The sequence below is a fragment of the Aeromonas lacus genome, assembly GCF_000764665.1.
Taxonomy (GTDB): Bacteria; Pseudomonadota; Gammaproteobacteria; order Enterobacterales; family Aeromonadaceae; genus Aeromonas; species Aeromonas lacus.
Genome location: NZ_JRGM01000130.1, coordinates 1 through 166,249, shown reverse-complemented (window position 1 = coordinate 166,249; position 166,249 = coordinate 1). Strand labels below are relative to the sequence as shown.

General features: G+C 58.7%; 158 protein-coding genes, 3 tRNA genes, 2 pseudogenes and 1 other annotated feature. Of the genes and pseudogenes, 82 read left to right on the top strand and 81 right to left on the bottom strand.

All coding sequences use genetic code 11. The features are described 5' to 3' along the window. Positions 1 to 453: 453 nt before the first annotated feature. Positions 454 to 777, top strand: a pseudogene (locus tag LG31_RS0109545) (DUF2310 family Zn-ribbon-containing protein); the annotation flags it as partial. Between the two features lie 128 nt (positions 778 to 905). On the opposite strand, the gene syd reads toward LG31_RS0109545, so the two are convergent. Continuing rightward, positions 906 to 1,454, bottom strand: a complete 549-nt coding sequence (gene syd / locus LG31_RS0109540) for a SecY-interacting protein (protein ID WP_033114237.1) — start codon at positions 1,452 to 1,454, stop codon at positions 906 to 908. Positions 1,455 to 1,637: 183 nt separating this feature from the next. Here syd and queF point away from each other — a divergent pair, with 183 nt between their 5' ends. The 7 genes from queF (at position 1,638) to LG31_RS0109505 (ending at position 10,776) form a co-directional block, all read left to right on the top strand. After that, on the top strand, positions 1,638 to 2,486 hold the full coding sequence (gene queF, locus LG31_RS0109535; RefSeq protein ID WP_033114241.1) for an NADPH-dependent 7-cyano-7-deazaguanine reductase QueF: 849 nt from the start codon (positions 1,638 to 1,640) through the stop codon (positions 2,484 to 2,486). Positions 2,487 to 2,621: 135 nt separating this feature from the next. Continuing rightward, on the top strand, positions 2,622 to 4,895 hold the full coding sequence (locus LG31_RS0109530; protein ID WP_033114236.1) for a tetratricopeptide repeat protein: 2,274 nt from the start codon (positions 2,622 to 2,624) through the stop codon (positions 4,893 to 4,895). A gap of 88 nt (positions 4,896 to 4,983) precedes the next feature. Continuing rightward, the gene (locus LG31_RS0109525) at positions 4,984 to 6,600 is read left to right on the top strand and encodes a GGDEF domain-containing protein (protein WP_033114235.1); all 1,617 of its coding nucleotides are present in this window, start codon (positions 4,984 to 4,986) and stop codon (positions 6,598 to 6,600) included. 150 nt (positions 6,601 to 6,750) lie between these two features. Next, complete coding sequence (gene ppnN, locus LG31_RS0109520) at positions 6,751 to 8,106, top strand: nucleotide 5'-monophosphate nucleosidase PpnN (protein ID WP_033114234.1); 1,356 nt, start codon at positions 6,751 to 6,753, stop codon at positions 8,104 to 8,106. Between the two features lie 131 nt (positions 8,107 to 8,237). Then, positions 8,238 to 9,038, top strand: coding sequence for a flap endonuclease Xni (xni, locus tag LG31_RS0109515; RefSeq protein ID WP_033114233.1), 801 nt, complete (start codon positions 8,238 to 8,240; stop codon positions 9,036 to 9,038). A gap of 158 nt (positions 9,039 to 9,196) precedes the next feature. Next, a complete protein-coding gene (locus LG31_RS0109510) occupies positions 9,197 to 10,204 on the top strand; it encodes an isocitrate dehydrogenase (RefSeq protein WP_033114232.1) in 1,008 nt (335 codons plus the stop codon). Positions 10,205 to 10,320: 116 nt separating this feature from the next. After that, on the top strand, positions 10,321 to 10,776 hold the full coding sequence (locus LG31_RS0109505; RefSeq protein ID WP_238567512.1) for a hypothetical protein: 456 nt from the start codon (positions 10,321 to 10,323) through the stop codon (positions 10,774 to 10,776). A gap of 73 nt (positions 10,777 to 10,849) precedes the next feature. Here the strand turns inward: LG31_RS0109505 and rlmM are convergent, their stop codons facing one another. From rlmM to dinB, 6 genes are all read right to left on the bottom strand, one after another. Then, positions 10,850 to 11,944: a 23S rRNA (cytidine(2498)-2'-O)-methyltransferase RlmM gene (gene rlmM, locus LG31_RS0109500; protein WP_033114230.1), complete on the bottom strand. Its 1,095-nt coding sequence runs from the start codon at positions 11,942 to 11,944 to the stop codon at positions 10,850 to 10,852. Beyond that, positions 11,937 to 12,323, bottom strand: coding sequence for a DUF423 domain-containing protein (locus LG31_RS0109495; RefSeq protein WP_033114229.1), 387 nt, complete (start codon positions 12,321 to 12,323; stop codon positions 11,937 to 11,939). Before LG31_RS0109495 ends, rlmM begins: the two co-directional genes overlap by 8 nt. A 31-nt stretch (positions 12,324 to 12,354) precedes the next feature. Next, positions 12,355 to 12,993: an alpha/beta fold hydrolase gene (locus tag LG31_RS0109490; RefSeq protein WP_033114228.1), complete on the bottom strand. Its 639-nt coding sequence runs from the start codon at positions 12,991 to 12,993 to the stop codon at positions 12,355 to 12,357. Beyond that, entirely contained in the window at positions 12,986 to 13,906 is a 921-nt protein-coding gene (locus tag LG31_RS0109485) for a transcriptional regulator GcvA (RefSeq protein ID WP_005338622.1), read from the bottom strand. The genes LG31_RS0109490 and LG31_RS0109485 overlap by 8 nt, the downstream gene beginning before the upstream one ends. A gap of 283 nt (positions 13,907 to 14,189) precedes the next feature. Continuing rightward, positions 14,190 to 16,331, bottom strand: coding sequence for a methyl-accepting chemotaxis protein (locus tag LG31_RS0109480; protein WP_033114227.1), 2,142 nt, complete (start codon positions 16,329 to 16,331; stop codon positions 14,190 to 14,192). 67 nt (positions 16,332 to 16,398) lie between these two features. Next, positions 16,399 to 17,454 carry a DNA polymerase IV gene (gene dinB, locus LG31_RS0109475; protein WP_084059585.1) on the bottom strand — a complete coding sequence of 352 codons (1,056 nt, stop codon included), beginning with the start codon at positions 17,452 to 17,454 and terminating at the stop codon, positions 16,399 to 16,401. 132 nt (positions 17,455 to 17,586) lie between these two features. Between dinB and LG31_RS0109470 the strand changes: the two genes are divergently transcribed. Beyond that, complete coding sequence (locus LG31_RS0109470; RefSeq protein ID WP_033114225.1) at positions 17,587 to 17,793, top strand: hypothetical protein; 207 nt, start codon at positions 17,587 to 17,589, stop codon at positions 17,791 to 17,793. Between the two features lie 111 nt (positions 17,794 to 17,904). Here LG31_RS0109470 and LG31_RS0109465 read toward each other — a convergent pair whose 3' ends face one another. Both LG31_RS0109465 and LG31_RS0109460 read right to left on the bottom strand, forming a co-directional pair. Then, a complete protein-coding gene (locus LG31_RS0109465) occupies positions 17,905 to 18,465 on the bottom strand; it encodes a DJ-1 family glyoxalase III (protein WP_033114224.1) in 561 nt (186 codons plus the stop codon). 31 nt (positions 18,466 to 18,496) lie between these two features. After that, positions 18,497 to 19,438 carry a ketopantoate reductase family protein gene (locus LG31_RS0109460; RefSeq protein ID WP_033114223.1) on the bottom strand — a complete coding sequence of 314 codons (942 nt, stop codon included), beginning with the start codon at positions 19,436 to 19,438 and terminating at the stop codon, positions 18,497 to 18,499. Positions 19,439 to 19,637: 199 nt separating this feature from the next. Between LG31_RS0109460 and LG31_RS0109455 the strand changes: the two genes are divergently transcribed. Next, on the top strand, positions 19,638 to 20,120 hold the full coding sequence (locus LG31_RS0109455) for a YajQ family cyclic di-GMP-binding protein (protein ID WP_033114222.1): 483 nt from the start codon (positions 19,638 to 19,640) through the stop codon (positions 20,118 to 20,120). 100 nt (positions 20,121 to 20,220) lie between these two features. Here the strand turns inward: LG31_RS0109455 and LG31_RS0109450 are convergent, their stop codons facing one another. The 5 genes from LG31_RS0109450 to LG31_RS0109430 form a co-directional block, all read right to left on the bottom strand. Continuing rightward, positions 20,221 to 21,063 (bottom strand): nucleoside-specific channel-forming Tsx family protein, encoded by an 843-nt coding sequence (locus tag LG31_RS0109450; protein ID WP_033114221.1) that lies wholly within the window; start codon positions 21,061 to 21,063, stop codon positions 20,221 to 20,223. 157 nt (positions 21,064 to 21,220) lie between these two features. After that, positions 21,221 to 22,594, bottom strand: a complete 1,374-nt coding sequence (locus LG31_RS0109445) for an AmpG family muropeptide MFS transporter (protein ID WP_033114220.1) — start codon at positions 22,592 to 22,594, stop codon at positions 21,221 to 21,223. A 164-nt stretch (positions 22,595 to 22,758) separates the two neighbouring features. Then, entirely contained in the window at positions 22,759 to 23,334 is a 576-nt protein-coding gene (locus LG31_RS0109440) for a peptidylprolyl isomerase (RefSeq protein WP_033114219.1), read from the bottom strand. A gap of 2 nt (positions 23,335 to 23,336) precedes the next feature. After that, positions 23,337 to 23,921 (bottom strand): YajG family lipoprotein, encoded by a 585-nt coding sequence (locus LG31_RS0109435; protein WP_033114218.1) that lies wholly within the window; start codon positions 23,919 to 23,921, stop codon positions 23,337 to 23,339. A gap of 12 nt (positions 23,922 to 23,933) precedes the next feature. Continuing rightward, entirely contained in the window at positions 23,934 to 25,067 is a 1,134-nt protein-coding gene (locus LG31_RS0109430) for a methyltransferase (protein ID WP_033114217.1), read from the bottom strand. A 206-nt stretch (positions 25,068 to 25,273) separates the two neighbouring features. Here LG31_RS0109430 and LG31_RS0109425 point away from each other — a divergent pair, with 206 nt between their 5' ends. The 9 genes from LG31_RS0109425 to nqrM all read left to right on the top strand — a co-directional run bounded on the left by LG31_RS0109425 (position 25,274) and on the right by nqrM (position 33,139). Next, a complete protein-coding gene (locus LG31_RS0109425; protein ID WP_033114216.1) occupies positions 25,274 to 25,588 on the top strand; it encodes a BolA family protein in 315 nt (104 codons plus the stop codon). A 437-nt stretch (positions 25,589 to 26,025) separates the two neighbouring features. Further along, positions 26,026 to 27,369, top strand: coding sequence for a Na(+)-translocating NADH-quinone reductase subunit A (locus tag LG31_RS20955; RefSeq protein WP_033114215.1), 1,344 nt, complete (start codon positions 26,026 to 26,028; stop codon positions 27,367 to 27,369). Positions 27,370 to 27,372: 3 nt separating this feature from the next. Then, positions 27,373 to 28,602, top strand: coding sequence for an NADH:ubiquinone reductase (Na(+)-transporting) subunit B (locus tag LG31_RS20950; RefSeq protein ID WP_033114214.1), 1,230 nt, complete (start codon positions 27,373 to 27,375; stop codon positions 28,600 to 28,602). Then, a complete protein-coding gene (locus LG31_RS0109410) occupies positions 28,592 to 29,380 on the top strand; it encodes a Na(+)-translocating NADH-quinone reductase subunit C (RefSeq protein WP_033114213.1) in 789 nt (262 codons plus the stop codon). The genes LG31_RS20950 and LG31_RS0109410 overlap by 11 nt, the downstream gene beginning before the upstream one ends. Then, the gene (locus LG31_RS0109405; protein WP_033114212.1) at positions 29,373 to 30,005 is read left to right on the top strand and encodes an NADH:ubiquinone reductase (Na(+)-transporting) subunit D; all 633 of its coding nucleotides are present in this window, start codon (positions 29,373 to 29,375) and stop codon (positions 30,003 to 30,005) included. Before LG31_RS0109410 ends, LG31_RS0109405 begins: the two co-directional genes overlap by 8 nt. A 3-nt stretch (positions 30,006 to 30,008) precedes the next feature. Continuing rightward, positions 30,009 to 30,605 carry an NADH:ubiquinone reductase (Na(+)-transporting) subunit E gene (nqrE, locus tag LG31_RS0109400; RefSeq protein ID WP_033114211.1) on the top strand — a complete coding sequence of 199 codons (597 nt, stop codon included), beginning with the start codon at positions 30,009 to 30,011 and terminating at the stop codon, positions 30,603 to 30,605. A 32-nt stretch (positions 30,606 to 30,637) separates the two neighbouring features. Next, the gene (gene nqrF / locus LG31_RS0109395; RefSeq protein ID WP_033114210.1) at positions 30,638 to 31,861 is read left to right on the top strand and encodes an NADH:ubiquinone reductase (Na(+)-transporting) subunit F; all 1,224 of its coding nucleotides are present in this window, start codon (positions 30,638 to 30,640) and stop codon (positions 31,859 to 31,861) included. 3 nt (positions 31,862 to 31,864) lie between these two features. Next, positions 31,865 to 32,905: an FAD:protein FMN transferase gene (locus LG31_RS0109390; RefSeq protein WP_033114209.1), complete on the top strand. Its 1,041-nt coding sequence runs from the start codon at positions 31,865 to 31,867 to the stop codon at positions 32,903 to 32,905. Between the two features lie 9 nt (positions 32,906 to 32,914). Then, positions 32,915 to 33,139, top strand: coding sequence for a (Na+)-NQR maturation NqrM (gene nqrM, locus LG31_RS0109385; protein ID WP_033114208.1), 225 nt, complete (start codon positions 32,915 to 32,917; stop codon positions 33,137 to 33,139). A gap of 74 nt (positions 33,140 to 33,213) precedes the next feature. On the opposite strand, the gene LG31_RS0109380 is transcribed toward nqrM, so the two are convergent. From LG31_RS0109380 to LG31_RS0109300, 17 genes are all read right to left on the bottom strand, one after another. Further along, positions 33,214 to 33,777, bottom strand: a complete 564-nt coding sequence (locus LG31_RS0109380; protein ID WP_050513442.1) for a DUF3833 domain-containing protein — start codon at positions 33,775 to 33,777, stop codon at positions 33,214 to 33,216. A 14-nt stretch (positions 33,778 to 33,791) separates the two neighbouring features. After that, on the bottom strand, positions 33,792 to 34,334 hold the full coding sequence (locus LG31_RS0109375; RefSeq protein WP_033114207.1) for a chalcone isomerase family protein: 543 nt from the start codon (positions 34,332 to 34,334) through the stop codon (positions 33,792 to 33,794). Continuing rightward, a complete protein-coding gene (locus tag LG31_RS0109370) occupies positions 34,291 to 34,509 on the bottom strand; it encodes a TIGR02450 family Trp-rich protein (RefSeq protein ID WP_033114239.1) in 219 nt (72 codons plus the stop codon). Before LG31_RS0109370 ends, LG31_RS0109375 begins: the two co-directional genes overlap by 44 nt. Further along, on the bottom strand, positions 34,509 to 34,985 hold the full coding sequence (locus tag LG31_RS0109365; RefSeq protein WP_033114206.1) for a DUF2878 domain-containing protein: 477 nt from the start codon (positions 34,983 to 34,985) through the stop codon (positions 34,509 to 34,511). The genes LG31_RS0109370 and LG31_RS0109365 overlap by 1 nt, the downstream gene beginning before the upstream one ends. 2 nt (positions 34,986 to 34,987) lie before the next feature. Next, entirely contained in the window at positions 34,988 to 36,244 is a 1,257-nt protein-coding gene (locus LG31_RS0109360) for an SAM-dependent methyltransferase (RefSeq protein WP_033114205.1), read from the bottom strand. Then, the gene (locus LG31_RS0109355) at positions 36,244 to 37,026 is read right to left on the bottom strand and encodes a DUF1365 domain-containing protein (RefSeq protein ID WP_033114204.1); all 783 of its coding nucleotides are present in this window, start codon (positions 37,024 to 37,026) and stop codon (positions 36,244 to 36,246) included. The genes LG31_RS0109360 and LG31_RS0109355 overlap by 1 nt, the downstream gene beginning before the upstream one ends. After that, entirely contained in the window at positions 37,023 to 38,282 is a 1,260-nt protein-coding gene (locus LG31_RS0109350) for an NAD(P)/FAD-dependent oxidoreductase (RefSeq protein ID WP_033114203.1), read from the bottom strand. The genes LG31_RS0109355 and LG31_RS0109350 overlap by 4 nt, the downstream gene beginning before the upstream one ends. Further along, complete coding sequence (locus LG31_RS0109345; protein ID WP_033114202.1) at positions 38,279 to 39,013, bottom strand: SDR family NAD(P)-dependent oxidoreductase; 735 nt, start codon at positions 39,011 to 39,013, stop codon at positions 38,279 to 38,281. The genes LG31_RS0109350 and LG31_RS0109345 overlap by 4 nt, the downstream gene beginning before the upstream one ends. Then, complete coding sequence (locus LG31_RS0109340; protein WP_033114201.1) at positions 39,010 to 39,438, bottom strand: nuclear transport factor 2 family protein; 429 nt, start codon at positions 39,436 to 39,438, stop codon at positions 39,010 to 39,012. The genes LG31_RS0109345 and LG31_RS0109340 overlap by 4 nt, the downstream gene beginning before the upstream one ends. Position 39,439: 1 nt before the next feature. Beyond that, on the bottom strand, positions 39,440 to 40,861 hold the full coding sequence (gene phrB, locus LG31_RS0109335; RefSeq protein ID WP_033114200.1) for a deoxyribodipyrimidine photo-lyase: 1,422 nt from the start codon (positions 40,859 to 40,861) through the stop codon (positions 39,440 to 39,442). After that, positions 40,858 to 41,745 (bottom strand): MerR family transcriptional regulator, encoded by an 888-nt coding sequence (locus LG31_RS0109330; protein ID WP_033114199.1) that lies wholly within the window; start codon positions 41,743 to 41,745, stop codon positions 40,858 to 40,860. The genes phrB and LG31_RS0109330 overlap by 4 nt, the downstream gene beginning before the upstream one ends. 69 nt (positions 41,746 to 41,814) lie before the next feature. After that, positions 41,815 to 42,762 (bottom strand): YbgA family protein, encoded by a 948-nt coding sequence (locus tag LG31_RS0109325; RefSeq protein WP_033114198.1) that lies wholly within the window; start codon positions 42,760 to 42,762, stop codon positions 41,815 to 41,817. A gap of 172 nt (positions 42,763 to 42,934) precedes the next feature. Next, complete coding sequence (locus LG31_RS0109320; RefSeq protein ID WP_033114197.1) at positions 42,935 to 43,591, bottom strand: hypothetical protein; 657 nt, start codon at positions 43,589 to 43,591, stop codon at positions 42,935 to 42,937. Between the two features lie 173 nt (positions 43,592 to 43,764). Then, positions 43,765 to 44,337, bottom strand: coding sequence for a DUF3157 family protein (locus LG31_RS0109315; protein WP_033114196.1), 573 nt, complete (start codon positions 44,335 to 44,337; stop codon positions 43,765 to 43,767). A 97-nt stretch (positions 44,338 to 44,434) separates the two neighbouring features. After that, positions 44,435 to 45,271, bottom strand: a complete 837-nt coding sequence (locus LG31_RS0109310) for an adenine nucleotide alpha hydrolase family protein (RefSeq protein ID WP_033114195.1) — start codon at positions 45,269 to 45,271, stop codon at positions 44,435 to 44,437. Positions 45,272 to 45,358: 87 nt separating this feature from the next. Beyond that, on the bottom strand, positions 45,359 to 45,637 hold the full coding sequence (locus LG31_RS0109305) for a DUF6482 family protein (RefSeq protein WP_033114194.1): 279 nt from the start codon (positions 45,635 to 45,637) through the stop codon (positions 45,359 to 45,361). Between the two features lie 18 nt (positions 45,638 to 45,655). Next, positions 45,656 to 46,267: an HAD family hydrolase gene (locus LG31_RS0109300; protein WP_033114238.1), complete on the bottom strand. Its 612-nt coding sequence runs from the start codon at positions 46,265 to 46,267 to the stop codon at positions 45,656 to 45,658. A 169-nt stretch (positions 46,268 to 46,436) separates the two neighbouring features. Continuing rightward, positions 46,437 to 46,558, top strand: a sequence feature (Phe leader region). Between the two features lie 38 nt (positions 46,559 to 46,596). On the opposite strand from LG31_RS0109300, the gene pheA reads away from it, so the two are divergent. Further along, a complete protein-coding gene (pheA, locus tag LG31_RS0109295) occupies positions 46,597 to 47,769 on the top strand; it encodes a prephenate dehydratase (protein ID WP_033114193.1) in 1,173 nt (390 codons plus the stop codon). A gap of 319 nt (positions 47,770 to 48,088) precedes the next feature. Here the strand turns inward: pheA and LG31_RS0109290 are convergent, their stop codons facing one another. Together LG31_RS0109290 and LG31_RS0109285 are read right to left on the bottom strand one after the other, a co-directional pair. Beyond that, on the bottom strand, positions 48,089 to 48,514 hold the full coding sequence (locus LG31_RS0109290) for an LPP20 family lipoprotein (RefSeq protein ID WP_033114192.1): 426 nt from the start codon (positions 48,512 to 48,514) through the stop codon (positions 48,089 to 48,091). Between the two features lie 10 nt (positions 48,515 to 48,524). Beyond that, positions 48,525 to 49,145 (bottom strand): FlgO family outer membrane protein, encoded by a 621-nt coding sequence (locus LG31_RS0109285; RefSeq protein ID WP_033114191.1) that lies wholly within the window; start codon positions 49,143 to 49,145, stop codon positions 48,525 to 48,527. Positions 49,146 to 49,363: 218 nt separating this feature from the next. Here LG31_RS0109285 and LG31_RS0109280 point away from each other — a divergent pair, with 218 nt between their 5' ends. From LG31_RS0109280 to LG31_RS0109255, 6 genes are all read left to right on the top strand, one after another. After that, entirely contained in the window at positions 49,364 to 50,518 is a 1,155-nt protein-coding gene (locus LG31_RS0109280; RefSeq protein WP_033114190.1) for a flagella assembly protein FlgT, read from the top strand. Positions 50,519 to 50,568: 50 nt separating this feature from the next. Then, positions 50,569 to 50,645 (top strand) — tRNA-Arg (locus LG31_RS0109275). Between the two features lie 194 nt (positions 50,646 to 50,839). Beyond that, positions 50,840 to 51,724: a DMT family transporter gene (locus LG31_RS0109270; protein WP_033114189.1), complete on the top strand. Its 885-nt coding sequence runs from the start codon at positions 50,840 to 50,842 to the stop codon at positions 51,722 to 51,724. 117 nt (positions 51,725 to 51,841) lie between these two features. Next, a complete protein-coding gene (locus tag LG31_RS0109265) occupies positions 51,842 to 53,779 on the top strand; it encodes a methyl-accepting chemotaxis protein (protein WP_033114188.1) in 1,938 nt (645 codons plus the stop codon). Positions 53,780 to 54,279: 500 nt separating this feature from the next. Then, positions 54,280 to 55,719, top strand: coding sequence for an OprD family outer membrane porin (locus LG31_RS0109260; RefSeq protein WP_033114187.1), 1,440 nt, complete (start codon positions 54,280 to 54,282; stop codon positions 55,717 to 55,719). 122 nt (positions 55,720 to 55,841) lie between these two features. Continuing rightward, positions 55,842 to 56,669: an SDR family oxidoreductase gene (locus LG31_RS0109255; protein ID WP_033114186.1), complete on the top strand. Its 828-nt coding sequence runs from the start codon at positions 55,842 to 55,844 to the stop codon at positions 56,667 to 56,669. Positions 56,670 to 56,703: 34 nt separating this feature from the next. On the opposite strand, the gene LG31_RS0109250 is transcribed toward LG31_RS0109255, so the two are convergent. Continuing rightward, entirely contained in the window at positions 56,704 to 57,036 is a 333-nt protein-coding gene (locus tag LG31_RS0109250; protein ID WP_033114185.1) for a DUF1904 family protein, read from the bottom strand. 86 nt (positions 57,037 to 57,122) lie between these two features. On the opposite strand from LG31_RS0109250, the gene LG31_RS0109245 reads away from it, so the two are divergent. The 4 genes from LG31_RS0109245 (at position 57,123) to LG31_RS0109235 (ending at position 60,544) form a co-directional block, all read left to right on the top strand. Then, a complete protein-coding gene (locus LG31_RS0109245; protein WP_033114184.1) occupies positions 57,123 to 58,025 on the top strand; it encodes a TraB/GumN family protein in 903 nt (300 codons plus the stop codon). A 122-nt stretch (positions 58,026 to 58,147) separates the two neighbouring features. After that, positions 58,148 to 58,297, top strand: a complete 150-nt coding sequence (locus tag LG31_RS20465; RefSeq protein WP_071912328.1) for a DUF3149 domain-containing protein — start codon at positions 58,148 to 58,150, stop codon at positions 58,295 to 58,297. Positions 58,298 to 58,444: 147 nt separating this feature from the next. Then, positions 58,445 to 59,026, top strand: a complete 582-nt coding sequence (gene smrA / locus LG31_RS0109240) for a DNA endonuclease SmrA (RefSeq protein WP_033114183.1) — start codon at positions 58,445 to 58,447, stop codon at positions 59,024 to 59,026. Between the two features lie 39 nt (positions 59,027 to 59,065). After that, positions 59,066 to 60,544, top strand: coding sequence for a carboxypeptidase M32 (locus tag LG31_RS0109235; RefSeq protein WP_033114182.1), 1,479 nt, complete (start codon positions 59,066 to 59,068; stop codon positions 60,542 to 60,544). A gap of 55 nt (positions 60,545 to 60,599) precedes the next feature. On the opposite strand, the gene LG31_RS0109230 is transcribed toward LG31_RS0109235, so the two are convergent. After that, entirely contained in the window at positions 60,600 to 61,001 is a 402-nt protein-coding gene (locus LG31_RS0109230) for a VOC family protein (RefSeq protein WP_033114181.1), read from the bottom strand. A gap of 207 nt (positions 61,002 to 61,208) precedes the next feature. On the opposite strand from LG31_RS0109230, the gene LG31_RS0109225 reads away from it, so the two are divergent. Then, complete coding sequence (locus tag LG31_RS0109225; RefSeq protein WP_033114180.1) at positions 61,209 to 62,753, top strand: AlkA N-terminal domain-containing protein; 1,545 nt, start codon at positions 61,209 to 61,211, stop codon at positions 62,751 to 62,753. Continuing rightward, the gene (locus LG31_RS0109220) at positions 62,750 to 63,247 is read left to right on the top strand and encodes a methylated-DNA--[protein]-cysteine S-methyltransferase (RefSeq protein WP_033114179.1); all 498 of its coding nucleotides are present in this window, start codon (positions 62,750 to 62,752) and stop codon (positions 63,245 to 63,247) included. The genes LG31_RS0109225 and LG31_RS0109220 overlap by 4 nt, the downstream gene beginning before the upstream one ends. Before the next feature lie 135 nt (positions 63,248 to 63,382). Here LG31_RS0109220 and LG31_RS0109215 read toward each other — a convergent pair whose 3' ends face one another. The 4 genes from LG31_RS0109215 to LG31_RS0109200 all read right to left on the bottom strand — a co-directional run bounded on the left by LG31_RS0109215 (position 63,383) and on the right by LG31_RS0109200 (position 69,927). Further along, positions 63,383 to 65,404 (bottom strand): bifunctional 2',3'-cyclic-nucleotide 2'-phosphodiesterase/3'-nucleotidase, encoded by a 2,022-nt coding sequence (locus LG31_RS0109215; protein ID WP_033114178.1) that lies wholly within the window; start codon positions 65,402 to 65,404, stop codon positions 63,383 to 63,385. An 887-nt stretch (positions 65,405 to 66,291) separates the two neighbouring features. Next, positions 66,292 to 68,151 carry a peptidase U32 family protein gene (locus tag LG31_RS0109210; protein WP_033114177.1) on the bottom strand — a complete coding sequence of 620 codons (1,860 nt, stop codon included), beginning with the start codon at positions 68,149 to 68,151 and terminating at the stop codon, positions 66,292 to 66,294. A gap of 97 nt (positions 68,152 to 68,248) precedes the next feature. Then, positions 68,249 to 68,857, bottom strand: a complete 609-nt coding sequence (locus LG31_RS0109205) for a LysE family translocator (protein WP_033114176.1) — start codon at positions 68,855 to 68,857, stop codon at positions 68,249 to 68,251. 128 nt (positions 68,858 to 68,985) lie between these two features. Next, entirely contained in the window at positions 68,986 to 69,927 is a 942-nt protein-coding gene (locus tag LG31_RS0109200; RefSeq protein WP_033114175.1) for a LysR family transcriptional regulator, read from the bottom strand. A 226-nt stretch (positions 69,928 to 70,153) separates the two neighbouring features. Between LG31_RS0109200 and LG31_RS0109195 the strand changes: the two genes are divergently transcribed. The 11 genes from LG31_RS0109195 to LG31_RS0109145 all read left to right on the top strand — a co-directional run bounded on the left by LG31_RS0109195 (position 70,154) and on the right by LG31_RS0109145 (position 82,398). After that, a complete protein-coding gene (locus tag LG31_RS0109195) occupies positions 70,154 to 71,242 on the top strand; it encodes a ketoacyl-ACP synthase III (protein WP_033114174.1) in 1,089 nt (362 codons plus the stop codon). Positions 71,243 to 71,493: 251 nt separating this feature from the next. Beyond that, on the top strand, positions 71,494 to 72,711 hold the full coding sequence (locus tag LG31_RS0109190; protein WP_033114173.1) for a methyl-accepting chemotaxis protein: 1,218 nt from the start codon (positions 71,494 to 71,496) through the stop codon (positions 72,709 to 72,711). A 9-nt stretch (positions 72,712 to 72,720) separates the two neighbouring features. Then, the gene (locus LG31_RS0109185; protein ID WP_033114172.1) at positions 72,721 to 73,089 is read left to right on the top strand and encodes a response regulator; all 369 of its coding nucleotides are present in this window, start codon (positions 72,721 to 72,723) and stop codon (positions 73,087 to 73,089) included. A gap of 13 nt (positions 73,090 to 73,102) precedes the next feature. Further along, positions 73,103 to 73,429 (top strand): STAS domain-containing protein, encoded by a 327-nt coding sequence (locus tag LG31_RS0109180; RefSeq protein WP_033114171.1) that lies wholly within the window; start codon positions 73,103 to 73,105, stop codon positions 73,427 to 73,429. Positions 73,430 to 73,451: 22 nt separating this feature from the next. Beyond that, entirely contained in the window at positions 73,452 to 75,662 is a 2,211-nt protein-coding gene (locus LG31_RS0109175; RefSeq protein ID WP_033114170.1) for a chemotaxis protein CheA, read from the top strand. Positions 75,663 to 75,672: 10 nt separating this feature from the next. Continuing rightward, positions 75,673 to 77,607: a methyl-accepting chemotaxis protein gene (locus tag LG31_RS0109170; RefSeq protein WP_033114169.1), complete on the top strand. Its 1,935-nt coding sequence runs from the start codon at positions 75,673 to 75,675 to the stop codon at positions 77,605 to 77,607. A 12-nt stretch (positions 77,608 to 77,619) separates the two neighbouring features. Further along, positions 77,620 to 78,189, top strand: coding sequence for a chemotaxis protein CheW (locus LG31_RS0109165; protein WP_033114168.1), 570 nt, complete (start codon positions 77,620 to 77,622; stop codon positions 78,187 to 78,189). 41 nt (positions 78,190 to 78,230) lie between these two features. Then, complete coding sequence (locus LG31_RS0109160; protein WP_033114167.1) at positions 78,231 to 79,985, top strand: methyl-accepting chemotaxis protein; 1,755 nt, start codon at positions 78,231 to 78,233, stop codon at positions 79,983 to 79,985. Between the two features lie 57 nt (positions 79,986 to 80,042). After that, positions 80,043 to 80,846, top strand: a complete 804-nt coding sequence (locus LG31_RS0109155) for a CheR family methyltransferase (protein WP_033114166.1) — start codon at positions 80,043 to 80,045, stop codon at positions 80,844 to 80,846. Positions 80,847 to 80,851: 5 nt separating this feature from the next. After that, a complete protein-coding gene (cheD, locus tag LG31_RS0109150; RefSeq protein WP_033114165.1) occupies positions 80,852 to 81,343 on the top strand; it encodes a chemoreceptor glutamine deamidase CheD in 492 nt (163 codons plus the stop codon). Then, positions 81,340 to 82,398 (top strand): protein-glutamate methylesterase/protein-glutamine glutaminase, encoded by a 1,059-nt coding sequence (locus LG31_RS0109145; protein ID WP_033114164.1) that lies wholly within the window; start codon positions 81,340 to 81,342, stop codon positions 82,396 to 82,398. Before cheD ends, LG31_RS0109145 begins: the two co-directional genes overlap by 4 nt. A 107-nt stretch (positions 82,399 to 82,505) precedes the next feature. Here LG31_RS0109145 and pnp read toward each other — a convergent pair whose 3' ends face one another. The 15 genes from pnp to rlmE form a co-directional block, all read right to left on the bottom strand. Next, positions 82,506 to 84,647 carry a polyribonucleotide nucleotidyltransferase gene (gene pnp, locus LG31_RS0109140; RefSeq protein WP_033114163.1) on the bottom strand — a complete coding sequence of 714 codons (2,142 nt, stop codon included), beginning with the start codon at positions 84,645 to 84,647 and terminating at the stop codon, positions 82,506 to 82,508. A gap of 169 nt (positions 84,648 to 84,816) precedes the next feature. Beyond that, positions 84,817 to 85,086 (bottom strand): 30S ribosomal protein S15, encoded by a 270-nt coding sequence (rpsO, locus tag LG31_RS0109135; protein ID WP_005338797.1) that lies wholly within the window; start codon positions 85,084 to 85,086, stop codon positions 84,817 to 84,819. 145 nt (positions 85,087 to 85,231) lie between these two features. Then, positions 85,232 to 86,182: a tRNA pseudouridine(55) synthase TruB gene (gene truB / locus LG31_RS0109130; protein ID WP_033114162.1), complete on the bottom strand. Its 951-nt coding sequence runs from the start codon at positions 86,180 to 86,182 to the stop codon at positions 85,232 to 85,234. Position 86,183: 1 nt separating this feature from the next. Then, positions 86,184 to 86,621, bottom strand: a complete 438-nt coding sequence (gene rbfA / locus LG31_RS0109125; protein ID WP_033114161.1) for a 30S ribosome-binding factor RbfA — start codon at positions 86,619 to 86,621, stop codon at positions 86,184 to 86,186. A gap of 55 nt (positions 86,622 to 86,676) precedes the next feature. Beyond that, positions 86,677 to 89,379, bottom strand: coding sequence for a translation initiation factor IF-2 (infB, locus tag LG31_RS0109120; protein ID WP_033114160.1), 2,703 nt, complete (start codon positions 89,377 to 89,379; stop codon positions 86,677 to 86,679). Between the two features lie 24 nt (positions 89,380 to 89,403). Next, entirely contained in the window at positions 89,404 to 90,903 is a 1,500-nt protein-coding gene (gene nusA / locus LG31_RS0109115; protein ID WP_033114159.1) for a transcription termination factor NusA, read from the bottom strand. Between the two features lie 14 nt (positions 90,904 to 90,917). Then, complete coding sequence (gene rimP / locus LG31_RS0109110; protein WP_005343544.1) at positions 90,918 to 91,376, bottom strand: ribosome maturation factor RimP; 459 nt, start codon at positions 91,374 to 91,376, stop codon at positions 90,918 to 90,920. Positions 91,377 to 91,542: 166 nt separating this feature from the next. Further along, positions 91,543 to 91,619 (bottom strand) — tRNA-Met (locus tag LG31_RS0109105). Positions 91,620 to 91,710: 91 nt separating this feature from the next. Further along, positions 91,711 to 91,795 (bottom strand) — tRNA-Leu (locus LG31_RS0109100). A 7-nt stretch (positions 91,796 to 91,802) separates the two neighbouring features. Next, the gene (secG, locus tag LG31_RS0109095) at positions 91,803 to 92,129 is read right to left on the bottom strand and encodes a preprotein translocase subunit SecG (RefSeq protein ID WP_005343541.1); all 327 of its coding nucleotides are present in this window, start codon (positions 92,127 to 92,129) and stop codon (positions 91,803 to 91,805) included. Then, positions 92,130 to 92,894 (bottom strand): triose-phosphate isomerase, encoded by a 765-nt coding sequence (gene tpiA, locus LG31_RS0109090; protein WP_033114158.1) that lies wholly within the window; start codon positions 92,892 to 92,894, stop codon positions 92,130 to 92,132. A 131-nt stretch (positions 92,895 to 93,025) separates the two neighbouring features. Further along, positions 93,026 to 94,360, bottom strand: coding sequence for a phosphoglucosamine mutase (gene glmM / locus LG31_RS0109085; RefSeq protein WP_033114157.1), 1,335 nt, complete (start codon positions 94,358 to 94,360; stop codon positions 93,026 to 93,028). 15 nt (positions 94,361 to 94,375) lie between these two features. Continuing rightward, positions 94,376 to 95,221, bottom strand: a complete 846-nt coding sequence (folP, locus tag LG31_RS0109080; protein WP_033114156.1) for a dihydropteroate synthase — start codon at positions 95,219 to 95,221, stop codon at positions 94,376 to 94,378. 59 nt (positions 95,222 to 95,280) lie between these two features. Beyond that, the gene (gene ftsH / locus LG31_RS0109075; protein ID WP_033114155.1) at positions 95,281 to 97,227 is read right to left on the bottom strand and encodes an ATP-dependent zinc metalloprotease FtsH; all 1,947 of its coding nucleotides are present in this window, start codon (positions 97,225 to 97,227) and stop codon (positions 95,281 to 95,283) included. A gap of 45 nt (positions 97,228 to 97,272) precedes the next feature. Continuing rightward, positions 97,273 to 97,902 (bottom strand): 23S rRNA (uridine(2552)-2'-O)-methyltransferase RlmE, encoded by a 630-nt coding sequence (rlmE, locus tag LG31_RS0109070; protein ID WP_033114154.1) that lies wholly within the window; start codon positions 97,900 to 97,902, stop codon positions 97,273 to 97,275. Between the two features lie 97 nt (positions 97,903 to 97,999). On the opposite strand from rlmE, the gene yhbY reads away from it, so the two are divergent. Both yhbY and LG31_RS0109060 read left to right on the top strand, forming a co-directional pair. Next, entirely contained in the window at positions 98,000 to 98,296 is a 297-nt protein-coding gene (yhbY, locus tag LG31_RS0109065) for a ribosome assembly RNA-binding protein YhbY (RefSeq protein WP_033114153.1), read from the top strand. A gap of 103 nt (positions 98,297 to 98,399) precedes the next feature. Next, positions 98,400 to 98,984, top strand: a complete 585-nt coding sequence (locus LG31_RS0109060; RefSeq protein ID WP_033114152.1) for a hypothetical protein — start codon at positions 98,400 to 98,402, stop codon at positions 98,982 to 98,984. A gap of 50 nt (positions 98,985 to 99,034) precedes the next feature. On the opposite strand, the gene greA is transcribed toward LG31_RS0109060, so the two are convergent. The 3 genes from greA to pomA form a co-directional block, all read right to left on the bottom strand. After that, positions 99,035 to 99,511, bottom strand: a complete 477-nt coding sequence (gene greA, locus LG31_RS0109055; protein WP_033114151.1) for a transcription elongation factor GreA — start codon at positions 99,509 to 99,511, stop codon at positions 99,035 to 99,037. 146 nt (positions 99,512 to 99,657) lie between these two features. Beyond that, complete coding sequence (locus tag LG31_RS0109050) at positions 99,658 to 100,551, bottom strand: flagellar motor protein MotB (RefSeq protein ID WP_033114150.1); 894 nt, start codon at positions 100,549 to 100,551, stop codon at positions 99,658 to 99,660. An 8-nt stretch (positions 100,552 to 100,559) separates the two neighbouring features. Further along, the gene (pomA, locus tag LG31_RS0109045) at positions 100,560 to 101,318 is read right to left on the bottom strand and encodes a flagellar motor protein PomA (RefSeq protein WP_033114149.1); all 759 of its coding nucleotides are present in this window, start codon (positions 101,316 to 101,318) and stop codon (positions 100,560 to 100,562) included. Positions 101,319 to 101,527: 209 nt separating this feature from the next. Between pomA and xseB the strand changes: the two genes are divergently transcribed. From xseB to dxs, 3 genes are read left to right on the top strand one after another with little or no spacing between them, the layout of a single operon-like run. Continuing rightward, on the top strand, positions 101,528 to 101,779 hold the full coding sequence (xseB, locus tag LG31_RS0109040) for an exodeoxyribonuclease VII small subunit (RefSeq protein ID WP_033114148.1): 252 nt from the start codon (positions 101,528 to 101,530) through the stop codon (positions 101,777 to 101,779). Continuing rightward, entirely contained in the window at positions 101,780 to 102,670 is an 891-nt protein-coding gene (ispA, locus tag LG31_RS0109035; RefSeq protein WP_033114147.1) for a (2E,6E)-farnesyl diphosphate synthase, read from the top strand. Between the two features lie 21 nt (positions 102,671 to 102,691). Continuing rightward, entirely contained in the window at positions 102,692 to 104,560 is a 1,869-nt protein-coding gene (dxs, locus tag LG31_RS0109030; protein ID WP_033114146.1) for a 1-deoxy-D-xylulose-5-phosphate synthase, read from the top strand. A 74-nt stretch (positions 104,561 to 104,634) separates the two neighbouring features. Here dxs and LG31_RS0109025 read toward each other — a convergent pair whose 3' ends face one another. The 14 genes from LG31_RS0109025 to glyA all read right to left on the bottom strand — a co-directional run bounded on the left by LG31_RS0109025 (position 104,635) and on the right by glyA (position 118,889). Beyond that, the gene (locus LG31_RS0109025) at positions 104,635 to 105,576 is read right to left on the bottom strand and encodes an ABC transporter permease (protein ID WP_033114145.1); all 942 of its coding nucleotides are present in this window, start codon (positions 105,574 to 105,576) and stop codon (positions 104,635 to 104,637) included. A gap of 2 nt (positions 105,577 to 105,578) precedes the next feature. Continuing rightward, on the bottom strand, positions 105,579 to 106,553 hold the full coding sequence (locus LG31_RS0109020; RefSeq protein WP_005343520.1) for an ABC transporter permease: 975 nt from the start codon (positions 106,551 to 106,553) through the stop codon (positions 105,579 to 105,581). Positions 106,554 to 106,651: 98 nt separating this feature from the next. Further along, positions 106,652 to 108,208, bottom strand: coding sequence for an ABC transporter substrate-binding protein (locus LG31_RS0109015; RefSeq protein WP_033114144.1), 1,557 nt, complete (start codon positions 108,206 to 108,208; stop codon positions 106,652 to 106,654). Between the two features lie 70 nt (positions 108,209 to 108,278). Beyond that, positions 108,279 to 110,003, bottom strand: coding sequence for a dipeptide ABC transporter ATP-binding protein (locus LG31_RS0109010; protein WP_033114143.1), 1,725 nt, complete (start codon positions 110,001 to 110,003; stop codon positions 108,279 to 108,281). Between the two features lie 486 nt (positions 110,004 to 110,489). Then, complete coding sequence (locus tag LG31_RS0109005) at positions 110,490 to 110,984, bottom strand: phosphatidylglycerophosphatase A family protein (protein ID WP_033114142.1); 495 nt, start codon at positions 110,982 to 110,984, stop codon at positions 110,490 to 110,492. Beyond that, positions 110,981 to 111,940: a thiamine-phosphate kinase gene (thiL, locus tag LG31_RS0109000; protein ID WP_033114141.1), complete on the bottom strand. Its 960-nt coding sequence runs from the start codon at positions 111,938 to 111,940 to the stop codon at positions 110,981 to 110,983. The genes LG31_RS0109005 and thiL overlap by 4 nt, the downstream gene beginning before the upstream one ends. A 57-nt stretch (positions 111,941 to 111,997) precedes the next feature. Further along, positions 111,998 to 112,411 carry a transcription antitermination factor NusB gene (gene nusB, locus LG31_RS0108995; protein ID WP_033114140.1) on the bottom strand — a complete coding sequence of 138 codons (414 nt, stop codon included), beginning with the start codon at positions 112,409 to 112,411 and terminating at the stop codon, positions 111,998 to 112,000. 14 nt (positions 112,412 to 112,425) lie between these two features. Continuing rightward, positions 112,426 to 112,896 carry a 6,7-dimethyl-8-ribityllumazine synthase gene (gene ribH / locus LG31_RS0108990; protein ID WP_033114139.1) on the bottom strand — a complete coding sequence of 157 codons (471 nt, stop codon included), beginning with the start codon at positions 112,894 to 112,896 and terminating at the stop codon, positions 112,426 to 112,428. 199 nt (positions 112,897 to 113,095) lie between these two features. Next, on the bottom strand, positions 113,096 to 114,205 hold the full coding sequence (gene ribBA, locus LG31_RS0108985) for a bifunctional 3,4-dihydroxy-2-butanone-4-phosphate synthase/GTP cyclohydrolase II (RefSeq protein ID WP_033114138.1): 1,110 nt from the start codon (positions 114,203 to 114,205) through the stop codon (positions 113,096 to 113,098). A gap of 147 nt (positions 114,206 to 114,352) precedes the next feature. Further along, positions 114,353 to 115,006, bottom strand: a complete 654-nt coding sequence (locus tag LG31_RS0108980; protein WP_033114137.1) for a riboflavin synthase — start codon at positions 115,004 to 115,006, stop codon at positions 114,353 to 114,355. A 54-nt stretch (positions 115,007 to 115,060) separates the two neighbouring features. Then, positions 115,061 to 116,170, bottom strand: coding sequence for a bifunctional diaminohydroxyphosphoribosylaminopyrimidine deaminase/5-amino-6-(5-phosphoribosylamino)uracil reductase RibD (gene ribD, locus LG31_RS0108975; protein WP_033114136.1), 1,110 nt, complete (start codon positions 116,168 to 116,170; stop codon positions 115,061 to 115,063). Positions 116,171 to 116,487: 317 nt separating this feature from the next. Further along, entirely contained in the window at positions 116,488 to 116,937 is a 450-nt protein-coding gene (gene nrdR / locus LG31_RS0108970; protein WP_033114135.1) for a transcriptional regulator NrdR, read from the bottom strand. 136 nt (positions 116,938 to 117,073) lie between these two features. Beyond that, complete coding sequence (locus LG31_RS0108965; RefSeq protein ID WP_033114134.1) at positions 117,074 to 117,556, bottom strand: hypothetical protein; 483 nt, start codon at positions 117,554 to 117,556, stop codon at positions 117,074 to 117,076. 79 nt (positions 117,557 to 117,635) lie between these two features. Then, the gene (glyA, locus tag LG31_RS0108960; RefSeq protein WP_033114133.1) at positions 117,636 to 118,889 is read right to left on the bottom strand and encodes a serine hydroxymethyltransferase; all 1,254 of its coding nucleotides are present in this window, start codon (positions 118,887 to 118,889) and stop codon (positions 117,636 to 117,638) included. A gap of 324 nt (positions 118,890 to 119,213) precedes the next feature. Here glyA and LG31_RS0108955 point away from each other — a divergent pair, with 324 nt between their 5' ends. The 5 genes from LG31_RS0108955 (at position 119,214) to LG31_RS0108935 (ending at position 123,690) form a co-directional block, all read left to right on the top strand. Next, on the top strand, positions 119,214 to 119,510 hold the full coding sequence (locus LG31_RS0108955) for a hypothetical protein (protein ID WP_033114132.1): 297 nt from the start codon (positions 119,214 to 119,216) through the stop codon (positions 119,508 to 119,510). A gap of 27 nt (positions 119,511 to 119,537) precedes the next feature. After that, the gene (locus tag LG31_RS0108950; protein ID WP_033114131.1) at positions 119,538 to 119,936 is read left to right on the top strand and encodes a GFA family protein; all 399 of its coding nucleotides are present in this window, start codon (positions 119,538 to 119,540) and stop codon (positions 119,934 to 119,936) included. A gap of 122 nt (positions 119,937 to 120,058) precedes the next feature. Continuing rightward, complete coding sequence (gene torD, locus LG31_RS0108945) at positions 120,059 to 120,724, top strand: molecular chaperone TorD (RefSeq protein WP_033114130.1); 666 nt, start codon at positions 120,059 to 120,061, stop codon at positions 120,722 to 120,724. Between the two features lie 4 nt (positions 120,725 to 120,728). Beyond that, positions 120,729 to 121,097 (top strand): hypothetical protein, encoded by a 369-nt coding sequence (locus tag LG31_RS0108940; RefSeq protein ID WP_033114129.1) that lies wholly within the window; start codon positions 120,729 to 120,731, stop codon positions 121,095 to 121,097. Positions 121,098 to 121,284: 187 nt separating this feature from the next. Continuing rightward, positions 121,285 to 123,690 carry a sensor domain-containing protein gene (locus LG31_RS0108935; RefSeq protein WP_420796190.1) on the top strand — a complete coding sequence of 802 codons (2,406 nt, stop codon included), beginning with the start codon at positions 121,285 to 121,287 and terminating at the stop codon, positions 123,688 to 123,690. A 57-nt stretch (positions 123,691 to 123,747) separates the two neighbouring features. Here the strand turns inward: LG31_RS0108935 and LG31_RS0108930 are convergent, their stop codons facing one another. Further along, positions 123,748 to 124,026: a hypothetical protein gene (locus LG31_RS0108930; protein WP_033114127.1), complete on the bottom strand. Its 279-nt coding sequence runs from the start codon at positions 124,024 to 124,026 to the stop codon at positions 123,748 to 123,750. A gap of 170 nt (positions 124,027 to 124,196) precedes the next feature. Here LG31_RS0108930 and acs point away from each other — a divergent pair, with 170 nt between their 5' ends. The 7 genes from acs (at position 124,197) to LG31_RS0108895 (ending at position 132,121) form a co-directional block, all read left to right on the top strand. After that, the gene (acs, locus tag LG31_RS0108925) at positions 124,197 to 126,143 is read left to right on the top strand and encodes an acetate--CoA ligase (RefSeq protein ID WP_033114126.1); all 1,947 of its coding nucleotides are present in this window, start codon (positions 124,197 to 124,199) and stop codon (positions 126,141 to 126,143) included. A gap of 286 nt (positions 126,144 to 126,429) precedes the next feature. Continuing rightward, positions 126,430 to 126,879 (top strand): type II 3-dehydroquinate dehydratase, encoded by a 450-nt coding sequence (gene aroQ, locus LG31_RS0108920; protein ID WP_033114125.1) that lies wholly within the window; start codon positions 126,430 to 126,432, stop codon positions 126,877 to 126,879. Between the two features lie 36 nt (positions 126,880 to 126,915). After that, the gene (accB, locus tag LG31_RS0108915; RefSeq protein ID WP_033114124.1) at positions 126,916 to 127,374 is read left to right on the top strand and encodes an acetyl-CoA carboxylase biotin carboxyl carrier protein; all 459 of its coding nucleotides are present in this window, start codon (positions 126,916 to 126,918) and stop codon (positions 127,372 to 127,374) included. 15 nt (positions 127,375 to 127,389) lie between these two features. Further along, on the top strand, positions 127,390 to 128,730 hold the full coding sequence (gene accC, locus LG31_RS0108910) for an acetyl-CoA carboxylase biotin carboxylase subunit (protein WP_033114123.1): 1,341 nt from the start codon (positions 127,390 to 127,392) through the stop codon (positions 128,728 to 128,730). 163 nt (positions 128,731 to 128,893) lie between these two features. Then, the gene (locus tag LG31_RS0108905) at positions 128,894 to 129,157 is read left to right on the top strand and encodes a YhdT family protein (protein ID WP_033114122.1); all 264 of its coding nucleotides are present in this window, start codon (positions 128,894 to 128,896) and stop codon (positions 129,155 to 129,157) included. Beyond that, positions 129,147 to 130,598 (top strand): sodium/pantothenate symporter, encoded by a 1,452-nt coding sequence (gene panF, locus LG31_RS0108900; protein WP_033114121.1) that lies wholly within the window; start codon positions 129,147 to 129,149, stop codon positions 130,596 to 130,598. The genes LG31_RS0108905 and panF overlap by 11 nt, the downstream gene beginning before the upstream one ends. Before the next feature lie 95 nt (positions 130,599 to 130,693). Further along, positions 130,694 to 132,121: a PTS transporter subunit EIIC gene (locus LG31_RS0108895; protein ID WP_033114120.1), complete on the top strand. Its 1,428-nt coding sequence runs from the start codon at positions 130,694 to 130,696 to the stop codon at positions 132,119 to 132,121. A 4-nt stretch (positions 132,122 to 132,125) separates the two neighbouring features. Here the strand turns inward: LG31_RS0108895 and LG31_RS0108890 are convergent, their stop codons facing one another. Continuing rightward, positions 132,126 to 132,998 (bottom strand): LysR family transcriptional regulator, encoded by an 873-nt coding sequence (locus LG31_RS0108890; RefSeq protein WP_033114119.1) that lies wholly within the window; start codon positions 132,996 to 132,998, stop codon positions 132,126 to 132,128. A gap of 100 nt (positions 132,999 to 133,098) precedes the next feature. Here LG31_RS0108890 and LG31_RS0108885 point away from each other — a divergent pair, with 100 nt between their 5' ends. From LG31_RS0108885 to LG31_RS0108870, 4 genes are all read left to right on the top strand, one after another. Further along, positions 133,099 to 134,115 (top strand): zinc-binding alcohol dehydrogenase family protein, encoded by a 1,017-nt coding sequence (locus LG31_RS0108885; RefSeq protein ID WP_033114118.1) that lies wholly within the window; start codon positions 133,099 to 133,101, stop codon positions 134,113 to 134,115. Positions 134,116 to 134,603: 488 nt separating this feature from the next. After that, the gene (prmA, locus tag LG31_RS0108880) at positions 134,604 to 135,482 is read left to right on the top strand and encodes a 50S ribosomal protein L11 methyltransferase (RefSeq protein ID WP_033114117.1); all 879 of its coding nucleotides are present in this window, start codon (positions 134,604 to 134,606) and stop codon (positions 135,480 to 135,482) included. 206 nt (positions 135,483 to 135,688) lie between these two features. Further along, positions 135,689 to 136,666 carry a D-2-hydroxyacid dehydrogenase family protein gene (locus LG31_RS0108875; RefSeq protein WP_033114116.1) on the top strand — a complete coding sequence of 326 codons (978 nt, stop codon included), beginning with the start codon at positions 135,689 to 135,691 and terminating at the stop codon, positions 136,664 to 136,666. A 66-nt stretch (positions 136,667 to 136,732) separates the two neighbouring features. Next, positions 136,733 to 137,296, top strand: a complete 564-nt coding sequence (locus LG31_RS0108870) for a sugar O-acetyltransferase (protein WP_033114115.1) — start codon at positions 136,733 to 136,735, stop codon at positions 137,294 to 137,296. A 368-nt stretch (positions 137,297 to 137,664) separates the two neighbouring features. Here the strand turns inward: LG31_RS0108870 and LG31_RS0108865 are convergent, their stop codons facing one another. Together LG31_RS0108865 and LG31_RS0108860 are read right to left on the bottom strand one after the other, a co-directional pair. Beyond that, entirely contained in the window at positions 137,665 to 138,213 is a 549-nt protein-coding gene (locus LG31_RS0108865) for an NAD(P)H nitroreductase (RefSeq protein WP_033114114.1), read from the bottom strand. Positions 138,214 to 138,318: 105 nt separating this feature from the next. Then, positions 138,319 to 140,346, bottom strand: a complete 2,028-nt coding sequence (locus LG31_RS0108860; protein ID WP_033114113.1) for an oxidoreductase — start codon at positions 140,344 to 140,346, stop codon at positions 138,319 to 138,321. Between the two features lie 209 nt (positions 140,347 to 140,555). Here LG31_RS0108860 and sppA point away from each other — a divergent pair, with 209 nt between their 5' ends. Continuing rightward, positions 140,556 to 142,400 carry a signal peptide peptidase SppA gene (gene sppA, locus LG31_RS0108855; RefSeq protein WP_033114112.1) on the top strand — a complete coding sequence of 615 codons (1,845 nt, stop codon included), beginning with the start codon at positions 140,556 to 140,558 and terminating at the stop codon, positions 142,398 to 142,400. Positions 142,401 to 142,494: 94 nt separating this feature from the next. On the opposite strand, the gene LG31_RS0108850 is transcribed toward sppA, so the two are convergent. After that, positions 142,495 to 143,415 (bottom strand): L,D-transpeptidase family protein, encoded by a 921-nt coding sequence (locus LG31_RS0108850; protein WP_033114111.1) that lies wholly within the window; start codon positions 143,413 to 143,415, stop codon positions 142,495 to 142,497. Between the two features lie 517 nt (positions 143,416 to 143,932). Here LG31_RS0108850 and LG31_RS0108845 point away from each other — a divergent pair. The 5 genes from LG31_RS0108845 to LG31_RS0108825 all read left to right on the top strand — a co-directional run bounded on the left by LG31_RS0108845 (position 143,933) and on the right by LG31_RS0108825 (position 148,855). Continuing rightward, complete coding sequence (locus LG31_RS0108845) at positions 143,933 to 144,958, top strand: ABC transporter permease subunit (protein WP_033114110.1); 1,026 nt, start codon at positions 143,933 to 143,935, stop codon at positions 144,956 to 144,958. Positions 144,959 to 144,960: 2 nt separating this feature from the next. Further along, positions 144,961 to 145,998, top strand: coding sequence for an ABC transporter permease (locus LG31_RS0108840; RefSeq protein ID WP_033114109.1), 1,038 nt, complete (start codon positions 144,961 to 144,963; stop codon positions 145,996 to 145,998). A gap of 10 nt (positions 145,999 to 146,008) precedes the next feature. Further along, a complete protein-coding gene (locus LG31_RS0108835) occupies positions 146,009 to 146,995 on the top strand; it encodes an ABC transporter ATP-binding protein (RefSeq protein ID WP_033114108.1) in 987 nt (328 codons plus the stop codon). Beyond that, positions 146,992 to 147,978, top strand: a complete 987-nt coding sequence (locus LG31_RS0108830) for an ABC transporter ATP-binding protein (RefSeq protein WP_033114107.1) — start codon at positions 146,992 to 146,994, stop codon at positions 147,976 to 147,978. Before LG31_RS0108835 ends, LG31_RS0108830 begins: the two co-directional genes overlap by 4 nt. Before the next feature lie 85 nt (positions 147,979 to 148,063). Beyond that, the gene (locus LG31_RS0108825) at positions 148,064 to 148,855 is read left to right on the top strand and encodes a substrate-binding periplasmic protein (protein WP_033114106.1); all 792 of its coding nucleotides are present in this window, start codon (positions 148,064 to 148,066) and stop codon (positions 148,853 to 148,855) included. Between the two features lie 14 nt (positions 148,856 to 148,869). Here the strand turns inward: LG31_RS0108825 and LG31_RS0108820 are convergent, their stop codons facing one another. Further along, on the bottom strand, positions 148,870 to 149,481 hold the full coding sequence (locus tag LG31_RS0108820) for a YitT family protein (protein WP_033114105.1): 612 nt from the start codon (positions 149,479 to 149,481) through the stop codon (positions 148,870 to 148,872). A gap of 241 nt (positions 149,482 to 149,722) precedes the next feature. Here LG31_RS0108820 and LG31_RS0108815 point away from each other — a divergent pair, with 241 nt between their 5' ends. The 6 genes from LG31_RS0108815 to LG31_RS0108790 all read left to right on the top strand — a co-directional run bounded on the left by LG31_RS0108815 (position 149,723) and on the right by LG31_RS0108790 (position 155,145). Beyond that, the gene (locus LG31_RS0108815; protein WP_033114104.1) at positions 149,723 to 151,072 is read left to right on the top strand and encodes a UDP-glucose dehydrogenase family protein; all 1,350 of its coding nucleotides are present in this window, start codon (positions 149,723 to 149,725) and stop codon (positions 151,070 to 151,072) included. Further along, complete coding sequence (locus tag LG31_RS0108810; protein ID WP_033114103.1) at positions 151,069 to 152,082, top strand: NAD-dependent epimerase; 1,014 nt, start codon at positions 151,069 to 151,071, stop codon at positions 152,080 to 152,082. Before LG31_RS0108815 ends, LG31_RS0108810 begins: the two co-directional genes overlap by 4 nt. A 112-nt stretch (positions 152,083 to 152,194) precedes the next feature. Next, positions 152,195 to 152,800 (top strand): DUF2076 domain-containing protein, encoded by a 606-nt coding sequence (locus tag LG31_RS0108805; RefSeq protein ID WP_033114102.1) that lies wholly within the window; start codon positions 152,195 to 152,197, stop codon positions 152,798 to 152,800. Positions 152,801 to 153,004: 204 nt separating this feature from the next. Continuing rightward, positions 153,005 to 153,193, top strand: a complete 189-nt coding sequence (locus tag LG31_RS0108800) for a hypothetical protein (protein WP_033114101.1) — start codon at positions 153,005 to 153,007, stop codon at positions 153,191 to 153,193. A 155-nt stretch (positions 153,194 to 153,348) separates the two neighbouring features. Then, positions 153,349 to 154,200, top strand: a complete 852-nt coding sequence (locus LG31_RS0108795; protein WP_033114100.1) for a lytic transglycosylase domain-containing protein — start codon at positions 153,349 to 153,351, stop codon at positions 154,198 to 154,200. Positions 154,201 to 154,308: 108 nt separating this feature from the next. Continuing rightward, complete coding sequence (locus LG31_RS0108790; RefSeq protein WP_033114099.1) at positions 154,309 to 155,145, top strand: phosphorylase family protein; 837 nt, start codon at positions 154,309 to 154,311, stop codon at positions 155,143 to 155,145. Between the two features lie 90 nt (positions 155,146 to 155,235). Here LG31_RS0108790 and LG31_RS0108785 read toward each other — a convergent pair whose 3' ends face one another. Together LG31_RS0108785 and LG31_RS0108780 are read right to left on the bottom strand one after the other, a co-directional pair. Beyond that, positions 155,236 to 155,745 (bottom strand): YgjV family protein, encoded by a 510-nt coding sequence (locus tag LG31_RS0108785; RefSeq protein WP_033114098.1) that lies wholly within the window; start codon positions 155,743 to 155,745, stop codon positions 155,236 to 155,238. A 58-nt stretch (positions 155,746 to 155,803) separates the two neighbouring features. Next, positions 155,804 to 156,379, bottom strand: a complete 576-nt coding sequence (locus tag LG31_RS0108780; RefSeq protein WP_033114097.1) for a Crp/Fnr family transcriptional regulator — start codon at positions 156,377 to 156,379, stop codon at positions 155,804 to 155,806. A gap of 243 nt (positions 156,380 to 156,622) precedes the next feature. On the opposite strand from LG31_RS0108780, the gene ettA reads away from it, so the two are divergent. From ettA to LG31_RS0108765, 3 genes are all read left to right on the top strand, one after another. Further along, on the top strand, positions 156,623 to 158,290 hold the full coding sequence (gene ettA, locus LG31_RS0108775) for an energy-dependent translational throttle protein EttA (RefSeq protein WP_033114096.1): 1,668 nt from the start codon (positions 156,623 to 156,625) through the stop codon (positions 158,288 to 158,290). A 126-nt stretch (positions 158,291 to 158,416) separates the two neighbouring features. Then, positions 158,417 to 158,734 carry a hypothetical protein gene (locus LG31_RS0108770; RefSeq protein WP_005349395.1) on the top strand — a complete coding sequence of 106 codons (318 nt, stop codon included), beginning with the start codon at positions 158,417 to 158,419 and terminating at the stop codon, positions 158,732 to 158,734. A gap of 266 nt (positions 158,735 to 159,000) precedes the next feature. Further along, a complete protein-coding gene (locus LG31_RS0108765; protein WP_033114095.1) occupies positions 159,001 to 160,344 on the top strand; it encodes an NCS2 family permease in 1,344 nt (447 codons plus the stop codon). A gap of 173 nt (positions 160,345 to 160,517) precedes the next feature. Here the strand turns inward: LG31_RS0108765 and LG31_RS21840 are convergent. Both LG31_RS21840 and gltX read right to left on the bottom strand, forming a co-directional pair. Continuing rightward, positions 160,518 to 160,647: pseudogene (locus LG31_RS21840) on the bottom strand (glutamyl-tRNA synthetase); the annotation flags it as partial. Between the two features lie 14 nt (positions 160,648 to 160,661). After that, positions 160,662 to 162,077 carry a glutamate--tRNA ligase gene (gene gltX / locus LG31_RS0108755; RefSeq protein WP_033114094.1) on the bottom strand — a complete coding sequence of 472 codons (1,416 nt, stop codon included), beginning with the start codon at positions 162,075 to 162,077 and terminating at the stop codon, positions 160,662 to 160,664. Between the two features lie 275 nt (positions 162,078 to 162,352). On the opposite strand from gltX, the gene LG31_RS0108750 reads away from it, so the two are divergent. From LG31_RS0108750 to LG31_RS0108740, 3 genes are all read left to right on the top strand, one after another. Next, the gene (locus tag LG31_RS0108750) at positions 162,353 to 164,455 is read left to right on the top strand and encodes a methyl-accepting chemotaxis protein (protein ID WP_033114093.1); all 2,103 of its coding nucleotides are present in this window, start codon (positions 162,353 to 162,355) and stop codon (positions 164,453 to 164,455) included. A gap of 100 nt (positions 164,456 to 164,555) precedes the next feature. Further along, positions 164,556 to 165,224 (top strand): LysM-like peptidoglycan-binding domain-containing protein, encoded by a 669-nt coding sequence (locus LG31_RS0108745; protein ID WP_033114092.1) that lies wholly within the window; start codon positions 164,556 to 164,558, stop codon positions 165,222 to 165,224. Positions 165,225 to 165,497: 273 nt separating this feature from the next. Further along, positions 165,498 to 165,707 (top strand): cold-shock protein, encoded by a 210-nt coding sequence (locus LG31_RS0108740; RefSeq protein ID WP_005297820.1) that lies wholly within the window; start codon positions 165,498 to 165,500, stop codon positions 165,705 to 165,707. Positions 165,708 to 166,249: the final 542 nt, after the last annotated feature.

The window sequence follows — 166,249 nt, the reverse complement described above, 5'->3', positions numbered from 1 at the left end:
CTCCCTCACCAAGCCAACTCGTGGCCTCTACTGGGAGCGCTGGAGCTGGCTGGCAATCAGGGAAGGGTGATGGAGAGGCAGGCCCCTACAGCACGTTGAATAGGCTCTGCTCTTGATACCAATGGCATTGCGCAGGAAAGTAATCTAAGCAACAAGACACCGGTTTGAGGTCGGTGTCAGGTGATAATTAGATCTGTACATCCTCGGCTGCACCTTCACCAGGCTAACTAATTGCTCTTTAGCATAAGCGCAGGTGCTGGCTTACCAGCAGGATAGAGTAATAGATGCATAGGCCTCTCGAAAAGTAAATCATAAGGCGCGATTTCCATATCTTTCAGATGATTTTCGAGAGGTCATAGATGCCACTAGTTTTCCACGTAAAAGTTAGCCAGAGGCCAATACCAGCGCAGGAATTGAGATATTTGAGAGTTTATATGAGTAAGGGTGATTCTGCAGGAGGATTGGGAGGCGTGCGATCAGCTGCAGATGAACGGCTCCATCGCCGAACATGCGGCGCTGCACGAGATTGGGGAAGTGGGTAGCCGTCTCTACCGGCGCGGCAGCGATCTCGCCAAACGGCTGGAGGTGCTGACCGGCATCCCCACCTACTACTACCTCTACCGGGTGGGGGGCGTGAGCGCGGCCGAGGAGAAGGCGCGCCCCTGCCCGAGCTGTGGTGGCGAGTGGGCGCTGGCAGCGCCGCTGCACGAGATCTTCGACTTCAAGTGCGACAGCTGCCGGCTGGTCTCCAACCTCTCCTGGGATTTCAAGGATTAAGCGCACACCCAGCCCGTGACGCCATAAAAAAGAGCCTTGCCGCGTGGCAAGGCTCTTTTTGTTTCGATATTCATTTCGGCATTTCGTTTCGAGATCTGTTCCGCCAAGCGGTGGTGGCTCGAACAGCACTATTGCGGCAGGGTCTCCAGCCGCTCCAGAAACGCCGGCAACGAGGGTGCCAGCGGCAGCCTACGGCCGGAGTCAAGCCACTCCAGCCACACCTGACCACTCTCGTTATCAAGGGAGATCAGGGTCATCTCGTTGCGGGTGGTCGCAAGGAAGATGGAGGGGGTGCGCTTGAGCTTGCGCAGCATCAGCAGATGGCCGATGAGGTTCTCCTTGAGCAGGTCGAGATCCGCCTCGTTCCACGGCAGGATCAGCTCAAGACGCAGCCCCTTGAAGAGGCAGGGGACAGGGCGGCTGAACCAGTGGCCAAACAGGGTGGTCGCCGCAGGATGAAGCTGCAGCTCCAGCGCCTCGTTCATGGCGGTGAAATCGCCGGGCTCGCTGCGCAGATGGGGACGCCAGCTGATCTGACCGTCGACCGGCTCGCCAAGCTGGCAGGGAGAGCGCCACTCCGACTCCCACTGGCACAGGGGCAAGCCTCGTCTGGCCTCGCCGTCACGCTGCCAGCGGGTAAAAAAGTGCTTCAGGGCAGACAAAACTTGATCCGACATCGAAAATCCCCACAATTGCTGGCAAAGTCCGCTATTGCACCATCAAACCGGGTGACAGACAAGGTTGCCAGCGCCCCGTTGCATCTCGGGATTATCCCCCGCGGGCAAGGCTGCGAGCACGCTCTGGCCACGCAATGGCCCGCTTCCTCCCAATCATGATGAACACATTAGGTGAGCAAACCTGTGAGCAAACAAGATAGATACGCCGGCGCCAGCGCCCTCAAGGGCTTGAGCCTGGGCCAGCAAGCCGACTACATCAGCCAGTACACCCCCTCCCTGCTGCAGCCGGTTCCCCGCAGCCTGAACCGGGATGACCTCAAACTCGGTAATGACCTCCCCTTTACCGGTTGCGATGTCTGGACGCTCTATGAGCTCTCCTGGCTCAACAGCAAGGGCAAGCCGATGGTGGCCGTTGGCGAAGTGACCATTCCGGCCACCAGCCCGAATCTTATCGAGTCCAAATCGTTCAAGCTCTACCTCAACTCCTTCAACCAGACCCGCTGCGACTCCATCGATGCGGTGGCGGCCATGCTGGAGCAAGATCTCGGCGCCTGCGCCGGTGAGCCGGTCAAGGTGACCCTGTTCCCGCTCGATCGCGCCCCGCACCAGATCGCCACCCTGCCCGGCGAGTGCATCGACGAGCTGGATATCGAGGTCGATAACTACGAGTTTGATGCCGACCTGCTGCAAGGCGCTGCCTGCAGCGAGCTGGTCGAGGAGACCCTGCACAGCCACCTGCTCAAATCCAACTGTCTGGTCACCAGCCAGCCGGACTGGGGCTCTGTGGTGATCCGCTACAAGGGGCCGAAACTGGATCGGGAGAAGCTGCTGCGCTACCTCATCTCGTTCCGTCAGCACAACGAGTTCCACGAGCAGTGCATCGAGCGCATCTTCATCGACCTCAAGCACTACTGCCAGCCGGAGCAGCTCACCGTCTATGCCCGCTATACCCGTCGCGGCGGCCTCGACATCAACCCGTTCCGCTCCGATTTCGAGGCGGTTCCCGCCAATCTGCGGCTGATCCGTCAGTAAAACGGGCAGACAATAGAAATGAGAGGGCGTCGGTTGGACGCCCTCTTCTTATCTGCAGGGGAAGCATGAGTAAACTCTGGACGCACAGGGGGGCGTTGGATAACATGCCCTCACCCCTGTGCCGTCCTTAATCCAATGAATCAACTGTTTTTTCTGGCCATGATGATGTCCTCCCTGTCCGCTCCGAATCTGGATCTGGACAAGGAGCAGCTCTCTGTCGACCTCCAGCAGGCTCAGTCGCTGGTTCAGACCGATCCCGCCAGATGCGTCCAGATCACCTCTGCCTTCCTGACGCGCGCAGCCAACAATCCCCAGCAGATCATCAGCAACCGGCAGGAGTTCGGCTATCGCGAGCCGATCCTGAACTACAGCACCATCGCCCAGTCCGTCGGCGCCTATCTGCTCAAGGGGGAGTGCCTGTTGCAGCTGGGCCAGTATCAGGCCACCCAGCAGGCGCTCGACAAGGCGATGGAGCTGGCTGACAAGGAGAATCTGCCAGAGCTCAAGGTGCACGGCCTCTATCTCAAGATCCGCAGCCAGCTGCTCAAGCCTGACAGCCAGAGCAGCAGTCGCCCTTTGCTCAGCGAGCTTGAGGAGCAGCTGACAGCCCCCAACCTCAAGCAGAGCCAGCTGCAGATCTACAGCCGGCTGCTGCACACCAGCTATGACATCGACAATCAGCAGCTCGAGGATGCCAAAGTCCATCTGGCCGAGGCGCGCAACTGGGCAGCGAAAGCGGGCTATCCGCTGGCCAGCGCCTGGGTCAGCGCCATCAGCGGCGATCTCTATCGAGCCCTGCAGCAACCCCAACTGGCCCTTGGCGAATATATCGATGCCCAGCAGCAGGCGAGAAATCTCAACGATCCGCTCTTCCTCGGCCTGCTCTCCAACCAGATCGTCAAGCTCTACCAGCAGGAGCAGGAGCCCCAGAAAGCGCTCCAGTATGCCAATGAAGCGGCCAACTACTTCCACTCCATCGGTAACCCCTCCCTGCTGTGCGACTCGCTCATCGTGCTGGCGCGCCTCAACCGGGATCAGGGTGATCTCAATCTGGCGCTGGTCTACTTCTTCAATGCCCTCGACCTCATCGATGAAGGGAGCAACCGGCCACAGTCCTCCCTGCTCAAGTACGAGATTGGCAAGACCTACCTGCAAAGCGGCAACCTCTCGCTGGCCAGCAACTACCTCAATGCGGCGCGCCAGTCCCATGAGCTGAACGATGCCAAAGAGCCGCTCATCGATACCCTGCTGCTGCTCGGCGAGCTCTATCTGAAAAAGCAGGAGGCCGCCATCGCCATCCTGCAGCTGGAGAATGCCCGGGCACTGGCCGACCAGATCGGCGATACCCGCCGCCAGTACGAAGTGTTCCGCCTGCTCTCGCTGGCCTACGAACAGAAAGGATTCCTGCGCCAGGCGCTGGACAGTTACAAGCGCTTCCACCGACTGGGTGAGGAGGTACGCCAGCAGGAGATCGCCCAGGAGCAGGCCGCCATCCGTGACAACTATGTCCACGTCGAACGGGTGCAGCACATCAAGGAGCTGGAGCAGCAGCTAAGCCAGAGTCAGCACCAGCAGGAGCGCTATCTCTGGTCGAGCATCACCACCAGCCTGCTGCTCGCCCTCTTTATCTATCTCTTCTTTACCCTCTGGCTCAAGCTGCGCACCGCCCGTCTGCAGGCCAAGCGAACCGGTGAAGCCCTGCTGATAGAGCCCCGCTCTGGACTTGCCAACTGGCAACGTCTGATGAACCGCTGGCCGCGGGAGATGGCCAAACGCCAACTCAAATCGGAGCGCTGGTATCTGAGCGAAGAGCCCACCAGCGAATTTGACGACAAGCTGCACTACCTGCTGTTCCGGGTCCCCTTCCTGCTAAATGTGCGGGAGCAGCACGGCTATCAGGCCAGCAGCGAGATTGAACAGGCCTTTGGCGCCTATATCGAGACTCTGACCCCGCAGGATGGCCGCATCTACGATTTGCGCGAAGGACACCTGCTCTATGTGGTACCGCAGCGGCATGTAGCCAATCTGCATCAGTTGGCCGGCGATCTGCTGATCGCCATCGCCGCCTTCCCCTGCGACTACCCCATCGATCGCCGGGTCAGCCTTGGCATCGTCAGCCACCCCTTCCTGCCGAAAGCGGCGACCGCACTCGATCACCATGGCCTGTTTGACCTCTGTTATCTCGCCCTGTCGGGAGCCATTCAGCTCAGTGAAAAACACCAGCAAAACGTCTGGCTGGAGCTGGCCGCCATCGATTGCCAACAGGCAGCATTTTTTAATGGGGATGTGTGGCAATGCGCCCTGATGGCAATTGACAAGGGACTGGTAAAAGTCAATTCTTCTCATGAAAAGCAATGGGTTAATTGGCACCAGCTTGCAAGGAAGCAAGACACCGGCCCACAACCGTAAAATAGATAACAGACGAGGCTCGATAACGGGTTCGGTCACTGTTGCTATCTGACACGAAAAACAATAATGACAACAGGGCGACCTGATAATGAATGACATCGCTGCCGTAGCAGGACAATTGGCAAGGCTAAGGGAATCCCTTCAGCAGAAACAGCTGGAACTCGACGGAGTACTCTCATTCTCCGATGCCGAGCGGGCCCGCGGCATTCAGTTTATCAACAAGCTGATGCTCTCCTGCCGTGGCTTCGACCGAGAGCTGGACAACCGCTTCGCCAAACTCAAGCAGAAACTGGATAATAATCCCGCTTTCACCGCCCTTGACGCCGATCTGCTGGCTATCGAAAAACTGCTGCAACAGCACAGCAATGCCATCGAAGAGTCGATGACCCTGACTCAGGCCGCCATCGATCTGGGCTCCAGGCAGCTCAAGACCATCAAAGGCTTCCCGGAAGAGACCCGCAAATCCCTCAAGGAGTTTTTGGCCAGCCCCGCCGGTTACGGCATTGCCGACCATCAGAAGAAGGTGATCCGGCTGCTGGAGTTCTACCAGCAGGCCATCAAGATCCAGCTGCTGCCAAGCCAACCCCTGCAGGTCAATCAGGAGCAATCGACAGCCGAGAGTGAATCGAACCCCGGCGAGCCGCAGGCAGAAAACGATGCCTTCGATCTCAAGGAGCATGTCCGTCTTGCCGACGAATTGCAGCGTCTCATCACCGAGCTCGATTTTGCCGGTTCCATCGGCGAGAGCCTGAGTGACATTCGCCGCCAGCTGCTGATCGGGATCAACCCGGCCCTGCTGGCCGAAACCAGTCTGCAGGTGATCGAACTCATCATCGAGGGCACCCGTGAAGAGCGTAAAGCCTCCCGCGCCTTCCTGAGCACCCTCAACGAAAGCCTTTCCGCCGTTCACGTCGGTTTTACCGAGTCGCTGGATGAAGGGCGCGCCCTGCACAACGAAACCAAAGAGACCCGCGAGGCGCTGGTGAACGAGTTGCAGGCCATCGATCAGACGTTGGCCAGCCACAACACCCTCGATGCACTCAAAGAGGCAATTTCCGGCCATATGGGGGCCATCAACCAGCTGTTGCAGGAGCGCGAAAACACAGCGGCAAGGGAGCGCCATCTGCTCACCCGCCTCTCCACCATGGAGTCCAAGCTCAGGTTGATGAAGGAGGAGACCGCCGAGTACAAGAAGCGGCTCACCATCCAGAAGCACAAGCTGTTCCTCGACAGCCTGACCCAGGTGCACAACCGGGCAGCCCTCGACGAACGGCTGGAGCAGGAGTACAAACGCTGGCTTCGCTATCGCACGCCGCTCTGCATGGCCATTATCGACATCGATCACTTCAAGAACATCAATGACAACTACGGTCACATGGCGGGTGACAAGGCGCTGAAAGTGGTTGCCAAGGCGCTGCAAAGTGCTCTGCGTGACACCGACTTCATCGCCCGTTTCGGCGGCGAGGAGTTTGTGGTGCTGCTGCCCAACATCAATCCGGACAAGTTCCAGAAGCCCCTTGAAACATTGCGCCAGACCATCAAGAGCATTCCATTCCGCTTTCGGGATGCCAAGGTGGAGATCACCATCTCCATCGGCGCCACCCTGTTCAAAGAGGGGGACAACCCGTCCGATGTGTTCGAGCGGGCGGACAAGGCGCTCTACCACTCCAAGCATACCGGTCGGGATCAAGTGACTCTGGCCTGACGAGCGGTCAAAAAAACAGCGAACAGTCGTCCCCCTATTTCCCTCCCCCCTCAGTTACCACTACTATCGAAGTCAGGGGATGCAAGAAGGCATCCCCTTTTCTCCCCAGGGAAAAGCACAACGATAACAAGATGAGTAAAGGGGAACCCTATGATTACGCATATAAATCCGGTCGGCAGCATGGATTTGCTGTCACAGCTTGAGGTCGATCGCCTCAAGCAGACAGCCTCCAGCGATATCTATCAGCTGTTTCGCAACTGTTCGCTGGCGGTGCTCAACTCTGGTAGCCACACCGATAGCTCCAAAGAGATACTTGAGCGTTTCAAATCGTTTGATATTCACGTGATCCGGCGCGAGCGCGGGGTCAAACTCGAGCTGTTCAACGCGCCGGAACACGCCTTCGTCGATGGCGAGATCATTCGCGGCATTCAGGAGCACCTCTTCTCGGTGCTGCGCGACATCCTTTATGTCTCCAACCAGCTCGAATCGAACCGTCAGGTCAATCTGACCAATTCAACCCACATCTCCAACGTGGTCTTTGCCATCCTGCGCAATGCCAAGGTGATCCAGCCCGGCGCCGATCCCAACCTGATCGTCTGCTGGGGCGGCCACTCCATCAACGAGATCGAATACCAGTACACCCGGGCAGTCGGCAACGAGCTGGGTCTACGCGAGCTCAACATCTGTACCGGCTGTGGCCCGGGCGCCATGGAAGGCCCGATGAAGGGCGCTGCAGTCGGTCACGCCAAGCAGCGGGTACGCAACGGCCGTTACATCGGCCTGACCGAACCCTCCATCATCGCGGCCGAGCCGCCCAACCCCATCGTCAACGAGCTGGTGATACTGCCGGATATCGAGAAGCGACTGGAAGCCTTCGTGCGCCTCGGCCACGGCATCATCATCTTCCCGGGCGGAGTAGGTACGGCAGAAGAGCTGCTCTATCTGCTCGGCATCATGATGAACCCGGCCAACGAACGCCAGCCGATGCCCATCATCCTGACCGGCCCGAAAGAGAGTGCGGACTACTTCCGTGCCATCGACGACTTCGTCAAGGCGACCCTCGGCGAACCGGCCACCCGTCTCTACCGGATCATCGTCGGCGATGCACCGGAAGTGGCGCGGGTGATGAAAGAGGCGATGCCGAAAATTCGCGAATACCGCAAATCGGTCGGCGATGCCTACTCCTTCAACTGGTCGCTCAAGATTGAGCCGGAATTCCAGCTCCCCTTCGAGCCGGATCACGCCAACATGGCCAGTCTGGACCTGCACCGCAACCAGCCACCCCAACTGCTGGCGGCCAACCTGCGTCGAGCCTTCTCCGGCATCGTCGCGGGCAACGTGAAAGAGGGCGGCATTCGCGCCATCGAGAAGAAAGGCCCCTTCAAGCTGCACGGCGACAAGGAGCTGATGCACCTGATGGACAAGCTGCTGGAGAGCTTCGTCAAGCAGCAACGGATGAAGCTGCCGGGCAGTCAGTATGTGCCTTGCTACGAAATCGTCCGCTGACGGGGACAACAGGTAAATCGAGGGGCGCAATGCGCCCCTCTCTTTTGCCACTCAACTGCCAGCGACCATCAATCCCCCATCAGGCCCGCTGGTTTGTTACAATGGGGCGTTCCGACTGCCAAGAGTGCCCCATGTCAAATCCAAGGCCACACCTGCTTATCATCGATGCCCTCAACCTCATCCGCCGTCTGCATGCGGTGCAATCGCAGCAGGCGCTGACTCCTGCCCAGGCACTGGTTGCCACCCGTGCCAACCTCGTCAATACCTGCCGCAAGTTGCTGGCCAATAGCGAACCAACCCATGTCATCGCTGTTTTCGACGGGGAAGTGCATAGCTGGCGCAAGGAGATCTACCCGGCCTACAAGGAGGGGCGAACGCCCATGCCCCTCGAGCTGCGTGAAGGGCTGGGCACACTGCAGGATGCCTTCTGGGAGTGCGGTATCGATGCCCTGCTTTCGGAAACCGACGAGGCCGACGATCTCATCGCCACCCTTGCCTGCGGCATTGCCCAACACGGGGCAAGGGCCACCATCATCTCCACCGACAAGGGGTTCTGTCAGCTCATCTGCCCGCAGATCCAGATCCGCGACTACTTCAACAAGCGCTGGCTGGACGCAGCCTTTGTCGAGCAGCAGTACGAGGTAGCGCCGACACAACTGGTCGATTTCTGGGCGCTGACCGGTATCGGGGGCTCCAACATCAAGGGCGTTCCGGGGATTGGCCCCAAGACAGCTACCCAACTGCTGCAGCAATATGGCGATCTGGCCACCATGCTAGCGGTCAGCGAGCAGGAAGAGTCAGCAAAAGCACTGCTCAAGCTGCGTCAGCATAGGGAAGAGGCGCTGCTGGCCCAGCGATTGGTGCGGTTGCAACAGGATATTCCGCTGGGATTCAACCTGCGGGACATCCGTTACCCGCCCCAGCCCGAATAACGCCCGAACAAAAATGCAGGCAAGGGCGCGAACCATGACGAGACTCACCCTCGCAGTTGATGAAAATGAGTAGAATGTAAAGGAATGTGGTTGGATTGCTAAGTAAATGATATAAAGCAGCCCCATCCTCCCCTATACCCTGGAAGTGGAACCCTCTCATGTCCAAAAGAACAATTACCGTTATCCCGGGCGACGGCATTGGCCCCAGCATCATCGAATCAGCCATCCAGATCCTGACCCACGCAGGCTGTGATTTCGAATATGAGTATGCAGATGCGGGTCTGGTTGCCCTTGAAAAACATGGCGAACTGCTGCCACAGGCGACGCTGGATCTGATCGAGAAGAACAAGGTCACCCTGAAAGGTCCGCTCACCACTCCGGTTGGCGGCGGTTTTACCTCCATCAACGTCTCCCTGCGCAAGAAATTCAACCTCTACGCCAACGTGCGCCCGGTCATCTCCTTCAAGGGTACCAAGAGCCGTTACGAAAATATCGACATCATCACGGTGCGCGAGAATACCGAAGGGATGTACTCGGGCGCTGGCCAGAAACGCAGCGATGACAACAAGAGCGCCGAGGCGATGAGCATCATCACCCGCGAAGGAGCCGAGCGCATCGTCAAATTCGCCTTCGAGCTGGCCCGACAGGAAGGACGCAAGAAGGTCACCATCATCCACAAGGCCAACATCCTCAAGTCGACCTCCGGCCTGTTCCTCGAAGTGGCTCGTGAAATCGCCAGCCACTACCCGGACATCCAGAGCGAAGAGATGATCGTCGATGCCGCCTGCATGAATCTGGTGATGTATCCGGAGCGCTTCGATGTGATGGTCACCACCAACCTGTTTGGCGACATTCTCTCGGATTTGTGCGCAGGTCTGGTTGGCGGTCTGGGCATGGCGCCGGGTGCCAATATCGGCGATGGTGCCGCCATCTTCGAAGCTGTGCACGGCTCGGCGCCGGATATCGCAGGCAAGAATATCGCCAACCCGACCTCGGTGATCCTCGCCTCCATCCAGATGCTGGAGTACCTCGGCATGCAGGATAAAGCAGAGCGGATCCGCGAGGCGGTACGCGCAACTATCGAATCAGGTGATCGGGTTACCCGGGATCTGGGTGGCAGTGCCTCTACCAGCGAATTTACTCAGGCCATCATCGATCGGTTATGAGTTAATCCATTGATATTGAAAGGGAGCTTCGGCTCCCTTTTTTATATGCACAACCCCCTTACCCAGCCGGACATTGCCGTCTATGTTCAATGAAGAGGCGACAGGGAGGGTCTCCGATGCGTACTACCGGAATGGTATTTTTGACAGGGTTGTTGCTTTTGACTGACCGGGCTGTCGCATTGGAAAACAGCACCAATCCGGGGGCCATGCTCCCGCGCCAGCAGGCACTGACCAGTCGCGAAGTGTGGCGCTCTACGTTGGATACCAACGATCTGCTCAAAGCTCCCAAACCGCTCTCGTTCGGCATCGAAGTCACCACCGACAACTACGGCAACCAGCAGATCACCTCCTACCCGCAGCTCAATCTCACTCTGGAAAAGGGTGTCAGCCTCTCTTTCGAACGCTACAAACCCAAGGTCAAGTTCAGAACCGGCACCATGAATACGGCGATCAAACTGAGAGGCAACGGGGTAAAGCTGCAACTCAATCCGGTCGACAAGAGCATTCCCCTCGAGATCGAACTGAAAGTAACCAATGACGAATCCTCCCTGCGCGTCGATTATCGCTTCTAGCCAGTGAAAGATAGCAAAAGACCGGTGAGTTTCCTCGCCGGTCTTTTACTATCTCGGATGTGCGCTCTGTCTATCAGACCTTGGGCTGCAGCTTGGAAACCCAGTACTTGTTGTAGACATGCACGGTGATCTCTTCACGATCGTGGTAGAGCTGCTTGGCCTGGATCACGAACGCGTTGTCGATCTCCTTGAGCATCTCACGCAATACCTCGATATTGTGCACCGATTCGGCATAACGCTTCTTCATCGGCAGCTTGAGGTTGAACATCGCCTCCTGGCAATCATTCTCCCGGAACCAGTCCGCAATCATGTGAACGACACGCGCCGGTTTATCGACCATGTCGCATACCAGCCAGTAGGTGTTCTTCTTGCTCGGACGCCAGACAAAGCCGTCATCGCGCACATGTTTGACCTGACCGGTATCCATCAGAGATTGCGCCATCATGCCGTTGTCGACCGCCGTCACCATCATGCCACGGCGCACCAGCTGATAGGTCCAGCCACCCGGGCAGGCGCCCAGATCCACCGCCTTCAGGCCGGAGCAGAGACGCGTATCCCACTCTTCTCGCGGCACGAACACGTAAAACGCCTCTTCCAGCTTGAGGCTGGAGCGGCTCGGCGCATCGGCCGGGAAGCGCAGACGCGGGATCCCCATGTGGAATCCGGAGTTGTTGAAGGAGTAGGAGTAACCCAGCAGCACGTGATCATTGGCCATGAAGAAGGCGTGGAACACCGGGCGGTTCGGAGTCTCCTTCTTGGTGAGGATCTCGTTGTTGCGCAGCGCCTGACGCAGCGGCACGGTGAACTTGCGGCAGAAGGCCGACAGCTCTTTCGCTTCGTTGGTGTCAGCGGTCTCTACCCGCAAATCGCCACAAATGGTGTATTCGCGAACAGCGTCGATGATGGGGGTGATCCGATCCGCAACATCCAGATCCTTCAGGTCGTGGGTGACCACCAGCATCTGACGGATAAAAATAAGCTCGCGGAATGGCAGCTTGCGAGCCAGCAGATCCGCCTGCTCCTCGTCATACAGTTCGAATATCACATAACCACTGTCGTCCTTGACCCGTGCGAAACCGTAGCACTGCATGTTACCGGCACGCTCGGTGATCTCTGCAGCCGCCTCTTTCTCAAAACCGGGGCGGCAATAAAGCAGCAGATTATTCATTTTTTCCTCCAAGACGACAGCCAGCCCAAATAAGAGCCGCCCATCCCAACATAAAACAGAGGCCACCGGCCGGGGTAATGAGCCCCAGCCCTTTGCTGCCAAGCAGCACCATGGCGTAAATACTGCCGGAGAATCCCAGGATCCCCAGCACAAATGCGGTGCCGGCAACGGTAATCACCTTGCTGCGCACCCCGCACCAACCCAGTACCAACAGGGCCAATGCGTGAAAAAACTGATACTGCACGGCGGTATTAAAGGCCGCCAGACGCTCGGGAGCAATGCCGGTGGCGGCCAGTCCGTGGGCGCCGTAAGCCCCCAGCATGGTTGCCGTCAGCCCGAAAAAACTGGCCAGTACCAGCCAGTGTCGATGGATACTCATCCTGACTCTCCTTCTGTAATTCCCCGACGCGTCAAACCGGCGCCGGCAAGGCACCAATGAATTGCCGTATCCGGCTGGCGGCCTGTTGCAGATTATCCTGCTCGCAAAGACCACTACTCTTTCTCGGCTTGAAACCATGATCACCATCGGTCAGCCAGTGGACCGATACGGCGGATGAGAAAGGAAAATCGGCCAGTTCGACGCGAGAACCGAAAGTGTCGCGCTCCCCTTGCAGCAGCAGGGTCGGCGTCTTGATCTGCTTGAGTACCTCACCCCGCCAACGGTCGGGCCTGGCCGGGGGGTGGAAAGGATACCCGAGAATGAGCAAACCTGCAGCATTCATCTCGCAATAGATCTCGTCACTGATCTCGGCCGCCATCCGCCCTCCCATCGACTTGCCAGCCAGAAACAGCCGGGGATGGGCAAATTCCCGCACCACCTCGCGCCAGTGGGCAAGCAAGACGGGTTGTCGGTCTGGCGGGCGACGCTTGCCATCCAGAGCTCGCTTGCTCATATAGGGAAAGTTGAAGCGCACCACCTCGATATCCGGCCCGGCCAGCAGGCGCGACAGCTCGGCGAGAAAGGTATGTTCCATTCCGGCGCCGGCACCATGTGCCAATAAAATGCGAACGGGGGCATCAACTGCCCCCTCACGGATCACCTCATGCATCGGCGAGTCGCGCTCTGCGGCGGGCCTCTTCCTGCTCCACCAGCTCCAGCATCCAGTCGCGAAAGGCTACGATCTTGCCCTGATCAGACTGCTGCTCCTGACAAACCAGATAGAAGGCATTTTTGCTCACCAGCACCTGCTCGAACGGACAGATGAGGCGGCCAGCCTCAATCTCGGGCTGAGCCAGCACGCTGTGGCCAAGTGCCACTCCCTGACCGTGGATCGCCGCCTGGATCACCATGGTGGAGTGGCTGAAGATGGGGCCCTGATTGACGTTGGGCGCATCGATATCGAGCTGGCGGAACCACGCCTTCCAGTCGCGGCGGGAAGTGTCGTGCAACAGAGTGTGCAAGGTCAGATCCTGCGGAGTGCGCAGTGGCTTCGGGCCAGTCAGCAGCAAGGGGGAGCAGACGGGGATCAGGTATTCGGTGTGAAGCTTGTCCGAGCGCAGACCCGGCCAGTTGCCGCGGCCGTAGTAGATCGCCACATCAACATCATCGGTCAGGGAGCCTTCATCCAGATCGACCGCCTTGATCCGCACATCGATGTCGGGATGGCGCTCGCTGAACTTCACCAGCCGCGGCACCAGCCACTGGATGGCAAAACTCGGCTGCAGGCTCACCGTCAGCGCCCCTTTGGCGCTGCGCGCCAGCAGCTTGTCGGTCGCTTCCGAAATGGAGGCGAAGATATCCTTGATATCGAGGAAGTAGCCCTGCCCCTCTTCCGTCAACAGCAGAGAGCGGTTCTTGCGGCGGAACAGCTTGATGCCAAGATACTCCTCCAGCGCCTTGATCTGATGACTGATGGCAGCCTGGGTAACGAACAGCTCTTCCGCAGCCCGGGTAAAGCTTAAGTGACGAGCCGCAGCTTCGAACGCCTTGAGGGCATTGAGCGGGGGTAAACGACGAGACATGACACCAGCCGACGATGAGTTTTTCTAATGGGGCGCATTATAATTTGTCGGTTGCGGGTCGACCAGTGAATAAACATAATTCGCCCAGCAATCAGTCGCCATATGGCTCACATTTTCTACTACATGTTGGTTTGCATGGGTTTTTCGTGAGTCGTTCGACTGTGATTGTGGTGTTGTGTTTCTTCCTCTGCGGGAAGAGGGGTTTAAATCTTATCGATTTGACCCAGTCTGTCATCTGAATGTGTTTGGCGCCTCCTGTCGGATGGCGCCTTTTTTCATTCCCCTACACCTTGAACTGACCCACCAGTTGCTGCTGCTTGTCGGCCAGTGCCGACAACTCACGACCGTTTTCGGCGGAAGTCGCCGCCTCGGCGCGAATGGTGTGGCTCACATCGCGAATGTTGCTGACGTTGCGATTGATCTCGTCAGCTACCCGGCTCTGCTCCTGCGCCGCCCGGGCAATCTGCTCGTTCATCTGGTGGATGGTGGAGACAGACTGGATGATCTGCTCCAACACCCGCACCGAAAGATCGACCTTGCCAAGGGTCTGGTCAGCCTGACCATGACCATCGTGGATCGCCTTGACCACGGCCCCGGTGCCGGACTGCAGCTCGCTGATCAATTTCTGGATCTCGACAATCGCATTCTGGGTTCGTCCCGCCAGATTGCGCACCTCGTCCGCCACCACGGCAAAACCACGGCCCTGTTCACCGGCCCGAGCAGCCTCGATGGCCGCATTGAGCGCCAACAGGTTGGTCTGCTCCGCAATGCCCTGGATCACGGTGAGAATATCGTTGATATTGTCACTGTTGGCGGAGAGCCGCTCAACCACCGGCAGCGCGTTGTTGATGATGGCCATCAGCTTGCGCATCGCCTCCTGGGTATCGGCCACAACATACTTGCCCTCTTGGGCAGCTGCGTCGGTTTCATTGGCCGCAGCAACCGCCGAGGAGGCGTTACCAGAGACCTGCAGAGCTGTTGCGCTGAGCTCTTCAAAGGCCGTAGCGACCAGATCGACCTCCTGATACTGGGTCTGCATGCCGGTGCTGGTACGCTCGGCGACATGCGCCGCCTGCTCGGCGCTGGTACGGGTTCCTTCTACCGTGGCGATGACCTGACTGATGGTCGATTGCAGTTTGTTGAGAAAGCTGTTGAACCACTTGGCCAGCTCGCCGATCTCGTCCTGACGATGGATTTCGATGCGTTGGGTCAAGTCCCCTTCACCAGTGGCAATATCCTTGAGTCGGGCAACCACGGCACGGATGGGGGCAACGATTTGACGGGCCATCAGCCAGATAAAGCTCAAGGCCAGCAAGGAGATAAGCGCACCAATCCCAAGCTGGGTGGCGACGCTGCGGCTCGATTCACTGGCGAGATCCTCTTGCAGCTGCTGTGCCGATGCCAGCACCACGGCTCGGGGCAATTCGATATAGATGCCCCACTTGCGATCGGTACCACGCATGGTCACGGGGACAAAGGTTTGCAGTATGGAGCCGTCGCTGCTCCAGCGGCTCAGCTCCTGCCCTTGGTTGAGCCACCCTTTCAGGTCAGCAGCCAACCCCTGATACTTCTGATCCAGCGCTCGCCCCAGAGTGACATCGAATTGATCAGCCCCTGCCACACGCCCTTCATGGCTGACCAGCAAAATCCTGCCTTTGCCGTCATAGAGCTCCTTGTCCATCGCAGAAACCAGATTTTGCAACGCAGTCAAAGAGATATCGACGCCAACCATCCCCAGCAAGTTGCCGTTATCCAGCAGAGGGGTGCTCACCGACGTGATCAGAACCTTTTTATCGCCGACATCATCCAGATATGGTTCAAGCAGGCAGAGCGCCTTGGTACGGATGCTGCAACGATACCACTCGTTTTCAACGCCGCCAGATGCGGTCGGTGTTTCGTCAGCCAGCACATCCTCGTTTTGCACTTCAGGCACCAGCTTGCCGTTGTCATAGGCCCAATAGGTGGAGAAACGCCCTTTATCATTGGAGCCAATATCGCTGGAGCCCTGATAGTTGCTGTCCTCCCCGTCCAGCTGATCGGGTTCAAACACTGCATAGACACCGAGCAAATTGGTGGATGAGGCCGCGGCATCGTGCAGCTGCTGGTTGATGGCGCCACGTAGCGCCTCGGAATGGACAAAGTTGTCTGCCGCATTCTTGCGCTGGAACAGCACATTTTCAGCGAGCAGAGTCGCCCGGAAATAGGCCTCGTCCAGATAACTGGTCACCTTGGCAGCCTGCTCCGCACCCATCGCTTTCATCCAGTTTTCTGCCGATTGCTGTGCCTCGTGCATTGTTGCTTGTCGCACTTGCTCCTGCATCTTGTTGGCATTGTAAAGAGATGAAGCAACCAGAGCGGCAGCGGTAACCAACAAACAACAACCGGCAATCAGGGTGATCCGACCCTGGACAGAAAGAGCACTCATGCCAATATTCCTAACGTCATAGCGATATGGATAGTTTATCGACTTTATAAACAAAAACTTAACTATCTCAGAGCAAATCCAGCGATAGTTGGTTAACTTCTCCCTCTTTCGGCAAACCTACCACCAACCCCAGTAGACGCACCGATCGCCCTTGCGAACGCAGCAACCCCTCTTTTAATAAGGGTATAAACAACTCGGCCTGATATCCTCCCTGACTGCGATAAACTGTTGTCTGGTGAAAATCGGCAAATTTGAGCTTGATCCCCTGCCCCATGAGCTGTTCTGCCGGGCAGACCTGCTGGAAGCGGCGCTCCAGCTCGGGCAACAGTCGATTTAGCACCTCCATGCAGGCCAATTCATCACAGAGATCGCTTGCCAGTGTGGTTTCCACGCCCACCGTCTTGCGGATCCGCTGTGCCTGCACCGGCTCTTCATCCAGACCCCAGATGCGGCTCGTCAGCATCTCGCCCAGCTTGCCAAACCGGCTTTGCAACTCCTCAGGCGCCAGGGCGCGGGCATCCTCACAAGTGAACAGACCTTGCGCCTCCAGCCGTTCTGCCGTCTTGCGCCCAACGCCGGGCAACTTGCCAAGAGGAAGCAGGCAGGTAAACGCCTCCACCTCGTCAGGGCGGATAATGAACAGACCATCCGGTTTGCGCTGTTCCGAGGCGAGCTTGGCCAGAAACTTGTTTGGCGCTACGCCAGCCGAAGCGGTCAGTCCCAGTTCGGTGACGATGGCATGACGGATCTCCCGGGCCATCAGGGTTGCACTGCCACCACAACAGCCACAGTGAGTGACATCGAGATAAGCTTCATCCAGCGACAAGGGCTCCACCTGATCGGTATAGCGATGAAAAATGGCTCTTAGCTGGCGGGAAATATCCTTGTAGAGCGCCATCCTTCCCGGCAACAGCACCAGCGGCGGACAGAGCTTTTTCGCCAGCGCAGTGGGCATGGCCGAGCGCACACCAAAGCGGCGGGCAACATAATTGCAGGTCGAAATGACGCCACGCCGCTCGGATGCCCCCCCTATCGCCAGCGGTACTTCCCGCAATGCGGGGTTATCCCGCATCTCCACCGCAGCAAAAAAACAGTCCATGTCGATATGGATGATTTTGCGCATACCACTGTATAAATAAACAGACATCGCATCATATTACTGCAAGCCTAGGAGGAGCTCTATCTCAATCAATGGCTGCGTTCCTGTTAGACTCCAAAGAGACCTCATCAATCACTGCAACAAGGAGTGTTGGCAATGAAATACCTCTGGTTGGGACTCTGTCTGCTGCCGCTCGCCGGGATCGGCAAAAACAATCCGACCGCCGAGTGCCGTTGGCTCTACGATCGCATCGCAGCACTGGAACAAGCCATCAAGAAGGGGGACAAGCTGGGTACGCAGGAAGAGCTCTCCCGCTGGCGCACCGAGTTCAACGAGAAACAGTGCAAAGAGTACGACTACTGACCCGGGTTATCGTCCGGGCATAGAAAAACGGGCCCCTGCCGATATGGCAGGGGCCCGTTTTTAGGCAAGATGAAAGCCCAGATAAAGGCTCATGAAGCAGATAACCCTTCGCTAAGGCAACACCATAGGCGCTGCAACCGCCGCAGCCAGCTCATCACTACGCAGCACCCGCACCAGTTCGAGGGCAAACTCGATGGCGCTGCCCGGCCCCTGGCTGGTGATCAGGCGATGCATCTCATCCCTTACGACCCGAGCGGTGGAGAGCTGCGTTGCCGGCAACTGAGCCTGAAAAGCGGGGTGACAAGTCACGCAAGCCTTATCCAGCAAGCCGTGGTGGTGCAGCACAACGGCAGGAGCTGCGCAGATGGCAGCTCGCCAGCGACCAGCGCTTGCCTGCGCACTGAGCAGCTCGATGGCAAGCGGGTTATCGCGGATCACTTCGCTGCCAGGCAGACCACCTGGCACCACGATAGCCTCGAAATCACGAGGTGCCAGCTCATCGATATGGCAGTCGGCCACCAGCTTAACCCCGCGCGATGCCTTGATCTGGCGCTTGCCAAGCGGGCAACAGGAGGCCAACACCACCTCCAGCTGGGCACGCACCAAGGTATCGACAATCGCCACCGTCTCGATCTCTTCAGACCCGGGCGCTACCAAGACCAGTACGCTCATCTTTGCCTCCTTGCTGTTGACCTCGTCAGACTCAGGCTGTCTGACTCTTCTCTTTGACCGCCTGATAGAGCCCCTGATTGACCGGTACCGCGATGCCATGCTCGGCCGCTTTGGCCAGGAGGAATCCGGTGATCGCTTCAATCTCGGTCTCTCGACCCAGCTCCATGTCCTGACACATGGAGGAGTAGTTGTCGGCGGTCAGCTCGACCACTGTCATCACCCGGCGCAGCAGCTCTTCAGCGGTCGTGACAATGCCTTGTGCGCTCATCACATCGGCCACCTCGACGCAGACCTGCTGCAGTGCATCGGCAAAACGGGGGCCTGCCAGCTCGCCATTTTTCAGCTTGTGCAACGCAGTCAGCGGGTTGATGGCGCAGTTGATAGCCAGCTTTTGCCACTGACGCTGCAAAATCTGCTCATCCCAACCGGCCTGACCGAGCGCCAGTGCCAGTTCGTCAGCCAGAGCGGCATGTGCCCTGGCGGCTTCATTGACCGGCCCGAGCCAGGTTTCGCCCTTGCCGGTGTGGCGAAACACGAAATGGCCCAGCTGCATGGCACCATGGCTGGTCACCCCGGCAATAACCGGATTGTGGGGGAACATGGCAACAACCTGCTCGGCAATCCCCATGCCGTTGTGCAGCAGTATGATGGGCACTCCGGCATCCAGCTTGCCAACCAGCGGCACCAGTGCGGCCACCACCTGACTGGCTTTGGTCATCACCAGCAGGCGCTTGATCTTGCCCGGTTTGCTGGCGAAACCACGCTCGATATTGAGCAGCTGAACGTGCCCTTCCAGCGAGGTGAAATCAAACCCCGGATGCAGGGTGGATTGATGATGCTCGCGCAACAACACTCGGGTTGACTGACCGCTTTGGGTCAACAGGGAGGCAAAAACGCCGCCGAGAGCACCGCAACCCAATATGGACCATTGAGTGGTGGCAGGCTGTCGGGAATTCTTTAATCCGCTTGGCATGGTGTGACTCTGTCAGGGTAAGGGTTGCAATCCTCTCAACCTGTTACCGGGGATAAGTGAAGCTGTCGCTGGCGGACACTATCGGGTCCACCCATCCTGTGCGCACAGGATTCTAGCAGAGCAGCCCCATCAAAATCAGCAAATTTGCCTTATTTCTGGTAGATTTGGCCCCCGATAACGCAACATGAGGAGCCCGGCTATGCCGTCATTCGATATTGTCTCTGAAGTCAAAATGAACGAGGTGTTGAACGCCGTCGACAACGCCAATCGTGAACTGGCCACCCGTTTCGATTTTCGTGGGGTAGAAGCCAGCTTCGAGTTGAACAAGGAAGAGGTCAAGCTGGAGGCGGATGCCGATTTCCAGCTCAAGCAGATGGTTGAAATCCTGCGTGGCGCCCTGCTCAAGCGCAATATCGAAAACAGCTCGATGGACGTGGGCGATTCCGTTCACTCCGGCAAGCGCTTCCATCTGACCGTCAAGTTCAAGCAGGGGATCGACAAAGAAGTGGCCAAGAAGCTGGTCAAACTGATCAAAGATTCCAAGATCAAGGTGCAGGCAGCCATCCAGGGTGATGAAGTGCGCGTCACCGGCAAAAAGCGTGACGACCTGCAAGAGGTGATGGCGATGGTGCGTGGCGCCGAGCTGGGCCAGCCGATGCAGTTCCAGAATTTCCGCGACTAAATCATTCTGTTGCGTGGCGCCTCAATCGAGCGTGTCACGCATAAGCGCGAAAATAAAAAACCGGAGCCAAGGCTCCGGTTTTTTTGCACCTGAAGTTTGATTAGAACTTGTAGGTAACAGAGAAGTAGTGACCGAAACCGGTAGTGCTCAGACCACCAAACGCACCATTGTTGATACCATAAATTTCGTTGAAGTACTTCAGGCCGTAACCGACAGCGTAACGATCGGAGTGCCAGTAGATACCATGGAAAGTCCCAAGACCATTGGAGCTCTGGTTGTCATTACCATGAGTATCTTTATCAAACAGATAATCCAGATAGCCCTGATAGGATACGAAGCTACCGTTGGAGAAGGTGTAGAAAGGCTTGAACCAGTTCATTGAGAACTGATAACCGTTCCAGTCGCCCTCTTCCTCTGCGAAGCCACTTTCAGTTGCATGACGAGCATACAGGTTCATACCTACTTTGCCGAACCAAGGCACTTGCACATCAGCACCCAGACCGATCATGTTTTCCATCATATTGCCATCGGTACCGTGTCCGGTTTCAACGTTGTTCAAAGTGGCAATATAGAGTTCCTGCACGGGGCCAAAGGAGAGATCTTTACCGGTCAGAGCATCCAGAGAGAGACGCGGTGCAAACTTCATGAAGATGTTGCTGCCATTGTGTTTGTCACTGTGGCTGCTTTGGAAAATATCAAATACGTCTACATAACCATACAGGTCAAACAGACCAGAGCGACCGCCAAATTCCATTTCCAGATAGGTGTCGTTATAACCATCTTTCGCGCTCATAGGACGCTGGTCGATGGTGTGCATTACGTTGAACTGCATCCACTTGAAGTCGTTCTTGTGGATGTCACCGCTGTAGTCAGCAGCGAAGGCCGGAGTGGCAGCAGCAGCCATCAGGCCGGCAGCGATCAGAGTCTTGGTAAATTTGGCCATTTTTATTGGTCTCTTGTGCGTTAGTTGAGGTTTTCCGTAGCCTGCCCACAAGGAGCGAGAGGAATTCTAATCAAATAAAATAGGGGGAGAAACAACTTCTCGGGAACTTTATCCGGAAGTGTGAATCTAATCACCCCCGATTCTACGCAAACGCTTGCTATTTGTCAGCCGCTGAGAGCAACTCACTCCCCTTTCTGGCTACTAGCACAATCAACAACAACACAGGCAAGCCCAATAAACTGGTTCCAACAAAGAAGGCACTGTAGCCAATCTGCTCCACGATTTGTCCGGAAAAACCGGCCAGCAGTTTGGGCAACAGCAACATCACGGAGCTGAACAGGGCGTACTGGGTCGCCGAAAAGGCGACATTGGTAAGGCTCGAGAGATAGGTGACAAACGCAGCGGTCGCGATACCGGCGCTGAGGTTGTCGAGGGAAATGATCAGCGTCAGCAGCTCCAGATTGTGGCCCACCTGATGGAGCAGAGCGAACAGCAGGTTGGTACTGGCAGTGAGCAGCGCGCCAAGAAACAAAATGCGCAATGTGCCAAACCGCATCACCAGCACGCCCCCCACGGCGGCCCCCACCAGCGTCATGATCACCCCGAATACCTTGGTGATGGTGGCCACCTCGGTCTTGCTGAACTGCATATCCACATAGAAGCTGTTGGACATCACCCCCATCACCACATCGGCAACCCGATAACAGGCGATAAGCGCCAGGATCAGCATTGCCGAGTGACCGTAACGACGGAAGAAGTCGGCAAAGGGGCTCCAGACCGCCTCATAACCCCAGGCTCCGGCACTGGCCAGCGGGGCAGGCCAGCCACGAGCCAGCAACAGAGCCTTGCGTTCCCCCTGCTGCTGGCTCTGTCCCGCCAGATCGATTTCCGGTTCATGACACAAGAGGGTTGTAATCACCCCAAGGGACATCAGCGCGGCCATCAGCAGATAGGTCACCTGCCAGCCGTGATAGTCATACCCGCTGTTGCTGCCAAACCAGGCCGCCAGCGCCAGTGCGCCGGCACCGGCGATGATCATCGCCAACCGGTAGCCAGTCATGTAGGAGGCCGCCATCGCAGCCTGCAGCCGCTCCGGTGCCGACTCGATGCGATAGGCGTCGATCACGATATCCTGCGTCGCCGAGGCAAACGCCACCAGCAGGGCGAACAATGCCAGCTGGGTTAAACCGCTCTTGGGATCGCAAAACGCCATACCGACCAGCGCACCGGAGATCAGCAGTTGGGAGAAGAGCATCCAGCTGCGGCGACGCCCCAGCAGGGTAGAGAGCAGTGGCAACGGCATGCGATCCACCAGTGGCGACCACAGCCATTTGAAGCCGTAGGCCAGCGCCACCCAGCTCATGTAACCGATATCGGTCAGGCTGACATCCGCTTCCCGCAGCCAGTAAGAGAGGGTGCCAAAGACCAGCAACAGGGGCAGACCCGATGAGAAGCCCATGGCAAAAAGGATCAGCACTCTGGGTTCGAGATAAACGGCGAGGGATTCTCGCCAGCTCGGCTTGCGGATCATGTTGAACTACCTGACGAATCTGGGAAAAGTGCGCCATTTTGGCAGGTTGAGGCGCGATAGCCAAGGCAGGGAGAGAGATGAACAAAAGGCTAACCCCGAACGGGGTGAGCCTTTAAAACAATTACCAAACCAGCCAAAGACGGCGCGGCAGGGAAAACTGGCACCTATTTCTTGGCTTTCTTCTCTACCGGGGGTTCAGCCAGCAACACCACCTTCTTCAGGATGATGGGGCTGGTCGGCACGTCGTTGGCACGCAGAATGGGGCTGTAGCCAGTCTGTACCTGCGCCAGCTTGTCGAGCACTTCCATCCCCTGCACCACCTGACCAAATACCGTGTAACCGGCACCACCATCGGCGTTGAGGTTGTTGTTGTCGACCAGATTGAAATAGAACTGGCGAGTGGCGCTATCGACCGCCTGAGTACGGGCCATGGCGATGGTGCCGCGCTTGTTGGGCAGGCCACCACGGGATTCATTGACTACTGGTTCATAGGTCGGCAACTGCTGGAACTGCTGGTTGTAACCGCCGCCCTGCACCACGAAGTCCTGGATCACCCGGTGGAAGATGCTGCCATCGTAGCTGCCATCAGCCACGTAGCGCAGGAAGTTCTTCACCGTCTGCGGTGCCTGTTTGGATGCCAGCTCCACCACGATATTGCCGTGGTTGGTCTCCAACTTCACTTTCGGGCCAGCGAATGCCAGCGGGGCGATCAACATGGCCAGCAACCAGAGTTTTTTCATCTTTACACCCCTGTGGTCGCAGGCTGACCTTTCAGATAACCGCGCAGCGCCTCGTCGGCCATGATCTGCTGCAGTGCGCTACCCAGTTGCAGGTTGAGAGTGGACTCCAGATCCGCCATGCCCGGCTCGCTCGGGCTCTCCTTGCTGGAGGACATGTTGAACTGCTTGGTCAGACGGTTGCCCTGAAAATCGGCGATCACCTGCAGGCTGACACGGGACTTGGTGACATAGGTAAAGGTCTTCTCTTCCACATTGACCGCGGCGTTGGAGATGACCAGCGTCAGGTTGGTAGTACCGCTGTTACCCACTTCCAGCCCCTGACTGCGCAGCCCTTCCGCCAGCCGTTCGGCCATCAGCAGGTTGAGCGGACGTTCGCTGTTGACCAGCACCGGCGCTTTCTCCTTGTACTTGATGGAGAAGACATAGGCGGCTTCACGCTTGTCCACCCCTTCCATGGTGATGCGGTTACCAGAGTAGACTTGCTGGTTGGCGGGGATCACCTGCGGGTTGAGCATCGCCGTCTCCGGCCAGTGAGTGGCACACCCGCCCAGCATCAGGGCGGCCAGCAGCAAGAGTGACTTTTTCATCATGGGTTTCCTTTAGCGTTTGATGGCTTTCAAAATAACGAATTTGCTGTTCGACGCAACGACTTGTGCGTTGGCAAACAGACGCTTGAGCTTGTTGTGATAGTCCAGATGACGGTTGCCTACTATCCAGAGTTCGCCCCCCCGAGGCAACACCCGGTGCGCATCGCAGAACATCTGCCAGGCGATATGGTCGGTGATCGCCTGCAATTGATGGAAGGGGGGATTGCAGAGGATCCGATCCGCCGAACCGGCCACGATGCCGTCGAGACAGTTGTTGACCATAAAGTGGGCGCGCGGCAACGCATCGGCCAGATTGTGCTCCACATTGAGCCGGGCCGAGTCAACCGCCATGTAGGACTCATCGATAAAGGTCACCTCTACCTCGGGATCCCTCGCCAGCAGCGAGAGTCCCAACACGCCGTTGCCGCAGCCGAGATCGATCACCTGACGGGCACTGTGGATGGGCAGATTGTCCAGCATAAAACGGGCACCAATATCGAGACTGGTGCGCGAGAAGACGTTGGCGTGGTTGTGGATGAGCATGTCGGAGCCCTCCAGCGGCCAAACGGTCGGAAAGGGGTTGGCCAGCGCCGGCATGTCAGCCTGCGGCTCGCAGTGGATGAGGCGCGCTTTTTTCCAGGCCAGCGAGGTACGAGTCGGCCCCAGATACTTTTCGAACAGCTTGAGGGTCGAGGTATGAATATCCTTCGCCTTGCCGGCTGCGATGACGCGGGTCGTCGGTGTCACCACCTCCCGCAGCGCCAGCAGTTGCTGCTCCAGCAGCGCCTGATATTTGGAAACCTTGATTACCACCAGCGCGGGGGCAACCGGCAGCGGCGCCAGCGCATCCTGCAGAATGATCCCGCCGGCATCCAGTCCGTTCTCGGCCATATTGGCCAGGATCCCGCGCTCGCTGATGTAGGAGTCGGTCACGCAACAGGGAGCATGAGCGTGCAAAAAGGCGGTCAGCGCTCCGAAGCTGTCATTCATGATGATGACGGGGCCAGCCTGCTCAAGCGGCGACTCCGCCAGCGTGTTGATCAAATACTCGTCTGCCGCATCCCATGCTTGCAGGGTCTCCTGGCTCAGGCGCGGATAACGATAGAGCGTGAGCTGGCAATGGGGCGTCTCGAGAAGGGTTTGCATAGGATGAGTCCAACCTCGGCTTGATTCGGATAACAGGCGCCAGGGACGACGCAAAGTGGCGCTATTCTAGCGAGGAGCAGGAATTTCACCAGTTGCAAGCGCGTCAGAGCGCGCTGCTCATGGATGATTTCCCTCGCAAGGGGGGTTATTCAGCCCCGCAACTGCCGATAGAATGGCTCGACATTCACGTTTCGGAAACAACACAGATGACCATGCAACAACTGATCGAAGCCAAGCTGACCGCAGCTCTCTCCCCCAGCCTGCTGGAAGTGATCAACGAAAGCCACATGCATCGGGTTGAACCGGGCTCGGAGAGCCACTTCAAGGTCATCATCGTCAGTGAGCAGTTTGCCGGACAGCGCCTGCTTGCCCGCCATCGCCAGGTCAACGCCATTCTGGCAGACGAGCTGGCTGGCCCGGTTCATGCGTTGGCGCTGCACACCTACACCGGAAGCGAGTGGCAAGAGAAAGGCAATGCCCCGCGTACCCCGAGCTGCGTGGGCAAACCGTCGCTCTCCTGACGGAATTGACCTCCCGATAACCTGAACATCGGCAAATTGCCATAAATTAAACAAATCCTGCGCATTTCCAGCCTTTTTGACGGGCTGGAAGTGCAATTTTACCGGGCGATGTTTGAGACTGCCCCATCCAGGTCTTCCCCTACTTTTTCCTCGACAATACGCAAATAAAAAACCTTTAAAACCACGACTTACAAGGGGTTTGGCGATTATTCATTGCAGGTTAATTTTGTGATACCACGGGGATTTTGCCCATTTGGCATGGAAAAAAATGCACCTTGAGTGGTAAACTCAGGCGCTTTTGAATGACCTCGCATGTTTAATAATCGTTGTGTCAGCCCGCCTGACACGGCTGCAATGCCGATTCATTCAACCACCCGTCGTGATGTATTTCTCGGCGCTAACCAACCTCTCTTCCCGTAACGGTAGTGCAATTAAGTATGATTACAATCAAAAGAGGACTGGACATCCCCGTGCTGGGTGCGCCAGAGCAAGTAATCTACGATGGCCCCGCCATCACCCGTGTTGCTACACTGGGCGAGGAGTTCGTGGGGATGCGACCTACTATGTTCGTCAAAGTAGGTGATCGCGTCATCAAAGGTCAGGAGCTCTTCGAAGACAAGAAGAATCCGGGCGTTAAATTCACAGCTCCCGCCACCGGTGTGGTCTCAGAGATCAACCGTGGTGCCAAACGTGTTCTCCAGTCCGTGGTCATCGACCTGGACGGCTCCGATGAACAGGTTACCTTCGAGCACTTTGCCTCTGCCGAGCTGGCCAAGCTCGAGCGCAGCAAAGTGCAGGAGATCCTGCTTGCATCCGGCCAGTGGACCGCGCTGCGCACTCGTCCCTTCAGCAAAGTTCCCGCGGTAGGCACAGCCCCGCGAGCCATCTTTGTGACCGCCATGGACACCAACCCGCTGGCCGCCAACGCAGAGCTGATCATCAAGGAGCAGTCTCAGGCGTTCCTCGACGGTCTGGCCGTGCTGACTCGTCTGACCGACGGCACCGTCTATGTCTGCAAGGGCGAAGGCAGCCTGCCTCACTCTCCTCTGGCCAAGGTCAAGGAAGAGATCTTTGTTGGCCCGCATCCTGCCGGTCTGCCAGGTACCCACATCCACTTCCTGGATCCGGTCAGCAGCACCAAGGTGCAGTGGCACATCAACTATCAGGACGTGATCGCATTCGGCAAGCTGTTCACCACCGGCCAAATCTTCACTGACAAGGTGATCGCTCTGGCAGGCCCGAACGTGCTCAAGCCGCGTCTGCTGCGTACCCGCATGGGTGCCTGCATCAGCCAGCTCACCAACAACGAGCTGCGCGCTGACGAAAACCGCATCATCTCCGGTTCTCTGCTGAGCGGTGCCAAGGCTGACGGTGTTCACGACTATCTGGGTCGCTACCACAATCAGGTTTGCGTACTGGGCGAAGGTCGCGAGAAAGAGTTCCTGGGCTGGATCAACCCCAGCGCCAACAAGTTCTCCATCACCCGCACCACCCTTTCTCATCTGATGAAGGGCAAGCTGATCAACTTCACCACCACTACCAACGGTAGTGACCGTGCCATGGTGCCTATCGGCAACTATGAGCGGGTGATGCCACTCGACATCCTGCCGACCCTGCTGCTGCGGGACATGATCTCCGGTGATACCGACGGTGCTCAGGCACTGGGTTGTCTGGAGCTGGATGAGGAAGATTTGGCCCTCTGTACTTTCGTCTGCCCCGGCAAGACCGAGTACGGCCCCATCTTGCGTGAGTGCCTGACCAAGATTGAACTGGAAGGTTAAGCGATGAGTTTCAAGCAACTTCTTGAAAAAATGGAACACCACTTCGAACCGGGTGGAAAGTACGAGAAGTACTACGCCCTGTTCGAAGCGGCGTATACCCTGTTCTACACCCCGGGTTCCGTAACCCGCAACGCCTCCCACGTTCGTGATGCGCTCGATCTGAAGCGCATGATGATCATGGTGTGGCTGGCCGTGTTCCCGGCCATGTTCTGGGGCATGTACAACGTTGGTAACCAGGCCATTGCCGCGATCGCCCACATGGGCACGGCAGCCGGTGCCAGCAGCTGGCAATATGCGCTGGCGACCATGCTGGGTGCCTCCCTCGATCCCGCTGTTGCCGGCATTGGCAGCAAGATGATGATCGGCGCCGCCCACTTCTTCCCCATCTACCTGACCGCCTTCCTGGTCGGTGGCTTCTGGGAAGTGCTGTTCGCCATGGTACGCAAGCACGAGATCAACGAAGGCTTCTTCGTGACCTCCATCCTGTTTGCCCTGATCGTGCCGCCCGAGCTGCCCCTGTGGCAAGCTGCTCTGGGTATCACCTTCGGTGTGGTAATGGCCAAGGAAGTGTTCGGTGGTACCGGCAAAAACTTCCTGAACCCGGCGCTGGCTGGTCGTGCCTTCCTGTTCTTCGCCTACCCGGGCCAGATCTCCGGTGACGCCGTATGGGTTGCCGTCGATGGCTACTCCGGCGCAACCGCGCTTAGCCAGTGGGCACAGGGCGGCCAGATGGCACTGATCAACGGTGCAACCGGTCAGGCTATCAGCTGGATGGACGCTTTCCTGGGGAACCTGCCGGGTTCCATCGGTGAAGTCTCTACCCTGATGATCCTGCTGGGCGCAGCCATGATCGTCTACATGCGCATCGCCTCCTGGCGCATCATCGCCGGTGTGATGATCGGTATGATCGCCACTTCCCTGCTGTTCAACGTCATCGGTTCCGATACCAACCCCATGTTCAACATGCCGTGGCACTGGCATCTGGTGCTGGGTGGTTTTGCCTTCGGTATGGCCTTCATGGCAACCGACCCCGTTTCCGCCGCCTTTACCAACAAGGGCAAGTGGTGGTACGGCGCCCTGATCGGCGTGATGGTCGTGCTGGTTCGCGTGGTCAATCCGGCGTTCCCGGAAGGCATGATGCTGGCCATTCTGTTTGCAAACCTGTTTGCTCCCCTGTTTGACCACTTCGTCGCTCAGGCAAACATCAAGCGGAGGATTGCTCGTGGCGTTTAATAAAGACTCAACCCTCGGCACCATCAGCGTGGTAACCGGCCTCTGCCTGGCCTGTTCCATCGTGGTATCCGTTGCTGCCGTTGGCCTGCGTTCTACCCAAGAGGAGAACAAGGCGCTGGACAAGCAGAGCAACATTCTCGCCGTAGCCGGCGTGGACATCAGCGATGTAGCCAAGCGCGATCTGGCCAAGCTGTATGGCGACAAGATCGAAGCCCGTCTGGTGGATCTCGCCACCGGTAACTTTGTTGACGGCGATGCCGACAACTTCGATACCAAGCAGGCGGCCAAAGATCCGGCGCAAAACATCCGTCTGGCTGCTGCCGACGACAAGGCTGGTCTGCGTCAGATCTCCAAGCTGGTTCCGGTGTTCTTCGCCAAGGATGCCGAAGGCAAGATCGACAACATCATCCTGCCCATCTACGGTCAGGGTCTGTGGTCGACCATGTATGCCTTCGTCGCCGTTGCCGCTGATGGCCAGACCATCAAGGGCATCACCTACTACGACCACGGTGAAACCCCGGGTCTGGGCGGTGAAATCGAGAATCCGGCCTGGCGTGAGCTGTTTGTCGGCAAGAAGCTGTTCGATCAGGATGGCATGCCGGCGCTGCGCGTCATCAAGGGTCACGCTCCGGCGGGCTCCGAGCACGAGATCGACGGTCTCTCCGGTGCCACTCTGACCGGTAACGGCGTACAGCATACCTTCGACTTCTGGATGGGTCCCAAGGGCTTCGGTCCTTTCCTGGCCAAGGTTCGTGCAGGAGAAATCAACAATGGCTGACAAGAGCGAAATGAAAAAGTTGCTGTTGACCCCTGTGCTGGGCAACAACCCCATCGCCTTGCAGGTGCTGGGTGTCTGTTCTGCACTGGCGGTTACCAGCCAGATGAAGACAGCGTTTGTAATGACCCTCGCGGTTATGGCGGTCACCGCCTTCTCAAACCTGTTCATCTCTCTGATCCGCAACCAGATCCCGAACAGCGTGCGGATCATTGCCCAGATGGCCATCATCGCTTCGCTGGTTATCGTGGTTGACCAGGTGCTCAAGGCTTATGCCTATGACATCTCCAAGCAGCTGTCGGTATTCGTCGGCCTCATCATCACCAACTGTATCGTGATGGGTCGTGCCGAAGCCTACGCCATGAAGAGCGCGCCGCTCCCCTCCTTCCTGGATGGTATCGGCAACGGTCTGGGCTATGGCGCCATTCTGCTGAGCGTCGCTACCGTGCGTGAACTGCTGGGCTCCGGTACCTGGTTCGGCATCGAGCTGCTGCCGCTGGTGAACAACGGTGGCTGGTATGTACCCAACGGTCTGCTGCTGCTGCCGCCGAGTGCATTCTTCATCATTGGTCTGATCATCTGGGGCGTTCGCACCAAGGATCCCAAGCAGGTGGAGGCGAAGGATTAAGGTATGGAACACTATCTGAGTCTGTTGATTCGTTCGATTTTCATCGAAAACCTGGCACTCTCCTTCTTCTTGGGGATGTGTACCTTCCTGGCTGTGTCCAAGAAGGTTAAGACCTCCATGGGTCTTGGTATTGCCGTTATCGTGGTGCAAACCATCGCCGTACCGGTCAACAACCTGATCTACAACTACGTGCTGAAGGCAGGTGCCCTCTCCCCTGACCTGGATCTGAGCTTCCTGAGCTTCATCACCTTCATCGGGGTGATCGCGGCGCTGGTGCAGATCCTGGAGATGGCGCTGGACAAGTACTTCCCGGCTCTCTACAACGCCCTGGGTATCTTCCTGCCGCTCATCACCGTGAACTGCGCCATCTTCGGTGGCGTCTCCTTCATGGTGCAGCGTGACTACAACTTCATGGAGTCTGTGGTCTACGGCGTGGGTTCAGGTGCAGGCTGGATGCTGGCGATCGTTGCGCTGGCAGGTATCCGCGAGAAGATGAAGTACTCCGATGTTCCACAAGGCCTGCGTGGTCTGGGCATCACCTTCATCACTGCCGGCCTGATGGCGCTGGGCTTTATGTCCTTCTCTGGTATCTCCCTGTAATCGGCTTTCCTGCAATCAGAAAGGAACGATAGATGGAAATTATTTTGGGTGTGGTCATGTTTACCGTGATCCTGCTGGCACTGGTGGCAGTCATTCTGTTCGCCAAGTCCAAGCTGGTGACCGCGGGCGACGTGACAATCAGCATCAACGGTGACCCGGCCAAGGCTGTGACCAGCCCGGCCGGTGGCAAGCTGCTCGGCGTTCTGGCCGGCAACGGTATCTTCGTCTCCTCCGCCTGTGGCGGCGGTGGCTCCTGCGGTCAGTGCAAGGTGCGGGTGAAGTCTGGCGGCGGCGACATCCTGCCGACCGAACTGGATCACATCAGCAAGGGCGAAGCCCGTCACGGCGAGCGTCTGGCCTGTCAGGTCACCGTTCGTGGCGACATGGACATCGAACTGCCGGAAGAGATCTTCGGCGTGAAGAAGTGGGAATGTACCGTTATCTCCAACGATAACAAGGCCACCTTCATCAAGGAGCTCAAGCTGCAGATCCCCGATGGCGAGAGCGTACCGTTCCGCGCCGGTGGTTATATCCAGATCGAAGCGCCGGCTCACCACGTCTACTACAAGAACTTCGATATTCCCGAGGAGTATCGCGGTGACTGGGATCGCTTCAAGATTTTTGAGCTGGAGTCCAAGGTCGATGAGCCGATCATCCGTGCCTACTCCATGGCCAACTATCCGGAAGAGTTCGGCATCATCATGCTGAACGTGCGTATTGCTACGCCGCCGCCCAGCAACTGGACTGCCCCTCCGGGACAGATGTCCTCCTACATCTTCAACCTGAAAGCGGGTGACAAAGTGACCATCTCCGGTCCGTTCGGCGAGTTCTTCGCCAAGGACACTGATGCCGAAATGGTATTCATCGGTGGTGGTGCGGGTATGGCGCCGATGCGCTCCCACATCTTCGACCAGCTGCGTCGCCTGAAGTCCAAGCGCAAGATGAGCTTCTGGTACGGAGCCCGTTCCAAGCGCGAAATGTTCTATGTCGAAGATTTCGACATGCTCGCCGCCGAGAACGAGAACTTCACCTGGAACGTCGCCCTGTCCGATCCGCAACCGGAAGACAACTGGGACGGCTACACCGGCTTCATCCACAACGTGCTCTACGAGAACTATCTCAAGAACCACGAAGCGCCGGAAGATTGCGAGTTCTACATGTGTGGACCTCCCGTAATGAACGCAGCCGTCATCAACATGCTCAAAGATCTGGGCGTTGAGGACGAAAACATCCTGCTGGATGACTTTGGTGGTTAATCCATGAACAGCGTTGTAAAGACCTGGCTAGCCTTCGGGCTGGCCTTTTTCTTGACAGGGTGCGGTCAGGAACAAACGGTCCAATCCAAACCGGAGATCCACATCACCGGTAGCACCATGGGCACTTACTACTCCATCAAGGTGGCGGACAACGTCATCAGCGATCCGGCCAAGTTTCAGGCCGAGGTCGATGTCTTGCTGGAGCGGGTCAACGATCAGATGTCGACCTATCGTCCCGATTCCGAACTGTCGCGCTTCAACCAGCATCGCAGCTCCACGCCGGTGGTGGTCTCGCGGGATACCGCGCGGGTAGTCACAGAGGCCATTCATATTGGCCGTGAGAGCCAGGGGGCGCTGGACGTCACCGTCGGCCCCTTGGTCAATCTGTGGGGCTTTGGTCCGGACAAGAGACCGACCAAGATGCCGTCGGAAGAGTTGATCACCCAGACCCGTCAGAAGACCGGTCTGGGCAATCTGCACGTCATCACCTCGGTGGATGCCGATACCCTGCAAAAGGACATCCCGGATCTCTACGTCGATCTCTCCGCCATTGCCAAGGGCTTTGGCGTAGACAAGGTGGCCGAGTATCTGGAGTCCCTGGGGGCGCGTAACTATCTGGTGGAGATCGGCGGCGAGCTGCGGATCAATGGCGTCAACGGCAAGGGACACCACTGGCGCGTCGCCATCGAGAAGCCGACCGCTAATGCCGGCTCGGTGCAGGAGGTAATCGTTCCGGGTGACAATGGCGTCGCCACCTCGGGCGAATATCGCAATTACTATGAGATGGATGGCCAGCGCTTCTCTCACACCATAGATCCGCGCACCGGCAAACCGATCCAGCACCGTATGGTGTCGGTCACTGTGATCCACCCCTCCTGCATGACTGCGGACGGGCTGGCGACCGTATTTATGGTGATGGGGCCGGAGAAGAGCCTGGCCTATGCCAACGAGCGGGGTCTGGCGATCTTCGTCATCACCAAGACCGACAACGGCTTTGAAGAGGCCTACTCCGACGCGTTCAAGCAGTATCTGGTCAGGAAATAGGGAGGATTGATGCAGGTTTTTCTGATCACCTTCGGGGTATTCATGCTGGTGATTGTGGCCATGGCCATTGGCTACATCTTCCAGAAGAAGACCATCTCGGGCTCCTGCGGCGGCCTGGGTGGCGTCGGCATCGAGAAGGAGTGCGACTGCCCCGAGCCTTGCGACAATCGCAAGAAGAAGATGGCCAAGGAAGAGGCCCGTCGCAAGATGCTGGAGGAGAACCGGATCATCTGATCTGCCTGCCTTGCGATAGACAAAAGCGCGCCATCGGCGCGCTTTTTTATTGGCTTTCATGCGAAGCACACCGGTCAGGATGTTCGCTCGATGTAGAGGATCACCTCCCCCAGATGGATGCCGAACTTGCTGATGGCGGCGCGATTGATCAGGCGATCCTCGTCCAGCAGATACATCCAGTCATCAAAGCTCACCCGCACCACCTCGCCGTCCGGCAGTGCCAGATCGAGTTGATAGCGCCAGTTGAGGGCAAACCCTTCACTCTTGCCCACGGCCTCCCCGACCACATCCGATGCCGTACCACGCCAGTGGCCATCAGCACCCTTGCTCAGATGCCAGGTGCGAGTCTGCTGGCGACCATCGTCAAAATAGAACTGCTCGAACAGCTCTCCCTTACCGTTCTGCCAGCGCCCTGTCATCTCGACCCGAAAGCGGCTGGTCACTTCGCCGCTGCGGTCGGTCACCAGACCATGGGCCACCAGCTTGCCATTGAAGAAACGGGCGAGATCCCAGTTCGGCCCCTGCCCCCGATAACTGTCGAGACTGGCACCACAACCACTGAGCAGCAGGGCGAGGCACAATACAAATAGCCGCTGCCCGGATAGCAGCGACCGTAACAACGACGGGATAAACAGCATGACAGACTCCACTATCAGGATTGGCCGCGCAGACGGCGGGTAAGTGCAGGATCCAGACTGTTGTCAGCCAGCCAGATAGCGAGAAAGGCAGCAGAAAATCGGGGATCGTCGAGCGAACCAAGGCGCTTCTCTTGCCACCAGAAGTGGCCATGCCCCGCTTCATCGACATAGAAGGTGAGCCGATCACCCGAAGCCACATCCGGCCAGATTGCGGCGAGTTGCTCCAGCCACTGCTTGCGCTCGGCATCGCTACCCACGCCGAGACGCTGCCACTCGGACGAAGTGGCGCCGAGCAGATCGTCCCGCTCGATGGCTCTGGCATAGGTAAGGGTAAGCGCTTGTGGATAGTGGCCCGGTTGGTAGCGACCGCTCGCGCTGTAAAGGGTGGCATCGTAGAGCTTGAACCAGAGCCAGTTCATCTCCCCCTGCCCGACCGGACGCAGCTTCTGCCAGGGTAGCGTTGCCGCATCGCTGGTCGTGGCGACAAGCAGGCTCAGTGCGGCAAGGTGGAGGCTAATTCCACCCCATATGCCAGTGATTGGGGTCTTCGAGTTCATGCCAGTCCATCTCCTGTTCCTGCAGGGTATTGATATCCTGCATCACTACCTGCACCAGCTGGCCCTGCGCATTCCGCTGGCAGGCAACCACCAGATAGAAGCGATCCGTCAGCTCATGCTGGCTCTCTTTGGTCCACTTGGAAAAAAGCAGCGTGTCGGTCGAAAAGGAGTTCATCATGACTCACCCTCCAGCTTGACCATTACCCACAGGAGTACGGGTAACCACCACATCCAGATCACTGCCAGCAGTGCTGCACTGATCCCGATGCCCCAAGGTAAGTGTACTGCCCCCATGGCGGCCCCCGCCACATAGGAGGAGGCACCGCCAAACACGCCAAACAGCGCCTGCTGCCAGCGGGGCAGACGCAGCAGCCAGCGCATGCCGTGGCCCAGCGTCAGGGCAAAACCGAGCCAGAGCAGTACCAGCCAGAGGGGAAAACCGGACGGGAACCGGAACAAGCCGAGCTGCCATAGCAGGGCATCCAGCAGACAGCCGGCAACCGCGATGGGGAGCAGCCGCCAGTCTTGCTGGCGGCTGGGTGAGAAGAGAAAGTGCAGCAGCAAGATCACCAGCAGCGGGCCCGGCTGCTGCCACTTCACCGCCAGCAACCAGTAGAGGTTGAACCCCAGCAGGTGAGCCCACTGCCACATGGTCACTGACCGCTTACTGGCACATCACCCGACCAGCCAGCGGGGCCCGGCTTGGCAGCCTCCAGCTGTACCAGACTGATGCTGCGCTCCCAGAATCCCCCCTCGCAATAGGCGAAGTAGAAGTGCCACAGCCGGATGAAATCCTGGCTGTAACCGAGCTTGGGCAGCTCGGGTGACAGCGCCAGAAAACGCTCGCACCAGTGAGCCAGGGTGCGGGCATAGTGATGGCCGTGATCGTGCAGCCGCACCAGCTGCATGTCGGTCTCCCGCGCCAGCAACCCCGCCATCTGGGAGACGCTCGGCAGACAGCCACCGGGGAAGATGTAGCGCTGGATGAAATCGACCCCGCGCAGATACTGGGCATGACGCTGATCGGCGATGGTAATGGCCTGAATGAGCAGGCGGCCACCGGGTTTGAGCAGCCGCGACAGCTGGCGGAAATAGTCGGGCAGGAAGGCGTGGCCCACCGCCTCGATCATCTCGATGGAGACCAGCTTGTCATAAGTACCCTCCAGCTTGCGGTAATCCTCCAGCAGCAAGGTGATGCGATCCCCCAGCCCCTCCCGCGCAATCCACTCCTTGGCATAGTCGTGCTGGGCCCGGGAGATGGTGGTGGTAGTCACCCGGCAGCCGTAGTGACGGGCGGCATAAACCGCCAAGCCACCCCAGCCGGTACCGATCTCCAGCAGATGATCATCAGGCCCCAGCGCCAGCCGCTCGCAGATGGTGCGCAGCTTGGCCTGCTGTCCCTCTTCGAGAGTGGCCTCGGCGCTCGGATAGATGGCGCTCGAGTACTGCATATGGCTGTCGAGAAAACCCTGATAGAGGGTATTGCCGAGATCGTAGTGGGCGGCGATGTTGGAGCGCGAGCCGGTCAGGGTATTGCGATTGAGCCAGTGGCGCACTTTGTTGAAGGGGAAACTGAGCCAGCCCAAGCGTCGCTCAAGGGAGTCGAGCAGCGTCAGGTTGCGGGCCAGCAGCCGCACCAACGCCACCGGATCCGGGCTGGTCCAGAGCCCCTCCACCCAGGTTTCCCCGGCGGCGATGCTGCCCCCCAGCAGCAGGCGGCGATAGAAGGCCGGATCCTGCACCACCAGTTCAGCATGCAGATCGGTGCCCGCGACGCCAAAGCTGTGGCGCTCACCGCCATCCCGCAGCAGCAGCTGGCCATGTTCGAGGCGACCCAGCAGATTGAGCAGCAGTTGTCTTGCCCCCTTGTCGATGAAAGAGGCAGAGAGGGTTGATTGAGCAAGTTCCATTAGCGGCTCTCCGGATGGGTAAAAATCGGTGTTCGTTTGATAAAAAGACGCAGGGCCTGCCAGTAGATCCCGAGCAGCACCTTCATTGTCATCCAGGGCCAGCGGGCCAGCAGGGCCACCAGCCCCTTGCGCGACAGCGGTTCGCGAGTGAGCGCAAGGGTTGCGTCAAACAGCTTGGCCTCACCGGATACGGGATGACTCTCGATATGGATCAGTGTCTCCTGCGCGGGCGGCCTGATGCGCCAGTGGTAACGCATCGCCAGCCCCATAAAGGGGGAGACGTGGAAATCCTTGTCATGGGGCGCCAGCGCCGCCAGATCCAGCAGGTAGTAGTGACGCTCGTTCCAGGGGGTGTTCGACACCTCCGCCAGCAGATAGCGGGCTTCTCCCTGTCGGTAGCAAAAGTAGAAGTTGACCGGGCTGAAGTAGAAGCCCAGACAGCGCACGTTGCCGAGCAGCAGCACGCGCCCCTCGGGCTCGGCATCGCCACCCAGTTCGCTCACCTTCTGCCACACCGCCTGCTTGAGACTCCCCTCGCTGCCCTTGAGATAGTCATGGCGGTGAAACGAGAGCAGCCCAGCCCGCTCCACCCCGAACCAGCGCCCCTGATCGATCTGCGGCAGCTCGTCGAGATCCAGCCCCAGCATAAAGAGGCTGTAGGAGAAGGCGTGGGTCCGCGGCGCAAAACGGCGGTGGCGCACCGAGCCCTGCCAGATGGCGCTGGTGACGCCAGCCAGTTCGTCGGCACGCTCATGTTCCGTGGCCACGGTGGCGCCATTCATAGCTCGGCCCCGAAGCGCCTGGCGACGTCCAGCGCGCTGCGTACCCCATCCTCGTGAAAGCCGTTGTACCAGTAGGCGCCACAGAAGTGGGTGTGCTGCTGGCCACAGATCTCCGCACGGCGCTGCTGGGCGGCGATGGAGGCCTGATTGAACACCGGATGGTGGTAGACGAAGCGGCGCAGCACCTTGCTCTCATCCACCTTGCCCTTGGGGTTGAGGCTGACGCAGAAGGGCTCTGGCGAGCTCACTCCTTGCAGGATATTCATGTTGTAACTCACCAGCGGCCGCGCCTCGTCGTTGTCATCGAGCTGATAGTTCCAGCTGGCCCATGCCTTGCGGCGGGTGGGCAGGCAGCGCGCATCGGTATGGAGCCAGACATCGTTGGCCTGATAGGGCATGTCGCCAAGGATGGCCTGCTCCCGCTCGCCGGGATCCGCCAGCAGCGCCAGCGCCTGATCGCTGTGGCAGGCGAAGATCACCTCGTCAAACTGCTCCTCGCCGTAACTGCTCTGGATCACCACGCCGTCCGCCTCCCGCCGCACGCTCTGCACCGGACAGGCGAGGCGGATCTGCGACTGCCAACCCGCCGTAAGGGGGCAGATATATTCCCGCGATCCACCCGGGATCACGTACCACTGGGGGCGATTGGCCACATCCAGCAGGCCGTGGTTGGCAAAAAAGCGCAGGAAGAAACCAAGGGGAAAGGCGCGCATATCGGCCAGCGTCGATGACCAGATCGCCGCCCCCATCGGCAAGATGTAGTGGCGGGCGAAGTAGTCGCTAAACTCCCCCGCCAGCAGAAAGTCTCCCAGGGTCAGCTCGGGGCCCGCGCCCTGATGTTGACCATCGGCCAGCCAGGCCCGCGCCTCCCGGTTGAAACGCAGGATCTCGGCGACGAAGCCATAGAAACGGGGGCTCAGCAGATTGCTGCGCTGGGCAAACAGGGTGTCGAGGTTATGGCCGTTATACTCCAGCCCTTCCGGGCTTTTCACCGAGAAGCTCATCTCGGCCGGTTGGCGCGCCATGCCGATCCGCGCCAGCAACTTCAAGAAGTGGGGGTAGGTACGATCGTTAAAGACGATAAAGCCGGTATCGATGGCATAGCTGCGGCCAGCCTGATTCACATCGACGGTGGCGGTGTGACCGCCCAGGGTCGGCGCCGCCTCGAACAGGGTAATGTCATGGAGTCTGTGGAGCAGAAAACCGGCGGTAAGCCCCGAGATCCCTGAACCGATGATGGCGATCTTTTTCTTCATGAATGGCTTCCTTTCGATACGAGTGCGCGGCCAAGGCGCAGCCAGAGCCCCACCGGCAGCGCACCCAGCAGGCGCAACAACCAGATGAAACGGCGGGGAAAGTGGATCTGGTGACGACCAGCGGTCAACCCGTCCATGATGGCGCGGGAGGCCTGCTCCACCGTCACCAGACAGGGCATGGGAAAATCATTTTTGGCGGTCAGCGGTGTCTGGACAAAACCGGGGCGGATCAGGATCACCCCGATCCCTTTGCTGGACAAATCGAGGCGCAAGGTATCCGCCAGATAGTCGAGGGCCGCCTTGGAGGCACCATAGGCCTCGGCTCGAGGCAGCGGCAGCCAGCTCACCGACGAACTGACGATGGCAAGCCGTGATCCCGCCCCTAGCAGCGGCAAGAAGGCGGCCAGCGCATGGCCGGTGGCGGTCAGATTGGTTTCGATCACCCGGGCAAACAGCTCGCTGTCAAACCCCTCGCCGACATCCATGTACTCGCAGTTGCCTGCGTTGAGGATCAGCAGATCGAGGGATGGCAGGGTGGCAGCCACCCTGCTCATTGCTGCCAGATCCCGGGCATCGAACTGCAGCGATGTGACGCCATCCAGCTCCAGAGCCTGCAGCCGTTCGCCATCACGACCACAGCCCCACACCTGCCAGCCTGCGCGCCGGTAATCCAGCGCCAGCTGGCGGCCGATGCCGGAGGTCGCCCCGGTGATAAGCACCCGGCCGCTCATGCGCCGAGCCTCCCCTTGATAGCGCGCACCACGGGCCCGAGCAGCGGCAACTGCTCGTAGAGCATGGCGCCCAGGTCAAAATAGTCCCTGTGCTGGCACACCTTGCCCGCCTCGTCGAATTCAAGACGGGTGGCCCCCTCCACCGTCACCGGCTCACCACCGCGCAAGCTGGGGTGAGAGAAGGTCATGGTCCAGCCGAGCCAGGCCTGCGACCCTTGCTGCTGCTGACTGGTGATGACGAAACGGCAGTAGGCGAGGCGCTGATAGAGGGCGGCAAAATAGTCGCCAAGGGCCGCCAACCCCTCGATGCGGTGGGCCGGATCGGTAAAGACCACCTGTTCGGCATAGACCTCGGGCAAGCGGTGCAACTGCTGTTTGTCCAATTGCTGATAGAGGCCAATAAAGCGGGCCAGCGGCTCGTTCATCCTATTTCTCCAGAGAGCGAAACATCTCGATGGATCTCACCCGGGCAACGGCGTGATCCACCATGGGTGCCGGATAATCCTGTCGCCCCTTGAGCCGCAGCCAGTCATGGGGCTGATGCACATAAGCGGGGGGAATATCGGCAAGTTCAGTTACCCAGGTACGGCTAAACTCCCCTTGTGGATCAAATCGTTGCCCCTGAGTGGTGGGGTTGAAGACCCGAAAATAGGGCGCCGCATCGGCGCCGGTACCCGCCGCCCACTGCCAGCCGCCATTGTTGGCCGCCAGATCCCCATCGATCAGCTGACTCATGAAGTAATCCTCCCCAAGCCGCCAGTGGATATGGAGATCCTTGGTGAGAAAGCTCGCCACTATCATCCGCAGCCGGTTGTGCATCCAGCCGGTGGCGTTGAGACAGCGCATCGCCGCATCGACGATGGGGTAGCCGGTGCGCCCCTCGCACCAGGCGGCAAAGGCATCCGGGTCCCAGCTCCACGGCAGCGCCGCCGTCTCGGGCTTGAAGGGGCGATTCATAGAGAGGGTCGGGATCAGTACCAGCAGGTGGCGATAGAACTCGCGCCAGACCAGCTCATTGAGCCAGACAAAGCCGGGCTGGGAATTCGACTGGGGCCGATAACCGAGCCGCTGCTGGAGAGCAGCCACACATTGGCGCGGGCTGATGATGCCCGCCGCCAGATAGGGGGAGAGCACGGACGTACCCGCGATGGCAGGAAAATCCCGGGTCTCGCCATAGTCGAGCACCGCCTGCTCCAGAAAATCGTTCAAACGGCGCCGGGCTTCCACCTCCCCCACTGGCCAGCGCGGATCAGCCGTCAGCTCGCCGAGCGCCTCATCAACCCACGCCCGTTCAGCCAGCGGCTGCCACGGCAGCGGCTCGCCACGGGGCGCAGGGGCGCGATGAATGACAAAACCCTCCTCGTCGAGTGCCTTGAGCCAGGCACGGCTGAAGGGGGTGAAGACCTTGAACATCTCACCCGAGCCGGTCAGCACCCGCCCCGGCGGCAATACGCAACAGCCGTTGAGCCAGTGACAACTCACCTCCTGCTCTGCCAGCGCGGCGGTAACGGCGTGATCGCGGCGCTGCTCGTCGATCTCGATAGCCTGATTGGCATAGAGCCGGGTCACCCCCAGCTCGCAGCAGAGGTCTGCCAACACCGCCGGCACTTCGGCAAAGGTCTCCACTCGCAGCAGATGGAGCGGGATGCCGAGCGCCGCCAGCTCGTGGCCCAGCACATCCACCTGCGCCAGCATAAAGCGCTGACGGATGGGGGCCATCTTGTGCTGCCGCCACTGGGTGGGGGAGACGATAAAGAGCGCGGCCACCGGCTCATCATCGGCGCAGGCATGCCGCAGTGCCGGGTTGTCGGCAAGGCGCAGATCGTTGCGAAACCAGACCAGCTTCATGACTTTTTCCTCCCGCGTCCGCTGGCGCCAGCCGCAGCAGGTGCGTCTGCCATCAGCTCGGCAAGGCTCGCCTGCCAGCCGTGGGCTTTAAGCCACTCACCATCGTAGAGACGCCCCAGCTCGCCAAACAGGCGTGTGCCGGCGGGCCAGCCGGCGGCCAGCTCCTGCTTGCCAAGCCCTGCTCCCAGCAGCACCAGCCAGGGGGTGGCAGCACGTCCCTCAAGCAGGCTGGCATGGCGAGGTTCAACCGCCCCCAGCAGTTGCACCTCATATCCCTGACCGATCAGCTCGTAAGCGGCCCAGACCAGATCGAGGGGGCCGACCTGTCCCCAGCTAGCCAGCGTGATCGGCACGCCCTTCTCCTGCTCGATCAGGTGGCGGGCGAAGCGGGTATGGAGCCAGCCCAGCCACACCTGTTGCAGCAGCTCGCCATCGGGCCGCTCACGCCACAGTCCCAGCAGCCGCTCCACCAGCGGTTGCAGCACCCGACTGCGCACCAGCTCGAACGGGTAGCTCGCGAGCAGATCGTTGAGCTCGGCCTCCGCCTTGCGCTGGTTGAAGGCGAGCTGCGCCTGACTGAACTGCTCCAGGGTCTGCTGCCAGTGATCGCTCACCGGCTCGGAATGGGGTTCGCTCAAGAGCCCCTTCACCTGACCGATACTCACCCCCCGCTCCAGCCAGCTCAGGATCTCGCCGATCTGGCGAATATCCTGCTCGCTGTAGAGACGGTGGCCCTTTTCGGTACGGGCCGGCTGCACCAGACCGTAGCGGCGCTGCCAGGCGCGCAGAGTCACGGCGTTGACGCCGGTGAGACGGGATACCTCGCGAATGGGGTAGATCCCCTCATCAGCCAGAGGAGCAACTTCTTGCGATAAATCAGACATGACAACGTCCATCAAACAGAGGTGTAAAGCGCCCTGGCGCAAGCCATGCACCGGGGCAACAGAACGGATTCAGAGCCCGTAACGCAATTTGAGCGTATCGGGGTGCGGATTGAGATAAACCTGCTCGGCGAGATAGGGATTGGGGTACTCGCGCAGGTAGTGACGGATCAGGGTGAGCGGCACCAGCAAGGGGAAGATGCCGGTGCGGTACTTGTCGATGGTATCGGCAAGCTCCTGCTTCTGGGCTGGGGTCAGCACCCGCTTGAAGTAGCCCTGCAGGTGCATCAGCACATTGGTGTGGCTGCGGCGGTTGGCCCGCAAGGTCAGCGCCGTCATCAATCCCTTGATGTAGTTGTCGGCCACCTCCTGCACATTAGCGGACTTGCCCAGATTGCCGAGCAGCTTGCCGAGCGCCCGGTAGTGGGTGGTGGCATGGGAGAGCACCAGATACTTGTAGCGGGAGTGGAAGCGGATCAGCGCCGAGGCGGTGATGCCGCGGGCGCAAAGCTGCTGCCAGTCGTGGTAGGCAAAGACCCGCAGCACGAAGTTCTCCCGCAGGATGGGATCGCACAGGCGGCCATCCTCTTCGACCGGCAACAGGGGATTGGCCTCCATCAACGCCTTGGCAAAGAGGCCGATCCCCTCCTTGGCACTCCCCTCATTGTTGGCGCCATAAATTCTCACCCGCTCCATACCGCAGCTGGGGGATTTGGCACAGAGGATATAACCGGAGATAAAGTCGAGCTGACGGGCTTTCTGCTCGCTGAAGGCAATCAGCTTTTCGGTGACGTCGAAGCTGCCGTTGCTCGCCTCGGCACGGATCTCGCCATGGCGCTTGACCAGCCGGATGGCGGCGCGGGGTGCCCCGAGGCCGATAGCCATCTCGGGACAGACGGGGTGATAGTCAAAGTGAGCGCCAAGATCCCGTTCGCAGAAGCTGGAGCGCTTGTGGCCCCCGTCGAAACGCACCTCTTGTCCCAGCAGGCAGGCACTGATACCGACTTTAATTTTGTACATGATGACGCTCCTTGTATAAGCATTGATTCAGTTATAGCAGTTATACAAAGAAATGGAAGTTGTATAACTATTGCCAACTGATACGACATAAGGAGAAAAAGAGGATCACCGGAAAACAAAAAAGCCCATGGCAAACGCCATGGGCAAGCACAAGACACTAAGGTACGGAAAATTAGAAGCTGTACTTCACACCCAGGCTGGAGATGGAACCCTGTTGCACATCCCACTTGCGGTAGGTGTAGTCGGCAGTCAGTGCCCAGTTCTGGTTGAGCTTGTAGGCACCGCCTACTTTGAAGTCGTGCATATCGCCGGTCATGTTGGCGTAGCGGTAGGCAGTGGAGAGCTCGACATTGCCGATGTCGTAGCGCAGGCCAACTTCACCGTACATGCTGCCGCTGCTTTTGCGCACGATTGCATCCCAACCCTTGTTGTCAACGTTGCTCATCACCTCTCGCTCCAGGGTATAACCCATCACACCGGTTTCACCGTAGAGGTTCAGGCCAGTGCTGAGCGGGGTAAAGACACCAACACCCAAGCTGCCGATGCCCATGCTGTCATTGCCGCTCTGGGCAGAGGTACCCTCGGAAAACAAACGGCCGTAGAAGTGATCGGCAAAGGATTTGGACAAGTCCAGAGTCAAACCGCCAAAGTCACGTGAGCCACCATTATCCCGCGAGAAGTCCCCGCCGAATTGATCGGACTTGAGAAAATCAGACTTGGTGTGAGCCCAGGTAGCCGCGCCCTTGGCGTAGCTGAAAGCATCCTGTGCCAGTGCAGAGGTAGAAGCAAAACCGGCCAGAACCAGAAGGGAAACAGCGCTCTTTTTCATCTCATTAACTCCATTGATAAGCTCGTCGAGCTGGTATGGAGTCATTGTGCGAGGAAGGCATGGCGTTGCCGAGCGGCAAGCTGTTGCCAAATCATGTCAGATGTAAGCAGATATTGCGGATGATGACAGGAGTTACAAATGGCTGGCGTGAGGCTCACGCCAGCCGGTAAAAATCAGCGGAAGACCACCTCGTCGATCTCGACTCGCACCAGCGGCTGACCGGTCAATCCGGCCGGACGGGCAACCTCGAGGGCCAGTGATGGACGCTCCTGCCCCTTGCGCAGGTAGGTCTCCGGCAGACGGTTCTCGGCGACCCAGAAACGGGCCTCCTGACGGGAGAGCTGTACCCCCTCCTGACTGAAGAGCGTGACCCAGCCACGTACACCGACCACATTGCGGGTACCGGTATTGCCCACCATAAAGGTAAGCATCAGGGGATCTGTCCCCTCAACCTTGTCGAGCTTGACCACGATCCCGTCGCGCGCAGCCTGTGACAGCAATTCGGGGTGTGCCTTGGCCTGATCGGTCAGCACGGGGGCCGCTACCGCGACCACTGCGCCTGCTTTCGCCCCTTCGGCCAGCGCCTTGACGGGCTCGGCCGGCTTGACCACCAGATATTCCCAGGTGAAGTCATCGTTCAGTTGCACCTGACGACCATCAGGCAGGGTCACCTGAGTAACAGGAGCAGCCTGCGCCAACACGGGCGAGAGACAGAGAGCAACCAGCAGACGGGAGAGAGATTTCATGGCATGAACACTCGGTAACGGGTGAAAGGGCGACAGTATAAACAGTCGCGCCCCTCCTTGCCTATGACGGGACTCACGTTCCCGCTGTCACAGGAGCCTAGATAGCCCGGTCGTGGCGCTCTTCCTGCACCATGTCGAGGGTCACCAGATCGAACTCGGTTCCTTTGAGCGCCATCAGGATATCCGGCTGGAGATCAAAGGCCTGCGCCCGCTGGTGTTCAGGCAGACGCACCCGGGCCAGGGTCATGCCGCAATCGGAGAGGGTGTGAAAAAACACCTGCGCCTCGTCCAGCCCCATGTCGGCCAGCATCTGCTCGGCTTGATCCACCATCCGCAGGTAACGCTGCTCAAGCAGCCGTGGATTGGTGAAGCGATGGCTCAGGCAGCCATTGCCCCCCTTGCCCCAGCGACCAAGTTCGCGCTTGTTGAAGCCATAGCGAAAATCCCGCCGGGTCATCTGGTTGTCGGCAAAGAACCAGATAGTGTGGTCAGGCAGAGAACCGAATTCAGCCAGATACTCATCCCGCTCTTCCAGCGCCGCCGGCACCAGCAGCGGGAGATGGTTCCACTTTGGATGTGCCCCCACATGTTCACGCAAGCGGCGCACCGGATCGATCAACCCCTCCATGTGGGGCAGGCGATCACAGAAGATCATTTCGTCGGTCTTGATAATCCAGTGATCGATACCGTAGCGCTGGCAGTAACGGCGGGCTCGCGCCACTTCGCTGCGGCTGCGGGTCGGATTGTCAAAGGTGATGGCATGGATCTTCACGCCGCTGGCACGGCACATGTCGATGCTGTAACAGGATTCCAGTCGCCCGGAAAAAGAGACCACGACCTCCTCAAACCCGGCCAGCCGCTCAAGCATCTGCTGCTCGCGGGCCAGGAACGCATGATCATATCCCTGATTCAATAGAACGACATTGGCACCCATGACAACAGCTCCGGCGGATCAACAACAGGTTCCGGTATTGTGCAACGGGCAAGCTGAATAGACCCTTAAAAAGGTCAGGATTTGTGGTTAAAACTTGATAATTATCTCTTGCGATTCGGCCCCGACATCCTCGTTCTGGGCATCATAAACCCGCAGCCGGGCCTGATGGATCTGGTGAGCACGAAGGAAACCCTCAGCTTGTTCCAGCGAGGTGAAGGTGAGGCGCCCTCCCTCGCTGTCGGTCAGGCAGAGGCACTCCCCTTCCGCTTCGATGCATAGTTGATAACCGCTGCCATCCTTGCAGGCGATCAGCAGGCTCGACTCAGGATAGTGACTGAGCCAATTGCGAAACCGGCCATGCTCCATAACGCTCCCAAAGGGGCATTACCCCTTGCCGGTGGCGGGCAAACAGCCCAGCTCAACCAGCTGCTGGCGGCAACTCGCCGCGTCGGTGAAGACCATGCCCCTGATGCCAAGGGCCTCTGCCGCCGCTACGTTGGCGGGGTTGTCATCGATGAAGATGCACTCTGCCGGCTTGAGATCGAACGACACCAGCAGGTAGCGATAGATATCCGGCTCCGGCTTCATCATCCGCACCCGCGCCGAGACCACCTTGCCGCTGAAAAAACGCCAGAAATCCTGATGCTGCTCCAGCCAGTCGATGCTGGCGTGCCCCATGTTGGAGAGGGCATAGAGCGAATGGCCCGCTCCGTGCAGCTCGGCCATCAAGGTTAGCATAGCGGGATCTGGCAGCTGCGAAGGAGGCACCGCCTGCAAAATCGCCAGGTTTTCTGCGGCGCTCAGGCCGGTTCTACTCTCTGCCTGACGAGCCATGGTGTGCAGTGACATGGTGCCTCTGTCCACCTCCAGCCAGTCCTGATGATTGAACAGCCGCTCCGCCAGCTGAGCAGCCCCTTCTGGGCCACGCACCGAGCTCACTATGCCGACCGGATCCCAACTCACCACCACCCGTCCCAAATCGAAAACAATCGCCATCGCAACCTCCTGCAGCTCTGAATCGCGGGCAAACATTCAGCTTCATATAAAGCCGTTTATACGCCTGCCACTTGACCGGATACCCTGCCCCCATCTCGCGGTGCGGGCAAGTTTTACTTGCATCACAGCGGCAAATCCCTTAATGGTTATGACGTTACTTCAAGGACACAGTTATGCACGCACCATTCTTCTTTGCTTTCTCGTCTATCCGGCCCGCTTGAGGGAAGGCCTGTCGTCGTGTGAACAGAAAGCAAAGACGAATCAAGCCTCCCCTCGCGGAGGCTTTTTTTTGCATCAATATCAATCGATTAATTGGATAGGGAACCATCATGGCAACGCTCGACGAGATCAGACAAGACATCACCCGGTTGGATCAGGAGCTGCTTGCCCTGCTGGCAAAACGCAAGACCCTCAGCATCGAGGTAGCCCGAGCCAAGCAAGCCAACCCACGCCCCATCCGTGACCACCAGCGCGAGCAGGAGCTGCTGGTCGCCCTGATCCAGCAAGGACGCGTGCTGGGGCTGGATGCCCAGTACATCACCCGCATCTACCACACCATCATCGAGGACTCGGTGCTCTCCCAGCAGGCCTATCTGCAGAGCCTGCTCAACCCGGAGCAACAGGAGCCGATGACCAGCGTCGCCTATCTGGGGCCACGCGGTTCCTACTCCAGCCTGGCCGCCCGCAAATATCTGGCGCGCTACAAGGATCAGGTGATCGAGGTGAACTGCCAGAACTTCCGCGAAGTGCTGGATGCGGTGGAGTCGGGTCGCGCCGCCTTTGGCGTGCTGCCCATCGAGAACACCAGCTCGGGCTCCATCAACGAAGTCTATGACGTGATGCAGCACACCAGCCTCTCCATCGTCGGCGAGCTCACCTACCCCATCGAACACTGCATTCTCACCGCCGTACCGACCGAGCTTGGCCGCATCAAAACCTTCTATGCCCATCCGCAGGTGTTCCAGCAGTGCTCCCACTACCTGAGCAAGCTGGAAGGGGCGCGCCACGAGATCTGCGACTCTTCCTCCAGCGCCATGATGAAGGTGAAGGAACTGGCCAGCCCGGAGGCCGCGGCCATCGGCAGCGCTGCCGGTGGTGAACTGTATGGTCTGGACGTGCTGGCCGAGCAGCTGGCCAACCAGAAAGAGAACTACAGCCGCTTTATCGTGGTGGCGCGCAAGCCCATCGACGTGGCGCAGCAAATCCCGGCCAAGACCACCCTCATCATGTCCACCTCCCAGAAACCGGGTTCGCTGGTCGAGGCGCTGCTGGTGCTGCGCAGCCACGAGATCAACATGACCAAGCTCGAATCCCGTCCGGTGCAGGGCAACCCGTGGGAAGAGATGTTCTACCTCGACGTCTCCGCCAACCTGCAAACCCCGGCGATGCAGGCCGCGCTGGTGGAGCTGACCAAGATCACCCGCTATATCAAGGTGCTGGGCTGCTACCCGAGCGAGGATGTCAAACCGACCGCAGTGCCGCCGGTACTGATGGGCAAATAATCCAGCCAATCGGCAAGAGGCGGGCATGATGCCCGCCTCTGTTTTTTTGCCACCAGCCACACCTGAAGCGCTGAACAGGCTGTAGCCAGGTGCCAGAACTCACCACCACGGGCTATTTATTGTCCAGAAAAACTAAATGACAGCCCACTATCATCAAGCAAAAATTGACGACACAGCCCGCTAAAAAGGCCCTTGCTACGGCTAAATTGCCTGCCCAGAGCCATTTTTTCCCTGCCGGGCCCCGGATATTCACTCTTGCGGATAACAAAAAGGCGAGCCGCTGGCTCGCCTTGAACACACCGCTTTCGACCGGTTCACATCAGAACTGACCAGCCATCAGCTGGTTGATGTTGTAGAGGGCGCGGGTATCGAGCTCCATCTCGGTGGCATAGGTGTTGCCGCGCGGATAGGAAGCGACCACCCGGGCACCACGCACCACGCCAGCCACCGACACATCCAGCGAGTTGGAGGTCTGGGTCAGGTCACGATAGCTGCTCTGGCCGCGCACCTGCTGACCATTGAGCTGCTCGGCCAGCTCGCGATAGGCATCCATCTTGGAAGCGCGAATGGCTTGCAGCATCTTCTCCGACTGGGAGGGGCCGGGCTGAATGTCGATCACCGCATAGCCCACCGCCTTGAGCACCGGAAAATCATCGGGCTTGCCACCCTGGGTGTAGTCCATCACCCGGTTGTAGCTGCAACCGGTGAGCAAGAGAGCCAGCAGGCAACCAAACAACATCTTCATGACTCGCTCCTTATGGGGTCAGGTTGACCAGATGACCACCCGGTCGGGCCTGACTGTCACGCATCAGATAACCGCGGTTGATCGATGCCCGACCAAACGAGTTGTTGGCACCGAACAGATATTTCTGCGGGATCAGGCTCTGGGCCGTGGTCTCGACCATCTTGGTACGCATGTCAATGATGCGGGCGTTGACCAGGATCCCCTTGCTGTTGCGACTGAAGGTGCCGACCAGAATGCGCGAGATGGGCAGACGGGGAGAGAGCTCCTTGTAGTTGCGGCTCAGCACAAAATCCCCCTGCGGCGTCACCTTGATGCTGCCGGTCAGCTTGAAGTCCACCACCACCTCACCGCGGCGGTTGAGCTCGTAGATAAAGCTCTCCTCAATCTGCTGCCCCATCCAGTTGGTATCCTGCAGGGTATCGAGATCGACAAAAGAGGCTACCGCGATGGGATCGGTCAGGGTGGAAAGCGATTTGCGCTCCATCAGCTGATCGGTCATACGCGCTACCAGCCAGTTGAGCTCCATCCCCTGCGCCGCCTGACGCGGATCACCCTGATCCCGATTGATAGGGTCGGAGCCGCAGCCAGCCAATACCAGAGCGAGCGCCAACGCCGTGATGAATTTGTTCATGGATACCTTTCCTGTATCTGCACCTGATCTGTTATCGGACGCGTCGGCCAAACCTTGAGCCGGGAATGAGGCATGATTCTTGCTGAAAGCTTCGCTGTTGAGCCAATCTCTGGCGGATGGTCAGAAAAACGCCATCGAACAACTGTTGTGATCCATGTCGGCCCGCAATGCCCTCTTCAAGAGAAGAGGCTGCGAGTCGCCTAATCAAGGTATCTGCTATGAAATTACCGCTGCTGTTGACCCTGCTGCTGGCCAGCCTGAGCGCCCGCGCCGAGCTTATCGAAGCGCAGGGCAGTGCCGCCATTCTGGGGGGGGATGAAGTCTACGCCCGTGAACAGGCGACTCGCGATGCCCTGCGTCAGGCGCTGCTGGCCAGTGGTGCCGCCGTCTCCAGCGTCCAGCGGCTGGAAAATGGCAGCCTGCAATCCGAGCAGATCCAGATCCGCTCCGGCGGTGACATTCGCCAGTACCGCCTCAAACGGGAAGAGGTACGCAATGGCCGCATGTACATCACCCTGGTGGCCGACATTCAGGCCGAACGCCAGATCTGCCAGACCCAACACTTCGCCAAGGATTTGACACTGGTCAGGCTACGCCTGCGCTACCCCGATCAGGCCAGCTACGGCGCCATGGACGACATGCCGGAAAATCTCTCGCGCAGGCTGTTCGAAACCCTCGCCAACGCCCAACAAGGGGTGGCGGTGCGCCAGTGGCTGGATGAAAACCTGCGTATCGACCCGCTTCACCTGCAACAGGGGGATCGCAGCGCCCTCGAGGAGATCAAGGCCCTCAGCCTGCGCACCGACAGCCAATATTTGGTGCTCGGCAGCATCGACGATCTCTCCATCGAGCCACAGGGCAACCAGCTGACCAGCTGGTTTCAGGATCCCGTCCGCAATTTTCGCATGCAGCTCTACCTGTTCGACGGCATCAACGGCAGCCTGATCAACCGCAAGGTCTATGAAGGGCGCGCCACCTGGACCTTCGGCAAACGGGATCAGGTTGGCAGCAACAGCGGCCAGTTCTGGCAATCGAGCTACGGTCAGGAGGTCAACTACCAGCTGCAGCAGGCCGCTCAGGATCTGGTGGCCCAGCTCACCTGCGCCCCGGTCACCGCCCGGGTGGTCGGCCAGAACGAACGCGGCCCCTACATCAATCTCGGCCGGCGCAACGGCGTCAAACTCGGCGACCAGTTCCGGATCCAGCACAATGCCGACTTCATCGACCCCTACGGCAAGTCCCGCATGATGCGCAACCCGGCCGACGGCCTGTTCGAGGTGGTGCAGGTATTCGACGACGGCGCCATCATCCGCAGCCAGAACAAATATTCACCGTTCAACATCCAGAACGGGGATTTGGCAGTATTGGAATAGGAATCAAGGGTTTAAAAGGGAGTTGCTTCTTGTATAATGCCCGCCACAAGGCTCCCGTAGCTCAGTAGGATAGAGCGGTCCCCTCCTAAGGGACAGGCCACTGGTTCGACTCCAGTCGGGAGCGCCATATAAAACAAGGGGTTGGCATCGTCATGGTGCCAGCCCCTTGGTCGTTTTTAGCGACAGAAAATCCTTTCTCCCCCATCCGTTATTGCCCTCTGCTTTCCGCATTCTGGGCTTGCACTCTCTCTGATAGACTGGCTCTCTTTGGCTGGGCCCCGAGCCCAAAGCCAGCAGCTTCATCTTGCAAAGGAGTGTTGGATGTCCGGTTGTTCCTGGTGGGATAGATCCACCGGTTTTGCCTTGCTGACCATTGTGCTGTGGGCTTCGCTGGCGGCACTGACGTCGCGTATTGTCAGCGTGTCACCGCTCGTTCTGGTGGGACTGGTGCTGTTTTTCTGCGGGGCCGGGGCATTACCGTTCTGGCGCCAGTGGCGGGCCAGCCCGCTCACCTGGCTGATTACCATCACAGCCCTGCTCTTTTATCATCTGCTGCTTTTTATGAGCTTTCGCCACGCCCCGGTGCTTGAAGCCAACCTCATCAACTACCTCTGGCCACTCTGCATCATCCTCTTCACCCCGCTGTTGCTGCCAAATCATCCCCTCCACCTTCGCCACATTCTGGCGGGGATCTGCGGTCTGGCTGGCTCCATGCTGGTGATGGTCGATGGCGAGCTGCAACTGCAGCAAGCCTATCTGCCCGGCTATCTGCTGGCGCTGGGTGCAGCCATCATCTGGGGCGCCTACTCGGTACTGTCGCGTCGTCTGCCACCGGCGCCTGCCGTGGTCACGGCCGCAGCCTGTCTGCCCGCCGGCGTGCTGGCTCTGCTGCTCGCCCGTCTGCTGGAGGGGCCTCTGCCGCTGGCACAGATCCCCGCCAGCGACTGGAGCCTCATCATCGGGCTGGCCCTGGGCCCCATGGGGGCGGCCTTCGTTACCTGGTACCTGGCACTGCGAGACGGCGATCCGCGCCGGATCGGCGCCCTTGCCTACCTGACCCCCCTGCTGAGTACCTTGCTGCTGGTGACATTGAACGGAGAGGAGCTGACCTCGCGCCATCTGCTGGCTGGCGCCCTGATCATGGGCGGCGCCCTGATCGGCATGCAGAGCAAAAAAGCGCCTTCAGCTATTTCTACCGCCCGCTAACCCCTGCAGCACTGGCAAAAATCGCTCCGATAAAGATGGTGTCATAAAAACGCCATCACTCCCCGTTAGGCTCAGGCCATGCCCCATGGATGGTCTACAGCTGACAGGAACAACATCGTGAAAATTGCCCACTACGTCACCCTCTCCTCCTTTGTTCTACTGCTGGTCGCGGGAGGCGAGGCGCTGGCGCTCTACCGGGGGTGGCAACAGCTGGCACAGACCGAGCAGACTCAACGACAACATGAGGCGCTGCAACAACAGGTCACGGTCGCGTTGCAAAACAGCCTGCGTGACTACCTCGCTGCAGGCGATCCCCAGCAACTGGCCGCCGCAGAGAAGATCCGCACACAGGTTCTGGTTGCGCTGGCAAATCAGCCACAAGAGATAGCCGCCCCTCTGCAGCATCAGCTGGAGGAGATGGGCAAGCGCATCGAGCACGACTATCAGGCGGCGGGCAAGCTCTCCGGCAACAGCCAGTTGCTGTTGCAAAATGCCGAGAACGAGATCGCCAGTCAGGCGCTGGCTATGCTGCGCTACGGAGAACAGGGTGAAGGCGGGGAACAGGCCGATGCTGCCCGGCAATACCGCTTGGCAGCCTCGGAGATTCTGGCCAGCCTGTCGCAGCTCGGTCACCAGCGCCAAAGCTACATGGAGCAGGGAAGCAGCAAACTGCTTGAAGGGCTCACTCTCGAACTGGAAGGGATGGCGAAGCAGGCGAACCAGCTGCAAGCTCTGCCACTGCTCGGCATCTATGAACAGCCAGCGGCGGACGAATTCACTCTGGGAGAGCCTGAACGCAAGGAGATAGGTGATCAGCCGCGCAGCGAGGTGCAATCACTCATCAAGCGCTATCCACAGGAGCTGGCCAACAGCCGCATGGCGCTGCAGCAACAGCAGGCTGCCCGCCATGCCGTGCAGCAGGATATCAGCCGGATGGTGCAGCTCACCCGCGAGATGGGCGACACGATTGCCAGCGAACGGCAAGCCGTCAACCAGAGACTGGCCACCATACTCGGCACTCTGGCGCTGATCCTGGTGGCGGTAGCCCTCCTTTTTGCGCTGGTGCAGCGCCGCTGGCTGCTTGCCCCCTTGCTGCGCTTGCGTCACGCCTTTCTGCAGCTGGATAACACCGGGCAAGCGGAACCCTTGCCTGCTGCTGGCGAGCGCAACGAGCTGGGAGACATAGTCGCCAGCTACAACCGCCTGATTGGCCGACTGCAACAGGATCAGCAGCAGAAAGCGGGGCAACTCTCGGCGGTTTCAACCAGCCTGCAGGGGATGGTGAGCCAGGTAGAGGAGATCCACCAGAGCACCCGCACCACCGAGCAGGTCGTCGATGAAAGCGGTCAGATGATGGGAGAACTCAATCAGCTGGCTGGCGAGGTGCATCAGGTAGCGGCCGAGATAGCCCGCCATGCCAGCCACAACGAACAGGCCATGAGCCAGAGTGAAGGACTGGTTGGCAGCATGCTGCATGCGACCACCCAGACCGGACTTGCCATCGACGAGAGCGGCGAAGCACTGCAGGCTCTCAAACGCTCGGTCAGCGACGTGACCGCCATCGTCGACGTGATTGGCCACATCGCCCAGCAGACCAACCTGCTGGCCCTCAATGCTGCCATCGAAGCCGCCCGTGCCGGCGAGCAGGGGCGCGGTTTTGCCGTGGTAGCCGATGAGGTGCGCCATCTCTCTGCCAACACCCAGCGCTCGCTCAACCAGATCACCGAGATCCTCGGGCGACTGACCCAGTCAGGCGACCAGCTTGGAACCGTGCTCGACCGCATCACCAGCGAGGCAAACAGCCAGCGCGAGCAGGCCGAGCGACTCCGGGAAACCACCCAGGCCGTGCGGGAGATAGCCCGCAATACCGCAGTGATCGCCCTGCAAGGCGCCGACAATGCCAAAAGTCAGGAGCACAAACTGGCCAGCTTTGCCGACCTGATCGCCCGCATTCATCAGCATGCCAGTCAGGTCAACCAGCTCTCGGTGCAGGTCTCCTCCCACATTCACTATCAGGCCCGCCAGATCCCGCTGATCCTGGGTCAGCCAAATTGAATATTGCGCGCTAACAGCCCCGCCCCTCTCTCGCCTGTCAGCGGGAGAGTTTTTTTGTTGCGCAAAATTATCTGTTACCTGCAGGTTAATATTGACCACAGACAGGCCGTCGCCCTGCTCGCACCCCACCTCATTCTGCAACCCATTGAAAATGGCTCTCATGGCCGCATGACGTGGAATGAGAGCCCTTCGCCTCGACGCAATGAATATTTGCACTCTGTCATACTTTTGAAACTTGGCGGGAACTTTTCATTGATATTTCGCACCGCGAACGTACTCTTGTGATTGTCCGATAGCCAAGAATCGGAACATAAAAACACAAAGAGTGATGAACAGAACTGCAGTGCCACAGATGTGCCAAGACATCGGGGTCGCAGACATCAAACTGAACGATTTTTTGCCCTGCGGGGTTTTGATTGCAATGCCAATACCGAGCGGTAGGCCAGATGCCGACTGCCGGAACAAAAAAGCTAAGTCCATAAAATCAGGAGCAATACAAAATGGAAAAAGTGATCTTCAAGCGCGCCGCGTTGAGTGCCGCTGTGGTAGCCGCTCTGGTAGCACCCGGTATGGCATTGGCAGCTCAGGACATGATGAGCCCAACCTACGGCAAATCCTACGAAGCCTTCGTCAATGATTCCAAGCTGACTGGTGGTATTTTCTACTTCCAGCGTGAACGTGACCGCAAACAGGGCCAAGAAGCCCACTACGATGACGATGGCAAATATGTACCTGCCCAAGATGGCAAGTATCATACCAACCTCAGCCACTCTACTGCACAGGTAGCACTGAACTTCAACTCCGGCTATGCATGGGACATGATCGGTGTTGATGTAGGTGGCTTCGCTGCTGCCAACCTTGCTGTTGACGAAAGCAACGGTGTCAACGAAGAGAACGAGTTCTCCTTCTGGGGCAACAGCTGGTCACAAGGGGATGGTCTCTCCGAAAATGGTGCCAGTCTCTCCAATGCTGCTTTGAAACTGAAATTCCTGGACGGAGCACTGACTGCCAAGGGTGGTTTGACCCAGCTCTATGTTCCGGGCGTAATGGGTGTTAACTGGTCCTATCAGCCAGGTACCTATCGTGGTGGCCAGATTGAAGGCAACTTCGGCGGCCTCTACCTGACCTATGCCATCGCTGACGAGTACAAGGCCCCCTGGTTCAAAGATACCAACGGCTTCTCCAAAGCTGGCAACTACGCCGGTGCTGCTACCCAGTACTCTGATGAAAACCAGATCGACTACATCCACGCCCTGGCTGCTCGCTATACCTTTGAGAATGGCACTGCCGTTACCGGCTCTTTCGGTCAGTCTGAAGGCTACATGGACAGCTACCACTTCAAACTGGCTCACAAGTTTGACGTGCTGGGTGGCCTCACCACCAGTTATCAGTTCTACGGTTCCGAAACTGACAACACTGACTATGACGGTCTTGCATGGCAGCAAGCTCTGACTGCCGCTTGGGCCATGGGTCCTTATGGTTTCCGCCTGGAAGGCTTGTGGACTAAAGCTGAAGGTGACATGGGGAACTACCTGCCCCGTCTGACCAAAGGCTACGGCAACTCCCAGGGTGCCAACGAAATTTGGTGGGACTCCCGCTCAGACTGGAACGAAAACAACGAGAAAGCACTGTTTGCCGGTGTAACTCGCTCTCTGGATGATCTGGTAGGTGCCCCTGGCTGGTCTGTTGGTGTATCCGGTGCCTATGGCTGGGATGCCGAAAATGGCAATAGCACCCGTGTGGATGGCAAAGAGTGGGCAGCCAACTTTGACGTCATGTATACCGTGCAGGATGGCAAGTTGAAAGGCACTCTGTTCAAACTGCACTACACCGATTACAACAACATGCAGGATGAGAAAGGAAACTGGTACTATCCGAACATGTTCCAATCCGAACACGACGTCAAATTCCACATCATCATGCCGTTTACCATCATGTAATCAGGCAATACGATGTCAGCAAACCGGGCCACTTGGCCCGGTTTTCTTTTCCCCGATCAGCAGGTTAACATGCTGACAGACTCCCACTTTCCATCCGTCGCCCCTCTCACAAGGATCTCCCTATGCCCCGATTTGTTCTTGTCACCGGATGTTCCAGCGGGATTGGTCTGGCTGCCGCGCAGGCGCTGGGTCAGCACGGCTTTACCGTGATCGCATCGGCACGCAAGGCAGAGGATGTGGAACGCTTGCAGCAGCAGGGGTTGCTGGCAGTACAGCTGGATCTGGCGGATCCCGCCTCCATCGAACTCGGAGCCAGTGCTGCACTCCATCTTGCTGGAGGTCGCCTCTATGGCCTGTTCAACAACGGCGCTTATGGCCAACCGGGGGCGCTGGAAGATCTGCCCACCGAGGCACTACGCGAGCAGTTCAACACCAACCTGTTTGGCTGGCATCACCTCATTCGTCAGGTGCTGCCCGCCATGCTGGAGGCCAGAGAGGGGCGGATCGTGCAAAACAGCTCGGTGCTGGGGCTGGTCGCCATGAAATATCGCGGCGCCTACAACGCCAGCAAGTTTGCGCTGGAGGGTTACTCGGATACCCTGCGCCTCGAGCTGGCCGGCAGCGGCGTCCATATCAGCCTGATTGAGCCGGGCCCCATCGATACCCGTTTTCGGGCCAATGCCCGCGCCGCCTTTCTGCGCCATATCGACCCGACCAAGAGTCGCCATCAGGCTGCCTACCAGCAGACCCTCAACCGGCTGGAGCGCGAGGGCGGCGCCCGCGGCTTTACCCTGCCAAGCGAAGCCTGTCTGCCACCACTGATCCATGCACTGACCAGCGCTCGCCCCAAAGCGCGCTATCCGGTCACCACCCCGACCAGAATTTTTGCCCTGCTAAGACGGATCCTGCCCACTCGCTGGCTCGACAAGCTATTGGCAAAGTCAGCCTGATCCCTTGCGCTGGCGACGACCTGCGTCGCCTCGCTCAATAGTGCTCGCCATTGCTGTAGTAGGCGCCTTTATCGATGGGGAAAACCTGCACTACCACATAGGTCTGTTCCCCCAACGCCGCCTTCAGATGGTGGGTGATAAGGCCTGCTGCCGCATCCTGAATCTCCTGCGGCCTGGCAAACCAGTGCAGCTCGACAAACGGAAAACCGGACTCCAGCTCACCGTCACGAACCCAATGGCTCTCGACCCGTTCCATGGTGACGAACTCTGGCTTGCCACCGATCAGGGCACAGAGATCCGCAAGCAGTGGCGCGCAGATCTCCTTGAGGGTATCGAGTGAAACGGCACGAAAACGAAGATGGGGCATGGCAAACCTCTTGGCTATCGGAAATGAGCACTTATCATAGAGTCTCCTGCGATGAAAAGAAGTCACCAGCCCGGATAAGGATCACCATGAAATTCCAGCGCTCCCTGTTTGCCTTTCTACTCTGCCTGCTGCTGCCGCTCAGCGCCTTTGCCGATCCCGCCTTCTACAAGATCAGCAAGGGCAACCAGCAACACTGGCTGCTGGGCTCCATTCATGCGGGCAAGCCCTCCCTCTATCCGCTACCAGAAGCTGTCGAACGGGCCTGGCTGCAGAGCCGTGCACTGGTGATGGAAGTCGACATGAACAACATCACGCAAGAGCAGTGGCAAGAGATGGGCTCTCTCACCCGCCTGGTAGATGGCAAGGCACTCAAAGAGCATCTGCCTGCCGAGCTCTACCAGCGCACCCTGATGGCTGGCGCGCGTCTTGGCCTCAATGAAGCTGCGCTCGCCCCGCTGCGCCCCTGGTTTGTTGCCATCACCCTGACGCAGGCCGCCATGGCCCGATCCGACTTCAAGAGCGAGCTCGGGATAGATCAACACTTTGCCGCACTGGCCGCCAAAGAGGGCAAACCCGTGGTGGGCTTCGAGACCCTGCTGGAGCAGCTCGGCTATCTTGCCAGCGTGGGTGACAACCAGACCCTGATGCTCTCCAGCACCCTCGACGAACTGCCAATGCTCGACACCGGCTTCGCCGCCGTGATGAAGGCGTGGCAGCAAGGGGACGAGGCAACGCTTATCAATCTGCTCAAGGAGGAGATGGCACCGCCCGCCCTGCAGAGCTGGATGGAGCAGACCCTGCTGGCCGAACGCAACCACAACTGGCTGGCAAAGTGGCAGACCCTGCCCAACGAGAGCTTTATTGTGGTCGGCGCGCTGCATCTTTACGGCGAGCAGGGACTGCTGGCGCTGCTGGAGCAGCAGGGGTGGCGCGTCACTCTGCTGACCACGCCAACCGTGCTGCAAAGCACCAAACAAGGATTCGAGTGAGATTCATCACAATTTGCAGGTGGTCATAAAACAATCGCATAGGGAGTTGATCGGGATCATCTCCCTGCAGCTAAAGGGGTATTTATGATGCCTGTCATCCACCGGGTGACAGGAGCAATGAAATGGACTTTTGGCTGGATCTGATGTTTGGCAACAGCGTGGGTTTGATGTCGATGATGGTGATTATCGGCACCTTCATCCTGATCAGCTCTTACGCTGCCTACTTCATCTACAAGGTGATGCACTCGCAACCACCCAAAGCAGAGAAGTAACCCCCGCAGGCGGCAGCAACTGGCCGCCTGTTTCGTCTCCGGCGCCCCGGTTTATTCCTCCCCGCGCTATTGAACCGGACGATCGTTTTGCAGATCGGCTGGCACCGCTATAATGACCCCCACTTTGTTTCATATGGGGAGCCTGCCGTGTCACATAGCGACGAACTCTCGCTTTTTCTGAATGAAGTGGCCGATGTCAGGCCCATTCGCAGCGACAATATCCATCCCCAGGGGGTGAAATCCGCCCCAACAGAAGCTCAGCTGGCCCGCCGTCAGGCCGCCACTGCCGAGCAGCTGGCGCTCGATCACCTCACCATGGAGGCGATCGAGATGCTCGACCCGCACGAGATCACCGGTTTCAAGCGCGATGGCGTACAAGAAGGGGTCTACAAAAAGCTGCGACTCGGCAAATACGAGCTGCAGGCAAGCCTGGACTTGCACCAGAAAACGCTCAATGAAGCGCGCCAGACGCTGGTGCAGTTCATCACTGATTGCGAGCAGCGCGATATCCGCTGCCTGCTGATCCTGCACGGCAAGGGGGAGCGCAGCACGTCGCGCGCCCTGCTGAAAAGCTACGTCAGCGCCTGGCTGCCGCAGTTGCCGGCGGTGATGGCCATCCACAGCGCCGAGCGCCGCCACGGCGGCAGCGGCGCCCTCTATGTATTGCTGCGCAAGAGCGAGCGCAAGAAAGCGGAAAACCGCGAACGCCACCAGAAGCGCCTCGGCTGATCCCGGGCGCCCGTCAGGGACGATCACAAGGACAACACCATGTCATACCAGAAACTTGAACAGCACCAGCAACAGCTGCACCGCCTCAACCACCTCTCCGCCATCTGTGGCTGGGATCGCGCTGCCATGATGCCGGAAGGGGGCAATGAGGCGCGTGCCGAAGCGCTGGCCGAGCTCGGCCTCATCATCCACCACAAGCGCACCGCCCCGGAACTTGGCGACTGGATTGCCAAGGCAGAGAGCGAGCAGCTGGACGAGGTGCAGCGCGCCAACCTGCGCGAAATCAAGCGCCAGTGGCAGGATGCCAGCCTGCTGCCCGGCGAGCTGGTCGAGGCGCTGTCGCTCGCCGGCAGCAAGTGCGAACACGCCTGGCGCAGCCAGCGCAAAAACAACGACTGGGCCGGTTTTGCCCCCAATCTCGAAGAGGTGGTGAAGCTCTCCCGCGAGGTGGCACGTTTGCGGGCAGACAAGCTCGGCGTGCGCCCCTACGACGCCATGCTGGCACTCTATGAGCCGGGCATGACCAGCAAGCGGCTGGATCAGATCTTCGGCGATCTCGCCAGCTGGCTGCCGCCCCTTATCCAGCAGGTCAGCGAGCGGCAGAAGGGAGAGTCCGTACTGCTGCCGCAAGGCCCCTTCCCCATCGCGGCCCAGCAGGCGCTTGGTCAGGAAGTAATGGGGCTGCTCGGTTTTGACTTCGCCCATGGCCGACTTGATGTGAGCAGTCACCCCTTCTGCGGCGGTGTACCGACCGATGTGCGCATCACCACCAGATACAACGAGCAGGAGTTTATCTCCAGCCTGATGGGCATAGTCCATGAGACTGGCCACGCCCGTTACGAGCAGGGCTTGCCACGCCAGCTGTCGGGGCAGCCGGTTGCCGAGGCGCGCTCCATGGCGATTCACGAGAGCCAGAGCCTGTTTTGCGAGATGCAGCTCGGCCACGATCCCGCCTTCCTCTCGTTGCTGGCGCCCCATATTCGTGCCCATTTCGGCGATCAGCCGGCCCTGAGCCCGAGCAATCTCGCCAGACTCTACAGCCGGGTCGAGCCCGGTTTTATCCGGGTCGATGCGGATGAGGTGACCTATCCTGCCCACGTCATCCTGCGCTACGAACTGGAGCGCGACCTGATAGAAGGGCGGATCGAAGTAGCAGACATCCCCGAACTGTGGGATGCGAAGATGCAGCAGTGGCTGGGACTCTCCACCAGGGGCAACTACCGCAATGGTTGCATGCAGGATATCCACTGGACTGACGGCTCCTTCGGCTACTTCCCGAGCTACACGCTCGGCGCCATGTATGCCGCTCAGCTGCGCTTTGCGCTGGAGAAAGAGCTCGGCAGCATGAGTGAGGTGATCGCCGCAGGCCGCCTGCCGGAGATCTTCGCCTGGCTCGGCCGCCATATCTGGTCGCAGGGTAGCAGCTACAGCACGGATGAGCTGATCAGCCGCGCTACCGGCGAGGCGCTGAACCCGCACTGGCTGCGCCAGCATCTGGAACAGCGCTATCTGAGGTGACAGCAATAAAAAACGGGGCGACAAGGCCCCGTTTTTTATTGGCAAACGATCCGTGTCAGAGTGGATCCTGCGCGTTCAAAAACTCGCGCAGTTGCAAGATGTTACCCTCCGGGTCAAACGCATTGCGCACCACGAACCCAGGCCCGGACCACTGCTGCGGCAGCAAGCCGCCACCGAGATCCGCCGCTTTCGCCTCCGCCCACGCAAGGCTTGGCACGGTAAAGAAGAGCTTGATGGCCCCCTGCTCGCGCAGCGCTGGCGGCGTTGTAATAACGACCTGTCCGATATAGGGCTCGGGGATGGCATGCACAAGCAGCTGGATGTCACCGTTCTCCAGCACGATCAGCTGCTCGCTCTGACTGCGGATCTCCATCTGCAGCAAGGTTCGATAAAAGTGGCTCAGCAAGCCCGGTTCCCTGGCGTAGATCAGGGCGCCGGCACGGGCGGGACCTGGCATAGTGCAATCCTCGGTGATAAAGGCCCAACCACCTTCGCACAGTTGCGCATGACCTTCACCTGTTTCAGCGCACATTCCGCGCAAACTTAATTGCTATCTCTGTCCGTTTCTGGCTAGTCATCACCCGCGATCCTGCTTAGTCTCTCACTCATCCCTTTTGTGCCGCATCAGCAAACACCCGGCACCCACCAGCAAGAGAGCCATGCCATGACGCCGCAGCACGAGCGTGACCAGCCACAGGATCACCAGATCAACGCCCTCAGCCGCGAGCAGTGCCACGCCGCACGGCTCGCCCGCGACGCGCGATTCGATGGCCGCTTCTTTACCGGCGTCATCTCGACCGGCATCTACTGCCGACCTGTCTGCCCGGCACGTCCGCCGCACGAGCACAATGTGCGTTACTTCCCGAGCGCCGCAGCGGCCGAGCAGTATGGCCTGCGACCCTGCCTGCGCTGCCGCCCTGAGCTGGCGCCCGCCGCTCGCAGCGACTTGCCTGCTCAGCTGACACGGCTGCTGGCGCGTATCGATCGCGGCGAGCTGGCAGACTGCACGCTCGCCGAACTGGCCGCAGAAGCCGGTATCAGTGAGCGCACGCTACGCCGCCAGTTCGAGGCCTACCTTGGCGCCTCGCCAAAGCAGGTGGAGCAGACGCGCCGCCTGCTGCTGGCGAAACGGCTGCTGACCGAGACTCGGCTGCCCATCACCGACATCGCGTTTGCCGCCGGATTTGCCAGCATCCGCCGCTTCAACGATGCCTGGCTGAACGCCTATGGGCTGGCCCCACGAACCCTGCGCCAGCAGGAAGGCTGCGACGATATGGCCGACCACAGTGCTTCAGGCCAGCGTGGGGCAACGCTGACACTGCAACTGCCCTACCGCCCTCCGTATGACGTAGCGGCCATGCTGGCGTTCTATCGGCTGCGGGCGATCCCCGGACTGGAGCGGGTGGATGGCGAAGTGTATGAGCGGCGCTATCTGGTTGGCGATCAGGTTGCAGTGGTGCGCATCGCGCAGGGCAAGGGGCACAGCCTGCAGCTCACCGTCCATGATCTGCCGCTCGCCGCGCTGCCTGATCTGCTCTATCGGGTGCGCAGGATGTGGGATCTCGATGCCGACATGCAGCGGATCGGCGCTCAGCTCGGTCAGGATCCACTACTGGCCCGTTTGCAGACACGCTGGCCCGGCGTGCGACTGCCGGGTGGCTGGGACGAGTACGAGGTGATGCTGCGCGCCATCGTCGGCCAGCAGGTCTCGGTCAAGGGGGCCATCACCATACTCGGGCGACTGGTGGCCCGCACCGAGGCCCAATTCGGGGTGGCGCAACTGCCGACCCCCACCCAGCTGTGTGAGCTCGATCTCGACGGCATCGGCATGCCCGGCAGCCGCATTCGCACCCTGCGGGGAGTGGCCGAGGCGCTGGCCAGCGGCGAGATGACCCTCACGACAGCCAGTGACGGCCAGTTGCTGGCACTACCGGGCATAGGCCCCTGGACGGTCGCTTACTGGCGGCTGCGCTGCGGACTCGATACCGATGCCTTCCCCGCCTCCGATCTGGTACTGCAAAAAGCGCTCGGGGGAGGCGCCAAACTACCGGTGAAAGAGGTATTGGCGCAGAGTGCCGCATGGCAGCCGTGGCGCGCCTACGCCGCAAGCTGGCTATGGCATGCCATGAGCGAAGCACCTGCCTTGCTTACCGATACCGGTCGCAACGAAGCGCAGTCCGGCAACCAACAACAGGAAATAACATCATGATCCGATACGATATTCTGCCGACCCGCTGCGGCGATCTGCTGGTTGCCATCAACGAGCATGGCTTGGTGCACGTGGACTTTGTCACGGGCCTGCGGGCGCTGCCCGATATGAGCGGCTGGCAGCAAGACGCCGCAGCGCTGGCCCCCTTCCTCGCCGAGTTTGACGCCTATTTTGCCGGTCGCTTGCAGCGCTTCTCCCTGCCCCTTGCGGCTCGTGGCACCGCCTTTCAGCAAGCGGTGTGGCAAGCGCTGTGTGACATCCCCTATGGCGAAACCCGCAGCTACAGCGATATTGCCCGTGCCATCGGCAAGCCGAATGCGGTACGAGCAGTGGGCGCGGCGAACGGCCGCAATCCGCTCTCGATCATCGTCCCCTGCCATCGGGTGATCGGCCAAAACGGCAGCCTGACCGGCTATGCGGGGGGATTGGAGATTAAAAAGGTGCTGCTGGCGCTGGAGAAGCAAGAGAAGAATGTTGTAACCACTGCACAGTAAAGAGCTCCGCCAAGCCGAACGAGGGCATCAACAATCGCTCACCGCATCGGGGCAAAAAATATGCCCCCGGAGCGGGGGCATAAGGGTTCTGCCATTACAACCATGCATCACTCATGGCGATGCACCGCTCGCAGCCTATTCAACCAGCTGATAGATCGCGTGGTTGACGAACTTGGGATCATTCGGCTTGACCCCTTCGACTCGCTTCAGCTTACTCCCCGCCAGTTTTTCGGTTTCCGGGTTGGTTGAGGAGTAGAAGTACACCTTGGCTCCGGCCGGCAACGCAGCCAGGCTCCAATTGTTATCCACTTTCTGCTCAAACCCTTCCGGATGCTGCTTGGCCATCTCCTTGACGTAAGCAGAGAGCACTTCGCGGGTCTCCATGGGATCTTCATGCACTACCGCTTTGCTGTCGATGCCCGGGAAATTGCCGCCACCGCTGCCGCGATAGTTGTTGGTGACCACATAGAAGTTCTGCTTCAGGTCGATCGGTTTGCCCTGATAGGTGAGCTCGGTGATCCTGTGCTTATCGCTGATCTGCTTGCCATCCTGGTCATAACGGGCTGGCTGGGTGATATCAATCTTGTATTGCACCCCTTTGATCATGTCGAAGTTATAGGGGCGGAAGTCATCGACCACCAGCCACTGCACCTTGCTGGCATCGGGGACGATATGGTTGTACTGGCTGACGCTCTTCTCCAGCCACTCTTTCACCGTCGCACCGTTAACTTTGGTCACTTGCAGGGTGTTGGGGAAGACATAGAGATCCGCCACGTTGCGCAGGGAGATCTTGCCCGCTGGCACCCAGGTAAAATCGTTCGGGCCGTTGCGGCCACCACGGAACGGCGCCACCGCCGACAAAACCGGCAGATCCTCGTTGAGGGCGCAATTCACCCCGTTATGACTCAGACAATCCGCCTTCACCTGATCAATGTGCCACTTCTGGGCATCGCTCACGATCTGGAGGGAGGCATCGTCCTGCACTACCGAGAAGAAGCTGTAGATGGGCTTGGCGATCTCGCTGATAGGATCGGCCAGCCACTGGTTGGTTGCATCATGGGTTTTGTCGACCAACGCCTCGATTTGACTATCTCCCGGCACATCCATGCTCTTGTCGACCAGCCGCACTTCCGAGTGACTGGAAACCACCTGCCAGCGGCCATCCTTCTGGGTCAATTTCAGGTCGATAACCCCAAGATGGTTACCCGCAACCCCCGGCATGACGGCAGGCACGCCGGCAATCCGGCCCTGGGCATTATCGACCTGGGCGACATCCGGATACTCGCCCGGGAAAGCCTTGTGGGCATGGCCCAGCAACAGAGCGTCAACGCCTTTCACCTGTGCCAGATAAACCGCAGCGTTCTCCATAAAGGGCTCCTGCGGCGTCCCCGTGATACCGGTGTGAGCCACTACAACCACCAGATCGGCCCCCTTGGCACGCATTTCGGGGATGTAGTGTTCAGCCGTCTCGACCATATCGGCCACGATGACCTTGCCTTCCAGATTACGGCGATCCCACTGCATGATCTGGGGCGGATTCACCCCCAGTACCCCTACCTTGACCGTCTGCACATTGCCATTGACGTCCTTCACCTGACGGTCGAGCAGCACATAAGGCTTGAAACGGTTGGGCATGGCATTCCAGTCGATCTTGCCATTGCCATCGCGTTTGAAATCGCGGGCATCGAACACGTTGGCATTCAATACCGGATAATTGGCCCCCGACAGCGCATCGGCCAGATAGTCGAGGCCATAATTGAACTCGTGGTTACCAAGGTTGCCGACATCATATTTCAACTGGTTGAGCGCATTGATTGCAGGATGCCCCAGCTTTTTCAGGTAATCCGGATTGCCCTTGTATTGTGCAAACACGTAATCCGACAACGGCGTACCCTGGATCAGGTCGCCATTATCGATCAGCAGGTTGTTGCCATTTTCCTCACGGGCTTTATGGATCAACAGCGCGGTACGGGAGAGCCCGAGAGAGTGGTCGACCTTGTTCTGGTAGTAGTCAAAACAAAGCAGATTGGAGTGAATATCGGAGGTCTCGATCAGACGCAGATTGACATCTCCCGGGGCGGTTTTTCCATTATCGCTATTGCAACCGGAGAGCAGCAGCAATACGGCCACCGAGCTCAGCGTGAGGGTCGTCTTCATTGGTATAGTCATGAGTTGTTTCTCACTTTATGTTGTGTTTATCGTTAATGCCAGCCCGTACATTCTACCTGCAAACCAGACAGATTCATGTGAGCAAAATTGCATAAATGGCTCATATTACTATCTGTCTTTCATATGCTCTGACAACGAGTCTTAACTTAAAACAACACCAATTAATAACAATAAAAACAATGTCTAAACAACATATAAACCGCTATAAAAAAGCAGCCCATTTCAATATCTGCTGCCAGTTAATAGGTGTCCCATCACCCCAGTCATGTTTCAGCAGTAATGCAACATCCAAAGAACATTGCAACATGAGGATGTAACCATTTGAAATTGGATTTACTTTTCAGTTCCGAACAATCACGCTTAATTACCACTCATTTTCATCCGGTATCTATTAATAGAGTACTAATAGAAATAGCCACTGCATAACTACCGGTGACACCCTATTTAATGGAGAAAAATGATCGACAACACCTTAACAATACACGCCCAACACAGAATAAGAATGTCAGCGTAAAAACATCAACTGGCATTATTTCAGCAACTGAAATAACCATTCGTAAGAATCTGTGAGCATTGACTGATTGATACATGGATTTTTAAAAATCCAATGATGGAGACAAACCTTATACTTATATACTGAATTTATTAAATATCGATATTGTATTGGGAATAAATGCATTACCCAAAGTCGATGACAACGTCGTGACCCAATTAATCTCATTCAGCCGAATAGGTACACAAAGCGCCATTCAGAGCTTGAAAGCGGCTGCGCAGTTCCAGCCGTAATCGCCAAAAACAGAGCCCCAGAGCCAAACTCCGGGGCTTTTTCATTGCTTCCCAGCCTGCACTGGCTTAACAGAGCTACATTCCTGCTATCACTTCTTCAAACTGCCCATCACATGCATTTCGCAGCGGTTGCAGTCAAAACGCAGGCGGAAGGTATCTTTACCCATCTTGAGCTCCAGTGGCTCGGCCTTGAGACCCGGAACCTCGTTCGGGCAGAGGTTCTGGCTGTAACGGATACAGTGCTTGGTGATCATCAGTACCACTTCCCGCTCCTCCTTGTTCGCCTCATAGGCGGGGGCAATACGCTCCACCCCGTGCTCATGGAAGAACTTTTCGGCGGCGCTGTTCAGCACATTGCCAAGATAGGAGAGGCGGTGCTGGGGATAGCTGATATCCCGCAGGGCGATGCGTCGCTCGGGGCGCTGGTAGCTGGCCACGCGCGCCACCTCCAGCGCAGCGATGCCATCCCGGCGCAGCCCGTTGAGCTGTGATGCGGCGATGAATAGCGGGTAAGTGAATGCCAACTCAATCTTGCGCGCCACAAACAGGGTATTGCCGAGTTTGCCAAGCTGGTCGCGCGCCTGTTGCAGCGCCCGCTCCGGATTGTCGGCTGGCTGCTTGTCGCAAGACAGGGTCACCGCGGCGCTGATCCCCTGCTCGTCGGTAAGCGTGAGGCACAAGCCCTCCTCGCACTCTGCCAGCACCATATCGACCCGGATGCGGCGATCCGCGCTCGCCTTCTCCAGCATCTTGCTGAACGCCTGATCGTGGTTGCGGTAGATTTCGGTGCCCACCTTCAACCCCGGCATGCGTTCTGACAGGAGTAACTGCTTACCTTCGACTTTGTTGAGGCGCATCCCCACCAGCTCGTTGTTCGGCTTGAAGAAGCCCAAACCGTCACCGTTGTTGAGGGTGACCTGCTTGCCGTCGATCTCGATACCATCCTTGGTCACTCTGGTGACACGCCCGAGCGGTTCACCCACGTATTTCGGGCTCTTGGTGGAGTCGATCCCCTGCTGGCGGCCATTAAGGAAGTAGTCAGTGCTGCCACGGTTGAAGCTCTTTTTGGGATCAGGCTCGAAGCTGTAGCTGCAACGACCCGCCGAGGCAGCCACCAGATCGGAGCGGCTGTCGAGAATGGCGTCGAGCTTTTTGCGATACCAGGCAGTGACGTTCTTGACGTAGTCGAGCCCCTTGAGGCGCCCCTCGATCTTGAAGGAGCGAATGCCCGCCTCGATCAAGGCCTCCAGGTTATCGGTCTGATCCATATCCTTGAGGGACAGCAGGTGGCTGTCGGCCACCAGCACTTCACCGTCCGGCTTTTGCAGCGAGCAAGGCAGACGGCAGAGCTGGGCACATTCACCGCGGTTGGCACTGCGGCCGGTACGGGCGTGGCTGATGTTGCACTGGCCGCTGTAGGAGACACAGAGCGCGCCGTGGATAAAGAACTCCAGCTGCACGTTGGTTGCCGCGCTGATCTCGCGGATCTGCGCAAGGGACAACTCGCGCGCCAGCACCACCTGAGAGAAGCCCACATCCTGCAGAAACTTCACCTTCTCCGGCGTGCGGTTGTCAGTCTGGGTACTGGCATGGAGCGCGATGGGAGGGAGATCGAGCGCCAGCAGCCCCATGTCCTGCACGATCAGCGCATCGGCCCCCGCTTCATAGATCTGCTGGGTCAGGCGCCGGGCCTGCTCCAGCTCGTGATCGTGCAGCAAGGTGTTGAAGGCGACAAAGACCTGGGCACCGAAACGGTGGGCGTGACGCGCCAGCGCTTCGATATCTTCGAGGGTGTTGCCCGCCGCACTGCGGGCGCCAAAGGCAGGGCCGCCAATGTAGACGGCATCGGCGCCATGGTTGATGGCTTCGATGCCGTAGGCGAGGTTTTTGGCCGGAGCCAGCAGCTCCAACCGGTTGTTGTGGCTTAACGGGTGCTTGTTCTGGTGCATGGTCTCGGGATCAGAGCGGACAGCAAATGGCCGCTACTCTAGCCCATTCACCACCCGCATGCCTTGATCCCGCTTAAGGTATCTGCGAAATGCAGGATTAGATAACCACCTTGAGTGCCAGTCCCAGCAGCACCAAGCCGCTCACCTTATCGATCACAAAGGATTTGGCTTTAAGCCATGCCAGCACAGGCCCGCGCGAGAGCACCAGCGCCACCAGCACGTACCAGACTGCATCGATCCCGCCCGCGGTGAGCATCATGATGCCACCTTCGCTCCAGCCGGTATCGGCTCGCACAAACTGGCTGAACAGGGCGATGAAGAACACCGCCAGCTGGGGGTTGAGAAAGGCCACCATAAAACCTTCAAAGGCACCCTGCCGACCGCGCAGCTGGTGCACCTCTTCACTCGCTTCACCATTGGCAGGCTTGGCCAGCAGGGCTTTCACCCCAAGCCAGGCAAGAAACGCGGCACCGCCGTAGCGGATCAGATCAAACAGGATCGGGGTCTGGGTGATCAGGATGGAGAGCCCAAGCGCGGTGACCAGCGCATAGATACCAACCCCGAGGCCGTGGCCAAGCGCAGTGGCGACGCCATGCCCCTGCCCGCCCTGCACCGTGTTGCGGATGATCAGCGCCAGACTCGGCCCCGGGCTGATGGCGCCCATCACGCAGATTGCGGCCAGTGCCAGCCAACTCGTCAGTTCCATGCTTTTCCTCTTTATATGCTCGATATGATGCCCTGCATTCAGGGTACGGGTTGAGCAATTATGCCAGTAGTGAAAGTTATGAATAGATTCCATAACCAATGGCTATAGCAGCACACAACTAACTGAGACTAATCACTGTGACCGAGCAGCTTGCGACTCTCGCCAACGGTACGTTGCAGGTGATCCCGCAGGAAAGGGTAGGCCAGCTCGCGAAACCAGCGGTGGGCCGGATCCTGATGATGGCGCTGGTGCCACAGCAGATGATACTGCTGGTCACGGGTAGCAAACGGCAGGTCGACAAAGGTGAGCCCATGGCCGCAGGAGAGCTGCCAGGCAATATGGGCCGGGGTGGTCATCAGGCAATCGGTGCGCAGCAACACCTCCACCGCCGCCTGAAAGAAGGGAACCCTGGCAAACCAGCGCCGACCCAGTCCCTGCGGCGCCAACACCTGTTCAACCGGGCTGTCCTTGTCGCCACCGCCGCTCACCTGCAGGTGAGGCCAAGCCAGATAGTCATCGAGACTCAGCGCCTTGCCCGCCAGCGGGTGATGACGTCCCATCAACACCGCCAGCCGATCTTCCCCCTGATGCAGACCGCGTATCTGATCCGGCACCTGCTCGGTGATGGTGGAGACCAGATCGAGCTCGGACTGCCACAGTTGCGGCAGCTGGCGCTTGTCCCACAAGCTGTACTCCAGCGCCGCCAACGGCGCCTCTTTGGCGAGCGCGGCGCAGATATCGGGCAGAATATGCTGAGCCACATAATCAGAAGAGGCGAGCCGAAATACCCGCTCACAGCGGCTCGGATCAAACCCGGGCGCCTCGTAGAGACGTTCCAGTGCACCGAGAGAGTCCGCCAGCTGGGCTGCCAGCGCTTCAGCCCGTGGCGTCAGCAGCCAGCGTTGCCCCTCCCGCACCAGCAGCTCGTCGTCAAACTCGCTGCGCAACTGGGCAAGCTGCTTGCTGATGGAGGGTTGACTCAAGTGCAGCAGCTCGGCAGCCCGGCTGATATTGCGGGTCTCCAGCAGTACCTTGAGGGTGGGCAGCAAGTTGAGATTGGCTCTGAGCAAGGGATACCCTCATCGGTGGCGAAACGCCTATCTTAGGACAAGCAAGCATCTCGTTTTAAGCAAAATTTCCAGCCATGTTCAGCACGTTGCGACCCTTTCTTGCCAGATGGCGCAGCCACTTGCCCAGCACATAACCATGACCACAAGATGACAGTGGTTGTCTCGTACGGCATAATTGCACGATTTTCCGCCCGCGGGGCGCTCCACTTTGAGAAGCGGTAACAAGATGAAATACGCCAATATCACAGGCTGGGGAAAATGCCTGCCCCCCTCCGTGCTGACCAACGATGATCTCAGCACCATCATGGATACGTCAGATGAGTGGATCTATCCCCGTACCGGCATCAAGCAGCGTCGGGTCTCCCATGTCAGTACCTCAGACCTGGCCACTCTGGCTGGCCGTCGCGCGCTGGCTTGTGCCGGTCTCGAAGCGAGCGACCTCGATGGCATCATCCTGGCTACCGCCACCCCAGACAACCTGCTGCCAAGCGCCGCCTCTGCGGTGCAGAAGAAACTGGGCGCCGTGAACGCCGCCGTGTTCGATCTCAACGCTGCCTGCACCGGTTTCGTCTACTCCCTCTCGGTCGCTACCTCACTGGTACAGACCGGCATGATGAAAAAGGTGCTGGTGATCGGCGCCGAGCGCCTCACCTATCTGCTGGACTGGGCCCGTCGCGATACAGCGGTACTGTTTGGCGACGGCGCCGGTGCCGTGGTGATCGAGACAAGCGAGCAGGAGTGTGGTCTGATTGCCAACAAGCTCGGCTGTGACAGCGAAGCCCGGGAGATCCTGCACGTACCGAACTTCGGTACCGATCGGGTGCGTTTTGCCGATATCGATGGGCTGTTCACCTTCAACTTCGAAGGTCAGGAGATCTTCAAGCGTGCCGTACGCGGTATGGGTGAAGCAACTTCTACCGTTTTGTCTCAGGCTGGAGTGACCCCCGAGCAGATCGACCTGATCGTTCCCCATCAGGCCAATATCCGCATCATCGAAACCCTCGCCAAGCGGATGAATGCGCCAATGGATAAGGTGATGGTCAACATCGAAAACTACGGCAACACCTCGGCCGCCACCGTGCCCATCGCCCTGTGCGAAGCGCTGGAGCAGGGCCGTGTCCAGCCAAACTCCTATCTGCTGACCGCCGCCTTCGGTGCCGGCCTGACCTGGGGCGCCGCCATCATCAAGTGGGGCGATCGTGTTACCCCTATCAGTAAGTGCGAGGCTGAACTGCCGCCGTGCGACAAGAGCGCGCTGGAGCTCATCGCCCATGCGGTGGAAGGGTGCCAAAAAGCCCACGCCAACGAAGCCTGACAGCTACCGCTTTCAGCAAAAGAGCCTGCAATTGCAGGCTCTTTTTTTATCCAGTTCACCCAACTCCTGTTCTTGTCCCCTTAACAGCGCCTCTGACTACCTGTCATAACAGACCAATTTGCAGCCAATTATTTTTTTTACGCTACCCTTATTGTGCCAACTATAAATAAAGAAAGAGATTCAAGAGACCCTCACATTAAAACCATTGGCTCTTGAACCCCTAAAAATTTTGCACTGGGATAAAACTTCAAATGACACAACCAAAAAGTGGCGTAAACACACCGCTTTGGGAACCGGTTTGCTGGTTCTGCGGTATCGGTCTTGGCGTGTTGAGCTGCCTGCTGTTACAGCTTGCCGGCGCCCTTTCGCTCATTTACCTGCTTGTTACCGTGCTCTTCTCCTGCGGGGCCTCTCTCTGGACATCTCGCCATTTCCATCAGCAGTTGCACCACCAGCAAACTCGCGCAGCTGATTCTGCGGCCATAGATAACAGCGTATATGCCCACTCCATCGCTGGTCTCGAACAGGTATGTGAAAAAGTTCTCCCCATCTGGTCAAAACAGATTGAAAACTCTCGCCAACAGACCGAGGAGGCAATGATCGATCTGACTCAACGCTTCAGCGGATTGGCCACCAAGCTGGAAGAAGCCGTCAATGCCTCTCATCTTGCTGCGGGGGAACTGGGAGATGCCAACTCTCGCGGCATGGCAGGAGTTCTGAGCGAAAGCCAACAACAGCTCAATGAAGTCGTGGCCATCTTGCACTCGGCGCAAGCCAATCGGGATGCCATGCTGGCCGAGATAAAAAGCCTGACAACCTACACCATCGAACTCAATGCCATGGCGATGGATGTTGCCAAGATTGCCTCCCAGACCAACCTGCTGGCACTCAACGCAGCCATTGAAGCTGCACGGGCTGGCGAAGCCGGACGTGGTTTTGCCGTGGTAGCGGATGAAGTGCGTAACCTGTCACGCCTCTCCAGCGAAACAGCCCAAAAAATGACGGATAAAGTCGACACCATCAACACAGGGATCAGCCGTGCATTTCAGATTGCCGAAAATGCCGCGGCACGGGATCACGCCTCGGCCCTCAATTCCGAGCAAACCATCGAGCAAGTACTGAGCCGCTTTCGTCATGCCACCGACAGTCTGGCTGAGTCAGCGTCTTTACTGCAAAACGAAAGCACAGAAATCCATCGCGAGATCTCCAACGTTATTGTCTCACTGCAATTTCAGGACAGGGTCAGCCAGATCCTGAGCCATATCCGGAAAAATATGGAGAACCTCTCGAACCACCTGCAATCGGAGCAAAACAACCAGCTATCGGGACCAATCCGGATCGATGCCAACCGGTGGTTGGCTGATATGGAGCTCTCATATGCAACCGATGAGCAACGCAATATTCACCATGGTCGCACTACCCGTACAGTCCAAGCGCAAACAAGCAGCGCTGACATCACATTTTTCTAGGAGAGATATATGGGCAAAACGATCCTGATCGTGGATGACTCGGCAACCATTCGCCAAGTCGTAGGCATGACGCTCAAAGGCGCAGGTTATGAAGTAATGGAAGCCTGTGATGGCAAGGACGCGCTCAAAAAACTCGACGGCAAGAAGATCAACCTGATCATCAGCGACGTCAACATGCCCAACATGGATGGTATCACCTTTGTTAAAGAGGCGAAAAAGCTGGCTAGCTACAAATTCACTCCCGTCATCATGCTGACGACAGAGTCGCAGGATAGCAAAAAGCAGGAAGGCCAGGCTGCAGGCGCCAAAGCATGGGTAGTCAAACCGTTCCAGCCGGAACAGATGCTCTCCGCGGTATCCAAACTGATCATGCCATGATCCCGGAGCTCATATGTCATTGCAAAGCGAGATGCTGGATAACAAGACAGTGGTAACACTACCTGACGAGCTCACCATATACACAGTGGGCGAAATCAAAGAGGCACTCACCCCCTTGCTCTATCAAGGACGGGAACTGGAACTCAATCTGGCAAATATTGCCGAGATAGATAGTGCGGGACTCCAACTGCTGATCGCAGCCAAAAAAAGTGCACAGCAACAAGGTTACCCCCTCTCGCTGGTCTGGCATAGCAACGTCGTGCTGGAACTTCTGGAACTTTGCCAATTATCCGGATTCTTTGGCGATCCAACTCTCATCACTCATGACGAGCGGCCCTGAGCCACCATGACAAGGAGTCACTGTGAGTATCGATCTTGATCAGGCTTTACAAACCTATATTGCCGAGGCGCGTGATCTACTCGAAGAGATGGAATCCGCTCTACTCTCACTGGAAGGTGAGCCAGATAATGGTGAACTGATAGGTGCCATCTTTCGTGCGGCTCACACCATCAAAGGCTCTGCAGGGCTGTTTGGGCTGCAGCCGATTGTCGGGTTTACCCACATCGTAGAGGATCTGCTCGACCAGATAAGAAACCAGCAATTTGTTGTCACCTCTCCCTTGATAAAGGATCTGCTGGAGAGCTGTGATCACATCCAGCTACTCATCAGTGTCGTGGCCGAACAGGGCTCTGCATTGAGCGATAGCGACGAAATGCAGGATCAGCGCTTGCGGCTTGCTCTCACCCGTTACCAATGCGTACCGCAAACCACGTTGCCAGATACTATACCCACTCCCGAAGCCAAAATTGAAAAAGAGGGAGCTGTCACCAGCTCTGCATCGCTATGGCATATCTCCCTGCGCTTTGGCCAAGACGTGCTGCGCAACGGCATGGATCCTGCGGCCTTTCTGCGCTATCTCTGCACGCTCGGTACTATCAGTGCACTGGAGACCATTCACCAGGCCATACCGGATTGGGATCAATTTGATCCGGAAAATTGCCATCTCGGTTACGAAATTGATTTCGACTCTCAGGCCGATAAGGCTGCCATCAGCGACGTCTTTGAATTTGTCAGAGATGACTGCCAGATTGCCATTCTCCCCCCCCACAGCAAGATCACCGAGTTCATCAATCTCATTGAATCGCTGCCGGAAGATAACGCCATGCTGGGGCAACTGCTGGTCAACACCGGAGCCCTGACCGCAGAAGAGCTGGCCGCTGGACTACAAACCCAGCAAGCAACATCCAATGAAATCGCGCCCAAGCTTGGTGAAATCCTCATCGCGCAAGGCGCTGTCAATGAAGCCGTTGTCGATGCTGCACTGAAAAAACAAAACCAGACCAAAGAGAGCAAAAACAAGGAAGGGCGCTACGTCAGGGTACATGCCGACAAGCTGGATGACCTGATCAATCTGGTTGGGGAGTTGGTAGTCGCCAGTTCAGGGGCAAACATGCTCGCGCAGCGCATCAGGGAAGCACAGTTACAGGAAGCAACATCGGTGATCGCCATGCTGGTGGAAGAGATCCGCGATAATGCATTGCGCCTGAGAATGGTCCCCATTGGGGATACCTTCAACCGCTTTCAACGAGTTGTACGAGATGTGAGTCAGGAGCTAAACAAAGAAATCACCTTGGTAATATCAGGTGCAGAAACCGAGCTGGACAAATCCGTTGTGGAGAAGATCGGCGACCCGCTCATGCATCTGGTCAGAAATGCGATGGATCATGGTATCGAATCAGCCGAGCAACGCCTCCTTGCGGGCAAACCGTCCAAAGGAACGTTGAACCTCAACGCCTACCACGACTCTAACAGTATCGTTATCGAGATCAGGGATGATGGTGCCGGCCTCAACAAGGCAAGGATCCAACAAAAAGCCATTGAACGCGGTTTGATCAGTACCACCAGTACGCTGACAGACCAGGAGATTTACCAACTCATCTTCGAGCCCGGCTTTTCCACTGCCGAAGCGATTACCAATCTTTCCGGCCGCGGCGTCGGTATGGATGTGGTCAAACGCAATATTACTGCCCTGCGTGGCACAGTTGAGCTCGACAGCATCCCAGGCAAGGGCACCAGAGTGCAAATCCGCCTTCCGCTGACACTCGCCATCATCGACGGTTTTCTGGTCAGGGTCTGCGATACCCATTATGTGATCCCGCTGGATATGGTGATCGAGTGCGTAGAATTAACCCCGAACGCTCTGGCCGATACACAAGGACGAAATTACATCAACTTGCGAGGTGAAGTGCTGCCCTTCATTCGTCTGCAGCACTACTTTGATACCCAAGGCATCAAGGGGCGTCGTGAGAATATTGTAGTGGTGAGTTATGCAGGGAAAAAATCTGGACTGGTAGTCGATGAGTTGCTGGGAGAGTTTCAAACTGTCATCAAACCTCTGGGTAAATTATTCCAGCGGCTGCAGGGAATAAGTGGTTCAACCATTTTGGGAGGAGGCGAAATTGCTCTTATCCTCGATATCCCATCGCTTATTCAGCACGCAATAAACCAAGAATCAGGGCAATTTAGCCGATTAAATCCCCCATCAATCCAACCCCAAATCAGCATCAACTGAGGAGTCACATATGTTTAAAAACTCCACCATAAAATTACGCCTCATTGTTCTGCTTTGCCTGCTTTGCACACTGCTGCTCGGAGTTGGTAGCCTTGGCTTATATAATATGCAGAGCAGCAATACAGGGTTGCAACGGGTATACAACGACCGGGTGGTTCCACTCAAGCAACTGAAAACCATCTCTGATCGCTACGCCGTATCCATCATCGACAACATCAATAAAGCCAATGCAGGCCTCATCACGGCAGAAGAGGCGCTTACCCAGATAGAGCAAGCTCAACAAGAGATCAAACAGGTCTGGCAGAATTACCAGTCCACCACGCTCACCAGCGAGGAGCAGCGTTTATCCTCCGAAGCTATCAACCTGTTTAGCGCAGCCAATAGGGACATTGGCAAACTGGAGAAATTTCTGGCTACGCAACATGGGATGATCCCCGGCATGCTCAACAATTTCGATGGTGCGCTCTACGAATCCATCGATCCGATAGGCAATAAAATAACTGAACTGGTTACCTTGCAGTTGAGCGTAGCCAAATCTGAATACGCTGCCGCTCAATCCTGGTACCACAACATGCTGATTACAATGGCATCCGTCATCATTGCAGGCATGGTTATCGCAGCTTGGTTCGGCACCATGCTGATAAAAAGTATTATCACCCCCATTGAACAAGCCTTGAATGTTGCCAATAGTCTCGCGGCAGGCAACCTCGATGTATCGATAAAGATTGAGTCAAATGACGAAGCAGGTCAGTTGCTGCTAGCCATGGATAATATGGTCAAGACTCTCGGTGCCCTGATTACAGATATTGAAACGCTGGTAACGGCAGCGGTGGAAGAGGGGGACTTCAGCCATAAAATTGCACTGGAAAACCGCCAAGGTTATATCAAGCGTGTATCAGAACTATTGAACCGGTTATCTCACGTCACGGATACCAGCCTTGAGGATGTGATGCGCATCGCAACCTCTCTCTCCAAGGGAGACCTGACACAACGTATTGACGAGCCCTACCCCGGGATTTTTGGTCAGACAAAAGATGGCTTGAACCAAACCATAGTGGCACTGACACACATTATTGAAGAGGTGCGCAACGCCGCAGATAACCTCACCAATGCATCCAACCAGGTGAGCAACACTGCACAGGCATTAAGCCAGGCAACCAGCGAACAAGCAGCCAGCGTCGAGGAGACAAGTGCATCCATTGAGCAAATGAGTGCCAGCATCAATCAGAACACTGAGAATGCCAAAATCACCGACAGCATGGCCAGCAACTCGGTAAAAGAGGCAACCGAAGGTGGACGCTCTGTTCAGCAAACCGTGGCAGCCATGCAGCAAATAGCCAAGAAAGTCAGCATTATCGATGATATTGCCTACCAAACTAACCTTCTGGCACTGAACGCCGCCATCGAAGCAGCCCGCGCCGGAGAACATGGTAAAGGTTTTGCTGTGGTCGCGGCTGAAGTTCGAAAACTGGCTGAACGCAGCCAGGTCGCCGCGCAGGAGATTGGTGAGCTATCTTCCGACAGCGTCAGCAAAGCTGAATGTGCTGGCAGTTTGCTGGAAAAAATTGTCCCCTCGATCCGCAAAACATCCGATCTGGTTCAGGAAATTAATGCGGCTTCCTCTGAACAAGCCAGCGCAGCCAACCAAATCAGTCTGGCAATGAGTCAACTTAATCAGGTAACACAGCAAAATGCGGCCAGCAGCGAAGAGTTGGCAGCCACAGCGGAAGAGATGAGCTCACAAGCAAGTGAACTACAGCAGACCATGTCCTTTTTCTCGCTGGAAAAAAATCCGCAAACCAGTGTCAGTCAGTATGAGCAGAGCCATAAAAGCCATAAAGCATCTCCTCCCAGAGGAAGCTTTATTGCCCCACCACAACGGGCTATTCCGCCACATCAGCCCCCATCTTCATCCCTGAATGAAGCTGATTTTATTCACTTTTAACCGGAGGACCGCATGAACAGTACAACCAATATCACGCTGCCGCCGGCAACATTGAACGAACAATCAGGCGACGCACAGTACCTGACATTTCTTATTAACAACGAGATGTTTGCCATCAATATTTTGGGCGTCAAAGAGATCATAGAGTACGGCAACATTACTCCCATTCCCATGATGCCGAGCTTTATCCGCGGGGTGATCAATCTGAGGGGATCCGTGGTATCTGTCGTGGATCTGAGTGCCCGTTTCGGCTGCGCACCCTCAAACATTACGCGCCGAAGCTGCATAGTCATCATTGAAGGCATGCCGCAGCAAGGCGATGAGCCGGCTGGTCATGACATCGGTGTTGTAGTCGATTCAGTATCTGAAGTACTAGGCATCCCCCCATCCGACATCGAACCGCCCCCCAGTTTTGGCGCAAAAATCAGGGCTGACTTCATCAGCGGAATGGGCAAAGTGAATGGCAAGTTCGTCATTCTGATCGACACCGAAAAAGTCCTGTCACTGGAGGAGATGGCCCAGCTCAATGAAATAACCCAGCCGCAGGCTCGTTTACCGCAGAGTAATCTGCAACTTTCCTGAACCGGTATCCACACCATGACATGTAGCAAAAGGACACGCTCATGACTCAATCACTCTTTGGCAAACTCTTCGGCAACGCTACAGCAGAAGCCCACCAGCAGGCTCGGCTACTGACATCTATCAAACAGATCCAGCAAGCATTAATCGAAGATACACCGCCCAGCCCCCTCGATCTCTCCGGTTTTAATGGCGCATTACTAGAGACCGGCCACAGCATCAATGAACTTGTCACTCTGATGAATGACAAGCTGGAGAGCTACAGAGAAGAGCTTCATAACAACCAGAGGCTCCTCCATGAAAATCGGCTGGTTCGCAAAGCACTCGATTGCGCCACAACCAATGTGATGATCGCCGATACCAATTTCGACATTATCTACATGAACGAAGCCGTGACCGAAATGCTCAATACAGCTGAATCTGATATCAAAAAAGAGCTATACAGCTTCAATGCCAATCAGCTGATGGGGGCAAACATCGACAGCTTTCACAAGCATCCCGGCCACCAGCGCGCCATGCTGGCCAAATTGAGCAGCACCTATCGTACCCAAATTAAGCTCGGTGGACGCACCTTCGCCCTGATTGCCAATCCGGTCTTCAATGACAATGGCGAACGGCTTGGTGCCGTTGTCGAATGGGCAGACAGAACCAAGGAGGTGACCATCGAGAGAGAGATGTCTGATCTCGTGCAAGCAGTCATCAACGGCGAACTGCACCACCGCATGGATCTGGCAGGAAAGAGCGGATTTTTCCAAACTATGGGGGAAGGGATCAATCAGATTGCCGAAGTAATCGACAGCACGCTAAGCGATGTCATCCGGATAGTTCAGTCGTTGGCTAAAGGAGACCTGACCCAGCACATTGAAGCCGATTACCCCGGCATATTCGGTACCACCAAGGATGCTCTCAACCAAACCATTGCCTCCCTGACCAATATTGTGACAGAGGTGAGAAGTGCCTCGGATAACTTATCCAGTGCAGCCGAACAGGTTAGTGCAACAGCTCAATCCATCAGCCAGTCGAGTAGTGAACAAGCAGCCAGCATGGAGGAGACCAGCGCATCAATAGAGCAGATGAGTGCCAGCATCAACCAGAACACCGACAACGCCCAAGTCACCGATGGCATGGCCAGCAAGGCCGCGAAAGAGGCGATAGAGGGTGGCGAGGCTGTCAAACTTACCGTTGATGCAATGAAGCAGATAGCCAAACGGATTGGCATCATCGACGACATCGCCTATCAAACCAACTTGCTGGCACTCAATGCGGCAATCGAGGCCGCCCGGGCAGGCGATCATGGCAAAGGCTTTGCCGTAGTTGCAGCTGAAGTTCGCAAGCTGGCCGAGCGCAGCCAGATCGCGGCACAAGAGATTGGTGAGCTCGCGTCCAGCAGTGTAGATATGGCAGAGAAAGCTGGGCATCTTCTGGATCAAATGGTGCCCTCTATCAACAAAACATCGGATCTTGTTCAGGAGATCAGTGCTGCATCGACTGAGCAATCAACCGGCGTCAGCCAGATCAACCTCGCCATGAACCAGCTCAGCCAGGTTACCCAGCAAAATGCATCCTGTAGCGAAGAGCTGGCGGCAACAGCGGAGGAGATGAGCACTCAGGCAGAACAACTACAACTCGCTATGGAGTTCTTCACTCTGGAGGAACCACACAAAGAGAACAAAGCCAACGGCAAGTCTGCGCATCACCATACCAAAGGGCATTTCGTTACCGAGGGGAATAACAAAAACCAGGATCGATTAGCCGGTCAATCGCGTCCACTCAATGATTCTGATTTCGTCCGCTTTTAACCATGAGAAGAGAGGCATTGCCTCTCTTCTGAATATCTCTGGTGGAGGCATAGACACTTGTACCAAATCCAGCTGCATGATGACGAATTCTCCCGTTTCCAACGCTGGCTACATCAGACGGCGGGGATTGATATGTCCCCTGCCAAAAAAGCGCTGGTCGCGAGTCGGCTGGCAAAGCGGGTATGTCACTACGGGCTGGAAAGTTATGACGACTATTTTCAGTTCATCATGGCCGACAGGAGTGGCGAACTGCAACTGGCACTCGATCTGCTCACGACCAATGAAACCTACTTCTTCAGAGAACCCAAGCATTTTGATTTTCTGACCCAGCAGGTTCTCACCCACATACCGGCAGATCGCTCATTGCGGATCTGGAGTGCTGCCAGCTCCTCTGGTGAAGAGCCATACAGCCTTGCCATGACCCTGGCTGAGAAGCGAAACACGCTCGGCTGGGAGATCCTGGCCTCGGATATCTCATCACGGGTGCTTGAGCAGGCGATGAGTGGGCGCTATCCAATAGAGCGTGCCCATAACATACCGCTCTCATTTTTGATGAAATACTGCCTCAAGGGCATCGGCCTGCAGGAGGGTATTTTCATCATTGATCGCAAGTTGCGGGAAAAAGTCCGTTTCATGCAGATCAACCTCAATCAGGAGCTACCCGACATTGGCATGTTTGACGTCATCTTCATCCGTAATGTCATGATCTACTTCAACAAGGAGACCAAAGCACAAGTGTTGCAACGGTTGGTGCCCAAACTGAAACATGGCGGCTATCTGCTGGTCAGCCATGCAGAAAGCCTGCACGGCTTGCCGCATGGTTTGCAGCTTGTCTCTCCCTCCATCTACCAGAAGAGATAACCAGCATGGTACGGGAGGTGATCCTGCAACCGGGTGAGCTCTTCTTTGGCAAGGAAGATGTGCACATAAAAACCTTCCTTGGCTCCTGTGTGGCCATCACCTTGTGGCATCCGGAACAGAAACAGGGCGGTATGTGTCATTACATGTTGCCAACCCGGGGAACACCCGCCACAGAGCTGGATGGGCGCTATGCCGATGAAGCCATCGCCCTGCTGCTGAAGGCGATTGCCCTGTATCCCGCCCCCATTCATGAGTACGAGGTGAAGTTGTTTGGAGGGGGCAACATGTTTGACGCACCAGAGTACATCCAGAGCGACAACAATGTCGCCACCAGAAATATTCAGGCAGCCTGGCAGCTGACCAAACACCTGGGACTTGATATCAAGGCTCATCATCTTGGCCACTATGGCCACCGGAGTCTGATTTTCGAGCTCAATAGCGGTAGTGTCTGGTTGCGCCATCATCGTCTGCCACATCAACGGGAGTCGCGAGAATGAAACAGATCCGGGTCATGCTGGTGGATGATTCCGCCGTGGTCAGACAGGTCTTGCAAGCTGTGTTGGAGCAGGAGCCAGATATCAAGGTTATCGCAACAGCCTCAGACCCGATTTTTGCCCAGGACAAGCTGAAGAAAGAGTGGCCCGATGTCATTATCCTCGATGTGGAGATGCCAAGAATGGATGGCATCACCTTTCTCACCAAGATCATGGCAGAGCACCCAACCCCAGTAGTTATCTGCTCCTCTCTGACCGAAAAAGGAGCTGAAACCACCCTGCAGGCAATGGCGGCCGGAGCGGTCGATATCATCACCAAACCCACCATGGGGATAAAGAGCTTCTTGCAGGAGTCAGCCCATGATCTGGCTATGGCAGTACGAGCCGCTGCTCAAGCCAACATCAAGCGGCTCGGCAAACCGGCGCCCCGCACGACCAATCCCAAACTCAATGCCGATGTCATGTTGTCCCCCAACCAGCACGCCATGGCGCAAACCACCGAACGGCTCATCGCCATCGGCACCTCCACGGGGGGCACCCAGGCTCTGGAAGCTGTCCTGACCGCCCTCCCCCGGGTCAGTCCCGGCATCGTGATCGTGCAGCACATGCCGGAAAAATTTACCGCCATGTTTGCCGAGCGTCTCAACGGGGTGTGTCAGATAGAGGTAAGAGAAGCCAAAAACAATGACAGGGTGATCCCGGGACTGGCGCTGATCGCGCCGGGCGGCAAACACATGATGCTCAAGCGCAGCGGCGCTTATTACCACGTCGAAGTGGTCGATGGCCCTCTTATCAACCGTCATCGCCCCTCGGTAGATGTGTTGTTTCGCTCCGTGGCCAAATATGCCGGCAAGAACGCCACCGGCATCATCATGACCGGCATGGGGGATGATGGTGCCCGGGGATTACGCGAAATGCTGGAAGCTGGTGCCAACACCTATGCCCAAGATGAGGCCTCTTGCGTTGTCTTTGGCATGCCCAAGGAGGCGATCAAACTCTCGGCAGCCCGCCATGTACTTCCTTTGCAGGAGATGCATCATGCCATCCTCGGTAGATAACTCCTTTGACCGGGATCTCCGCCATTGCCCATAAAAAAAGTCCGGCTCCCCAAGGGGAGCCGGACTTTTTACTGCAACCGGAATCAGTCCGATTTCAGGCAAGCAGATTACTCTGCAGCAGGTGCTTCAGCAGCAACCGGAGCATCGGCAGCCGGAGCTGCTTCAGTCGGCGCGTTCGCTTCCTTGATGGAGAGACGTACGCGGCCCTGACGGTCCACTTCCAGTACCTTAACCTTCACCACGTCACCGATCTTCAGGTAGTCGGCCACGTTCTGCACGCGAGCGTCGGTGATCTGGGAGATGTGAACCAGACCATCCTTGCCCGGCAGGATGTTGACGAAAGCGCCGAAGTCGGCCAGACGAACAACCTTGCCTTCATAGATGCGGTTCACTTCGATCTCGGCGGTGATGGCCTCGATACGGCGGATCGCTTCTTTGGCAGCGTCACCGTCAACGGCGGCGATGCGGACAGTACCGTCATCATCCAGCTCGATGTTGGTGCCGGTCTCTTCGGTCAGAGCACGGATCACGGAGCCACCTTTACCGATAACGTCCTTGATCTTCTCTGGGTTGATCTTGATGGTGTGGATGCGCGGAGCGAAATCGGAGATCTCGGCACGGGGAGCCTGGATGGCTTCGTCCATCACTTTCAGGATGTGCAGGCGAGCACCACGAGCTTGCTTCAGGGCAATCTCCATGATCTCTTTGGTGATGCCTTCGATCTTGATGTCCATCTGCAGTGCGGTCACACCTTCGGTGGTACCGGCAACCTTGAAGTCCATGTCGCCCAGGTGATCTTCGTCACCCAGGATGTCGGACAGCACGACGAAACCTTCTTCTTCCTTCACCAGACCCATGGCGATACCGGCAACGGAGGCCTTGATCGGCACACCCGCGTCCATCAGCGCCAGAGAGGAGCCACACACGGAGGCCATGGAGGAAGAACCGTTGGATTCGGTGATTTCAGAAACCACACGAACCACGTACGGGAACTCGTCAGCGCTCGGCATCACAGCAGCAACACCGCGCTTGGCCAGACGGCCGTGACCGATTTCACGACGCTTCGGGCTACCCATCATGCCGGTCTCACCGACGCAGTATGGCGGGAAGTTGTAGTGCAGCATGAAGCGATCGGCTCGGTTGCCGGTCAGCTCGTCGATGTTCTGGGCATCACGCTCGGTACCCAGGGTCGCAACGACCATGGCCTGAGTTTCACCACGGGTGAACAGGGCAGAACCGTGAGCACGCGGCAGAACGCCGGTAGCAACGGACAGGGCACGGATCATCTCGGGATCGCGACCATCGATACGCGGCTCGCCACGTACGACACGACCACGAACGATGCGGCTTTCCAGGCTGTGGAACTCTTCACCGATCTTCTTGGCATCTTCTTCCACACCGGAAGCGATCACCTGCTCAACCACACGGCCCTTGATGGCAGCGATGGTTTCGTAACGAACAGCCTTCTCGGTGATGCGGTAGGCTTCACCCAGCTCGGCGGTCGCCAGCTCGGCAACCTTGGCTTTCAGTGCTTCGTTGACGGCAGGCGGAGTCCAGTCCCACGGCTTGGTGCCGACGGCAGCGGCAAACTCGTTGATCGCATTGATCACGATCTGCATCTGGTCATGACCAAATACCACGGCGCCCAGCATCACCTCTTCGGAGAGGATGGCCGCTTCGGATTCAACCATCAGTACCGCGTTGGCAGTACCGGCAACCACCAGATCCAAATCGCTCTGCGGCAGTTCGGTGGTGGTCGGGTTCAGTACGTACTGACCGTTCATGTAACCCACGCGAGCAGCACCAATCGGGCCGCCAAACGGGATACCGGAGATGGCCAGCGCAGCAGAGGCGCCGATCATGGCAACGATGTCGGGGGATACGGCCGGATTCACGGACATCACGGTCGCAACGACCTGAACCTCATTGAGGAAGCCTTCCGGGAACAGCGGACGAATAGGACGGTCGATCAGACGGGAGATGAGGGTCTCGCCTTCGCTCGGACGGCCTTCACGACGGAAGAAACCACCCGGGATACGACCAGCAGCATAGGTACGCTCCTGGTAGTTGACGGTCAGCGGGAAGAAATCACGGCCGTGATCGGCCTCTTTCTTGCCGACGACGGTCACAAATACGCAGGTATCGTCCATGCTGACCATAACGGCCGCAGTGGCTTGACGGGCCATCACACCGGTTTCCAGAGTGACGGTGTGTTGACCGTACTGGAATGACTTTACAATAGGATTCACGTGAATTTCCTTTTTACAATTTGGCTCTTTAAATTCGCGCACAAGTATACTTGATTCGATGCAAAAGGTAAGCGGCGACGCGAATTCTGTGAGGGCGGCGACAACCTGCGAAGAGCAATAAAAAAGGGGAACCCGGAGGTTCCCCTTTTTCGCGAAATCTGATGGTCGATTAACGACGCAGACCCAGCTTGGCGATCAGAGCAGCATAACGCTCGGAATCTTTACGCTTCAGGTAGTCCAGCAGCTTACGACGCTGGGAAACCATGCGCAGCAGACCGCGACGACCGTGGTGATCCTTGGAGTGCTCCTTGAAGTGACCTTGCAGATGGTTGATCTGGGCAGTCAGCAGGGCAACTTGCACTTCGGGGGAGCCAGTGTCGTTGGCGCAACGAGCGTTGTCAGCAACGATTTGAGCTTTGATCTCAGCATTTAGAGACATGGTAATACTCCAGTAGAGTGTTTAAAGGTTCACAGCCAATCTCTAATTCAGCCGTGAAATGAGGGCGGTATAATAATCGTCCCCGTCCCTTTTCGCAACGATAAAGAGGCGAAACGGGAAAGAGATGCCCTATACCGCCAGAGGATCACTCCTCGTCGTGATAACGCACCAGTCGCTTGGGCGCGACACGGCCATCATCATCAATCTCGCCGACACCGATGAACTCGCGCTCCGGGCCGACTGTCATGCGAACCTGACCGCTGGCCGGTGCCCCCGGTACCTGCACCGCCTGACCCTGATTCACATAGGCGGCGACTACCGCCAGCATGTTCACCTCGGGCAGGGATGCCACGGCGGTATCCATCGGCAGCAGCAGCGGATCGAGCACTTCGCGCGGCGGAATGGTCTCGTTCTTGGCCTGCTCGAAGATGCACTCGAGCTGCTCCAGGGTCAGCATCCGCTCATAGGGATAGCTGGCTACCTGAGTGCGGCGCAGCTGGGTGACGTGAGCACCGCAGCCCAGTACCTCGCCCAGATCATCGACCAGAGAGCGAATGTAGGTACCCTTGCTGCAGTGCACTTCCAGCTTCACCTCGTCCCCTTCAAAGCTGATCAGTTTCAGCTCGAAAATGGTGATGGGACGGGCTTCACGCTCAATCTCGATCCCCTCGCGGGCATACTCGTAGAGCGGACGGCCGTTGTGCTTGAGCGCGGAATACATGGACGGCACCTGCATGATCGGGCCGCGGAACTGGTCCAGCGCCTCGATCAGGGTACCCACAGCCACATTGACCGGACGGGTCGCAACCACTTCACCATCGGAATCGCTGGTGTTGGTGCGCTCACCCAGTTTGGCCGTCACTTCGTAACGCTTGTCGGCATCCAGCAGATACTGGGAAAACTTGGTGGCCTCGCCCAGGCAGATCGGCAGCATGCCGGTCGCCAGCGGGTCAAGCGCACCGGTATGACCGGCCTTGGCGGCGTTATAGATACGCTTGACCTTCTGCAACACATCGTTGGAGGTCAGGCCGGTCGGTTTATCCAGCAGCAGAATGCCGTGAACATCACGGCCCTTGAAACGACGTCTTCGAGTCATCTCAGCCTTTATCCTCAGCGTTATCATCCGCAGCCACGTCGGACTCTTCGTCACGACCCGACTCCGCCATGCGGCGCTTGTCTTCACGGATGGTATTGGTCACCAGGTTGGAGAGACGCATCCCCTCAACCAGCGTCTGATCATAGAAAAAGCGCAGCTCTGGCACCACGCGTAGACGCATGGCACTGCCCAGCAGGCTACGGATGTAACCAGCTGCTTCGGTCAACGCCTTGAGCCCTTCACTGATGCGCTCGGCATCATTTTCCAGCTGCAAGAAGGTGACATAAATCTTGGCGTAGTTAAGGTCACGGGACACTTCCACATCGGAAACGGTCACCATGCCAATGCGCGGGTCTTTCACCTCGCGCTGCAGGATCAGCGCGATTTCACGCTGGATCTGCTGTCCGACCCGACGGGTCCGGCTGAATTCTCTGGCCATATTCTATCCTGCGATAAAAGGGGGCCATGGCCCCCTATTTTGTCTGACTCTCGGCTTACAGAGTCCGTTGGATTTCAACGGTCTCGTAAACTTCGATCTGGTCGCCTTCGCGTACGTCATTGTAGTTCTTGACCGCGATACCACACTCGTAGCCGTTCTTGACTTCGTTGACGTCATCCTTGAAGCGACGCAGGGATTCCAGCTCGCCTTCATAGATAACCACGTTGTCGCGCAGAACGCGAATACGGTTGGAGCGCTTGACCACACCTTCGGTAACCATACAGCCGGCAACTGCGCCAAACTTCGGTGATTTGAAGACGCTGCGCACTTCGGCCAGACCGATGATCTCCTGACGATACTCGGGAGCCAGCTTGCCGCTCATGGCCTGCTTCACTTCGTCGATCAGGTCATAGATGACGGAGTAGTAACGCAGATCCAGGCTCTCGGCTTCGATAACCTTGCGCGCAGAAGCATCGGCACGCACGTTGAAGCCAACCAGGATGGCGCTGGATGCAGCAGCCAGAGTCGCGTCGGTTTCGGTGATACCACCTACGCCGGAACCCACGATCTTCACCTTCACTTCGTCGGTGGAGAGCTTGACCAGCGCATCGCAGATCGCTTCCACAGAACCCTGTACGTCGGCCTTGATCACCACGTTCACTTCGGAGACTTCGCCTTCGGTCATGTTGGAGAACATGTTCTCCAGCTTGGCCTTCTGCTGGCGAGCCAGTTTGACTTCGCGGAACTTGCCCTGACGATAGAGAGCCACTTCGCGGGCTTTCTTCTCGTCACGAACCACAGTCGCTTCGTCACCGGCAGACGGAACACCGGACAGACCAAGGATTTCCACCGGCAGGGACGGACCCGCTTCCTTGATTTCGCGGCCCAGTTCGTCACGCATGGCACGGACACGACCGTATTCGAGACCACATAGAACGATGTCGCCCTGACGCAGAGTACCTTCCTGAACCAGCACGGTCGCAACCGGACCACGGCCCTTGTCGAGGAAGGATTCGATGACCACACCGTTGGCCATGCCGTCGACTACGGCTTTCAGCTCCAGCACTTCGGCCTGGATCAGAATGGCTTCCAGCAGGTCGTCGATGCCCTGGCCGGACTTGGCAGAAACGTGCACGAACTGGCAGTCTCCACCCCAATCTTCGGACATGACGTTGTAACGAGCCAGCTCGGTCTTGACGCGGTCCGGATCTGCTTCAGGCTTGTCGATCTTGTTGACCGCAACAACCAGCGGCACACCGGCAGCCTTGGCGTGCTGGATAGCTTCGATGGTCTGCGGCATCACGCCGTCGTCAGCAGCAACAACCAGAACAACGATGTCGGTCGCCTTGGCACCACGAGCACGCATGGAGGTAAACGCCGCGTGACCCGGAGTATCCAGGAAGGTGATCATGCCGCTGTCGGTCTGAACGTGGTAAGCACCGATGTGCTGGGTAATACCACCGGCTTCGCCAGCAGCAACCTTGGCCTTACGGATGTAGTCCAGCAGCGAGGTCTTGCCGTGGTCAACGTGACCCATGATGGTCACAACCGGCGCGCGCGGCTTGGCTTCGGAGGTCTCGTCACGATCGGACAGTACCGCCTCTTCCAGCTCGTTCTCGCGACGCAGCACAACCTTGTGACCCATCTCCTCGGCGACCAGCTGAGCGGTCTCCTGGTCGATCACCTGGTTGATGGTGGCCATGGCGCCCATCTTCATCATCACCTTGATGACTTCAACACCCTTGACGGCCATCTTGTTGGCCAGCTCGGCCACTGTGATGGTCTCGCCGATGATGACGTCACGGTTGACGGCAGCTGCCGGCTTGTTGAAGCCGTGCTTCATTGCGTTCGGGGTAGCAACCTTGCCACGCTTGCCCTTGCGAGCGCGCGGATCACGGGAGTTGCGGTCGTTGCGATCATCATCGCGACGGCCCACTTTCTTCGGACCTTTGGCGGCAGCGGCAGTACGACGGCTGCTCTCTTCCTTGCGATCCAGCTCATCTTCAGCAGCTTGGGCGTGCTTGGAGGTGGTCACATGGTAGTCGCTGCTCTCTTTGGCGCGAGCCGCTTCTTCTTCAGCCCAGCGGGCTGCATTCTGCTCTGCCATGACACGAGCCTCTTCGGCTTTCTTGGCGGCGAGCTCTTCAGCTTTTTGCAAAGCTGTCTGTTCCTGTTGGCGCTTCAGTTCTTCTGCTTCGCGCTTGGCCATCTTTTCTGCCTCTTGCTGAGCTGTGCTACTGGCTGCTTTGGCGGGCTGTTGAGCCTGTCGAGCCTTTTGTTGTGCCTCGATTCGCGCCTTTTCCTCAGCTTCACGACGAGCCTGCTCAGCCTCACGGCGAGCCTTCTCTTCCGCTTCGAGACGAGCCTTATCTTCGGCCTCGCGACGAGCTTTTGCTTCTGCTTCCAAACGCGCTGTTTCCTCGGCTTCCGCCTGACGCTGTTCTTCTTCCAGCGCCGAACGTCTTACATAGGTGCGAGATTTGCGTACTTCTACCTGCACTTCTTTGTTCTTGCCACCAGTACCCTGCACACTGATGGTGCTTTTGGTCTTGCGCTGCAAAGTCATGCGAGCAGGAGCGGCAACCTCGTCACCACCATGCTGTTTCTTCAAGTGTGCCAGCAGGGTCTGCTTTTCAGACTCGCTAACCATGTCGTCGGCCTTGCTCTTGCTGATACCGGCATCGACAAATTGCTGGAGAAGACGATCAACCGGTGTGTCGATGTCAGTGGCAAGTTGTTTGACTGATACTTCTGCCATTCATTTTCCTCCGTTTGATCTTACTTAAGACTGCTCTTCTCCGAACCAACAGATATTGCGAGCAGCCATAATGAGCTCACCAGCCTTCTCGGCAGTCAGCCCTTCAATACCAGCAAGGTCATCAATGCCTTGCTCAGCCAAATCTTCCAGGGTACCAACACCACGACCGGCCATGGCGTAAGCCAGTTCGCGACTCAGACCGTTCAGATTGAGCAGGTCTTCAGACGGCTCGACGCCATCGAAGGACTCCTCTTTGGCCAGTGCCTTGGTGGTCAGTGCATCTTTGGCACGCTTGCGCAGCTCTTCGACCATGTCTTCATCCAGACCGTCGATAGCCAGCAGTTCATTGACCGGAACGAAGGCGATCTCTTCCAGAGTGGAGAAACCCTCTTCCATCAGCAGGCCGGCGAAATCGTCGTCGATGTCCAGAGTGCTGGTGAACAGGTTCATGATGCGGTCGTTTTCAGCCTGGTGCTTGGCACGCATGTCCTCAACGGTCATCACGTTCAGCTCCCAACCGGTCAGCTGGGAAGCCAGACGCACGTTCTGACCGTTGCGACCGATGGCCTGAGCCAGGTTGGCGGCTTCCACGGCGATGTCCATGGTGTGGTTGTCTTCATCAACGATGATGGAGGCCACATCGGCAGGCGCCATGGCATTGATCACGTACTGGGCGGGGTTGTCATCGTACAGCACGATGTCGGCACGCTCACCGCTCAACTCGGCGGAGACAGCTTGCACACGGGCGCCACGCATACCGATACAGGCACCGATCGGGTCGATACGACGATCGTTGGTCTTCACCGCGATCTTGGCGCGGGAACCCGGATCTCGGGCCGCGCCCATGATTTCGATCATCTCTTCACCGATTTCCGGTACTTCGATGCGGAACAGCTCTTTCAGGAAGTCAGGGCTGGAGCGGCTGACGAACAGCTGGGAACCACGCGCTTCCGGACGTACTGCATACAGCAGGCCGCGAACGCGGTCACCCGGACGGAAGGTTTCACGCGGCAGCATGTCGTCGCGGAAAATCACGGCCTCGGCATTGCTGCCCAGATCCAGGATCACGTTGTCGCGGTTGCTCTTCTTGACCACGCCGCTGATGATCGTGCCTTCTTTGTCCTTGAACTGGTCAACGACTTGTGAACGCTCGGCTTCGCGCACTTTCTGCACGATAACCTGCTTGGCAGTCTGGGTAGTAATACGGTCGAAGGTGACGGAATCGATCTGGTCTTCAACGTAATCACCAATCTGGATCTCCGGCTGCTCGATTTGGGCTGCTTCCAGAGTGATCTCGGCGTAAGGGTTCTCCATTGCGGCTTGATCCGCAATCACCACCCAACGGCGATAGGTGTCGTAGTCACCGGTCTTGCGATCGATTTCAACGCGCACTTCAATCTCGCCTTCATATTTCTTCTTGGTCGCAGTCGCCAGCGCAGTCTCCAGAGCCTGGAAGATCTTCTCGCGGGGTACAGCTTTCTCGTTGGATACTGCGTCAACGACCAGCAAAATCTCTTTATTCATATCCGATAGCCTCGTTAACCAAAGTTCGGCACTATGTTCGCTTTTTGGATATTGGTGAAAGCCAACACTTCGTCCTTACCATCTACCGTCAGAGTGATCATGTCGCCCTGCACGGCTTTGATTACGCCTTTGAACTTGCGGCGGTTGTTTGTTGCCATCCGAAGCGTTACCGCCGCCTCTTGGCCAACGTATTTTTCGAACTGGGCAACCTTGAACAGGGGGCGATCCAGACCCGGGGAAGATACCTCGAGGTAATACTCCTCGGTGATGGGATCTTCTACGTCCATAATGGCGCCAACCTGATGGCTGACCTCAGCACAGTTCTCAACGGTCACGCCCTGCTCGCCGTCGATATAGACGCGCAAGGTGGAGTGTTTACCCGCACGGATAAACTCAATACCCCAAAGTTCAAAACCCAAGGCAACGACCGGAGCCTCGAGCAGATCGGTCAAACGTTGTTCCAACGTAGCCAAAGTCACCCTCCGAAAAACAAAAAAAGGGCATAAAGCCCAGATAGAGATCGATTCAGAGTAAATCGCACATAACAAAAAGCCCCGATGTCAAATCGGGGCTTGGCGCTTTACCCTGATTGTCGCCTCGCAGCGACCGCCTTCCTGAGCGTAGGAAATGCGTGAAAGTTGGTTGCGGGGGCCGGATTTGAACCGACGACCTTCGGGTTATGAGCCCGACGAGCTACCGAGCTGCTCCACCCCGCGTCCGAAATCGTGCGAGATTATAGCCACTTCATTCTTTCTATACAAGACTGACTTGGCTATAACATCCCGGTTACCCGGGTCACTACTTAATTGGTGCCGTGGGCGGGACTCGAACCCGCACACCCTAGAGCACTACCCCCTCAAGATAGCGTGTCTACCAATTCCACCACCACGGCAAAACTCTTACTCGGGAACGTCAGTATCTTTCTTCACTGGCGCTTTGGTCTGCTCAACCTGTTGGGTTTGTTGCAGATTTTCCCATTCGCTGCCCTGTTTGACCTTGTTGCTGGACATAGAGCCGAGCACCAGGCTGATTACGAAAAACAGAGTAGCCAAAATCGCTGTTGTTCGGGTCAGGAAACTGCCTGAACCACTGGAGCCGAATACTGTGTTCGATGCCCCCGCGCCGAAGGAGGCGCCCATATCAGCCCCTTTACCTTGCTGAATCATCACCAGACCAATCAGAGCCAGTGAAACCAGCAGATAAACGACTAAAAGAATCTCGTACATTTAACTTGCACCCTTTGCCGCTTCAACAATTCCTAAAAACGCATCGCTATCGAGACTCGCTCTGCCAATCAATCCGCCATCTACGTCGGGTTGGGCAAACAAATCTCTCGCATTGGTCGGCGTCACGCTCCCACCATAGATGATTCTGATCTTCTCACCTATTACCGGAGTATCCTCCGCCAAGCGACCACGAATAAAGGAATGAACCTCTTGTGCCTGCTCGGGTGTGGCGCATTTACCTGTACCTACAGCCCAAATCGGCTCGTAGGCGATGATAGCATTATCGAAAGCCATTGCGCCATTTTTCTCTATGACGATATCCAGCTCTTCTGCGATCACCTCGAAGGTTCTTCTCGCTTGCCTTGCTGCACCTGACTCACCCAAACAGAGGATGGGAATCAGACCTGCCGCTCTGGCTGCCGCAAACTTCTCTGCGACGATAAAGCTGGTCTCACCAAAGAGACGCCTGCGCTCGGAGTGCCCTACTAAGACGTATCGACACCCTGCCTCGACCAGCATCTCACACGAGACTTCACCCGTGTAAGCGCCCGTTTCGTGCTGACTCACATTCTGAGCCCCCAACCCTATCACTTTCTGCTCGCTGAGCAGTGAGGTGGTAAAGTCGAGATGCACATGGGACGGGCAGATAACAACATCTACATCACCATCAACACCTTTCAGGCACTGACTCGTAAACTGTTCTAACTGCGACCTACTACCGTGCAACTTCCAGTTGGCTGCTACAAACGGCTTGCGATGTCCCATCGGCAACTCCCTTGCGAAAGCGGGGCTGATAATATCCAGAGGATTGTCAGCTGACAAGTGCTATTTTCATTTTTTTGAATCGATTGAACAAGATACAACCAGGGCGGCTAAAAAGCCGCCCTGAACGCTCATTAAAACGCCGACTCAACCTGATCGGCAATGCGCTGAGCCATATCACGCACCTGTTGCTCGTGCTCCCCTTCCACCATGACCCGGATCAGGGGCTCGGTACCGGATTTACGCAACAACACGCGGCCACGACCGCCCAGTTCCTGTTCAACCTTGGCGACCTCCTGCTTGACCGCTTCTGCAGCCAGCGGATCCTTTCCTTCGGCAAAGCGCACATTCACCAGTACTTGCGGGAACTTGCTCATGCCGGAGCGCAGCTTGGCCAGCGGCATCTCGGCACTGCGCATGGCGGTGAGCACCTGCAAGGCGGCCACGATGCCATCACCCGTAGTGGTCTGATCAAGACAGATGATGTGACCGGAGTTCTCGCCACCGATACGCCAGCCCTTCTCTTCCATCATCTCCAACACGTAGCGGTCACCCACCTTGGCACGGGCAAACGGGATACCCAGTGTTTGCAACGCCAGTTCCAGACCCATGTTGGCCATCAGGGTGCCGACGACACCTCCCTTGAGACGACCGTTGCGCAAGGCGTCCCGCGCGATGATATAGAGGATCTCGTCACCGTCGATCAGGTAGCCGGTGTGATCCACCATGATCAGGCGATCGCCGTCACCATCGAATGCCACGCCGAGATCCGCCTTGCACTCCAGCACCTTGGCAACCAGTGCCTCGGGGGCAGTCGAGCCAACGCCATCGTTGATATTGAGGCCATCCGGAGAGCAGCCCATGGTGATCACCTCGGCCCCGAGCTCACGGAACACTGAAGGCGCGATATGGTAGGTTGCCCCGTGACCACAATCGACCACCATCTTCAACCCGTCCAGATTCATATTGGAAGGGAAGGTGCTCTTGCAGAACTCGATATAGCGGCCAGCTGCATCATCGATACGCAGTGCTTTGCCGAGCTCGGCAGATTCAACGCACTTGAGCTCGTGATCAAGCTCAGCCTCAATGGCCATCTCGACTTCGTCAGGCAGTTTGGTGCCGTCGGCTGAGAAGAACTTGATGCCGTTGTCATAGAAGGGGTTGTGCGAGGCGCTGATAACGATGCCGGCCTCGGCACGGAAGGTGCGGGTCAGGTAGGCAACGGCCGGAGTTGGCATGGGGCCCATCAGTATGGCTTTGAGACCGGCGGCTGAGAGACCTGCTTCCAGCGCTGATTCCAGCATATAGCCAGAGATTCGGGTGTCTTTGCCAATCAGCACCTTTTTGGTGCCCTTCTTGGAGAGCACCTTACCCGCGGCCCAGCCCAGCTTCATTACAAAATCAGGAGTAATGGGATATTCGCCGACTTTGCCGCGCACACCATCTGTGCCGAAATACTTTCTTGCCATTGTCTGTTCTCTTTATTATCTGGAAATAAAATCTTGTCCCGTCATGGCCTGCCAGCCGACTCGCAACGCATCCATGGTCTCCCGCACATCGTGAACCCTGATGATCCTGGCTCCGTGCTGCATGCCGATAAGGGCACAAGCCAGACTGCCAGCCAGACGTTCACCCACAGGGCGGTTCAGCAGGTTGCCTATCATAGACTTTCGCGACATTCCCACCAAGAGCGGAAGACCGTAGTCAAGCAACTCTCCCTGGGCGGCCAGGAGCTGATAGTTGTGTGCCAGCGTCTTGCCAAAACCGTATCCCGGATCCAGCAGCAGCTGCTCACGGGCTATTCCGGCGGCCAGGCAGGCTGCGATCCGTTCGTCAAAGAAGGCTCTCACCTCTCCCACCAGATCGTCATAATGCGGCTCGACCTGCATGGTTCTCGGCTGCCCCTGCATATGCATCAAGCAAACCGGAACGCGCGCTTCAGCGGCAGCATCAAGCGCTCCCGGCTCCTGCAGCGCCCTCACATCGTTGATCAGATGGGCACCCGCCTTGCAACCCTCCCGCATCACAGCCGCTTTGGAGGTATCGAGAGAGATCATCACGTCCAGCTCACGGGCAATCTGCGCCACAACAGGAATGACCCTGTCCAGCTCCTCCTGCTCGCTCACATCGGGCGCACCTGGGCGGGTAGACTCGCCACCGATGTCGATGAGGGTTGCGCCATCCGAGACCATTTGCCGCGCATGGGCTATTGCCCGTTCAAACTGGTTGAAATTACCGCCATCGGAGAAGGAGTCGGGCGTCACATTGAGGATCCCCATCACATGGGGACGATCGAGAGAGAGGCTGAGCCCCTTGCTGGTTAACTGCATGTTCACATCCATCTGATAAAGAAAAACCCCGGGCAAGCCCGGGGTTTGGAGAGTCACGATTATTTGGCCGGAGCGTCGTTGGCTTTGTCGATAGTGACATCCACCACCGGTGCAGCCTCATCGGCTGGCTTGGCCTCGGCAGCCACGGTAGAACCACCTTGCGGGGTATCTCCGTGCTCGTCATGCCAGTTGCTCGGAGCACGTACCTCGCGACGAGCCATCAGATCATCGATCTGTTTGGCGTCGATGGTCTCGTACTTCATCAGCGCATCTTTCATGCTGTGCAACACGTCCATGTTATCCAAAAGGATCTGCTTGGAACGGGCGTAGTTGCGGTCGATGACCTGCTTGACCTCGGCATCGATGACGCGAGCGGTATCGTCGGACATGTGCTTGGCCTTGGCCATGCTGCGACCGAGGAACACTTCACCATCTTCTTCCGCGTAGAGCATTGGGCCGAGACGCTCGGACATACCCCACTGAGTCACCATCTTGCGTGCAATGTCTGTTGCCCGCTCGATGTCGTTGGAAGCACCGGTGGAGACCTTCTCGGCACCGTAGATCAGCTCCTCTGCCAGACGACCACCATACAGGCTGGAAATCATCGACTCCAGGTGCTGCTTGGAGTGGCTCCAGCGATCCTGCTCCGGCAGATACATGGTCACACCCAGCGCACGACCACGCGGAATGATGGAAACCTTGTAAACCGGGTCATGATCCGGAACCAGACGACCAATGATGGCGTGACCGGCTTCGTGATAGGCAGTCATCTCTTTCTCGGACTCTTTCATCACCATGGAGCGACGTTCTGCGCCCATCATGATCTTGTCCTTTGCCTTCTCGAACTCGGCCATGGAGACCACTCGGCGGCTCTCACGGGCAGAGAAGAGGGCTGCTTCGTTGACAAGGTTGGCCAAATCCGCACCGGAGAAACCGGGGGTACCACGAGCAATCAGAGCCGGGTTGACGTCATCCGCCAGCGGCACTTTGCGCATGTGCACTTTCAGGATCTGTTCGCGGCCACGGACATCCGGCAGACCCACCACAACCTGACGGTCGAAACGGCCAGGACGCAGCAATGCCGGATCCAGTACGTCAGGACGGTTGGTAGCAGCGATAACGATAATGCCTTCGTTGCCCTCAAAGCCATCCATCTCGACCAGCATCTGGTTAAGAGTCTGCTCACGCTCATCGTGCCCACCGCCCAGACCGGCACCACGCTGGCGACCGACCGCATCAATTTCATCAATGAAGATGATGCAAGGGGAGGATTTCTTGGCCTGCTCGAACATGTCGCGTACCCGGGAGGCACCGACACCCACGAACATCTCCACGAAATCGGAACCCGAAATGGTGAAGAAAGGCACCTTGGCCTCACCCGCAATGGCCTTGGCCAGCAGGGTTTTACCGGTACCGGGAGGACCAACCAGCAGTACGCCGGTCGGGATCTTGCCGCCCAGTTTCTGGAATTTGCTCGGGTCGCGCAGATAGTCGACCAGCTCCTTCACCTCTTCCTTGGCTTCATCGCAACCAGCGACATCAGCAAAAGTAGTCTTGATCTGATCTTCACTCATCAGGCGAGCCTTGCTCTTGCCAAACGACATGGCGCCTTTGCCACCGCCGCCCTGCATCTGGCGCATGAAGAAGACCCAGACACCGATCAGCAACAGCATCGGGAACCAGGAGATGAAGATAGAGGTCAGCAAAGACGGCTCTTCCGGCTTCTCGCCCATCACCTTGACGTTGTGATTGAGCATGTCGTTGAGGAGCTGGGGATCCGGCGCAGGAATGATGGTGGTGAAACGCTCACCAGTACGCTTGACGCCATTAATGACCTTACCGTCCATCCGCACTTCACGGATCTGCTCTTGGGTCACCTCTTTAACGAAGCTGGAATAGTCCAGCTGGCGACTGGAGGTATCGCTGGGGCTGAAGCTATTGAACACCGACATCAACACGACGGCGATGACCAGCCACAGGATTAAATTTTTCGCCATGTCACTCAAATCAGTAACCTCGCAGACTGACAGTTAACGATGAAGGTTAGGGTACTACAGTTTAAAACCGGTAGCCACAATGTAGACTTCCCGTGAACGAGCGCGGGACGAGTCTGGTTTACGAATTTTGACAGTGGTAAAAAGTTGACGAATTTCATTGAGATAGGCATCAAACCCTTCTCCCTGAAACACTTTCACCACGAAACTGCCGTCACCACGCAATACCTGATTGCACATGTCCAGCGCCAGTTCGACCAGATACATGGAACGTGCCTGATCCACCTGCTGGGTACCGCTCATGTTCGGCGCCATGTCGGACATGACGACATCCACCTTGTCCGGGCCGACCCGTTCCAGCAGCGCGCCCAGTACAGCTTCCTCCCGAAAGTCGCCCTGAAGGAAATCGACACCGGCGATGGAATCCATCGGCAGAATATCGCAGGCGATCACCCGCCCCTTGTCACCGACCTGGTCGATGGCGAACTGGGACCAGCCACCGGGGGCCGCCCCCAAATCCACCACCGTCATGCCCGGCTTGAGCAGTTTGTCCTTGCCCTGGATCTCGTCGATCTTGAACACGGCACGGGATCTCAGTCCCAACTTCTGGGCTTTTTTGACGTATTGATCGTCAAAATGCTCTTTTAACCAGCGGGTTGAACTGGGGGAATGTTTTTTCTGGGTCATGATAATCGACTTTAAAAAACCACAAGGGTTATTAGTATTAAGGGCTAAGTGGGGGTAGAATACGCCCCTTTCAACCCTGACTTATGAAGAAATTGCGATGATTCTCAACAACAAACAGAAACAGTACCTCAAGGGCCTTGCCCACAGCCTCAAACCTGTCGTCCTGCTGGGTCAGCATGGTCTGACCGAAGGCGTACTGGCCGAGATCGATCTGGCACTGAACCATCACGAGCTGATCAAGGTTAAGGTTGCGTCTGAAGATCGTGAGATGAAACAACTGGTTATGGATGCCATTGTCCGTGAAACCGGTTCAGTCAAAGTACAGAGCATGGGCCATGTGCTGACCATTTATCGTCAGGCCAACGAACCCAAGATCCAGCTGCCCCGCAAATAAAAGGAAAGAGCGCTGCTCTTTCCTTCTTCCACTTCTTCCCGAGTCGCTTGCCAAAGTAGTCGCCAACCCCTTAACCTGCGATGAATACTTCCGGACACGCGCTATGGCTCACCATCAAATTCTAACCGACGATGAGCTGGCCATGCTGCGGGACTTGGGGAGCAATCAGGAGAGTCATCTCCTGAGTGGTCACCTCGACGGCCCTATGCTTGGCTTGCTGCAAAAAGCCGACAACCTCGTACTCGAAGCTCGCTTCGCAGGACACCAGCTACGCTTTCCCCTCACCTTTACCCAAAGAGAAGACGGCTTTATCGAGCCACGTCTATCCGCTCCGGTGATCAGGGAGCTGGGGTTCGCCCGTCCTCGCGCCTGGCGACTCAGCCAGAAAGCGCGGTTGCGTACCGAGCAGGGGCACTATCAGGTGCTCAGCCTCTCCCTCAACGGACTCATCGTGGAGAACATGCCTCTCGGCATGGTGGCGGATACACAGCTCAACGGCGAACTCTGTCTCGATGAGGAGGAACCTCTGCCACTGCAGGGACGATTGGTCAGGTTAATCAAATCCAACCCGACCAGCGCCACCTGGGCGAGCAGCTTCCAGATGAGCGAAAGCGACATAGAGCGCCTGCGCCACTGGTTGTTTCAACGTCATCAGGATGCCTTTACCGAGGCCTATCAGGCCGGGTAAAGAGAAACAGGGGAGCACCCGCTCCCCTGTCCCATCAAATACTGCAGCGCTTAGAGATAAGCGACTTCCAGCACTTCGTACTCCACGTCACCAGCCGGAGTCTTGACGATGGTCACATCGTCAACTTCCTTGCCGATCAAGGCGCGGGCAATCGGTGAATTTACGGAGATAAGGTTCTGTTTGATGTCGGCCTCATCATCACCCACGATGCGGTAGACAACCTCTTCCTCTGTCTCGCTCTTGAGCAGGGTCACGGTCGCGCCAAAAATGATGCGGCCATTGTTGGTCATCTTGGTGACATCGATCACCTGGGCATTGGAGAGCTTGGCTTCAATCTCCTGAATGCGGCCTTCACAGAACCCCTGCTGCTCGCGGGCAGCATGGTATTCGGCGTTTTCCTTCAGATCACCGTGCTCACGGGCATCGGCAATCGCTTCGATAATCTGGGGACGCAGCTCGGTCTTGAGATATTCGAGCTCTTCGCGCAGCTTCTCAGCACCGCGAACAGTCATCGGAGTATGGTTCATAGTCGAAACCTGGGTTGCTTGAAAATAGAAGCTGCGGCGATCAGCAAGAAAGCCGCAGCAGTCGGTTCGGATAGGGCATCTTAATATGAAGCCGGCACAAAATCCATGTCAGCTCCCTGATGCAGATCTCGCTTTGCTACTCATCATCACTCTGCTTGCGGCACCGAGATGGGGGCCGAGACTGTGGGCTTGCCCTGCATGATGGAGATCTCCACGCGCCGATTCGCCCGCCGGTTCTCCGGGGTATTGTTGGGCACCAGCGGCTGGGAATCTGCCATCCCCTGCACCACCAGCCGCCCCTGATCAAAACCGGGCACCTTGATCATCTGGTGAGCGACCGCTACCGCACGCTGGGTTGACAGTTCCCAGTTTGACTGGAACAGCTCGTCATGAGTTGCCACGTTATCGGTGTGGCCGGAGATGGTGATCTCCCCCGGTACATCCTTGAGCAACTCGGCAACTTTACGGATAACCGGCCAGAACTGGGGCTGCAGAAAAGCCGATCCGGCAGGAAATGACGCCTTCTCCCGGATCCTGATGATGATCTGCTGACCCAGCGCCTCGATTTCAATCGCCCCATCCTGGATCTGGGACTTCATCTGTTCAGCGAGCGCTTTGGCCAGCTCATTGGATTGCTGCTGCGCCTGGTGCGCATCCTGAGCCGTATCGCCACCGGTCTGCTTGCCATCGGTTTTGTCCTGCCCGCCAGCCTGATCCGACTCGCCGGGCAGAAACTCAAGCTCGGTCTGGGTCATGTCGATGGTCTGCTGCATGATGGTATCGATGGGGGTCGGCTCCGGCCGGCCCGGCCGAAACTCCTGAGCAATCACCGAGGTACCCTTGGGAATATCCTTCACTTCCAGAATATTCTGCACGCCGAACGCCTTCTCCATGGAACCGGCAATCTGCTTGAACTTCTGTACGTCCATCTCGGCAAACGAGAGCAGCAGCACGAAAAAGCACATCAATAGCGACATCAGATCGGCGAAAGTCCCCATGTAACCGGGCAACCCCGGTGGCGGACATTTGCATTTGGACATAAAGCCCCCTACTCCGCGCCGTTATTGCGTTTGGATTGATGCAAATAGTTCTGCAACATGGCCTGGATCACCCGCGGATTCTGGCCATCCTGAATACCCATGATGGCATCGAGGATCAGCGTGCGGCAGAGTCGCTCCTCACCACTGCGCAGCTCCAGCTTGTCGGCAATGGGAATCGCGATCATGTTGGCCTCGATAGCGCCATATAGGGTCGTGAGCAATGCCACCGCCATGGCCGGGCCGATGGACTTGGGATCGCTCATGTTTGCCAGCATGGCCACCAGCCCCACCAGCGTACCTATCATGCCCATGGCCGGGCCGAGATCACCCAGAGTGCGGAATACCTTGATGGCGATGACATGACGCTCGGAAGTCAGCTCGATATCCTTCTCCAGCACGCCACGCACCACATCGGCATCGTGGCCATCCACCAGCATGTCGATCCCTTTTTTCATAAAGGGATTGGGGATTTCCGCCGCTTCCAGCGCCAGAAAGCCCCCCTTGCGGGATGCATCGGCCAGCTCAACCGCCTTGGTAATGAGATCGTCCAGCTTGTCACCCTTGTACATAAAGGCTTTGCCGGCCACCTTGAACGCCATCAGGAACTGGCCAAGGTTGAACTTCATCATGGCGATAAAGATGGAGCCCAGAATGGTGATATAGACGGAGGGCATGTCCACATACATGGTGACAGGGCCCCCCAGCAGCATGCCATATATCACCACCCCGAAGCCCAGCACTATGCCTATCAGACTACCTAGATCCACGTCCTACTCCTGTCATCTGTGCTGACGCACTATTATACGCCGTTGAATTTTCTGCTATTGCGGCTCCGGCAGCAAGTTTCCATCCGAAGGGAGAGACGACTCATTATCGACCGATTGGTCGAGAGTTTGCGGCTCTGGCGTTTTCAGCCTCCCCCCGGTGGGCGGTCGATGTTAATATAAGCCGTTTTTTTCAATCCCCGAGGATGGACATGGCCAGTAAAAAAATCGACCGCCTGAGTTTTGATGCCACTCTGGAAGAGCTGGAAACCATCGTTCATCAGCTGGAGCAAGGTTCCCTCCCGCTGGAAGAGGCGCTCAAGCAGTTCGAGCAAGGAGTCCATCTGGTGCGTGCCGGCCAGCAGAAGCTGGAACAGGCAGAACAGAAGATCCAGATCCTGCTGAGCAAAGCCCATGGCAGTGACCAGCTTGCCCCCTTCCAGCCAGAACAAGGAGAAGAGTGAGTGGCGCTGGACCATTTTTCCCGTCTGCATCGTCAGCGTATTGACGACTGTCTGTCAGCACAACTTGAATCCTTGCCCGCCATGGCACCGCGCCTGCGCGATGCCATGAAATATGGCTTGCTACTGGGCGGCAAGCGGGTACGCCCCTTTCTGGTCTACGCCGTCGGCGAGATGCTGGGGGTAAAGAGCGAACTGCTCGATGGCCCGGCCGCTGCTGTGGAGTGCATCCACGCCTACTCGCTGCTGCACGACGATCTGCCCGCCATGGATGACGACGATTTGCGTCGCGGCCAGCCGACCGTTCACAAGGCATTCGATGAAGGCACCGCGATTCTGGCCGGTGATGCCCTGCAAACGCTGGCGTTCTCCATTTTGGCCGATCACCCCATGCCCGAGACACTGCTGGCCAACCGGGTGCGCATGCTGAGCACCCTCGCCCGCGCTTCCGGTTACCTCGGTATGTGCGGCGGTCAGGCGCTGGACTTGCAAGCGGAAGGACGCCGGATCACGCTCGCCGAGCTGGAGCAGGTACACCGCCACAAGACGGGGGCACTCATCGAGTGTGCCGTCACTCTTGGCGCCCTGTGCAAGGAGAATGTGGACGAAGCGACCCTGACGGCACTGCAAACCTATGCCTCCGCCATCGGCCTCGCCTTCCAGGTGCAGGATGACATTCTCGACATCACCGGTGACACCGCCACCCTGGGCAAACCGCAAGGCTCCGATCTGGCGCTGGAGAAGAGTACCTATCCGGCCCTGCTTGGACTCGAAAACGCCCGTGAGCTGGCTCGCGAACTGCACGGTAAAGCCTTAACAGCCCTGCAATCCTTGCCCTACAATACCGACATTCTGGAAGCGTTCGCCGATTACATCATCGAGCGAACCCACTAAACGCTGGATAACAGTTAAAAAATGAGCGTTGATATTAGCAATTTCCCCAACCTGGCCCTCGCGGACACCCCGATAGAGCTGCGTTCCCTGCCCAAAGAACGGCTACCGGTGCTGTGCAACGAGCTGCGCGAATATCTGCTGCGCTCCGTCAGCCGCTCCAGCGGACACTTTGCCTCCGGGCTCGGCACGGTCGAACTGACCGTGGCCCTGCACTACGTCTACAACACCCCGTTCGATCGGCTGATCTGGGATGTGGGCCATCAGGCCTATCCCCACAAGATCCTGACCGGACGCCGTGACCAGATCCATACCATCCGTCAAAAGGATGGTCTGCACCCCTTCCCCTGGCGTGGCGAGAGCGAGTACGACGTGCTCTCCGTCGGCCACTCCAGCACCTCCATCGGTGCCGCACTCGGTATGGCGGTTGCCGCCGAGAGTGAAGGGCTGGGCCGCAAGGTCGTTGCGGTGATCGGTGATGGGGCCATTACTGCGGGGATGGCGTTTGAAGCGCTCAACCACGCTGGCGACGTCCATAAAGACATGCTGGTGATCCTCAACGACAACGAGATGTCCATCTCCGAGAACGTCGGCGCGCTCAACAACCATCTGGCCCGGGTCATGTCCGGCAAGCTCTACACCACCATCCGCGAAGGCGGCAAGAAGGTGCTGGCCGGTCTACCGCCGGTCAAGGAGCTGGCCAAGCGGGCAGAAGAGCACCTCAAGGGAATGGTGGTGCCCGGTACTCTGTTCGAGGAGTTCGGCTTCAACTACATCGGCCCCATCGACGGTCACGATATCGAGGCGCTGGTCGAGACCCTGCGCAACATGCGCAATCTCAAAGGCCCGCAGCTGCTGCACGTCAAGACCAAGAAAGGCAAGGGTTACGAGCCCGCCGAAAAAGACCCCATCGGTTATCACGCTGTGCCCAAGTTCAATCCGGACGAGTGCGCCCTGCCCAAGGCGAGCGGAGCCAAACCCACCTTCTCGGCCATCTTTGGCCAGTGGCTGTGCGACATGGCGGCCAAAGACGAGAAGCTGGTCGGTATCACCCCAGCCATGCGCGAGGGCTCGGGGCTGGTGAAATTCAGCCAGCAGTATCCGGAGCGCTACTTCGATGTGGCGATTGCCGAGCAACATGCGGTCACCTTTGCCGCCGGTCTCGCCATTGCCGACAAGAAGCCGGTGGTCGCCATCTATTCGAGCTTCCTGCAGCGCGCCTACGATCAGGTGATCCACGACGTGGCGCTGCAAGATCTGCCGGTGCTGTTCGCCATCGACCGGGCAGGGCTGGTAGGGGCCGATGGTCCGACCCATCAGGGGGCGTTCGACATCAGCTTCCTGCGCACCGTGCCCAATATAGTGGTGATGACGCCCTCCGACGAGAGCGAGTGCCGCCAGATGCTCTATACCGGCTATCTCCATCAGGGCCCTGCCGCTGTGCGTTACCCGCGCGGCAGCAGCCTGAGCGATGCCCCCGTCTCGTCAGAGATGCAGGCACTGGAGCTTGGCAAGGGACGCATTATTCGAGAGGGCAAAGGCACCGCCATTCTGGCGTTTGGCACCCTGCTGCAACACGCCAAAGCAGCGGCCGAAGCGCTTGATGCCACTCTGGTGGACATGCGCTTCGTCAAGCCGATGGATGAGGCGCTGGTGCTGTCGCTGGCGGCCAGCCACGATCACTTCGTCACCATCGAAGACAACGCCATCATGGGTGGAGCCGGTTCGGCAGTGAACGAGATGCTGATGCGCAATAAACAGTGCAAGCCGGTGCTCAACCTCGGCCTGCCGGATCGCTTCGTGGAACAGGGTACCCAGCAGGAGATCTATGCCCTGCTCGGTCTGGACGATGCAGGTATCCAGCGCAGCATCGAAAGCTGGCTGCAAGCCTGATAACGCTTAAAGTTATCAAACAAAAAAAGGGCGCCTCATTGGCGCCCTTTTTATTTTGGCGTTTCTAACCCGGATTACCCTTTGTAGATCTTGGGGTTAAACACATCCCGCAACCAGTCACCCAGCAGGTTGATGACCAGCACCAGCACCACCAGACAGATGCCTGGGAAGGCGGTGATCCACCAGGACCCTGAGAAAATGTAGTTGAAGCCGACGCTGATAAGCGACCCCAGTGACGGTTGGTCTACCGGCATCCCCAGACCGAGGAAGGATAGTGCCGCTTCGCTCATGATGGCGTTGGCCACCTGCACGGTGGAGATAACCAGAATGGGCGAGAGGCAGTTGGGCAGAATGTGACGGAACATGATGCGCGGGGCGCGGAACCCCATCACTTTGGCTGCCTCCACATACTCCTTCTTCTTCTCGGCCAGCACTGAGGCGCGCACGGTACGGGCGTACTGCGGCCACTCGGCGATCCCGATGATCACCACCAGCATCACGATGGCAAAGCGCGAGTAGAACTCGGAGCCAAAGGTCGCCTGAAAGATGGCGGAGATGATGATCGCCACCATCATGGTGGAGAACGACAGCTGCACGTCGGCAAAGCGCATCAAGAGGTTGTCGATGCGACCGCCAAAGTAGCCGGCGATCAGACCGATGACGATCCCCAGCACCAGCTGCAGCCCCACCGCGAACAGACCTATGGTCAGCGAAATACGGGCACCATAGAGGATGGTGCTCCAGATATCCCGTCCCTGGTTGTCGGTACCGAGCCAGAATCGCTCCTCGCCGCCATCCAGCCATGAAGGAGGCAGTTCGGCATCCATCAGGTCGAAGCTGGTCTGGTCATAGACGTTGTGCGGGGCTATCCAGGGGGCCAGCAAGGCGGCCACCACGAACACCACGAACACCGCAAAGCTGAACATGGCTACCTTATCCCGCAGGAAGTAGTAGACGATGTCGGAGTTCTTGAAACGTGCCCAACGGCTTGGGCTTGCAGTTACAGCGTTACTCATGCTTACCCCTTGGCAGTCAGGTTAACGGTCGGGTTGATCAACCCGTAGAGCAGGTCGACCAGAGTATTGGTTACCACAAAGATCAGTCCCACGAAGATGACATAGGCGGTGATCAGCGGGGTATCGACCCGGTGGATCGCCTCGAGGAACAGGAAGCCGGTCCCCGGCCACTGGAACACGCTTTCGGTCAGGATGGTGTAGGCCACCATGGTGCCGATCTGCACCCCGCCGACGGTAATGACCGGCAGCATGGTGTTCTTCAAGGCGTGCTGATAGTAGACCTTGTTGTTGTCCAGCCCCTTGGCGCGGGCGAATTTGACGTACTCGGAGGAGAGCTGCTCCAGCATCTCGGAGCGCACCAGCCGGATAAACAGCGGCAGCATGATGGAGGAGAGCGACACCGCAGGCAGGATCAGGTGCTTGATACCATCCCAGGTGAAGAAGCCCGACTCCCAGCCCAGCAGGTTACGGGTCTCGCCGCGACCATAGGCCGGCAGCCAGCCCAGCTGGATGGAAAAGAGGTACATCAGCATGATGGCGGTCAAAAATACCGGGATCGAGATGCCGATACTGCTCCCCGCCATGATGATCTTGGTGGGAATGCTGCGCGGGCGGATCGCCGAATAGACACCGAGTGGAATAGAGACCACTACGATGATGAGCGCGGCGGCAAACACCAGCTCAAGGGTAGCCACCAGCTTGTCGAGGATCACCTCGAGAGCAGGTCGCTTGAAGAAATAGGAGGTGCCCAAATCCCCATGCACCGCATTTTTCAAAAAGCGGCTGTATTTGATGAGGAAGGGATCGTTAAGGCCCATCTTCTCGCGCAACTCGTGACGTTGGGCTTCGGAGACGGATTGTCCCACCAGCTCGCGTAACGGGTCACCCAGGTTGTCCTGGATGGAGAAGGCGACCAGGCTGATGACGAACATCACTATCACGGCCTGATAGAACCGTTTCAGCAGGAATGTAAACATGCTTGTCCTTCTACATGGCCTGTGTCGTGGCACAGGCTTCTGTTAGTGGGCGGAATGGCCAACTGACCACCCCGCCCCGTCCTTCCTTGGTACTTCGCTTACTTGCTGACCACCAGGTCACCCAGGTAAGGGAAGTTCATCACGTTGACCACCGGCTTGATGTCGACGTTCTTCTTGGCGCCATAGGCCAGATCTTCCCAGTGCAACGGCACGTAGGCAGCATCTTCGATCAGCATGGCTTCGACCTTCTTCAGCATCTCGGCACGCTTGGCCGGATCGGTCTCGGCGTTGGCATCCATCACCAGCTTGTCAGCTTCGGCGTTGGCATAACCGGCGCAGTTGTACTGACCCATACCGGTCTTGGCATCCTTGGTGAAGGTCAGGAACTCGAAGAAGTTGGCGGTATCTTCGGTGTCGGAGTGCCAGCCGATCATCTGCATGTCCGCGGCGCACTTGTCAAACTCCGGCCAGTACTGGGCCACCGGCATGGTTTTCAGATCCACCTTGATGTTGATCTTGGCCAGCATGGCGGAGACAGCTTGGGCAATCTTGACGTCGTTGACGTAACGGGCCGCTGGGGAGATGAAGGTCATCTTGAAGCCTTTCTCGTAACCGGCCTCTTTCATCAGCTGCTTGGCCTTGGCCAGATCATACTGGGGCACCAGCGCCTCGTTGTGACCGGCATAGCCTTTCGGGCTCAACTGACCTGCGGGAGTACCGAAGCCTTTGTTGATCTTCTCGACGATGCCTACTTCGTTGATGGCGTAGTTGATCGCCTGACGCACGCGCTTGTCTTTCAGCGCCGGGTTGGTGTTCTGGTTCAGCTCGATGATGATGGCGCGGGTACCGGACAGGGTCACCAGCTGGGAGTCCTTGCCATTCTTGACGCGCTCCAGATCGTTCGGCGCAACCGGATAGATCATGTCGACGTCGCCACCCAACAGGGCTGCAACACGGGTCGCATCTTCCTTGATCGGCACCACGGTCAGGTTCTCGACGTTACCCTTGGAGGCTTTGTCCCAGTAGTTAGCGTTGCGGGCATAGTCCAGCTTCACACCCTGCTCGCGGAACTTGACGATAAACGGGCCAGTACCGGAAACGTGGGTAGAGGCATAGGAGTCGCCGTTTTTGACGATCTCGGCCTTGTCTTTACCTGCTTCGGTCTTGCCGGTGTAGAACTTGGAGTCCATCGGGAAGATATAGGTGACGGTCTGCAGCACCAGCGGGAACGGCTTGGCGGTGATCAGATCGACGGTGTAGTCATCGACCTTCTTCACTTCGCTGATAGGATCGAAGATCGCCTTGAAGTCGACGGAGGATTTCAGACGGTTGACGGTCCACACCACGTCATCGGCGGTGAAGTCGTTACCAGAGTGGAACTTGACCCCTTTGCGCAGGTGGAAGCGGACGGTCTTGTCATCGACACGCTCGAACTTCTCGGCCAGGCGGGGCTCGAATTTCAGATCCTGGGTGTAACGCATCAGGGGATCGAATACCAGGTGCGACATCTCCAGAGTCTGACCGGAGAGCTGCTCCTGCGGATCCAGCGAAGTGGCGTCAGAGGCGACACCCACCTTGATATCAGCGGCTGAGACACTGAAGGCGAAACCGGCGGCAAACAGCGCCAGGGCAATCTTGGACAATCCTTTCTTCATCTTGTTCTCCATGCTTTTGGCTTTCTTATGACACTTTTTTTGACAAGCAGACCGGCGCACCGGCGCTCTCCTAGCTTGCGATTTCCAGCCCCTCGCGGGACATTCCCTTGAACTCCGGCATGAGGGAGATCAGCTTGCGGCTGTACTCATGCTCGGCATTGGTAAAGAGTTTCTCGGTCTCGGCCACTTCCACCAGATGACCGTGCTGCATCACCCCGATGCGATCGCACATCTGGCGGATCACCGGCAGATCGTGACTGATGAACAGCATGGTGAGCTTGAGCTCCTGCTGCAGATCCTTGAGCAGGTTGAGGATCTGCGCCTGTACCGACACATCCAGCGCCGAGGTGGGCTCGTCGCAGATGAGAAAACGGGGGCGGGTCGCCAGCGCGCGGGCAATGGAGATGCGCTGGCGCTGACCACCGGAGAACTCATGGGGATACTTGACCCCGGCTCCGCGGCCAAGGCCGACGTGATCCAGCAGATCCCCGACAATCCCCTCGATCTGGCTCTCGCTGCTCGCCAGCTGGTGAAAGCGGATCGGCTCGGCGATGATGTCCCGTACCTTCATCCGCGGGTTCATCGACGAATAGGGGTTCTGGAACACCATCTGCATCTGGCGACGCAGGGGGCGGCGCTCGCTCTCGCTCTTGAGGGCAGTCAGATCGATCCCCTCAAAGACGATTTTGCCGGTATCAGGCGGATAGAGACCGGTGATGGCGCGGGCAATGGTCGATTTACCTGAGCCGGACTCCCCCACCAGACCGAAAGTCTCCCCCTCGAAGATCTCGAAGCTGATGTTGTTGCAGGCACGCACATATTGGCGGCGGCTCGGGAAGATGGAGTCCTTGGTGACAAACTTCAGATCGACGTTCTCCACCCGCAGCAGGGCCCCTTCATAGGCACGCTCGTCCTGACTCTGACCGAGCCAGTGGGTCTTGAGGTCGATATTGGTATCCGGTGCGCTGGCATCCTCGATATAGGAGACCAGCGGGAAGCGCACCAGCTTCACGTCGGAGCGAGGCACCGCCGAGATGAGGCTGCGGGTATAGGGGTGATTGGGGCTGCCCAGCACCTGCTCGGTACGACCAAACTCCACCAGATCGCCGCGATACATCACCGCCACCTTGTCGGTGACGTTGGAAACCACCCCCATGTCGTGGGTCACCAGCATGCAGCCCACCTGACGCTCTTTGCAGAGGGTGCGGATGAGCTGGAGGATCTGATCCTGGATGGAGACGTCCAGCGCCGTGGTCGGCTCGTCGGCAATGATGAGTTCGGGGTCGCCGGAAAGGGCGATGGCAATCACCACCCGCTGGCGCATGCCACCGGAGAACTGGTGCGGATACTGCTTGATGCGCAGCTCCGGGCTCGGGATACCGACCGCCTTCATCAGATCAAGCGCCTTGGCAAAGGCCGCTTCGCGTGACAGATCGGTATTGGCCAGGATGGTCTCGACCAGCTGGTGTTCAACGGTGAACAGCGGGTTGAGGGAGGTCATGGGATCCTGAAAGATAAAACCGATGCGTGAACCACGGATGGCCCGCATCTCGTTCTGGCTCTTGCCGGAGATAAGCTCGCCATTGAGGTAGATGTCGCCACGGGCGATGCGACCGGGCGGGCTCAGGAGATCGATGACGGCGTTGCCGATGGTAGATTTGCCGGCACCGGATTCACCCACGACGCCGACAATCTCCCCTTTTTCGATGGAGAAAGAGAGATCCTTCACTGCGGCCAGTACCCCGTAGCGGGAGGGATACTCGATCCGCAAGTTCTTTACTTCGAGCAAGGACATGTTTACCTCTGCGGGGGACATCCGTCCCAAATAATTCGTCCATAAATTGGCCGCAGATGCCGGTGCTGCTCAGGGCAATTAATGCTCAATCCGTGTAGCAGTTAAACCAGCGATCCGGGCGGGTTTTTTGCATTTTTTTGGAATAACCCGCGAGTAAATTAGACGGTTTGCCCACGGGTGTAAATGATTGAGTTATACAATTCCGCAATGTTTTGCGCAGATAACCACCATTTCCATAGCGAAAAATGATGACTATAGTCACAAAAATGGCCCGCATATCCATATACCTACCGCTAGCATTACTTTAATTTCAACAAGAACGCAACAAGCAGCATTTATCACTATTCTCCATTCGCGATAAGGCCCCGAATGAGTAGTGAATATTTATGTGAAATGGATGATATACGGCAGCATATGCCGATGAATGAAAATTAAGCAGATATAAATCGGGGAGTGCTGTAACAGTCACTCCCCGGGAGAGGGCAATCAACCGAGCCAGGCGGCCAGTAATTGCATACAAATGAGGGCGAACAGAGCGGCAATCAGATCGTCCAGCATGATGCCAAGGCCGCCGTGGATACGGCGATCAAACCAGGAGATGGGCCAGGGTTTGAGCACATCGAACAGCCGAAACAGCAGGAAGCCCGCTAGTACCCACTCCCAACCGGCCGGCGCCGCTATCATGGTGACACCAAACCCGATCACCTCGTCCCAGACGATGGCGCCGTGATCCGGCATGCCGATGGCATCGGTGGCGCTCTGGCAGATGCGGATACCCACCACAAACCCCACCACCAGCAGGGCAATAAACCAGGAGGTCGGCAAACCGCTCACCAGCAGGTAGAGCGGGATGGCGGCGATCGTCCCCATGGTGCCCGGCGCTTTGGGGGAGAGACCGGAGCCAAAGCCCACCGCCAGAAAGTGGAGCGGATTCTTCAGATCCAGTCGTTTCAGCTCGGGCTTTATCGTGAACAGACTCATGCGAAGTGATCCCACCCTTTCAGTTGCAGCTCGACCGGCTGCTCGCCACGCAGGTACTCAATGCCCGGTTCACCCGCCACGATACGGCCGATACGGGTGAACTTGACCCCGCTGTGGGCCAGCGCGGTATCGAGCGCGCCGTGATGCTCCTGCGGCACGGTGAAGCAGAGCTCGTAGTCATCGCCGCCGGCCAGCGCCAGCTGCCACGCCTCCTGCTCGCTCACCGCATCCTGCAGCACCGGCGAGAGCGGCAGCAGATCGAGATCGATCTGGGCCCGCACACCGGACGCCTTGAGAATGTGGCCGAGATCCGATGCCAGCCCGTCGGAGAGATCCAGCGCACTGCCCGCCAGTCCGCGCAGCGCCTGTCCGGCCAGAATGCGGGGATGGGGATGGTCGAGGCGCGGCAGCACGGCCGCCAGCTGGTTCTCGTTGAGGGTGCGCTTGCCCAGCAGATGGGAGAGCGCCAGAGCAGCATCCCCCAGAGTGCCGGTGACATAGATGCCGTCACCTGCCCTGGCGCCGCTGCGCATCAGGGCGCGACCGGCAGGCACCGAGCCCTTGACCGACACCGTGATGGAGAGCGGCCCGCGGGTCATGTCCCCGCCCACCAGCGCCACGTTGTAGTACTCGGCAAGCTCCAGGAATCCTTCGGCAAAGCCGGCGACCCAGCTCTCGTTGATGGCCGGCAACGTCAGCGCCAGCGAAACCCAGCGCGGCTCTGCGCCCATGGCGGCAAGATCGGAGAGATTGACCGCCAGCGCCTTGTAACCGAGATCGACCGGATCCATGTCGGGAAAGAAGTGCACGCCGCTGACCAGGGTATCCGTGCTCACCGCCAGCTGGGTGTCGGGGGGCAGGGTCAGCAGGGCGCAATCGTCTCCAGGGCCCATCACCACGTCCTTGCGGGCGTGGGGGACCTTGAAGTACTTATCAATCAGCTCGAATTCACCCATACAGTAAAAAGCCAGCGATAAGCTGGCTCCTCTATTAGATGCTGATGAACGCAGGTATCAGCGCTTGTCCAGCGACTTGATCACCTTGTCCAGTACACCGTTGACAAACTTGTGGCTGTCATCGGCAGCAAAAGCTTTGGCCAGCTCGATCGCTTCGTTGATGACCACACGCGGCGGCACATCATCACGACGGGTCAGCTCATAGGTCGCCAGACGCAGGATCGCCTTGTCCACCATGTCCACTTCTTCCAGCGGACGGGAGAGGAAAGGTGCGAAGACCTTGTCCAGCTCGTTGCAGTGGAGCGATACCCCGAACAGCAGATCGCGGAAGTAGTTCAGGTCTACACCCTTGGTGTCCTGATCGATCTTGAACTGCTCTTCGATGTCACCCACGTTGGCCTTGGTCATCTGCCACTGGTAGATGGCCTGGGTGGCGCAATGACGGGCTTTACGGCGCTCAGACGGTTTCAATGCATTTCTCCTCGTTACACGTCCAGTTCTTTCAGGACGTTGATCATTTCAAGCGCTGCCAGTGCAGCCTCTGCACCCTTGTTACCCGCCTTGGTACCTGCACGCTCGATGGCTTGTTCAATGTTTTCGGTAGTCAGCACGCCGAAGGCGACGGGGATTTCATACTCCATCATCACCTGGGCCATGCCTTTGCTGTTCTCGTTTGCCACCAGATCGAAGTGGTAGGTGCCGCCACGGATGACAGTACCGACCGCCACGATGGCGTCATATTTGCCGCTCTTGGCCAGCTTCTTGATAACCAGCGGCATTTCAACTGCGCCCGGTACTTTCACCAGAGTCAGATTGCTGTCCTGCACTTGACCTTGACGCTTCAGTACGTCTACTGCACCACTCACCAGGCTGTCGTTGATGAAGCTGTTGAAACGGGCAACGACAATGGCAACGCGCGCCTCGGGAGCGGCAATGTTTCCTTCGATAACCTTCATTGGAAATCCTGTATCTGTGAAAGCAAAAGGGCCGGAGTCAAAAGTGCGCACATTCTAGCACAACAGACCCACGACAAAAACCATGGCCGCAACGAGCGGCCATGATCGCCAATTCAACGGGCCGGCGTGGTCATGCGCCGGCATACTCCACGACTTGCCGAGGACGGATAACGCCCTCTGCAAGCCGCAGCTGTGGCTGTTATTCGCCTATGTATTCAACCACTTCCAGACCGAAACCACCGAGGGCATGGTACTTCTTCGGCGAGCTCAGCAGGCGCATCTTGCTCACGCCAAGGGCCTTGAGGATCTGGGAGCCAACGCCCACCCGACGCGAAGTACCCTGCCACTTGGCTCCTTCCGGCGCCAAGCCCTTGTCGGCAGCTTCAAAACCCTTTACCCGGGCCAGCAGCTCGGCGCCATGGGCTTCCGCCCCCAGGATCACCAGCACCCCGCCCTCGTCTGCAATGCGGGCCATGGATTTGGGCAGCGGCCAGCTGCGGGCTGCGTGGCGATCAGTCAGCAGCAGATCGCTCAGCACATCGTGCAGATGGACGCGAACCAGAGTCGGCTGGTCGGCCTGCACCTCACCCTTTTTCAGGGCGAAGTGCACCTGATTGTCGATGGTGTCGCGGAAGGTGATGAGGTCGAACTCGCCAAACTCGGTGGGCAGCTTGCACTCGGCCACCTTCTCGACCGTGGTCTCGTGCTGGTTGCGGTACTCGATAAGGTCGGCAATGGTGCCAAGCTTGATGCCGTGCTCCTCGGCGAACAGCTCCAGATCCGGGCGGCGCGCCATGGTGCCATCTTCATTGAGGATCTCGACGATGACGGCGGCAGGCTCGAAACCGGCCAGACGAGCCAGATCGCAGCCCGCTTCGGTGTGACCGGCACGGGTCAGCACGCCGCCATCCTGCGCCATCAGCGGGAAGATGTGGCCCGGCTGCACCAGATCGGCTGCTTTGGCATTCGGCGCGACAGCGGCCTGCACGGTCACCGCGCGATCGGCGGCGGAGATTCCTGTGGTCACCCCTTCTGCCGCCTCGATGGAGACGGTAAAGGCGGTGGAGAACTGGGCATTGTTGCGATCCACCATCAGCGGCAGCGCCAATTGCTTGCAGCGATCCCGGGTCAGGGTCAGGCAGATGAGGCCACGGCCGTAGCGGGCCATGAAGTTGATATCCTCCGGACGGACGCAGGAGGCGGCCATGATGAGGTCCCCTTCGTTCTCCCTGTCTTCGTCATCCATCAGGATCACCATCTTGCCAGCCTTGATGTCGGCAATGATTTCCTGGGTTGTGCTCAGCGCCATGGGCTACTCCATCTGTCTATTTGGGGATTGAGCCCGCAGGCTCAACGGGAATGCGAGATATGCTGCTCTAGATTGGGGCGCATGGTCCCATTTCAATCGGAGCGGGATCACAGAAAATCGTTTTGGTCGGGGCCAACACCCCGACCATCAGAGAAAACCGGCCTTGGCCAGCTTGTCCAGAGTCAGGGTAGAGGCGCTGCTCTCCTGACTCTTGCCCATCATCAATCGCTCCAGATAACGGGCGATCTGATCCACCTCAAGGTTGACCTTGTGACCCGGCTTCCAGCTGGCGATGGTGGTCTCTTGGGCGGTGTGGGGCACGATTGTCAGGCGGAACAGGTCGCCCTGCACCGCGTTGACGGTGAGGCTGATGCCATCCACCGCAATGGAACCTTTCTCGGCGATGTAGCGGGAGAGCTCGCCCGGCGCCTTGATCCAGTACTCGATGGCGCGGCCGCTGCTGGAGACGCTTTTCACTTCCCCTACCCCGTCCACATGGCCGGAGACCAGATGGCCGCCGAGGCGGGAGGTGGGCATCAGCGCCTTCTCGAGATTGACCCGATCGCCCACTCTGGCGGCGGCAAAGCCGGTACGGGAGAGGGTTTCCAGCGACACATCGGCGGTATAGCTCTTGTCGCCAAGCGCCACGACGGTGAGGCAGACGCCGTTGGTAGCGATGGAGTCGCCCAGCTTGACGTCGCTAAAATCCAGGCCCGGGGCGTGGACGGTAAGGGCCATGTCCTCCCCCTGACGGCGCAGCTCGGCCAGAGTCCCCACCGCTTCGATAATTCCGGTAAACATGCAGATCACCTTGCTGATGACGGGGCAACGAATGCCCCCTTGAACATTGAAAGATCAGGCTATTTTGGCGGTAATGCGAATATCCGGCCCCACCATGCGCACATCCTTGATGGCGAGCTTGGGCGCCTGGAACAGCCGGGTCAGGCCAGGCAGATGGAACAGGCCACGCCCCTCGTCGCCCATCAGTTTGGGCGCCTGATAGAGCACCAGCTCATCCACCAGCCCTTTTTCCAGCAGAGCGCCGCACAGCCGCGGCCCCGCCTCGACCAGTACCGAGTTGACGTTCTGCTTGGCCAGCAGCATGAAGAGGCTGACCAGATCCAGCTTGCCATCCAGCAGCGGCAGCTCCAGCTGCTGCACCCACGCGGGCCACTCGCCGGACGCCTTGTGACGGGCCAGCAGCACCGGGCTCTCGCTCTGGAACAGCGGCAGGTCGGGGGTGAGCCGGTTTTGCGAATCGACGATGACCCGCAGCGGCTGGCGCAGGGTCTCTTTGGGATAGCTCGCCTTGACCGAGGGGGGCAGCTCGTCCCAGCGCACGGTCAGGGAAGCGCCATCGGCCAGCACGGTTTCGGCGCTGGAGAGCACCGCATCGTGGCGGGCACGCAGTCGCTGCACGTCACGGCGCGCATCCGGGGAGGTGATCCACTGGCTCTCGCCGCTCGCCATGGCGGTGCGGCCATCGAGACTGGCCCCCAGCTTGACGGTCACTCGCGGGAAGGCGGTACGCATCCGCTTGAAAAAGCCCGGATTGAGCGCTTCCGCTTCGCTCGCCAGCAGGCCAAAATCGGTCTTGATGCCCGCCTCGGAGAGCATCCGCAGACCGCGTCCGCCCACCTGAGGATTGGGGTCAACCATGGCCGCTACCACCCGGGCTACGCCGGCGTTGATCAGCGCTTCGGCGCAGGGGGGAGTACGACCGTGGTGGGAGCAGGGTTCGAGGGTCACATAGGCGGTGGCACCACGGGCGTTGTCACCGGCGGCGCGCAGGGCGTAGACCTCGGCATGGGGCTCGCCCGCCTTCTGATGCCACCCTTCGCCAACCACCACGCCATCCTTGACCAGCACGGCACCGACGCAGGGGTTGGGGGCCGTGGTGTAACGGCCGCGGCGGGCCAGCTCAAGGGCCCGACTCATCCATTGGTAATCATCTTGACTAAACATCCGGGCTCCTGTTTCCAGCAACGTATCCCGTGTGGTGCAGCAATCTGATGGGGCAAGAAGATGCGTTGCGTTCTCTTATCTCTTGCAGCTCACCAGCTTATCGCCAACAACATCGGGCAGATCGGCCATGGCATTTCCCGCCATGACGGCAGGCGCCGACTCGCAGGTTGCGGTCGCACACCCTCAAATTTTTTCACCAGCGAAACAATACTCAGCCTGGATGTTTCACTGGCGCAACAGTCCACTTGCCAGCCGGCAGCCAGCGTGGCGGCCCCGGCCGATTATGCCCCCTCCGATCCGGGAGGGGTTCGCAGTCGTTACTTCTCCAGCTTGGCGATCTCTTCGCCAAACTCGCGGATATCTTCAAAGCTGCGATAGACGGAGGCAAAGCGGATATAGGCCACCTTGTCCAATCCCTTGAGCTCATCCATCACCAGATTACCCACCAGCTGGGAGGCAACTTCCCGCTCGCCGGTGGCGCGCAGGCGTGACTTGATATGGTTGACCGCCTTTTCGATGGCCTCCATGCTCACCGGACGCTTCTCCAGCGCCCGCAGGATGCCGGCCCGCAGCTTGTCCTCGTTGAACGGCTCGCGCGAACCGTTGGACTTGATGACCCGCGGCATCACCAGCTCGGCCATCTCGAAGGTGGTAAAACGCTCGTGACAGAGCAGACATTCGCGACGGCGGCGCACCTGATGGCCTTCAGCCACCAGACGGGAATCGATCACCTTGGTATCAACGGCACTACAGAAAGGGCAATGCATCTGACCTCCGGCGTTAACAAAACGGGGCACCCGCCAACAGGTGCGGGTGTTAGGTCGGCCAGTGTAGCACGGCCATCCAACCGCGGTAAAAAGCGCAAAAGCGTGATTTTTCCAGCCGTTATCGCCAAGGGGCTGCTCAGTCGTCATAAGGCAGGCTATCGGGATCGCAATCCTGATAATCGGGGGCAGGATCGACCATAAACCGCACCGCATCGATATGGCTGTGACCCAGCAGCAGCGCCTTGCCGATCCTGTGCATGCCATCCATCACCCGACCGGCGCTGTCGAGAATGATCGGATAGGCGAGATCCGCCGCCATGATGAGTTGGCAGTGCTCGACCACGCTGCGCACCGTGGGGGTGGGGGTGGCGCTGCCATGACCGTACCAGTGATCGCGGTCGAGCTCGGCAATGCCGCTCAATGCCACCGCCTGCAACGGCAGATCACGGCTCAGTCGCACCAGCCGCCGTACATCCCACGCCAGCAGCCCCTGCTCGCTGGCACGAAAGTGATACTGGGCGCGGATTGCCAGCCGAAGCTCCGCCTCCAGCGCCTTGTCCCGCTCTGCGCAGGAGTGTGCCTCTTCGCTCTGCATCTTCTCTTCGCGGTTCAATCTCATCCCTCCCCTGTTGCCCAACGCCATAAAAAACAATGCCACCCGAAGGTGGCATTGGTCTCAAACCGGATGGTCTGACTTATCAGCCATAAACCGGGAAGCGGCGGCAGATATCCAGCACCTTCTCGCGTACGGTGGCCAGCACGGCATCGTTGTCGTGGTTGTCCAGTACGTCGCAGATCCAGTGGGTCAGCTCGATGGACTCGGCTTCCTTGAAACCGCGGCGGGTGATGGCCGGGGTACCGATCCGCACACCGGAGGTGACGAACGGGGAGCGCGGGTCGTTGGGCACGGAGTTCTTGTTGACGGTGATGTTGGCTTTGCCCAGCGCAGCGTCAGCGTCCTTACCGGTCAGCTCGCGGCCGATCAGATCAACCAGCATCAGGTGGTTGTCGGTACCGCCGGAGACGATCTTGTAACCGCGCTCGATGAAGGTGGCAGCCATCGCCTTGGCGTTTTTCACGACCTGAGCCTGATAGGTCTTGAACTCCGGCTCCAGCGCCTCTTTGAAGGCAACGGCTTTACCGGCGATGACGTGCATCAGCGGGCCACCCTGACCACCCGGGAAGACGGCGGAGTTGAGCTTCTTGTAGAGCTCCTCGTCATCAGCGGCGGAGAGGATCAGACCACCGCGCGGACCAGCCAGGGTCTTGTGAGTGGTGGAGGTAACCACGTGAGCGTGGGGCACCGGGTTCGGATAGACGCCAGCGGCGATCAGACCTGCCACGTGGGCCATGTCAACGAACAGGTAGGCACCGACCTTGTCGGCGATTTCACGCATGCGGGCCCAGTCAACGATGCCGGAGTAGGCGGAGAAGCCACCGATCATCATCTTCGGCTTGTGCTCGACAGCCTGGCGCTCCATGTCGTCGTAGTCGATCTTGCCGGACTCATCGATACCGTAGGGGATGATGTTGTAGAGCTTGCCGGAGAAGTTAACCGGGGAGCCGTGGGTCAGGTGACCACCGTGGGCCAGGTTCATGCCCAGCACGGTGTCGCCCGGCTGCAGCAGAGCCATGTAAACAGCGCTGTTGGCCTGGGAGCCGGAGTGCGGCTGCACGTTGGCGTAGGTGGCACCGAACAGCTCTTTGGCGCGCTCGATAGCCAGGGTTTCAACCACATCCACATACTCGCAACCACCGTAGTAACGCTTGGCGGGGTAACCTTCGGCGTACTTGTTGGTCAGCTGGGAGCCCTGGGCTTCCATGACTCGGGGGCTGGTGTAGTTCTCGGACGCAATCAGCTCGATATGCTCTTCCTGACGACGGGTTTCGTCTGTGATGGCCTGCCACAATTGCGGATCATAATTGGCGATGGTCATGTCACGTTTCAACATCCGTTTCTCTCCTGAAAATCGTTTGCGCGATAGGTGAAGTGGGCCCGCGCATTGTAACGTGAGCTGGATCAAAGAGACAGTCCAACCACCTAAAAAAATGTTGAATTTATGTTGTAAAAATCAGGAGTGCCTGCCCGCCCCGGCCTGCAATCGTGACTCAAAAAGTCTCATTCAACCCTGCTTTTGAACTGGGCAAAACCAGAAGGGGATCACAACGATCCCGTTAGCCTTCCGGTAACATCTTCATTCGAAACAAATTTCATCATGATGGAGCTAATTGCAGCCATGCATCCGAGGGGCTGCACCTAACCGGAGGAATTGAAGATGGATCATCTGCTCACCTTTCTGATCCTGGCGATCTTTTTTCTGTTTTACTGGGTCTACTACACCAGCCAGCGCAAGCATATCCCCACCAGCGCGTGGGAGGAGCTCCCGACAAAGATGGAGTATCTGGCGATCCACCCGGAGGCGGTCGATGGCGACATCATCTTCTGTTCCCACTGCGGCCATCACGAATTGATGGAAGTGGGGCTGGTACATCTGGCAGATTATCGTCGCGAATGGGTCTGTTCCAAGTGCAAGCAGGTGCTCTTTCGCGATGACGATACCCACTCTCTCTGATGTGCCAAATGGCACAAGGAACAGATAATGAAACAGTTACACGCCAGCTGCCTCTGCGGTGCCATCCACCTCACCCTGCCTGACCAGTTCGACTACATGGGCAACTGCCACTGCTCGGAGTGCCGCAAGTTTTCCGGCTCCGACTATGCATCCGTCGGTGGACTGGATGGCAGCAAGGTCACCGTCACACAGGGCGAGGAGGCGCTGACACGCTACCGCAAATCGGCCGAGACCACCCTCGCCTTCTGCCGCAATTGCGGATCCAGCCTTTTTAGCGAGAAGCAGAGCAGCGGCAAGATCAACCTGCGGCTGGGGATCCTCGACGATGTGCCGACCCAGAGCCCCAACTTCCACATTTTTGTCGGATCCAAAGCGCCCTGGCATCAGATTGGCGATGATTGTCCGCAGTTCGAGACCCGCCCCTGACGCGGGCGACCAGCCATAAGTACGCCGGGGTGGCGCAAAGCGACCCGCAACGTTTCCTTTATTTTTAAAGTCGTTAGAATCGGGGGCCATCAAGGCTCCCGATTGCCATCCACGGAGGAAAAATGCAGGACTTTATGGCTACCAGCGAACGCCGGGCCGAACTCTACTGGTGGTTCTCCACCCTGTTCGCCGCTGAACTCAGTGATGAGCAGATCGCCGAATATGACACCTATGATGTGCGAAGCTTCCTGAAAAGCCTCTCGACCCTGGATCCGATGCGCGACGCCGTGGCCGAACTCAATGATGCCATCGCCCGCCTGCTGGTGCGTCAGGATCGCCAACAGAAACTCGCCGCCGACTTCGCTGGCCTGTTTCTGGTGGATCCCAAGCAGGGTGCCCTGCCCTACGAGTCCCTCTACCGTGGCGATGCCAAGTTGCTGATGCAAGCCCCGATGGCCGAGATGCAGGCCCGCCTCGATCGCCTCGGCATCAATGTCAGCGACAAATACAAAGAGCCTGCCGACCATCTGGCCATCGAGCTGGATCTGATGGGCAATCTCATCATCCGCGCGGCGGAAGCAAAAAGCGCAGCCGAGCGGGAAAACTGGCTCAACGAACAGGAAGCGCTGCTGCACGGCCACCTGCTAGGCTGGTTCGACAAGTTCGAAACTGCCTGCCGCGCCGCCGACCAGTTTGGCTTTTACGGCGCCAGTGCCCGTCTGCTGGGGGTATTCCTCAAGATGGATGCCAACTACCTGACTCTGGTCAAGCCGGCCCAGGCCAGCTAAGCCGATGAAAACAGCCCTGCTTCTTATTGCATGCTGGCTGTTGGCCCTGATCCCGCAGGATCAGGGCATTACCCCTCTCGCGGCCCTGCTGTTCAATCCGGATCGCGACCTCTACGGTACTGCCCAGCTCACCGGCTTTGCCGGCATCCTGCTGACCCTCTATCTTTCCAACCTCGGTGTCGAGGTGGTGCTGCGCCGCCGCTTCCAGATAGCCGGTATGCTGGCCCTGCTGGCAGCCTGGATTGACTTCATCCAGAGCAGCGGCAGCAGTGCCCACTGGCTGCAACTCTATGCGCTGGCCCTGCCTTTCCACCTGCTCGGCTGGCTGGTGTTTGTGCGCGGCGTTCAGGCCTTTGGCCGCCAGAAGGGATAAACCTTTTTCTTTCAATAACCTGCCTCTATTTCTGTCAATCCCCTTGCACGTTGTATGGCTGTAACTATCTCGCCTGGCTCCCCGTCAGAGAGTTCGTGCCATACTCAGAGACGATGTTAATGACAGATAAGTCAATGCCGGGGCCATCATGGACAGAAAACCTCTCAGCAACGATACCGATGCTCTCATGACACAGCTCTCCGATCATTCGGTGCTGGAGCAGCTCATGGGCACTGCGCCGCTGGGCATCGGCGTGTTCGATCGGGAGTTTCGCTATCGCAAGGTCAATCAGGTGCTGGCCGACATCAATGGCAAAACCATCGAGGAGCATCAGGGCAAACACCTGCGGGAGGTTGTTCCGAAACTGGCGCCGACTCTGGAACCCATGTTTCAGCAGATCATGCGCAGCGGCATTCCCTACGTCGATATCGCCATCACCGGCCAGACTGCAGCCCACGACAGCAACTATCGTCGCTGGCAGGCCACCTACAGCCCGATGCGCGATGAGCAAGGAGAGCTGAGCGGCATTCTCGCCATTGTGCGTGACATCACCGAGCAGTATGAAACCGAGCAGCGGCTGCAACTGGCGATGCGAGCAGCCCAGATAGGAGTGTGGGAGTGGCATGTAGAGGAAGATCGCATGCTGTTCGACGGCCAGATAGAGCCCCTGCTCGGTATTCCGGCCAACCGCTTTCGCGGAGGCTTGCAGACATTTGTCGACTGCTTTGAACCGGAATCTGCGCGCCAGCTCAAGTCGGCCCTGCTGGGGCGGGAGCCCATTCACCTCACTCTGAGTTATCTAACCCCCCAGCAAGAGCGTCACTGGGTCGATATTCATGCCGACCATGTGCCCGCTACCGAGTCAGTCGGTCTGCGAGTAATGGGCGTGATCCACAATGCCACTGCCCGTCGTCGCCAGGAGGAGAGGCTTCATCAGGCCAACGTGGTGTTCGATACCACGGCAGAGGGGATCATCATCCTCGACAGCGAACAGCGTATCATCTCGGTCAATCCGGCCTTTACCATGCTGACCCAATATGATGCCGAGGAAGTGACGGGACGGACGCCGGACATCATCATGCACCCCAGGCGCTACATGGAGCATGACTATCCCTGGCATAACCTGCGTCCCGGCAACCACGCCTGGCATGGCGAGATGGTCTGCCTGCGCAAGGATGGCAGCTACTTCTCCTCCTGGCAGCAGATCAGCGCCGTCTACGACAGTTTCAACAACACGACGCATTATGTGATTGCCCTCTCCGACATCAGCGCTATCCGCAAGGTAGAGGCCGAACTGAACCACCTAGCCTATCACGATACGCTGACCGAACTTGGCAACCGCCATCTGCTGCAAGAGCGGCTGGCCCTTGAACTCAAAACAGCGCAACTCAATCACACTCGCCTCGGGCTGCTTTTCATCGATCTTGATGGCTTCAAGCTGATCAACGACAGCTTGGGCCATGGGGTCGGCGATCAACTGCTCAAGCGGCTGGCCGAACGGATCAACGGCTGCCTGCAGCAAAACGATCTGGCCACCCGGCTGGGAGGTGATGAATTTCTGGTGCTCATTCCCTATCTGGAACATCCCGACGAGCTGTCTGCTCTGGCCAATACTCTGCTCGCCGCGCTGCGCGAACCGGTAGAGCTGGACCATGAGCTGGTTGCCATTTCGGCCAGTATCGGCATTGCCATGTATCCGGATCATGCCGAAACACCGGAAAATCTGGTCAGCGCGGCAGACAGCGCCATGTATGAAGCCAAAAGCCAGGGACGCAACGGTTATCAGTTTTACACCCCGAGCATGGCGGCACGCGCCCGTGAACGGATGCAGATTGAACAGGGGCTGCTCAAGGCGATGGAGCTGGAACAGCTCTGTATCTTCTATCAACCTATGACCGATCTGAACGACGGTCACCTGAGTGGTCTGGAGGCCTTGCTACGCTGGCAACACCCGAATGAAGGGATGATCAACCCGGCCCGCTTTATTCCGGTTGCCGAGGAGTGCGGCCTCATCGAAAAAATTGGCGAGTGGGTGATGCGCCATGCCTGCAAGCAAGGCCAGGCTTGGCTGGCCGCCGGCCTGCCCGTCCCCCGGATGTCGGTCAACGTGTCAGTGCGAGAGATGCGATCTCCCGGCTATGTGGAGCGGGTGGCTGCCATTCTGAGCGAAACGGGATTTCCGCCACAGCGGCTGGAGATCGAGGTGACGGAGAGCATTATCCAGCGGGTCGAACAGAGTCTGGATCTCTTCACCCGCCTGAAAAGCCTCGGCGTGCAAATTGCCATCGACGACTTTGGTACCGGCTTCTCGTCACTGAGTTTGCTGAAAACCCTGCCCATCGATCGCATCAAGATCGATCGGGCTTTCGTACAGGCCTTGCCGGAGGACAAGAATAGCCGGGAGCTCTGCCGCACCATCATCAATCTGGCCGACAGTCTGGATATGGAGGTCACCGCCGAGGGGATCGAGACGCGGGCCCAGTATACCTTCCTGCAATCACTCAACTGCGGCGAGGGACAGGGCTATCTGTTTAGCAAACCGCTGCACGTCAACCATATGGGCGATCACCTGCATCAGCGCATGCACTCATAGTGGCAGACAGTCATTATCACCAACCGGGAGGCATCCGCCTCCTGGCTACCAACCGGATTACCACTCAATCTGCAAGCGGGACTCCCAACCATCATCACGGTCATTAAGCATTCGAGTCAGCGGTGATTCGCCAGCATAACGGGGGGCAGGCTCGCTGAAGGTGAGTCTGGTGCCGGGATCTTTGGCCTGCCATGCATGACCAAGCTGATCGGCAACCCGATCCCGCAGCGCGGGTGAAGCCTCCTGATGGGTGACCTCGAACTCTTTCAGAGGTTCGCCAGCAGGAATTGGCGCATCAAACTGCCAGAGGGATGCACAGAGCAACAGGGAAAACATTACGACCTCCAATTAATCAACACGCCCCTTTTTACCGACTCATTGATTAATTGTCATCGACTACCCTGTAACCAAATATTGCCGTCTATCCAAAAGTCTAATTGCCCCCACCCGCCAAAGGTATAAGTTGTTACTTAATCATTAAAAGAATGTATTCAAAGGAGTGAGTGATGAGCGAGAGCAAGGTCTACCCGGTCAAACCCCATATCAGCAACAGCGCCCTGCTCGACAAGGGCGACTACGCCGCCATGTATCAGGCCTCCGTCGAGGACCCCGATACCTTCTGGGGTGAACAGGGCAAAATCCTCGACTGGATAAAGCCCTATACCAGGGTAAAAAACACCTCCTACGATCCGGGCCATGTCTCCATCAAATGGTTTGAAGATGGTCAGCTCAACGTCTCGGCCAACTGCCTCGATCGCCATCTCGCCGAACGGGGTGATAAAGTCGCAATCATCTGGGAAGGGGACAACCCCGCCGAAGATCGCAAACTCACCTACCGCGAGCTGCACGCCGAAGTGTGCAAGTTTGCCAACGTCTTGAAAGCCCAAGGTGTGCATCGCGGCGACGTGGTCTGCCTCTATATGCCCATGGTGCCCGAGGCCGCCATCGCCATGCTGGCCTGTACCCGTATCGGCGCGGTACACAGCATCGTTTTTGGCGGCTTCTCGCCGGAAGCGCTGGCGGGGCGCATCATCGACTCGGGCTCCCGCATCGTCATCACCGCTGACGAAGGGCTGCGTGGTGGCCGCGCAGTACCGCTCAAGAAGAATGTGGACGAAGCGCTCACCAACCCGGATACCCAGGTCAGCAAGGTGATCGTGCTCAAGCGTACCGGTGGCAATGTTGCCTGGCACAACCATCGCGATGTGTGGTGGCACGAAGCGACCGCAGCTGTCAGCAGTGACTGCCCGCCCGAGGCGATGAACGCCGAAGATCCGCTCTTTATCCTCTATACCTCCGGCTCCACCGGCAAACCCAAGGGGGTGCTGCACACCACCGGCGGCTATCTGGTCTATGCCACCCTTACCTTCAAATATGTGTTCGACTACCACGAAGAGGACATCTACTGGTGTACCGCCGACGTGGGTTGGGTCACCGGTCACTCCTATCTGGTCTACGGGCCGCTTGCCAACGGTGCCACTACCATCATGTTCGAAGGGGTGCCCAACTACCCGGCCACCAACCGCATGAGTCAGGTGGTGGACAAACACCAGGTCACCATTCTCTATACCGCCCCCACCGCCATCCGCGCCCTGATGGCCAAAGGCACCGAGGCCGTGACCGGCACCTCGCGTTCGAGCCTGCGTATCATGGGCTCGGTGGGTGAGCCCATCAACCCGGAAGCCTGGGAGTGGTACTACCGCACCATAGGCGAGGAGCGCTGCCCCATCGTCGATACCTGGTGGCAGACCGAAACCGGCGGCATCCTGATCACCCCGCTACCCGGTGTGACCGACCTCAAGCCGGGTTCAGCCACCAAGCCGTTCTTCGGCGTACAGCCGGCGCTGCTCGACAATATGGGCGAGCCGCTGGAGGGGGCCACCGAGGGCAATCTGGTGATTACCGACTCCTGGCCGGGCCAGATGCGCACTGTGTTTGGCGATCACGAACGCTTCGAGCAGACCTACTTCTCCACCTTCCCCGGCCGCTACTTCACTGGCGACGGTGCCCGTCGCGATGCCGATGGCTACTACTGGATCACCGGACGGGTGGATGATGTACTGAACGTCTCCGGCCACCGCATGGGTACCGCCGAAATTGAATCGGCGCTGGTTGCCCACCCCAAGATCGCCGAAGCGGCGGTGGTGGGGGTGCCGCACGAGATCAAGGGTCAGGGTATCTATGCCTACGTCACCCTGATTGCCGGCGAAGAGCCGAGCCGCGAGCTGCATAAAGAGGTGAAGGAGTGGGTACGCAAGGAGATCGGCGCCATCGCCACGCCGGATGTGATCCATTGGGCCGAGGGACTGCCGAAAACCCGTTCCGGCAAGATCATGCGGCGAATTCTGCGCAAGATCGCCACCGGCGAGACCGACAGTCTGGGGGATATCTCCACCCTGGCGGATCCGGGGGTAGTGGACAAGCTGATCCGTGAGAAGTCGGAAGCAGCCTGATCCCTCTGCCAACTCACTTTCAAAGCCGGCCTTGTGCCGGCTTTGTTGTTTTCGGGACGGTGCAAACAGCCTGCACTACCGGAACCTCGCTCCCGGGGCGGGAAAGCTCAATAAATAGGCAGATGTAGAGATTAGACCAGTAAAATGCTGCTAATTTTCACGAAATCAATATAATTGCGAAATCTGTGTGCCAGGGCACACCGATTTGCGCAGAAAATGGCTAGATTTCTGGTAGTCCACAAGATAGCTGATAGATAGCAGCATTATCATCGAGGATGTACTCAATATGTCGCAAAATCACCGCATTCTCCTGCTCAACGGACCGAATCTGAATCTGCTGGGCAAGCGGGAACCGGGTATCTACGGCAGCAAGACGCTTGATGAGATCGTCGCCGATCTGACGCACAACGCCTGCGAACTCGGTGTTACTCTGGAACATCTGCAATCCAACGCCGAACACGAGTTGGTCAGCCGCATCCATCAGGCCATGGGCCAGGTGGATTTTATCATCATCAATCCGGCCGCCTTCACCCACACCAGTGTCGCCATCCGCGATGCACTGCTGGGTGTCGCCATTCCCTTTATCGAAGTTCACCTGTCAAACGTCCATGCCAGGGAGCCGTTCCGTCATCACTCCTATCTGTCTGATGTCGCCAAAGGGGTCATTTGTGGTCTGGGGGCCGATGGCTACCAATTCGCTTTAACCGCGGCCGTGCGCCATCTGCGCGCGGCTTGATAATCACTGATCAGATAAAGAAGAAAGAGAATGCTAATGGATATCCGCAAAATCAAGAAGCTGATTGAACTGGTTGAAGAGTCCGGCATCGCCGAACTGGAGATCTCCGAAGGTGAAGAGTCCGTTCGCATCAGCCGCAACTTCGCAGGTCAGGTTACTGCCGCACCGCAGATGATTATGCCGCAGGCTGCTGCTCCGGTTGCCGCCCCTGTTGCTGCTGCTCCGGCAGCCGCTGCGCCGGCCGCAGATGCCACCCCGAGCGGTCACCTGATGCGCTCCCCGATGGTCGGCTCCTTCTACCGCTCCTCCAGCCCGGATGCCAAGCCGTTCGCGGAAGTGGGTCAGCAAGTCAATGTCGGCGACACCCTGTGCATCGTCGAAGCCATGAAAATGATGAACCAAATCGAGTCTGACAAGGCCGGTGTGATCAAAGCGATCCTGGTTGAAAATGGTCAGGCCGTCGAATTCGACGAGCCGCTGTTCATCATCGAATAAGGGATATCGCCACCCATGTTGGATAAAGTAGTCATCGCCAACCGCGGTGAAATTGCCCTGCGGATCCTGCGCGCCTGTAAAGAGCTCGGGATCAAGACAGTGGCCGTTCACTCCACCGCCGACCGGGAGCTCATCCATGTGCTGCTGGCCGACGAATCCATCTGTATCGGCAAGCCGGCCAGTACCGACTCCTACCTCAATGTGCCGGCGATCATCGCCGCTGCCGAGGTAACCGGTGCCGTTGCCATCCACCCGGGTTACGGCTTCCTCTCCGAGAACGCCGACTTCGCCGACATGGTCGAGAAGTCCGGTTTCGTCTTCATCGGCCCGCGTGCCGAGACCATTCGCCTGATGGGTGACAAGGTCTCCGCCATCGAGGCGATGAAGAAGGCTGGCGTACCTTGCGTACCGGGCTCTGACGGCCCCGTCGACAACGACGCCAAACGAAATGCAGCCATTGCCAAGCGCATCGGCTATCCGGTGATCATCAAGGCCGCCGGTGGCGGTGGTGGTCGCGGCATGCGCGTAGTGCGCAACGAAGCGGAACTGGCAGGCGCCATCGCGCTGACCAAATCCGAAGCGGGCCAGTTCTTCAAGAACGACATGGTCTACATGGAGAAGTACCTGGAGAATCCGCGCCACATCGAGATCCAGGTGCTGGCTGACGGTCAGGGCAATGCCATCTATCTGGGCGAGCGCGACTGCTCCATGCAGCGACGTCACCAGAAAGTGGTGGAAGAGGCTCCGGCTCCAGGCATCACCGCCGAGATGCGCAAGTTCATCGGCGAGCGCTGCGTACGCGCCTGTATCGAGATCGGTTACCGCGGTGCGGGCACCTTCGAGTTCCTCTACGAAAACGGCGAGTTCTACTTCATCGAGATGAACACCCGTATTCAGGTAGAGCATCCGGTTACCGAGATGGTCACTGGCGTCGATCTGATCAAGGAGCAGCTGCGCATCGCCGCTGGCCAGCCCCTGTCGATCACCCAGCAGGATATCCGCATCCATGGCCACGCCATCGAGTGCCGGATCAACGCCGAAGACCCGGCCACCTTCATGCCCTCTCCGGGCCTGATCAAGAGTTTCCACGTCCCGGGTGGTCTGGGCGTGCGTTGGGACTCCCACATCTATGCCGGCTACAAGGTTCCGCCCCACTACGATTCGATGATCGGCAAGCTGATCTGCTACGGCGAGAATCGTGACATCGCCATCGCCCGCATGCGCCATGCGCTGGACGAACTGGTGGTCGAGGGCATCAAGACCAACGTGCCGCTGCAAAAAGAGATCATGAAAGACGAAAACTTCCAGCACGGTGGTACCAATATCCACTACCTGCACAAGAAGCTGGGTCTGTAAGATCTCGCAGGCAGAACAATCACTTCCGGCCGGATAGCAGCCCGCTGCTTATCCGCAATCCAGCCGGGAGGCGGCTTCGCAAGAAGCCTCTGCTGAAAAAGGGCCATGGCGACATGGCCCTTTTTTGTTATCCTTGCGCCCCTCAAATTTGTCGGAGGCCAAGGTGAACCGTTTCGCTCTCGCCCGCCGGGAAGCCGCTTTTTGTCTGCTGCTGACCCTGCTCTACTTCTTTGCCTGGTATGGCACCGCCTATTTCATCCCAGTCCATCTGGAGCTGTGGGACATCCCGCTCTGGTTCCTGCTCAGCTGCATGGTGATGCCACTCATCTTCATCATCCTCTGCGCCCTGATGGTCAATCGCCTCTTCGTGGATATCCCGCTCGATACCCACGCCAGCCCGCAAAAGGAGCCCCCCCGTGAATCTTGAGTTGATGCTGCCGCTCTTCATCTATCTGGTGCTGGTGCTGGGGGTCGGTTTCTGGGCCAGCCGCCACCGCGCCGGCGGCAACTTCGTGCAGGAGTACTTCATCGGCAACCGCAGCATGGGTGGGCTGGTGCTGGCGATGACCCTGGTGGCGACCTACACCTCGGCCTCCTCTTTCATCGGTGGGCCGGGTGCCGCTTACAAAATCGGCCTTGGCTGGGTGTTGCTGGCGATGATCCAGCTGCCCACTGTCTGGCTCACCCTGGGGGTGCTTGGCAAGAAGTTCGCCATCATCGCCCGCCGGGTCAATGCGGTGACCATCAACGACATGCTGTGGGCCCGCTACCAGAGCAAGGCGGTGGTGGTGCTGGGCTCGGTCACCATCATCCTCGCCTTTATCGCCACCATGGTGGTGCAGTTTATCGGTGGCGCTCGTCTGCTGGAGACCGCCACCGGCCTCTCCTACCAGCAGGGGCTGATGCTGTTTGCCAGTTGCGTACTGCTCTACACCATCATCGGCGGTTTTCGCGCCGTGGTGATGACCGATGCCCTGCAGGGGATCATCATGCTGATCGGCACCGGCGCCCTGCTGGCGGGGATTCTGGTCGCCGGTGACGGCCTGCCAAACCTTATCCACCAGCTCAAGGTGATCGATCCCAAGCTGGTGAGCCCGCAGGGGGCCGGCGACATGCTGACCCAGCCCTTCATGCTGAGCTTCTGGATCCTGGTCTGTGTCGGAGTGGTGGGACTGCCCCACTCGGCGCTGCGCTGCTTTGGCTATCGCGACAGCAAGGCGCTCCATCGCGGCATCCTGATCGGCACTGTGGTAAGCGCCCTGCTGATGTTCGGCATGCATCTGGCCGGCGCTCTGGGGCGAGCCATCCTGCCCGGTATGGACAGTCCGGACAAGATCATGCCCTCCCTGATGATGGAAGTGCTGCCCCCCTGGCTGGCCGGGGTCTTTCTGGCGGCACCGATGGCGGCCATCATGTCCACCATCGACTCCCAGCTGATCCAGGCCTCCGCCACTCTGGTCAAGGATCTCTACCTCAACTATCTCAATCCGCAGCAAGAGAAGCTGGAGGTACGGATCCCGCGTCTCTCCCTGCTCTGTACCCTGATCCTCGGCACTCTGGTGCTGCTCGCGGCGCTGCAACCGCCCGAGATGATCATCTGGCTCAACCTGCTCGCCTTCGGTGGCTTGCAGGCGGTGTTCCTCTGGCCGCTGGTGCTCGGCCTCTACTGGTCGCGGGCCAACGGCCCCGGCGCACTGGCCAGCATGGTCAGCGGCATCGTCAGCTATGGGGTTCTGAGTCAGTGGGAGATCAAGCTGGCCGGCCTGCACGCCATCGTGCCGAGCCTTGCGCTGGCACTGGTGATTTTCGTGGTGGTCAGCCTGTTCACAGCCGCCCCCACGCGGGAAGTTCGGGCCCTTTTCGAGTAGCAATAACAAAAAGATAAATAAAGGGTTCCAAAACTATCCCCAAATGGGTGGTTTCCGGTTAAACTGTGCGCCAAGTCACAAAAGATTGCCGCAGTATGCCCGTTAAAGCCACTCGACAACTGATTACCCACTCCCTGCAGCGGCTCGGTTATGCCTTGCTGCTGCCGGTCTCCATCCTGCCGATGGCGGCCCTCATCTATCGGCTGGGGCAGCCGGATGTACTGGATCTGGCGGTGCTCTCCCTCACCGGGCAGGCGATCTTCAGCCAGATGCCGCTCATCTATGCAGTGGCCATCGCCTTTGGTCTGAGCCGGCAGGAGCTGGGCGGGCAAACGCTGGCAGGTGCGGTCAACTTTCTGCTGCTCAGCACGGCATTCAACACGCTGGCCCCCAATCTGCACGCCGACATGATCTGCGGTCTGCTGGCGGGGCTCACCACCGCGATTGTCTATCCCTGGGTGCATCAGCAAAAGCTGCCCGGCTGGCTGCAGATGGCCAGAGGGGAGTTTCCCAGCGTGCTGGCTTCGGCACTGGTCTGCCTGCTGCTCGCGGTTCCCCTCTCGCTACTCTGGCCACCGCTGGAGCGCGGCTTGACCCTGCTCACCTCGGATCTGCTCACCACCCCCTTCGGCGCCTTCTGTTTTGGCGCCCTCAACCGCCTGCTCATTCCGCTCGGCCTGCATCAGGTGCTTGGCAGCGTGGTGGGCCTTGGCGAGAGCAACCTGCAGGCACTGGCTGCTGCCCAGCCGCTGCACGAGGGGTATATGGCCGGCCTCTACCCCATCATCATGTTCGGTCTGCCGGGCGCCTGCTTCGCCATCTGGCTGCACCGCCAGCGGATGCAACGGCTGCCGCAGGGGGGCTTGCTGCTCACTCTGGCGCTCACCTCGGCGCTGGTGGGGATCACCGAACCCATCGAATTTCTGTTCGCCTTCACCGCCCCCTGGCTGTTTCTGGCCCACGCCCTGATGACGGGGCTCTCGCTCGCCGTTTGCAGCGCGCTCGGCATCAAGGTGGGCAGCTACTTCTCCGCCGGTCTGCTGGATCTGGTATTGAGCTATCAGGCGGGGGAGCACAGCTTCTGGATAATCCCGGTCGGTATCCTGTTCTTCGTCGCCTACACCCTGCTCTTTTATCAGCTGCTGGAGCGCGCGCCCCTCAGTATGCCGAGCAAACCCATCGCCAAGGAGCACCCGCGCCTTGCGAGCGTAGTGCCCACCGACCCGCAGATGCTTGCCATCCAGTACCTCAAGGTATTGGGCGGCATGGACAACCTGCAGGCGATGAGCGTCTGCCTGACCCGTCTCAGCCTGCGAGTGCGCGACATCAGCCGGGTCGAACAATCCCGCCTGCTGGAGCTGGGCTGCCTCTCCTGGATCGTGCTCAACGACCACCAGCTGGTACTGGTGCTGGGCCCCAGCGCAGGGCTTATCGAGGGGCAGATCCGCATGCTGGCAGAGCGCCAGTCGGTGCCGCTCGGTCTCAAGCCCAATCAGGAGTCGGCCAGCCAGAGCAGCTGGTAACAACTCAGGCAAACGGCAGCCGCTCGGCCACAAAGTCCATCAGGGTTCGCAAGGCGGGAGCGAGATGCTCCCGGCTCGGATAGATGAGATAGAAGGGGTTGGGCGGCACGGCGAGCTCCGGCAGCACCTTCTGCAATCGGCCACTCGCCAGATCCCCCTCGCAGACATGGTGAGGCAGCAAGGCAATCCCCCCTTCGTTGATCGCCAACTCCCGCAGCGCCAGCAGGCTGTTGCTGATGCAGGCACCCTGCGGCCGCCAGCCTCCCTCCTGCAGCGGCCAGAGCGGCAGCGCCGAGTGCACTAGACAGGCATAACGGCCCAGATCGCTCAATTGCTGCGGCATGCCGTGGGCCGCCAGATAAGCGGGTGCCGCCACCAGATGGCGCGGCACCTGACCGATACGCCGGCAGATCAGGCTGGAATCTTTCAGCGGCGCTGCCCGCAGCGCCAGATCGTAACCCTCGCCCACCAGATCGAGCTGTTCATCACTCAGGGTCAGCTCCAGCACCACCTCGGGGTAAAGCGCACGAAACTCGGCGAGGATCCTGCCAAGCAGCAGGGTACCGGTCGCCTCGGGGGCGGTGATCCGAACCCGACCTGCCGGGGCCGAGCGCAACCTTGCCATCGCCAGATTGGCGCTGCGAGCCAGCGTCAGCAGCCCCTGACAATGCTCCACATAGACCTCCCCCTGCGGGGTCAGGCTCAACCTGCGGGTGGTGCGCTGCAGCAACCGCACGCCGAGCTGAGCTTCGAGCCGCGAGATCTTCTGGCTCACCGACGATTTCGGCATCCCCATCAGCTCGGCCGCCCGGGTAAAGCTCCCCTGCTCCACCACGGTGGCAAACAGTCCCATCAACTCCAGATCGACATTGTTCATATATTCAAACAGTCTTTACCAATTACCCATCTTAATCAGGATAATTAACCAGACTAGAGTGAGTGGCAATCCCGAACACACCGATTTGAAAGGAATAACCATGAAAGCCATTGCCCTGACTCACTATCTGCCGAGCGACCATCCCCACTGCTTTATCGCCGCCGAGCTGCCCGACCCCACGCCGGGCCCGCGCGATCTGCTGGTGCGGGTCAACGCCACCTCCATCAATCCGGTCGACATCAAGGTGCGCGCCCCCAAGGCCAAGGTCGAAAGTAGCCCGCGCGTGCTGGGTTGGGATGCGGTCGGTGAAGTGATCGCCACCGGCAGCGAAGTCACCCTGTTCAAGGCGGGCGACCGGGTCTGGTATGCCGGCGACATCAGCCGCCCCGGCAGCAACAGCGCCCTGCAACTGGTGGATGAGCGCATCGCCGCCATCGCCCCCATCAGTCTGAGCGACGTGGAGGCAGCCGCCCTGCCGCTGACCGCCATCACCGCCTGGGAGACCCTGTTCGACCGCTTTGGCCTCACCCGCGAGAGCCGTGGCAAACTGCTGATCATCGGCGGAGCTGGCGGAGTTGGCTCCATCGCCATCCAGCTCGCCCGCCAGCTCACCGGCATGGAGGTGATTGCTACCGCTTCTCGCCCCGAAACCCGTGAGTGGTGCCTCGAGATGGGCGCCCATCAGGTCGTGAACCATCACAAGCTGCAGGAGGAGTTGACCGCCCTTGGCATTACTCAAGTCGATGCCATCTTCTGCACCAATGCCACCGCAGAGCACTGGGCTACCATGGCTGGGCTGATCCGCCCGTTCGGCCATATCTGCACCATCGCCGAGTCCAAAGAGCCCTGGGATCTCTCCCTGCTCAAGAGCAAGAGCGTGACCTTCAGCCAGGAGTTCATGTTTACCCGCTCCCTGTTCCAGACCCCGGACATGATCGAGCAGCACAAGCTGCTGACACAGGTTGCCACTCTGGTTGATCAGGGCGAACTCAAGAGCACTCTGACCAAAACCCTGCCGGCCTTGACCCCGACCTCACTGGCAGAGGCCCATGCCGAGGTAGAGGCGGGCCGCATGGTGGGCAAGCTGGTGATCGACATGAGCGGCTTCTCCCGCTAATCCCTTGTGGGTAATTGCTGCACCATCATGGTGTGAACTCACCAGTGCCACGCCCCAACAGGGGACGCAACAACCAGAGAGCCAGACAGTCACCACGCAGAACCACCATAAAAAACCCATAAAAGAGGGCCATCCCGCCGGGATGGCCCTAAATACCTGAACATTGGGGTAACAATCACACACATATCCTTCAGCAGGACATCAGGCTTTTGCAGCTGGCGTGCCAACTGTGCCGGTTGCCCTGCAACTTCCCATCTTTGAGCCAAAAAAATGCCACCTGACGGTGGCAGTGAAAAATGACGGAACTTGAGCAAAGCGTTCGGCGAAAACCGGTCATCTTCGCCGCTACAGAGCAATACAGAAACCGTGCCAATTCGACAAAGCCTCCTCATGACACCACCATCGCCCGCTCCGTACGGGCAAACCACGACAGCACACGCCCATGATGATAGAATCGCGCGGTTTCACATTTATGAAGAGTCGACGCCATGCCCTGGATACAAATTCGAATCAACGCCACTGCCAAGACCGCAGACAAGGTGAGCAACATGCTGCTGGGGCGTGGTGCCCAGGCGGTGACCTTTATGGATGCCAAGGATGTGCCCGTCTATGAACCCATGCCCGGTGAAACCCCGCTCTGGGGCGAGACCGAAGTAATGGGTCTGTTCGATGCCGAAACCGATCCGGCCCCCACCATCGCCTTCTTCCAGCAGATCTTCGGCGAAAACGTCGGCTACAAGGTCGAGCAGCTGGAAGACAAGGACTGGGTGCGCGAATGGATGGATCACTTCCACCCCATGCAGTTTGGCGAGCGCCTCTGGATCTGCCCGAGCTGGCGCGATGTACCGAACCCCGATGCGGTCAACGTGATGCTGGATCCGGGTCTGGCCTTCGGTACCGGTACCCACCCCACCACTGCGCTCTGCCTGCAGTGGCTGGACGGGCTGGATCTGGCCGGTAAAACCGTGGTCGACTTTGGTTGCGGCTCCGGCATTCTCGGCATCGCCGCCCTGAAACTGGGTGCCGCCCGCGTCATCGGCATCGACATCGACCCGCAGGCGATTCAGGCCAGCCGCGAAAACGCCGCGCGCAACGGCGTCGCCGACCAGATTGAGCTCTATCTGCCGGCCGACCAGCCGCAAGACGTCGAAGCGGACGTGGTGGTCGCCAACATCCTCGCCGGCCCGCTGCGCGAACTGGCACCGCTTATCGCCGGCCACGGCAAAGCGGGCAGCCTGATGGCCCTATCCGGTGTGCTGGAGAGCCAGGCGCCAGAGCTGGAAACCATCTACGGCCAGTGGTTCGAGATGGACCCGACCGCCGTCAAGGAGGAGTGGTGCCGCCTCTCCGGCCGAAAGCACGCCTAACCAGCACCCGATTTAACAATCAGGGCTCCCATATGGGGGCCCTGATTGTTTTGGCCTGCCGAACCCACCCCCGTTGAGGCTCACTGTTGATACGAAGAGGCTTGAAGGCGATATGGCACTTCTCAAACGCCCCCATTCGAAGGCACTACTCACACTGTTTCCGGTAAGATAGATGCCCAACTAAACGCTATCGAGAGGGATTTCTTATGCGGATTGCTATTCTGGATGACTATCAGGATCAGGTGCGCCATCTCCCCTGCTTTGCGCTGCTGACAGCTCATGACGTTATCATTCTCAACCAGAGCGAACCGGATCCGGCGCGACTTGCCGCCAAGCTGGCAGATGTGGAAGTACTGGTGCTGATCCGCGAGCGCACCCGCATCGACGAACAACTGTTGATGCTGCTCCCCTCCCTTAAACTCATCAGCCAGACCGGCAAAGTCAGCCAGCATATCGATCCCGCTTTATGCCAACGCTATGGAGTGGCGATTGCCGAAGGCATCGGCAGCCCGGTAGCGCCGGCCGAGCTCTGCTGGGCGCTCATCATGGCGGCCTCGCGCCATGTTCCCGCTTACAGTCACACTCTGAACCAAGGCCAGTGGCAACAGTCCGGCCCACTCGGCTTGGGCCGTACCCTGCAAGGGTTAACGTTGGGTATTTGGGGCTATGGCAAGATAGGCCAGCGGCTCGCCCGTTACGGCAAGGCATTTGGCATGTCGGTGTTGATATGGGGCAGTGAAACGTCGCGCAAGCAGGCCGAACTGGATGGTTATGTCAGCGCCTCCAGCAAGGAGGCGTTCTTTAGTGAGGCCGATATCCTCACGCTGCATCTGCGCCTGAGCGAGGCAACCCGCAGCTGTGTGACCCGCGCAGACCTTACCCGCATGAAGGGAGACTCTCTGCTGGTCAATACCAGCCGGGCCGAGCTTATCGAGCCGGGCGCGCTCTATGCCGAGCTCAGTAGCCATCCGGAGAAGCGGGCTGCACTCGATGTATTTGACACCGAACCGGCCACACAGGAAAACGAACCCCTGCTGCGCCTGCCAAATGTACTGGCGACGCCTCATCTCGGCTATGTCGAGCAAAACAGCTACGAACTCTACTTTCGCGTGGCTTTCGAGAATGTGCTGGCCTTTGCCGAAGGCAGACCCGCCAATCTGGTTCTGCCCGTATCGGGCGGGTGATCACGTTACTTCTGCCGTATTGGCGCCAATATCCAACCTTCCGGCAGATAAAGGAAAGTAACCGCCATGAACGAATATCAGAAGATGATCAGCAGCCAGCCCTACAACTGCATCGACCCGGAATTGATAGCGATACGGCGCGAGGCGGCGGCACGCTACCGCAGTTTCAATCGGGCAGAGGAAGAGGATGAACAGCGGGCTCTGCTGGAGGAGCTGGTCGGCGAGCTGGCAGAAGGAGCCTTTATCTGCCCACCCCTCTACTGCACCTATGGCCGCCACATCCACCTTGGCAAAAACAGCTACATCAACATGGGTGCCACCCTGCTGGACAACGCCCCCATCCGTATCGGGGCCGACGTGATGATCGGGCCAAACGTGCAGATCTATACTGCAGCCCACTCACTGGAGGCCGATGAGCGGGTGCAAGGGGTCGAGACGGCGCTGCCCATCACCATAGAAGAGAGGGTCTGGATCGGTGGTGGGGCCATCCTGCTGCCCGGCGTCACCATAGGTCGGGAGGCGATTGTCGGCGCCGGAGCCGTGGTCACCAAAGATGTGCCGGCAGGTGCCAGAGTGGCGGGCAATCCAGCCAGAATACTGCCAGCCAAGAGAGTGGAACGAGCCAGCTGACACATCACTGCAACCATGCGCAGCCCGTGCCAGCGAACGCATAACCCCATAAAAAATAAAGCCCAATGTCACGAAGACGTTGGGCTGTTTAAAAAGGTGCTACGGAATTGCGACTCTCATCGCAGAAAAATTAGAAGGAGTGCCCTTCTAAACTGGCAAGAGGGATATTAATAGATACGAAAACGTTTTACACAGCGAAATACACCAGGATTGAGAGGCGTATCTCACTATTTAAATAATTACCTGCTACGCCCTGCCGACCCCCTTGGAGCCGTTTATTTTCTCCCGCCACTCTGGTTACTATTCACGGTTAAACAAAAAGCCCCTGCGCTGAGGGGCTTTCTCTTTTTGACTATTTACCGAGCAACCTAGAAGTGGCGGACAAACTGTTCGATAGGCAGTTCACGCAGCTTGCGCGCCTCCAGCATGGGGGTGCCGAGGTAGAGGAAACCCACCAGCTGATCTTCTGCCGCCAGCCCCAGTCCCTTGTTGATCTGCTCGTCGAAGATAAACCAGCCGGAGCGCCAGATGCCGTTGAAACCCTGCGCCTGCGCCGCCATCTGCATCGCCATCACGGCGCAACCGGCAGAGAGCTCCTGCTCCAGCTTCGGCACCTTGGGGTGCTCCTGATAACGGGTTGCCACCGCGATGACCAGCGGTGCCCGCAGCGGCGCCTCGCTGCACTTCTTGATGCTCTCTTCATCCTCACCGCGGGCACGGGCCGCCTCGGCCAACAGCTTGCCCAGCCGCTCGCGGCCCTCCCCCTCAAACAGAATGAACTGCCAGGGAGTCAGGGTGCCGTGATCCGGCGCGCGCAGCCCCGCCTTCAAAATATTGTCGAGCACCTCGCCGGCAGGAGCGGGATCGGCGAGACGGCCACAGGAGTGGCGGTTGAGCAGCAGGGTGAGGGCATCCATGGGCAATTCCTTCTTGGGCAATGATGGCGCTACCTTAGCACAGCGCCGAATGAAGAAAACCCCTGAGGCTCAGGGGTTTATCTCATTCATGATGGCAGGGATAGATTAGATGACAGCGGCGAGTTCGGCGCCCTGTCTGATCGCCCGCTTGGCATCCAGCTCGGCAGCCACGTCGGCTCCGCCAATAATATGCACCGGCTTGCCAGCGGCCTGCAGACCGGCCTGCAGCTCCTTGAGCGGCTCCTGTCCGGCGCAAATGATCACCTGATCCACCGGCAGACACAGCTGCTTGTCACCCACCTGGATATGAAGCCCGTCGTCATCGATGCGCAGGTACTGCACACCGGAGAGCATCTCAACCTTGCGGTTCTTGAGCACGGTACGGTGGATCCAGCCGGTGGTCTTGCCAAGACCGTCACCTACCTTGCTCTCCTTGCGCTGGAGCAGCCAGATCTGGCGCTCGGGCGCATCGACTTCAGGAGTGGTGAGGCCACCGCGCTCGCCGAGATGCTTGTCGATGCCCCACTCCTTGAGCCAGTGATCACGGTGCCCCTCGGCATCCATCTCCACCTTCTTCTCGACCAGATACTCAGCCACATCAAAGCCGATGCCGCCGGCGCCGATCACCGCCACCTTCTGGCCGACCGGCTTGTGATCCCGCAATACATCGAGGTAGTTCAATACTTTGGGATGCTCGATCCCCGGAATATTGGGAGTACGCGGGCGGATACCGGTGGCGAGGATCACCTCGTCAAAGCCGCCGCCGAGCAGGCTCTCGGCACTCTGGCGCTGGCCGAGGTAGAGCTCGACACCACACTTCTCCAGCCGCTTGGCGAAATAGCGCAGGGTTTCGTGAAACTCCTCCTTGCCCGGGATCTGCTTGGCGAAGTTGAACTGGCCGCCAATCTCGCTCGCCTGATCGAACAGGCTCACCTGATGGCCGCGCTCGGCAGCGTAGCAGGCAAAGGCCAGCCCGGCGGGGCCCGCCCCCACCACCGCCAGCTTCTTGTGCTGTGGGACGCGGCCAAAGGTCAATTCGGTCTCGAAACAGGCGCGGGGATTGACCAGACAGGAGGCTCGCTTCTGCTTGAAGACGTGGTCGAGGCAGGCCTGATTGCAGGCGATGCAGGTGTTGATCTCGTCCGCCCTGTCCTCGGCCGCCTTGATGACAAATTCAGGGTCAGCCAGGAAGGGGCGCGCCATGGAGACCATGTCCGCCTCGCCGCCTGCCAGAATGCGCTCGGCCACCTCGGGAGTGTTGATCCGGTTGGTAGTGATGAGGGGCACCTTGAGGTGCTTTTTCAGCTCGGCAGTCACCCAGCTGAAAGCGCCGCGCGGCACGCTGGTGGCGATGGTGGGAATGCGCGCCTCATGCCAACCGATGCCGGTATTGATGAGGGTCACCCCCACCGCTTCCAGCGCTTTGCCAAGGGCGATCACCTCTTCCAGGGTCGAGCCCTGCTCCACCAGATCGAGCATGGAGAGGCGGAAGATAATGATGAAGTCAGTGCCAACCCGCTCGCGGATGGCGCGGACTATCTCCACCGGGAAGCGCATGCGGTTTTCGCTGCTGCCACCCCAGCCATCGCTGCGCTGGTTGGTGCGCTCGCAGATGAACTGGTTGATGAGATAGCCTTCCGAGCCCATCACCTCGACTCCGTCATAACCGGCCGCCTTGGCCAGCGCCGCAGTGGCAGCGAAGTCGCGAATAGTGCCGCGGATCTGCCGCTCGCTCATGGCGCGCGGCTTGAAAGGGGAGATGGGCGCCTTGAGGGCGCTTGGCGCCAGACTGAACGGATGGTAGGCGTAACGACCGGCATGGAGGATCTGCAGCGCAATCTTGCCCCCCTCCCGATGCACGGCACTGGTCACCTTCTTGTGCTTGCTTACCTGCCAGGGAAAGCTCAGTTGGGAGCCGTGAGGCACCAGCCGTCCGCGCAGGTTGGGGGCGATGCCGCCGGTGACGATAAGGCCGACGCCACCGCGGGCGCGCTCGGCATAGAAGGCGGCCAGCTTGTCAAAACCGCCCTTCTCCTCTTCAAGGCCAGTGTGCATGGAACCCATCAAGACGCGATTGCGCAGCTGGGTGAAGCCGAGATCGAGCGGGGTCAGCAGGGTTGGGTAACGACTCACGACGCCTCCAGTTAATTTTTTGTTATCAAACTGCAACTAGAGTAAAGAATCGAAAATGCTTTTTCAAACAATTGTTTGGATGATTTTTCAGCGAACAGCCGTGCCCTGAACGAAGTTAAGCGGTAACTCTTTGCAGGAAATGGCAATTGGGGGGCCAACTGGTTAATAATGAGCCCTCTTTAACCCATTAACAGGGCGATAACTCGACTATGTCTATCTTCAAAGGTCTGGGTTGGCTGTTCCGCACGCTGTGGCGCCTGCTCAATTTCACCCGGCTGATGCTGGTCAATCTGCTGTTTCTCGCACTGGTGCTGGTGATCGTCTACAGCGTTGGTCAGAAAGAGGCACCGGAGACGCCCATCGAGGGCGCTCTGACCCTCAACCTCAACGGCGTGCTGGTGGAACAGCGCAGCACGACCGATCCCACCTCGCAGCTGCTGCGCCAGATGGACAACAGCGACGAGCAGCCGAGCGAGATCCTCCTCTCCGACCTGCTGTGGGCCATTCGCAGCGCCAAGGATGACGATCGCATCAAGGCGCTGGTGATCAAGCCGCAAGGGCTGCAGGGCACCAGCTTCTCCAAGCTGCAGGAGGTGACCGCCGCCATCGACGAGTTCAAGGAGAGCGGCAAACCGGTTATCGCCATGGCCGACTTCTACACCCAGGGCCAATACCTGCTGGCCGCCCACGCCGATCATGTGCTGCTCAACCAGAGCGGCGCCGTAGTGATCGAGGGGCTCGGCGTCTACCAGACCTACTTCAAGTCGGCGCTGGAGAAGCTCAACATCACCCCGCACGTGTTCAAGGTCGGCACCTACAAATCCTTCGTCGAGCCCTATACCCGCGACGAGATGTCCCCCGAGAGCAAAGAGGCGAACCAGCGCTGGCTGGGTCAGCTGTGGCAATCCTATGTAGCTGATGTGGCCGAGCAGCGCGAAATCGAACCGGACGCGGTGGCACCGGGCAAGGATCGCTTCCTCGAGCTGCTGCGCAAGGCCGGTGGCAACGCCGCCAACTACGCCCTCGACAACGGGCTGGTGGATCAGCTGGCAACCCGCGACGAGATGACCCAGGCGGTCATCAAGGAAGTGGGTGAGAGCGACGACCACGGCTGGAAAGGGGTTGGCCTGAAAGAGTATCTGGCCGCCATCCCGGATCAGTATCCCCAGAGCGGCAAGGATGAGGTGGGTCTGGTGGTCGCCAGCGGCGCCATCATGGATGGCGTCCAGCCTGCCGGCACCATCGGCGGCGATACCCTCTCCGACCTGCTGGCCGATGCTCGCCGCGATGACAAGGTGAAAGCCGTGGTCCTGCGGGTCGACAGCCCGGGCGGCAGCGCCTTCGCCGCCGAGCAGATCCGCGCCGAGCTGCTGGCCCTGAAACAGGCTGGCAAGCCGGTGGTGGTCTCCATGGGCAGCTACGCCGCCTCCGGTGGCTACTGGATCTCTGCCGATGCGGACAAGATCTTCGCCTCCCCGACCACCCTCACCGGCTCCATCGGGGTGTTCGGCATGTTCGCTACCATCGACAAGGCACTCTCCCAGTACGGCGTGCACACTGACGGCGTTGGCACCACCGACTATGTCGGCGTCGGCCTGACCCGCGCCCTGCCGGAACATGTCGGACAGGCGATCCAGCTGAGCGTCGAGGATACCTACCAGCGCTTCGTCGGTCTGGTGAGCAAAGGCCGTGGCCTAAGCCTGGAAGAGGCGGAGAAAGCGGCTGAAGGTCGCGTCTGGACTGGCGAGGATGCCAAGGAGCTCGGTCTGGTTGACGAGTTCGGCAACCTCAATGACGCCATCAAGGCCGCCGCCGATCTGGCCAACCTCAAGGAGTGGCAGGTCACCCCCATCGAGCAGGAGGAGTCCACCAAGGACAAGTTCCTGCGCCAGCTGTTTGACAGCAGTGCCCGGGTGCTTGCGCCGCAGCTGCAGAGCTGGCTGCCGGCGGGATTTGGCAAGGCGCTGATCGAGGTGAACCGCAGCCTCGACCCGCTCACCCGCTTCAACGATCCGCAAGGCACCTACGCCTTCTGTCCGGTCTGCGTGCCATAAGATGCAGCACACGAAGCAATAAAAAACGGCGACCATCTGGTCGCCGTTTTCTTTGCCTGCCTGGCCAGTGCCTCTGCGCTGGCAGAGCGTTCAATCAGGGATTGAGACGGGTCGGCATGCCGGTCCGCTGTTCCAGCACCTGCTTGACCACGTTGGAGTCCGACTCGGCGTGGGCGATGAAGCGAGTGATGGCCGGGGTCATCGGGAGCGGTACGGAGGCGGTGGAGTTGAACTCCTCCTCGTTGCGCGACAGCGGCTCGTGCACTTCCATGTAGCGGCCGCCATCCGGCTCGACCGAGGTCTTGACCGGCTGGTTGACGAACTGGACGCGGGTACCGACCGGCACGTTGTCGAACAGATACTTGATGTCGTCGGCGCGCAGACGGACGCAGCCACTGCTCACCCGCAGACCGATGCCGAAACTGGCGTTGGTACCGTGGATGGCATAGAGGTTGCCGATGTAGAGAGCGTGCAGACCCATGGGGTTATCCGGGCCAGCTGGCCATACCGCAGGCAGGGTAACGCCTTGGGCGGCATAACGGCGACGGATGTTCTCGGTCGGGGTCCAGGTCGGGTTGGCACGCTTGCGCTCTACCTTGGTGATCCAGTTCTCCGGGGTGTTGACCCCCAGCTGGCCGATGCCGATGGGCAGCACTTCCACCACGTTCTTGCCTTTCGGGTAGTAGTAAAGGCGCATCTCGGCGACGTTGATGACGATCCCTTCGCGGGGGGCGTTGGGCAGGATCAGCTGATGGGGAATGATCAGGGTGCTACCCGCCTTCGGCAGATAGGGATCAACGCCCGGGTTGGCTTCCATGATGTTGGTGAGACCCAGCTGGAAGTCAGCGGCGATCTGCTCCAGTGGACGGTTGTCCGCGGGCACCACGTATTCCTGGTTCTCGCCGATCAGGCGGCTGTTGGCCGCAGGCAGAGTGTATTCAACGGCAGCGGCCTGCTGGCTGACCAGGGCAAGTGTGCAAAAAAGCGCCGAAGCGGCAGTGCGAAGGGGATTCATAAAATTCCTGTGTGGTTTCCTGTACCAAATGGGCCGGAGGCCGTCTCATCCTCGGTCTGCCGGTGGCGGGTAAACCTGCACCACGTCGCCAATAACCGAGCGCGCATTCTTTCCCGAGTCGGCCAAAATTTCAACTTTGTTGTCCCGCTTTTGTTGTTAAAAAGCGTCGTTTGTGCGGCAATCGCGCTCAAGCTGGCAAAAGCCACTGTGACACAAGGCAGCCAAACGGCGGATGAACAGGATCGGGAGGGCAGGCAGAAAGTGCCAGGTCGCACCGTGACCAGGGGAGGCACAAGCCAATTGTTTCACTCATGAAACGGATACCAAAACGTTTGTCTCACTAGCAGATGCAATCTCATTTGCACCGGGGCCGACAAAATGGTGCAAAGCGCAGCCATAGCACCGCCCGGCGCGATTATTTGATTGATCTGGCTCGGGTTTATGTTTACCAATGAAGCATTGCGGCCAATCAGGGAGATGAGGGGCCGCCAGCAACCACCAAGGACGAGGTTTCGCCATGTTGTCGTATCTGCTGCGCCGCACGCTGCTCATCATTCCGACCTTTCTTGGCATCACCCTGCTGGTCTTTACCGTCACCCGTTTCGTACCGGGCGGGCCGGTGGAGCGGATGCTGATGCAGGCACAGGTGTCGCAACATGAGGGGGGCCGCTCCGGTGGCAGCAAGGGGGCACAGGCCCTCTCCGACGAGCAGATCGAGGAGCTCAAGGCCTTCTACGGCCTCGACAAGCCGATGCTGGTCGCCTACTGGGAGTGGCTGCAGAAGCTGGCGGTGCTCGATCTCGGCGATTCGACCCGCTACTACGAACCGGTATGGGATCTCATCAAGGAGCGGCTGCCGGTCACCGCCTTCTTCGGCGTGGCGACTTTCGTGCTGAGCTACGCCGTCTCCATCCCGCTCGGGGTGGCCAAGGCGCTCAGGCACAACAGCCGCTTCGATTCCCTCAGCTCCATGCTTATCTACATGGCCTATGCCCTGCCCGCCTACGTGGTGGGGATCTTTCTCATCACCGTCTTTGCGTTTCATCTGGAGTGGCTGCCCATGGGGGGCTTCCCGGGGGACGAGTACGACTCGATGACCAGCAGCTGGGAGCAGATCCGTACCCTCTTCGCCCACGCCCTGCTGCCGCTTATCGCCTACGCCATCGGCGATTTCGCCATCCTCACCATGACCATGAAGAACAGCCTGATGGAGAACCTGTCGGCCGATTACGTGCGTACCGCGGTAGCCAAGGGGCTGCCATTTCGCCGGGCCGTCACCGATCACGCCATGCGCAACAGCCTGATCCCCATCGCCAGCCATTTGGGCTCTGTGCTCACCGTCTTCTTCGGTGGCTCCTTCCTTATCGAGACCATCTTCAACATCGACGGCATCGGCCTGCTCGGTTACGAGGCGATCGTCGAGCGGGACTACCCCACCGTCATGGGTATTCTCGCCATCACCTCCATGCTGATGCTGGTGGGCAATATCGTCTCCGACATCTGTGTTGCCATCGTGGATCCCCGCGTGCGGTTTGGAGAGTAGCCATGAACCCGGTCACCCTGAAAAAACTGAAGCGGTTCAAGTCGATCAAGCGCGGCTACTACTCCTTTATCCTGTTTACCCTGCTGGTGCTGGTCTCCCTGCTGGCGGAGCTCCTGGTCAACAGCCGGGCGCTGGTGGTGAGCTATCAGGGCACCCTCTACTTCCCCACCTACAGCGCGGTGATCCCCGGTCGTCACTTCGGCTTCGACTACGACTACGAAACCAACTACCGCCAGCTCAAGAGCCGCTTTGCCCATGAGCAGAAGGGGGATTGGGTGCTGCTGCCGCCGGTGCCATGGAACCCCTACGAGCAGGATTTCAAGGAAGACACCTACCCCCCTTATGCCCCCAGCCTCGCCGATCGCCACTTCTTCGGCACAGATACCGGCGGGCGCGACGTGCTGGCACGGCTGGTCTACGGCTTTCGCATCGCCATCGGTTTCGCCTTTATCGCGCTGGTGGCCAGCTACGCCATCGGCGTCACCGTCGGCTGCCTGATGGGCTTTCTCGGCGGCCGCTTCGACCTCATTCTGCAGCGCTTTATCGAGATCTGGTCACAGGTGCCGTTTCTCTACGTCATCATGATCCTGGTGTCGCTCACCAAGCCCAACTTCAGCCTCTTTGTCGCCATCAACGTGCTGTTCGGCTGGATGGGGATCACCTGGTACATGCGCACCCTCACCTACAAGGAGCGGGCGCGGGACTATGTGATGGCGGCGCGGGCGCAGGGGGCAAGCACCGGACGCATCATCTTCCACCACATTCTGCCCAACACCCTGATGATGATCGTCACCCTGGCCCCCTTCTCGGTGGTGGGCAACATCTCCACCCTGACCGCCCTCGACTATCTGGGTTTTGGCCTTGCACCGCCGACCCCGAGCTGGGGGGAGCTGCTCTCGCAGGGGATCAACAACCTCGACGCCATCTGGATCGTCAGCTCGGTGGTGGCGGCGGTGAGTCTGGTGCTGATCATGGTCTCCTTCATCGGCGAGGCCATCCGCGAGGCATTCGACCCGCGCCCCTTCACCCGTTATCAGTAGGAGCTTCGCCATGTCCTCCCCCATGCTCACCGTACGCGACCTCGAGGTCACCTTTACCGTCGACGGGGACGAGCTCAAGGTGCTCGATGGCGTCAGCTTCAGCGTTGCTCCGGGACAGACGCTCGGTCTGGTCGGCGAATCGGGCTGCGGCAAGAGCGTCACCGCGCTCGCCATCATGGGGCTGCTGCCCCGTCCCCACGGTCGGGTGGTGGCCGGCACCATCGATTTTGAGGGGGAGGATCTGCTCGCCCTCCCTCCCGAGCAGATGCACAGGGTGCGCGGCAACCGCATCTCGATGATCTTTCAGGAACCGATGACCGCGCTGAACCCGGTGCAGACGGTGGGCGAGCAGCTGATGGAGGTCTACCGCCTGCACCGCCCCGACTACGGCAAGGCCGAGCGCAAGGCGGCCGCCATCGCCATGTTGCAGAAGGTGGGGATCCCGGAGCCGGAGCGGCGCTTTGCCGTCTATCCCCACAACCTCTCCGGCGGCATGCGCCAGCGGGTGATGATCGCCATGGCACTCGCCTGCGAGCCCAATCTGCTCATCTGCGACGAGCCGACCACGGCGCTGGATGTGACCATTCAGGCCCAGATCCTCGACCTGATGAAGGGGCTGCAGGCCGAGACCGGCATGGCCATCCTCTTTATCACCCACGACCTTGGCGTGGTGGCGGAGCTGTGCGACGAAGTGGTGGTGATGTACGCCGGACGGGCGGTGGAGCAGGCCGATGTTTACACCCTCTTTGCCAACCCGCGCCACCCCTACACCCACGGTCTGCTGGGGGCCATCCCGCGCCTTGATGGCCAGCCCAAGCAACTGCTCAACACCATCAGGGGGCAGGTGCCTGCCCTGCACGAGATGCCGGCCGGCTGCCGCTTCGCCAACCGCTGCCCCCACGCCAGCGACCGCTGCAGCCGCGAAGTACCGGCTGTCGAACAGCTGGCCCCGCACCACGGCGTGGCCTGCCACCACTGGAAGGAGCTGACCCCATGAGCACGCTGTTATCGGTAAGGGGGCTGACCCAGCACTTTCGCCTCGGCGGCCTGCTGCGCAGGGGCTACACGGTGCACGCGGTGGATGACATCAGCTTCGACCTCAAGCAGGGAGAGACGCTGGGGCTGGTGGGCGAATCGGGCTGCGGCAAATCGACGCTGGGGCGCACCCTGCTCAAGCTGTTCGAGCCGAACGGCGGCACCATCACCTTCGAGGGGCGCGATATCACCCGCCTCAGCCCTCGCGAGATGCGATCCCTGCGTCAGGAGATGCAGATGGTGTTTCAGGATCCCGCAGAATCCCTCAACAGCCGCCACACTGTGGGGCAAATTCTGGAGGAGCCCTTCATCATCCACGGCAAGGGGAGTGCGCAAGAGCGCCGCATCCGGGTCGATGAGCTGCTGGCCAAGGTGGGGCTGCCCACCAGCGCGCGGGATCGCTATCCCCACGAGTTTTCCGGCGGCCAGCGCCAGCGCATCGGTATCGCCCGCGCCATTGCACTGCGCCCCAAGCTGCTGATCTGTGACGAGGCGGTCTCGGCTCTCGATGTCTCGGTGCAGTCGCAAATCATCAACCTGCTGCTCACCCTGCAGCAGGAGATGCAGCTCGCCATCATCTTCATTGCCCACGACCTGTCGGTGGTGAAACATATCTCGGATCGCATTGCGGTGATGTATTTAGGAAGGATCGTCGAACTGGCGGATGCCCAATCGCTCTATCTGGCGCCGCGCCACCCCTATACCCAAGCACTCATCTCGGCCATTCCGGTGCCAGATCCACGCCGGCGCAGCCAGCGCATTCTGCTGACCGGCGATGTCCCCTCCCCCATCACCCCTCCTGCCGGCTGCCATTTCCATCCGCGCTGCCCCCATGCTACGGAGCACTGCAAAAACGTGGCGCCAACCCTCGAAGGGAAGGATGAGAGCAGTCATCTGGTGGCGTGCCATCTGCCTCTGGCGACACCCGAACCGGAACAAGGCTGACAGGCCGGCGAGATCCCGGCCCCGCCACACGGCGCCGGGATCCCCGTCATACTCAAGGCAAGTCACAGCAACCCGGGGCTCCACGATGCGCCACCCGTTCGCTCTTCTCGCTCTACTTGTCAGCCTCGCCCCCCATGCCAGACCGCTCCAGCTGGCGGTACAGGAGTTTCCCCCCTACAGCTTCACAGACCAGAGCAAGCATCTGGTCGGTGCCTATGTGGAGATGGTCGATGCCGTCTGTCATGAGTGGCCTGACGGCTGCACCATCACCCAGCTCCCCAACCTCAGGGCACGAAAGCTATTGGAGGTGGGCGAGCTGGACGGCATGTTTCCGCTCGCCCGAAGTCCGAAACGGGAGCAAAGCCTGCGTTTTTCCCACCCCCTCGGCGCCGCCAGCTGGGGATTTTTCGTCCACTCCGAATCCCCTGAACCGGCACTGACCCGCGAGGCGCTCTCCGGCGCCATCGTCGGGGTCACCCGCAACTCGTTCAGCCAGTATCTACTGGAGGAGCTGGATCGCCGCTTGCAGCAGCAGGGAAATGTGCCACTCCATATCCGGCTCAATACCACGGACTCGATCCGCAGCCTGCAAAAGCTGACACGAAGCAGCCGCTACCAGCTCTATTTCTCCAATGTGGATGTGGCCCGTTACCACCTGGCGAGCGGCAGCCATCAGGATATCCGACCCCTGCAGATAACCCATCAGGCCAACTATCAGGTGGGCTTCAACAAAACGAGGATGAACGAGGCGCAGCTGGCCGCCTTTGACCAGATTCTGGACAAGCTGGAGCGGAAGGGGAAATTCGAGCAAATCAGGGCACGCTGGCAGCTGCCGGCACCGCTGACAAGTGGTGCGCGGCAGACTCTCTATCCCTGACGGGCGAGCCTCGATCAGGCGATCTGGTAGCGCCCCGGCTTGTGGTTGAGTGTCAACACCAGATTACAGATAACCGCCGCCACGATGGAGAGGGCCAGAACCCAGGGCTGAACCACGAAAAACGAGGCGACAACAATGGCGCAATCGAGCCCCATCTGCAGCTTACCCGCCCGGATGCCAAAGCGATCCTGAATAAAGAGCGCCAGAATGTTGAAGCCCCCCAGACTCGACTTGTGGCGAAACATGATAAGCAACCCCATGCCGATCAGGGTGCCGCCGATCAGCGCCGCATAGAGGGGCTCAATATTGCCGATCTGCAGCACACCGTTGAGGTGATCGGTCATGTAGGAGACCGCCGCCACCGAGACGAAGGTATTGAGGGTAAAGCGTGGCCCAATTCTGAGCCAGGCGAGCGCGTAGAAGGGCAGATTGATGCCGAAGAAGAGCAGGCCAAAGCTGATGCCCGTCACCTGTTGCAACAGCAGCGCCAGCCCGGCGGTGCCACCAGTGAGCAGGCCCACCTGATGAAACAGGAAGATGCCGAGTGAAACAAAGCCTGCCGCGGTCAGCAGGGCCAGCACATCCTCATAGACGGGATGCGCAGTACGAGTCGAGGTGTTGTCCATAACCTGTATCCAAGCGAAGTAAAGAGAGAGTGTCTGTCGCCTGCCCTATTCGGCAGGCTGCGAGCCCTGTCGGCAGGGCTTCGTTATGAGGCCCAGTCTATTTTTTGTGAAAATGATCACAACAAGGGGGCTGCACGCCCCATTCTGGTGCCTGTCATCCGGCATTGACACTCGCTGCACCAAGATGCAGCATGCCGCCCTCTGATACCCCGCATCCCATCCGTAGCAAGAGGCGTTTTCCATGAAGGTCACCATTTTTGGCACAGGCTATGTCGGGCTGGTTCAGGCCGCCGTTCTGGCCGAGGTGGGCCATCAGATCTGCTGCATCGATGTGGATGAGGGGCGGATCGCCGCGCTTCGGCAGGGCCGGATCCCCTTCTACGAACCGGGGCTGGCCCCGCTGGTCGAGAGCCATCTGGCCAGCGGTCGTCTGCACTTCTCTGCCGACCCCGCCGTCGGAGTCGAGCACGCCGACCTGCTGCTCATCGCAGTAGGCACACCCGCAGATGAGGATGGCTCTGCCGACCTGCAACATGTGCTGGCGGTGGCCGACACCATAGGCCGGCTGATGAGCCGCCCCAAGCTGGTGGTGACCAAGAGCACAGTGCCGGTCGGCACGGCGCAGCAGGTGCGGCAGCACATTCAGATCCAGCTGACCAAGCGTGGACTGGCTCTTGAGTGCGACGTGGCGGCCAACCCCGAATTTCTCAAGGAGGGAGCGGCAGTCAGTGACTGTATGCGGCCGGATCGCATCATCATCGGCTGCGACAGCGAGGCGGCGCTGGAGCAGTTGCGCGCCCTCTACGCCCCCTTCAACCGCAACCACGACCGGATCGTGGTGATGGATCTGCGCAGTGCAGAGCTCACCAAGTACGCCGCCAACGCCATGTTGGCCACCCGCATCTCCTTTATGAACGAGATGGCGGCGCTCGCCGAAGAGCTGGGGGCCGATATCGAGGCAGTGCGTCAAGGGATGGGGGCCGATCCCCGCATCGGTTACCACTTCCTCTACCCGGGCTGCGGCTATGGTGGCTCCTGCTTCCCCAAGGATATCCAGTCCCTGCTGCACACCGCCCGCCGCGTCGACTGCGACACCCCGCTGCTCGCCGCGGTCGAGCAGGTCAACCTGCGCCAGCAGCAGCAGATGGCCGAGCGGCTGCTGAGTCACTTCGGCCCGGATCTGCGCGGCCGCACGTTTGCCCTGTGGGGGCTGGCGTTCAAACCCGGCACCGACGACATGCGCGAAGCGCCGAGCCGCCCGCTGCTGGCCGCCATCTGGGCCGCTGGTGGCAGGGTGCAGGCGTTTGATCCCAAGGCGATGGCCCGCGCCCGTGAACTTTACGGCGAGCGGCCCGACCTGCGGCTCTGCGCCACACAGGAAGAGGCGCTGGAGGGTGCCGATGCCCTGCTCATCTGTACCGAGTGGCAATCCTTCCGCGTCCCCGACTTTGCCCGGATGAAGAGTCTGCTCGCCAACCCCGTCATCATCGACGGGCGCAACCTCTACGATCCGGTTCGCCTGCACCAGCAGGGCTTTTGCTACTACGCCATCGGGCGGCCCCACCTCCCTCTGGCGCAGGTGCAACCATGAACTGGCTGGTGACCGGGGCCGCCGGTTTTATCGGTTTTCACGTGGCCAGCCGGCTCTGCGCGGCAGGTCACCGGGTGGTGGGCATCGACAACCTCAACGACTACTACGAGGTGAGTCTGAAAGAGGCGCGGCTGGCACAGTTGGCTGGCTTCCCCCATTTTCACTTCGAGCGTGTTGATCTGGCGGATCGCGAGGCGATGGCAGCCCTGTTTGCCCGTCATGGTTTCGAGCGGGTGATCCATCTGGGCGCTCAGGCGGGAGTGCGCTACTCGCTGGAAAACCCGTTTGCCTACGCCGACAGCAACCTCACCGGCATGCTGACGGTGCTGGAGGGGTGCCGCCAGCACGGCATCCAGCATCTGCTCTACGCCTCCTCCAGCTCAGTCTATGGTCTGACCGACCAGATGCCCTTCACCACCGAGCAGCCGGTGGATCACCCGGTCTCCCTCTACGCCGCCACCAAGAAGAGCGGCGAGCTGATGGCTCACGCCTACTCCGCGCTCTATGGCCTGCCCACCACAGGGCTGCGCTTCTTTACCGTATACGGCCCCTGGGGTCGGCCCGACATGGCCATCATCAAGTTCACCCGCGCCATCCTCGCGGGCGAGCCTATCGATGTGTATAACCACGGAGATCTCAGCCGCGACTTCACCTTTATCGACGACATCGTCGAGGGGATCCTCGCCGTCGCCGATCAGCCGCCCCGCCCCAATCCCGATTGGCACGCCAGCGAGCAGAGCCCGGCCGAGAGCGCCGCGCCCTACCGCATCCTCAACATCGGTCATGGTCAGCCGGTGCGGCTGCTCGACTTTATCGAGGCGCTGGAAGAGGCCCTCGGTAAACCCGCCATCAAGCGGATGCTGCCGATGCAGGCGGGCGACATGCATGCCACCTGGGCCGACAGCGAGCCCCTCCATACCCTCACCGGCCTGCGCCCCGCCACTTCCATCAAGGAGGGGGTCGCCGCGTTCGTGCGCTGGTATCTCGACTACTACCAGCCCGGTGCGTGAAATTGCCGAACAGCGCCCCTTGGTCGCCGATGAGTTAATCCGGTACCACTGGCTTGCCACGCGTTTTAGGATGGCTGAACGCACTGTCTGCGCACCATAGCGAGGATTTGAGATGCAACAACAGGAACAGGGTCTGATCGATGGACTGTTCGACCGCCTCAAGCAAGCGCAAGCCAGGGATAGCAAGCGAGACCAACAAGCGGATCAGCTGATCCGCCAGCATCTGGCAGAGCAGCCCGATGCCCCCTACTACATGACCCAGGCGCTGCTGATCCAGCAGGCTGCCCTTACCCGCCTCAACGAGCGAGTCAAGGAGCTGGAGGCAAGCCAAAGCAGTTCGAGCGGTGGCAGTTTTCTCTCCGGCCTGTTCGGTGGCGAGAGCACTCCGCCCCCGCGCTTCACGCCGCCACCGGCAACAGCGCCTGTCCAACCCGCTTCCCGCACCAGCTCCTTTCTCGGTGGCGCCCTGCAAACCGCAGCCGGGGTTGCCGGCGGTGTCATGCTGGCCGACATGATCGGCGGACTGTTTCACAGCAACCGTCCCGAGGAGATCATCGACATCATAGAGCCAGCGCCCATCGCCAATCCGGTCGATGCGGAACCTGTACGCTGGGACGGCTGGGATTCACCTCCCGATGTTGGCAGCAGTTTTCTCGACGACGATAGCCAGAGTGGCGGCTGGACCGACAGTGACGATAACAACGGCGGTTTCTTCTAACCGTTACACAACCACAGGCCCCGCATGTGGCGGGGCCCTACTCGATACGAAACCCATGACTATGGAAAGTGTGATGACACCACGGACCGGCAGCAACATGACGCGATATAATCACTTCGCTTCGTGCCACCCGGGAGACACTCCCGACCCCAGGCGCTCTGTCCGTGGCCACGCAACACCCCCATGACGACAAGGAGCCACCTCATGATCCGAACCCTTCTCCTGATTGGCGCCGCCATCGCGGCCTATGCCCTGACCCAAAACCACACCCTGCTTCCCCTTATCAGCATGTTGATCCTGCTTTCGCTCTGGGTTGTCAGCGAAATTGGCAGCTTCTATCGCGCGCTTCCTCCCGCCGACCTGGATGAGCATGAGTATCACCACGACTTCTAACCCGATGAAAAATGGTATGAAACTCTCGCAATGCCGTTAGTTCCATACCATTTTGCTCTCTGAAATCCCCCCGCTATAACAACAGGATCCACTGCCTTCATGGCAATGGCAGCCATGTTCCTCTATATCTTCTCTACTCAAGCAGGAGATAAACGATGGGGAAGATCAGCGAAAACGGACTGTTTTTGCTGCTTTTTTTGTCGTCGCTACTGGCGGGCATCCCGCAGACGGCACAGGGCAGGGATTTCAGACAAGCCCCCAGGGCAATGACGGCGCTGAGACAGGGGCAGGCAGCCCAGCACAGCGGCAATCTGCAAAAGGCGATTGCCCTCTACTGCGTAGCCGCCAGCACCGGTAATCCCGAAGGTTACTTCCGGATCGGGCGTCTGCTCGCCACCGGCCCCGCCTCGGTGCGCAGCGCAAAAATGGCCAACAGCTATCTCGCCATGGCAATGCGCCTTGGCAACCAGCAAGCCAGCCGCTACTACAATCCGCGGATCGGCAATGCCCCCATGGGCGATCAGTGCGGTGTCGGCATGCGTGGCGGACAAGGGAGTTATTTTGCCCTGCCCAGCACACCGTTCAATGTCGAGGCCTATCTGGCACGCCAGTCACCGGGCAAACAGAAGCTGGCCACCATGCTGCGCCACGCCGCCAAGCGCCATCAGGTCGATGTGCGGCTGGTACTGGCCATTGCCATTGCCGAATCCAACCTCGAAAGCCGCGCCGTCTCCGCCAAGAATGCGCAGGGGGTGATGCAGCTGATCCCCGAAACCCAGCAACGCTTTGGTGTCACTCAACCCTTTGATCCGGCACAGAACATCAAGGGTGGTGTCAGTTATCTCAAGTGGCTGGATCGCCGTTTCGATGGCGACTGGGTCCTGATCTCGGCAGCCTACAACGCAGGTGAGAAGGCGGTAGAGCGCTATGGCGGTATACCGCCCTATGACGAGACCCGGGAATATGTCAAACGGGTACTCTACTTCGCTGGCCACAAGCAGCCCTGAACCTGTTCGACCAGCGGCACGCTATTGACAAAAAACGTATTGCCATTTGCGCAATCGTTTTCCTTTCTGTAGGATCCGGCGCTTTCTCGCCAGACCAACAGGTATCCCATGAATTTCATCAAACGCTGCTCGCGCCTGCTCACGCTGTTTGCACTCTTCTCCTCCTCCATCATGGCGGCCACTCCGGCGCCAGCCCCCATCCTGATCCAGGGGGCGATGGACGTCGAAGTCGAGACGCTAGTGGCCGCCCTCAAGGACAAGCAGGAGCTGACCGTCGGTTCCTGGACCTACTGGCAAGGCACCATCTCGGGTTATCCGGTAGTTGTCTCTCGCACCGAAGTGGGACTGGCCAATGCCGCTGCTGCCACCACTCTCGCCATGGAGCGCTTTCATCCGCGCCTCGTCATCAATCAGGGCACGTCAGGCGGCCATGATCCGGCGCTGCACCGGGGCGATATCGTTATCGGCACCAAAAGCTTCAACATGGGGGCCTATCGCAGTGATCTGACGTCGGCCGAGCAGGGCGTCGACCCGAGCAAATGGCACAACTTCGATGTCACCATGCGCCTGCGCGACAACGGCAAGCTGGTAGAGCACTCCTCCTTTGCCGGCGATCCCGAGCTGGTTGGCCGCGCCCTTGGCATGGCCGACCGTTATCGCCACGGCCGTGTGGTTGCCGGCATCATAGGCACAGCCGATGAGTGGAACCGGCAGGTGGCCCGCATCAACTGGCTGCATCAGACCTACAACACGGCAGCAGAAGAGATGGAGACCTCCTCCGCAGCGCTGGTAGCCGAGGCCTACAAGGTGCCCTTTGTCGGGATCCGGGTGCTCTCCAATACCGATCTGCATGGCGAGGAGTTCGATCCGCAGACCGCCATCCACTGCCAGCAGTTCGTCATCAATTACGCAAAAGCACTCATCAACAGCTTCAACAAAGCCTGATGAGCCAGAGAGGCCGCCACTGTGGCGGCTTCTTTTCTTTGTAATCTCTATCAGACGGGACTTGCCCCACGCTCTCTTCCGCAGTCGATATCAACTCCCCGGACATGCACTACGCCCATAGTAGCGGTAGTACCCCACCAGATTGCTGACCAGAAACAGCCCCTCCATCAGCGCGGCGACCGGTGAGGCCACCAGCAGGTTGTTGACCAGCCAGCAGAGGGTACCGAGCAGCATCCAGCGCCGCAGTTGGCGATCATCCGGGCAAAACGCAGCCCGGGTTTGCAGCAGGCTGGCCAGCAGTCCGACCAATGAGAGCAGGCCCTGATAGGTCGCCAGCGCAGCCGCACAGGCCAACCCCATGAAAAACCACATCAAGATGCGGCGAACCAGCCAGATGCTCACCAGAAAGCGCACGCTGGCCAGCAGCAACAGGCTGGCGGCCGACCACTGCCCGAGCAGGGCAAAGTGACCGGCATTGAGCGCGCAGGAGAGGGCCAGACAGGCCAGGATCCTGCGGCGATCCCGCAACTGAAACGACAACAGATCGAGCAACAAGGCCAGGCTCACCACCAGTTGCGACCACAGAAACAGCGACATCATCCACACCTCGTCCGTCATTTGGATGGCGCAGCATGAGGGGATGGCCGGAGAGCGGGCATTAACCCGTGTTAATGCGGCGGCGGATCCGTGACAGGGTGACCGGGCTGATGCCGATGTAGTTAGCGAGCTGCACCTGAGTGAGCCGCGCAGGCCAGTAGGGGAAGGTGTGGCAGAGCTCCCGATAACGCTCTTCGGGGGAGTGGAGCAGCAAAAACGCCTCCTTGCGCTCCTTGTAACCGAGCTGCTGGCGCAGCAGGGCCATGCTAACCGGCTGCCAGACGGGCTCATCCAGCAGGGCGATTGGCACCCGCACCACCTGCAGCTCCGTCAGCGCTTCCAGCTGGTAGCGGGCGAGCGACCCGGTGAGCCAGCTGTCATAGAGCAGACAGAGCTCCCCTTCGAAGTAAAACTCCTTGCAGCGCTCCTGCCCGTCCCGGGTGTAATGGCAGGCACGGGCGATGCCCGCTTCGATATAGAAGGCAGCCTCCTGTTCGGCCCCTTGCGCCAACAGCGCCTGTCCGGCGCGCAGCGTCTGCCGTGGCAAGCGCTGGCAGAGGGCTTCGCTCAGCGCGGCGTCCAATCCCATTGCACACAGAAAGGTGGCAAGCAGGGGGGCTTGAGGAGATGGGTTCATGACGGCTCCGGGACAAAACGGCAGCCCACATCATGCCCAAATTGCACGGCTGATGCAGCAAGACGTGACCGCAGCGGCAAAGGGGGGACATAGCCGGGTGCCGCCTTTGCCCCCCCTCGTCCGTTGGTTTACAATCGACGGGTTTTTTGGAACCCGGTTGACGGCGTGTCGACCTGGCCCCACCACGACATCAGTCTGTTAGTGCCAAGACATTAACCTGCTGAAAAGGAAGAGAATTAGCCAATGGCTCAATTTATTTACACCATGAACAGGGTCGGCAAGGTCGTGCCGCCCAAGCGTCATATCCTCAAGAACATCTCCTTGAGCTTCTTCCCGGGCGCCAAGATCGGCGTACTGGGTCTCAACGGCGCCGGTAAATCCACCCTGCTGCGCATCATGGCGGGTATCGATACCGAGATCGAAGGGGAAGCCCGTCCGCAGCCCGGCATCAAGATCGGCTACCTGCCCCAGGAGCCGAAGCTGGATCCGGAGCAGACCGTGCGCGAAGCGGTCGAAGAGGCCGTTGGCGACGTGAAACGCGCCATGGCCCGTCTCGACGAGGTCTATGCCGCCTACGCCGATCCGGATGCCGACTTTGACAAGCTGGCCCGCGAACAGGGCGAGCTGGAAGCCATCATCCAGGCCCAGGGTGGCCACAACATGGAGAACCAGCTGGAGCGCGCGGCCGATGCCCTGCGCCTGCCAGCCTGGGATGCCAAGATCAAGCACCTCTCCGGTGGTGAGCGTCGCCGTGTGGCGCTGTGCCGTCTGCTGCTGGAAAAGCCGGACATGCTGCTGCTGGACGAACCGACCAACCACCTGGATGCGGAATCCGTGGCCTGGCTGGAGCGCTTCCTGCACGACTACGAAGGCACTGTAGTGGCCATCACCCACGACCGTTACTTCCTCGACAACGTGGCTGGCTGGATCCTGGAGCTGGACCGCGGCGAAGGTATCCCGTGGGAAGGCAACTACTCCTCCTGGCTGGAGCAGAAGGACGCCCGTCTGGCACAGGAAGCAAGTTCCGAAGCGGCCCGTCGCAAGTCCATCGAGAAAGAGCTGGAGTGGGTTCGTCAAAACCCGAAAGGCCGTCAGGCCAAGTCCAAGGCCCGTATGGCTCGCTTCGAAGAGCTCAACACCAACGACTACCAGAAGCGCAACGAGACCAACGAGCTGTTCATTCCGCCCGGACCGCGCCTCGGCGACAAGGTGGTGGAAGTGGCCAACCTGCGCAAATCCTATGGTGATCGGGTACTGATCGACGATCTGTCGTTTGCCATTCCGAAGGGGGCCATCGTCGGCATCATCGGTCCGAACGGTGCCGGTAAGTCGACCCTGTTCCGCATGATGTCGGGTCAGGAGCAGCCGGACTCCGGCGCCATCACCCTGGGTGAAACCGTGGTGCTCGCCTCTGTCGATCAGTTCCGCGACAGCATGGATGACAAGAAGACGGTATTCGAAGAGGTCGCTGACGGTCAGGATATCCTGCGCATCGGCAACTACGAGTTCCCGAGCCGCGCCTATATCGGCCGCTTCAACTTCAAGGGTTCCGACCAGCAGAAGCGGGTTGGCGAGCTGTCCGGTGGTGAGCGTGGCCGTCTGCACCTGGCCAAGCTGCTGCAGACCGGCGGCAACGTGCTGCTGCTGGATGAACCGACCAACGATCTGGATATCGAAACCCTGCGCGCCCTCGAGAACGCCCTGCTGGAGTTCCCGGGTTGTGCCATGGTCATCTCCCACGACCGCTGGTTCCTCGACCGTATTGCCACTCACATCCTGGACTATCAGGATGAGGGCAAGATCGAGTTCTTCGAAGGTAACTTTACCGAATACGAAGAGTGGAAGAAGAAGACCTACGGCGCCGAGGCCATCCAGCCGCACCGCGCCAAGTACAAGCGCATCGCCAAGTAAGCGGTCGGTCGGCACAAGCCGTACCATCGCAGCTGCGACCAGCGTCACAAGGGGAGCTCCGGCTCCCCTTTCTGTTGCCTTTTGGCTTACAATCCAAGACGGATAACATTGCATGGATGTACTGAAATGACCAAAAAACTGACCATCCAGATCCGGGTTGAACCTGGCTGTCTCGGGCCGGATGGCAAGGAACACATCGAAACCTTCTGCGTTGCCGCCGCCAAGATCTTCGAAGCGGTCGAGCCGGAGCTGGTGAGCTGGGTGCTGATCCCCCGTTACGACAAGAAGCTGCCGGAGCAGGAGTTCTTTCTCAACGATCTCAAACTGAGCGAGGAGCAGGCCAGCCTCTTTCTGCGCCGCTTCGGCCGCGAGCTGGGGGAAGTGCAGGATCAGCTCGATTCGGTGCTGGCCCAGCTGGTGGAGCGCTACTTCAAAACTCTCTGATCTCTGTCCTCTCTGCGCCAAAAAGGTTCTCCGACGAGAACCTTTTTTGTTGGCGAAAAAGCAAACGTTTGATCTTTTGCTCCATTCATTGATCCGCTTCGCAGATCCGGGGTTTGTAAACGGCGCCGCCTGTGTAAAAATGTGCGCGCTGTCACGGTATCAGGACGAGTCTGGTTAATTCTCAATCAGAAACAGGGCCATCACTCCCGCATGGATGGGAGCCCGCTCGCCTGCTGCTTATTTCACGTCACCTATTGGAATCCAACATGAATCAACCACAACAGGCCCCCACACAGGCTGCCGGGCAAGGATTGCTTGAGCGTCTGTTTGCCCTGAAGGGCCATGGCACCAACGCCCGCACCGAATTGATCGCCGGCATCACTACCTTCCTGACCATGGTCTATATCGTCTTCGTCAACCCGCAGATCCTCTCTGCGGCAGGCATGGACACCCAGGCAGTCTTTGTCACCACCTGCCTCATCGCTGGTATCGGCAGCATCCTGATGGGCCTGTTGGCCAACCTGCCCATCGCGCTGGCCCCCGCCATGGGCCTCAACGCCTTCTTCGCCTTCGTGGTGGTCGCAGGCATGGGCTACTCCTGGCAAGTGGGCATGGGCACCATCTTCTGGGGCGCCATGGGTCTGTTGATCCTCACCCTGCTGCGGGTGCGCTACTGGCTGATCGGCAACATCCCGCTCACCCTGCGGGTTGGCATCACCGCCGGTATCGGCCTGCTGATCGCCCTGCTCGGCCTGCACAACGCCGGGATCGTCGTGGCCAGTCCCGCGACTATGGTGACCGTGGGCAACCTCACCTCCCTGCCCTGCCTGCTGGGTCTGCTCGGCTTCTTCCTGATCTGCATCTTCTCCGCCCGCGGCGTCCACTCCGCCGTGCTGATCGCCATCGTGGTCACTACGGCGCTGGGCTGGCTGTTTGGCGATGTGACCTTCAAGGGTTTCGTCTCCATGCCCCCCAGCATCGAGCCGGTATTCGGCCAGCTGGATTTGATGGGCTCGCTCGACATCAGCCTCGCCGGGATCATCTTCTCCTTTATGCTGGTCAACCTGTTCGACTCCTCCGGCACCCTGATCGGCGTCACCAACCGCGCCAAGCTGGCCGATGACAAGGGTCACTTCCCGCGCATGAAGCAGGCACTGCTGGTGGATAGCGTGAGCTCGGTCGGCGGCGCTTTCATGGGCACCTCCTCGGTCACCGCCTTTATCGAGAGCAGCTCCGGCGTTGCCGTTGGCGGCCGTACCGGTCTGACCGCCATCGTGGTCGGCATCCTGTTCCTGCTGGCGATCTTCTTCTCTCCGGTCGCCGCCATGGTGCCGGCCTATGCCGCCGCTGGCGCTCTCATCTATGTGGGTGTGCTGATGTGCTCCGAGCTGACCCGGGTGAAGTGGGAAGATCTGACCGAAGCGGTTCCGGCCTTTATGACGGCGGTGATGATGCCGTTCAGCTTCTCCATCACCGAGGGGATCGCAGTGGGCTTTATCTCCTACTGCGTGATGAAGGCGGGCACCGGTCGCTGGCGCGAGATCAACCCCTGCGTGCTGGTGGTAGCCTTGCTGTTCGTCCTCAAGTTCTTCTGGGTCGACGGTCACTGAGTCAGGCTTTCGCCAACAAAAATGCCAGTCAGCTGACTGGCATTTTTTTATCCCCGATTTGCTATCAGCCTGTGCGCTGGCCATAAAAAAATCCGAAACCACTGGTTTCGGATTTTTGCTATTCAGCATGTGGCAGAGCAGGGTTATCCCCTCGCCTGCCACATCGGCAGCACTTACTCGGCAGCCATACGCGCTTCGATATACGCCAGCGCGCGGTCGATACGGGCAAGCACCCGCTCTTTGCCGACCAGCGCCATCACGGCATCGATGCCGGGGGGATTTACCCAGAGCGGTGATGACCACCGGCAACGTCAGGCTTACTCAGCAGCCATGCGTGCTTCGATATACGCCAGCGCGCGGTCGATACGGGCAAGCACCCGCTCTTTGCCGACCAGCGCCATCACGGCATCGATGCCGGGGGACTGACCCAGGCCGGTGACAGCCACACGCAGCGGCATACCAACCTTGCCCATGCCCTGACCCAGCTCGGCAGCGGTGGCTTCAATCAGCTCGTGCAGTGCTTCGGTGGTCCAGCTATCCAGTGCAGCCAGCTTGGTCTTGGCCAGAGCCAGCGGCTCGGCAGCCACGCCACGCAGGTGCTTCTTGGCAGCCGCTTCGTCGATCGCTTCGTACTCTTCGAACAGGTAGCGGCTCTGGGCGGCCATCTCTACCAGAGTGTTGCAGCGCTCGGCCAGCAGGGTGACCACGTCGGCCAGCGCCGGGCCATTGCTGGTGTCGATCTTCTGGTTTTCCATGTGCCATGCCAGATGCTTGGCCACATAAGCCGGATCCAGGCTGCGCATGTAGTGGTTGTTCAGCCACAGCAGCTTGTCGGTGTTGAAGGCAGAAGCAGACTTGGAGATGGCATCCAGGCTGAACAGCTTGATCATCTCTTCCAGGGTGAAGATCTCCTGATCGCCGTGGGACCAGCCCAGACGCACCAGATAGTTCAGCAGCGCTTCCGGCAGGTAGCCGTCGTCGCGGTACTGCATCACGGAAACTGCACCGTGACGCTTGGAGAGCTTGGCACCGTCGTCACCCAGGATCATGGAGACGTGGGCAAACTCCGGCACCGGCGCGTTCAGCGCCTTGTAGATGTTGATCTGGCGCGGGGTGTTGTTGATGTGGTCTTCGCCACGCACCACGTGGGTGATCTCCATATCCCAGTCATCGACCACTACGCAGAAGTTGTAGGTCGGCGCGCCGTCGGTACGGCGAATGATCAGATCGTCCAGCTCGGTGTTGGCGAACTCGATGCGGCCACGAACGTGGTCATCGAACACCACGGAACCTTCGGTCGGGTTGCGGAAACGGATAACGTGCGGCGCATCGGCCGGGTGATCGTGGGCGTGGTCGCGGCACTTGCCGTCATAGCGGGGCTTCTCGCCGTTGGCCATCTGGCCTTCACGCAGCGCTTCCAGACGCTCTTTGGAGCAGTAGCACTTGTAGGCGCGGCCGTCAGCCAGCATCTCGTCGATCAGCGCGTTGTAGCGATCGAAGCGCTTGGTCTGGTAGTAGGGGCCCTCATCCCAGTTCAGCTCCAGCCATTCCATGCCCTCAATGATGGCGTCGATGGCCTCCTGAGTGGAACGTTCCAGATCGGTATCCTCGATACGCAGCACAAACTCACCGCCCTGGTTCTTTGCAAACAACCAGGAATAGAGTGCGGTACGGGCACCGCCGACATGCAAAAAGCCGGTCGGGCTGGGAGCAAAACGGGTTTTGACTTTCATCTTTAAGCCTTGTGTAGAGGGCCTTGGGCCAATTCGTTAAAAAAACCGTCGCATTTTAGCACCGACAATCACGGATGGGAAAACCATGAAGCCGCAAAGGGCAAAGTAGCGGGTTAAATTTGCGCAACGCCCCCCTACCCCCCTGATCTTTGAAGGGGATCGCAGAACAGAATCCCCATTTCCGATTTGCTATGCATAGCGCTGGAGAGCTGCCTCCTCCTGCCGATATCCAGACAACTCTCAACGCCCTACGCAACAAGAACAAGGAAGAGACGATGCAGTTTCGTTCAATCCAGACCCGAATACTGGTCATGGCCGGGATCGCCATGACGACAGCCCTGGTCATTCTGATCCTGCTCAATCAGTACTCCGGTCAACAGACCCAGAAGCTGACCATCAGCTCCAGCCGCGCCGCCCTGCAGCAGGAGGCATGGCAGAAGGTCAGCGCCAACGCCCGCGCCGAAGCAGCCACCATCACCCAGCTGTTGCAAAAAGGGCTCTCCTACACCCAGCAGATGGCCAGCGTCTTCGCCCAGCAACAGCAGGGCAAGCTGCCGCTCGATCGTCAGCAGGCCACCGACCTGCTCAAGGCCCAGCTCGCCCTTGAGCCCCAGCTCTACGGCGCCTTCGCCGGTTTCGAGCCCAACGGCTTCGACAGTCAGGATGCCAGCTTTGCCGGCCAGACCGCCCTCGGTAGCGACAGCAAGGGGCGCTTTGTACCCTACTTCTATCGCGACAAGGACAAGGTCGGTACCGACCTGCTGCTCTCCATCGAGAAGAGCGAGACCGACAGCTTCGGCAACCCGGCCAACGACTACTACGCCTGCCCGAAGCGGGAGGGGCGCTCCTGCCTCATCGATCCCTTCAAGGTGGATATCAACGGCCAGCAGGTACTGGTGAGCACCATCACCACCCCCATCATGGTGGATGGCCAGTTCAGGGGGATCGCCGCGCTCGATCTGGCGGTGGACTCCATCAGCCGTCAGGCCCAGTCCCTCAACAGCAACATCTATGACGGCAAGGGGGAAACCCTGATCGTCAGCGCCGCCGGCGTCATCACCGGTACCAGCGGCGATGCCAGCCTGCTTGGCAGCAGTGCCGAGAAGGTGCTGGGCAGCCAGTGGCAGCAGTATCTGAAGCCGGAACTGCAGCGTCAGGAGCTGAACAACTCGTTTCGCATCTCGGTGCCCATCATGGTGCCGGGCATGAGCCGCAACTGGGCCATCATCGTCACCCTGCCTTATCAGGTGGTGCTGGCGGGAGCCGATCAGCTGGAGAACCAGCTGGGCGAGATGAACCGCACCGCCGTGACCCAGCAGCTGGTGGGCGCCTTTATCGTGCTGGTGCTGGCGCTGGTCACCATGCTGATGATCGCCCGCAGCATCACAGGCCCCATCCGCCAGATGGTGAGTCTGGTGGATGACATTGCCGATGGCGAGGGGGATCTCACCAAGCGCCTCAACACCCGCTCGGTGGACGAGCTGGGGGATCTGGCCAAGGGGATCAACCGCTTTATCGACAAACTGCAGGGGCTGCTCGGGGATGTACTGAAAACAGCCAGCGAAGTGAACCGCCATGCCGGCGATACCGACCGCATCGCCGGCCAGACCGACACCAACCTGCAGCATCATCAGGCGGAGATGGAGCAGATGCTGACCGCGGTGCAGGAGATGTCCTACGTCAGTCAGGAGGTCGCCACCCACGCCAACAACACCGCAGACTCGGCCAAACAGGCGCAAAGCGCCGCCGATCAGGGCAAGGAGCGCTTCCAACAGGTGATCCAGTCGATGCACAAGGTCGCGGCAGAAGCCGGTAAAGGGGCCGAAGTGGTCGAAGGGCTGGCCCACGACAGCGAGCAGATCACCAGCATCCTCACCGTCATTCAGGGCATTGCCGATCAGACCAATCTGCTGGCACTCAACGCCGCCATCGAGGCAGCACGGGCCGGCGAGCAGGGACGCGGTTTCGCGGTGGTCGCCGACGAGGTGCGCAAACTGGCGGGCAACACCCAGCAGGCAGTACAAAACACCCAGGAGTTGATCGAGAAGATCCGCCACAGCTCGACCAACGCAGTCAACGCCATCAACCAGAGCCAGCAGCTGACCCATCAGGCGGTGGGCGAAGCGGATCTGGCGGAGGAGGCGCTTGGCAGCATCTACAAGGCCATCTCCACCATCAACGACATGACCTACCAGATCGCCTCCGCCGCCGAAGAGCAGAGCTCGGTCTCCGAGACGGTCTCCGGCAACCTGTCAAAAACCAACGCACTGGCCAACGACATCGCTCAGGATGCGACCGAAACGGCCAAAGCCAGCCAAGCACTGCGCCAGGCAGCCGACAAATTGCAGCAATTATTGGGACAATTTCGTCTCAGCTGATAATTTTCCGCCTCAGGACTCTCCCCCTCGGGGGCGAGTCCGTTTACCATAGGCGGCGAAATTTGCCTGATGGCAGGCAATGCAGTGAGAGGTAAATGCCGTGCCCACCCCGGACCGTCGCCCACGTGGCCATAACAGACGAGCCCAGCAGCGTCGCAAAGACGAATCACAAGTATCCCTGCTCCATCGTATCAATGCAGCAACAGAGTCCTTGCGCCAACGATTTGGCAAAAAAGAGCAGCAGCCCGCCCCGCGCAGCCAGAGTGCCAGCACCGGCAAATTCAAGCTGAGCAGCCCGCTGCCACGCAAGAACACCATAGGTCTGCTGATCCTGATCCCGCTCTGGCTGCTGGTGCTGGCCTGGGAGCCCGCCCCGAGTGTGCCCAAAGCGCCTCCGTCCGGCTCGCTGGAAGTGCCGCTGGCGGTACCGGCACAGGCCCTGACCGTTGGCAATGGCACCGCGGGCAGTGCGCCTGCCGCCGCCAAACCGGTCGAAGAGAAGGTCAATGGCACCTGGCTGCAACACGATGTGCAGGCTGGCGAGACCCTCTTCTCCATCTTCCGCAAGTTCGAGCTGCCGGGGGCCGAGCTCAGTCGCCTGATCGCCATCGAGGGGCCGGATCGGCCGCTGACCCGCCTGCAATCGGGCCGCTCTGTCTTCATTCTGGTGGATGACAGCCGCCGCATTCAGCGGGTTGAAATCCGCTCCTACGGTCAGGCCATCTATCGCTATGACCGGCAGGGCGAAGGGTTCGTCCTCAAGGAGTAAAACAAAACGGGAGGCTGCGGCCTCCCGTTTTTTTCGGTCAAATTTCTTCAAATAAGCTACTGACTTCACAATATTTTTAGCTTGTTCAAAAAACGACAGGGGTCAAATTGACAAGGATCGGCGCTAACGTACAATCGATTGTGCTTTAGACAGGGATTGTTCTGCGTGCTACTGGGACAAAGAGACGTGGTCAGTCATGAGCCAACCCCTGCTGCAAGGCAAATGCAGCCCCACAGGGCTTAGTTTCATTTTGTTATTGATAGGATTTTGCACATGTCTGACATTCGCACCGGCCAGGTAAAATGGTTCAACGAAACCAAGGGTTTTGGCTTCATCGAGCAATCCCAGGGTCCGGACGTATTCGTTCACTTCTCCTCCATCCAGAGCGCAGGTTTCAAAACCCTGGCTGAAGGTCAGAAAGTCCAGTTCACTGTGACCCAGGGCAAGAAAGGCCCGCAGGCCGAGAACGTCACCGTTATCTAAGGCCACGCCAGTGAACATGTAGGAGGTGCCATCGGCCCTCCTATTTTTTTGCCCGCGATTTACCCTTCCCGATCGGCAGATCCCCTGCCGGGCTTGCCGACCCCGCCTGCGGGCCGTTTATGGCCGCAACCAGCCGCTATAAATCAAATTTATGGATTTTGGTTAAATGCCCCGGTTTTAACTTATGCCGAGCCAATGCCTGTCATTCAGGCCCTGCCAAGTCTGTTAGCCAACCGCAAAGGGGTGTGCCCGATCTCCGGGATGGATTGTTAGCGGGAGATGCCACTTGGACTTATGACTTGAGATGTGCAGGGAAGATAGAAAGCAGGCAAGCGCCGGATACGACAAGTCATCGCAGCGCGATGTGATGGGCAATTCAAAGGGATTATGAGGACTTCGAAGAGAGATTGGAGCGGGAAACGAGACTCGAACTCGCGACCCCAGCCTTGGCAAGCACGTGTCATGCTCTACCAACTGGATGTGGTAATGAGTGTGCTGAGATATTGGATTGATGAACTTCAAGGAGAGATTGGAGCGGGAAA

What these genes read in the sequence shown, in the direction of transcription:
- LG31_RS0109495 (WP_033114229.1), bottom strand. Translation starts at nt 12,323, where the DNA reads ATGAGTATCCATCGACACTGGCTGGTACTGGCCAGTTTTTTCGGGCTG.
- thiL (WP_033114141.1), bottom strand. Translation starts at nt 111,940, where the DNA reads ATGGGTGAATTCGAGCTGATTGATAAGTACTTCAAGGTCCCCCACGCC.
- LG31_RS0109325 (WP_033114198.1), bottom strand. Translation starts at nt 42,762, where the DNA reads ATGTACAAAATTAAAGTCGGTATCAGTGCCTGCCTGCTGGGACAAGAG.
- LG31_RS0109060 (WP_033114152.1), top strand. Translation starts at nt 98,400, where the DNA reads ATGGCTCACCATCAAATTCTAACCGACGATGAGCTGGCCATGCTGCGG.
- LG31_RS0109190 (WP_033114173.1), top strand. Translation starts at nt 71,494, where the DNA reads ATGACACAACCAAAAAGTGGCGTAAACACACCGCTTTGGGAACCGGTT.
- LG31_RS0108810 (WP_033114103.1), top strand. Translation starts at nt 151,069, where the DNA reads ATGAACTGGCTGGTGACCGGGGCCGCCGGTTTTATCGGTTTTCACGTG.
- xseB (WP_033114148.1), top strand. Translation starts at nt 101,528, where the DNA reads ATGGCCAGTAAAAAAATCGACCGCCTGAGTTTTGATGCCACTCTGGAA.
- LG31_RS0109005 (WP_033114142.1), bottom strand. Translation starts at nt 110,984, where the DNA reads ATGAGTCTGTTCACGATAAAGCCCGAGCTGAAACGACTGGATCTGAAG.
- secG (WP_005343541.1), bottom strand. Translation starts at nt 92,129, where the DNA reads ATGTACGAGATTCTTTTAGTCGTTTATCTGCTGGTTTCACTGGCTCTG.
- nqrM (WP_033114208.1), top strand. Translation starts at nt 32,915, where the DNA reads ATGCAGGTTTTTCTGATCACCTTCGGGGTATTCATGCTGGTGATTGTG.
- LG31_RS0109015 (WP_033114144.1), bottom strand. Translation starts at nt 108,208, where the DNA reads ATGAAGAAAGGATTGTCCAAGATTGCCCTGGCGCTGTTTGCCGCCGGT.
- folP (WP_033114156.1), bottom strand. Translation starts at nt 95,221, where the DNA reads ATGCAGTTAACCAGCAAGGGGCTCAGCCTCTCTCTCGATCGTCCCCAT.
- LG31_RS0109300 (WP_033114238.1), bottom strand. Translation starts at nt 46,267, where the DNA reads ATGGCGATTGTTTTCGATTTGGGACGGGTGGTGGTGAGTTGGGATCCG.
- ribD (WP_033114136.1), bottom strand. Translation starts at nt 116,170, where the DNA reads ATGTTTAGTCAAGATGATTACCAATGGATGAGTCGGGCCCTTGAGCTG.
- LG31_RS0108765 (WP_033114095.1), top strand. Translation starts at nt 159,001, where the DNA reads ATGAATCAACCACAACAGGCCCCCACACAGGCTGCCGGGCAAGGATTG.
- LG31_RS0108780 (WP_033114097.1), bottom strand. Translation starts at nt 156,379, where the DNA reads ATGAACCCATCTCCTCAAGCCCCCCTGCTTGCCACCTTTCTGTGTGCA.
- LG31_RS0109390 (WP_033114209.1), top strand. Translation starts at nt 31,865, where the DNA reads ATGAACAGCGTTGTAAAGACCTGGCTAGCCTTCGGGCTGGCCTTTTTC.
- glmM (WP_033114157.1), bottom strand. Translation starts at nt 94,360, where the DNA reads ATGGCAAGAAAGTATTTCGGCACAGATGGTGTGCGCGGCAAAGTCGGC.
- LG31_RS0109255 (WP_033114186.1), top strand. Translation starts at nt 55,842, where the DNA reads ATGCCCCGATTTGTTCTTGTCACCGGATGTTCCAGCGGGATTGGTCTG.
- LG31_RS0109280 (WP_033114190.1), top strand. Translation starts at nt 49,364, where the DNA reads ATGAAATTACCGCTGCTGTTGACCCTGCTGCTGGCCAGCCTGAGCGCC.
- LG31_RS0108950 (WP_033114131.1), top strand. Translation starts at nt 119,538, where the DNA reads ATGAAACAGTTACACGCCAGCTGCCTCTGCGGTGCCATCCACCTCACC.
- greA (WP_033114151.1), bottom strand. Translation starts at nt 99,511, where the DNA reads ATGAACCATACTCCGATGACTGTTCGCGGTGCTGAGAAGCTGCGCGAA.
- yhbY (WP_033114153.1), top strand. Translation starts at nt 98,000, where the DNA reads ATGATTCTCAACAACAAACAGAAACAGTACCTCAAGGGCCTTGCCCAC.
- LG31_RS0109285 (WP_033114191.1), bottom strand. Translation starts at nt 49,145, where the DNA reads ATGAACAAATTCATCACGGCGTTGGCGCTCGCTCTGGTATTGGCTGGC.
- nqrF (WP_033114210.1), top strand. Translation starts at nt 30,638, where the DNA reads ATGGAAATTATTTTGGGTGTGGTCATGTTTACCGTGATCCTGCTGGCA.
- LG31_RS0109465 (WP_033114224.1), bottom strand. Translation starts at nt 18,465, where the DNA reads ATGAGCGTACTGGTCTTGGTAGCGCCCGGGTCTGAAGAGATCGAGACG.
- LG31_RS0108965 (WP_033114134.1), bottom strand. Translation starts at nt 117,556, where the DNA reads ATGAGATTGAACCGCGAAGAGAAGATGCAGAGCGAAGAGGCACACTCC.
- LG31_RS0108740 (WP_005297820.1), top strand. Translation starts at nt 165,498, where the DNA reads ATGTCTGACATTCGCACCGGCCAGGTAAAATGGTTCAACGAAACCAAG.
- xni (WP_033114233.1), top strand. Translation starts at nt 8,238, where the DNA reads ATGTCAAATCCAAGGCCACACCTGCTTATCATCGATGCCCTCAACCTC.
- LG31_RS0109205 (WP_033114176.1), bottom strand. Translation starts at nt 68,857, where the DNA reads ATGGAACTGACGAGTTGGCTGGCACTGGCCGCAATCTGCGTGATGGGC.
- LG31_RS0108750 (WP_033114093.1), top strand. Translation starts at nt 162,353, where the DNA reads ATGCAGTTTCGTTCAATCCAGACCCGAATACTGGTCATGGCCGGGATC.
- LG31_RS0109525 (WP_033114235.1), top strand. Translation starts at nt 4,984, where the DNA reads ATGAATGACATCGCTGCCGTAGCAGGACAATTGGCAAGGCTAAGGGAA.
- LG31_RS0109445 (WP_033114220.1), bottom strand. Translation starts at nt 22,594, where the DNA reads ATGATCCGCAAGCCGAGCTGGCGAGAATCCCTCGCCGTTTATCTCGAA.
- LG31_RS0109505 (WP_238567512.1), top strand. Translation starts at nt 10,321, where the DNA reads ATGCGTACTACCGGAATGGTATTTTTGACAGGGTTGTTGCTTTTGACT.
- LG31_RS0109180 (WP_033114171.1), top strand. Translation starts at nt 73,103, where the DNA reads ATGTCATTGCAAAGCGAGATGCTGGATAACAAGACAGTGGTAACACTA.
- LG31_RS0108785 (WP_033114098.1), bottom strand. Translation starts at nt 155,745, where the DNA reads ATGATGTCGCTGTTTCTGTGGTCGCAACTGGTGGTGAGCCTGGCCTTG.
- rbfA (WP_033114161.1), bottom strand. Translation starts at nt 86,621, where the DNA reads ATGGCCAGAGAATTCAGCCGGACCCGTCGGGTCGGACAGCAGATCCAG.
- LG31_RS0109310 (WP_033114195.1), bottom strand. Translation starts at nt 45,271, where the DNA reads ATGGGTGCCAATGTCGTTCTATTGAATCAGGGATATGATCATGCGTTC.
- rlmE (WP_033114154.1), bottom strand. Translation starts at nt 97,902, where the DNA reads ATGACCCAGAAAAAACATTCCCCCAGTTCAACCCGCTGGTTAAAAGAG.
- torD (WP_033114130.1), top strand. Translation starts at nt 120,059, where the DNA reads ATGCAGGACTTTATGGCTACCAGCGAACGCCGGGCCGAACTCTACTGG.
- LG31_RS0109210 (WP_033114177.1), bottom strand. Translation starts at nt 68,151, where the DNA reads ATGCACCAGAACAAGCACCCGTTAAGCCACAACAACCGGTTGGAGCTG.
- cheD (WP_033114165.1), top strand. Translation starts at nt 80,852, where the DNA reads ATGGTACGGGAGGTGATCCTGCAACCGGGTGAGCTCTTCTTTGGCAAG.
- LG31_RS0109425 (WP_033114216.1), top strand. Translation starts at nt 25,274, where the DNA reads ATGACCATGCAACAACTGATCGAAGCCAAGCTGACCGCAGCTCTCTCC.
- infB (WP_033114160.1), bottom strand. Translation starts at nt 89,379, where the DNA reads ATGGCAGAAGTATCAGTCAAACAACTTGCCACTGACATCGACACACCG.
- LG31_RS0109245 (WP_033114184.1), top strand. Translation starts at nt 57,123, where the DNA reads ATGAAATTCCAGCGCTCCCTGTTTGCCTTTCTACTCTGCCTGCTGCTG.
- LG31_RS0108835 (WP_033114108.1), top strand. Translation starts at nt 146,009, where the DNA reads ATGTCCTCCCCCATGCTCACCGTACGCGACCTCGAGGTCACCTTTACC.
- LG31_RS0109145 (WP_033114164.1), top strand. Translation starts at nt 81,340, where the DNA reads ATGAAACAGATCCGGGTCATGCTGGTGGATGATTCCGCCGTGGTCAGA.
- ettA (WP_033114096.1), top strand. Translation starts at nt 156,623, where the DNA reads ATGGCTCAATTTATTTACACCATGAACAGGGTCGGCAAGGTCGTGCCG.
- LG31_RS0109025 (WP_033114145.1), bottom strand. Translation starts at nt 105,576, where the DNA reads ATGAGTAACGCTGTAACTGCAAGCCCAAGCCGTTGGGCACGTTTCAAG.
- sppA (WP_033114112.1), top strand. Translation starts at nt 140,556, where the DNA reads ATGTCTATCTTCAAAGGTCTGGGTTGGCTGTTCCGCACGCTGTGGCGC.
- LG31_RS0108865 (WP_033114114.1), bottom strand. Translation starts at nt 138,213, where the DNA reads ATGGATGCCCTCACCCTGCTGCTCAACCGCCACTCCTGTGGCCGTCTC.
- LG31_RS0108980 (WP_033114137.1), bottom strand. Translation starts at nt 115,006, where the DNA reads ATGTTTACCGGAATTATCGAAGCGGTGGGGACTCTGGCCGAGCTGCGC.
- LG31_RS0108795 (WP_033114100.1), top strand. Translation starts at nt 153,349, where the DNA reads ATGGGGAAGATCAGCGAAAACGGACTGTTTTTGCTGCTTTTTTTGTCG.
- ribH (WP_033114139.1), bottom strand. Translation starts at nt 112,896, where the DNA reads ATGAAGGTTATCGAAGGAAACATTGCCGCTCCCGAGGCGCGCGTTGCC.
- LG31_RS0109160 (WP_033114167.1), top strand. Translation starts at nt 78,231, where the DNA reads ATGACTCAATCACTCTTTGGCAAACTCTTCGGCAACGCTACAGCAGAA.
- LG31_RS0109020 (WP_005343520.1), bottom strand. Translation starts at nt 106,553, where the DNA reads ATGTTTACATTCCTGCTGAAACGGTTCTATCAGGCCGTGATAGTGATG.
- LG31_RS0109470 (WP_033114225.1), top strand. Translation starts at nt 17,587, where the DNA reads ATGAAATACCTCTGGTTGGGACTCTGTCTGCTGCCGCTCGCCGGGATC.
- LG31_RS0109530 (WP_033114236.1), top strand. Translation starts at nt 2,622, where the DNA reads ATGAATCAACTGTTTTTTCTGGCCATGATGATGTCCTCCCTGTCCGCT.
- nusA (WP_033114159.1), bottom strand. Translation starts at nt 90,903, where the DNA reads ATGAATAAAGAGATTTTGCTGGTCGTTGACGCAGTATCCAACGAGAAA.
- LG31_RS0108870 (WP_033114115.1), top strand. Translation starts at nt 136,733, where the DNA reads ATGAACGAATATCAGAAGATGATCAGCAGCCAGCCCTACAACTGCATC.
- LG31_RS0109405 (WP_033114212.1), top strand. Translation starts at nt 29,373, where the DNA reads ATGGCTGACAAGAGCGAAATGAAAAAGTTGCTGTTGACCCCTGTGCTG.
- dinB (WP_084059585.1), bottom strand. Translation starts at nt 17,454, where the DNA reads ATGCGCAAAATCATCCATATCGACATGGACTGTTTTTTTGCTGCGGTG.
- LG31_RS0109185 (WP_033114172.1), top strand. Translation starts at nt 72,721, where the DNA reads ATGGGCAAAACGATCCTGATCGTGGATGACTCGGCAACCATTCGCCAA.
- LG31_RS0109305 (WP_033114194.1), bottom strand. Translation starts at nt 45,637, where the DNA reads ATGGAGCATGGCCGGTTTCGCAATTGGCTCAGTCACTATCCTGAGTCG.
- acs (WP_033114126.1), top strand. Translation starts at nt 124,197, where the DNA reads ATGAGCGAGAGCAAGGTCTACCCGGTCAAACCCCATATCAGCAACAGC.
- LG31_RS0109480 (WP_033114227.1), bottom strand. Translation starts at nt 16,331, where the DNA reads ATGAGTGCTCTTTCTGTCCAGGGTCGGATCACCCTGATTGCCGGTTGT.
- ppnN (WP_033114234.1), top strand. Translation starts at nt 6,751, where the DNA reads ATGATTACGCATATAAATCCGGTCGGCAGCATGGATTTGCTGTCACAG.
- LG31_RS0109345 (WP_033114202.1), bottom strand. Translation starts at nt 39,013, where the DNA reads ATGAGCGGCCGGGTGCTTATCACCGGGGCGACCTCCGGCATCGGCCGC.
- LG31_RS0108850 (WP_033114111.1), bottom strand. Translation starts at nt 143,415, where the DNA reads ATGAATCCCCTTCGCACTGCCGCTTCGGCGCTTTTTTGCACACTTGCC.
- LG31_RS0109230 (WP_033114181.1), bottom strand. Translation starts at nt 61,001, where the DNA reads ATGCCAGGTCCCGCCCGTGCCGGCGCCCTGATCTACGCCAGGGAACCG.
- LG31_RS0109510 (WP_033114232.1), top strand. Translation starts at nt 9,197, where the DNA reads ATGTCCAAAAGAACAATTACCGTTATCCCGGGCGACGGCATTGGCCCC.
- LG31_RS0109290 (WP_033114192.1), bottom strand. Translation starts at nt 48,514, where the DNA reads ATGAAGATGTTGTTTGGTTGCCTGCTGGCTCTCTTGCTCACCGGTTGC.
- LG31_RS0109485 (WP_005338622.1), bottom strand. Translation starts at nt 13,906, where the DNA reads ATGTCTCGTCGTTTACCCCCGCTCAATGCCCTCAAGGCGTTCGAAGCT.
- LG31_RS0108885 (WP_033114118.1), top strand. Translation starts at nt 133,099, where the DNA reads ATGAAAGCCATTGCCCTGACTCACTATCTGCCGAGCGACCATCCCCAC.
- dxs (WP_033114146.1), top strand. Translation starts at nt 102,692, where the DNA reads ATGAGCGTTGATATTAGCAATTTCCCCAACCTGGCCCTCGCGGACACC.
- prmA (WP_033114117.1), top strand. Translation starts at nt 134,604, where the DNA reads ATGCCCTGGATACAAATTCGAATCAACGCCACTGCCAAGACCGCAGAC.
- LG31_RS0109365 (WP_033114206.1), bottom strand. Translation starts at nt 34,985, where the DNA reads ATGTGGCAGTGGGCTCACCTGCTGGGGTTCAACCTCTACTGGTTGCTG.
- LG31_RS0108845 (WP_033114110.1), top strand. Translation starts at nt 143,933, where the DNA reads ATGTTGTCGTATCTGCTGCGCCGCACGCTGCTCATCATTCCGACCTTT.
- syd (WP_033114237.1), bottom strand. Translation starts at nt 1,454, where the DNA reads ATGTCGGATCAAGTTTTGTCTGCCCTGAAGCACTTTTTTACCCGCTGG.
- glyA (WP_033114133.1), bottom strand. Translation starts at nt 118,889, where the DNA reads ATGTTGAAACGTGACATGACCATCGCCAATTATGATCCGCAATTGTGG.
- LG31_RS0108935 (WP_420796190.1), top strand. Translation starts at nt 121,285, where the DNA reads ATGACACAGCTCTCCGATCATTCGGTGCTGGAGCAGCTCATGGGCACT.
- LG31_RS0109235 (WP_033114182.1), top strand. Translation starts at nt 59,066, where the DNA reads ATGTCATACCAGAAACTTGAACAGCACCAGCAACAGCTGCACCGCCTC.
- LG31_RS0109490 (WP_033114228.1), bottom strand. Translation starts at nt 12,993, where the DNA reads ATGCATGAGGTGATCCGTGAGGGGGCAGTTGATGCCCCCGTTCGCATT.
- LG31_RS0109225 (WP_033114180.1), top strand. Translation starts at nt 61,209, where the DNA reads ATGACGCCGCAGCACGAGCGTGACCAGCCACAGGATCACCAGATCAAC.
- LG31_RS0109340 (WP_033114201.1), bottom strand. Translation starts at nt 39,438, where the DNA reads ATGAACGAGCCGCTGGCCCGCTTTATTGGCCTCTATCAGCAATTGGAC.
- aroQ (WP_033114125.1), top strand. Translation starts at nt 126,430, where the DNA reads ATGTCGCAAAATCACCGCATTCTCCTGCTCAACGGACCGAATCTGAAT.
- LG31_RS0108790 (WP_033114099.1), top strand. Translation starts at nt 154,309, where the DNA reads ATGAATTTCATCAAACGCTGCTCGCGCCTGCTCACGCTGTTTGCACTC.
- LG31_RS0109315 (WP_033114196.1), bottom strand. Translation starts at nt 44,337, where the DNA reads ATGAAATCTCTCTCCCGTCTGCTGGTTGCTCTCTGTCTCTCGCCCGTG.
- rpsO (WP_005338797.1), bottom strand. Translation starts at nt 85,086, where the DNA reads ATGTCTCTAAATGCTGAGATCAAAGCTCAAATCGTTGCTGACAACGCT.
- ribBA (WP_033114138.1), bottom strand. Translation starts at nt 114,205, where the DNA reads ATGGCGCTGAGCACAACCCAGGAAATCATTGCCGACATCAAGGCTGGC.
- LG31_RS0108890 (WP_033114119.1), bottom strand. Translation starts at nt 132,998, where the DNA reads ATGAACAATGTCGATCTGGAGTTGATGGGACTGTTTGCCACCGTGGTG.
- LG31_RS0109430 (WP_033114217.1), bottom strand. Translation starts at nt 25,067, where the DNA reads ATGCAAACCCTTCTCGAGACGCCCCATTGCCAGCTCACGCTCTATCGT.
- accC (WP_033114123.1), top strand. Translation starts at nt 127,390, where the DNA reads ATGTTGGATAAAGTAGTCATCGCCAACCGCGGTGAAATTGCCCTGCGG.
- LG31_RS0108940 (WP_033114129.1), top strand. Translation starts at nt 120,729, where the DNA reads ATGAAAACAGCCCTGCTTCTTATTGCATGCTGGCTGTTGGCCCTGATC.
- LG31_RS0109195 (WP_033114174.1), top strand. Translation starts at nt 70,154, where the DNA reads ATGAAATACGCCAATATCACAGGCTGGGGAAAATGCCTGCCCCCCTCC.
- LG31_RS0109165 (WP_033114168.1), top strand. Translation starts at nt 77,620, where the DNA reads ATGAACAGTACAACCAATATCACGCTGCCGCCGGCAACATTGAACGAA.
- phrB (WP_033114200.1), bottom strand. Translation starts at nt 40,861, where the DNA reads ATGAAGCTGGTCTGGTTTCGCAACGATCTGCGCCTTGCCGACAACCCG.
- accB (WP_033114124.1), top strand. Translation starts at nt 126,916, where the DNA reads ATGGATATCCGCAAAATCAAGAAGCTGATTGAACTGGTTGAAGAGTCC.
- LG31_RS0109250 (WP_033114185.1), bottom strand. Translation starts at nt 57,036, where the DNA reads ATGCCCCATCTTCGTTTTCGTGCCGTTTCACTCGATACCCTCAAGGAG.
- LG31_RS0109375 (WP_033114207.1), bottom strand. Translation starts at nt 34,334, where the DNA reads ATGAACTCGAAGACCCCAATCACTGGCATATGGGGTGGAATTAGCCTC.
- rlmM (WP_033114230.1), bottom strand. Translation starts at nt 11,944, where the DNA reads ATGAATAATCTGCTGCTTTATTGCCGCCCCGGTTTTGAGAAAGAGGCG.
- nrdR (WP_033114135.1), bottom strand. Translation starts at nt 116,937, where the DNA reads ATGCATTGCCCTTTCTGTAGTGCCGTTGATACCAAGGTGATCGATTCC.
- truB (WP_033114162.1), bottom strand. Translation starts at nt 86,182, where the DNA reads ATGACTCGAAGACGTCGTTTCAAGGGCCGTGATGTTCACGGCATTCTG.
- LG31_RS20950 (WP_033114214.1), top strand. Translation starts at nt 27,373, where the DNA reads ATGAGTTTCAAGCAACTTCTTGAAAAAATGGAACACCACTTCGAACCG.
- LG31_RS0109010 (WP_033114143.1), bottom strand. Translation starts at nt 110,003, where the DNA reads ATGTCCTTGCTCGAAGTAAAGAACTTGCGGATCGAGTATCCCTCCCGC.
- LG31_RS0109370 (WP_033114239.1), bottom strand. Translation starts at nt 34,509, where the DNA reads ATGAACTCCTTTTCGACCGACACGCTGCTTTTTTCCAAGTGGACCAAA.
- LG31_RS0109440 (WP_033114219.1), bottom strand. Translation starts at nt 23,334, where the DNA reads ATGAAAAAACTCTGGTTGCTGGCCATGTTGATCGCCCCGCTGGCATTC.
- LG31_RS0109380 (WP_050513442.1), bottom strand. Translation starts at nt 33,777, where the DNA reads ATGCTGTTTATCCCGTCGTTGTTACGGTCGCTGCTATCCGGGCAGCGG.
- LG31_RS0109170 (WP_033114169.1), top strand. Translation starts at nt 75,673, where the DNA reads ATGTTTAAAAACTCCACCATAAAATTACGCCTCATTGTTCTGCTTTGC.
- tpiA (WP_033114158.1), bottom strand. Translation starts at nt 92,894, where the DNA reads ATGGGACATCGCAAGCCGTTTGTAGCAGCCAACTGGAAGTTGCACGGT.
- LG31_RS0109355 (WP_033114204.1), bottom strand. Translation starts at nt 37,026, where the DNA reads ATGAATGGCGCCACCGTGGCCACGGAACATGAGCGTGCCGACGAACTG.
- LG31_RS0108815 (WP_033114104.1), top strand. Translation starts at nt 149,723, where the DNA reads ATGAAGGTCACCATTTTTGGCACAGGCTATGTCGGGCTGGTTCAGGCC.
- LG31_RS0109455 (WP_033114222.1), top strand. Translation starts at nt 19,638, where the DNA reads ATGCCGTCATTCGATATTGTCTCTGAAGTCAAAATGAACGAGGTGTTG.
- LG31_RS0109220 (WP_033114179.1), top strand. Translation starts at nt 62,750, where the DNA reads ATGATCCGATACGATATTCTGCCGACCCGCTGCGGCGATCTGCTGGTT.
- LG31_RS0109450 (WP_033114221.1), bottom strand. Translation starts at nt 21,063, where the DNA reads ATGGCCAAATTTACCAAGACTCTGATCGCTGCCGGCCTGATGGCTGCT.
- LG31_RS0108800 (WP_033114101.1), top strand. Translation starts at nt 153,005, where the DNA reads ATGATCCGAACCCTTCTCCTGATTGGCGCCGCCATCGCGGCCTATGCC.
- LG31_RS0109320 (WP_033114197.1), bottom strand. Translation starts at nt 43,591, where the DNA reads ATGAAAAAGAGCGCTGTTTCCCTTCTGGTTCTGGCCGGTTTTGCTTCT.
- LG31_RS0109215 (WP_033114178.1), bottom strand. Translation starts at nt 65,404, where the DNA reads ATGAAGACGACCCTCACGCTGAGCTCGGTGGCCGTATTGCTGCTGCTC.
- LG31_RS0108820 (WP_033114105.1), bottom strand. Translation starts at nt 149,481, where the DNA reads ATGGACAACACCTCGACTCGTACTGCGCATCCCGTCTATGAGGATGTG.
- LG31_RS0108895 (WP_033114120.1), top strand. Translation starts at nt 130,694, where the DNA reads ATGCCCGTTAAAGCCACTCGACAACTGATTACCCACTCCCTGCAGCGG.
- LG31_RS0108840 (WP_033114109.1), top strand. Translation starts at nt 144,961, where the DNA reads ATGAACCCGGTCACCCTGAAAAAACTGAAGCGGTTCAAGTCGATCAAG.
- LG31_RS0109270 (WP_033114189.1), top strand. Translation starts at nt 50,840, where the DNA reads ATGTCCGGTTGTTCCTGGTGGGATAGATCCACCGGTTTTGCCTTGCTG.
- LG31_RS0108770 (WP_005349395.1), top strand. Translation starts at nt 158,417, where the DNA reads ATGACCAAAAAACTGACCATCCAGATCCGGGTTGAACCTGGCTGTCTC.
- nqrE (WP_033114211.1), top strand. Translation starts at nt 30,009, where the DNA reads ATGGAACACTATCTGAGTCTGTTGATTCGTTCGATTTTCATCGAAAAC.
- LG31_RS0109260 (WP_033114187.1), top strand. Translation starts at nt 54,280, where the DNA reads ATGGAAAAAGTGATCTTCAAGCGCGCCGCGTTGAGTGCCGCTGTGGTA.
- LG31_RS0109330 (WP_033114199.1), bottom strand. Translation starts at nt 41,745, where the DNA reads ATGTCTGATTTATCGCAAGAAGTTGCTCCTCTGGCTGATGAGGGGATC.
- LG31_RS0108830 (WP_033114107.1), top strand. Translation starts at nt 146,992, where the DNA reads ATGAGCACGCTGTTATCGGTAAGGGGGCTGACCCAGCACTTTCGCCTC.
- LG31_RS0109460 (WP_033114223.1), bottom strand. Translation starts at nt 19,438, where the DNA reads ATGCCAAGCGGATTAAAGAATTCCCGACAGCCTGCCACCACTCAATGG.
- LG31_RS0109360 (WP_033114205.1), bottom strand. Translation starts at nt 36,244, where the DNA reads ATGGAACTTGCTCAATCAACCCTCTCTGCCTCTTTCATCGACAAGGGG.
- LG31_RS20465 (WP_071912328.1), top strand. Translation starts at nt 58,148, where the DNA reads ATGGACTTTTGGCTGGATCTGATGTTTGGCAACAGCGTGGGTTTGATG.
- LG31_RS0108875 (WP_033114116.1), top strand. Translation starts at nt 135,689, where the DNA reads ATGCGGATTGCTATTCTGGATGACTATCAGGATCAGGTGCGCCATCTC.
- LG31_RS20955 (WP_033114215.1), top strand. Translation starts at nt 26,026, where the DNA reads ATGATTACAATCAAAAGAGGACTGGACATCCCCGTGCTGGGTGCGCCA.
- LG31_RS0108825 (WP_033114106.1), top strand. Translation starts at nt 148,064, where the DNA reads ATGCGCCACCCGTTCGCTCTTCTCGCTCTACTTGTCAGCCTCGCCCCC.
- LG31_RS0108805 (WP_033114102.1), top strand. Translation starts at nt 152,195, where the DNA reads ATGCAACAACAGGAACAGGGTCTGATCGATGGACTGTTCGACCGCCTC.
- LG31_RS0109435 (WP_033114218.1), bottom strand. Translation starts at nt 23,921, where the DNA reads ATGAAAAAGTCACTCTTGCTGCTGGCCGCCCTGATGCTGGGCGGGTGT.
- LG31_RS0108930 (WP_033114127.1), bottom strand. Translation starts at nt 124,026, where the DNA reads ATGTTTTCCCTGTTGCTCTGTGCATCCCTCTGGCAGTTTGATGCGCCA.
- LG31_RS0109350 (WP_033114203.1), bottom strand. Translation starts at nt 38,282, where the DNA reads ATGAAGAAAAAGATCGCCATCATCGGTTCAGGGATCTCGGGGCTTACC.
- gltX (WP_033114094.1), bottom strand. Translation starts at nt 162,077, where the DNA reads ATGAAAGTCAAAACCCGTTTTGCTCCCAGCCCGACCGGCTTTTTGCAT.
- pheA (WP_033114193.1), top strand. Translation starts at nt 46,597, where the DNA reads ATGGCAACGCTCGACGAGATCAGACAAGACATCACCCGGTTGGATCAG.
- LG31_RS0108955 (WP_033114132.1), top strand. Translation starts at nt 119,214, where the DNA reads ATGGATCATCTGCTCACCTTTCTGATCCTGGCGATCTTTTTTCTGTTT.
- LG31_RS0109050 (WP_033114150.1), bottom strand. Translation starts at nt 100,551, where the DNA reads ATGTCCAAATGCAAATGTCCGCCACCGGGGTTGCCCGGTTACATGGGG.